Raw genomic sequence first — 230,686 nt, 5'->3', positions numbered from 1 at the left:
GAGATTCGCTTCTATGTCGGCGGCAGAACTAACCGCGCACAGGTTGCTTTTGAACGGGAACTGTTAGAAATTTTGGATCGAGTCAGTCATCCGTCTCAGGAGGAAGTGCCAGTTGTTGAGATAGAAGCGATCGCGACCCAGTCCTAAACCATTTTTGATGTGGGTTGGTAGAGGCGCGATGCATCGCGCCTCTACCAACAAATAACGTCTTCCACTCACACCTTTTTTTCTAGTTTCCAAAGCCAAACTTGACCCGTTTGGTATGCAGGCTCTATTTTGTAGTTCTGCTTTTGTAGTGCCTTTCTTAATTCCTTGGAACTCCTGTATAAAAACACATCACTGAACCCATCTGGAATCTGAGGCACATTTGGTTTAACGACTAATTGAAGCCGCACTTTCGGTTCCAGTGCATAGGTTAAAGGAAGAAAAAAGTTTAGTTTCTCATTGCTGATCAAAAGCGGATGAGCTGTTTTGTTGATGATTTGGGCTACTTTTGGATTGTATTCAGTTTGAGAGAGAGCTTTATTCCACCAGATTTCTTGTTGAGAACTGATGGCACAGGATATAACACCACTCGAAACTACTGCAACAAGCACAAATTGCCATAGTTTTTGTACCTTTGCACTTCTCGAAGGCAAACTAATTTTAGTAGCCAGTAAGTAAGCAATTGCTAGCTGAATCCCCAAATAAACAGCAACTAGATGTCGAGTTGAACCTGACAATCCTCCTCCGGAGATTAGATCTCTGGAAATAAAGGGAAGGGCAGTTACCCCAAGCAAAGTTAAAACAAATAACCAAACTTGCTTGCCAGTGTTACGACACATAAAATAAATTGCATATCCTGACAGGAATAAAATCATTCCTACCAGTGTCAGTCGGATAAATTCTGTCCATTGATTGTTAAATCCAAACTCAATCACTCCTCCTGCTGGATCTGTATCAAGAAATGTCCGAGTGATATTGCGAGTCCAAGCTTTCACCCAAGAAAACAGGCTTTCTTTCTGGCGAGACCAATCTGTTGTCTTTTCAACGGTAGATGAATTAGCAATTAGAATTAAAAGCCAAGGCACAAATGTGAGCAAACCAGCCAAAGATGCCAGCAAATAGGCAAAGACTGTTTTAGTGAATCGGAATTTTTCGATTGTCAATAGATAAATTCCATGTCCAATCGCAACCAACGCAAAAAATAACTGGGTATAAATTCCCAGTGCTAGCATTGCTGCATACAGCCCCCAAGTGGAAATAAGGGTTTTGGTGTCTCTATTTCCCAGCCGCATCGCTCGCAGCAGTGCCGCACTCGATAGTAAGATCGCCACAATCCACAAACTATAAGGTCGTGCTTCCTGGGCGTAGAGAACTTGAAACGGGGAGACGGCGATGAGTGCGATCGCTATCCATCCTGCTAGGGAAGATCCAAATAATTCCTGGCATAGCCAATAGATGCAAGGAAACGCTAGCAAGCTAATTAAGGCAGACAAGCTTCTGATTATCCCTGGTGAATAGCCAAATCGTTGTACCCAAAATTTTGCCATCAAAAAATATAGGGGCGGATGCTGGGGAGTATCGACCACTATCGAGTTGATGGTTCCGCTTATACCTTTTTCCGAATTGGGTTGTTGAAACTTCTGCAAATCTTCGACCCCAATTACCTGCCCATCCAAGACTTCTTGGGCGAATTCTGCCTTGGTGTAACCAGCAATCCGTAACGAAGTGAAAGTCTCATCGCCCCAGTAAACTTTTCGGTCTAGGTTGACGACTCGAAAGAATAGTCCTAGTACCAGTACGACAACAATAAAAAATTTTAACCAAGTTGGAGGAAGTAGCTTTGTTTGAGTTAACCTATTCTTAACATGGTTAAGAGTTTGTGCAACTGTCATGAAACCTCCATTTCGCCATCTAAAAAGCCGCGAAGTTGTGCGAAATTTTAAGGAAGTCGAGAGAAGTTATCACTCACCTATAGACTGATTTTGTGCCGATATTTCTAACCGATAAATAGGCGTTTGATGACATAAAGCAAAAAGCCCGTCTAACGGGCTTTTTGAAAAAGATAATTTTTAACCTAGGTAGAGTTAGCAGTAGCAAGTGAATTTTTGGGTTGCTATCTAGGCATCAAGCGACTTCTGATGACGCACTTCAATGACTGTGTGGACGTTCCCGCGCGGTGCAAAATCCCCTTTGATAGTGGCTTCTAAAGGATCGCAAGCTGCCACAAAGTCATCCAAAATTTGATTGATGGATTCTTCGTGGGAGATGTAGCGATCGCGGTAACTGTTGATATAAAGCTTGATCGCCTTCAGTTCCACTACCCTTTGATCGGGAACATAGGTAATATGGATGGTGGCAAAGTCAGGATAGCCAGAAAACGGACACTTACAGGTAAACTCTGGTAGAGTAATGTGAATGTCGTAGCGGCGTCCGACTCGCGGATTGGGGAAGGTAATTAATTGTCCTTCAGAAATATTTCGCTCGCCGTATTTCATTTCCGAGAGCGGCGTTTCAGATGATAATTGTTGTTGTGTTGGCGACTGACTCATCAGTAGTGGTAGCAAACGTGGGTCGTTAGTTATTAGTCATTTATAACAAATAAAGGACTAATAACCCTTGAATATGAATGCAGGTCAAGCTTTTTCAGCCTTCTTCACCTGCTTTGTTCAGAAAATATCTTTAGAGTTGAACGGATCTGTACTACCCTCCCAATCCGGACAATTTTTATCATCCCAGCCATAGGGATGCATGGCGCAGACTAACAGGTTTCCACCATAAGCTTGTCCGTGGTAATGGTGACAACCCATACATGCAGGATTTTTTTGTGGGGTGGGTTCAACAGTATCCACCATATAGGAAAAAGACTGCTCACCTTCACCCACAATTTCTTCAAATTCTAAATAAATTTCAGCGATCGGTTCAAATAATTCCTGCAAACACTGATTGAGATCGGTTGCAATTGTAGTTTGCACGCTTTCGGCAACAGCGTCTACTACTTCTGTGATGCCAATGAAGAATTGCTCTACTTCATCAGCGACTGCTTCCATCATCTCGAAAAAATCTTTTTGCCACTCTTCCATTTTGGATACTCAGCACAAAAGGCTTAGTTTTTACCGGCGACGCGATGACGCCAATTAATCTGCAATTCTATTCTAAATAGTGTGAATCAATGATGCGATCGCAATGCTATAGATTAGCACCCGTTGCCTTGCGCGATCGCAAGGCGTGTGATGCTCCTCGCAGCGACTCGCTCTTGCCTATGCAGCTAACGATTCGGCTGTTCGCAGTTTATCGTTCATTACTGCAAAGCTAATCGCGCTTTAGCCGACGCAGTTCGTCCTGTAGTGCTTGCACCTGTTGGCGCATCGCGTCCACATCATTATTTGGAGCCGCATTTGGAGCCGCATTTGGAGCCGCTGCCGACTTTGGCTCTTCATCTTCAGAGAGAATTTCAATCCGGCGCGGCTCACCGGCTTGAGTGCTACTAGATGGCTCAACGGGTGCCTGCTGGGCTTGTTTCATCATATCATCGACAAACCGGCGGGCTTCGTCTGTTGTCATCTCTCCTTTTGCTACCATTTCATCGGCTAGCTTTTGAGCTTGCGATCGCAACTCAGTTAACTTTCCCCCAGCTCTCTCACCCGCAGAGGCAGCTAAGCCAACCCCTAAGTAAAACGCTTTTTGAACAATATCTCCAAAACCAGCCATCGCAATAAGTCGCTCCTTTAATCTGCAAGTATCTGCTGATTCCAGCATAAGCGTGAAATCGAGAAACTGCCCACCAATTACAAGGCAAACGAGGGCGAGGCGGCGATTCGGGTGATCCGGATACCACGCCTATCACAAGCATCCCGTGTTGCTGCTACCTTCCGGTTCTGACAAGGTTTAGGCGTTGCGATCGCATGGGTCCAGATCATCTAAAGCATAACATCATTCACTGAAAATTGAAACCTCTGGCGGCAATCAAGGATTCGCTTTTATTCGGCAACCACTCGCCACTCATAAAGTTCATACTTGACGCAGCCGTTTTGCACCAGCGGATCGAGTGAGACAATTGCGCGCGCCTCCTCCAGTGAAGACGCCTCAAATAGCATCATGCCGCCTCGCAGTTCCAGCCAGTAGCCGCTACGCGCCTGATATCCTTTGGTAATCAAATCCTGGACATAAGCTTTGTGCGCCGGTACAGATTTATCAAAGATCGGTTTATCAACGATGCCTTCTTCAATCTTTACAAACCAGGGCATTCACTTTCTTCCCTTATCTGGCTATATCTATTTAACAAGTAAACTACCCCTGGAAGTTCTTGGACAATACAAAACGCCGCTTCTTTATTGCTCTCTTGCCGCCGCAAGAGATTCAAGACTACGCCAAAGAGATTCAGCAGCACTTCGCCCAAACCTATGCTAGCAAAGGTGCCCAGAAATCTCCCCCGCATATCACGCTGCAACCGCCGTTTGAATGGCAGGTAGAGGCAGTGCCAGTGCTGGAAGAATCCTTGAGAACGTTTGCTTCCCATCGTTCACCTGTCTCCATTACCCTGGAAGGGTTTGGAGCATTTCCACCGCGTGTTATTTACATCAATGTTCTTAAGACGCCGGAACTGCTAGCGTTACAAGCCGATTTAATGACCGAGATGGAGACAAACTTGGGAATTGCCGATTCGGTTTCCAAGCAGCGTCCCTTTGCTCCTCACATGACTGTTGCTTTTAGAGACTTGACCCGGCAAAACTTTAAGCTAGCTTGGGCTGAGTTTCAGGAGCGACCGTTACAGTTTGAGTTTACGGCTGCTCAGCTAACCCTACTGATTCATACAGGCGAACGTTGGGAAGTGAGTAGCGACTTTCCTTGCTTAGCGCGTCGGAGGTAGATAGGGCAGGCTTTTCAGCAGAGGTCACGGCTGGTTGTGGCGCGATCGCAACTTTTTTTCTTTCGCTCAGAGAAAGCCTTACTATAACATCGAAGCTTGTTTACTCAATTTTCCAATCTACCCAGGGGAATAAACTTTTATAAAGATTTGTCCTCTCCCACGGTAGAGGTAGTGTAAGCCTGGCGCTCACTATCGTGTTGTTATTAGTGTGCTGTCCCCACACGAGTAGATTGCTAAAGTGAGAGGAGTCAATGAAAAAAGTTAATGTACTTAATGTATCCATTGACAACTTGTCAAGAGCAGAGCTATTAACCAAACTCGATCGGGAAGGTGGTATCGTATTTACGCCAAACGTAGACCACCTGATGAAGCTGCAAACCGATGGAGATTTTTACAAAGCTTACAATATCGCTACTTATAAAGTGTGTGACAGTCAAATAGTATTGTACGCTTCTAAATTTTTGGGAACGCCGATTAAAGAAAAACTGTCGGGTTCAGATTTATTTCCCGCTTTCTATATGCACCACAAGGACAATGAAAGCGTTAAGATTTTCTTGCTGGGTGCTGCTGAAGGGGTGGCTCGTAAAGCTCAAGAGCGAATCAATAACCAAGTAGGCAGAAATATTATAGTTGCTTCTCATTCGCCGTCTTTCGGATTTGAAAAGAGCGAAAAAGAATGCCTAGAAATTATTGACAGGATTAATAAGTCAGGCGCTACAGTCTTAGCCATTGGCGTCGGTGCCCCTAAACAAGAAAAGTGGATATTGAAGTATAAAAATAAATTACCCAATATCAAAGTTTTCTTGTCTGTTGGCGCATCTCTTGACTTTGAAGCAGGTCATAAACCAAGGTCTCCACAGTGGATGAGCGACGCAGGAATAGAGTGGTTACATAGACTCTTATCCGAGCCACAAAGGTTATGGAAAAGATATTTAATAGACGATATGCCTTTCTTCTGGTTAATTTTGAAACAAAAGCTTAACCTTTATAAAAAGCCTTTTCAGGCAGAGAAGAAATCTGTGAAATTAGAACGAGTTAAGTGGGAATAAAAAAATTCTTATTTGAAGGGACGTTTGTAAAGTACCTATTGTCGTGATGCTGTAGCTTGCTTGTCGTAGGGTAAGCAGCCTTAGCAGCTATAGGCTTTCTGTTAAAATTTATGGCTGCATGATGGACGTTCCACGGAACGTCTATTTTTGTGATTGAGATATCTTGACAGGCGATTAGACTACTTGAATTAGACTACTTGAGAAATTTCTCCCACCTTTCCTCAAGCTCTTTCTTTCCGGTAAACGGGTAAGGCTGGGGTTCTAAATAGATTGTAAGGGTCGATCGCATTCCGAACCCCTTCGCTACAACTGCGTCACGAGATGTATTTGCTTGCCGCCTTAGGAGGATGTTCCTGCTGGATTACTAATTGCCATAGTAAATTCCTCTGCCATTTGTACCAATAAAAACTAAACCAAACTGCTGCAAGCTTGCTTCCATCACATTTGGGCTATTGCCAATCGGATTTTTCGGATTACCAATCCTTTGCCATGTCTTCCCTCTGTCGAGAGAACGGAAGATTCCTTTGCCCATATTATTAATTTCTCCGTACACATACAGTGCTGGAATCGTGCTTCCCTGCTGTGGTTTTCCTAAAGAAAACAAATAGGATCTCTTAACTGCATTCATCTTAGAGAAGGTCTTGCCACCGTCTGTCGAATGGTAAAGTTGTTTCTTATCGAGACTCAGCCAAATTTCACCTTTAACTCCAGATACGGTTCTTAGGGAGTGCCAACTTTCATCGGGAAGTGATGAATTCACGACTTTAAAAGACAAACCTCCATCGGTACTTTGATAGAATTTGCCATTCTTATAGTAATAAAACGTGTTACCATCCACTTTGTCTGCTGCCAGCGGCAAAGACCAATTCCAAGGTCCCTTGGAACCCTTGGGTAAGCCAGTAACTTCTTTCCACGAAGCGCCTCCATCATCTGTGCGGAGAGCTTTATCTCCACTAACAGTGACAACAAATAACTTTGGATTAGTTGCTGACATCGCTATACGCATCGGCATCGTGTCTTTTGGAAATGAAGCAAATTCTTTCCAAGTTAAGCCGCCGTCTGTCGAAGTTGCTCCCGAATAAGTATTGTTCCAGCGATTACCGCCAACGCGCACCATTTGCAGGGGAGCTTTTTCATAGTAGGCAATGCTGTAGGTATCCTGGAACGAAGGGCCACTAGCACTAAAGGTTTTAGATGGATAATTGTCTAATCCCTTGTTGTGGTAAAACCCGTCTACATCTGCCACCCCACTCAACAACAACGCGCCACTCGGAGGCGCAGTTAAGGTGAAGGTGACAAGCTCTTCGTGTCCTTTTTGATAGTTCGTCCAGGCAGAGGGTTGTTTGTTAATATTGTCTGTCCGCCATATTCCGTACCAATCGGTAAACCAAACTCTTCCAGAAACGTGGGGGTCAAACTCAATCGCAGAGACAGAAGGATTGGAGAGCATATAGCTAGACCACCAAGGAACGGTATTGTTAAGCGATCGCTTCTGCTCTTTCCATGTAGTTCCGCCATCGAATGAGCGATAAATTTTAGTATTTTTTCTCTCTTTTGTAGAAACAAGAATATCTTTAGAATTAGCAGGGTTAATGCTCAACCCATTAAAATCCTCTTTGGAGCCTTGTGGAGTAATGTTTTTCCAATCTCCATCTGTATACTTTTTAACTCCAGGACTTCCATTAATTGTTGTGTAGAGAGTGTTATTGCGACTTGTCACTAGCCGCATCGCTTTTTTTGGGCTTCCGTCCATCTTGCTCCAGGTAATGCCTGTGTTAGTAGATTTATAAATTCCATCACCATAGGCATTGGCATAGACTAAGCCACGCTTATCTTTGTCAAAGACAATTGCTGTGATGCCGATATCTTTTTCCGGCTTTCCGGGAAAAGAAGTTACTTTAGTCCAGTTCGCGCCAGCATCTAAAGATTTCCAAAGCCCATCGCGCCGCGAACCAAATAAAATCATCTTGGAATTAAACGGATTGATGACGAGTCTCTCGCCTACCTCCCGCCTATCTTGGTTGCCCCCCATTGGCAAGTCCAAATCCAGCTTTTTCCAGGTTGCACCTCGATCGTTAGACTTAAAGATAGTTCCAGGCTCATCCCAGACGTATTTGCCTGCGGCAATATAAACGATATTTGGATCTTTTGGATCGAGGGCTAGAGCTTCTCCGCCGTAGTAATTGCTCTTATCTAGTGGAAAGTGGTCAGTTAGCGGTACCCAACTTTTATTTACTGAATTCCAACGATAGAAGCCACCCACATCAGTTTTGATGTAAACCAGATCCTTCTGTAGCGGATGCAGAAAAATACCCGTAACATAACCCCCTCCCCCGATTGCAACATTCGTCTCCCCCAGAGACACATTGGTTTGGTAATTGCGGGAACTGACGACTTCTGCCTGCCCTGATGCACCGTTAAGAATGTTGCTAGCCAGCCAGATGTGTTGAAGTGCGACTGTGGCAAACAAAGCAATGACGGCAAGGCGAACCGTTCGAGCTAACGAAAGGCTTGGTTGAGCGCTAAATTTATTAATCAGCTTGAAGGCGATATGGGCGAGGCAAAGCCCGATGGCGAAGACTAATAAGCTAGTCAGAACTGGTTGGACGCTTGCCAGCCCTGCAAATGTAATATTAGCGATCGCTTCAATGGTTGACCAATGATTAATAGCTGCATTAAGCATCGTTGAGCCTCAAATCCCATAATCAGCTACTTCCAACTAAGGAATTATAGCTGACTATACAGATTTGACGGGTTAAGTCTTAACTAATGCCTAAGGTGACTGGGCTACTTTCTTTTAAAACTCTTGCATCAAGCATATCTAAAATTCTGCTGTCCTGCGTCATATCGAATTTTCGGGCAAAGTGAACGTCCCTTCTTATAATTGCTGAGTAATCTTCAGCATTTAGAGTACGAGGATGACCGTGGCGAGTCCCAGTCCAATCAATATAGCGTTTATAGTCGTTACACAAATGAAATTGCCCGCTATTGACTAAAACCGTTTGGACAAAAGATTCATCAGGAATACAAGTCTTTTTATAGTAATTAATTAGATCGGGGTTATGCTGGCAAAAATGATGTAAATATTCGACACACTTCCTCGATAGAGTCTTGAAGTAAGACCCTGCATAGCATTTAAAGTTTTCATTGAATGGAGATGAAGTCGTACGAACTCCTAGCATCAGCCCATAGGAAGAATTTATTCTCACCAAAGGCTGGACATTATTAATGACCATGCGAGGAATTTTGACGATAGCGCGTTTCCACAGTGGTAAATATTGACCCGAACGCCAGTACTGATAGAGATAGCGATCGCTACCTTCCCGGCTTCCCCAAAGATTTCCCTCTAAATCTGAAAGTACATCAAAATACTCTAAAAAGCCATCAAAAAGTGATTCCGCAAGAAACTTCTCAATTTTTGGTAGCGGTTGAATCGGATAGTCTTGGCCTGTAATATTGGCAAGCCAATCAAATTCAACATTATGGCTAAAAAGCCAGTCAATGGCATTCAGATAACCTTGAACAATCGAAAAATCTCCTCGTCCTCCCGTACCCCTAATTACATTCACTCCTGGGAATTCGTGAAAGGCCGTTACGTCTAAATGGCAACCCCTAAAGTCATGGCTAATCAATATCTGAGATTGGGGACTTGATTTTTTTAGAGTTTGCACTAGTCTAAAAATCTGTTCGGGATTTTTATGACTTTGAATCAGATATAAAACTTTCACGATCTTCAACCTCCAGAAAACAACTGCACGAAAAAGTGAACGCAGCAATCTGCCAAAGTGTTGTGCATAACACTTCGGATGTACCCTAAGTAGAGATAGCTAGATTCAACCAGGTCAAGGTATTAAAAAAACCTGATTATCTGCTCTCTATGCGGTAACAACAAAATTTGCAACAATTGTCAAACTAGAAATGCCTGCATAATAAATACTGGTGATTTTGTGCAAGCAAAGTCATAAATTGACAGAGAAATCTGTGTTCAAAAACTTAACTAAAACTGTTTAACTGCAATAGCATCGACAAAGTTAAAACAGCAGTAAATAGGTGCTTTCACTGGAAATCAGGCACTCTAGAATAGTTAAGTTCAGAATGGTAAATAGTACACCTGGTATATAGACGAAATGTGGGTTTATTTGGTTCCCGGTTTTCAACCGAACCTTGTTTTATTGTTTCACCCACATAGACATAGATACTAAACTCTGTACCCTAGGAAAAAAATCTCTGTCTTTTAACCATGTCCAAATTCAGTAATGGTGTACAAAATTAGATTCTTCACGACAGGCTATGACCTTTTCGTTGCACCCAATTTTTTACATTTACAGCTATGGTCATAATTAAAATCCCAGTCTAAGGAACTCTTTAAGGGACTCAAGCCACGCTTGCAATCCTAGTCGCTTTACGCTTTACATCTTGTTACAGTGCCTATCTTGCAAGCGTCCCCCTTAAGATAGACTTTACTTATGCGATTTGTCCGCCTAAAGTAAAACATTAATATATTTCCTTTAAAATTAAAATAACAGTAACAAGCAATACCAATCTTGCCTGCACAAAACTAGCATAATAAAAAGTACTAGAAAATTAGCTAATTGCCACTTTGCAGATAGCTCAAAAAGTATTCAGGCAAATTTTTCTGTTACTAAGGCATTGCCAAAAAATTCCAAGCAGAAGATTTTAGAAATTCATCCCGACTCAGCGGAGCTAAACCATCTACCCAATTTTTTAGCTTAAAAATTTTTAGACCACACTCATTGACAAGCAGATCGTAAATTCTGCTATCGTGCCATTTCCCGTCTTTCAATGTCCCATCAACCCATTCCTGAGAATTAATTAAGCCACTTTCAAAGACTAAGTAAGGTTTATAAGTTTTTAATGTTCTGATAGCACCTCTAAAAACCTGCAATTCTACCCCTTCTACATCTACCTTGATGAAATGAATCTTAAGGTCTGGGGCTAATACATCATCAAGTCTCTGAGTTTTAACAGTGATTGGTTCCATAAGTGCATCAGGAATATGGCTTTTACAGCATTCTTTATCCAGGCTACTTACAGCAGGAGCATTAACTACATACCAAAAAGTAGTTTCTGCCTCCGAATCACTCAAAGCTGTTTCTCTTACTTCAACAGTTGGAAATTTTTTTCTAAGCCTACTCGCTAACCGTGGTATTGGCTCAAATGCATAATGAAATCCTAGAGGTGAAAACTGTAAAATTTTGTCAAGTAAATCGCCCGTGTTACAACCAACATCAATACAGTTTGAGTCTTTTGCTAAAACACAAGACATTATTTCAATCGTGAAAGCATTGTCTTGTCTATTAAGAATGTCACTGCGTTTAGGAGGATTTACTATATCTAAAAATGGTCTAACGACCGGATCGAGAAATGAACCCTTAATTGTTTCTTTGAAAAAGTTTTTTATTTCTAAGAAAATTTTCATGGTCTAGCTGCTCCAGTCACTAAAACGCCACTATACTAACATCAATTAATGCAACGTCAAGGTTTTATTGAAGCAGTTAGATTAATTTTATTAGAAGTATAAAAATGTTGATTATAAAGATTAGCTAGACTGATCTTGAAGAATACGGCGTCTTTGAATAAGCCCAGTCATTTTGGCAGCAAGAGCCTCTATTTGGTAATAAACAGGATGGGGTAAGAAGCAGAGCAAGTAGGCAGCTGCTAAGGTCATCAGCGTGCGGCGGGGTTGCTCCAAAAGGATGCGCCAGTGAGCAGCCAAGGCTCGGTGCATTAGCTGCACAGCCATTGAGCCTGCTTTTAAACGGACTGCACTTCTCGCTAAATATCGCAGTTGATATGCTTTAGTAGGGTTTTCCCATTCAGCGATTAATTCTGGAGCGTAGGAGCGTGTTTTTTCAATTACCCTTTCGAGAGCTTCTAATTGCTTCAGCAAACTAGCTGAAAGACCTCCCGCGTTTACCCGATACAGTGTCAGCGCTTCAGGAATCCCCTCAATTTGCCAGTTGGTTTGGAGGAGGATGCGAAGCCAGCATTCTATATCCTCTGCCTGACGAAAATTATCATCAAAATAGAAATCTTCAACAGTCCCGTAAAGATTATCTTGAAATTTAATTTCTTCAAATACCTCTCGCCGAACTACGGGAGCCGAACCATTTCCGACTGGATTGTCACGAAGTAAATCCGGTGGTGTAATGTCCTTGAATTTGGGCATCAGATAGGTACCCAAGGGATTTCCTGTTGCATCGATAAAAGCAGAACGGCTAAAACTAATCCCTACCGTTGAGGAATTATCTAAATGTTCGAGATGTTTCTCTAATTTTTCCGGTAGCCAAAGGTCATCGCCATCTAAAAAAGCTAAATAGTCGCCATGAGCATGGCGGATTCCAGTGTTTCTTGCTCCAGCGAGTCCTCTATTTTTCTGGCTAACGATTTTAATTCTAGGGTCTATAAACTGCTGGCAAATTTCTACAGTTCTATCGGGAGAGCCGTCATCAACTACAATAATTTCAAAATTTTTGTATGTTTGAGCTAGAACCGATTCAATTGCAGCAGCTATATAATTTTCTACTCCGTAGGCTGGAATAATAACCGAAAATTTTTTCATAAAAAGTACCATTTTCTTTAAGTTGCTTGAAAAATTCTTTCGTCAAGCATATCTAATACTTTGCTGTCCCGGTTTATGTCAAATTTCCTAGCAAAGTAATATTTATCTTTAATTAAATTTGGAAAATCTTCAGATGTGAGGATGCGGGGATGACCGTGTCGGCTGTTCTCCCAATCAATATAGCGCATATTGCGGGGATAAAAATTAAACAAACCACTATTTAATAAGATGGTTTGCATAAAAGATTCATCGGGAAGGCGAACTTTCTTGTAGTAGTTCACTAAATCAGGATTGGCAGAGCAAAAATCATGAATGTATTGAATGCATTGTCTAGAAATTGTTTTGAAGTAAGAGCCTCCATAGCATACAAATTTGTCATTAAATGGAGCTGAAGCGGCCCGTTGCCCGATGATGAGTCCATAGGAAGAATCAATCCGCACAAAAGGCTGAACATTATTAATAAGAACTCGAAAAGGTTTGAATAAGGCTCTTTGCCACTTGGCTAATTCTATACCTGACCACCAGTATTGATAGAAGTAGCGATCGCGCCCGTCTTTAGCTCCCCAAGTACACTTATCAGAAAGCACATTAAAATAATCAAAAAATCCATCGTACTCGGTTGCAGCCAGAAAATTCTCAAATTTTGAGAGCGATTGAGTCGGATAGTCTTGACCTGTGAGATTAGCTAGCCAATCAAATTGAATATTCTGGGTTAAAATCCAGTCAACAACATCCAAATAAGCTTGGGTAATTGAGAAATCGCCTCTTCCAACTTTCTTGGCTCTCAGTACTTTAACATTCGGTAAACTCTCGAAGAGTTCTACATCTATTTGACTAGCATTAAAGTTATGACTCATTACTATATAAGAGTCATTACTGGACTTTTTAATAACTTTAACCAGCCGATAAATTTGCTCCGGATTGGTATGGGTTTGGATTAGGTAGACAACCCTCATATTCTGCAACCTATTTTGATGGCGAGCGGGTGTTTATAAAAAAGGTTCTATCATTATGCCAATTGACGGGAACGATCTTGAAGAATGCGTCGTTTTTGGGCGGCTCCTGTCATTTTTAAGGCAAAACTTTCCATCTGGCGGTAGAGAGGACGTGGCAGTAGCCACAGCGAATAGGCAGCTCCCAACGTCAAAAGTGTCCGCCGGGGTTCGTCAAGAATCATGCGCCAGTGGGTAGATAAGGCGCGGTGAGCCATGTCTACAGCGGTTGGGGCAGCTTTCAGCCGGACTGCCCAGCGGGCTAATTTCCGCAACTCGTAGGCTTTAGCTGGGTTTCCATACTGAGCAATCAAATCTGGAGCATAGGAGCGGGTTTTTTCAAGCACCTTTTCCAAGTCTTCTAACTGCTTGAGTAGGTTGGCTGAAGCGCCCCCAGCATTCACTCGGTACAGCGTCAAAGCTTCAGGAATGCCTTCGATTTGCCAATCAGTCTTTAAGGAAATGCGAAGCCAGCATTCGACATCTTCAAAATGTCGCAATCTTTCATCGAAATAACAATCTTTTGCAGTACCTTGAGGAGCATCTTGAAACTTAATAGCTTCAAAAACCTCTCGCCGAATCACCGGAACTGAGCCATTTCCAATCGGGTTACGGCAGAGGATCAAGGGTGGAGCAATATCCTTGAGTTTAGGCATTTGATAGATACCTAATGGCTGCCCCGCTTCGTCAATAAAAGCAGAGCGGCTAAAGCTAAGCCCGACAGTTGGTGAATTTTCTAGATGCTCAATATGTTTTTCTAGCTTTTCTGGTAACCACAGATCGTCTCCATCTAAAAAAGCCAGATATTCTCCTTGAGCATGGCGAATTCCTGTATTTCGAGCGGCGCAAACCCCGCTATTCTGCTGGCGAATAATCTGAATTCGAGGATCTGTGAATTGCTGACAAATCTCTACACTTTGGTCAGGAGAACCATCATCGATAATTAGAAGTTCAAAATGTTTATAGGTTTGCTCTAAAACTGATTTTACTGTAGCAGCAATATATTTTTCTACTCCATAGACCGGAATAATGACAGAGATTTTTTTCATTTTAATTTTGAAAAATTGCAAAAAATTAATATTTGCTACAGCCAGCCAGCACTTCCCTATGGTAAATCATCGCCTTACTCTGACTGACTTATAGCAGGAACATCCTTTGTCATGGACGTACTGGGACGCAAATTACCAAGCTTACGGGCTATGGCAGAAACTAAACGACGGGGTTTATGAATCAACAAATTATAAAAGGTGAGGGACAGCCGCTTCTGATAGGACTTTGGTGCAAGACGAAACGAAACATCTTGAGCGTTTGTGTTACAAAGTTCGCTAGGTATTTCAGCGGAGGCAGTTTCTTTAAATGCTTCTGTTAGTTGAATAGCTAAATTAGGAAAACCTAACTTTTCTGCCATTTCTACGATTAGATGACCGTCATAGTTAATGTATTGTTGATGTTTGAAATCTCCGCAATAAACAATACCAAAATCCAAGTATTCCTCTAGCTCATTGGCTAAGCGCACCAAAAGAATATCGCGATCAAGCGGATCGAGCGTATCAATGCGGTGAAAAATAGCGGGAATCGTCTTTTTATTCCAGGACAGCGTTGCATATCTAGCAAGATACTCCTCAATCTCTTTGCCAACAACACGTTTTACCTGTTCGCGTTTGGCATTGGAAATGCCTTTTTTCCCGTTTCCAAAGTCACCATGAGTATAGGTAGCATGAAGCAGACCTGTTGCTACTATCTTTGCAGGTACATGAAGAGAAACTAGGATACTAGCAGTGCTGACTAGATGGGCAATAAACGTCTTACCTGAGGCTCGAAAAGCACCTGTGAACAGCTGCATTGTCAGCTGATAAGCATCACGGATGCGGTTAATATCGTTGCTTGAGTAGCCTTCTGCACGTAGCTGGTTGAAGAGTTGAATGTTTGTTTGAGCAAAAGAGTGCATAATTTTGCTTTTGATTGGAATGCTTCATTTTTGTTGCACTTGGCTTAGGCGAAGTCCATTGATTTTGTCTAAGTCAAGTGCATTTAAAAAAATTAACAATCATTGAACGGCTTAGGTAAAACCTCTCTTTGAAGAAGGAAAACCCAAACAACATTTCAATTTCAACAGGAGCGTTCCTGAAAAAGCGGGGAATCGCTTAACACAGAACAAGTTTAGTAATAGCATCCACTTTTCCAAGGTAGGAGTACGACTAAAAAAGTCTGTGGATTGCGATCGCTTTCCCCACTTGTTTTCTGGATGAAGACTTAGGTTTTGGCTGTGTAAGGGTATTTATCGTCGAAGCGATCGCACCTTCTTTTGGCACCTTCGTTTCGTCGTTCTACACCCTTACACGCCAACCTAACGGGACGATGCCGTCACTGTAGGCTTCTTCTCCGGTATTGCAGGCATCTGAGGTTGTAGCCCTTTCGCTTGCAGGCGAGCCTGACGATTCGTGAGATAACGGTTAAACACCTTATCTAGAGGACGCAACACTTTTGCCACCCCGCCCCCAGCAAGACCTAAAGTCAGGCGGCTACCAATTGGGTTCAGGATTGTCACGTATCGCCGCCATCCCAAGCGCTTGTAGCGATATTTGAAGTACCCGTCCTCGTCCAAATTCCATTTATCGCGCAAGCGATGCAAGCTATTGAGTTCCCAAGCGTCGCTCCAACGCAGCATATAGAAGAGCATATCTGAAGGCTTCAGTGGCGGGCCTGGAACATAAGTGACAAGAGACGCTGGCTCAAAGTAAACGCTACCACCCGCCTCAACGACTGTCATGCAGAAATCGAGGTGTTCTTTAGTATTGAACATTTGTTCATCGAGCAAGCCGACTTTCTCAAAGATTTCAGCGCGAACCAGCACGCAATGGAATTCTGCTAGTTCGGTTTGTTGACGTTTGAGCTTGGGTCGCACCTCCGCTACTTTCTGACCTTGCTTGTACATTTTCTCGCGGAGACGCCGTCTGGGGTTTTCGCCGACTTTTTCCAGCCAAATGTGGGCTTCTCCACCGGCAAAATGGACAATTTCGTGTACCGGAGTGCCTTGGCAGGTCAGGGGACCCACTACGCTAGCGTTTGTCTCTTCAGCGCACTGAACTAAGCTTTCCAACCAGCCTGGGCTGACGATCACATCGTTATCGATAAAGACGAGATACTTGGTTGTAACCTGACTCAGACCGAGGTTTCTGGCGCGGTTTGGAGTGAGGTAGTGATCGGTGCGAATGATTTGAAATCCTTTTTCAGTCGCTTGCTGTTGCAAATAACGCTGAATGTGAGCGGGTGAACCCCCATCTACGTAAACTAACTTGAATGGGACTGATGTATGTTCGTAAATGCTTTCCAGCGACTCGCGGGCGCAGCTGAAACGTTCGCGGGGTGAAACAACAATCGTAACTTGGGGATCTAACATCAGGAACTCCTCGCTAAAGACTAAACAATTTATCGGCTGTTTTGTTTGCTATGCATCAACTCAGCTAGATAGGGAAAAAACTTGTTTGTGTTTAAAGTCTGTACTGTGTAGTTGCCCGGTGTCGCTTGGGCAGGTCTGTTTTACACAGGCAAAGACTGGAGATTGTGGTAAGACCAGTAAGCTCCCTGCTGGGCAAGCAACTCGTCATGCCCTCCCTGTTCGATAATTCGACCTTTCTCCATTACCACAATTTTGTCGGCATTCCGGACAGTAGCCAAACGGTGGGCAATCACAATTACAGTCCGGTTTGTTCGCAAACGTTCCAGTGCTTCTTGCACTAATTGTTCTGACTGCGAATCTAAGGCGCTAGTGGCTTCATCGAGAATCATGATTTCCGGGTCCCGCAGCATTGCCCTAGCAATTGAAATGCGTTGTCGTTGTCCTCCGGAAAGCCTAACGCCCCTATCTCCTACCACTGTGTCGTATTGGTTGGGCAACTGACAGATAAATTCGTGGGCATTGGCAAGGCGGGCTGCCTCAATCACCTTTTCTCTGTCCATTCCCTCTAAACCGTAGGCAATGTTATCCAGAAGTGAGGCATTAAAGATGTAGGTGTCTTGGCTAACGACTCCGATGTGCTGGCGTAGCGAGACAACATCGTAGTTTCGGATATCTTGACCGTCGATCTCGATTACACCGTCGGTCACTTCGTAGAAACGGGTAACGAGAGATGCCACAGTGGATTTCCCGGCTCCAGAAGCGCCAACCAGCGCCACAGTTTTGCCACGAGGAATTTCTAGATCCAAACCGTTGAGGACGTAAGATCTGCCGCTGTAGGCAAATTTTACATTTTGGAAAAGAATGCGATCGCGCAACCCTGTAAATTTCTGGTTTCCATTAGGAAGCGGATATTTCTCTGGTAACGAGAGCGCCTCCGTGACTTTCGTTAACGCTGGCAGAGACTCTTGGACAGAACCCCTCGCGGCATTCACCTTTTTCAGTACCGGAACAATTCTAATCAGAACCAGCATGAATATCAGTAGCTCTGCGGTCGTCAGCAGACCCTTGGAGATAAACAAAGTGTAGCTACCGACTAAAACTACCATCGCCGCAGCCAAAGTCGCTAACTCTGTCAGCGGGTCGATGATGTTTAGCTTCTTAGCTAGCCCGATGTTCGCCTCCATATAATTGCTACTGATCTTATTGAAGCGGTTCAGTTCAAAATCTTCCGCACCATAAGATTTAACGATGCGAACACCGCTTAACGTATCTAAAGCCATCGCGTTCAGAGTGCGTTTAGCAGTAACAACTAAACCCCCCGATGTCTTAATCTTTTTCAAGAAATAACTGAGCCATAAAGCAACGCCTGTAATCAAAAATGTCGTTAGAACCGTCATTTTCCACGACACGATCACCAACGTTCCCAGATACGCGATTAAAATCAGCAGGTTGGTCAAGCCATAAAAGAAGTTAGTCAACAGCTTGTTTGTTTCCATCACCTCTGTATGTAAGGTGCTGGTTACTTTACCCATCTGCACATTATCAAAAAATTCAATGGGCGAATATAAATAGGTTTGATACAGCCGTTTCCTCAAGCGTTTGATGACGGCTTCCCGATAAATGGAAGTCAAGACTTGGGAAATGTAGTAGAAATACCCTTTTAAAATTAAAGAACCCATGAGGACTAAGGCAAACAAGCTAATGAGCGTTCCTTTACCTTGCTGCGCTAGCCAACTGTTCAACCCTTCCGTTAAAGCCATTTGAGGAAGAAGCGTTCCACCTCCTTCATTCAAAATTACTTTTAGGAAAGGAATCATCAATCCGATTCCTACACTATCTAGAATAGAAGACAAAATCATTGTCACTAAACCTAGATAGAGAGTTTTCTTCTGCACCTCCAAAATCAGAGAGGTCAGTTTATCGAATTTTCCAATTCGCTTCATTAAGCCCAATTTTAATTTTGCTTTAGCCTCACGCAACCTTGTTTCTCGTCCGAGTGTCTGACTTCGACTCATAGTGTCTACCGCTACTGAACCTTTGAACAGCCAATCGTTGATTGCTAATTCCAGGCTAAATTTTCTTGCCGGAGCGCTTTTTCCTGATGTTTCACTGTGCCGACGCTTGCTCTTAAATTATTTTGCTCGTAGGAAACACAGTGTTAGCTTTGTTCACTTTCTCTAGTAAATGTTACCAGACTTTTTGCTATAAAAGCATCGAAAAAACACGATTTCCCCTATTTTTAATGTGAAGTTTTAGTGAAGTTGCAATTAATATAAAATCCTTACTTGAAGTTTTTATTTTTTAACTCATTCAATCAGAAAATCATTCGGTTTATATCATGTTTTTTCTAGAAAAATATACTTCTAATGGCAGATTTTAACCTGCCAAATGCAATTTTAATGGTTGAACTCTATCTAATGGTAGATTTCTACTAACCGCTCGTTCAACTTGTTAAAGTCGTAATGCGCTTCTACGTAGGCGCGACCGGAGCGACCCATTTCAGGCCAAACTTCCGGATGTTCAAATAAATAGCCCAACTTTTCAGCCAGAGTATCGGCATCTCGTTCGGGAACCAAAAAACCTGAAATCCCATCTTCAATTAGTTCTGGAATGCCACCGTGTTGCGTCCCTATCACGGGTAAACCCATTGCCATTGCTTCTTTTAATACGTTTACGGGGGCATCTTGATCGCCGTTCTTCGCTGTCACGCAGGGGGCGATAAATATATGGGAGTTGTCGAGAATTTCAATGAGTTCCTGCTGCTGCTTGTGACCGAGCAATTTTACTTTGTCCCTAACGTCCAGCTCATCAATGAGTTGCTGCAAACTTTCCTTTAATGGCCCATCCCCAACGATGTTGTATTCGATGTTGGGGTATGCCTTAGCCAACTTGGCAATGGCACGAATTCCATACTCAATCCCTTTTTTTTCGACAAGGCGACCCGTGGTGACAATCCCAATACGACCATCACCGGGTAGATGACGTGTGGTAAACACAAACTTGCTACAATCAATGCCCGAACGAAGGACGATGATTTTCTTCTCATCGCAACCTAGCTTAATCAGGCGACGTTTGAAATAATCGCAGTTAGAAAGAAAAAGGTCTCCTGTGGCGAATAGGGGATTATAAACGTCTTCACCGAATTCCTGAATATGCTGGCTAATATCGAAACCGCGAAATGAGGTAATTAATTTTCCGTGGGGCGCACCAATCAGCCGAAATGACATCCCGATGAATCCTAAAGGGCCAAATTGACAATGGATGATGTCGTATTCTTTTTTGCCCAATAATGAGACTGCTGCATATAGTAACCTCAATGAAGCAGCTTCTTTGCCATACTTAAAAACATTAAGCGATCGCAGTAATAGGGCTGGGTCTTTGTAGCTGTTCGCGAATAGCAACCCCAAGCCTTTTAGCCCGCGAATCGCAATATTAGATGGCATTTGGATATAGTAGGTACGATTCAGGAGTTGGTACTTTTCTACTGCTGGATGCACCTTGGAAGTATCTCCGAGTTGGTCAGAATAGATATCAACTTCGTGACCCCGATCGATTAAACCAGCGATTTGGTTTAAGATAAAGGTTTCTGACAAAACCGGAAATCGACCAACAATCATCGCGACTTTCACAACAATTTTACCCCTATAACTTGACTTTTCTATTTACTAAATACCCTATCAGGTAATTAGCAGTTTCTCGTATATTTCAACTAAATAGTCGTTTAGCTGCCCAATTTCATAGTGCTTTTCCACGTATGCACGACCAGCCGCACCCATTTCGGGCCAGACCTCTGGGTGGGCGATTAGGTAGCCTAATTTTTCAGTCAAAGCATTGACATCCCGTTCTGCAACTAGGAACCCTGAAACCCCATCTTCGACTAGCTCAGGGATGCCACTATGGTAAGTGCTGGCAACTGGCAAACCCATTGCCATTGCTTCTTTTAAAACATTAGGAATTCCTTCTTGATTATTATCCTTACTGGTTACGCAGGGAGCTACAAAAATGTGGGAATCGTTGAGAATTTGCACGACTTCGTGCTGTTGTTTCCAACCCAAGAGATTTACTATATTTCCAACATCTAGCTCTTGAATCAGTTGCTGCAAGTCTGGCTTTAAAGAGCCATCACCAATGATATTGTATTCAAGATCGAGGTTCATTTTTGTCAAGTTAGCAATAGCGCGAATACCATATTCAATCCCTTTTTTTTCAATTAGGCGACCTGTTGAAACAATCCGCACTTTACCATCGGGATGCGGATAGCGTGTCTTAAAGGAAAACCGATTACAATCGATTCCTGAGCGGAGTACAATAATTTTTTTTTCATTGCAGCCCAGACTAATCAATTTATTTTTAAAATGGTTACAAATGGGCAGGAAACAGTCTCCTTTTTCAAAAAGCTTTTTATAGATATTGTCACCATATTGACTGAGATACATAGTGAGGTCAGAACCTCGAAATGAGATAATTACTTTAGCTCTAGAGGCAGCAATTGTCCTAAAGTACATCCCTAAGAATCCTAAGGGTCCAAACTGGCAATGGATTATATCGTATGGCTTATTTGATAGAAATGGGAGTAACGAGAATGTTGTATACAGCATCCTCAATGAAGCAGCTTCTTTGCCATACTTAAAAACATTAAGCGATCGCAGAAATGCAACAGGATTTTTGGGGAAATTTGCTAACAGCAGCCAAATCGCCTTAATTACATAAATTAAAGGATTGGCTGGTCTTTGCTCCGGAACATAGTAGGTGCGATCAAGAAGTTGATATCTTTCCACATCTAGGTGGATTTTGGCAGTATCGCCCGGTTTCTGGGCGTAAATGTCAATCTCGTGTCCTCGCTCAATCAGTCCCACAATCTGATTTAAGATGAACGTCTCTGATACAGTAGGAAATTTACCAACAATAAAAGCGATTTTCATCGTAAATTTCACCTAATATCCGATACTTTGCTGTCATCATCTTGGACGGTTAAGCATCAAGAGCCTTTAGGTCGTTTAAATTGTTTTAGTACAGACAGGTAAAGCTCCTTGGTATTGAATACATAGAACATCAAGATTAAATAGGTCAAAGCCATTACCGCCAAACTGACAATCACTGTAGCCCAAACGGTTAAAGTTGGCGCGATCGCTAACTTAACCCCAAAAGCGATCGCTCCTGCGATTAGAGATGCCAGCAAAGGATGCTTCATGGCTTCTAATAAATTGAGCATGGTGATAGACGTGCCGCGCGTTGCATAGTACATACAAGGCAATGTCTGTAATAGCTTGGCAATTGAATAACTTAAAGCAACACCGCGTGCGCCGTAAGGTAATCCAAAGAAAAAAGAAATCACTAAGAAGCTGGAAGAAAATACTCCCCACTTGAACATCTGAGCTGTCCTTCCTGAAGAAATGTAGAGCCAGCCAGAGGTATTCGTAAGTGGTTGAACGAGTGCAGATATACCAAGAAGCTTGAAGATTGTACCAGCCTCTCCCCATTGGGAACCAAGTATCAGCTCGACCAATTCTTCGGAGACAATCATCATAAATAGGACGATAGGCGTCGTCAAAAATCCGATCAGCGATAGTCCTTTTAAATAGTGGTTGCGAAATTGCTGTGGCTCAGAATGCAATCGGCTCAGACCAGGAACGGCAACAGCGGTAATGGGGGAATTGATTTGTTGCAAAGGAAGCATCATTAGGCTGTATGCTTTCGCGTACACACCTAGAGCCTCGGCACCCCACACCCGCCCGATTAAAATGTTGTCCAGGTTTCGGGCGCAGTAGTTAAGGACGCTAAAACCAGTGAGGTTGCCACCAAAAGCCAGCATAGAACGGACGCCTGAGCGTTGAGCCGGTAAGCCAGGACGCCAACCACACATTACCCAAACTCCTACAGCCGTGACGATTGCCGTAGTCAGTGACATAAATACCAGCGACCAGTATCCAGCCCCATACAAAGCCGAAATAATCGCGATCGCTACCCCCAGCACGATGGAGACGATCTCAATTGCAGCGAGAGCGGTAAAGCGCATCTGCCGCCGAAGCAAGGCTTGGTGCTGGACGCTCAACCCACCAAATATAAATGCGCTAGCAGAAACGATCGCAATCCAGGTGAGGCGCGGCTCACCATAAAACCAAGCGATCGCAGGTGCCATCACCGCAGTTAAGAGCATCAGCAAGAGGCTCAGCCCCACATTCACCCAAAACAGGGTACTGACCTGCTTGTGGTTAATTTCGGCTCTTTGGATCGTCGCCGTAGACAGACCCATATCATTGAAGAGAAACACGATACCCGTCACGCTAGTCACCATCCCAATTAGACCGTAGTCTTGAGGTGAGAGTAGACGAGCTAGCACAACCGTCGATCCCATTTGAAGTACAAATTTGCACCCCTGACTCACCATCGTGACTGCACCGCCACGAACCGAGCGACCTTTTAAATCAGCCTTCAGATGGTCAGTCTGAAAGTGCTGAGTTTGGTCAGGCTCAGATAGAATCTTTTTCTCTAATCTTGACAAATTGATACCTCTTATAAAACTCTTTGAAGCGACTAATTTAAAAATTGCTAATTATTTCTGATATTTATAGAAGGGTTTAAACCCTTCTTCTAAATTCCCTTGCTTTGGTCGGTTTTCAAACTAAATTCAGGGCGTCTCCTTACCGATATTTGCTAAATTTTTACTCCAGCGTTGATATCTAAAATCACGAAATTTAGTAGATATCTGCCGAAAATAGTTAGCGAATTTAGGGGAAAGCGATCGCATCACCAGCCATTTCAGCAGTAAGCGCTGAGCGCTGCTATTTAGGAGCATTTTTGGATACAAACGAACTGCCGTTTTTAGTTTGTAACCCGCTTGCTTAACTGCATCAGGATCTGCTTTACGAGTTAAATAAAGATCGGCGAGGTGCTGATAAACATTTGCTAAACTCTGGTTCTTGAGAGATTGCAACTCTGCTGGCGCTTCCTGAAAAGCCTTTTCAAGAGCCATCAGATTATATTTTTCCCTAACCTCTATTTTGGAAGAAATTGAGCCAGGTACTTGACGATAAAAAATTTGATGTTGAGGAACCAGAACGTAAGACCACTTAGCTGCTAACCTGAGCCAGTAATCCCAATCATGAGTAGATTTCAGTTCTGGGTCGAGTTCCCCAACGGACTCAATTGCTTGCTTGCGAATCAGTGGGATTGAACCACAAACTAGAAAATTGCTAACTAATAATTGTGGATAAACATTCCCTTCAAAATATACGGGTTGCTGCACATATAAGAGTTTTCCTTTTTCATCTATAAAAGAAGTCCAGCTATAAGCCACTCCTGCTTCTGGGTGCTTTTGTAATTCTGCAAGTTGTAGTTCTAGCTTGTCTGGTGTCCATAAATCATCTGCATCAATAAAGGCAATAAATTCACCTTTAGCGTGAGCTAAACCGCGATTGCGAGCGACGGCGGCTCCGCCATTTTCATAGACAAATACTTTTATCCGTTCATCAACAATTCCTTTAATCAGTTCTACGCTTTTGTCACTCGACCCGTCATCAACTAAAATTATTTCCAAGTCTGAAAATGTTTGTTGCTGAACAGATTTAACCGTTTCCAAGATTGTTTGTTCAGCATTGTAGACTGGAATTATCACTGATATTACTGGCATTTATTTTAACCTTTGTATAAGTCTAATCAAAAAAAATACTACCTTAATTCGCCTCAATCATTAGTAGATTGTTTAAAGTTCGGTTTTGACTCTATAACCGTTTTCAGGAATATTAGTTTCAGTGAATAAAAAACTGGGAAATTTTTCTTTAATGCTAATTCCTAACATAACTAATCCAGGCCAATAAACATAGGCAAGAGCCTCTATATTTTCTCCAAAGGTAAACATAAATATCACCAAGGTTATACTTAATCCTACTTGTGCAACTCGACTGCTTTGCGACTTTATTACTAAATCTATGAAGCTCCAAGCCAAGGGAATGACAAGTGCTGTAAACCCTACAATTCCTTTCGTTACCAGAAGGCCAAACCAAGTATTGTGAGAACCGATTGGCTTGAATGTTGCAACAGCAGGCCCTTTAAATTCACCAACGCCATGTCCCCATATAGGAGCTTCTTTCCAACGTTCTACTGCTAGGCGAGCCAATATATCTCTCACTCTGGAAGAGCCTGCTCTTGCCTGGTAGAACATATCTGAGAAAGCTCTAAATGAATTGATTAGCCACGAAGAAAACACTCCCATAATAAAACTGGAGATTCCGGCTATGAGTTGTATATAAGGTTTCGTAAAATTTGATAAAGCCCAAGTAGAAAATATGACAAAAGGAAGAGATACAATACCTAGGCGCGAAACCGAACCCACAATCATTGCAACCGCGCCAATCATGCCAATGAATCGCCATTTTTTGTTCGATTCTTGCGCTGCTAGAAAGAAATAGATATTTCCTACCATTCCCAAGGCGGGTGCCCAGGGCGTAAACAATTCAAGGCGAACTCCACCTCCTTCAGGATCGAGACCGTAGAGGTTCACACTGTAGTAAGCAAGACCGCTACGTTCTATGATCCGCAAAGGGGAAGTGTAGATATGAGAAGGTAGGTGTAATCTAGACGCTGTATAGCAAACGATCACAGCAATTAAGCTTTGCAGACAAAGTATGCAAGCTGCTCTATAAATTATCTGTGGTCGAATTTTTAAACAGCCTGCAAGAGGAAATAACGCTAAGGGAGCATATCTTACAACCCAATTGATTGATGAGTTAAGAATTTTGCCTAATCCTAGATTGAAGTTCATGTGAGCAGCAATTAAAGCCACCTCCATGACTAAGATACAAATAATCCACACCCAGATTGTTGTGGGAATGGTTATTTTCTCCTCAGTTGGCGTATTCTCGGTTTGGCTCCACAGTTTCTTTCCTACACGCCACAAGAAAAACCAAGCTAGTATAGGCACTAAGGTCATTTGTAGCCCAAGAATGTGAATTACATAAATCCAGGTAATGTAATACCAAATCAACTTTTCTTCAAGATTTTGAGGTTTCATTGATATCTGGTTCATGCATCTTGGGTCTAATCAAAACAATATTGTTGCTGCGGTTTATCTCCTGAAATCTGAATCGATTTCCAGTGATTACGGACTGGTATCCAAGTAGGTATGTTTAACTAGCGTAGAAGACCGAGAAATTTTGCGATCGCGCAGCCACAGTAACAGTAGCCCATTAGTACAAAACAAGGAACCTAAGGCTGCACCTAGCAGAACTAATTTCTTATTGGGGGCACTCGCAGAAGTTGGAATTGTAGGCTCTGTAAAGATTTGAAGTTGGGGATAAGAGGAAGATATATTCGACTTGCTCAAATCCAATCTCGCTAAAGTAGAAGAAAAAACTGCTTCGGCAATTTGCACATCTCGCATCAGGTCGGCTAATGAAACCTCTTGCTGTGCAAGTGACTTGAGCCGATTCTCAAGTAGAGCAAGCTGTTGGTTGAGCGATCGCGCTTCTGCTTGGAGTCCTTGTGCCTCTGTCTGCACTGTCACTAACTCTAGGAAAAGAGCATCCCGCGAGGTTCCCGATCCACCACTTTTGCTCAGGTTAAGTTCTTCTAGACTTGCTATCGTAACGGGTCGCTTTAAAAGAGATCGCCCCTGCCTCAGTAAAGCCGTTTGAGCGGCATTTAGCTTTGCCTGCTGCTGAATTAGAGCAGGATGATCGGGTAAAAACTTTGATTGCAAAGCAACGAAGAGGCTGTTCGCTTCACTATAGTCTTGTAAGTATTGTTGAAATAGGGAGTCGGCTTGAAGAACAAAAGCATCTGCTGCTTGTTTAGCCGATAAATCTAAGCTACTAGATAGTCCTTGCAAACGAGCATTGGCATCTTGCTGTTTAGCTAATACTTCAGCCCGCTGTCGGCGTAGCTGTTCAATATTTTGTGAAAGGTTCGTAAGTTGATCCGTAGAAGTTAAACCCGAACGCGCTTTGTACTCAGATAGGCGTGTTTGCGCTGCTTTTAATTTTTTTTGGGACTCCCCAAGGGTGGATTGTAGCGTTTTATCCTGCTGAGCGGCTTCTTTAATTCTCAGTTCGTTGATTTTTACTTGCAAGGCTTCGTAGAGCGCTAAAGATTTTTTATAAGCTTCTTCGGGAGTCGTTCCTTGAAACTCAAAAGTCATCAGCGTGGTGTTGTCTAATACTTTAGCCCTGGGTTTACCAAAATCTTGCAAGGGCATATTGAGCTTATTAGCAGCAGTCTCCAAGACCGGCTTACTGAGAGCTAGAAATTTATAGTTCTCTCTGGGATCTTGATTCGTACTCATGTAGGGAGAGTCGCTTTTAGAGGAAGCTTGCCCAATCCCTGGCAGGTTGATATTGCTGGCTGAACCGGCTGAGGGTAAACTAAGCGCTAACTCAGTGCTGTAATTGGGTTTGGTAACTTTTATATAATATAAAGCTCCTCCCCAAATAGCTGCATTAGTTAATAGTCCTAAGACTAAGTAACGCATCCAATTTCCTTGAGACCTTGTCGATTTTGGGGAAGATTTAGAAATACTTGCAGAGTCAGTAATAGCCAAATCTTCATGGGGAGAGGTAATCGGGCGTTTCATAGTCAAAGAATTAGGCTTACACTAGGGTTATTGCGATTGTTTGTCTCTTTGAATAGCTAGGCTCAAGGACTGAATGGCAATCTTGATTCAATAGTTTTGTATAACCTTCGCTTATTAGAGTATACACAGCCTTTACTTCGCTACTTTTTAGGAGTGATTTATCATTGCTCCCGTGAAGAGATTAAGATAAAACGCTTTGATCTTTTCAGTCTCAAACAACAGCTAAAATGCAATTTTAAGAGCTATTTAGAAACTACTAAAAAGCCTTTTGATTGACTGCAATTGCAACATGGAATGTTTTTCTATCCACCCTATAATTTGTTTTTCGCTTTTCGCATTAGAAACACCCGGAAAAAGCTTAGTTACTCGTATTTAAGAACAGCCTACATTTCGATGAAATGATTCGGTTTAAGGAATCATTAAATATAATTTTAGTGTCATCTCATCGTAAGGGGCTTTACATAGCGAAACATCAGTCCAGAGGATGATTATGGACTGCATGATTTTTTTTAACCAAAGTGCAAATCTAGCGAACTAAAAACGTGTCGGAAGAGCCACAGGCAGCTTGTTTGAGCGATTCCTCGTGAGATAGCGATCGCTCTGTTACGGTGACAAGTAAAGTGATTAAGCGATCGCTATCTCAGCAATGAAAACTTCATCAAAAATTGCACAAAAATCGTGCAACTTCACCTAAACTTTACAGAAGTTGGATTGATTTTGTGATTCGATGAGACTCTATATCTTAATCACGATCGCTCACTTCGTTACTGTAAATTTATACCGCAAAGGGCGACGAAATTAACAAATTTTTGTTCCCATGCCGCTCTTATTGAATTATCGATTCGCCAGGATAAACAAAAGCGATCGCCCCAACAGAGCGATCGCTTTCCCCGCAAATACTACACTACAAACGTTAACTATTCGGACGTTGGATAATCGTTTCTGCAACGCGCCGCTTGGCTTTGGGGTCAATGCCAATGAAGCGCACGTACTCCCCATTATGCTCGCTCAAGCTAGCTTCCAAAGCAGCGATCGCTTCCGATGCATTTGTTGTCTGAATGGGATCGCCGCTTTGCCAAGATTGGCTGCGGAACCGACGTGCATTTGCGTGTTCTATACCAATGCGATAGCCTTGGGCAAGTAGATCCCGGATCTGTTGCTGCACCTGTGGACTAATTCGGGCACTATTTACCTGAGTGTTGCTGCTGTGACCGTTACCTCGGTCGGACTCATGGGGGTGCGATGGCTCGTTCGCCAGTTCATTACGGACAACGGTCTTCCGATTTTCCGGGGGTATGGATGACATCTGAGGCACATCCCTAACTTCTGGAGTCACGGAGCGTCGGCTTGTATTGTACTCCTCTACCAAGCGTGAATTCTGAACTCGCTGCTGTTCTTGAACCATCAGGTTGCCAAACTCGATTAAGCGAGAAAGAGTGAAATCAGGCTTTTTGAACACTGGTGGTCCTTCAGCACTGTTTACTACCCTAGTAGAAACCCGGTTAATCCCAATGTCGTGGATGAAAGAGCGGATTTGTTCATCGTAAATGCGCGATCGCACTGCACCAAAGAAATCAATCGCTTGATCGGGAAAACGATCGACTAACTGTTCAATCTGACTGCGAGATAATCCATCTGGCTCAAAAATGCCTCCGACGATGCCAATCTTGTCATCTCTATCGGGTTCCCAGTGGAATTTTTCCATCCGACCATCCCGAATCAACGGCGCATACAGGGTGGCGAAGTCATTGCCTGTGACAATAATCGGCACTCTGGGTAGCGGCGTGGAATCATAACTGCCAGGAAGTTGCACATCTGTAGGTTTATCAGCAATATTCATCAGCGTGCCATTCACCAGCTGAGTATTCACCGTATATTGGGTGCCTTGATCGAAGCGCCCTGCCCCAGCATCCAAATCATTGATCATTAGCACGCACATCTTGCCGCGCACCTTGATCAAGTCTGCTGCTTCCCGATAGCGCAGGCGGATCAAACGCCCGGGATCTCCTGCATCTGGACTTTCCAGTTCCCCTGCCGACATATGGACAGCTTCAATGCCCATCCGCTCAAATACTAATTCACACTGAAAAGATTTTCCCTCTCCCTTCCGTCCGTGAACTCCGAGAATCAGAGGAACTCGTACTCCAGGGAGGTCAAGAAAATTTTTGGTGATATGAACCGCCAGCTTGTCTAAAAAGCGGGGAGAAATGTAGTAGGTCATAGTCTGTTAAAGTGAATGCTCCGATTGCTAGGCATCAAACAAACAAATTGGAGAGGTAGATTGCTCTGCCTCTCCAATTTTGCACGAGTTAACGATGAGTAGGTTGGGCAGTGCCCACCTGACTAATTAAGGTTTAGTAACCTCTTTGGTTTGGCTTCCCAACGATGAAGCTGAGAACTTGGCACTGCTTGATGTTATCAAAGCCCATGACTCGGACATAGGCGTTGGGGTTCTCAGAACGGCAAGCTTTGATTTCAGTGAGAACTTCTTGGGTTGTCGTAGCATTGAACAGAGGCAGTTTCCACAATGTCCAGTAGTGCTGTTCCGGTGCAGAACTATCGCTGAATTCAACCCCTGCAATATAGCCTTGGTCGAGGATGTATTGGATTTGCTTGTTGATTTGCGCGTCGGTAAGCGCTGGCAAATAGGAAAGAGTCTCGAAACGAATCTCTTTAGGCAGAGTTCTCATAGTTGTGTGGTCTTCCTTGTAGGTATGTCTGCTAAGTGGACGCTTGATGCGGTCTAACGTCCAAAGTTGAAGAGTTCTGTCAGATGACGGTCGAGGTTATCCAGACTCGCCTGGTGATTCAGTTTGTTGTTCCGGCTGGAAGCTGGGGTCAGGTAAAGTAAGTAGCGTAATTCGCTCGAGATGTTGACGCCGATATTCGATATTAGATTTCTCAATACCAGTGCGAGTCATCTCAGGTAAAAAGTCTGCTACTTCCTCTGCAAGATGCTGGCGCACAGTCATAATCCGAAGCGCTAACTCTGGATTTTCTTTGAGTAATTCCTTGACGTAGGCTTCTCCATCTTGGATGACGCCCGTTTTAGAAAAGTTACTCAGCCAAATTGCCAAAGGAGGATTTGTTTCGCTCAACTGAGCCACGATATTTTTCACTGCCTGATAAGTCAGGTAGCTAATCAGTGTCTTAGCCGTGTCTTTGGCAATTTGCTTGAGATCCATATTTGACCCCAGACCTAAAGAGTTCTGAATTTTGAGTGTTGAGTTTGTTTAAGTTTAACTCAGCACTCAACAATCATGACTCTGTCATTAGATTACAGAGTATCCATTGCCTCGAACTCGAACTTGATTTCCTTCCAAAGTTCGCAAGCAACCGCCAACTCAGGACTCCACTTACAAGCTTCGCGGATCACGTCGCCGCCTTCGCGCATCAGGTTGCGACCTTCGTTACGAGCTTGGACACAAGCTTCCAAAGCAACACGGTTGGCGGTTGCACCAGGTGCGTTACCCCAGGGGTGCCCAAGGGTTCCACCACCGAACTGCAAGCAGGAGTCGTCACCAAAGATTTCCACCAGAGCAGGCATGTGCCAAATGTGGATACCACCAGAAGCCACGGGCATCACACCAGGCATAGAAGCCCAGTCTTGGGTGAAGAAAATACCGCGAGAGCGATCTTCTTCAATGTGGTCTTCACGCATTAGGTCAACAAAGCCCATCGTGATGCCTTTTTCGCCTTCCAGTTTACCAACGACGGTACCGGAGTGCAGGTGGTCTCCACCAGACATCCGCAGACACTTGGCGAGAACGCGGAAGTGAATACCGTGGTTCTTTTGACGGTCAATCACAGCGTGCATAGCGCGGTGAATGTGCAGCAGGATACCGTTGCGGCGGCACCACTTAGCGAGGGTGGTGTTAGCAGTGAAGCCACCCGTCAGGTAGTCGTGCATGATGATCGGTGTGCCGATTTCCTTAGCGAATTCAGCCCGTTCCATCATTTCTTCGCAGGTGGGAGCAGTCACGTTTAGGTAGTGACCTTTGATTTCACCTGTTTCAGCTTGAGCTTTTTCGATGGCTTCTTGAACGAACAGGAAGCGATCGCGCCAGCGCATGAAAGGCTGGGAGTTGATGTTTTCGTCGTCTTTGGTGAAGTCCAAACCACCGCGCAGGACTTCATAGACGGCACGACCGTAGTTCTTAGCTGATAAACCGAGCTTCGGCTTAATCGTACAACCCAGCAAAGGACGACCGTACTTATTCAGTTTGTCGCGCTCAACGGTAATCCCGTGAGGAGGGCCTTGGAAGGTTTTGAGGTACGCAACAGGAATTCTTAAGTCTTCCAAGCGCAGCGCACGTAAGGCTTTGAAACCAAACACGTTGCCCACCAGAGAGGTCAACAAGTTGGTAACAGAACCTTCTTCAAACAAATCCAGGGGATAAGCAATATAGCAAAAATATTGGTTGTCTTCGCCTGGTACTGGCTCGATGTTGTAGCAACGACCCTTGTAACGATCCAGGTCTGTCAGCAGGTCTGTCCATACTGTTGTCCAGGTACCTGTGGAAGATTCAGCAGCAACAGCAGCTCCAGCTTCTTCTGGAGGAACACCAGGCTGAGGCGTAACCCGGAAAGCCGCCAAGACATCAGTATCTTTGGGGGTATAGTCTGGGGTGTAATAGGTGAGTTTGTAATCTTGAACCCCGGCCTTATACCCAGTCTTTGTCTGAGTTTTTGTTTGAGAGTAAGACATGTCTTCCTTCCTGAGGGAATCCTGAATGTTGTTACGGGTTTAAGCGATCCCATAACTTTTTTCTTTATTAATTTTTAACTATACCAGCAAGGTAATAAGTTGATATTCTAATCTTCTTTTTGTAAACATAAGCTTTACTTATTGCCTATAAATCTATAGGTTTTGTTACAAATAAAGACTTGACTTTTGGAAACAATTAGTAAATGAATAAAAATCACTGAAAATAGCGATCGCGCACCGAATATTATAGGGTCGTTGTTTTTTGTTGGGAATGCTAAAAAAAGTTTCTCTCCTAGCCGCATCCTTGATGCTGGGAGCGTGTAGTGCAATCGCTGTATCCAACCATCTGCCGCTGAGTACATTAACCGATGTGACGGCCTCTCGCCGCGATCCAGCTTCCATCGGGACTCAAGCAGCCCCATCCATGACAGCGCTACCAGAACCTCAGTGCCAAGGAGAAATTCCCAAATCGCTCGAAGCAAGCTTGGGCAAGTATCGCTTGGCGCAAGAATCGGACTTTGTCGCTTCCATTCGTGCCTACGAGCGAGAAAATCCCGGACAGCGAACGACTTGTAGCATTTTCACTGCTGACTTCAACGAAGACAAGCAGAAAGATTACGCTCTATTGTTAGTCAACCCTAAAAATAATAATTTTCGATTTTTGATCGCCATTAGCCAGAGCAGCGGACAGTTCGATTCAGCCGTGGTTAAGGATTTCAGCCATCTTCCAGACCCCTCAGAAGGCACTATTTACACAGCGATTAGCTTCAAACCATCCGGAGAACTCGGACCAGCCGCCCGCGAATATTCTCCTTTGAAATATGGAACATCCGAACAGCAAATTTTTAAAGCAAAACCAGCAATTGAACTCTGGAAAGCACTCCCAACTGATTCAGCCGGTGTCCCTCAATATTTAGAAATTGGCACCCTTGCATACTGTTCAAATGCTTTCTACTTTGTCAATGGCAAACTAAAAACATTTGGCGTTTGTGATTAATTTGTTGAGTACATATACTCAAGTTATGCAATCTGCGATCGCGACTTCGTTCTAATTTTTCAATCTGTCGCTAACACAGGCTTAAATGTAGTAGGAACTTATATTTCAGCTAAATGAAGAGAGGCACGTTAGCAAAGCCTCTTCTAAGGAGATTAGCGATGGCATTCTTGAGTGAGCGTATCGGTTTGTTTATTAGTGCTACGCTGCTTTCTTTAAGCCTACCAGTATGGGGAATCATCCAATCAGATTCACAGACCCGTGGTAGTGGCGTACTAGCTCAACAATCTACGGAGGTAGACCGGGGAGATGACCTACTCACCTATCCACCCTCATCGCCGCCGCCTGGAGGTCGTCCCTTGCCCCCCGAACGCCGACGGCAAGAAGCCACCCCCCTACCCGCAGATTTTCGCGTCACTGCATTGCAACCGGGTTATACCGGCAGTCTCTGGGTTGGTTCCTGGCAGAGTTTAGCGCGGATAAATCCGAGGACAGGCAATGTTTTGGCTCGAATTGCTCTACCAAACTACACCATCGGCGCGTTAGCGCAAGACCGAGTGGGACGAGTTTGGGTGGGAACTTACGAAGGACTGCTGCGTGTAGATCCCCGTAGCAATGAAGTGACGGCGCAAAATTTCACCTTACCGTCTAACCGGGTGTTGTCGCTATTGACTGACCAACGGGGTTATCTGTGGGTAGGAAGCGATCGCGGTCTTGCCATGATCAGTCCCGACCAGGGATTGTTAATGACAACGGTGCAAAAGCTTCCCGGCGTGTCAGCGAATGCCCTCACCCTCGACCGCGAAGGTCAGTTATGGGTTGGAACCCTAGAAGGATTAGTGCGAATTAATACCGCCAATGCCTTTGTGATGAAGCGGCTGAGGGATATTCCCGGCACCACAGTGCAAGCTCTCACCCTAGATTCACAGGGACGGATTTGGGCAGGAACGCCCAGCAGTTTGCTAGTCATTGACCCGAAAACCGGGGATGTGCTGCGGTCGGTGACGCCACTCAGGGGACGCAACGTTACCGCCGTGCGCTTTGCCCAAGATCGGAGCGTTTGGGTGGGGACAGATAATGGTTTATTGAGATTGAATCCGGATACGGGTGCGGTTCTGGATCGAGTTGGCGACCTCCCCTCCAGTCGGATACTTTCTTTATCAACAGATGTCGCCGATAAGTTGTGGGTGGGAACCAGTGAAGGACTCGCTTGGATTAGCTTGACGACGGGGCGCGTGACCCCACACTTAGCTTTCGTTCGGGGAGAAGAGTAAACAATTTGTCAACCTCTAGTTTGACGGAATAAGTCAGCGGGAAGTTGAAGTCTGTTACAGGTTGTTTGAGTCATTAACAGATTGACGCTTCCATGCTGAAAAAATTTGCCAAAACCGTTGTAAGTGCAGCGATCGCTGCCACAGCTTTCTCTGCGATCGCTCAAGCTGCTAGTCCAGCAGACATCCGGATCAATACCATCCGATTAGAAAATACCCTTGATGCCAGTGCTAACGTGCGACTGGGTTACTTTGAAGTCCCCGATCGAAACACGACTGTTTCTGCTTTCGGGGGTGAGATGCGCCGCTACGATGTCCACATGGCGCGGATGATTGCCTTGAGTCATCGATTCTACTGTCAGCAACCCTACTCTGCTGGAATTGAAAAGGTTGTCGTTTGGGACTACCGAGCCAACAATGGCAGAATCGATATGGGTACGTTCAATATGCCTTGTACTCTGGTAGAACAGGTAGTGAACACCTATGGTCTTGGTGGAACCGTGCCGATGGAAGTCGAACTGACTGACGGTTCTGTAGGAGTTTTTAACATCCAGACCCTAGAGATTGAAGACGGCTGGGAAACTGAGGATTTTCTAAGATTTGTGCAAACGATGAAACCGGAGCGCTGAAATAGTTGTTAATTTTTACAAGTAGGGTGGGCGCTAGCCTATCCCTACCAATGATTAACAACCTTCTCAAAATCGCATCTAAAAAATGGCAGTCACCACCCAGCAATTAATCCAGTGGAAACAACAGGGGCGTCCCATTGTCGTGTTAACGGCTTGGGATTATGCGATCGCGCAACTTATAGACGCCGCTGGAGTGGATGTGATTCTGGTGGGGGATTCCCTAGGGATGGTGGCACTCGGTTATCAGACAACCCTGCCGGTGACGCTAGATGAAATCCTACACCATGCCTCCTCCGTGCGTCGCGGTGTCAAACAGGCGTTAGTCGTGTGCGATTTACCATTCTTGAGTTATCAAGAAAGTCCTCAGCAAGCGATTCACTCAGCTGGGAGAGTATTAAAAGAAACTGGCGCTCAGGCGGTGAAAATGGAGGGAGGATATCCGGCAATGGTGGAAACAATTGCCAGAGTCGTGCAAGCAGGCATTCCGGTGATGGGTCATGTGGGTCTGACTCCCCAATCGGTACATCAGCTAGGCTACCGACAGCAGGGGAAAACACCAGAAACGGCAGAGAAAATTTTACAAGAAGCGATCGCGTTGGAACAAGCAGGTGCTTTTGCGATGCTTTTGGAGCATATCCCATCCGATTTGGGATTGCAGATTACGCAAAAATTATCGATTCCGACGATAGGAATTGGGGCTGGGGTGCATTGCGATGGACAGGTACTCGTTACCGCCGATTTGCTGGGACTCTCCGAACGCCAGCCGCCCTTTGCCAAATCTTACGCCAATTTGCGAGAAACAATTACCCAAGCAGTGCAGAATTACGGTAGCGAAGTGCGATCGCGACAGTTTCCTGATTCCCCACAACCCTAAACAGCATTGCTAGATTCTGATTGAAACGCCAAGAATAGCACCAAGGTACGCGAAGGGAATCCTGATTCTGCGTACCTTTGCGTTATTAACCTCTGCGTTTTTTGTATTGAAAAACAGGCTTGTGTGGCTAGGATACTGGATCTAAAGGTTGGCAAAAATTTTCCACACCCTGCTGAGCCACATACATCAAAACGGGCGTTACTAAAGGGCTTGGGCAAAGTTTTGTGGCTGCCAAATGTCCCATCATCCGGGCAAACTTTCCATTAACCAGCTCGTCGCGAAATTCTTCTTGGCAGATAACAGCGCGGCATTTTTTACTTACAATAGGCAACCATTCAGCGTTCGCTATCTCTGGTTGCTGTCCTACTCGAATGGCTAGCACCATCGCCGCATCTTCTAAATCTCCTTCACAATCCTCGATTACATCCAAAGCTGCTAGAGCGTCTGGATAATCTGCCAATTCGGAGCGAAAATTTTCAATTTCTGCTGATGTAACGATAGTCATGAGATTGTTGTTAAAAGTAGCCAATCTGGAACTCAGATTGGCAATTACAACTATTGTGCCAAAGCATTGCCATTGTGCGAAAAAAAAAGGGCGGGCACTGCCCACCCCCACTTGTTTGTAGAAACACCGACTTATCCCATCTTCTGGTAATCGGTGAAGCTTTTATCGCTTAGACGCCTACCAGTTCCAAGGCTTCGGAACCGGCAAGCTGTCGAGCGATCGCAAGACGTGTTTCCAGCTTGGCAACGCTAAACTGGTTGCGGAGATACTCCAGGTGAGCCACCGCATTGGCTTTTTCAGCACTTAAGCGCATCATCGTATTCAGCGCCTGCTGATACTCCAAATTCACCATCAGTAATTCAAAGCGACGCGCCTTGCGTTGATTGTCATTTTTCAAATCTTGCTCAAATGCCACCGTTTTGTCAGCATTGCCTTCCATGCGGTTAATCACCAGATGAGCGGCGGCAAGCTGAGCATCCACTTCATTCACAGTATGAGCAGCTTGAGCGATCGCAGCGGGATATTGACTCAGTTTCATTTGCATCTTCTTCTTGAAGAATACTTGTTGTAGAAAAATCTGTACTAGTCCACCGAAAGCGGACTTCCGTAGCGTCGGTAGGCGAACGGCACTGCCTTGTCCTAGTGTCGTCCGGACATGAGAAGCTGTAAAAAATTTGTACTAGCCTTCATGAAAGGCGGCTGCGTTCTTGTAGCCCCACCCTCGCCGGATTTCGACTTCAAACCGGAGGGCGGGTTTACAACAACGATTGCTGAAATGCCAAATCAGTTGGGTATTCCGCCTCTACGCGACTAATTCCTTGAGCTGCTTCGGCGTCACTGGCACATCCAGATGAACGCGCTCTGGTTGCAGATTTGGTGCTTTTTCCAAAACTTGGACTTCAATATGGACAGCTACCAGGTAAGAACCGGCATCCGCTCCCACCGCTTCGGCAATCAAACTCGCCAAGTCTGGGCGTTCAGCAGTGATAGGGTTTCTGAGAGTGCAACGATCCCAGTCATGCTGAGCAGTCGGATTCAGGCTGAGAATGTAGTGCTTGGTCATGGCTTGAATACTTGACTCCATGTGGGGTTCAGGCGGTTTCTCGACTGGATTTGCCTACCTTTCTATTATAGTACATCCGTACTAAATTGGCGAGTGAGATTCGTGTTCATCCATCTGAGATTTTGCAGGCAGAGAACGGTTAAACCAAATCTCCTGTTGGGGTAGCGGGATTGGAACACCCGCCTCATCAAAGGCGATTTTCAGGCGGCGGCGGAACTCCCGCGCCACATCCCATTGTTTCAAGGGCTGGGTTTTAATCCATACCCGAATCGTGACGCCCCGTTCCCCAAAATTATCGACTCCTAGGACTTGGGGTTTTTCCAGAATTTGCTCTTGCCATGTCACGTCACGGCTCATTTCTTGGGCAATGGTGTCAATCAGCTTCAGCGCCTGATCGACATCGGCATGGTAGGCGACAGGGATATTTAAGTCTGCCCGCGACCAGTTGCTGGAAAGATTAGCGACAATTTTGATTTCACTGTTGGGAATCGTAATCAATCGACCCTCAGCATCGCGTACCTGAGTAATCCGCAGATTGATGTTTTCTACCAAACCGCCTACGTCGCCTACAGCAATCACATCGCCAACCGCATACTGGTCTTCCACAATGATTAAAAACCCATTAATCGCGTCCTTAATCAGGTTTTGGGAGGCAAGAGACACCGCAACGCCAACCAAGCCAGCACCGGCAAGTAAGGGGGCAATCTCCACGCCTAATGTCGTCAGGGCGACCAAGCTACCCACTCCTAACAAGACTAGGGTGGTAATACTTTTGGTGACACCGGAAATTGTCGAAACTCGCAGTTGCAAACGGCGGGAGGCTTCGGGCGTGAGTAAATAGCTGTTGGCTAAAGCGCCAGCGAAGCGGTCGATCAAGACGTAGCTCAAACGTATGACAACATAAGTCCCTAGTCCCACGATCCCCAGTCGCAAAGGGATTTGGAGAACGTTGAGCATCAAAACCTGTAGGATGCGGGTGTAGGGAAATAAACCAAGCCCGATGAGGGTTCCCCCGCCCCAAATACTGGCTTGCGCCATTTGATACAAGCGGCGCTGAACTTCTTGTAAATTCCCTTGTTGTTGTTGAGCCAGCTGGGTTGTGACCGGATGACCTGTAGGTGTAGTGGTGGTGCCGGTTAACCGTTGTCGCGATCGCTTGGAAGTACTGTGAATCGCGCAGCTACTCACAATCATTGCTACCAAAAACCCGCCCGCGATCGCACCTCGACGAGTTAAAAACTGCGGTTGTCGCTCCCGTTTCGCCCGTTTCAGTCCTTCTTGCAAGGATTCTTTGAGCTTTTCTGCCCGTGTATCTAAGTCTCCCCCTTGTAAGTCGGCATCGGGTCGTGTCACTGTCAGCAGGGGTTGGTCATTGACATAGATGACTGGCAAATTATTTTGCTTTTTGCTCTCAATTTGGAGTTCTGAGGAATCCTCCTGCAAATATTGGCGACTAATTGTTTCCAATCTCTGCTGAATATCTTGGATACGTGCGGGTAATTCCGACTGGGGTGCGGCGACTTGAAACAGACAGCGACCATCCAAGCGGATGCAACCAGACATGATTCGGCTTTGTGCATCGCTACTGGGTAGGCTAAGTGCGGGCAGTTCCAAATTCTGCGGAAGTGGAATTTGAGCTTGGATTGGAGATGCTACCCAACCAGTCAACAGAATTGTTCCAGCGATCGCCCAAGAAGATTGAGAAGGCATTTCAAACCTCCGAAATGCATTGAACACAGGTATTTGGGTAAACTTAAGTACATTTGCTTACTTAAATAATCCCCACCCAGCCTAACAACCCCTTTGTCAGGTAACTTCACACCAAAGCGAGAAGTTAAGCAGCAACTTGGCAGAGTAAGGGTTCTAGCTCGATTTTGAATTTCTCCCAGCCTCAAACCTTTGTGTGGCTGGTGGGGTGGGGCTAAAAAATCAGGCTACCTTTTTAGCGGTCTAGTCGAGTAACCTAGTAAAAACCCGCAACTTAAATATTTGTTGAGCAAGCAATTTCATGACTGCAACTGTTACTCAGCCCAAGCACGAAGTCAAAGACCTCTCCCTCGCACCTCTAGGTAAGCAACGGATTGAATGGGCAGGTAGAGAGATGCCCGTGTTGAGACAAATACGCGATCGCTTTGCCCAAGAAAAACCCCTCGCTGGGATTCGGTTAGTCGCCTGCTGCCACGTCACAACTGAAACCGCGCACTTGGCGATCGCTCTCAAAGCCGCTGGTGCTGATGCCCTCCTCATTGCCAGCAACCCCCTCTCCACTCAAGATGACGTGGCTGCTAGCCTGGTTGCCGATCATGGCATCCCCGTATTTGCCATCAAAGGCGAAGACGCTGATACCTACAGTCGCCATGTGCGAATCGCCTTGGATCACAAACCCAACATCATCATCGACGATGGTAGTGATGTGGTCGCAACTCTGATTCAGGAACGTCAACACCAAATTGCAGATTTGATTGGCACCACCGAAGAAACCACAACGGGCATTGTCCGTCTTCGTGCCATGTTCAAAGATGGCGTTCTCACTTTCCCCGCTATCAATGTTAACGACGCTGACACCAAGCACTTCTTCGATAACCGCTACGGTACCGGGCAATCTACTCTGGATGGGATTATTCGCGCCACCAACGTTCTGCTCGCTGGTAAAACGATTGTTGTCGCCGGTTATGGCTGGTGCGGCAAAGGCACGGCACTCCGGGCGCGGGGAATGGGTGCCAATGTGATTGTCACCGAAATTGACCCCACTAAAGCAATTGAAGCGGTGATGGATGGCTTCCGAGTGCTGCCAATGGCAGAAGCCGCCCCCGTAGGCGATTTGTTTATTACTGTCACTGGCAACAAGCACGTCATTCGCGCCGAGCATTTCGATGTGATGAAAGACGGGGCAATGGTTTGCAACTCCGGTCACTTTGATATTGAAATTGACCTCAAGTCGTTGGGTGCCAAAGCGACTGAAGTCAAAGAAGCGCGGAACTTCACCCAAGAATACCGCCTCCAGAATGGTAAATCGGTTATTGTGCTGGGCGAAGGGCGTTTAATTAACTTGGCGGCTGCGGAAGGACATCCCAGCGCAGTGATGGATATGAGCTTTGCCAACCAAGCTTTAGCTTGCGAACACCTCGTTAAGAACAAAGGCAACCTGGAACCTGGATTGCACTCCATTCCAGTCGAGGTTGACAAAGAAATTGCACGGCTGAAGTTGCAAGCAATGGGCGTTCAAATTGATAGCTTGACACCCGACCAAATTGAGTACATCAATTCTTGGACTTCTGGAACCTAAATCGGTAAGGGTGGGCAATGCCCACCCTTCGTCATCATGTAGTAACAACTCAGGATTGCCACTTATCCGGATTGTTTGTTTGTATTACCGAAAATTTTGCAAGAACAGCTCAGTTGTAGAAACTGACCCAGAAAACGTTAGGGTTACTCAACAGCTTTTCAACCTCACGAGATTTTTAATGCAGTCAAGCTGAGCTTGCTAAAAACTGAAACCTGTCTTTAGTAAAAAAGGGTAATTAAAAAATGATTGCTACTTCAAATTGCCAATAAAACTTTCACCGCAAAAATTGGATATTGCAAATTTACGATGAAGATTTAGATAAATCAATTTTCAGATTCTCGAAAACCTGATAAAGTTAAGCAAACTTAACTTGTTCACTAAACTTAACAGTTTAATTGTGACGTTAAGACAATGCGATCTCGAGAAGTATTGGAATTTTCAATTAGAATAACTGCCCCCTAATACCCAACACTGACTTATGCAGGAATGGATAACGAACACCATGAATTCCCTCGGTCACTTGGGAATTGGTCTACTGATGTTTTTGGAAAATCTTTTTCCCCCCATCCCTTCAGAACTGATTATGCCCTTAGCAGGGTATGTCTCAACGCAACCAAATAGCAAGATCCACTTTTTTGGAGCGATCGCAGCAGGGGTAATCGGCACGATGCTGGGTGCATTGCCGTGGTACTACGTGGGTAAACTCGTAGGCGAAGAAAACTTAAAGCGATTAGCGAATAAGTATGGCAGGTGGATCGGGTTATCCAGCAAGGATATTGACAAGGCAGATAATTGGTTTGATAAGCACGGCGGTAAAGCAGTGTTTTTCTGCCGTTTGGTTCCTGGAGTTCGCACTTTAATTTCGCTTCCAGCAGGCATCAGCGGGATGCCTTTATTGCCTTTTTTAATCTACTCAACCCTTGGCACTACATTATGGGTGGGTTTGCTGACTTATGCCGGATACGCACTAGGCGAAAACTATGAGCTTGTAGATGAGCATCTTGGGCCTGTTTCTAAAATTGTGTTTGTGATTCTTATTGTCGCTTTTGTTGTCTGGTTAGTTAGGAAAAAGCAAAAAAACAAAGGCAACAAGTAAGCGTGAAGAGGAAAAGCTTGGTTATTTACAAAGAATCATTGATTCCCAGAATGGCTAAGTCATTTTATAGGTGTAGCCATCCTCAATGATTTGTGAATCTCTGTAGAGACGCGATATATCGCGTCTCTACAAGCAAATATCCGTTTATAACTTAAATAGGATTTCTATAAAAAAATATTCAAGAACTAGGGTACTTTCCGAAAAAATTTAATTGGTTTGAGCCAAATTTACTCAATAACTACCCTTAACCCTACTTGCTCAAGGGATTTTGTTGCACGCGGAATTTTTTTTATAAAAATGTTAAAAACTCCCTAATACCAATTCACTTTTTCGATGCTAAATATCTGAATTTCTTAAAGCAATCAACAAAGGGGTGCCAGACCGAACTCTTGCAGAAATAGAGCGAAAGGGTATAAGCAAGAAAGGAGTTATATTGGAGCATTTTTCACAAAGTTTTCGCACTTTTCGCACTTTTGCTCCAAAATTGCCGTATTAGCGCTGTGCAATCGCGAACGTTTTTAGCTTATAACTGGATCTGGCATTTTTAAAACTTTATATTAAAACTTTAGAAACAGGGAAGCGATCGCAATTGAGTGGAGCGATCGCTGACAACAATTATTGAAAACACTTCAATCAGTCTCAAGCTGTGTTAGAACCGGAGAGATCGGTAAACAGAGCGCATACGCTACGCGACCCCTGCGGAGTTTTCCCTTGAGCGAAGCCTAGCGCGTTGCGGTAGAAAATACCCTACGCGAAAACAAGGAGAAAAGAGAATGATGTCGGGACAACATCAGCGAATTATTGGCTACTTTATTGAAGAGGCAATTGACCACCTCAATACACTTGAGCAAGGTCTCCTGGATCTACAAGGCACTATCGAAGACCCAGAAAAGATTAATCAGGTTTTTCGAGCTGCTCATTGTATCAAAGGTGGTGCAGCAATGCTGGGATTCCTCAGCATTCAGAAAACGGCTTACCGCCTAGAAAGATGTTTCCAGGTCTTCAATGCTTGTCCCGTTAGGATCGATCAAAAGCTAGAGTCACTCTTACAACGGGTTTTGGATACCCTAAAAGCTCTGATGCAGGAGCTTTCTTGGTCTTGTGGGTTGAATGATGAGCTGACTCACAAGATGATGTCGAAAGTTGAGCCAGTTTTTGAAGAACTTAATAATCATCTCAATCACTTATTTATTGAAGGAACGAAAGAATATATCCAGACAATTGAGCAAGGATTGCTGTCCGAAACAAGCACGATTAAAGACGCAGAAGAAATAAACCAGCTTTTTTGTGCTGCTCATTCGATTAAAAGCGGAGCAGCGATGTTAGGACTCACAAGTATTCAAGAAACTGCCCACCATTTAGAAAAGGGATTTCAGGTTATAAAAGAGTATCCAATTCAAGTTGACCAAAAGCTAGATTCATTCTTGTTGCGGCTTTTGAAGACGCTACAGGCACTTTGGCAGCAGTTACAAAGAGCGCTTAGTCTAACTGAAGAAATAACAGGCAAAATTATGTCGGAGGTTGAGCCAGTTTTTCAAGAACTCGACAATCACTTGAGATTGCTGGTTATTCAAGCAGGATTTGTTCGCACCAATCTGACTCTCGTAGCCACGGCGGGAACGCAACGGATTGATATATGTGGCTATTTTACGGTTGAAGCTAAATGTACTCTTAAAGTTATTCGTCAAGCTGTCAGTAAAGTCGGAGGCAGAATCACGGGTTGCCAATGCATACCGGGTGCTATCAACGACCACTTTTTCGGCGAACCGGAGGGAATCAACGACCAACTCTCGATAGGCGTGTGGCTACCAACCTTTTCCTGTCAGCAAGAGCTTCGAGACACGATTCCGTCTGAGGGTGGAGTCATTGAAACCGTTCATATAGAAGCGCTCCAGACCTGTCGAAGATGCCGTTTTTACTACGGACAGTGCGAAATTGTCTGTGCGGTTCATCCTTCTGGCCCCAAAGAAGAACCTTGTCGGGATTGGGAACAAGGGGATGATTGGATAGGGGAATTATGGGCTTAGGTCGCTGTTATTTTAATACTTAGGCATCAAGAAGCAAATGAGCGATCGCTTTTCTCTGATTTCATCCCAGAACAGATAGCGATCGCATTATCATCAATTCTAAAACGCCTCTAGATCAATCCCCGGTAACCAGCTACTTAAATCAACACTCATTTTGCATTAACCCCTGCCACTTCCGAGAGCCGAAGACCCCCTATATTTTGGCAGTAAAAAGTTGCGTGATTTTCAGGACTGCGACCAATCAGTTCGATAATTTGCCCTGCTGAATTTTGCCAAAACCATTGGCATAAAGAATCACCATTCAGCGGCTCACGAGACAAGGGATGAAACCCTTTTTTCTGCCAAACTAAACCGGCACTCTGCACATCGTCTACGCGAATCGCAATATGATGGACGCCACTGTTTCCTCGCTCATGTAGGAATCGGTCAAGTTGATCGTCTGGTGCGTGGGGCGCAGCCAGAACTACCAACCCCCCTGATGGCATCAATATTGTCAACAAATGCAACCATAAATCATTGGTAATTACATAAGTTTCAGGACAAAATTCGATGGGAAAGAGTCCTGGCCCTTCAACAATCTGACCACCCAATTGACACAAAGCTTCAGCGTAATTTTTGAGACGTGTAAAATCAGGAAAAGTCAGGACAAAGTGATCCACTTGCACTCGTTCACCATACACATTGGTGACAAATGACCAGCGTTTGAAAAACTCAGGAGTGGTCAATTCTGCCTTGAACTCCAATAAGCCATCTTTTTGGGAAAAAGGTGAGTCTAGGTCGGAATTCAAAGTTTTGTCGTTTCCTTTAGGTAGCTCTAATTTCGTCATTTATCTACCCTCATTTTTCTTTAAATCCAATCGGTAGATGCTGGTTTGTAAATCCAGCCTTTGTTAGAAGCTTCCTCACTCCACACTTTTAAAAACACTTACTCCAGCAGCTCCGGTTGTTGACGCACAATCATGTCGTAGAGTGGTTGAAAACTAAACCATCCCATGTGGTGCGACCCCACTTGGCGATACGTCAAACGAGCCATATCCGAGTCAATCAGGACAGGCTTCCCAGCCGCCTCTGCCATCAGCTGTGCCTGACAGGAGCGATCCATTGTGATAAACCACCAAGCAGCTTCATCGACTGAGTGCCCCACTGTGAGCAGCCCGTGGTTGCGGAGGATGAGGGCTTTTTTGTTGCCTAAAGCTTCCGCTATCCGCTTACCCTCCTCTAGTTTGAGAACGACACCCGTGTAGTCATCAAACAGCCCGTGGTCTTCGTAGAAGCTACAGGCATCTTGCGTGAGAGGGTCGAGGAGGCGACCCAGGCTTGACCAGCTTTTACCGTAGGTTGAATGGGAGTGTGCGGCTGCTACAACGTCGGGACGGGCGGCGTGGATGCGGGAGTGGATGGCAAAGGCTGCTTGATTGACAGGCTTATTTCCCTCAACGACCTCACCTTGCTCGTTGACTAGAAGCAGATCGCTGACTCGGATGAGACTGAAGTGCATCCCGAAGGGATTGACCCAAAAGCGATCGCGGTGTTCGGGATCGCGGGCAGTGATGTGTCCGGCGATGCCTTCACTAAATCCGAAGCGAGCAAACAGGCGAAATGCAGCGGCTAGGCGTTGTTTGCGATGGAGGCGTTCATCTTCGATAGAAGCAAAGGTCGGCGGCTGGGGAATATTGATAGGAATGTTTAATGTCTGCATAGCTTTAGCCTGTATAAATCGGTTGTTGCAAAGATGTTTGATTCGTGAGTGTATTGTATTTTGCCAGGAATTCACTAGAAAATCGTTAGCGATCGCTACCGATGGGCGGCGATTGAGGGCAGGAGTTTTTCAGGCGGATACAAGGCTTTCTCTAAAGCTGTTGCCCGAATTTTGAGTTCTAGAATTTATTTTTCCTTGGTGAGGAAGCCATTGCAATCTGAGCAATCGCTATAAAGTATTTATTTCTTTAGCTTTATTCCTAGCTAAACTGAAACTAATTGGAGAGAGGTTCTTGAATGCAGGAAAAATTTTATTGGTAATTCTTCTTTTATTTTAAACGTCTTTCTTTTAAAGTGCCATTATGGACTAATTCATAAATTTATATTTCGTCATAAGAAATAGAGCAAAAAAATTAATCTTTCTTAATTATTCATAAAGTAGCGATCGCTCATCTAACTCCTTTAATTGTTCGGCTCAAGAGAGCGATCGCGCTTCAGCCAACTAACTTTATTATTCATAGGATGGGTGGAGCAGAAGCAAAACCCATCAAACCTTTGCCAAGATTCGAGTCACTGATACTGCCGGCATTTGTGCTACGAAATGGTTACGCAAATGTGACAATGACTTCAGCCATTGGTATATTGATATTTCGTTCTCTACCAAAAGGTGTAACCCGATAGAGGATGTATTTGTAATACTTTCACGAACAGCATCCAGAACTCAACGCAGCTTCCAAAATTACACAGTTAATTCAAGCATCCTAACTTAGTTCTGGAAGTAGCCTCAGCAGCAAGTTACAAACAGGAGAGGAGACGCTTGCGATTCTTTCCCGAAAAAGTTTTAATTATTCTCTGCTCATATAAAATAGTGAGGTTGTCGGAGAAACGAACGGCTACTTAGAGCAGCATCCGCCTATTTATAGGAATGCTTGTCGCCAAAGAAGCAAGACGCTAGCTCAAAATGCCAGCTTAGCGATACTACTCTGTTTGCTCAATGCTATGTACAACCAGAACCCAGCTTTTATCTCTTCTGTTGCCAAGCAAAACAATTTTCTAGAATCCCAAGCAACACTCTTATGCCAACTACCTCATAACAGAAGTTTGCTGAATTAAACTAAATCTCAAGTTATTTTCACCGCCAAGTATATTGTTATGAAAAGCGAAACAAAATCTGCACAAACTCCCAAACTGATTACACTCAACTGCTCTGGTGGCATTTCATTAGGTGCTTATATGGCAGGAGTTTTTTATGAATTGACGAAAGAATCCGTCAAGGCTGAACCGAAAGTGATTATTGATATTATTACTGGATCTTCAGCAGGAGCAATGTCTGGTGTCATCGCCGCCTACTGCTTACTTCAAGGAAAGGTAGATCCACCTTTTAAATCCGATCAACGGCTCAAATTTTCGGAAGAAGAGCATAAAAGCCCTTTGTATCAAGCCTGGATTGAACAAGCCGATATTCAAAAAATCGATAGCTTTTCGGTAATGCTGTCTAGTTTTAAAGATGGATTTCAAGCGACGATAGAAAGTTTTGCTGATAGCTTTGAAGCAACCCTAGAGAAATATAAAAAGAGTTCTAATCCACTTAGAAAAGGTTTTTATAAGCTTTTTCATCATTCTAAAGCCTCTAAATCTACTCCCGAAGCAAAACGCGAAAAAACTAATTTGAGCGTTCTTTCTGGTGAAGCAATTGAGAAAATAGCCGAACTTGTGATAAAGCCTCCCCAGATCACAGAAAATACGAAACCTCTGGCGCTTTTAATGACCCTTACTAACTTGCAAGGGCTTCTTGAACAAATTAATCTTACCGACGCCCAAGGACATTTAGAACAAGAAATTGAAACGATTACCAGTTCAGAAACTCGTCAATTTCTGTTTCATTCAGGGATTCCTCAAGAAACAATGAATAAGATGTGGGGCAAGGCAGTAATGGGAGGTCGCGCTTCCGGCGCTTTCCCAGTTGCTTTTCCACCCATTTGGGATCATTCTGATATTAGTAGTATCAATCTTAAAGACCTCAGTGATGACTACTTTAAAACCCCCAAAAAACAGGAACTGAAGGAAGAAGGCCTAGGCGCTGTACGTGAAAGCAAGGCAGATGATACACATTTAGTATTTCTGTATACGGATGGAGGCATCCTAGATGGTCTACCTATTTTAAAAGGAATTGAACTAGAAAATGATTTGCGCTCCAATCAAATACATAAAAAGGAGCATTCAACTCAGTTTCAGCAGGAATTTACGGCACAACAGCCATCAATTAATACAGAACGATTGCACGTTTATATCCGTCCAGTTCCCGTAGAAAATTTGAATAGTGCAAAACGGCTAACTCAAGGGGAATTTTCGACATTAGAAGTTGGATTGAGTGGTTTAACTCTTCCCAAATCAGAACATGACTCGCTCCGCTTAAGAGAAATTCAAAAACGAAATCAATTAGCCTTAGCAAAGGAAAAATTAATAGAAGCAATTGAAGATAAAAATTTTGGAGATATCAGCCAGATTGAGAAAATTATCGAAGAAGCAATCCCTTATCGGCACATAAAGCTGCGTCCAATTACTCCAGCAATTATCGGCGAAATTGCTAATTCTAGAAGTAATGGAATAAGCAGGCTGCAACCCATCTACGATAATCTACCCAAAAATATTAAAGCTTCTCTGCAAGAAGGAAGCGCCGCAGAACTACTCGCATCAGATTTCCTGGGTGCATTTGGTGGTTTTTTTGACAAACGTTATCGAGATCATGATTTTCTATTGGGGCGAATTTGTGGAATTACTTGGTTATACCAATACTGCAATGTAGAAATTACAGAAGCAGAAGTAGATACGATAGTAAGACAAATCAATAAATATCTGCTAGCACAAGATCCGCAACCTGCGGATTTGAAACTTAGTCAAAAAATTAGGATTGCTAGAATAGTTTTACGCGCTTTGAGAATTGTATTAACTGAATCAAAAATTATTGGATTGATTTGGTTATTCGTTTTTGGAATCCTGAAAGTATTAGCGATTTCAGGGTTAGCAATTCTTGAAATTTTGGCAACTGTATTGATTGTGGTTTCTGACTTGATGGGAAAGGCACAAAACAGGATGTTTGGCAACGAAAAAGTATAAAAAAATGTGTCTGAATGCTGACATTGTTGGTGCTGACATCGAGCGATCGCAACTTCGTCTACCTCGTCGATACACACAAGCTGAAATGAAACCCTCCCCGCTAGCAGACAGAAAGCGGGATTGCCCTTATTTTCCTTGCGGACGGGGGAAGCGATCGCTTCCTATCCCTAAAATACACCCAAGAATAATCGCTCAGAAACAACCGAAAACTGGTAGCGTCAGACAAAGGAGAAGATTATTACAGGACGTTAAGGTTTGAAAACGCGCTCTAGTTACTGGCATCTACTGCCATACATCCGCCCTCAGTGGAAAACCATCGCGCAAGCTTTCGCTTGCACGTTAGGGGTTACAGTATTCTGGCCCGTCCAGGCGGCACTTGCAGGCAAAATCGCCAATTTCATTGGACAAGGCGATATGGCAGCACTTGCCCAGTTAGCAGGAGTGTTGGCAGTCGTTTTTCTCGTCCAGAAAATCCTGATGTATGGACAGGATTCGCTGATGGCGAAAGCCGCCCTTTTCGTTGCCTTTAACTTACGCAAGCAAGTTTATACTCACCTACATCGTCTCAACTTTGGCTACTTTGAAACTGCACAAACCGGCGATTTAACTTACCGTCTCACCGAAGATATTGACCGAGTTGGGGAAGTCGTGAATAAAGTTTTCCATGACTTTATTCCCTGCGTGTTGCAGCTAATCGTCGTACTGGGCTACATGATTTATCTCAACTGGCAGCTGACGCTGGCAACGTTTATCGTCGCACCGCTGATGGGCGTTTTAATTGGCTGGTTTGGCGAACAGATGCTGAAGTTTTCTCGCCGCAGCCAAAATCGCGTCTCTAATTTATCGGCGTTGCTGACAGAGGTGTTTAGCGGAATTCGTCTAGTACAAGCTTTCGCCGCCCAAGATTATGAAATTGCCCGTTTTGCCCAGGAAGCTGAAGAAAACCGGAAAGCGAAGTATGCAACTGAACGGCTAAAGGCGATTCAGAATCCTGTGGTTGGATTTTTGTACGCGATGAGCGTTTTACTGCTGTTTTTCCTCGGTGGCTGGCAAATTTCGATTAATAATCTGACTGGGGCAGAATTTGTTAGCTATATCGCAGCAGTGGCGTTACTGATTGACCCGATTGCCCATCTCACTAGCAATTACAACGAATTTAAACAGGGTCAGGCATCGGTCGATCGGATTTTTGAACTGATGGCGATTCAGCCAACCGTAGTGGAGAAGCCGGGTGCCGTTGACCTTCCGGCAGTCACGGGTAAGGTGGAATACTGTAACGTTACCTTTGCCTATCCTGCACTAAATTCCCCAAGTCCTACCTTCTCAGAGGATGACTTAGATAGGGTGCAACCTCTTTCTAAGTTGGGGCAAGGAGGAACTCCGGTGCTGCAAAATTTGAATTTGCTGGCACACTCCGGAGAGATGATTGCCTTGGTGGGTGTGTCGGGTGCGGGTAAAACGACTTTGGTGAATCTTCTTCCCCGCTTTTATGACACCCAAGCGGGTGAAATTTTGATTGACGGGATTAATATTCAGGATGTGACGCTGCGAAGTCTGCGGCGGCAAATTGGGATTGTACCGCAGGAAACGATTCTATTTTCTGGGACGATTGCTCAAAATATTGCTTTTGGACAAGCGCAGTTTGACCTCAAGGACGTGCAGGTGGCGGCAGAGATTGCCAACGCCCACCAGTTCATTACCCAATTTACCCAGGGTTATCATACCTGGGTGGGGGAGAGAGGGGTAAATTTATCGGGGGGGCAGAAGCAGAGAATTGCGATCGCGCGTGCTGTTTTGCTAAATCCTCGAATCCTCATCCTGGATGAAGCAACCTCTGCCCTGGATTCGGAATCAGAAGCCTTGGTGCAGGAAGCCCTAGAACGGATCATGCAAGACCGGACTGTTTTCATCATCGCCCACCGCCTCGCCACGGTGCGCCGCGCTGATCGAATTCTGGTTGTGGAACAGGGGCAGATTATGGAATCGGGAACCCATGAAGAATTGCTGCACAAGGGCGATCGCTATGCCCGATTTTACGCACAACAGTTCAGTCAGGTCTAGGCTGATGATGAATGAGCGATTATCCATGCCCGCTCCCATCTACAATTCCTCTAAATAACGCAGTAAGTCTGCCATCTCTTGGGTACTGGGCTGAAACTGGGGCATGGGTGGTGTATCCCCACTGATGACTTGGTGAATGATTCTTACGCGAGACTTGCGCTTAGAGATGGCTTCCAGACTTGGCCCCACTCGACCGTGTGCTTCCAATCCATGACATCCCGCACAGTTCATTTGAAAAATCGCGTGTCCCTTCACGGGGTCGCCCGTTAGGGTCAAAACTGTCTTCACATAGGGATCGGAGACGCGAAACAGGTTAACCCCAACAAGTGCTAAGAGGATGACCAGGAAAGCAGCCAATGCCATCAAGCTGAGGCGCTGCATCAGGATTTCAGGTTTAGGTAGCTGGTTATCCAAAGGTTTTTGAAAGTGAGATGTAAGGGCAGTTTTTGATCGGGGCGCAAGCGATCGCTATGCAATGAACGAGTATAGCGATATGTGTGGTTGTGTATCGATAAAGATTTCGATTCATATACATAGCTTAAATTTTCTAGAGAGTCGAGGCAAGCGTAGTTTTCTCCAGCCTGCTACTGGAATCGGAGATGCCTTGAAATTGTGTCGCTACAGGCTCACCCGTTCTTCCTCTCTAGCTTGTAGGATGAGAAACAGGCAAGAAACGTTAACAAAGGAGTACTGACGTGGTAGAACCCCTGCTTTCTGGTATCGTGCTTGGTTTGATTTTAGTCACCCTCGCGGGACTATTCTTCGCTGCCTATATGCAGAAAAAGCGCGACAACAAACTAGGAGTATAAAAGTGCTGTAGGGGCGCGGTTCTCCCGCCCTCCTGAGTCAGCTGAGTGAGGTGGGCACGGCCCACCTTTTTAAATGGTTGTAAACTTTCAGATGCTTGCTGGGCAATAGAAGGTAAGGGCAGTGTTGCCGTAAACCTTTTGGCGACAGATTTCCAGTGCGGGAACGGGTTCAACCGTCCAGTTGTTAGGACTATGTTCCACTGCGAATTCACCGCCTTCAGCCAGCAGTTGATATTGTGCGATCGCTTCCAGCACCGGCTGATATAATTCACTCGCATAGGGCGGGTCAAAGTATATCCGGTCGAACTGCTGACCGCCAAGGGTTTTCAATCGTTGAACGACATCCCCCCGCAACACTTGAAATTTTTGGTCTTCTTGAGCGACTTGCTGCCAGTTTTCCTGGATAATGGCGCAGGCGCGACTCCACTGTTCAATTCCGACGACGTAACTGGCACCCCGACACAATGCCTCTGCGCCCATCGAACCACTACCGGCACACAAATCCAACCAGCGACAGCCGCTGATGCTGCCCTGCCAAATGTTAAATACTGCTTCCCGCACTCGCCCTAGTGTAGGTCGGGTTTCTTGACCTGGCAAGGTTTTGAGTAAGCGATTGCCGTAGATTCTGAGGCTCATAATTAGGTCAGACGTGCCGCTACGCTAAGGCAACTTTACTATGCGGCAACTTCGGTTCGTACCTGGGCAACAAAGTTGGATAATATTTGCAGTCCGCTGGTAGAAGATTTTTCCGGGTGGAACTGCACAGCCATCAAGTTATCACGCGCGATCGCCGCCGTCACCGTTTGGCTTCCGTGAGCGATCGTGGCGGCGCGGATTTGAGGATCGACGGGATCGACGTAGTAAGAATGGACAAAATAAACCCAAGGCTGAGACGGTAACTGCCGCCAGAGTGGGGCATCCGGTTGAGCGATTTCTAGTTGATTCCAACCCATGTGGGGAATCGTCAACCCAGGTTCCGGGCGAAATCGTCGCACCACACCGGGGATAATGCCTAAACCGGGTTCTTTGCCTTCTTCGCTGGAATCGAATAGAATTTGCAATCCCAGACAGATCCCTAAGAAAGGTTTGCCAGATGCGATCGCTTCTTTGATGGGTTCTACTAGGTGGCGCGATCGCAAGTGTTGCACCGCCGGATCGAAAGCTCCCACCCCAGGCAACACTACAGCATCCGCCCGTGCAATGTCTGCCGGTGAATCCGTAATTTTAGGGGTTGCACCCGCTTTTTCCAATCCCTTACAGGCAGAGTGCAGATTTCCCATGTCGTAGTCGATGACTGCAATGACTGACATTAATATGCGCCTTTGCTGACTTTTGTTGTTTGTGTTGGGTGTCTAGTTCCCTTCTTTTAACTTTACATTCTTTTGTTAAAAATTTCAAAAATATCTCTTTTCACCGTTCGGCAATTCATACTGAATGAATATTTCTTTACCTTCAGGCAGTTGTAATTCCGATATTTTGAAAGTTTTTGAGTTTTTGTCATCTTCCTCAAAGTATCCCCGATTAATTTGAATGGGATTATATACTTCTACATCCCTTGTCCCAAATCTATCTTCGGAAGAATCTAAAACTATCTTTATTTTATCATTTTCAACGATTATGTATTCTGTGACAGGATCTCCCTCTTGGGTGATACAGATTTTTTTTGCCCCAAGATTACCTTTTTTTAACTTGAATACCCAGCTCAGCAAAGACTTGGTTGAATTGTTTTCATCAAAATTAGTTAATTCTTCTCTAGATGGGCACTCGATTGCTTTCAGCAATTTGTCTTTCTTCAGCCGCTCAAGTAAAGCCTTTTCTTCTTTTGTAATCTTTTCTTGATTCAGATTGACAGTCTGTGTCTGGGCAGCCTTTTCTAAATTACAGCCTGATGCCAGAAGCACCACTCCTAAAACAAGAAGTAATCGTCGCACTTTCTACCTCAGCCTCATTTCAACATTTGTTACATTTGCGTCTATTAAACGAAAGACGCATCTCTCTAAACATTTGTTGCTGTCAGACAGGTAAGTGGTTAGATTAAGCTAATCTCCGCATCCCACAAAGCTACTTATGAATCGAAAAATTCTGCTAACGTCTTTTACTACCTGGCTTCCCCATCAAACATCTAATGCTTCCGACGATCTATTACTGGAAGTTGGCAACCTAGACTATTTATCGCTATCATTGAGTTTTTTAAGACAGCTACCCGTTGATGTTGCTCAAGCAAGCGATCGCGTCTTTGCCAAAATTAACGAATTACAGCCGGATGCCATTATCTGCTGCGGTATGGCAGAGTCTCGGACTCAACTGAGCGTAGAATCCTGTGCGACTTGTGGAACCACACTACTAAAAACATCGGTAAATCTAGAAAAACTATTAACAGGCTCAGTCGCAACTGAAATCAGCGATGATGCCGGTAAATTTGTCTGCGAAGGGCTGTATTACTCAGTATTAGACTACTTACAAGAACGCCAAATTAACAGCCGCTGTATTTTCGTTCACGTCCCAATCCTAACTCCGGAAAACTCTTCGGGAATCATGGCAGATTTTTTATGTATTCTGAAGAACCTGGCACTTTCTTAAAGTCCTTGATGTCTTAGCACCCATCCGGAAAATCTTTGGTTAGCATCCTCAGCGAACGTACAAGGACGACTCAGTAAAGTTGTGGCTTCACGGACGAAGTCCGCCTACACTGACTAACAGTAAATTTAGCTTGCGGAGGCAGGCTTTGTTTGTGTCGTCCCATTTAGTCTGAGGGCACACTTCTTAAGAAGTCTAGTCAGACGATTTTTCCGGATAAGGTCGTTATCGTTTTTAAATATTAATCTTCCCATGTTGCCATTTTTGCCCTTTTTACCCCTTGCTCAAACACCACCCCCGCCACCCAAACCAGCCCCTCAAGAGATTGTGCGACCCCAGCCAGTTATGCCTTTACCCGGACAACTGGATAAAGTGCCGATGTTTAACAGTAACAGCCCAGAATGGGTGAAAAGTGAAGGGATTTTACTTTCTACTTTTCCCCCAAATGGTAAAAAGGTGCCAGCGGCTCATCTTAATTTCCCTTTCCAGGGAAGATTTGATTTATTTGCCCACCACTTTAGCCACACTCCCAAAGATTTGCAGACGCTTTATCTGGGGGTAATCTTGCATAATCCGGGTACAAAACCCGTCAAAGTGGAAGTATTGCAAGCGGCAAGTCAGCTAATGCAGAATGCGCCCTATATCAAACTGCCGACTTATGTCGAAAATCCCAACGGAGACGTATATTCCGGTCATGGCGATCGCGCAGTCAACGATGTCATGCGAGGCAAGCGACAAGCTGATTTTCCCGCCCAGATGGTGATACCGCCGGGACAAAGCCGGTTGTTGATGAATCATCCGATTCCGGTGCGGAATCTAGAAAAGCCCATTAATGGTCGGTCTACGCTAATGAGGTTGCAGAGTAATGGCAAGGTTTATGCAGCCAGTTTAGCCATGTATGCCAAGAAAAATGCAGATGGCAGCGAACGGAAACCAACCCAAGCAGAATGGCAGACTTTACTCGATACAGGCACTTTAGCCGGACCCAGAGATAAAGCCCCCTCTCCTCCAGGGCAAACCAGCGGGCAATTTATTTACAGTCGCGTGGCAGGAGTCTCTGAAGGTTCTGCCTGGAAAGGGCAACTGGTGGATAAACCCAATGCCCAAAATCTCACCATCCCCCAACCGGGTAACGCTATTTCCTATCCCATCAGTTCCCTCAAGTTAGGCACCCTTGGTACAAGTCAAGTGCAAACTGCAAAGATGCTGGTGCGCTATCCGGATACCGCTTACGAAGCACATGGAAACTACGGAGTTGAATACAACCTCAGCTTGCCCTTAATCAACTCCACCAAACAACCCCAAACTGTCACCCTGACGCTAGAAACGCCTTTGAAGGAAGACAAGCTAGCAAAAGGAGGATTGCGTTTCCAGCAACCCCCGCATTTTCCAATTTTTCGCGGTACCGTACGGTTGTGCTACAAGGATGACCAAGGGAAACCCCTGACGCGCTACGTGCATTTGTGGCACCAAACGGGTCAGGTAATAGAACCACTGCTAACGCTAAAAATGCCCCCGGCAAGTCGCCGACAGGTGCAAGTCGATTTGATTTATCCACCAGATGCGACGCCGCCGCAAGTACTGACTGTGCGAACTTTAGAAAATACCTCAGCGAATGTAAGTGACAAGTCATTAGTGGAATTGATGCGTGTCCTGTATGGAATTCGGTTTGTACTTTAGTTAAAAAATTTCCTGATGTATTGGCTGCGGGGTTTGCCTCGCTTCCCTATTTCTAGGTGTAGGGATTCCAGGCGTAGGGACACGGCATTGCCGTGCCCTTACTTTAGACAGACGAGAAAACTAGGTAAAAATTGTTAAGTTATGTAACATCCTCTAATTTAGGCACTTTTGACAAATGCCTAAATTAGTGCTTACTGTCTCAAAAAATTGAAGGTCAATTCAGTGAAAAGCAAATTCCTTGAAAAGCAAGTTAATTTTGATAACTGTTGTATTTCCTACTATGAAGGAGGAATTGCTTCAAATTTAGATCCGATACTTTTTATACACGGATGGGGAGTATTAGTTGAACCTTATCAAGAAAGCTTAGATATTTTATCTGAGCGTTATCAGGTAATCGCGCCAGTTTTACCAGGTTTAGGGAACTCAACTGCACCTGAAACAATTCAAAATTCTAATGACTATGCAAAGATTATCGGTAATTTTGTAAAAAAGTTAAATTTAAAGAAAGTTCATGTAGTTGGACATTCACTAGGAGGCGCAATTGCCATAGCATTGGCAGCTTTGATGCCGTCGATTGTCCGCAGCCTCATCGTCGTAGACAGTACAGGGATTCCTCTGGGTTCTATACCGGAAGTTGTATTGAAAAGGGCAATTGAAATGCCTGCACAATCTTGGCAAATGAAGCTTCAGCCTGTTAGTGCTATTTTTAAAAACTTGTTTTATAACAGCTTATTTAACCTGGAAAACACAATAAAGATGGGATTCATCGCGTTACAAGAAGATATCAGACCAATTTTACCAAATGTTGAATCCCCTTGTTTGATTTTGTGGGGAGAAAACGATGTTCTAACTCCGGTAAAATTTGCCCAAGAGTTATCACAAGGAATCAAAGGTTCTAAATTAAAAGTTGTAGAGGAAGGATACCACGAATGGAACCTGTTTTTTCCAGATAAATTTACAACGATTACCTTTGAATTTCTTGCAGAAATTGAGGAGATGTTATTGATAAAGGCATGATCTTCTCTGGGCTTTCGCATACCCTTCGGGAAGGCTTACGCCTACGGGCGACGATTTCTGGTTCCAATCGCTGATTTAGCGACTGCGAAAGCCCCTCCTTCCTGCGTGAATTGCCTCAGTTAGAAGAATAGGGGTGCGATCGCATCCGACAGCGGAGAAAATGGTGAGTGCTAACCGTGAGACTCCGAAATCGCTTCATGCTGACTTTTTTGCCGCTTTTTCTTCTCGCGCAAACAAATCCGATCCCGACACCTGCACCCCCTGCACCACCACTTGAGGTCGTGCAACCGCAGGAAGTCCGCGCTTTACCGGGCAAACTGGATGATGTGCCAGTTTTTAATAGCAACAGCCCGGAATTAGTCCAGACAGAGGGAATTTTACTTTCAACCTTTCCCCCCAGCAAAAAAAGCACCTCGGCGGCTCATTTAAATTTTCCCTTCCAAGGGCGTTTTGATGTGTTTGCCCATCATATTGCTAAGCCACCGACGCCGGAAGACTTACGGACACTCTACTTGGGAATCATCGTGCATAATCCCGGTAAGGAACCCGTCACGGTGGATATCTTGCAAGCAGCTAGTTATCTCAGTCAACCTGATGCGCCGTTTGTCCCCATGCCGTCAGTTGTAGAGAATCCCTTGGGTACAGTGTATGCTGGCCCTGGCGATCGCGTCAGCAATGATATTTTGCGAGAACAGCGTCAAGCTGATGTCCCCCCTCAGTTGACGATTCCGCCAGGGGAAAGCCGAATGTTGATGAATCATCCGATTCCTGTGAAGACGCTGACGCCGCCGCTGAATGGTCGCTCAACATTGATGCGGTTGCGGAGTAATGCCAAAGTCTATATGGCTAGTTTAGCGATGTATGCACGTCAAAATCCGAATAAGAGCGAACGCGCACCGACGCTGGAAGAATGGCAGAGACTGCTGAATTCTGGTAATTTAGCACAGCCGCGCGATCGCGTTCCGACCTCTCCTGAAGCCAATAAGGGGCAATTGATCTACGGTCGTGTTGCGGGTGTCGCTCAAGGTTCCCAGTGGAAAGCCAGACTGGTAGAAAGACCGGGTGCAGTGAACCTGAGCATTCCCCAACCAGGAAAAGCGTTTTCCTATAGCCTCAGCACGGTTCCTCGCGGCACTCTCGGCACCGAACGAGTGCAAAGTGCCCCCATGTTGGTGCGCTACCCAGATACCGCTTATATGGCTCACGGCAACTATGGAGTGCAATACAGCCTCACCTTGCCGTTGATTAACGATACAAACGATAGTCAGACTGTAACCTTGGCGATACAGACACCAATTAAACAGGATCGCTTGCAAGGAGGACTGCGCTTTCTAGAACCACCGCCTCAGCAAGTTTTTTTCCGGGGTACCGTTCAAATCCAATACACTGATGACCGAGGCTTACCGCAAATTCGTTACGTGCATTTAGTTCAACGGCGCGGTCAGCAAGGCGAACCTTTGATAACCTTGAAGATGCTACCGGGCGATCGCCGACTGGTAAAAGTCGATTTTATTTATCCCCCAGACGCCACGCCGCCGCAAGTTTTAACGGTTAGAACCTTGGAAAAGACTTCCTGAAACGTTGTAATTTAGCCTTTTATCTGCGGGATAATCCCTGACCGCGATTGACATAGGTCTGGACGTTCCGCAGAGCTTGGCTAGCATAATAATCGCCCGGACGCTGCTTCAATGCCCTTTGGAAATTAATCAGCGCGGTGTGATAATCGCCTTTCTTGGAAGCCTCGTAGCCAACTCTCATGTATTTGTCATAATTTGTTGCTGCCGGGGCACTTGCTGGCGGGGGATCTTGCCCTTTTAAATAGTCTGTAATATTCCAATAAGCGAGTGTGGCGTAGCGGTCAGTTGGGCGTTCGGCAAGTGCTGAGCGGAAGTAAGACAAAGCAGCTGGATAATCTTTTCTTTGTGTCGCTGCATACCCCAATCTCATGTACTGGTCATAAGCATATTCCGCACCATAAGTCGGGGTTCCATCGGGAGCCTTCGTCGGTGTGGGAACCACAGTCTGTGTGGGTTGAGGAACGGCGACGGTCGTTGTCTGAGCTTGGGTTCGTTCGGGGGGTAAAACGAAAGCGATCGCTAGGAAAGCGGGTAATATTTTTATCCAATTTGTTAGTTTCATAGGGTTTCTCTTTTTGGTTTTTCCCCTCTTTTCTACAGAGGTATATATTCATAGAATGCCACCTATTTTTTCTTGCTACCTCTCCCAGAAGTCAGGGGGAATCCTGATAGAGGGGCATTCCTAGCGATAGAAATTTTGCATCTATTCGCTGCATTTTCAACCTATTAGCGCAAACTTCAGTTAAGTCTCATCAACTCATAAATAGGGTTGGTAGTTGGCGCTAACTGCAAATCTATCCAGAGAAAATCTAAATTTTACTTATAATTAGTAATTATTCGTAGTTAATTACTTTTTTTTATAAAGATTTGGTAAAGATTTAGTGAAGATAGGTAAATAAGCCGATATTTTTAAAATTAATATTTATAATATTGTGGAAATTACTGAGAAGAGAAAGTAAAAAATAAATAGCTGCAAACTAAATTAAGTTAATCCTTGACTAAATGTTAAGCGTGATTCTGGCAGTCAAAAAATTTTAAGTCCTGAACAATTCGATAATCCTGAGGGAGAATCCTATGAATGTGGTGAGAAGCATCGGTCGGTTGCTGGTAGTTTTTCCTTTGGTAGGAGCGATTAATACCCAAGCAGCACACGGGCAATCCATTGTTCCCGCGGGTGATGGCACTGGCAGCAATGTTGTCCTTGAGGGCGATCGCTTCGACATTAGCGGCGGACAACAATCTGGAGCGAATCTTTTCCACAGCTTTGAGAAATTCGGACTGAACTCTAACCAGATTGCCAACTTTCTCTCCCAACCAGAGATTCAGAATATTCTGGGGCGCGTTGTCGGTGGAGACGCCTCCGTTATTAATGGACTGATTCAGGTAACAGGCGGGAATTCTAACCTCTTCTTGATGAATCCCGCAGGCATTATCTTCGGCGCAGGAGCCAGCCTTAACGTGCCTGCTTCCTTCACCGCGACAACAGCAACCGGAATTGGGATTGGCTCAAATTGGTTCAATGCAGCAGGTTCTAACAACTACGCCGCACTGACAGGAAACCCCAATGCTTTTGCTTTTGCCACCAGTCAGCCAGGAGCCATTATCAACGCTGGCAACCTCAGCTTACAGCCGGGACAAAACTTCTTAACTTTACTGGGTGGCACAGTTATCAGTACCGGGCAACTCTCCGCACCAGGGGGTAACATTACCGTAGCCGCCATCCCTGGTGAAAGTGTAGTCCGCATCACTCAGCAAGGACTACTGCTAAGTTTGGATATTCAACCCCTGGCAACCGCAGTCACTCAACCTGAAAACTGGACATTGCCAATTCCCACATTACCCCAACTGCTGACTGGTGGAAGTGGAGGCAATGCTACCGGAGTGACAGTTAAAAACGGACAGGTAGAACTAATCGGATCTGGCATTCAGGTAGAAAACGGGGATATCGTCGCCAAGAACGTGACAGCCGAGTCAGCACAGCTATCTGCCAACAACAATCTAACCTTAGTCGAAAGCCAGCTAAAGACGACGGGAAATATGCAATTGCTGGCGCAAGATACAGTACGAGTCCGAGACACCCAAGCGAATCCTGTTTTACTTCAGGCAGGAGGGGATCTACTCATTCAAGGCAATTTAGGAGTTGATATCTTTGCCTTAAATCATCCGGCAAGTGGTGTAGTTTCTGGTAAAAATACACTGTTGCGCGCTCCGAACCCAGTTATCGGTGACGCTCATTTCACAACAGGTGGCAGCTTCAAAATTGAGCAATTAGATGGAAGCGTGGGGAATCTATCAAGTCCGAACGACCCGATTATTCTAGCCGCTGGAGATGTGACTCTCGGAGACTATGAGGGAGCTTCACTCCATATTTTGGCTGGAGGTAGCGTCACGTTGGGCAATGTCACAATTACTGGTACAGACTCAACAACAGATACGATTAATCCTGACAATCCCGATCTTTTCCTTAAAAAACTGGCAAATTTCACCTTGTCCAATGGGACGGAGGTAATAATTAATGGCAGCGCTAAACCTACGTTAGATATTCGAGCTGGAATCAATTGGGAGTCGTTAGGTAAGATACCAACAAATAGCGTTATTCCGGCTTCTGCATTCGATCCATTGACAACCCCTAATTCTCAACCCGTTTTCGCTGGAACAAAAACAGATGCGAGTATTGTAATTGCTGGAGACATTGAGATAACTCAGCCAGATGGAGTTATTCTTTTAACAAATCGCTATTCTCCTAACACGTCATCTAGCGGAGAAATCCGAGTTGACGGTTCTATTAATAATAACAATTCAGATTCTTTAAATAATGTCGGTGCAGTTTTACTTGATTCACGAACAAGCATCTTAACAGAAGACATTAATACTTATGATGGTTCTGTAGGTTTATCTGCCATAGGAAACATCACATCAGGAAATATCTTCACGGGTGGACTTGATGGCTCCGGTGATAGTGCTGTAGTTTTGTCTTCTACAGCAGGCAATATTGTGGTCAATAGCATTGATGCGGGGAGTGGCGGAATTGATATTAAAGCCGCTGGTCTTTTCCAAGCTAAGGGTGCTTTTAATCCTGAATATAATTTAGAGCAAGAAATTAAACCTGAAGACGATCCAAAATTACTGGGGTTTCTTCAAAGCAAAAATATTGAATTCGATCCAAAAGAAAAAATTACAGTATTTACAAAAAATATTCCATCTAGTTTGCATGCTAGACCGAGTGACGACAAACCTGAGGGAAAAATTAATGCCCCAATTAGCATCCGGTATGGAGGTGCAACTAATCCACCAATTGTATCAGAATTTGATATTTATAGTTTCGGAGGTTCAAAAACTGGCAAAGGTAGCATTTTGATCCAAGGTGGAAACGGAGTTTTTATTGTGGGACCTGGAATCAAGGAAGGCGACGAAGCCTTTAAACCAGTTGAACCAAGCCCTCCTTATGATAATATTTTTGATGCTAATTTTGATTTCAAAGAACCATTTGTATTGATTAAAAACGAAATTTATACACCGTTTGATTTTGGTTCAAATCAGTTTCCCAATAATGTTAGCGGTACGGTGGGAGCCATCACCGTAGGAGCTGGAAGTAACAGTTTCTTTTATGGGTCTATTCAAAATATCCCTTTTCCTCCAAGCGTCCAAAACCCCAACCCTACTACAAATCCTAACCCTAACCCTAACCCTAACCCTAACCCTAATCCGAATACGGACACTGGTATTAAACCGAATACGGGGAGTGGCAACAACACAAATATTGGTACTAATATCGTTGCCAACACAAATACTGGCACCAACACTAATACGAATACTAGCAATGGCACCAGCACGAATAGTAACAGCGATACTACTACTGATGGATCTGACAATCTCACAACAGATATACAACTCATTGCGCTGAGAAATGACGCTTCTAACTCGCGCTTATCGGATTCGAGCGATCGCATTCTTGTCTTCGATAACAGCCTTAAAAGCAGCTCAGATGCACCTCACGCGAACCGGGTGACGCGCAATAGCGATGGAACGCTGAAATTGTCAACGGCTGAAGCATCTGCTGTGTGCGCTGCACAAATGCAAGATCCGCGACGGCGAAATCTGCAACTACGAGATCCGCGTTGCTTGCAAGAAAAACCCACCGCATCAGTCGCATCAGCGCAAGATAGCCGTAAAGTGGCAGCAGATCGACTATTACAGCAAGGCTTTGAACAGTATCAGCCGAATCGGGTTGCACCTGCTGTCCAGTCTTGGCAACAGGCATTAAAAATCTACCAGGAACTCAAAGACGTTCCGGGGGAAGTTGCTGCCAGAGGTGTTCTGGGTGCGGCTTCTCTGGTTCAGGAAAACTATAAGGATGCGATCGCCCTCTTAGAGCCATTCTTGACGATGGAAGCGGGAAATGGCAATCCTACAGCTAAAGCACAAGCACTTTCAAATCTGGGAATTGCTTACAAAGCCGTAGGCAACTATGCAAGCGCGATCGCATCTCATCAGCAAGCTTTGACGATTATGCAGGAAACCAAAGACCGTCAGGGAGAGGGTCAGGTTTCAGTCAATTTAGGGAATACTTACGAAGCTTTGGGTGAATATGACAAAGCAATAAAATCTTATCAACAAAGTTTAACGATTGCGCGAGAAATTAAAGATCCCTCAGCAGAAGGGAGAGCATTAGGAAATTTGGGAGCAATTAACGCTAATTTGGGCAAGTCTAAGGAAGCCGTTCAGTCTTACGAACAGAGTTTAGCGATCGCGCGACAAATTAGCGACAAGGAAGGACAAGGAAGCACCCTAGCCAATCTCGGATCTGCTTATCATGTTCAAGGCGAATTTACCAAAGCGCTCGATTATTATCAGCAGAGTTTAGCGATCGCAAAAGAAATTAGCAATCGCGAGTTACAGCACAAGTCACTCGGAAATTTAGGAATTGCTTATGAGGATTTAGGCGATTATCCCAAAGCGATTGAACATCACCAGAAGAGCTTAGAAATTGCGCGATCGCTGGGTGACAAACGAGGCGAGGGCGCGGCTCTCAATAACCTGGGACATACGCTATTTGCTTCCGGCAAACTCCCAGAAGCCGAGAAAAACCTCCGCAATGCCGTTGAGGTTATGGAATCTCTGCGACCAGGATTAAACGATATCCATAATGTCTCAGTTTTTGACACGCAAGTTCTGACTTACAACCTATTGCAACAAATCCTGATTGCCCAGAACAAAGAAGATTCGGCTCTGGAAATTTCCGAACGGGGACGTGCTCGTGCGTTTGTAGAGTTACTGCAACAACGATTATCTCCTGAAGCTTCGGCACGTCAAACTACTTTAAACCCTCCGACAATCGCCCAAATTAAAAAAATTGCCAAAGAACAAAATGCCACGCTAGTTGAGTATTCAATTGTCCCTGAAGAAGAATTCAAAGTTCAAGGTAAACTCAGAGGTCAGGCATCAGAACTCTTTATTTGGGTCGTTCAACCTACAGGTAAAGTGGCGTTTCGTCGAGTTGACTTGAAACCGCTACGCCAGCAAAATAATTCTTTTGAAGAATTGCTCGCGAACAGTCGCATTTTACACGGTCCCAATATTCACAAAGGAGAAACTGCTAGAGCGCAACTTCATCAAGTGTTGATTGAGCCAATTGCTGATTTTCTGCCTAAAGACCCAAATTCCCACGTAATATTTATCCCGCAAGGTGGGCTATTTTTGTTGCCTTTCCCGGCGCTAAAAGCTCCGAATGGCAAATACTTAATCGAGCAACACACAATCCTAACCGCTCCAGCAATTGAGGTGCTAGACCTCACTCAGCAACAACAGCAACGTGTAGAAGGATTGCATAGAACATCTCTAGATAGTAAAAACGTCCTAGTGGTGGGCAATCCGACCATGCCCACGATGCCTACTACTAAAGCTGGACAAACGCCTCAGCCACTAGCACCGTTACCGGGTGCCGAACGGGAAGCGCTGACGATTGCTAAACTCTTGAACACTCAAGCGATTGTGGGTGACAAAGCGACCAAAGTTGAGATTGTGCAACAGATGCCCCAGGCGCGGGTAATTCATCTAGCGACGCACGGCTTATTGGATGATATTCAAGAATTAGGCATTCCCGGCGCGATCGCGCTGGCTCCATCCAAGAACGATAACGGATTCCTCACTGCTGGAGAAATCTTTGATCTGAAGCTAAATGCTGAACTTGTGGTGTTGAGTGCTTGTCACACGGGACGCGGCAAAATCACCGGCGATGGTGTCATCGGTTTGTCGCGATCGCTCATTTCATCGGGAGTACCCAGCGCGATCGTGTCCCTGTGGGCGGTTCCTGACGAGCCGACGACCCTTCTCATGACAGAATTTTACCGAACTGTGCAAAAAAACCCGAATAAAGCCCAGGCATTGCGCTTCGCAATGCTAGCGACGATGAAACAACATCCAGAGCCACTCAACTGGGCAGCTTTTACCCTCATTGGGGAAGCACAGTAATCACTCGCCTTTTTACTTGCGTTAGGGATGCGCTCTCTTCGCAGGGATTTAGGGAGATATCTGCGTAAGCCCTGACAATATTACCGACTGACCGATCGTAAGGGCAAGGCGAAACTTTGCATTACCTTTACGTAACTTGTGCTGTCTTCATCAACTTCATACGAAAAATTACTGAGCTGAGGACTAATCTTTGTAAAGAACCAATTAGTCTACCTCAGCCACAACTATGGGTGTTTCTAGACTTATCAAGTTTTGGCAATCGACCATACTTCTTCCTGAATTGATTTTTTCCTCAGTAATTAAGCGGCAAAAGTCTGGCTGTGAATTTACTGAAGTCCAAAAAAACCTGAAAGCCAGCTCCCGAATTGTGATTCAGCCACAAGGGGTTCTAAATCGCTGTAATGGCGCTTTCTTACAGCAATGGATTGTGAACAACGTCGTACTGGATGCTCCGGCTTTATGCGTGCTAGATATGACCCATATCAACGGGGTGGATAGTTCGGGGCTATTTTCTTTAGTGGCAGGACTCAAAGCAGCCCGGAAACAGCAGTGCCATGTTGTAATTTGTAACTTGCAATCTCCAGTCAAAACACTTTTTGAAGTAGCGCAGCTTGAGGAAATGTTTGATATTGAGGAAAGTTATGAAGCTGCCCTTGCCAAACTGGCTTGACGACTACTTTATCAAGAGTGCCAACAGCCGAACGATTGCAGGCTATAAGGGCACTCTAGCCTGAACTGCGCGGCTAGAAATTTTATCTAAATTCAGCGTTAGGAAGTCAATGCTCGGCTTTCAGCCCTCCGGAAATCAAGCGACACTGATAGGATCGAGATGGATGAATATCGTCTTATCAATCTCGCCATGACTTTGGGCAATCTACGCGACCTTTATCAACAGGTCATTTTAGAACACTACAAGAAGCCACGGCACAAGGGTCAAACCAATCCCGTGCATCGGTCTCAGAGAGGGCACAATCCTTCTTGTGGCGATACCATTGAGCTGACATTGCAGATGAATGCAGCAGGCGACACCATAGAAGATGTGAAATTTGAAGGAGAAGGCTGCGCGATCGCAATGGCTTCTGCTGACTTGATGGCGGATGCTTTGCGGGGAAAGAAAGTAGATGTAGCGCTGGAAATGGTGGAACGCTTCCAAAACATGATGAAAGGGGAAGCCGAGTTCCCCAAAGAGCAACGCAAGCTCAATGTGATGCAAGGCGTTTCTCAGTTTCCAGTTCGGATCAAATGTGCTAACCTCACCTGGCATACTTTAAAAGCTGCCTTAGAATCACCCAATGGCAATCAGCCAAATGGGTTCGTCAGTAATGAAAAGGAAGACGCTTAAGTTGCCATGTTAACGACTACTTTTTTTCTAGAACTAGCCAAATGGTCGGCGGTTCTTACCATCGCCAGTGCAGTTGTAACCGTGCTGGGGTTTATTTTCAAATGGGGCATTCGGTTTCGGTTGGTAGGTAGCACTGGATTTATGGGTGTGCTAACAGCGGGTTTATTTTCTTTGAGTTTAGTACCGCTTACCCATACCGCAGTTCCAGGTTCTGTGCACTATAAGTTGGTTTATGACACTGGCGGGGCGCAAACGGTGATTTCTGTGCCGCCAACGATTTCCAATGCACAATTAGATGCAACGATGCGTCAAGCTGCCAGCGACTTGTACTCTTATGGTCGTTTAGGTCGGGCAAAAGACAATTTACTGACCATTCGGGTACGTACCGTTATTCATCCCTCCCCTGGCGTTTCTAAACCGCTTTACTTGGGTGAGGTGAGGCGATCGCTAGCCATCCGGGATGATGAACAGCTTAACGTCCAAGTCTTCCCAGAAAACCTGGCACAATTGCCAAAGTCTACCGCGTAATTACGGATCTTTCTCGACTTTCTCTACATTGGGATTTTCAGAGTCGAAGCGAGGCGGAGCCTAGAAACGAGTGCCTAGAAACGAGTGTTAAATAGGCTGCTGCCTCCCCCAATTACGACAGTAAAGTTATTAGAAAAATTTGTTATAAATTCTTTCATAAGCAGTATTGAGCAATTCCCTTCTTTAGACTAAAATGGTTGATTCTATGCCCAATCAATCCTTGCCAGAGTTGTCTACTCAAACCGCTCCTTCGTTATTTTCGCTGATGGTGGCTCCCGGTCGGGTGCTACGCGGTCAGAGGGCGCTGGAACAAGCGGGAGAAGCGATCGCGACTTTTGGGCGGCGTCCCTTGGTTGTAGGGGGCGATCGCACGCTGTCCGTCACGCTACCCCGATTGCAGCTTGCCCTAAAACAGCAAAAGACAGACATTGCCCAGGCATCGTACAGCCCAGATTGCAGTACGCGATCGCTTGAATCTCTGCGGAAAGCTGTCACCGACCATCAAGCCGACGTAATTATTGGCATCGGCGGTGGCAAAGCATTAGACACCGCAAAACTACTGGCTCATCAATGCCAGTTGCCAGTCGTCACAATTCCCACTTCAGGGGCGACCTGCGCTGCTTGGACAGCCCTTTCCAACGTCTATTCCGACGAAGGGGCATTTTTGTATGATGTCAGTCTCGATCGATGCCCGGATTTGCTAGTGCTGGATTACGAGTTAATCCAGACTGCACCGCAACGCACCTTAATTGCCGGGATTGGCGACGCCTTGGCGAAGTGGTACGAAGCTTCTGTCAGCAGCGGTCACTCCGACCAAACTTTGATGATTGCCGCCGTGCAACAAGCGCGAGTGCTGCGGGATATTCTCTTCCAAAAAGCCGCAGCAGCGCTGAAAGAACCGGGCAGTGAAGTTTGGCGAGAAGTCGTAGATGCCTCAGTTTTACTTGCCGGTGTCATCGGTGGTTTAGGGGGTGCCCAGTGTCGTACCGTCGCCGCCCACGCCGTCCATAATGGTTTGACCCATATCCCCGCTGCCCACGGTGCCATACATGGTGAGAAAGTCGCCTATGGCATTCTCGTCCAGTTACGGTTAGAAGAAATGCTGCAAAGCAACCAACTCGCAGCAACCGCAAGGCAACAGTTATTGAAGTTTTACGCCGAAATTGGACTGCCTCAAACTTTGGATGATTTGGGTTTGGGAAATATTACACTGGGAGAATTTCGGCAAGCTGCTGAAATTGCCTGTGCCCCTAACTCGGATATCCACCGGCTACCCTTCCGGGTGGTGCCCGAACAGCTGATGGCGGCAATGGTGTCCACAACCGCACCCGTTGAGGTAGGGCGTCCAAATCTGGGGCTGACCTCAGCGGCGAATCATAATGATGTTTGAATTTCAAAAATTGCAGGTTTAAACGCATTGAAGGTTGAAGAATCTCAAAAGTTGAAAGTTTTAATCAACCTGCCAATCTCCAACCTGCAATCCTGCCTGCCAACCTGCTTTCCTTGCCAACTTTCCTGCCTTAACCAATGACGTTAGATTGGATTAGCCCAGCGGAACGCCTGCAATCACTGCCCCCTTATGTATTTGCCCGTCTGGATGAACTCAAAGCCAGGGCACGCGAACAAGGGCTGGATTTAATTGACTTGGGGATGGGGAATCCAGATGGCCCAGCGCCTCAGCCAGTGATAGACGCCGCGATCGCAGCGTTGCAAAATCCACTCAATCACGGCTATCCCCCCTTTGAAGGGACTCTCAGCTTCCGCCGCGCCATCACTAACTGGTACGGGCGTCGCTATAATGTTGACCTCGATCCAGATAGCGAAGCCTTGCCGCTACTCGGTTCTAAGGAAGGGCTGACTCACCTCGCCTTTGCCTACATCAACCCAGGCGATGTGATTCTGGTACCCAGTCCCTCTTATCCCCCACATTTTCGCGGGCCAGCGATCGCTGGGGGCAAAATTCACCCGCTGATTCTCAAACCCGAAAATGACTGGTTGATCGATCTCGGTGACATTCCCGATGATGTAGCCCAACAAGCAAAGATTCTCTATTTCAACTATCCCAGCAATCCTACTGGCGCAACCGCACCCCGCGAGTTCTTCAAAGATATCGTTGCTTTTGCCAAGAAGCACGAAATCTTACTCGTACATGACTTGTGCTACGCAGAATTAGCTTTTGATGGTTATCAACCAACCAGCTTGTTAGAAATTCCAGGGGCGAAGGAAATCGGCGTCGAGTTTCATACCCTGTCTAAAACTTACAACATGGCAGGCTGGCGCGTCGGCTTTGTCGTAGGCAACCAACACATCATTCAAGGGTTGCGGACACTCAAAACCAATCTGGATTATGGCATCTTTGCCGCCTTGCAATCTGCCGCCGAAACCGCCTTACAGCTTCCAGATGTTTATGTAAATCAGGTCTGCGATCGCTATCGCCGTCGCCGCGATTTTCTGATCGAGGGATTTGCTGAGTTGGGTTGGACAGTTCCCAAGCCAAAAGCCACCATGTACCTGTGGGTTCCGTGTCCGGTAGGGATGACCTCAACGGATTTTGCCCTCTCTGTCTTGCAGCAGACGGGCGTGGTCGTGACTCCCGGAAATGCCTTTGGTTTGGGTGGCGAGGGGTATGTGCGGGTGAGTTTGATTGCCGAATGCGATCGCTTAGCTGAAGCTTTGCGGCGTTTCAAAGAAGCTAATATCCGCTATTCATCCGAAAATGAGGGCGCGTTTATCAAACAGGGATAAAACATTCAAGCTTCAATTCTTGGATTTTATCTTTAATTTGGAAATGTCTCTACTTCAAAGTAAACGCTTTGGTTTCTGTTACCCTACCACCACCTACCTTGTCATAAACCGTTAGCTGAATTTGGTAAGTTCCCGGTTGAATTTTAGGAGTTGTATTAACAGTGCCATTGGGAGAGGCTGCTACATCATCTTTTAAAGCTGTATGTCCTTTTTCTCCAATTAAGCTCTTTTTCACCAAAATAACTTCGCCCTTGGCATTTTTAACTTCCATATCCATATCTAGCCAGTTTTTCCCATCCTGACCTTTCTTAAATTTGCCAACATTGAGCAAGACTAGCTGAACATCTTCTCCCCTTTTATAAACTCCATCATTAACCGGCACAACTTTTTTATCGGGAGTTTTTCTGACCAAAAAAGATTTTTCAAACTTCAGTTGAGAAGAAGTCGGTTTAGAGGTAGTTGCAGTCTGGGATGTAGGAGATTTTGGGGAAGGAGAAGCCTGAGAAGTAGTAGAGTTTTCACCTCCACCACAACCACTGACCAGCGCCATTGAAAACACGACAAGACCTGTTAACAATACATTATTTAATGTTTTTTTCATAATGTTCTCCCTGTTGATTTTTTTTGAACCTAGTTATTTGATAAACGATGAGTTGAGGTAGTTAACACAGTTGAGCTAACTACAACCATAAATTATCATAATTTATTCAAATTTATCTTTTGGGCGTAGTGGCTTTAGCAACTAGCGACGCGAACAATTGCTTTCAGACGGCACTTTGGTAATTCTCTATTGAATGCACTCCGGTTTAACCGCACCTTGTGAACCTAGAGGGACAGGGATTAAAGATTCTCCCTTCTCCGCCCACGGAGAAGGGCTAGGGGTGAGGTTCCATCTGATGGTGTTCATCTCTACATCGTTCGCTACACTTGAAACGATTCGTTTTACTGCAAATTAAGCGTAGACCTATAGGCAAAAGGCGGTCTGTGACCTGCACAGACCGCCTTCCATTGTCAATCAATCTAAAGTATTGCTACTTACTTAAAGGCGTTTAATTGCCGCCAGACTGGACAGCGGCGCGAGTTACGGGATTTGAATTGTCTTCGTTTATCATTTCAGGAGTCCGCTCCCACTCGCCATTTTCACCTTGACGGTATTCGCTTTTGATGGTATTCCACGCAACTTTGCGGGCAGATTCTTCGTCCATCCCGTCTTCTTGGGCACTCTTAAATGCAGCCTGGAAAATCTGCTGAGCTGCCTCAGGCAGTGCTTGTACTTCTGAAGGTAAGTTATTAACTTGTTGATCTGGTTGCTCGGTCATAAACTACTCCTATTATTTTTGCCTGGGATCATCTTAGAAAGCCAGATGTACGAATTCCTCTTCCCAGGATGTAGTTATGGCTGCTCGATATACCTATCTGAGGTATTATCTTATGTAAAGTAATTTTGTATTTACATATACAAAACTTTGCCCCAAATCATCTGCTTGCAAATACAGTGGTTTAGCTCTCCGACTTGTTAGAGAACTCAGTGGACTCGGATTCACGAATCATTGAGGATTGCTATAGATGAGATGGAGCCGCTACCTAGTTCGCTGCTAAAGCGAGTTCAAAGCTTGGAAGCAAACAAATACCAATTCACTTTATGGCTCGAATCTCACCTGAAAAGGGGAGTTGGAGGATCTAATGTGTAATTCCACAAAAGTGAACTGGTATCATTTACCGACTAAGGGAAACCACAAGTTCCAGCCGGTACAGTGGTTCCAGACCAATTGCTGAGGTCACTGGTAGAAATATTATTTGTAGACAGCGTTCCCGTTTCTATCTGGATCGCTCCTCCAAAACTGTCATTTAAGAAAAAGTTGCCAATCGTATTATTGCGGGGTTGCAGACAAATTGTATCGCCAGAACCGCTGGTTATTGCTTCGAGATCCCCGATGGCTCCGCCTGTTAAGGTGTTAAGCCGGACTCCAGCAAAGATTTTGGCAGTATCGTAGCTGTTGAGGGAAAACCCGGTAAAAGCATTATCAATAATTTGATTCGATTCACTGAGGAGTTGAAGTTGGGCATTTCCATTGATGCTGGTGAATATTCCGTAAAATCCATTTTTAGAAATTTGCTGATTGTTAGAAATATTGACTGTTCCTATCGCTGCATCGGAAAGTGCGATATTCACTCCATTATCTTGATTTTCAGCAATGGTGCTATTGGTAATGTTGAAGGTTCCAGAGGTGTTATTTGAGAGAAGTATCCCAATTCCATAAAACCCGTTTTTAGAAATTTGAGTATTAGTGATATTAAACGTTCCAGTCGCGCTATCGTTTAGCTTGATAGAAATTCCATCAAATTGATTGCCTGAGATTGTGCTGTTGGCAATCTCAAATGTCCCCAAAGTATTGGATTCAAGTTCAATATTAATGCCACTAAATTGATTTGCAGTTATTTGGTTATTAGTCAGAGTAAAGGTTCCGGAAGCACTCTCGAACAGTTTTACCTCGACTCCGTCGGCGATGCTCCCGAAGCTGTTACTGCCAGTAATCGTATTCTCTGAGATATTAAAGGTTCCAGTTGCAGTATTGCGAAGTTCAAGATTGATGCCGTCCCCTTCGTTAGCTAAAGCACCATTGTTGGCGATCGTGTTTTTGACAAGAATTAGGTTAACTTGCCCCTGATTATTGTTGAGGGAAAAGCCTTCCAAAGCAGAATTTGCGATCGCGTTGTCTTGAATTAGTATCTGGCCGGTCACGTTCTCAAGTGAGATGCCCTCACCAGCAGAATTCGCGATCGCGTTGTCTCGAATAATCGCATTGCTAATGTTGTTTCCAGCGATGCCAGAACCAGTAGTTGTGGTGATAGCGAAACCTGAAAGCGTTGTCGTGTTCCCCATTGTGACCGTTCCAGTCACGTCTGCCAGTACCCCCGCATTAGATAAGGGTAATTGTAGATTGCCGAGTTCCACGGTATCTATACGCTGCACAGGGCCAGTTGAAAGCACCTGCACTTGGTCGGGAATCTTGAAAGCAGGAACCCCAGGATTTGTCCCTGGTTGCACGTAGACAATATCATTGGATTGAGCCACAGCCAAAGCTTCCGCAACCGTTGCAGTCGGATTCTCGAACGTGCCGTTCCCGGTTCCAATTCCTAAATTGACGTGTCGAAATCTCCACGGTTGACCCGTCGTGGGATTCGTAACAAACACCGTATCTTGCACACTGAAAGATTCAGATTCCGACTGTTCATCGACTACAATATTCGCGTTTCGGGTCACAGATTCCCCCAGACGCGCCAGAACTCGATCTTCTTTTCTTATCCCTCTCGGACGAGTGCCGGGAAAATTCGCCCCGACACTCAGCACCAAATTCGTACCAAAAGTGGCGTCATTTGAGAGCAATAGTCCCAGCCTGAAAGTGTCAGTAGGACGCGCTTCCAACCGAGTCCGCCAGCCCAAAATCTCTGCACTGCCTGGGGCATCATAATAATAAAGTCCGGCATAGCCTCGGAGGTCGCCGGTTCGACCGATTTGGGCAATTTTTACGCCAGCTTCAACATCAAACCCTGCCATCGCCGCTTCAAAATTGCGATCGCGTTGAAGTTGTTGATTTCTAGTTTGACCCAAGAAATTACCCTGAAAGAAAGGGTCTGAAAACGATAAACCTGTAGAAAAAACCCTCTCTTGGGTCAGTTGGCGGGTATCTCCAACCGGAATGTAAGCATTCGCGCGAATATCCCAGTTTTCTCCTAAGCTTTCAAACCCAGCACCCAGTTGATTAAAGTTGCTATTACCCGTGTCGCGGGTATCGAAGGCGACATAGCCGCCCAAGATCCGGTTATCTTTGGCACTATAAAAGCGATGTCCTAAAACAATATTGCTGCTTATATGAGAATCTTCCGTTAACAACAGCAATCGACCTTCTAAGAAGGTGAGGTTGTCTGAGTTTTGCCATAGGGGAACAAAGCCTCCAATGCTACCAAAAGAACTTTCATAACCCACACCAGAACCAGTGGTAAATTCAGCGCCGATCCGGGGCAGAAATCGTTGAGAACGAACTCGATCTGATGGTGCTGTTTGTTTAGTGGCAGCGCTAATCTCTTCTGTAGGATCGGCGTTTTCTGGGGTTAGTATTTCTTGGAGTAACCCTGCTTCGCGCAAAGTCCGAGGAGGTGTTTTTACTTCTGCTAAAGGTTGAGAAATCTCAACCTCCAATGTCTCTGGGGAAGGTACGGTTTTGGGACCAGATTCTGGTGTGGGGAGTGCAGTTTTTACATTAGATATTTGGGCAAGAAAACGCCCTTGTTTTAGCGTGTAAAAAGACGGTTTGGCTAAAGACTTCTGGTCCTCGAAGCTTAAGGCTGCGGGTTCCAACGCCCCTGGTGGGTGTTTTGCTACATCAAGGGTATCGCCAAAGGATGAGTCTACAGTATCGTTATTTAATTCAGGAATGCCATCAGGTAGCTGGAGGATTGTAACGCCTGTAAAGTCTGTTGTCGAGCTTGATGGATTGGGTTTTAAATTAGGTGTTTGGGCGGTAGCAGTTGAAGTTAGCGTTCCTAACAGCAGCAAAATTGTGTAGATGTACGGTGTTGATGTTCTTAGAAGCATTTTCTCTATTAGATTCTGTTCTGGCTTCAGGCTCATATCCACAGCAACTCATTGTCAATAGTTGCCAAATCAGCAGCTTTAAATATTAATTAAAGCTGCTTCCTCATACTAGATACTTACAAAAGTAGAAGCTGCATTACTCATAAACGTAGCAGCATTCACCCCAGCCAATATTGCCAAAGTCTGGTTGTTGGAATTGTCAATAATACTGGTATTGCTTCCTTGCTGAATAATCGACAACTGGTTCAATTTCAAACCCCCGCCTAACCCAATATAGTCTTGACCAATCTGGAAGTCGCGGATGGTGTCAGTACCTTCCCCTTTGGAAACTGCGAAAATATCGCGCCCTAGACCTCCGGTGAGGATGTCATTCCCCAAGCCTCCGTAGAGTCGGTCATCGCCCCCATCTCCCCAGATTTGGTCGCTGCCTGCCTCGCCGTACAGGGTGTCATTACCGCCACAACCATTGATGCGATCGCTACCTGTACCGCCGTAGATGATGTCATCCATACCCATCGAACCCCCAGTCAAGAGATTATTGTTGAGGTCGCCAATCAGGGTATCGTTGCCGTCATCGCCGTAAATCCGGTCTTTTCCCAGTCCCCCTACAATCGTGTCATGACCGCCAAAACCATTGATCCGGTCGTCTAAAGAGGTTCCCACCAAGGTTTCAGAAAGCCAAGTGCCGTTAATGACATTGAGGGGTGCAGTGTCGTTGTCAATGTTGACAACAGCAACATCTTGCGGGTTCAGTCCGTTGTATTTGGCGTCGGTGCTAATAGCAGGGGCAGTAACGATGCTGTAGGCGATATTTCCATCGACAAGTACATCGTCAACTCCTTTCACCGTAATGGTTTGAGCAATATTCCAATTATTTGAAGTAAAGGTCAGCGATGGGCTGGAAACGCTGCCTTCTGTCGGATCGGAACTTCCTAAACCAAGGGTGACGTTAGCTGTAGGTTGACTATTGAGTTTGACGGTAAAGTTGGCAGCGCCTCCGGCTTCGGTGGTGTTGCCGCTAATTGGGGTGATGGTAAATCCGGCGGCGTCGTTGTCGATGTTGGTGACAGCGACATCAACAGGATTGAGTTTGTTGTAGTTAAGGTCGGTACTGACGGCTGGGGCGGTGATGATGTTGTAGGCGATATTGCCATCAACCAGTGCATCATCAACTCCTTTGACCGTAACGGTTTGAGCAATATTCCAATTATTGGCTGTGAATGTGAGGCTGGGGCTAGAGACGGTACCTTCGGTGGTGTCGGAACTGGTTAAGCCAAGGGTGACATTAGCGGTGGGTTGGCTGTTGAGTTTAACTGTAAATGTGGCAGTGCCTCCAGCTTCAGTGGTGTTGCCGCTGATAGGGGTGACAGTAAAGCCTGCGGTTTCATCGTTTTTGATGATGCCTGTGGCAGCAGTGTTGCCTAGATTGGCGTTGGTGGCACTGTTGAGTTTGATGCTGAAGGTTTCATCTGCCTCAAACTTGTTGTCACCCTTGACGTTAACGGTGATGGTTTTGGTTAAGGGTTCGCCGGGATTGAAGGTAAGGATGCCGTCGTTGTCGGTGTAGTCGCCGTCTGCGGTGGTGGCGGTGCCGTCGTTGGTGCTGTAGTTGACACTAATCGGCTGGTCGCTGGGGTTGGAGAGGCTGACCGTGTAGGTATAGGCGGTGACACCATTACCTTCGCTTTGAGTAACGGTGGCTGGTGCGATAGAGACGATGGGTTGAGAATCGTCGTTGGTGATGATGGCGGTACTGGCGTTCGCCTCTGGGTTAACGGTGGCGTTGGTAGCATTGTTGAGTTTGACGCTGAAGGTTTCATCTTTCTCAAACTTGTTGTCACCCTTGACGTTAACGGTGATGGTTTTGGTTAAGGGTTCGCCGGGATTGAAGCTAAGGATGCCGTCGTTGTCGGTGTAGTCGCCGTCGGTGGTGGTGGCGGTGCCGTCGTTGGTGCTGTAGTTGACACTAATCGGCTGGTCGCTGGGGTTGGAGAGACTGACCGTGTAGGTGTAGGCGGTGACACCATTACCTTCGCTTTGAGTAACGGTGGCTGGTGTGATGGAGACGGTGGGTTTGGCATCGTCGTTAATAACCGTTACCTGTGCTGTACCTGTAGTAATCGTCGAACTTGCGGGGGCAAGTGTTAGGTTCGGTTTACTCAGGGTGACATTGATGGTTTCATCTTGCTCAAATATTGTGTCACCCAAAACATCTAGGTTGATTGTTTTGGTTGTCTCGCCAACTCCAAAGCTAAGCGTGCCGGAAAGGGCAGTTGTCCCACCTGTAACCAGTATGTTGTTGTAGTCAATGCCATTGGTTGCGGTTCCACCAATTCCATAATCAACGGTACTGGCTACACCAATTCCGCCGCTGCGCGTGACAGTAAAGGTAACGGTTTGCTTACCAGTGTCACCTTCCTTTAAAGTTAGGGAAGCAGTAGTAATCGCGTATTGAATCGTGTCGTTGGATGCGATCGCTACCGTAGCATTGTTCTTAGCAGCATCAATGGTGTAACCTGCACCCGTCGCCAAGTTTAGCCGCAGCGTTTCGGCTAACTCTGGCAAAGTATCATCAACAGCAGTAAGAGTAACATTGACAAAACTCTGCCCATTTGGAATCACCACGGACAAACCGCCGCTACTGAGATTGTAGTCGCTTGCGATCGCAGTGCTGCTACCATCAACAGCAAGATTTACTGTCAAATCGCCCGTTGTGTTGCCAGTCCGGGTAATCTGGTAAGTTCCAGTATTTGCGCCCGCTTCTGCTGCATCAGCATCTATCGCCTGGATGCTAACTGTCGGCGTTCCAGAATTGACGGTAATTTGAAAAGTTTGCACTACTGAGGTATCGATACCACCGTTAGCAGTGCCACCATTGTCCTTAACTTGGACTGCAACTGTGGCTGTAGTAGCTGTCGCAATTGTTGCAGCAGGAGTATAAGTAAGATTACCTGTCAGCGGGTCAATTTTTGGTGCAGAGGCGAAGATACCAGGGTTGCTAGTGACGTTGACGATGTAGTTGTCGATGCTTTGACTTGATTCGTTGGCAGCACCCGGATTAAACCCACTCGCCCAGCCAGTGACAGTTTGCGCCCCTGCCCCAGCTGCGATACTTTGATTGCCACCAAGTGTGAAACTGGGGGCATCGTTTACTGGGTTAATAATAATACTGACTGTTTCAGCATCAATGCTGAAGGAAGATGCGCCGCCACCCGCCCCAGGATTTACTCCAGTTTTACCGCTAGTGAGTCCGTCAGAAGCATCCCAAGCGCGGAAGGTAATGCCTGAAGTGACAGTACCGTTAAAATCGGCATTAGGGAGAAAACGGATGAGATCGCTTGTTGTATCCTTTAGGACGGTAGCAGCCGCAGCGGACACCACAAAGTTATTCCAGCTACTTCCGCCATCAGTAGAATACTGCCAAGTGCCGTTGGTATTATCCACCCCAATTACAGCAATTCCTTCTACTGCACCTGCATCTGCATCGGTGATGGGGTTGCCACCAGCACCGCTAGCAATAATTTCAGAAACCAAAGTCCCATTGTTACTGGCAAGGGCAACATCTTCGTTAATCGCTGTTAGTGCCGGACTCCCAGTATTATTTAATACCGGGGCATCGTTGGCTGGGGTGACGGAAATCGGTATCGTCTTGATATTGCTAGTCGCCGCACCATCGTTAGCTGTAATCTTGAGCGTGTCGCTACCATTAAAGTCTTGCTTGCCTTTGTATAGCAGTCCGTTTGTGGCGGCTAAGTTAGCGTTAATCTTGCTTTGACTGCCTGTCAGGGTGACAGTTCCCGTGCCGTTGCCATTGACTGTTAACCCAGTAGAGTTGACTGTCAAAGCACCATTGTTGACTTCTAGACTGACGGTGATAGCAGTATTTCCCGCATCCACGTCAAATACGCTAACTCCTGCGATCGATAAATCGGTATCTTCAGCAACTGTTTGGGGTGCAAAGCTGCTGTTAGTTGTAATTGAGACATCTGATAACTTTACTTTGGCGCTGGCAGAGGTAGTACCATCCCCAAAGAAAATGAAGTTAGGGGTTTCATAGGGATCGATAGGCCCCACCCCCACCCAAGCAGTGTAATCCCGCAGCTTACCGCTAAGGATGGTAGTGCCGCCTGTGGAGAGAGTGTAAGTATCGCCAAGAACTGTCAGCTGGTAGGGAATTAAACCCGCAGTAGTGTTGAAGGTAGCGCCTTCAGCATGGGTGAATAGAAGTTGGTTGTTGCTGGCAGAAGGATTTGTACTTGGATCTGTCTGAGTTGTGCCATCTTCCTGCGCCCAGATTTCGTCATCCCAAAATCCTAATTCGATGCCTTTTTTGTCGCTGCTGAGAACTATGATGCTGAAACCAGCTCTATCGGCAATGCCATCGCCATTTTTATCAGCTGTGCCCGTCGTATGATTTTCTGAGAGAACTTGGGCGGTGAAATTGACGGTGTAACCAGTAGCGTGGTCTAAGGTAGGTACGCTTTTAGGGGAATAGCCAGCATAACTGTCTGGAGTGGTAGTGGTATCCAAGGTAGTCGCGCCACCGGAGGCACTTTGCGTTGCACTACCAACGGGAATGTATGTAAATCCTTGAGTGTCGGGCGTGGTATTTAACGAACCATCGTATTTAATTACTGAAGCACCAATAATCGGCGCATCGTTGACAGATGTAACGTTGATGGTTTCAGTAACAGCGGTGCTGGTGCCACCGTCGCCATCGGTAACGACAAAACGCACGGTGCGAGGAGTGGTGCTGGGGTTCTCCGAGACGTTCTGATAAGTGATGTTTTGCAGCAGTGCAGTCGCGGCGGTGGGTGTGGCGTTGGCGTTGAAAGTGACGACTAGAGGAGTGGTGCCAGTCCCGCCTGTGAAGGTGCCGATTTGCACTCCGCCGTATTTGACAATTGTGCCATCTAGCCCAATTTGCCCTGCACCGTTACCTTGGTTGCGAATTGCTAAACGGTCGGATGCCGTGCCACCTGCCGTAAAATCTACTGTCAGCTTCCCGGTGTCAAAGTTGAGGGAGTCGCTATCTGTGACAGTGGCGGTGCTATTAATGACGGTAGCAGCTGCATTTTCGGTGTAAGGCACAGGTGCAACTGTGAGAGCAATCGCCGGCGCAATGTTGGTGTTGGCGATCGTGTGGCTTCCTAAACCATTGAAGGTGTCTTGGGCGAACCCATCCCATTGAACGCTGGGATCAAATGGATCGAAAGGACTTGGATCTCCAGTTGTTACGTTACTCTTACGGCGCAGGGTATTATTTTGGGTACTGGTAAGCCCATTACCCCATTCTGTGCCAGGGTCGTTGCCAATTTGACCAATCGAGTCAATGATGGTTGCACCCTTACGCAGCACAACCGCATCGTCCCCGTTGTACCAGCCATTAAAATTGTTGGTTTGATCGGCTTGACCCAGAATGCTAAGGGCAGCATTAGCTTGTGCTAAAACAAATACATCCTTATCTGCTACTATGCCGCTCAAGTTGATAGTTAGAGTCGGGCTAGTGCTACCGTTTGCATAAAAGTCTACGGCGTAACCTGCTGCGGCTAAGTTAATTGCTGCCCCAGTACCGTTATAAAATTCAAGAGCTTTATTGTTGCTGCTACCTTCAACATACTCTGAGATGAACAGATCGCTTGGCAGGACTGAAGTATAAGTTGCGATCGCTGCTCCCCCAAACACCAGAGAAGTTTCTATCTGCCCTGTAGCAACTTCCAAATCCCAGTCACCGCCCAAAGCTGCGCTGCCGGTCAAGTCAACCGAAGCGGCAATGTCAGCACCTGTTAGCTGACTCAGTTGTTGCACAAAATCCGCACCGACTTCTCCTGCTGCCACATCGCAACCGTAGAGAAGGACGTCAGCATCAGGGGTTAAAGCATTTGCCCACTGTTGTAACTGGCTAGTGTATGCTTCTAGGTTGCTTGAATTCAGTTGGGTTGACCCCAGTTGCAAACTGCCTTGTGTCCCGTGGGAAACTATGTGAACGCTGGCGATGTCGGTGCGCCCCGCCAGCACTTGTGTGATTTGCGCTACTCCATCCTGCATTGGGTTCAGGATAAATACTTCCGTCCCCGGTTCCACACCAGCAGCGAGACTCTGGTAATTCTCAACTGTAGAGTCAATGAAGACTATCTTTTGTACTCGCTGGGCGGGAGAAGTCTCTACCACTGAAGAGTTTTCACCAGCAATGCCCTGACCAGCTTGGTTTGGTTTTTGATTTGAGGAGGAATGATTCCAAAAGTCTTGCATGATGAGGTTTGGGTGTAAATATCAATGGTTGAGATGAGTAGAGACACCAGAGCGATCGCCAGAGTGTCGCTCAATAACCTAGAGAAAGTTGTCAGTTTATAGATATTCAGGTCGCCAATAGCTGGTGAACTGAATTAATCTCAGTAGATGCTGTCATATAGTTTCCAGAAATTGGGATGAACTAACGTTTTTAGCCTCAATTATTGAAATTCCTGCAAATATCTGGCTAGAGAGGACATTTTGTTGATAAAGGTGTATCGAGCGAGGACAAATGCAAACAATCTCAAAGTTGCATTGCTTGAAAAAGTTATAGTGTAGTCTTTAGCACATTTCAATTCTTTCTGTACTTATTTGACACTTTAATTGTTTACTACTTTAGGAAGATGAAAAAATTTTGACAAAAACTTTATAAAAAATTCATTGTGACTTTATCTCGGCTTTATATAATTTTTTCTTATAGGGGCTTAGGTCCGTAAACCCTAACCAGAACGATGTCCGATTACGGTCAACAGACGATTACCAATTGATTTTCACTTAACTAGATCGTGGTGAAATCATCGCTGGTCAGGGTGTTTGCTTGCACTCCAGTAAGTGTCGCTAATAGTTCCCCTGTGTTCGCAAGACCGATTAAAGCGTTGTTTGCATTCGCACTCGTCCCTTGGGTAATCGTTAGATACTCCAACTTCAAACCATCGGATAATACGATGAGGTCTTGAGTATCCGTGAAGTCAAGAATCGTGTTTGTGTGGCTGTTATTCGATAAAACAAAGCGATCGCTACCATTACCGCCGAAGAGTGTATTTTGACCAATCCCACCATTAAGCCAGTCATCACCGTCGCCACCAGCGAGGTAATCGTTTCCTTCTCCACCTAATAGAGTGTCATTGCCAATCCCGCCACGCAGCAAGTCATCGCCACCCAATCCTTCTAACGTATCATTGCCACCTTGACCGTTAATAACATCGTTAGAAGCATCAAAACCTTGGGTGTTGTTATCCAAATCGTTAAGGAAAGTGACAGTATTTTTGTTGAAAATCTGTTTGAGATCCTCGTTAGCGTTAGCAATGTCAAAGCTTTTCTGAATCTGCGTTTGTCCGTCAAAGAGAATATTGCCGATGTCTACCGACGCACCTGTAGATGGTTGGAGATTATTCAAATCTTGGAGGGTAAAATTTTTCAAGATAACCTTCGTGTTATCAACGCCATCGAATGCGATCGCTAAATCGTTACCCGTTTGAGTTAAAAGTAGATTGTTGGCAGTTAAACCAGTACCTTCGAATTTGAGGGTATCGACTTCAGAAATTATCTCTGCCGATGGATGATTTCCCGTTCCTACGCCACCGAAATCTGTAATCGTGTCGGTGCCATCGCCACTGCGAATCACAAAAATATCTTGGTCACCACCGCCGGTGAGGATATCATTTCCTTGCAGCCCGATCAGGGTATCGTTCCCCGCTTTCCCATCAATGCGATTATTACTATTATTGCCTACCAAGGTATTAGAACTTGCGCTGCCATTGATTGGTAAGGTAAAACGGGCGACTAGCGGATCGTGGTCGCTATCTTGAGTTGCAAACTCGGCATTGAGATGTACTACATCGATTTCTGCCGTCGATTTGAGATTTTTACTGACTAAAATGTGGTCAAGCGCTTGAGAATTCCCTTCAAAAATGTAGGTATATTGTTCGTTCTTCGGCAAAGTATCAATCAAGTTCGTGAGGTCGTTACCTTTTAATACTTCTAACGGCTTTGAGAACTGAAAATCATTAAAATCCCCCAGGACTATGACATTGGCATTGGGGTCAATTGCTAGCAGGCTATCGACAAAGTTATTAACGGTAGCGGCTTGTTGTAGACGTTGCGCTTCTGAAGTGAGTATTGGCGGTTGAGAACTGCCGAAAAGAGGTTGATCGCCACCTTTGGAGTTGAAGTGGTTGCCAATGACAAATACTTGATTGCCGTTGAAGAGAAACTCCCCAACCAAAGGCTTGCGACTGTTGGCAAAGGCGTCACCGTTGGAAAGGTTAGTGTCAATAATGCGACCCGGACTAGCGGAAAGTTCTGCGCCATCTGTTCCGCTATTTACGGTGGTGTTGGTCGTGGAGGTGCCGCCGGGACGGTCTACAAACTCAACGCGATTTGGGTTAAAGAGGAAGCCGACACGGATATTACCCCCCGGTTGACCGCCATCTTGGTCGTCTACCGGGTTAATTTGACGGTACTCGTAAGTCGGGCCACCCAAAGATGCGATCGCATCTATTAGGGTTTGGTAAGTTTGGTTAGCATCAACGACACTATCATTTGTGGCACCATTGTTGTCTTGGATTTCCTCCAAGCTAATAATGTCTGGTAATTTGAGGTTGTTGATAACAATATTCGCAAGGCTGCTAAATTTAGCGTTATCATCAGCAGGATTGAGATTCTCGACGTTAAAACTAGCAACCGTCAACTGGTCGGCACTTCCTGTTAATGCGGTCGTTTCCCGTGCTAAATTTCCCGAAATGACGTTAGGTAAAGGTGCAGTATTGAGAAGCTTATAATTGCCAAAGCTGTAGTCGATGACGCCGGTGATGGAACCAGTGAAGTTGTCGCCTACATTTACTTGCGGTTCACTGTTAATAATGGCATCGTCGATAATAATCCGTTCTGGGTTAAAATCCCCCGGCTGAACTACAATACCGCCCCTGTCCGTTCGGGTGCTAGCATTCACACCATTGTCAGCCAGGACGGGAATTTCACCAAAATCATTGGTAGGCCCTACCGCTACCGCATTATTCACCTGCACCCGCATTCCTTCTAGGCTTTCGTAGAAGTCAATGCCGTCTTGCGTCGGGTTGAATATACCTAATCCATCATCATCAATCACTTGAGTTGGAATCGTGCGTCCGCCCTCACCCAAAATAGTGCTACTAGGTAAAGGATTGCCCTTGGAAATTGTTGCAATCCCTGCATTCCCCACAATAATTTGAGTTGTGGAGAGACTGCTGCTATCAGAACCGCTAGGAATGAATTCATCAACAATCCCGCTAACCAGAATAGAGTCCCCAACACTGACTTTGGGGGTTATCCAAGTGAGGACGAAAATCCCCTCGGAGGTAGCATCATTCGTGTCCGGATTAGGATCTTGCAGATAAAATCCATTTGACTTTACTGCGGTGACGATACCAGGGACTTTGGAAACCAACTGACCCACCAATGGCGATGTATGGCTAGCACCTTGAATGTCATGGATGCGAAGATTACCAGCTTCTAGTTCGTCGTCAGTTACGGTTACGGTAATTGTGCCGCTAATATATTGGGTTGCAGAAGCTGTTAATGTCACCGTCTGAGAACCCTCTACAAACGGATCGTTCACCGCATCAATTGCGAAGGTTGCTGATGCCTGATTTGCTGGAATGGTTACAGTTGTCGCAACGGTAGCTTCGCTGGTGTCGCTGCTGAGTAAGTTAATCGTGAGTGACTTTGATAAGTCTCCGGTTCGGGTAACAGTTCCAGTGGCAGCACCTGCACCCGCAGCTTCTGAGAAGGTAGCGGAGTCAACCGTCAAACTAAGGGATTCTGTTATTTCGCTGCCAGTATTTGTCACTGTAAATGCACTACTGGGCATCGTCAACCGTTGGGTATTATTGCCCGTCCAATTCGCTGGGTTGCTGATTTTTGCAAGTAACTCTGCTCTAGTTCCGAAAGTGCCGTTAGTAATGTTATAAGTTGCGTTATCAATTTCTGGGATAGATACCGCCGTTAACCCGTTTGTTAATCCTGGCGGTAATGCAGAGTTATTGTTACTGGTCGCATTCTCTGCCCATGCCGAATCGTTACTATTAATTGCATAAATAAAAGTGGGAGCTGTTGCCAAACCCTGGTAGGCAAGGATTTGATCTCCATCGCTTGAAAGTTTCATTGAACCAACACCCGGATTGACAATTTCGCCAACCGAGTAGTTTCTATTTGCTGTCCAAGTCAAAGTTCCTTCACCCTTTCTAAATTCGTTGCTGCTTTGCCAACCTTTATTTGTAAAGTGAATTGCAGTTCCAGAAGCAATATCTTTTAGCAAAACAAAGGCAAATTGATCGGGATCGTCAAAATTGAAACCGATAATGGCGATGTCACCAGCAGCAAGCGTTGTCGGAGCCATATAAGTCTCTTTTCATTTTCAATGGTTGTCTAGAACTGTGAAGTCAAGTGGGAGTAGTATGGCGATCGCTAAATTCCATTTTTCAGGAGCGATCGCCATACTACTGTTTCTTCACAGAGATTACTCTTTCCCTCGGCAGGTCAAATTGAGCCAACCTACTTGTGGTAAAACAGATACTTTGGCAAAATCTATCTCTCCAGAAAATTGGTTGTTTGTAGCCAACATCATCAGCACTTATCTCAGTGCCAAGGGCAGAATTTCAAACTTTCCTTAGCCTAAATAGCGCCACCCTAAAGATATTCAGTTGATGTTAACAAACCCTGATAATTAATTCTAAGTATAAATTAAGCTGGGATGAAGTTGCCGTAAATTCACGCAATCTTCATAAACCATCTTGGTACTAAGAAATCGCTATCTCTGTAGATATACTGAGAGGGGCAAAAAGTGGGCTAATACTTGTCGGCAACCACCCTCTATCTTGGGGGGGCGAACCCTGCTGCGGGGCTACCTTAAAGTCGGACAGGGAGACCCCACCCCGTCTACAGCAGGGTGGTTTCATACAATCCTTAGAAAATTTTGAGGCATTGCGACATTTTGTAGGGATATGGCAATCAAAAAGCCCCTACCGCCAACCAAAATCAACGTTACAGAATTTTCTTTTAATAAATGAAACCACCCTGCTACCGCTCCCCGTCCACAGCTACCGTGTATATACAAGTCTTCTTGAACTTGCAAGTCCCGTTTTGATCCCCCAACCCCCGCTAAATTGGGGGGCAATCAATTTACATCAACTTTGCCTTTAAAGTCACACTGAATCCGAGACTGAAGACTCGATAAACTGTAATAAACCGACTTGTTGCATCCGCTCTTTGAGCCAGTTATTAAACATTTCGTCAATCAATCGACGGCGCATTTGTTCATCTAACTGTGCTGGCAAGAACTTTTCAAGTCGAACGATTGCATACCACTCTTCCAGACGAGTAGGAGGCCATAACTGTCCCGGCTGACTAATGGATAGCATTTTTGCGATCGCTGGATGCAAAGCACTCAAACTTACTGGGCCAATGACTCCCCCAGTGTGAGCTTCTGTTCCTTGGGAATATTCTCTAGCTAACTCTGCGAAAGATTGCTCTCCTTCCTGAATTCTAAAGTAGACTTCCTGGGCAATTCCCATATCTTTGGTACGAATTAAGGAACACACTACCTGGTCGAGACTCGCTTTGCGAGCGATAAAATAAGACTCGACCTTTGAACTCCAAGTAGCCATCTTAAACTTCTCTAGCAGCAAGGGTCGTACAGCTAAGTCTTCCAGTTGTTCTAAGGTCATGCCTTGGGATACCGCCCAAGCTTTTCGCGCTTCTGGGGAGGTGAGTTGGTGTTGCGCGGCAAACTGCTCTACAGCCAATTGACGCTCTATATCTGTGCAAGAATAGAGCGCGATCGCTTCGTCAATAATAATCCCTTGCAAAAACTGGGGCAGCAACTGATAACGGCTCAACAAAGACGGAATCTCATGTGCCTGAATTACCTGGCTGCCAACTTGAAAAATTTCCGCCATCTCAAACGCAGCTACCCGCCTAGGTTTTGCCCGATTGCATGAGTCACTCGGATTGGTTCTCAACTCTTTGCTACTGACCAAATCTTATAGCAGATTCGATCGTTATCTTTACAGAAGTGTGGATTGAACTAGAGAATTGCCAGATGACGCAACTATTGTTTTGGCTGAAATCAACAGAGCAATTGGGATGATTTAACAGCGGGTAAAGATGAAATAATTTCCTAAGTTAAGCGATCGCGCAACGCCATCCTCCTCGACTTGCACTTCAATTAGACCGAATTTGCAAGCAAAGTGGGTGTTATCTATCAGGATGCAGGGCACATCTTGGTTGAACATTTTGGTGTGGAGGAACACGCGATCTGCCTCAACATGGATAGTCAGCGTATCTAGATATGACGTGTAGCTGCCCGCATAAGATGCCCAAGCCGAGAAATCCGGCACAAACGAAGCATCGAGTTCGATGCGTTCGCAGGGTGAAGAGTTGACCATAATATACCGTGTCGGTTCTGTTGCTTCGAGGATAAAACCGACAGGAATTTTTTCTTGGCTCTCTGGCTTTTGTGCAAAATAAAGGTCTTTTTTGATTGCCTGTAAAGGCATCACCTGCTCGTTTAATTCAAGCATCAGCTGACCATCCACCACCTGAATCTCGAGCAAACCCGTCTGAGGTCCCAAATATAATCCTGTATATTGCGACCATAACTCGGTATCGGGCGCGATCGCTTGCGGCTTCGGTGCCTGCTTTGGCAGATTCAGGAGTTCGTCAAAGATTCGGTTGACGATTTTGTAAGCAGCAAAGTCAGGGGCACGACGGTTGAACACCAGCGAAACTGCAACATCAGCCTCCGGAACCATGAGGAACCAGCTACCAAAGCTGCTAATTGCACCATTGTGTCCGATTCGACGTATCCCCTTGTAGGGATCAACCATGAAAGTCAGTCCATATCCCGCCCCTTCCGCCGTATACCAGTCTGCATGAAGTGTTTGCATTTGGGCAACCGACTGGGGTGAGAGGATCTGGCGATCGCGAAAACAACCCTCGTTCATGTGCATCATCGCAAAGTTTGCCAAATCTAGCACCGTGGAAATGATAAATCCCGCTGGATAGCCAGCCGTATTGTCAGCAAAGCGGCGATCCACACTTAATGTTCCATCCTCATTCTGGTTGTGCGATTGAGCAATTGGATAAGTCATCGCCACCGTCGGATCGAATGTTGTGCGTTGCATCTCCAAAGGGTCGAAAACTAACTCTTGCATCAGTTGTGTAAAGGGCTTACCGCTGACAGCCTCAGCAATATAACCAACCACCATAATGCCGGGATTGCTATAGGAATACAGCTTGCCGGGAGGTGCAATAATCGGGTACTTCGGGATCTGGTCTCGGACGTAAGCCTCAAGTCCCTCTGGATCGCGCCGACCATAGTTTTGGGCATCCGTAGGGAGTCCAGATGTATGCGTCATCAGCATCCGTAGGGTGATTTGCTCAGCAGCTCCCTCCTCGCTGAGGGCGAACCAATCAATGTAATCTTTAATGGGTCGATCGAGGTCAAGCTTACCAGTCTCAACTAGCCGCATCACCGCAGTACCAGTGAGCGGCTTGGTGACAGAACCAATCCGAAACAGAGTTTGCGGAGTTACAGGGATTGAGCCATCTTCCACGCTAGTGACACCAAAACCCCTGGCATAGATGACTTCCCGATTTTGGACAACCGAAAGCGCCACACCTGGGATAGCGGAGGCTTTCATCTGTTCTTCGATTTGCTGTTCTAATTGATAAAAGTTAAGCATTGGTCTCTACATCCAGAATTTTTGTAATTTACGGATTTCATCGGATATTGTGCATCCCGCTAACAATCCGGGTAACAGCGAGGGGGCTTCCGTGTCCCTAACGGTTACGCAGACTAAACCCGCCTTGTCTACCGTAATCATTCGGTTCGTTCCCCCAAATCCATTACAGTTTAAAGAGATAACTAAAATCCGATCCTTAAGCTTATAGGGAAATCTGGAATGCATTTGAGTGAAATTACTCATCCCAACCAGTTGCACGGTCTATCAATTCGTCAACTTCAGCAAATTGCCCGTCAAATTCGGGAAAAGCATCTCCAAACTGTAGCCACCAGCGGCGGTCATTTGGGACCGGGATTGGGGGTCGTAGAACTGACAATCGCTTTGTATCAAACGCTAGACTTAGACCGCGATAAAGTGACCTGGGATGTTGGGCACCAAGCCTATCCGCACAAGCTGCTCACCGGGCGGTATCACCGCTTCCACACGCTGCGCCAAAAAGATGGCATCGCCGGTTATCTCAAACGATGTGAAAGTAAATTCGATCACTTTGGTGCCGGTCATGCTTCCACCAGTATTTCATCGGCTTTGGGTATGGCAATGGCGCGAGACCTCAAAGGCGAGAACTTCAAAGTCGTGGCAGTGATTGGCGATGGGGCACTCACGGGCGGTATGGCGTTGGAAGCGATTAACCATGCCGGACACTTGCCCAAAACCAACCTGCTGGTGGTGCTGAACGATAACGAAATGTCGATTTCGCCCAACGTCGGCGCGATTCCTCGCTATTTGAACAAAATGCGTCTTAGTCCGCCGATGCAGTTTATTACAGATAATCTAGAGGAGCAATTTAAGCATATTCCCTTTGTCGGTGAATCCCTAACCCCAGAACTGGAGCGGGTGAAAGAAGGGATGAAGCGTCTGGCAGTTCCGAAGGTAGGGGCGGTATTTGAAGAACTCGGCTTTACTTATATGGGGCCGGTGGATGGTCATAATTTAGAGGAACTGATTGCTACCTTCAAGCAAGCGCACAAGATGCAGGGGCCAGTCTTGGTTCACGTCGCAACGGTGAAAGGGAAAGGCTACGAAATCGCGGAGAAAGACCAAGTCGGCTACCACGCACAATCCCCTTTTAACCTCGCGACTGGGAAAGCGGTTCCTTCCAGCAAACCCAAACCTCCCTCTTATGCCAAAGTTTTTTCCCACACGCTGGTTAAACTTGCTGAGAATAATCCCAAAATTGTCGGCATCACAGCAGCAATGGCGACGGGCACGGGTTTAGACAAACTCGCCAGCAAACTGCCTAAGCAATACATTGATGTCGGCATTGCCGAACAACATGCGGTTACTTTAGCCGCCGGTTTGGCTTGTGAAGAAATGCGACCCGTTGTCGCGATTTACTCCACTTTTCTGCAACGTGGCTACGACCAAATCGTTCACGATGTCTGCATTCAAAAATTACCCGTCTTCTTCTGTCTTGACCGCGCCGGAATTGTCGGTGCTGACGGTCCCACGCACCAAGGGATGTACGATATCGCCTATCTGCGCTGTCTCCCGAATATGGTGTTGATGGCACCCAAAGATGAAGCTGAATTGCAGCAGATGATCGTGACGGGTGTTAACTACACCGATGGCCCGATTGCCATGCGCTATCCTCGCGGCAATGGCTACGGGGTGCCCCTGATGGAAGAAGGCTGGGAAGAACTGCCCATCGGCAAAGCCGAAATTTTGCGCCAAGGCGATGATGTTTTGATCCTGGGTTATGGCTCGATGGTCTATCCCGCCATGCAGGCAGCGGAGATTTTGAGTGAGCATGGGATTGAGGCGACTGTTGTGAATGCTCGTTTTGCGAAGCCGCTGGATACTGATTTAATTTTGCCTCTGGCTCAGCAGATTGGTCGGGTGGTGACGCTGGAAGAAGGCTGCATCATCGGCGGCTTTGGTTCGGCTGTGGCAGAAAGTCTGCTGGATCATAATCTGATGGTGCCGATTACGCGGATTGGCGTGCCTGATGTATTAGTGGATCATGCTACGCCAGAACAGTCGATGGCGGAACTGGGTCTGACACCGGCTCAAATTGCCGAGCGAGTGAGGAAATCTTTTAGTCCTCAGCTGTCAGCAGTGATGAGTTAAAGGTAGGTTTTTTTAACGCAAAGGTACGCACAGGTAAGCGCGATCGCGCCGCTTCGCTAACGCAGAGGTACGCAATGATATCGGTTGCGCTTTGGGTGTAGTCTGAGCTTTCCTTGGTGTTCTTTTGCGTTAAGGCAAAATCACCCTAAGTTTTCGGGAGAAAGCACGAGGTAAAAAAGCAGTTAGTCGGGTAAATATCGGCTAAGTTGTTAGAAACTATCATATTGATAACTAGCAACTCACCGCCAATATGTCTACCAAAACTCAAGTTTTTCCGGTTATTTGGAACGAAGACCGCGTTTTGCTCATCGACCAAAACCGCCTGCCTACCGAGTACACGTTTGTCGAAATCAGCTGTTGCGAAGATATGGCGCAGGCGATTAAAACGATGATTGTCCGGGGGGCACCGGCTATCGGTGTTGCGGCTGCCTATGGGATGTACCTGGGGGCAAGAGAGATTCAGACAGACAAGCGCGAGGAATTTTTGACCAAGTTGGAGCAAATTGCCGAGATGTTACGGCAAACTCGTCCAACTGCGGTTAATTTATTTTGGGCGATCGCGCGGATGTTGCGAACTGCCTATGAGTCTCTCGGAACGGTAGAAGAAATCAAATCTATTTTACTGACAACTGCTAAGACGATTAATGCAGAAGACTTGCAGACTTGTCAGGCAATCGGCGATCGCGGCTTAGAAGCTTTACCCTCCAAGCCCCATAAACTGGTTATTTTGACTCACTGCAACGCTGGAGCTTTGGCAACTGCTGGCTATGGAACTGCCTTGGGGGTTGTTCGTTCTGCATGGCGAGATGGGCGTCTGGAGCGAGTCTATGCTGATGAAACTCGTCCCCGCTTACAAGGTGCGAAACTGACTTCTTGGGAATGCGTCCAAGAAGGCATTCCAGTTACGGTGATTACCGATAGTATGGCAGCTCACTGTATGAAACAGGGTTTAATTGATGCAGTCGTTGTCGGTGCTGACAGAATAGCCGCAAATGGTGACACTGCTAATAAAATTGGCACTTACAGTCTGGCACTGGTTGCTAAGGCTCACAATGTTCCTTTCTTTGTTGCCGCACCCCTCTCTACGATTGATTTTGAGTTGTCTTCTGGCAGCAAAATTCCGATTGAAGAGCGCCACGCTTCGGAAATCTACCAAGTTGGCGATACGCTTCTTACTCCTGCTGGCGTGGAGTTTTACAATCCAGCATTTGATGTCACTCCCGCTGAATTAATTTCAGCAGTGATTACCGAGTATGGCGCGATCGCACCCAGTGAGTTAAAACAGTTTCAGACCAAACAATTGGTTTAGAAGGGCGCAAGAATACAACAGAAAAATAAAAAGGAACGAACCTTGGGAAAGACTACAGCCGAAACCAAACATCATCTTTTGAAAAACGAACCAATCCGTAAATTTGCGGCGTCTACACAAACAGATTCATCGTCTCTTTACAATTGGCAAGATTCCCTCAAACAGCGAAGAAACATACTCTTTTTCGCAACGGGTGTAATAACGATAGGGAATTTGGTATTGGTAGGTAATCCCATTGCTTTCGCACTCGGGCTTCCCCCTATGTTGAAATGTGGCCCAGTTAAGCAATCAGCAGTGGAAGAAAATATTGAGTCAATTAACTTAGCTCAAGAAGCCCATTTTTCTGAAAAAAAGTCCTTTGCTAACGACTTTAATAAGTTAGGAATCCGCCTTCAAAAGCAGGGTGACGACTACGAATATTCAACCCGTGCCACTTCTTCGGCTGCCTTTAGTTACGGGATATCCCAAAGTAAAGGAAATAACAGTTACGTTGGGGCTGTGTTTGTAATACCAGCTACTGAGGCCAAATCTAAAGTTGCTAACCGTGAGACAACAGTAACAATTTTGTGCCAAGCGGATTCCCCTGGCGCAATCAAACCTGTAGAGCCAGCTTATCAAAATGGCGCAATTGCATGCGGCTCCAACACCACAGAAATCTACCGTTATTCGCCTTAAGGCTAACTCGGAAGAAAGGTTAGATTGGGAATTGACACTTAAGCAATCCCAAATCTAACCTTTTCAGGAATTTCTCATTCTACCAGTGAATACTTATTAAAGCTTTTTGTGCTTTGCGTGTATGCAAAACACAAAAAAGTATATTGGGTTTATTTACTTGACAAAAGTGAAGATGATGAGCATCTATTTCCGAGCTAAGTGGTTACACTTTTTATTTAAAAAACATAAAAATGAAGGTATAGCCTTCTACATTGGAATTCTGATTCTTATAATAATTTTTGGTGTTTTGGCAGTTATGGCTTTGCCTATTTTTTTGAATTGTGCCAATACAGCCAATAACAAGAGATCGCAAGGAGAAATCTATATCGTCTCTATAAACAGAGGACAAGAAGCTTACTATTTAGAAAATAATACTTTTGTTGCTTCTCTGCCGAAACTCGGTCTAAGTATTCCAAGTAAAACAAAAGATTATGAATATTCTATTCGTGCAACAAAAACAGCGGTATTTAACTACGCGATCGCTCAAGAAACTGCTTCAAAACCCCTGAAGAGCTATGTTGGGGCTGTATTCATCGTACCAGACAATCATTCCCGAGACTTAACTACAGTAAGGATTCTGTGTCAAGCGAATGCTCCCGGTGCAATCAAGCCTGTAGAACCAGCTTATCAAAATGGCGAAGTCGCTTGCGGTTCTAACACCACAAAAATCTCCCGTTATTAGTCTTAAGGCTAACTCGGAAGAAAGGTTAGATTATGGATTGGTATCTAAGCCGGCTAAAATCTAAACTTTTCAGGAATTTCTCATCTTGCCAGTGAATACTTATTCAAGCATTTTGGACTTTGCACCTACGCAAAATACAAAAAAATATCCGGGGTTTGTTTACTCCCAAAAGATGGAATATGAATATCTATTTTAGAGCTAAGTGGTTACAATATTTGTCAAATAGAAATGAGAACCAGGGTAATGTCTTGATTGCGCTTTTGGTTGTCGTTGTCATTAGCATTGTTGGTATTTTAGTAGCTATAGCACTTCCTAGCGCTGTGAGTTGTGGAGGCAAAGCTGGTCAATCAGAAGGGAAACAATATATCGGCTCAATGAATAGAGCACAGCAAGCCTACTATCTAGACAATGGTGCTTTTGTGGCTTCAATTCCGAAACTAGGGTTAGGTGTTCAATCTAAAACAAAAAATTACGAATATTCCGTTCGAGCAACAAAAACGGCAGTCTTCAACTACGCGATCGCTCAAAAAACTGCTTCCAAACCTTTGAAAAGCTATGTTGGGGCTGTCTTCATAGTAACTGCATCTGATGTAGACGAGAAAGCGGCTGAAAATCACGACGAGAAAGCGGCTGAAAATCACGAGAAAGGGTCATCGTTATCAATAGTATGCGAAACAGAGACTCCCAGTAACAAACCTCCCGCCGATCCAACTTACCAAAAGGGTGCCCTCACTTGCGGTTCTAACACCACCGAAATCTACCGTTATTCACCTTAAGGTTAACCCGGAAGAAAATTTAGATTTTGGCTTTCCATCTAACTAAGCAAGCCAAAATCTAAACTTTTCAGGAATCCCTTATTTTCCAAGTGAATATTTCTTAAAGCTTTTTATAGTTTGCACGCACGCAAAGTATAAAAAAGTATCTAGGGTTTATTTATTCAAAGAGGCTGAAATGAGCATCTATTTCCGAGCTAAGTGGTTACAATTTTTATTTAAAAAGCACAAAATTGAAGGTATAGCTTTCTACCTTAGACTTTTGGTTCTTATGATAATTTTTGGTGTTTTGGCAGTTATAGCTTTACCTATGGTATTTCCTGAAGAGAGGATTTGTGGAGGCAAAGGCAGACTCTATGGGCAAGTCTATATCGGCTCAATGAATAAAGCACAGCAATATTACTATCTAGAAAATGGTGCTTTTGTGGATTCAATTCCGAAACTAGGGACAGGTATTAAAACTGAAAACAAAAATTATGAATATTTCGCTCGTGCGACAAAAACAGCAGTTTTTCACTACGCGATCGCTCAAAAAACTGCCTCAGACCCACTGAAGAGCTATGTTGGGGCTGTCTTCATAGTACCTACATCTAAAGTAGGCAAAAAGGCAGCTAAAAATAACAAGGAAACGTTAGCAATAATATGCGTGACAGATACTCCTACTAGCCAAATCCCCGCGGAGCCAACTTACCAAAAGGGTGTCCTCGCTTGTGGTTCTAATACTCAAGCACTTGAAGTACCTGAATTTATGAGAATCGAGGAAGAGAAACGAAGGCGAAGGGACGAAGGAAAACTTAACATTCTCTCAAAGATTAAAGGACAGCAAGCTTTCTATTTAGAAAGTGGTATTTTTTTTGCTCCTACTATGTCGAAATTGGGTATGGGTGTTACAGATATAACAGGCGAAACAACCAATTATGAATATTCTGTTCGCAGAACAAAAACGGAACTCTTTAACTACGCGATCGCTCAGAAAACTGCCTCAGACCCACTGAAGAGCTATGTTGGGGCTGTCTTCATAGTACCTACATCTAAGGTAGGCAAAAAGGCAGCTAAGAATAACAACGAAGTGTTAGCAATAGTATGCGAGACAAATACTCCTACTAGCCAAATCCCCGCCGAGCCAACTTACCAAAAGGGTGTCCTCGCTTGCGGTTCTAATACTCATTCGATACCATATTCGATACCATAGTGCCACGCCTAAAAAATATAGCGATCGCCTGAAACGGCAATTTTCCAAATCAAGTGATTCACCGGAGGTAACCATGCAGCTTAAGGATAAAGAAGAACAAAATTCAGTCAATATATCCTCACAGTTAAACCTAACCATTCAAGTTGAAAAAACGACTGAAAATAAGACAACAAATTCGATTACTAAATCTCAGCCATTTCTAAATAAACTTAGTCCCGAAATTAAGGCACTCCTTGTCTTACTTGTCTTTTTTAGTCCGGTGATCTTGATGGGTCTGATGGGTCTTGGAGCCTTGTTTGCTCTCAGTATGTCCGGCGATTTTGATACATTGACTTCCGATCCTTGTGGAGAGATGCAATCGGAAGACACTATCCAGCCTCGCTAAATCTAAAAAAGGCGTATGGTGGGCATTGCCCACCATAATTAATAAATAATGCTTAAAAATTATGCTTCCTGATGTTGTTAAAGGCTTTTTTTTGCTGCTATTTATATTAGTCCCCATAGAAAAGATATTTTTTTTACACAAACAGAAGATATTTCGTAAAGGATGGGTAACAGATACAATTCATTATTTTATTGGTTACTTTGTTGGCAGAACGGCAGTATTAGCCATTACTGGAATATTAATTGGACATTTTCTCAAAAACTTAATTAATTTAGAAATACAGATGAAAGTGGCTTCTCAACCTGTAGGGTTGCAGTTTATAGAAGCAATTTTCATCGCTGATACTGGATATTACATTGCTCATAAACTTACTCACAAGATTCCTTGGCTGTGGAAATTCCATGCGATTCACCATAGCGTAGAAGAAATGGACTGGTTGGCAACGGTGCGTCTGCATCCCATTGACCAAATATTTACGAAAACTTTTCAGATAGTCCCGCTATACATATTAGGATTTACTAAAGAAACGTTCGCTATATTTTTTGTTTTTGGTGCTTTTGAAGCTTTCTTTATTCATGCCAATATAAAAATTAGGTTTGGCTGGCTTCGGTGGATAATTGCCACCCCAGAATTTCATCACTGGCATCACACCGCCGAGCGAAAGTTCTATGACAAAAACTTTGCAGCTCAGCTTCCAATTTTAGATGTAATCTTCGGCACTCTCTATATGCCTGTGGGTAAAATGCCGAACAAGTATGGGATATCCGAACCTGTGCCTTCTGGGTATCTTGGACAAATACTCTACCCGTTTTCTAAACGAAAAAAGTTTATGAATCAAGTTAAAAGAATAGCGAATATATAAAAAAGTTTTTATGGTTCATAATTTTTATTTCTAGTTGTGACTAATGACATCTCGGTATTACGGTTGCTATGGTAATGAGGTTGAGGTGTCACTCATCGGAAAGTTTTATGCAAATAATGACTAAAATAACCAGTCGTTTACGTCCTTTACCTGTAATTTTAGGGATTGTCGCTGTTAGTGTTGGTGCTTTAGGTGCCGCGATCGCGATCGCAGACATCGATATCCAAGCGATCGCAACTGGCAAATATGCAAACAAAGTGACAGTAGTGCAGTTGCAGCAGGGAAAACTAAAGCCAGTGTTCCTTATTGATGTGCGATCGCCAGAGGAGTACGCTGAAGATCATATTGCTCAAACTCCACTAGTACCTCTGACTCAGATTGAAACGGGGATAGGAGTTGAGCGCGTTAAGGCATTGGTGAAAAAGAGTGTTCAACCCAATCAACCCGAACCAACGGTAGTGCTATATTGCACCAAAGGAACCCGTTCAACTAAAGCCTACTGGATGTTAGAGGGAACGGGGTTGAAGATGGCAGTCTTATCAGGTGGAATCACTGCATGGCGAAAAGCCGTGCCTGCGGAACAAGATAAAGCGGTCTTATCTCCGATTATTTTACAAGCTAAGAAGTTGAATCCTAACTAACTTCTTATAAAAACTCATTGAATGCAAATCAAACCTAGATTACTTTTTCCTCAGAAGTTGGTTAATTTGACTTTGCAGCTTTTCTTGTAATAGTTGGGCGTGTCGATAAGCAGCGTTTCGCTCTTGCCGCGTAGAAGTTTTGGGTTCTGGAAGTTGCTCGTCTTCAACAACTTCTGTTGACCAAGTTTGATAGAGAGGCTCAATAAAATAACGCAGCCGACTTCGCATCGCCCAAACACCCATTGATGGGAAGAGAATAAAGGCGAACATCAAAAAAGAGACAGGCAAGAAAGGCAAGTTTATGGCTCTTGCAAATTTTTTGAGATTGATTGCCCAAGGATGCAAAGATTCATTGCCGATGCAAGCAACGGGCAGAATCGGAATGCGATAGCGATCGCTTAACTGGATAAAACTTGGATGAAAAGTGTCTAACTGATAACGCCTTTTCCACCCTTTTCCCGGCCCGCGTATGCCCTCCGGAGCGTATAGTAAGATGGTTTTTTGAGCCACCGCCGCTTCAAATTCATCAGCTTCTGCCCTAACGCCACCTAGAACTTGCGACCATCCTGGAGGTAGCCACCAAATCACCCAGGGATGTTCAAACAACGAAACACCCGCCAGCGGTTGCACAACCCATTCCCGTGTCTGGCTTAAGAGCGTTGCTAATCCCAAAATATCCCAAGGAAAACACATTCCCGCATGGTTCATTGATACAATCAATGGTCCAGTTTGAGGCAAATTTTCGAGTTGTTGTAGCTCTCCTTGGAAATAATATTTCACAATCGGAGCCAGCACTTCATCTCGGAAAGCCTGCTGATAATTTGGGTCGAACTGTCCTTCTCCCTGGCGGGGTGAACGAAAGCCGAGACGTATCCAACGAATCAGCAACGCCAGATAAAATCCCCCAGGAATGAGAAACAATCCATATTCCAGCCAATTCCAACCATCGGGATCGGCGTGATAGTGTTGCCAGTGGCGGTTGAATAAAATCAGCCAGCCTGGAGGATACCAAAGACAAAACCAATCAAACCAATTCCAAGAATAATCGTGAATACGCCCAGCCATGCCATTCTCAATCTCGGCATTCTCGCTAAACCGCAACAATCGCACTTCAATCTCCTAATCGTGTTCGGCGCTATATTACCCGATATTCCAATTTTTGTTTTCTACCTTGTGGCGAGATATATTCAACGCCTACCAGAACGCCAAATCTGGTCAACCGCTTATTACCAACCCTTTTGGCAAAATATTATCCACCTGTTTCATTCAATTCCATTGGCTTTAATTGGGGTAGCGATCGCTCGCTACTACGGGTGGAAACCCCTTGAAATCGTCTTTCTGAGCATGGTGCTGCATTCCCTCGGAGATTTACCCGTCCACAGCGACGACGCGCACAGGCATTTTTTGCCCTTCAGCGACTATCGTTTTATCAGTCCTATCTCTTATTGGGATACTAACAAATACGGCACGATTGTTTCTTTCGTTGAGCGGTTGCTGGTGCTGGTAGCAACCGTTTACGTCTTCGGGATGGTTCACTCCTACATCGGCAAAGGACTACTCATTGCAGTGAACTTGATTTATTGGCTCAGTTATCTCTACTTCTGGGTTTTCTAAGAAATATTGAACTTTTCGCCATGAAGTTACATCTTGCTCTAGGCTGTTGAAACACAGTTACACAAACAAAACCTGCTGGGAGCAGGTTACAAAACCCTTTATTTTCAGTTGGTTCGCGCTTTCCTAGCTAGAATGCGATCGCCTTTCCATTCGGAGAGCTTGGCGCAAGATGTGAGTTGAGCTATTTTAACCACGATAACCACGCAGACCAACTTTGTACTAAGTGAGCAAATTCGGCATAACCGGCAGCACCGGGGTGAGCGCCATCATTCGCTGTTGCCTCACCGATCCATACCGATGACGCCTGTAAAGGAGTAAAAACATCTAAATAAGGCACATTGCGATCGCTACATAAACGAGCTAACTGCTCAGACAAACCAGCAATCCTAAAATTTTGCTCAATCTCTGCAACAGGTGGCGCTCCCACCATCAAGACTGGAAATGTTTGCCGTGCAACTTCAAGAATTTCCGTGCAATTCTCTAGGGAATCCGCTAACTCCACACGAGTCTTCCCATTTTCCAGGGTGGTGTCATTGACACCAAACGAGAAAACAATCCTGCCATCATATTCTTTAGGCAAGCGACAAGCAACCTCACCTAGCCAACGGGATCTAATATCCGCGCTGGTTTCCCGCCGTACCCCAAGATTGTAATAAGTAATGTCATAACCTTGCTTTCGTGCTGCTGCACAAATTCTTCCCGTCCAACCAAGACACTCTGGATCGCCAGTTCCGTTTACAAAGGAGTCACCAATAAAGCAAATTCGCATTTTGCCTGAAATCTATTTTTAGTTTTTTCTTTACCTATCTATTTTTCTGAATAGCACAAGCATCGTTGCCTCTAGAAGGACTTCACCGGATTAAGCGATCGCTCTTACAGTTTTTCATAACAATTTTATTTCTTCTTTAATATTTTGTCTAGCTTGTTGTTCTAAAGCAACAAACATTTTTTCAGTAAAATATATTCGTTCTCGGTTTAAAAAGCTCTGCAATACTTGTTTCCTACCTGTTCTGTATTTTGTGGACGAGACCCATAAATACTCTTTTCTAATTGCTTGAGCATATATGCTGTATTTAGTATCCGATGCTCCTAATATAGAAAGGTCTGCATCTAGAAAAATTTTGCTATCAATACCGTCTATATTTTGATGGTATTTGGTTTTTATAATTAAAGAATATACAACCTCTATAGTTGATGAGGGAATGTCTAACCCTTTCAAAATCATCGCTGCATATTCTGCACTTTTTTCCTCATTATCGTTAGCTTTTGGGTTATAAACTGCATCGTGAAACCAAGCTGCAAATTCAACTGCTGCATAGTTTTGGGATAGCGATCGCAGATTGTTAATAGTTGCTAAAATTTGTTCTATATGCTCCAGAGTATGATAATATCTACCATCACTGGAGTAAGCCTCGAATAATTCAAGCAACACTTTCTGACCAATCTCTTGCTCAACCTGAAACGGTTGTAGTAAAGACTCCCATCTAGATTGCAAATTAAAGCATCTTTCTCTGTCTAGATTGTAGCGCGATCGCATATTTCCCCAAAATTCTTAGCGAATCATTTGCTCTTGGTTAATGAATTAAAATACATCAACTGACTCAAACTGCTTTTGAGACTGAGCGTGTGAAGCTTCGCCACAGGTGCGGGGAGTAGGAAATATTTTACCCGGATTAGCCAAACCTTTGGGATTAAATACTTGGCGCACCCATTGCATTGTTTCTAGATCCGTTTCGGTAAACATTTGCGGCATATAGCATTTTTTATCCGCACCAATCCCGTGTTCCCCAGAAAGGCTTCCGCCTACTTCTACGCAAAGTTTAAGAATTTCCCCGCCTAATTCTTCCACCTGTTCCAACGCTCCAGGAATTGAATTATCATAAAGAATGAGTGGGTGAAGATTGCCATCTCCAGCATGAAAGACGTTAGCAATACGATAGCCGTACTTTTGACTCAATGCTTCAATTTCTTGCAGTACAAATCGCATTTGAGTCCGGGGAATTACCCCATCTTGGACATAATAATCAGGGCTGAGTTTGCCTGCTGCTGCGAAGGCTGCTTTCCGTCCTTTCCAGAGCTTTAGACGGGTTTCTGGCTCGTTTGCCGTGGTGATGCTACGCGCTCCATTGGTGGTGCAAATTTCCGCAATACGCTGTTTATTTGCCGCCACTTCCACTTCTAAGCCGTCTATTTCAACTAACAAGATAGCGGCAGCATCTCTAGGATAACAACCTGTTGCTACAACATCTTCGACAGCGTTGATGCTGATATTATCCATAATCTCCATACCGCCTGGAATTATTCCAGCGCTGATAATATCTGATACAGCGGCTCCAGCATCTTCGACACTGGTAAAATCTGCTAAAAGAACGCAAATAGATTCCGGGGTCTTAAGAATTCTCAAAGTAATTTCTGTAGCGATACCTAGCGTGCCTTCAGAACCAACAAATAAACCCGTTAAATCGTAACCAGGCATTTCGGGAATTTGTCCTCCCACGTCTACAATAGAGCCATCGGGGAGAACTAATTTTAAACCTAAAACGTGGTTGGTGGTGACGCCATATTTAAGACAATGGACGCCTCCAGAATTTTCTGCAACGTTACCGCCAATCGAGCATACAATCTGGCTGGAAGGGTCAGGCGCATAGTAAAATCCGGCACCGCTAACGGCTTGCGTTACCCAGTTATTAATTACTCCTGGCTGCACCACAACCCGCTGATTTTCTAAGTCAATGCTCAAGAGTTTTCGCATCAATGCAGTAACAATTAGCACGCAATCTTCTACAGGCAAGGCTCCACCAGAAAGTCCAGTGCCAGCACCGCGTGCAACCCAGGGAATTTGATTTTGGTCGCATATCTTCACTGCCGCTGCGACTTCTTCTGTGGTGCGCGGCAGTACGACGAGGGCAGGTTTTTGTCGGTAGCTAGTTAAACCATCGCACTCGTAGGTTATTAACTCCTCACGACGCTGCACGACGCCATTTTTCCCGATAACTGCCTCAAATTGCTTAATAATCGGTTGCCAGTTGTGCTGTTGTTTGTCTTGGGTAATCATCGGTAACTCTATGTCTGCGTAAGTCCCTTTTGGACAACCTGTTTATAAAAATCTTCAAGAGCTGCTACACAACTTTTGTCATCATAAAGATAGTCATGCCGAGCCTTGATTCTTTCTGAAACGTCGTGCCGCCAAATTGGGTCTAAACCCAACTTTACAGCAATATCAATATATTCTGTTTCGGTTTGAGCAATTGTGTCTGTCACCTCAAGCCTTTTTAGAAATCCATAAGAGTGACGACCTCGCATAAATTCGCCAGGACAGGTAACAACGGGTAAACTACAAGCGATCGCATCTAGTGTCGTGTTACCGCCAGACCAGCTTAAAGTATCTAGATAAATATCTGAAACTAAATTAAGCATGAGATACTCAGCGCGAGGTAGAACAGGTGAAAAAACACAATAGTCTTTACTGTTCAAACCAACTGCCGAAAAAGCGCGTTCCAAGCGTTCTTGGGGCACACCTGCACGAAGAAACATAAACTGAGCTTGAGGCACGCGACGGGCGATTTCAGCAAAAATATAGTCATGTTGCGGTAAATACTTGTAAGGAGCTTGAGAAGATAGGTAAACTACAGCATCATCCCTTAGCTGAAAATCTGCTCGTGTCTTTGTTAGCGGAGGAATCTCTAATGAAGGATAAGCAACTCCAACATTCGGCAGACGGATCAGAGTTTCAGAGTAATGTGCTTGTGCATTTTCTGGCTCCATTAACTCGCTGGATAAAAAGTAATCAATGGTCGGTAAACCAGTAGTTACTGGGTGTCCCCATACTACGCACTGAGCAGGAGCCAGACGCAAACCGGCAAGTTGCATCGTCGCTGCATCCATACCAATTTCTGGGAAAACAAGTATATGTAGTTTATCGGCAACAATTTGTTCGCATACTGCTTCGAGATTATTAGGAATATGATGAAATGCATCACTATAATTACGAAACAACTCAGTGATATTATCTGGCTGATTCCCTGTGTAGTAACAGTGAAATTCAAAATCTTGCTGATTGCAGTAACGCAGATAACCTAGTGATAAAAATGTTCCACTCCAACCGTGTAAGAATGCTGAGACATAACCAACACGAATTTTTTTGTTCTCCTTAAGCGGAGGCATGGATATAGCTTGAACCCATTGTGGATAGTTGGCTGCCATAATTTGATGGACTAAATTTCCATACTGGCGTTGCAATTCCAAATCGTTATGAGCCTGATACGCTAAAAAAAAGTTTGTTACACAACTAATACCGGCAAGAGCATTCTTTTTATCTTCAGGCTCTTCTAAGAATGTCCCCAGAATTAAACTTTGTATGCCTTGGATAAATCGCTGACGATAAAAGCTAATTTCATTGGCGCTATTATAATTAGTGGGTAATATTAAATTTTTAAAAATTTTAAATACATATTCATTAGGCAGGATTTGAGATGCCTTTTCTGCACTTGATATTGCTTCTTTAATCCGTCCGTTTTCCTGCAATAATTTTATAAAATAAAAATGTAGTTTACCACTTGTTGGGTAAAAGAAGATGCCTTCTTTAAGCGTATTGATAGCTTCTTCTACTCGATTTAGATGTGTAAAGCAATCACTTAGGTTAAAATAAACCTCTGCATCTCCTGTTTGAATTTCTAGCAATTTTTGATATTGCTTAATTGCTGCTTCATACTTCTCTTGCTGGTAAAGTTTGTTAGTAAAATTTAGAAGAGCCTGAGTAGGATTCTTTTGGGCTTCTAATGCCATCGCTAGGTTATTTAATATATCAGGATTATCTGGAATTAGCGTCAGAGCTGTTTTATACACCTCAATTGCTTGCTCAATTTGATTCTGTTCCATTAACAAATTCCCCAAATTGAGGTAGCTACCAAAGTGGCTGGGGTTAGCTGCGATCGCTTGACGGTAGACTGCTTCAGCCTGCTCGCTTTCACCCGCCTGACTGAGGAGATTTCCTAAATTGTTGTAAGCTTCAATTAGTTTTGGTTCAAGAGCGATCGCTTCTGTGTAAGCGGAAATCGCTTGAGGATTTTGATTGATTTTCTCGAAAGCCAACCCAAGAATATAATATGCTTGAGCTACAGATGAATCTATTTTTAGTAAATTAAAAATTGTTTCAACGGACTTTTGATACTGTTCTGCCTCGTAATATAGAATTCCTAAGCTTAGCCACGCTTTAGTATCCCAGTTTTTCGCTCGTATAAAGTCACAATATTTTTTTTCAGCAGCTAAAAACTGTCCTTTTTCATGCAGCGATAAGGCTTCTTGATACAGATTGTCTAACTCCCTTTCGTTTTTTCCAATAAACTGTAATTCATAGATAGCTTGAATAACTGACTTCCGGCGCATCTTACTAAAAGTATTCCAGGAATAGTTGGCTTTTTTATTTGCATCCCAACTGAGTACCTGAATCCCATTCCAAAAAGTGTGATAGCCATCTCCTGGCGTCAGCAACTCCAGCAATAATTCGCACTCTGGGTTAGCAGCCATAAAATCCCAATTAGCTTGGCGCACCGCTTCCCAATTGCTATCATCGATAATAATCAATGCCTTCTCTGCTAGAAACGGTTTGATTAGGAGTAATCCTAATAATTGCGACCGATAGTCGTGAGCACCATCATATAAATAAACCCCGATTTTGTCATCTGGATTAATTTCTCGAAGCTCTAATAAAAATTCTTCAAAGTCTTGATTGCAAAAATAAACTCGATCTTGAATATCAAAACTTGATAAATTATTAATTAATTTATCCAGATTCTCACCGGATTGGTCGAATTCAGAAAAGTTATCTACAGCGTATGCCATTCGTTCTGGATGATCGAGCAGTGCGCCAATTAAAGTAGAACCTTGATAACAGCCAATCTCGCAATATATTTCATCTGGTTCCATGCACTCCACAGCAAAATTGAGCAACTGCATTACGTTGGCAGTAGTCATCCCTTGAACTTGGTCAAGTGCTTGCTGAAACCGCTTTGATTTAGGTACAACCGATTCGCGTCCCCAATTTTCATAAAGGCTGGGCAGTTGCTCAACAAACTTTTGGTAATCCATCGCTAACACCTTGTATGCTTACTTTTAGTTTATCTAAAGAAAAAATTAGGCACAAAGTTTTGGTTCGTTAAAATCTTGAGGAAGATGATAAACAGGGCAAAAGTTAGTGCTAGAAAGGGGAGGGAGTGCCAATCGTGCATACTTGACCTCGTAGCGCGTATTGCATCGACTGCTGGAATCACAGCGCTAACTTAGAAGCTCGTGAATAGATTTCAACAAATCTTCTGCGGTGTAGGGCTTCGACAAAAATCTTTTAACTACGCCACCTGCGATCGCTGGGAGCTTATGGTTGGAAACCAGTCCGCTCACGGCAATAACTTTGACCTGCGGGTTCATTTTTTGTAGGGCGCGGATGGTGGTTGGACCATCCATCGTAGGCATCATCATATCAATTAACACGACATTGATTTCCGCGCGATGCTGGGCATAGAGTGCGATCGCTTCAATCCCATCGTTGGCAGTGAGTACCCGATAGTCATAGGCTTCTAGGGATGTTTTAGTCACTTCTCGAATGGCTGGTTCATCATCAACCACAAGAATCCATTCTCCGTGACCTCTGGGCAGTTCATAACGCTCCGTAGCTTCTGGATCTGTTGTAGTTGTGTTAGTTGCTGGAAAATAAACTTTAAATTGGGTTCCTCTTCCTACTTCGCTATAGACATTGATAAAACCGTCATGACCTTTAATGATTGCCAACACAGTGGACAGACCTAGCCCTGTGCCTTTACCGAGTTCTTTTGTTGTGAAAAATGGTTCAAAAATTCTTTCTAAACTTTCTGGAGGAATACCACTTCCAGTATCCGAGATAGTAATAACGATATAAGGCCCCATTTTGGCCTCAATATTCATCCGGGCATAGTTTTCATCGATGATAAGATTTTCGGCAGAGATACTCAAGACTCCACCATCTGGCATCGCATCGCGGGCATTAACGCAGAGATTCATCAACACCTGATGTACTTGAGTGGCATCTCCAGACACAGGCCAAAGTTCCATCATTCGTACATCTGTATAGATTTCGATTGATTTAGGAAAGGTCTCTTTGGCAATTTTCTGAATTTCCCCAATTAAGTGCCCTACTTGAAGGGTCATTCGCTCACCTTCAACTCCTCGAGCAAATGACAAGACTTGCTTAATTAGCTCAGCACCGCGTTTAGTATTGGTTTCTAGTAAATCCAAAAGCCGCTGACTGCGCGGATCGGGAATTACCATTTGTAAGATTTGAATGGCGGCAAGAATTGGCGTCAGTACATTGTTTAGATCGTGGGCAATGCCGCCAGCCAGAGTACCGATACTCTCCATTCGTTGGGCGCGGCGGAACTGTGCTTCAAGTTGTTTTTTCTCTGTAATATCGGTGTCTACAGAGAGGATTGATTTGGGGTTATTTTCATCATCGCGCACCAAACTCCAACGACTGGCAACGACAATTTGTTTGCCTTCTTTGGTGACTTTATACAATTCACCTTGCCATTCACCTTTGTTGTTAACAGTCTTGTGCGCTTCTAGGAGTTGAGGCGAAGGATCGTTGTACAAAATCTCCGAAACATTTTTCCCCAGAACTTCCTCCGCCTTCCAACCGTACAGTAACTCAGCTCCTTTACTCCAAAGTACGATTTTGTCTTCTAGATTTCGCACAAGAATTGCATCTGTTGTTACATCTAGCAAGGCAGCTTGTCTGCGGATTTTTTGTTCTGCCTCCTTTCGCTCGGTGATGTCCCGATCCATGCCGCGATAACCTTGGAATTTTCCATCACAATTCCAAACTGGAACTGCACTAGTTTCTAGGACAACCAGATGACCGTCTTTGTGAACAGTCGTATTCTCAAGACACGTAATGGGTTGTGCAAGGGCAGCCATTTGCCCAAAAATATTAGCAACTCGAAAAGCTTCTTCCGGAGGCATGAGCTCGAAGGGAGTTTTGCCCAGAACTTCTTCTGGTTCATAACCCAAAATGTCGCGGAGCTTCGGACTGACATACGTGTAAACAACGTTTTCATCCACCTCCCAGACCCAATCGCTAGTGGTTTCGACTAAATTGCGAAACCGCTCTTCGCTTTGACGCCATGCCTCCTCGTTAGCTTTGCGCTCGGTAATGTCGCGGGCGATCGCATACATCAAGCCTTCTTCAACGACTGGAGAGGCTGTCCAGGATAGCCATTTATACGAACCATCCTGACAGATGTAGCGGTTCTCAAAGTCGATGGTTGGTTCGCCCGTGGCAAGTTTCTGGAATTCGTCACGGGTTTTTCCTTGGTCTTCAGGATGAACAAAGTTAAACAGTAGCGTACAGCAAAGTTCTTCTTGAGTAAGCCCAAGTGTTTTCTCAAAAGCTGGGTTTACGCGCTTAAAATAGCCATCCAAACTAGCAATACACAGCATATCCAACGAGAGGGTGAATAAGCGATCGCGCTCTTCCTCTGCCCGCTTACGAGCGGAGATGTCCGTTTGCAAGCCTACGAAGTAGAGTAAGTTCCCCTTATCTGAAAATACTGGCGAAATTCTTAATTCATTCCAGAATGGCTGACCATCTTTTCGATAGTTCAGCAGCGTCGTTTGAATCTCTTTTTGTTCGGCGATCGCTTGGCGAATTTGAGCGATCGCTTGCGGATCTGTGCCAGAACCTTTCAGAAAACGGCAGTTGCGACCCATAATTTCTTCTGGCTTATACCCAGAGATCCGCGAGAAAGCTGGGTTTGCGTAAACGATCGGGTTGTCTGGCTGGTTCGGATCGGTAATAATCACTCCCTCAGAAGCTGAAGTAATCGCCCGTGCCAGGTGCCGGTTCTCGGTAGCAGCTCGCTGTAGCGCCTCCTCGGCTCGTTCGCGTGCAGCGATGCTGCGTTCCTTTTCAGCTAAATTGCGCCGTAGCTCTAGTTGGCTAATTACCTGGCGGCTTAAAGCTTTAAGTGCCTCTACTTGTTCTGGACTGAGGTTTCGCGGTACATAATCAACAACACAGATCGTCCCAATTATCTGTCCCTCAGGCGTTATCAGCGGTGCGCCCGCATAAAATCGGACGCTGGGGCAAGCAATGACGACCGGATTAGTGGCAAACTTCTTATCAGCCAATGTATCAGGAATCATTAAAATTTCGTGTTGCTCAAGTAGGGGGCAGAACCCGCTATCACGGGGGAATTCTGATACTTCTAAACCCACCTTTGACTTAAACCACTGACGGTTTTTATCCAAAAAATTTATTAACGCAATCGGGGTTCCACAAACGTGCGCCGCTAAATGGGCAAGATCGTCGAATGCCTCTTCGGGTTCTGTATCAAGAATCCGATATCGGCGCAGAGCTTCTAGCCTCGCCGCTTCCTTACTAGACTCTAAAATTTTCATCAGTACTTATTCCTACTTGGACCGGATTTCGGTAGCCATCATCTGAAAATGCTTGTTCTGCCTTGTCGCGCTAAATGTCTCAATGCTGAAAAAGCAGGAGAAAGTCTCAGCGATCAACTTTTCCGTCCGATAACCCTAGCTAGATTGTTCCCTGGCACTTCAATGGACTAACACTTCCAGGAAAATCTACATGAAAATCGCTAAATTCTACACATTTTCGCTCAAACTAAAGGTCTCCAGCCTTTTACCGCAGTGCCGGAAATGCGATCGCAACTGCTAAGGGTTATTTGTACCCGTAGGAATTAAAAAAGGCGGTTTTGCTGTTTTCATAGTCTATTAAATGGTTTTCCTATTCATATATAAATTCTATAAAATCTCTCTAAAGGTTGATGGCGGTTTAATATAGCAGAAAAGTTTATCATTGCATTTCCTGGGTAATCTGCTATACACGAATCCTTCAACTCCTTGTAGCAGAAAGCAAAGAAATCACTTCCATACAACTCGAAAATGTACGAAGTTAAGTTTAGTTACAAGAGTATAAAATTGGACAGGAAGTTAGCATCTAGCTTGAGGAGGCACATCCTGACAACTTGCGGCAATGAACTCTAGCACTCGTTGCCACACGCGCTCCAATAAATCGGGTTGATTTGCCTCAAACCACTCAATTTGGGGATAAGCACGAAACCAAGTGCGTTGTCGCTTGGCAAATTGACGAGTGTGCAAAACGGTTAACTCTTTGGCGTCCGATAGAGAAATCTCTCCAGCTAAATATTGCTTCATTTCCCTATAACCTAGCGTATCCAGCAGCGGCAGATTGCAACCGTATTTCTCACAAAGGATTTTTACCTCCGCTTCCCACCCTGCTGCTAACATCTGTTCGGTTCGCTGTTCAATGCGTTGCGTAAGGTGGCTAGAGTCCGGGCAATCTAAGCCAATTTGGAGAATGGGATAATCGGGTGGATTCTCTCCTTGCTGCTCTGAAATGGGGCGACCCGTCACATAAAATACTTCTAAAGCTCGCAATGTCCGCACGGGATCGTTAGGATGAATTTTCTGAGCGGCAACGGGATCGACTTGTTGTAGAAAAGCGTAAAGTTGGATTTGACCGAGAGATTGCAGTTGCGATCGCAATTCTTCTTGGGGCGCTACTCTAGGAATTTTTAACCCCTGCACAATAGAACGGATGTATAAACCCGTCCCTCCCACCAAAAGAGGCGGAGTTTCCTTGCCCAAAGCAGCAATTAAAGCTTGCGTCTGCTGCTGGTAATCTGCCACCGTCAAAGTTTCTGTGGGATCGCAGATATCAATTAAGTAGTGCGGTACCAACTTGCGCTCAGCATCTGTTGGCTTAGCTGTGCCGATATCAAATTCGCGGTACACTTGACGCGAATCAGCACTAAGAATTACAGAACCCAGCCGCTGCGCCAATGCTAATGCCAGTCCTGATTTTCCCGTCGCGGTAGCACCACAAATAACAATCAACGCTGAGGGCTGAGGACTGAGGGCTGAGGACTGAGGGTTAGCTAAGGACTGAGGGTTAGCTGAAGACTGAGGGTTAGCTGAGGATTGAGTGAAGAGGGCTGAGGATTGAGGGTTAAGGACTGAGTGAACAGGTAATTTTCCGCTGCTCCCTGTGTCTGTTTCTCTCGCCTCCCGTTCCCTTGTGCCACCGTGCTTTCCTACTTTGTTACCTTTCACTGGGTACAGCCCCTAAACAAATATCTCTTGAAATTGCCCTACGGTCGCCCCGAAACCTTTTGTGTTATAATTTTGGAGTGTTTTTACATTTTTGAAGTCCCGGTGGGCTTCCAAGCCATTATTGGAGAATCCTTATTCATGACGAGCAGTTACAGTGCCGATCAGATTCAAGTTCTAGAAGGTCTTGAACCAGTCCGGAAAAGACCGGGGATGTACATCGGTTCGACTGGCCCTAGGGGACTCCACCATCTAGTTTACGAGGTGGTGGACAACTCTATTGATGAGGCTCTGGCTGGCTATTGCACCCATGTGGAGATAGACATAAACGCCGATGGTTCGGTGACGGTGACAGACGATGGGCGAGGGATTCCCACAGATACTCATCCCACTACAGGCAAATCAGCTTTGGAAACGGTAATGACGGTGCTGCACGCCGGAGGGAAGTTTGGCGGCGGCGGTTACAAGGTTTCTGGTGGTTTGCACGGTGTCGGGATCTCCGTAGTCAATGCCTTGTCTGAGTGGGTAGAAGTAACCGTTTGGCGGGAGAAGCGGGAGCATATCATGCGCTTTGAGCGGGGTATTCCTGTCACCGAACTCAAGGCAACGCCAATTAAAGAAGCGAGGACAGGCACCTCGATTAGTTTCAAGCCAGATTTACAGATTTTTGTGACGACTGGCATTGAGTTTGATTACACCACCTTGGCGAGTCGTTTGCGGGAACTGGCTTACTTAAATGCGGGTGTCAAAATCACGTTTACTGACAACCGCCTGGAATTAGTTAAGGGTGGAGAGCCAAGAGTAGAAACCTACTGTTATGAAGGAGGTATTAAAGAGTATATCGCCTATATGAATAGCGATAAACAGGCTCTCCACGAAGAAATTATTTATGTATCCGGCGAACGCAACAATGTACAGGTAGAGGTGGCGTTGCAGTGGTGCGTCGATGCCTATACAGATACTCTGCTGGGGTTTGCAAATAATATTCGCACAGTTGACGGCGGTACTCACCTGGAAGGGTTGAAGGCGGTGCTGACGCGGACGCTGAATACGATCGCTCGCAAGCGCAATAAAATCAAAGAAAATGAACCGAACCTCGGCGGCGAGAATGTCCGCGAGGGTTTAACGGGGGTTATCTCCGTCAAAGTCCCCGATCCGGAATTTGAAGGACAAACTAAAACCAAACTCGGTAACACCGAAGTCCGGGGAATTGTTGATTCCCTAGTTGGCGAAGTTCTCACAGAATATTTAGAGTTCCGCCCAAACGTTGCCGATTCGATTCTGGAGAAAGCAATTCAAGCTTTCAAAGCCGCCGAGGCAGCGCGTCACGCACGAGAGTTAGTGCGCCGCAAATCGGTTTTGGAATCTTCTCCTTTACCGGGTAAATTAGCCGATTGCAGTACGCGAGATCCCTCGGAATCTGAGATTTATATCGTAGAAGGGGACTCAGCCGGAGGAAGTGCCAAACAAGGACGCGACAGACGCAACCAAGCCATCCTCCCATTGCGCGGTAAAATTCTCAACATTGAGAAAACCGACGATGCCAAAATCTATAAAAACACGGAGATCCAGGCGCTAATCACCGCACTGGGATTGGGTGTTAAGGGTGAGGAGTTCGATGCTTCTCAGCTGCGCTATCACTGCATCGTGATTATGACTGACGCCGATGTAGATGGGGCGCACATTCGGACGCTGTTATTAACGTTCTTCTATCGCTATCAACGGGCGCTAATCGAGCAGGGTTACATCTATATCGCTTGTCCTCCACTCTATAAGGTAGAACGCGGACGCAATCATTACTATTGCTATAGCGATCGCGAAATGGCAAACCTGATTCAGCATGAGTTTCCCGCTAATGCCAACTACACCATCCAGCGATTCAAAGGTTTGGGTGAAATGATGCCGCAACAGTTGTGGGATACTACCATGAACCCGGAAACTCGCACTCTCAAACGGGTGGAAATTGAAGATGCGGCGGAAGCCGATCGCATCTTTACCGTTCTAATGGGCGATCGCGTTGCACCCCGCCGCGAATTTATCGAAACCTATGGCCCTCGTCTCAATCTCAACGATCTAGATATTTAGATTCTCCGGTTGAAATGATTGAATACCCCAAAATTGGGCAACTAATGTAAAAATGATTAGTACATAAGGTTGCCTTGTTACAAAAGTATGGTTAATTAAGAACTTAACCATACTTTTGTCTTTTAAAGCCCCTGCGCTAGATTTCCCATCAACACTGCACCAAAAGAACGCGACCGCTATTTTTTCTGTGACATCGAAGCCTGCAAAAGGCTATAAAGCGGCTCTAAATGATTTATGAAGAAAAAAAACCGACTTCTCTAAAAATCGGGATCTGAAGAGCCAGCTCATCACTCAAATAGAATTGCTATAGCTTGGCTATGTTATAACTTGAAGGAAACTATATTTGCAATTTCATGTCTTACTAATTTAATCTCCGACATTTCACAGGAAAATCATCAAAATTTGGATAAAAAATATTAAGCAAACACCAAAAAGTAATGAATCACTTTATCATCAACTTTGCCAAACTAGTGAAACTCCCAGTTAACAACAAGTTGATTGTATCTAGCTTATTAATCGCAATCAACGGCATCCTGGTGACAGGTATCCTAGGGAGATCGGCAAATACCCCAGCCAAACCCGCACCCGCAGCGACTCCAACCAAAACCACACCAGCAACGACCGCCACCCAGCAATTTGTAGGGCAATGGCAAGCCGAAGATCCGCAAACCGGGGAGTTGGTCACATTTATATTTGCGCCAGAGGGAAAATTATTCATTGTATTTCCAACGTCTGATGGACCTCCGGTTGCTGTCGGAATTAAGTACAAAGTCAATTCCCAGGCTAAACCGGGACAACTTGACCTGGTTTTTAGCAAAAAAGAGAGCATCCTGAGCATTTTTGAATTTATCGATCGCGGTAAACTACGTCTGGAATTAGAGGGACGGCAAGCTGGACAACCCAGACCCAATGCTTTTACCCCCAAGGCAACGATATTTGAGAAAATTTCCGATAGCGCGACATTACCCAAAGACGCCAAAGTAATTGAGCTGGAGAATGCACAGAGTCAGGTATCCGAAGATTCGCAGCTCCCAAAACCGCAAACGGAAGCCAAACTGTATATCGCGATGGTAAACAAAGCGCAACAGGCTTATTATCAGCAAAAAGGCAAATTTGCCACAAACACTGAAGATTTAGGTTTAGGAGGCGAGCCAGCCAGCGTGTATTACAACTATCGGTTGGTATCACCCGGAAAGGACGCCCAAAGCGTGATGATCGCCGCCCAAGCCAAGAATGCTGAAATTCATAGCTACACAGGTGCGGTATTTGCCACCAAAAAGAACGGTGAAGCCACCACCCTCGTAGCGGTTTGCGAAACCCAGCGCCCCTCAACCTCGGCTCCAGCGATGCCGAAACCGCCGCAGAGTGGCTCATCAGCAGTTCAATGTCCATCGGGTTCGCGTCTGTTACAGTAATCGGCTGCCGTCGCTATCAACAACCCGATTGATTCTCTCGCGATCGCATAGATTGTTAAAATCCAGTTAAATTTTTTGCCTTGACTGCCATGAGTGACACCGTTTTAGACATCCGCAACCTGCAAGTTCAATTTTTAACTGATGAAAAGCAAATTCTGGCAGTTGATGGTATTTCCTTCAAACTGAGTCGCGGGCAGACTTTGGGCATTGTGGGAGAGTCGGGATCGGGTAAATCGGTGACTTCCCTCGCCGTCATGGGTCTGGTGCCAACTCCGGGCAGGATTAGCGGCGGTGAAATTTGGTTTCAAAACTCACAGGAACGAGGCGGATCTGTAGTGAATCTGCGGGATCTGAGTGCAGAGGAGTTGCGGAAATATCGGGGTGGTCAAATTTCGATGATTTTCCAGGAACCGATGAGTTCCTTAAACCCAGTTTTTACCTGTGGGTTTCAGTTAGTCGAGGCAATCCGTCAGCATCAAAATGTAACCCCTGCCGAGGCGAGGCGGCAAGCGATCGCGCGTCTCCAAGAAGTCAAACTCCTCGCTAGCGATGAAGAGATGCGACAACGCTATCTAGAAGAAAGACCAGAAGCCAGAAGAGATAGCGAAGCGGAAATTAATCAGCAGGTCAATCAGCAGAAATTGGCAATGCTGGATCGCTACCCCCACGAACTCTCCGGCGGGCAATTGCAGCGGATGATGATTGCAATGGCTATTTCCTGCAATCCAGCGGTATTGATTGCTGACGAACCGACAACCGCCTTGGATGTAACGGTTCAAGCGACGATTCTGGATCTATTGCGGGAGTTACGCGACGCCCGTGGGATGTCGATGATGTTTATCGGTCACGACTTGGGGGTAATTGCTGAAATTGCCGACGTTGTCGCCGTGATGTATCAAGGCAAAATAGTTGAATACGGCTCAGTTGAGCAAATCTTTTCTAACCCTCAACATCCTTATACCAAAGGTTTGTTAGCCTGTCGCCCCAGCCTTAACCGCCGGTTGAAATACCTGCCGACCGTCGCTGACTTTATGGAAGTGGTGAAAACACCCAGCGGCGAAATCGAGATTCGAGAAAAAACAGGCGTCAAGAGTCAGGAGTCAGAAGAAATTCTGGGTTCCACTCAAAACCCAGAAGCGATAGCTCGCATCTTTACCACTGAAAAAGCTCTACTCTCTGTCCGCGACCTCCAAGTTGGCTTCCCAATCCAGGGAATGTTTGGTCAAACCAAACGCTATTTGATGGCGGTGAATGGCATCTCATTTGATGTTTATCCCGGCGAAACGCTGGGATTGGTGGGAGAATCCGGCTGTGGCAAAAGTACCTTAGCGCGTACCATCCTGCGTTTGATCGAACCCACAAGCGGGCAGATCGAGTTTGAAGGGGAAGATATTACAAAAGTCAGTAATCGGCGGCTGCGGCAATTGCGACGCGAGATGCAAATTGTCTTCCAAAATCCCTTTAGTTCTCTCGATCCGCGTCTAAAAATTGGAGATGCGGTAATGGAACCGCTACAAATTCATCACTATGGTAAGAATTCTAAGGAACGACGCGATCGCGCAGCCTATCTCTTAGAGCGTGTAGGTTTAAATCCTGGCTGGATGAATCGCTATCCCCACGAGTTTTCTGGCGGACAGCGCCAGCGGGTTTGTATTGCTCGTGCTTTGGCACTCAATCCCAAATTCATCATCTGCGACGAATCTGTCTCGGCGCTAGATGTGTCCGTGCAGGCGCAAGTGCTGAATTTGCTCAAAGAAGTCCAAAGCGAATTTGGCTTAACTTACATCTTTATTTCTCATGACTTGAGCGTGGTGAAATTTATGAGCGATCGCATCATGGTCATGAATCGAGGCAAAATCGAAGAAATTGGCTCCGCTGAAAATCTCTACCGCGAACCGAAGCAAGAATACACGCGCCAGTTAATTGCCGCCATTCCTACCGGCAGTCTAGAACAGATTCAGCAGCGTCAGCAAGACCGAATCAAGATATCAGCAGGAGGGCGAGAAATTACTAGTTAAGTATTCATCCTTAGCTCAATCTATACTTTGGGGAAGCGCAAACTATGACCTTAACGAAATCAACAATTACCGATGAGCAGTTTGTCAAACTACGCTGTAGCAGTGACAGTAAAACTCACTATTTCCCGGCTACAGGTGCTATGTATGCCCATCCGATAGATAACGATCAACCTGTTCATCTGTTTGATTTCTTAGGCGTTGATATCTCGCGCTGTATTCAAGATAATTCAACATCCCGCTGGACGCTTGTAAGTCGTAAAATTACACTTTATCTCGATCCCAAAACTGGAGAAATTCTAAAAAGTTGGAAAAACCCCTAGTCAGGTGAAACACTGAATATTATGCACCGTTCTTATGACTACCAGGAGTTCCAGATTCCACAACAGATAGATGCTCACATAACTTCAGAAATATCCTCAGTTTCATTAGATTTCAATATGAAACTGCCTAACCCGTTATCAACGAACCCCAAGTTTGCAGATTATTCGCCAGAGAAGTATGTCCAATCGTCGGATTCCTACAAATTTATTTTTCCGACAAAAATACTATCTGACGAACCCATCAGTGCTAGCGACAATCGCGCTGTTACACTTTCTTATTACCGCATGGGGCCGTGGGAACCGTGGATGAAAATGAAGGGGAAACCCGGCTTTTTAGTCTTAAATTACACTGGCAATAAAACTGATGTATTTGAAGATATCCCTGTAGCCATTAAAGAACAAATCGAACATCGGCTGCCTTTATTCCGCGAAGCTCCAACCTGTAGAATTCAGCGTTCGATTGCTACCAGTTGGAGCCGTTTTGACGAACAATTTGATGCCTACCTACGAGGAGAAGAATTTCCACTACCCGCCCCGATTATAGATGAGCCTTGTATTGAATAAAGCCGATTCTTACTCTTGACAAATAACTAAACTCAGGATTTTACCTTATAAATTCAACACTCGGAGAATAGTGCTTGTTGGCTGCTATTCAAAAAGAGAAAAAACAGACTTATTTGGGTTGGTAGGTTTAGCTTGGCTAATTCATTTCTCATTAAACTTTAATTAATTCAAATCTCTACAGTTAAAATCAATTAAAGTTTAAGTAACACAGTTGGAGGTATAGCAATGACTGAAAATAGACCCTATATTGGTCTAAAAACTAGGGATATTGCGATCGCCTATTTGTTGCTGCGAATTCTGATCGGCGTGAATTACTTTAATCACGGCTTTACTCGCATCGGCAATATTCCCGGTTTTGCTGAAAATACTGTCAACCAACTTGCAAATTCTTATTTTCCGGGATTTTTGGTGAGGATCAATTCTTACTTAGTACCCCCGGTTGAATTAATCGTGGGAGTATTGATCTCCATTGGATTAGCAACGCGCAGCGCCCTAATCGCAACATTTATCCTGATGATCATCTTGATGATGGGTGTCACATCCATACAAAACTGGGGTGCAGCACAAACGATGCTTATCTACGGGATTGTGCTATTTATATTGCTAGCTGGTAGCAGCTTCAATATTTACTCCATCGATCGCTGGCTTGCCAACAGGCGGACTGTTGCAGGTTCAGGAGATCATCGCGACAAAAACATACTCAACTTTGCCAACAACTTTTGGACAAGACGCAGACGGCAAAAACGTTTGTCTACCTATACCAGTCCTAAATGATTTCTGAAAGCAAGATTCCCGACTTCTTGGATAAGTTGGGGATTTAAACCACTGGCATCTCGCAACTAAAACAGGATTGCTATATACCAGTTTTAAATAAAGGAATTGCTCATCCTCAGTCACTTTATGGGCGCTATTCTGCGATTCTCCAAACCCCATTATTAAGTCAGTCTCTTAAATAATAGGGGTTTGGAGGATCTGAGGTGTCGTCTACCCTACGCATTCACTGGGGTTTTCACCTCTTGCGGCTGTTGAACCGCGTCTTCTGCCATAAACTCTGCCAACTGCGCCTCAATTTGCTCTTTGACAATCTGGCGATACTCTACGAAATGCTCAATTTGAGCGCAAACTGCTAAATAACTGCTGATTCCACCTCGATTGTGTCGATACATACTAAACAAGTTGCGCCAGAACTGCCAACGAGTTTTACGAAGTACGCCTTGTCGCCAACAAATGATTAATAAGGCTCGAATCACAACCCAATCTATTTTTTTCTTCGCACGTTTGCCCTTATTCGGATACGTCGCTTCTCCTAATATGCGAAAGTGACGATAAGTGCGGTCTAGAAAACGCTCCGGATCGTACAATGTCCAAAATGCATCGATGTATTCGCGGGCAATGTCTTCTAGAGGACGTGTGGGCACAAAGTTCATCAATGTCGTTTGATTGATGTTGGCAGATTCGCCTCGCAGCCGCCCTTCTTTCTTTAACCGATGCCAAAGGGCGGTATCGGGTAAAGCTTGCAACATACTAAATAAAGCGGTGGGAATTGCCGTTTTCTCGACAAAGTTGACAATGCGATCGCCTGCACCGGGTTTTTCTCCATCAAAGCCGACGATAAACCCAGCCATCACCCGCAATCCCGATCGCGCGATCGCTTGAACGGAATCACTTAAAGAATCTCGCGTATTTTGGAACTTCTGAGTCAGTGCTAAACTCTCCTCGTCGGGTGTTTCAATTCCTAAAAACACCGCCCCAAAATTACACTGAACCATCATATCCATCAATTCTTGATCTTTTGCCAAATCTACGGATGCTTCCGTCGCAAAAGAGAAAGGATATTGATGTTCTACCATCCACGGCTGTAACTCTTTCAGGAATAACTTGACATTCCGCTTATTCCCAATAAAATTATCATCCACCATAAAGATGCTACGTCGCCAACCCAACTCATAAAGGCGTTCTAATTCTGCTAGTAATTGAGATGGCGTTTTTGTGCGCGGTTTGCGTCCGTAAAGGACAATAATGTCGCAGAATTCGCATTGAAATGGGCATCCCCGCGAAAACTGCACTGACATTTCTGAATAAGCATCGAAATCTAGTAAATCAAAGCGGGGAACGGGTGTGGAACTGACATCCGGCTTTTCTCCTCCCGCCCGAAAAGTTCCTGAAGTTTCGCCACGTTGCACTGCCTCCACAAACATCGGCAGGGTGATTTCCCCTTCATCCAAAATCAAATAATCTGCGCCGACTGATTCTACTTCTTGAGGTAAAGCCGTGGGATAAGGTCCACCGACTGCGACTAACTTACCCCGACGCTTTGCTTCTTTGATTTGATCTAGCAAATCTTCTTTTTGGACAATCATCGCCGAAAGAATTACTAAATCTGCCCACGCCCATTCAGCTTCAGTTATTTGGGTAACATTTCGATCTACTAGCTTAAACTCCCATTCTTGGGGCAAAATTGCGGCAACGGTCACTAAACCCAAAGGAGGTAACATTGCCTTACGATTTAGCAAGGCTAAAGTTTTTTCAAAAGACCAAAAACTTTTCGGAAATAGTGGATATAAAAGTAAAACTCGCATTAATTGACAATCCTCACGCTTAATTGGTCATTGATGAGAAGGAATGAAAAATGGGTAAAAAATTTCTAATTCCCCATTTTTCACTTGATATCACGCACTCGCACCGACGCTGTTTTTCACAGGGGAAACTTTAGCTTCCTGTTTCGATTGTTGTGCTAGATACTCAGCTAACTGCACCTCAATTTGGTCGCGGACAATCTGGCGATATTCGAGAAAATGTTCGTTGTGGGCACAGACGGTGAGGTAATGATCCCAAACACCAGGGTTGTGTTTGATGATACTAAACAGATGGTGCCAGAACTTCCAGCGAGTGTGACGCTTAATGCCTTGTCTCCACGCCACAATTGCCAAAGCCCTTAACTCCATCAGACCCGGCATTTTAAAAGGAACTTTTACTTTGGGTGCGCCCAGCATCAGAAAATGGCGATAAGCCCGATCCAAAAACTTTTCAGCATCGTATAAATCCCAGAAGGCGTTGATGTATTCCCTGGTAATCTCTTCTACGGGTCGGGTCGGGATAAAATTCATCACATTGAACTGGTTGCCCGATGCGCTATCCAGCAATCGCCCCTCTTTTTCTAGGCGGAACCAGAGGGCAGTGTGGGGTAAAGCTTGTAGCATTCCGAAAATAGTCGTCGGAATCGCCGTTTGTTCGGCAAAGCGGACAATGCGATCGCCTGCGCCTGATTTTTCTCCATCAAAGCCAATGATAAAACCAGCCATCACCCGCAACCCCGCCCGCGTGATGGTTTCTACCGAGTCAGCAAGCGAAGTTCGGTTATTTTGAAACTTCTTCGTCATCTGCAAACTGGCTTCATCCGGCGTTTCAATTCCCAGGAACACCGCATTAAAATTGCACTCCACCATTAAATCCATCAGTTCTTGGTCTTGCGCCAAGTCAACCGAGGCTTCTGTATTAAAGCTGAAGGGATACTGGTGTTCCGCTTGCCAAGTTTTTAATTCTTGGAGAAATAACTTGACGTTGCGCTTATTGCCGATGAAGTTATCATCCACCATGAAAACGCTGCGACGCCACCCCAGTTGGTAGAGACATTCCAACTCTGCTAATAGCTGTTCTGGTGCCTTCGTCCGAGGTTTGCGACCATACAAAACAATAATGTCGCAAAATTCGCACTGGAAGGGACAACCCCGCGAAAACTGTACCGACATCGTATCGTAAGCATCGAACTCTAGCAAATCGAAACGAGGAACCGGGGTTGTCGTCACATCGGGTTTTTCCCCATTGGATCGGAAAATCCCGCCCTTGTCACCTCGCGCGATCGCTTCCATAAACATCGGTAAAGTGATTTCCCCTTCATCCAAAATCAGATAATCTGCACCAGCATTGGTCGCTTCATCAGGTACAGAAGTCGGATAAGGGCCACCTACCGCAACCGCTTTACCGCGCCGCTTGGCTTCCTTGATTTGATCAAGTAAATCCTCTTTCTGAACAATCATTGCCGAGAGAATGACCAAATCTGCCCACTCCCACTCGTCTTCTGTGACGCTGCGAACGTTTCGATCGACCAGTTTGAATTCCCATTCTTGAGGCAAAATTGCGGCAACCGTCACTAAACCTAGCGGCGGCAATAAAACCTTGCGATTTACTAATTCTAGGACTTTCTCAAAAGACCAAAAAGTTTTAGGAAATAAAGGATAAAGCAGTAAAACTCGCATTGAATTGGCAACCTCGGACTAATTTTAGTGATTCGTAGCAGGGGCAAATTGTTCTATCACTTTCGACGTGCGATCGCTCATGAAGGAGTCATTAAATTGATCGAATACAATATGCCGCTAGGTTTTCGCTAATGATGAATGGATATTCCATGCTAACTAACTCAGTAGCCGAATGTAGTTAACCGTTGGTTTAGGGGGAGTGGGAACCTGATATCCACCTACTGACTCTGGACTTTCTGCCTCCCTACTCCCAGACACTACCAGTAATTTTGATTCCTGCCGGTTAACGAGCATTTTCATTTCAGAGCGATCGCAAAAGCCCCTGTTCTGTTAGCCATCCCGAAACAACCCTGTCTTATACACCGACGGGATTTTTTTCTTTTACAGATGCCGATGAGATATCTTCTATCTGTTGCAGTTTTGCTTCTTCTGCCTGAAACTCAGCTAACTGGGCATCTATTTCGTCCCGCACAATCTGGCGGTACTCTAGAAAATGCTCATTATGAGCGCAGACTGCGATGTAATGCTCAAAAACACCAGGATTGCGTTTGAGGATGCTCAATAAGTGGTGCCAGAACTTCCAGCGAGTAGTGCGTTTGACACCCTGACGCCACATCACAATCAGCAGCGCTCGCAGATCCACTAAATTTGGTAATTTAGCAGGAGCCTTGCATTTGGGCGCACCCAGCATCAAGAAACAGCGATAAGTCCGATCCAAAAACTTTTCGGCATCGTATAGTGTCCAGAAAGCCTCAACGTATTCTCTGGCAATATCTTGCAGGGGTCGTGTGGGGACAAAGTTCATCAAGGTAGTTTGATTGATATTGCCATCTTTACCCCGTAGGCGGCCCTCCTTGTCTAATCGATGCCACAGCGCTGTATTGGGTAAGGCTTGCAGCATGGCAAAGGTAGTGGTGGGAATGGCAGTTTGCTCGGCAAATCGGACAATGCGATTGCCTGCGCCAGCTTTCTCCCCATCAAAGCCAATAATAAACCCAGCCATTGGGCGCAATCCGGTTCGCGTAATTGCCTCCACCGCTTCACCCAGAGAACTGCGCGTATTTTGGAACTTTTTCGTTAGCGACAAACTCTCTTCATCTGGCGTTTCAATTCCCAGAAATACCGCATCAAAATAGCACTCCACCATTAAATCCATCAGTTCTTGGTCTTGTGCCAAATCAATTGAAGCTTCTGTATTAAACCGGAAGGGATATTGATGTTCTGCTTGCCAGGTTTTTAACTCTTTGAGAAATAACTTAACGTTGCGCTTATTGCCGATGAAGTTATCATCCACCATGAAAACGCTACGACGCCACCCCAATTGGTAGAGATACTCCAACTCTGCTAATAGCTGTTCTGGGGCTTTCGTCCGGGGTTTGCGACCATACAAAACAATAATGTCGCAAAATTCGCACTGGAAAGGACAACCCCGCGAAAACTGTACCGACATTGAGTCGTAAGCATCAAACTCCAGCAAATCAAAACGAGGAACCGGGGTTGTCGTCACATCCGGTTTTTCCCCATTAGAACGGAAAATCCCCTGTTTTTCGCCCCGCTGAACTGCCTCAACAAACATCGGCAGGGTGATTTCCCCTTCATCTAAAATCAGATAATCTACACCCGCTTTTTGAGCTTCCTCCGGGACAGAAGTTGGGTAAGGGCCACCACACGCTACCAGTTTGCCGCGCCGCTTGGCTTCCTTGATTTGATCAAGTAAATCCTCTTTCTGAACAATCATTGCCGAGAGAATGACAACATCTGCCCATTCCCACTCTTGTTCTGTAACGGTGCGGATATTTCGATCGACCAGCTTGAATTCCCACTCTTGAGGCAAAATTGCCGCCACGGTGACTAAACCCAGCGGCGGCAATAAAACCTTGCGATTGACTAATTCCAGAATTTTTTCGTAAGACCAAAAAGTTTTAGGAAACAGGGGATAAACTAATAAAACTTTCATTGAATTTAAAACCTCACACCTTTTTAAATTTCAGCTATTAGCTAATACATAGCACACGAGCCTAGCTGAATCTGGCAAGCTTAGGTTAAGTCTGATAGCTTTTTTAACGCAAAGGTACGCCAAGGGTGACGTAAAGGTACGTAGAAAATCAGTAAGAGGTCTTGATATGTCTAAGGAACTCTTCTGAAGACAGCCTCTAACCTCCTTGGCGTACCTTTGCACTAACCTCTGCGTACCTTTGCGTTAAAACAACCTTTTAAATCTAATTTCTACTCGTTCTTAGCTGTCAGCTGCTTTTTTTGAACTCCGCTTATTTTCAGCACATCGCTGAATGTGGCACAGTAATTCGGCAGACCCAGGGTAGCAGGATTGACGGGATCTTGGTAGGTAAAATGACGGTAGCGCAAGCAGAACCGATCCCAAGGTGCCATCTGAATTCGGAACAAGAGGATGAAGAAATCAGCTAGCCAGGGAGACAGGGGCACGCGAAAATAAATTTTCTTGTCTAAATAAGCACAAACTTCTTTTACGGCTTCGTTGACCGTTATGGGTGCTTGACCCAAAACCAGCTGTCGAGGTTCCGAGGGGCGAGGAGGATGTTCGATTAGGAATCGTACCACTTGGGCAATATCTCGCCCGTGCATATAGTGGAAACTGCCGTCAGCTTTAAAAAAGCGAATCAGGTCAATCAACTTTGCCACCCCTGGCAATCCTGAAGAAAGATGGGAGTAGGGTTTGTTGGCATCTCCTCCGAGAACCAAGGTCGGAAAGAGGGTAGTGATGCGGGGTGCGATCGCTAATTTCGATAAGCGCTGCAAGCAGTCATACTTAGAACGAATGTAGTCTGTCCCTAGTTCTCCCGCTTCTTTCAATAATTCGTTGTCGCGTCCGAGGATGCTAGCGGTAGAAAAGTAAATGACTTGTTCGCAAACTGCGGGGTCGAGCAAGTTTAGCAACCGGATGGTTTTAATCACATTCACGTCAAATACCGCTTGGGAGCCGCCCCAAGCGGTTGCAGCTAATATCGCGACATCGATTGTCTTGAGTAGATTTCCCACTCGTTCAATGTCTCGCAAATCAGCTTTTACAACGGTGATTCCCGGTCGAGATTGGTAGTCAATTTGCAGTTTGTCTGGATTTCTGACTAACAGATACAGCTCGTGTTCGGTTTCTTGAATCAGGCTTTCGCTAATGTAGTGACCAATGCAGCCACTCGCACCAGTTACCAAAATCCGCTTGGGGTTCATAAGGGTTGGTCATTCGTCCTTAGTCAAGAATGATTCGTCTTTAGTTCAATGACTAATGACTAATGATTTTTGACTGATTTGGCAGTTTCAAAGAAGAAAGCTACGTTTTCTTCGGGGGTACTGGGTAAAACACCATGACCGAGATTCATGATATGACCTTTGTTTCCGGCTTTGCGGATCGTGTCATAAATGCGATCGCGGATGAACTCTTTTGAGCCAAATAAGGCACAGGGGTCCATATTTCCCTGTACACCGATGTTTGAGCCAAGTCTTGTCCTTGCCTCTGCCATGTCTACCGTCCAATCTACGCTGACGATATCCGCGCCGGATTGTGCCATCCTCTCCAGAATGCCTGCACTACCATTGATGTAGAGAATCAGGGGAGTATCCGGATGCGTCTGTTTTACCTGGTTGAAAACTCGCTGCTGATACGGTAGAGCAAATGTCTCGTAATCTTGCGGACTCAGTTGTCCTGCCCAAGAATCGAACATTTGAATGACTTGGGCACCGCTATCAATTTGGTAGCGGACGTAAGTTGCGATCGCATCTGCCAATTTACCCAAAAATTGATGCAGCATCGTTGGCTCTGAAAAAGCCATACTTTTAATAATTGCGTAGTCTTTCGAGCTTTTGCCCTCAATCGCATACGCTGCCAGCGTCCAAGGGGCACCCACAAAACCCAAGACAGTTGCTTTGTTGCCGACTTCTTGGCGTAATGTTTGCAAAATTTCCCCGATAAAAGGCAGCGATTCCCCAGGTTCTAGAGGATGCAGTTTATCAATTTGCTCTTGGCTGCGGATGGGCGGATCGATGACTGGTCCTCGGCTTTCGATGATATCAAAGGGAATGCCAAGTCCCGGCAACGGAGTTAAAATATCAGAAAATAAAATTACCCCATCTGGCTCAAAGGCGCGAAACGGCTGTAAGGAGATTTCGATTGCCAGTTCTACTTTTTCCGAGCGATCGCGAAACGCAGGATACTTATCTCTTAAATCTCGATAAGCTTTCATATATCTACCCGCTTGCCGCATCATCCACACTGGCGGACGGTCTAAAACTTCACCACGGGCTGCCCTCAGCAGATACGGAACTTGGGTTGCAACGGTCATTTACACTTCACCTAAAGACTTATTTAAAGGCATTTGTTTAGCTTATCATTGTCGGATTCCCCAAGTTTAGTTTTGCGATCGCTTCTCTTGAGTTTGCCCGCCATGAGAGAGGCAATCCACGCTAAACCCTTCTAGATAGGGTATCAACTCCTAGAGACATGGAATGTGCGTTTCCCTAGTAGTAGTCAGCGAGCCTGAGTGACTCTCCGACACGCGAAAAACCCGGCTTCTTGAATCAACCGGGTTTTTCTGTTGCGTGCTTTTTTAACTACCTATTGACGTTATTTGACAATGCAGATGCCACTAATTTCAACGGTGCATCGCGTCGGTTTCTTAGCCGTATCTAAGTTGCGGGTGGTGGGGTTATAGGTGTATTCCCCCGCCTTGAAAACGCGGTTGGGATTGGCGCAGTAAGTGTAGGTTTGACCCGCTTCGGTAAAGTTCACGACCACCAAAGAATTCTTTGCCGGAGGACAACTATCCAAAACCGTCAAGCCATACTCATTTCGCAGCAGTTGGCTTCTTTGATCGTTAGCTGTAGGTTGAGTCGGATTTTGGGAAGTCGTTGTTTTCGGCTTTAAGTCACCACTGCTAATGTCAAAGGTGTACGCTCCTGCTTTGACAAGGCGGTTAGGATTGGCGCAGTAATTGTACGTTTGACCGTATTCGGTAAACGTGACAACAACCAAAGAAGTTTTTACTTCCGGACAGGTATCCAGAACCCTCAACCCATACTCATTGAGCAGAGCTTGTTTCCGGGGGTCATTTTGAGCTGGGGTTTGAGCCGGTGGATTTTGGGCAACAGCACCCCCTGGCTTGATATCATTGCTGCTAACGTCGTAACGATATTCGCCTGCCTTGATATTGCGGTTAGGATTAGCGCAGTAGGTATAGTTTTGACCGTATTCGGGGAAGGTGACAACAACAACATTACTCCTTACCGCCGGACAATTTTCTAGGACTCTCAATCCATATTCATCTTCTAGAAATTTTTGTCGCGCATCTTTTTGACCCGCGGGAGTTTGAGCCGGTGGATTTTGGGAAGTTGTTGTCTGGCTAATCCCAGAAATTGAAAGCGTGTATCTCCCCCTAGTGTTGTTCTTACCCAACACGCGAAGTTTATATTCTCCAGTCGTTGGCACTCGATACCTCACCAAACCCGATCGGTCATCGTAGGCAACCTGCGCCCCACTCTGTGAGGAAACTAGAACTAGAATAGGCAAAAGAGTACTACCGTCTTCTACATCAACAGCGGCAACGATTGCATCACCTTGCTTAGCATTAATCAGGAATTCCTCACCATAGGCTTTCTGGACAGGAGTACCCCTTAGAGATTGGTTTTTAAAGGTGAAGGTGGGAGAGTTAGTACGGATGAACCCGTTAACGTTTTCACCATTTTTTAGTGCGGTTGCTGCTCCAGCGATATCGGAGATCCCCGTAAACATCATCCCGGCGATCGCGACACTTGCCGCAACCCTATTAATAAACTTACGACCCATCATGGTAGACCCGTTTTCCTATAAACAAGAACTGCTTCCTTCTGTTTGGACAGATGATATCCATCCATAGTTCCCATCGTCCAGGCACCTCAAACGTGTAAAGCCGATTTAAAATGCTTGCTCAACTGATGCAATCTAGAAGCACCTAAGTATTATTGCTCGGTAGAGGAAAAACTCAAACTGCCGCGATCTGCATCTAATTGAGCAGAAATTCCTAAAGGTAAAGCTGCATTAGGGCCATCGTGACCAAAGGGAAGATCGGAGACAATGGGAATGCCAAGATTCCCCAAGCGATCGCGCAATACTTCTTCCACCGTCAAGCTAGAAATGTTCGGCGGAGCTTCGCAGCGGCTAAAGCGCCCCAAGGCAATCCCTTTGACTTCCCGAAAAGCCCCTGTCATCCGCCACTGCGTTAACATTCGGTCAATGCGGTAGGGAGCCTCAGTCACATCTTCCAAGGCGAGAATGACGCCCGCTAGCTGGGGCTGTACGGGCGTGTTCAGAAAATGCGTGGCTACAGTCAGATTGCCGGGGATTAAGATGCCGCTGACCTTACTGCCGCCCCAGCCGACTCCTTTTAAGGGTTCTAGAGGGCGACCTTCTACGCAATCGAACAGCCGCTGAATCGACCACTCTGGCTCTGCGGCAAGGGTAGTTAGCAACGGGCCATGAACCCCTGCAATGCCAACTTTACCGAGGCTCCACAGCAAGCCAGTGGCATCAGAAAAGCCGATCAGCCATTTGGGAGTGCTGCGTAAAAAATCTCCGATTTTCTTTTTCTGTTCTCCACCCTGCCAAGACCAATCTTCTAGTAAGCGGGCGCTACCATAACCGCCTCTGGCACAGAGAATGCCTTTACATTTAGGGTTTTTCCAAGCGTCTGCGAGGTGTTGGCGGCGGCTGTCATCGCGACCAGCAAGGTAGCCCCACCGTTCCTCTACGCCGCTGCTAATTTCGACTCGGTAGCCGCGCGATCGCCATATTTCCACACCTTTGTGGAACGCTTCCTGTTCTCGCAAGGCACCGCTGGGAGCAATGACTCGCAGCAAGTCGCCAGTTTGTAAAGGCGGGGGTAGTTGGTACGCGGAAAAATCCAAAATTCTTCTGGTTTAAGTTTTAATTTTGCAAGATATCCCGAAACCATTCTTCCATGCGATCGCCCAGTGCTTCCAGGGAATATTCCGCTTCGGCTTGTTGGCGGCAAGTATAGCGGTCAAGTTGATCGATGCGTCCAATTGCCTCAACCAACCCCGCCACGCTATCCGACTCCACTAAAAAGCCCGTCTTCCCATCCTGAATAATTTCAGTCGGGCCACCTCTGGAATAAGAAATGACGGGGACTCCACAAGCAAGCGCCTCAATCACCACATTGCCAAACGCTTCCACCCAGCGAGGTGTCATCAACAACGCCCGACAATTGCCTAAATGCTGTTGCAGTTCGGATGTGGAGAAAAATCCTGCATATTCTACAGGAGCATCGGGATAATCTTGACAAATCTGCTTCCAATATGCATCGTCTTGCATTTTGCCAAGAATTTTTAGGGGAATGCCGGTGATTTTGGCAGCGGCAACGGCATCCTCTAGACCTTTTTCTGGAGCAATCCGACCCACCCAAGCCAAGGCGGAGGAAGGTTCTGAGCAAAATTGATAAAGCGATAAATCCAGACCACTTCCGAGAATCCGATATTGCGACGGACTGGGAAATGTTTCTGCCTGTGTCAATGTGTAGACGCCAACCGTACCAGGAAACTGGACGGAGATCTGTTCCACGATGCGATCCATCGCGGTCGAGAGAGAACCCATACTCACGAAATGGGCGATCGCTCGATTAAAAAATGGCGTTAGATAGAACGGTAGCCAATCATAGGCAATGTTGAAAATCAGATCGTACTCAGCTTGGACTTGCCGCGCATAATCCCACATATTGCCCAACACAGAATTCTCCGGCATGACAATCGGGGCACTCCGTCCTTGGGTCTGAGCAGTTGTCTGGAGTTCTCCAGCAATTTCGACAATTGGAATATCTCCCAGCACAGAGCCTTGGGGAGCCACAATTTTTAGGGTATGTCCCCGCCGGAGCAGCTCTTGGGCAACGTTGAGCAGGGTTAGTTCTACGCCACCCCCCAACCCCGTACCGAGAGCGCCCACCGAGGTTGAGAGCAACAACAGGTTCAATGGACGATGCAAGATGGACAACTTTTGGACTCTAAACGATAAACAATAAATTTAAACTCTTGTCAAGACGCCAATTTAGCGGTTTTCTGACTCCTCTGGCGGATGATTAGAGGAATTTTGGGAATTTGGCAAAGCGGGCAAATTATTATCCGTGCCAGGATTCAAGCGAAGCCGATTTAACTGCCCTATCGCCCACCGCGCTGTTTCCTGAACCTCGGAATCCCGATCTTCAGCAGCGTGACGCAATAAATTGCTGACTTGACCGATCGTGTCATAAATTCTTGTCAAATCCCGAATTGCATTTTTGCGAACATCAGGGTTTTCATCTTGCAACGAGATCGCGAGTGCCCGGTTCATCGGTTTGAGGGTGCGGGTGCCAATTTGCGACAGCGCCTCTAAGATTAAGCCGCGCTGTTGAGAATCCGAGTCGATCATCAGATCCACCAAGGGCTGAATTGCTCTGGAGTCGCCGCATTGTGCCAGTTCCCAGATCGCCTTGCGTCGTTTTGTCGGATCGGCTCCCTGTAAATCTTTAATTAATTCATTAACAATATCAATTTTGGGGAGGCGAGTGGTTTCTCCCATCGCTTTTGCCTCGTTGCTTCGCAGCCGTGCTAACGGCTTCGCTTCGCTAACTGCTTCTGTTGGCTTTTGTGCGGTTGTTCTCCCGTCTAAATTGCTTTTTTCTAAATTGCTTGTTTCTGAAAGGGTCAAAGCAGAGGCATGATAGCCGTTATTGCCATTGTCATTTTCTATCGGGCGAGAATGGATATCTGCGGGATGATTGGCATCTTTAGGGTCTTCGTAGCGGCTTTCATCCGATTCCTCAGCTCCAGACTCCGGCTCTTCCTCTCTGTTGAGGTTGCCTAACCATTTCAGCAAGAAGTAAACTCCTAATCCGACCCCAGCTGATGCTGCTGCTAGACCTAATAACCACCAGAGGCGATTCCCTTCAGAACTCGGTTTAGCCGCCTTGGGTTTTGGGGTGGGAGCCGGTGAAGATTTTGCGGCTTCGGCTGCCTGAAGGCGCTCTTGAGTCGTGGAACCAGCAACTCCATCAGGCGTTAACCCGACAGATGTTTGAAATTTAGAGATAGCAACTGCTGTCGTTCGGCCATAAACGCCATCTACTGGCCCATTGTAGTGTCCCAAACGCTTTAGTGACTTTTGCAGTTCTGCGACTTCAAAGCCTTGAGAGCCTACTTGAAGGATAGGCAAATCGTTTTTAGGGTTTGGGGAACTCGCCTGAGCCAGTTCTAGGGAGACGGGTAAACTGGGGGGGGAAGTGGCGATCGCTGACGGCAATCCTGTGGAATTCTCACCCGAACTGGGGATAAAGCCCAGACAGATAATCCAGGTAACTAGAAGCCATGTGGAGCGGTAGAACATAGTTTTGGGGAAACCTGTCTAAGTGAATACAACCAGACAAGATCCTTTGCTGATAATTTTCTGCTTAGCTTCTAGTACCAGCATGAAGTTATTCGTTCTAAATAGTTAGCGAGCAATTCATCCCTATGTTTTGGGCGAGCAGCTCTGGGAGCTAGTGTGAATATTGGGCTGATCATAACAGAAAGTTTCAACTCGCTCTCAAATCTTAGCGGCTAACTTGTCTGTCATCCTATTCATTTCTACCGATTTTGCCAAATCTCGGTTTCGGATTCTTTCGCTTGTATTGGCAGTGATTGATAGGGTAATGGCTCGGATGGCTCTAAGAGAGAAATTTGCTCGGTTTTGCTTTCTTCTTGTGTCACCTTGGTTTCAACAGATGTAGAGGGTTGCCCGAAGCGCAGGCTTTGCAAACGCACTTGTTCGGCTATCTTCTCGCGCTGATTAATTAGATAGATACTGGCAAGGGTTAGACTCACTCCCAGCCATTGAAGAGGGCTGAGAACTTCAGCCAAAAGTAGATTGCCAAAAAAGAGGGCAAACACGGGTGTCAAAAAGGTGAGGGAACTAAGACTGGTAAGATTGCCGCTAGAGGCAAAGTAGAAGAATAAACCATAGGCGATCGCGCTCCCAAATACGGCTGCGTAGCTCAATGCTATCCAGCCAGACGTATTTAGATGCACCCACTGGTCAGATTCCCACACTTGGGAGAGTGCAAACAAAGGCAATCCGCCCAAAATCATGTGCCAGCCAGTCGCCACCACCGGATCGGCATACTGGCAAACGAAACGAATCAGCACTGTTCCGACAGCCATCGACAGCGCCGCCAGCAGCATCAGCCATTCCCCACTTTCAAACAAGTGCGTGAAGCTAAACGAGCCAGCGATCGCGTTGCCGTGGAAAAGATTGATAATCCAATCATCCGGCAAGCCAATCAAACTAATCCCCAGCACTCCCAATGCCAACCCCAGCCAGCCCCACAACCCGATGGTTTCTCCAAACAACCAACAGGACAGCAAAGCCACTGCCAGGGGTTGAGAGTCAATCATCACCGAACCCAACCCGGCACCCGTTCGCACTAATCCAAAGGCTAAAAAGCCTTGAAACAAAGCGCCATCAACCAAAGCAAACAAACTAATCCACAGCCACGCCCGAATGCCTTTCGGTTGAGGTTTCCCCATCAAAAAGGCAGCAACTAATACCAATACCCCAGCAGGCACCAACCGGACACCAGCCATAAACAGGGGTGTCGTGTTTGGGATAACACCCTTCATTGCCACCATCGCCGTTCCCCACAAGAAAAAGGGGGCAATCAGCAGCAAGGGTGCCAACGGAATTTTGGATTCTGTGAGTTTTAGCTGCATAAAAGTTCTTTGTGGGCGTACATGATAGAGCCAAGCCAGCACTCTTGAAGCAGGTCATAACGAGCTGCCCTTCCAGAAGTCGCAACTGAATTTATTAAAAATTTTTCCAGTTTCTTGCTCTTTTTCTGGCTGGTTGCGCGTTTATTTACTTAATTGTACTTAATATGTAGTTCTGTTAAGGCGCTTTAGCAAATTGTTGGGATGCCGACAAAAGGGGAAGTTTTTACCTGTAAGTACCCGTTAAATTCGGGGAGCTAGGGAAAACCTTCTTTCTGGTAAGCTTTCAGGCTTCACCCGCAACCCAACGAAACCGATGCGGATCGTGCAAACTAGAGAAAGAGCCAGCATTCCTAGGGAAACACTTACTGTTTTACAGGATTTGCTTCCTTCTCTAATTCGCTCATTCATTCACGATTCATCGCTTGCCTGCTCATGATCTGGCCTTTTCAGCCTAAGTTTCGTAAACAAATTGCTCGGATTGAAGTGACTGGTGCGATTGGCAGTACTACCCGAAAACAAGTTCTAGAAAGCCTGAAAACGGTTGAAGAACGAAAGTTTCCAGCTTTACTGCTACGCATTGATAGTCCTGGTGGTACGGTCGGGGATTCTCAAGAAATCTATGAAGCCCTGACTCGCCTGCAAAAAAAGGTGAAAATTGTTGCCAGCTTTGGCAATATCTCCGCATCTGGAGGAGTCTATATCGGGATGGGAGCCGAACACATTGTTTCCAACCCAGGCACAATTACCGGCAGTATCGGTGTAATTCTCCGGGGAAACAACCTGGAACGCTTGCTAGAAAAGATTGGCGTTTCTTTCAAGGTGATCAAATCCGGTCCCTATAAAGATATTCTGGCTTTTGACCGGGAACTCACCGAGCCGGAAAAGAATATTCTCCAAGACCTGATTGATATCAGTTATCAGCAATTTGTGCAAACAGTTGCTGAGGCACGGAAGCTGACAACCGAAACGGTTAAAAGTTTTGCCGATGGTCGCATTTTCACAGGTCAACAAGCGTTAGAACTGGGGGTTGTTGACCGGCTCGGCACTGAGGAAGATGCGCGCCGTTGGGCTGCGGAACTGGTCGGTCTCGATCCCGAAAAAACGAAGTGTTACACCCTGGAAGAACGCAAACCTTTCTGGAATCGTGTGGTATCAAGCAGAGTTCAGGGGGCATCTAGTCTATCAGCTGGGATAGACTGGTTAGAATTTGAACTTTCTACCAGTGGTCAGCCGTTGTGGCTTTACCGACCCTAGTCTGAAGTTTAGATTTTAGATTATAGATGATTTAGATGATTCTGAAATCCAAAATCTAAAATTCAAAATCTCAATTATAAAATGGAGGATGCTTGCGTGGAGTGGCGAGTTCGAGCGATTCGCGGGGCAACAACTGCCTCACAAAACACGGCTGAGGCAATTCGAGAAGTGGTAGCGGAACTACTCGATGAATTAGAAGTACACAATCAACTACATCCCGATCTAATTATTAGTGCCACGTTCTCGGTGACGCGGGATCTGGATGCGATCTTTCCCGCTGCGATCGCTCGCTCTCGTCCCCACTGGGACAATGTCCCTCTGCTTGATGTTCAGCAAATGCACGTGGAGGGAGGGCTGGAGCATTGCATCCGCTTCTTAATTCACGTCAATTTGCCAGCTTCCCATCCACCGATTTACCATCCTTATCTGCGGGGAGCTAAAAGCCTAAGACCGGATTGGAGTTTGTCTCAGGTTAGCTTATCCTCGCAGTCAACGATTCAGTCGTTTCATCGCTGATGCTTTTTGTCGTTAGTGATTCGTCCCTAGTCATTGACGGATCACTAATGACATTTATTAGCTATTTTCTAGGTTTTTAGGTGATTTGTTGTGAAAACGGATTCCTAAAAAAACGTCATATAAAAAGCTCCAGAAATTTTTTCCTTGCCAGATTCCCAGAGTTTGATAGCACCCTTTTTCATCTAAGAGGGGCTTGGTGGCGTAATAGGCATCCTGGTAGTGATACCAGGGAATGGAAGGCCACAAATGATGAATGAGGTGGTAATTTTGCCCCATGATCAGCAAATTGAGAATGGGGTTGGGGTAGACTCTGGCATTTTTCCAGCGATCGCGTTCTTGATGAGGGCGATGTGGCAGATAATCAAAAAACAATCCCAGCGCCAATCCTACCAGGGCAGAAGGGATAAACCAAAAATTGAGAATGTAGCCTAAGAATTGGTATTGAATTGAGATATAGAAAATCGTCCCGACAAACAAGCGGCTTAAGAACCATTCTAAAAGTTCATATTTTCGCCACAGCTGCCGTTTAAAGAAAAATACTTCGTGGTATAAAAACCGCACCGGAATTAACCACAGGGGTCCGCCAGTAGAAACGTAATGATCTGGATCGTTTTCCGGGTCATTGACATGGGCATGATGCTGCAAATGAACCCTAGTAAATACTGGGAAGGCAAAGACTAACATCAGCGCACTGCCATGTCCCAGGATGGCATTGATGACTCGGTTACGATGGGCAGAATTATGACAAGCATCATGAATCACCGTTCCACAAATGTGCAAGGCGATCGTATTTGTGATAAAGCAACACCAGTGAGGCCACTCCCAGAGCCAATAACCAAAGTTTGATAGCACAACCATCGCTACGGCGGCTAGAAACATGAGTAGCGTTGGGCTTAGGGACGCAGGCGGTTCCAGGAAATGTCTGGGAACTGTCAGCGGCTTTTGTGCCTCCAACAACATTGTTTTCTCCTTTTGAATGATTTAAGGGTTCTACGGGAACTTTGCTTCGGTTTTCCCGTCACTATGGCATCTAGGGGGGTACGTTGTGCAACATTGGATACACGATAAACAGTACCCACTGATTGACAATTTTCGAAAAACACGCTCTATTTTCCTGACTTCTTACCCTTATTCCTACCAGGGAAGCGGGGGATTCTAGTCGTGCTTTCGTAGTATACGCTACGAAGACCGATTTATAAAGATTTATGAAATTAGCTCATTTAATTCAAATGATGCTAACGATAGTCAAAAAATATACAGGAGGATTGTTGATATGTCACCACATCTGTCTAGGTTCGCGTTTGAAGCAAAGTCCTTAGTGGTCAAAAGTGTGGCTTTATCTGCCGGTGTAGCGATTCTACTGAATAGCGGTATTGCCTTTGCCGGTTCTGTTCAGCAAGCGCAACTGCCGGGTGTAGAAGATGAGAATACTCAGACCTCGGACGGGGATGTTGTGGTAGACACCGATGGGAGTCCAGATAGCACCACTAGCCCAGGAACGGAATCAGAGAATAGTACAACTGCTAACAAGCCACGGTTTACCTGCCAGCTAACGAACAGTCAGTATATGGTGATGTATCACCCGAAAAGTCAACCCGATCAAGCTTATGCTTGGGCAACTCCCAGTCCTTTAGGCGGTGGTTGGACTGCGGAGAGACGTTGTAACGAAATTAGTCGCAGATTAGAATCTTATCGACCCGATGGTCTTCAGGAAATGCGGGCATCGGTGGAAAATAACTACAACGTTGTTTGCATCACGACTCAGAAAAATCCAGACTGTCGGATTGTCCTTACTGTACCTCCTGGTGAAAATCCGCAGTTAATCCGCGATCGCGTTTTCCAAAATATCAGCACTGCTGACAGCGGACAGGTGACAGAGGGCGTCAATACCTTTGTTGGGGGTCGGGATGCTCAGATGCTCAACGATCTATTAAACTTGGGCTTATCTTCCCTCGGCGGCAGCACGAATCGCTCCAGCCGTAGGTCACAAAGCGTTAACCTGCGACCTTTCTTAGATCGAGCTGATGGTGGCACCGGCACCCAGTTGAAAGGCGGAGTGCCTATGCGCTCGAATCGAGCCAACCCTCGACTAAATCCAGGCAACTTCCGTTAAAAGTTGTTGATGGGTGATCGGGGACTCAAACCTGCGATCGCATAATCGGCACAATCAATAGAATAGAGAAGATACAAAATTGTTTGGCTTCCCAATATTGAGCGATCTGGAAGCCAGACAATTTTATTTATTTACAGATGGCGATCGCTTTTAAGAGCTAAAACAAATAAAAGCATTCCTAACACGTTGAATCTGTCAATGTTACTTTAGGGATATTGACAACAGGGTAAGTACATAACTATGTCAGCCGTTAGAAATATAAGGCTGTTACTGGTAGTGTTTTCACTAACAGCGATCGCTAACTCGCTTCAACCAGTACAAGCACAGCCGATTACCCCAGCGGCTGACGGCACCGGCACAATTGTTACTCCAGAGGGGAACCGTTTTAACATTAGCGGCGGCACGCTCTCAAAGGATAAAGCAAATCTTTTTCATAGCTTTGAGCAGCTAGAGTTAAATTCTGGGGAAATTGCAAACTTTCTTTCTAACCCTAATATTCAAAATATCTTAGGGCGCGTTACAGGTGGGAATGCTTCTTATATCAATGGATTAATCCAAGTCACAGGGGGAAACTCCAACCTGTTCTTGATGAATCCAGCAGGCATTATTTTTGGTTCTCATGCCAGCCTAAATGTTCCTGCTTCATTTACCGTCACCACTGCCACAGGTATCGGTTTTGGCAGTAATTGGTTTAATGCAATTGGGGCGAATGACTACGCTACATTGGTCGGAACGCCCAACCAGTTTATTTTTAACACTCCTCAACCTGGAAGCATTATCAATGCGGGGAATTTGGCAGTATCGGGGAATTTAACCCTGTTAGGTGGCACGGCAGTTACTACGGGGCAGATGAGGGCGACTGGGGGGCAAATTGCTGTAGTCGGTGTACCGGGTGAGAAATTAGTGCGGCTGAGTCTACCCGGCAGCCCTCTAAGTTTAGAAATTCAACCGCTACCTAGCTCAAATACAGCCGCGCTACCCTTTACTCCCCTTTCCCTGCCTTCGCTGCTAACGGGCGGAAATCTCGCGAATGCCACAGGATTAACCGTCAATAGCGATGGCACGGTACGATTGACTGCTTCTAGTGCTGAAATTGGCACACAACCGGGTACTGCGATTGCTTCTGGCACCCTGAATGTATCGGGTCAAATCGGCGGCACTGTCTATGTCTTGGGCAACCAAGCGAGTGTCATTAGTGGCAATATTAACGCTTCGGGCACCAATGGCGGCGGTGCGGTACTGATTGGCGGTGATTATCAGGGTCAAGGCAAAGTGCCAAATGCCTTACAAACATTGGTTAGCAGCGACTCGGTGATTTCTGCCGACGCACTGCACAACCGGAATGGTGGAAAAGTCATTGTTTTTGCAGATGATACAGCTAGCATTTACGGGACACTAACGGCAAGGGGAGGCATTTATTCTGGAAATGGTGGGTTGATTGAAACTTCTAGCAAACAGTTTCTCAATCTCACCAGTACGCCGGATGCAAGTGCGCCTCAGGGACTCGGTGGTACTTGGCTGATTGACCCGACCGATATCACGATTGTGAATAGTGGCGGTGGTGCGATTGGCACGAATACGGTGGATGTTGTCAATATTAATGCTGCCCTGAATACAGGCACTAGCGTCATCCTCGACACGGCAACTGCTTCTGGTTCTCCAGGTGCCGGGAATATTACTCAAAATAGCAATGCTTTTATTAGCAAGACATCTGGGGGAGATGCCGCGCTTACTTTACAAGCTAACAACAACATTATTCTGAATGGAGCGATCGCTTCCAGTAGCGGCAAGTTGAATGTCAATCTTTTTGCTGATAATGACACCAACGGTAGCGGCGCGATCGCCCTCACCAATGCCACGATTAGTACAAACGGCGGCAATCTTACAGGAGTTGGTCGAGGAAATGCCACCTACACCAATGGCATTCTGCTCAACAACAGCATTATTAATGTCCAAGGCGGCAATATTAACCTGACGGGCACAGGATTTCTTAGTGTTACTGGTACTACCAACAACGGGATTTCGCTTCAAAACAACAGTGCAGTGCAATCAACCGGAACCGGAACGATTACCCTAACGGGTTTGCCTGGAAGTGGAACAAATGCAAATGACGGCATAGAAATCATCCAAAACTCTAAAGTGAGTTCCGTGGATGGAAATATTAATATTCAGGGTACTGGTAACGGAACTGGTGCTGCCAATCATGGAATTCAGGTCTCTACAGGTAGCAATGTAGCATCCACTGGGGCGGGGAACGTTACCCTAATCGGTACCAGTAACGGAAAGGGTTTCAACAATGACGGCATTTCGATTGGCACGATTGGCAGCATCGTGCAATCCAATAGCGGGAATCTTACCCTGACAGGCACCAGCGGCACTGGGGCGGGAAGTCAGGATGGAACGGCTGTTTATGGAAGCGGCAGAGTGCGATCGCAAGCTGGAAATATTAATCTGTCTGGCACTGTCAAGGGAACGGGCAGCGACAGCTACGAGATTATTATTGTCTCTGAAAGCGTCGTGGAATCTGTTGGGACAGGGGCGATTACCCTCAATGGCACTGGTGCGATTGATGCAGCAGGCATTCTCTTACAAGACAGCAGCATTAATCCGACTGGAATTGGGGGTAGCGGTAATATCACTCTTACCGCTAATGAAATTAATTTTATTGACTCCACGAATCCTGGCACCCCGCAAATTAAGGGCAGCGGTACGCTTCAATTGCAGCCTCTGACTTCCAGTTTGGGTATTACCATTGGCGGGACAGTCAACGACAACCGCTTAAATCTCAACACCAGCGAACTCAATTTTTTAGAAAATGGGTTTTCTCAAATCATCATCGGACGGGCAGATAGCAGCGGTGCAATCACTTTGGCTGGCAACACCACCTTCTTCGATCCAGTCACCGTGCGATCGCCCGTAGGTTCTGGTTCTATAACCACGACAGGTTATACTCTCGCCGGAGATGATAACGCGACGCTTACCCTGTTAGCCAACCAAAATATCGCAACTGGCAATATTATCAATTCCGGTCGTCAGATTACGCTAACCAGCTTCCTCGGCAGTATCAATACCAGTGCAGGCAAGCTTGATACTAGCGCTTATAGCGATAACGGCGGCGCGATCGCCTTGAATGCTTTCGGCAATATTACCACTGGTGACTTGAAATCTTGGTCAGTTGAAGACGATGGCGGGGATATTGTCCTCTCTAGCAAAGCAGGAAGCATTAATACTGGCATCTTAGACGCAACCACTTTTGACGGCAATGGCGGTGCGATCGCGCTGACGGCTTTTGGAGAAATTACCACAAAAGACTTGGAATCGTGGTCGGATTATGGTTTTTCTGGAGAGATTGCTCTATTTGCTAATGGAAACATTACCACGGGCAGTCTAGATTCTCGCTCCTATGATTCTGGGATTGGGGGTGACATCACCGTTATTAGCAGTGGGGGAAGCATCACAAGTGGAAACTTATTCTCCTACTCCCAGACTAATGATGCGGGTTCGATTAACTTATTTGCCCCTCAGGGCAACATTACCACTGGTATCCTCAACACAGGCTCTTATGGTCTGAGTGCAGGCATTACGGGAAACATCACCCTTACCGCTGGTAGCAACATTAACACCAGCTACATTCATGCTTTTTCAAATGGGTATGGCAATGGGGGAAAAATTTCTCTGACAAGCTATACAGGAACGATCGACACCCAACAAGTACGATCAAATTCAAAGGGTGGTGATGGGGGCGCGATCGCATTTGATGCAAAAGGCAACATTACTACCGCTGACTTGAACGCTTTCTCAAACAGTGGGGATGCTGGTGATATTTATCTTTACAGTGACCAGGGAACTATCCAAACTGGGGCATTAGATGCAACTTCCTTGGAAGGTTTTGGGGGCGCGATCGCGTTTGATGCAAAAGGCAACATTACCACCAGTAAGGTGGAATCTTGGTCAGTGAAGGGTGATGGCGGTGATATCTCTATCTACAGTAACCAGGGAGCCATTAATACTGGGTTGTTAGATACAACCTCCTCTGAAGGCTACGGGGGATCTGTCACCCTAGAAGCTAATGGCAATATTACGACAGGTAACGTGGAATCTTGGTCAGTTGATAACGATGGAGGAGCGATCGCTGTTTCTACCAACAGTGACATCACAACTGGCACTCTAGATTCTGGTACTTATGGTTTCGGGACGGGGGGTGGCATCACCCTCACGAGTAATACTGGAGAAATTTCACTTTTAGAGGTGTATTCTGACTCTCAGTATGGCGATGCAGGGGCGCTCAACTTTTCTGCCAAGGGCGACATTACCACCAGCAATTTGAATGCAAGATCTTATAGTGGTTTTGGCAAAGGCGGCGACATCACGCTGAGATCGGGAACGGGAGGCATCAGCACTGGATCGGTCATTAACGCCTCGACAACCTTTACGGGGGGTGCGATAACCTTTTCTGCCACCGGGGACATCACCACCGGCAATCTAGAATCTTACTCGCAGAGTGGGAATGGGGGCGCGATCGCGCTCAACAGCACTACGGGATCGATCGATACTGAAAAGTTGTCTTCTTACTCGCAGAGTGGGAATGGGGGAGCGATCGGCTTAACTGCTAACAACGGCAACATTACTACCCGTACCATCAATGCCCAAAGTCTGGGAAGTGGCACTGGCGGAACTGTTAATGTTACTGCTGGTAAATTCTTTCGGGCTACAGGCACGTTTACAGACCGCAATAGCCTAAATTCCAGTATTTCGACCGCTGGTGGAACCAACGGCGGTGACATCACCATCCGTCACAGTGGCAGCACGACCACTCCCTTCGTCGTTGGGAATGCCACCATCAACGGGACAGCTGGATCGATAACCAGTGGGGCAACTAATACGATTGCCACAATCTTTTCAGTACCCGTACCGCCGGACACTTACATCCAGGGCAACATTAAAATCATCACCTTCAGCCCTACTCCCGATTTTATCCCTGCTCAAACCCCCTCACTGCCCGTCGAAATCCCACAGCAAGAAGCATCACAACCGCAGGAGACTACTTCGCTTTCCCCTCCGGCCAATACCAGTCAGTCCTTGGTTGAAGTTGATTCTGCGTTGGCTCAAATTGACGAACCCTTCACCCAGGAATATGAACAATATCTAGGCGTAAGCGATACCCCCACAAGGAGCCTTTCCGATGCCCGTAGTACCCTGCAAAGCATTGAAGCATCTAGCGGTATCAAAGCGGCACTCATTTACGCTGTTTTTACTCCCACAACTGCGGTAGCAAATGAGGCAAAAAGCCCATCTTCCTCAATTGATCATTCCATTAATCCTGACAGCCTAGAACCGCAAAAAACGGAAAATTATCAAGATCAGCTGGAACTCATACTAGTGACGGCAGATAGACAACCGATTCGGAAAAGAGTCACAGGCGCAACCCGCCAAAAAGTTCTCAAACTTGCTAACCAATTCCAGACGCAAGTGACCAACCTTAAAAGCGCTCGTGGCTACCTAGCATCCTCTCAGCAGATGTATCAATGGCTGCTAGCACCGCTAGAGAAAGATCTGCAAAGACTCGATATTCAAAATCTTGTCTTCCTCATGGACGAGGGTCTACGCACGATCCCCATCGCTGCTCTCCACGATGGTAAAGGGTTTATCCTTGAGCGCTACAGCGTTGGTTTGATGCCCAGCCTTAGCCTCACCGATACTCACTACCAGAGTTTGAAAAATGCTCAAGTTTTGGCAATGGGCATCTCAAAATTTACGGATAAAAATCCTTTACCAGCAGTACCAAGGGAATTATCAGCAATCGTCCCCTATCTGTGGAAAGGCAAGTCCTTTCTCAATGAGGATTTTACGCTAAAGAATCTGAAGGCGCAGCGTCAACAACAGCCGTTTGAGATTGTACACCTGGCAACTCACGGAGAGTTTAATTCAGGTTCTCCCAGCAACTCCTACATTCAGTTATGGGACACCAAATTGCGACTCGATCAGTGGCGGGAACTGGGTTGGGACAACCCACCAGTAGAGCTATTAGTGCTGAGTGCTTGTCGCACAGCAGTGGGGAATGAGCAGGCAGAGTTGGGCTTTGCGGGATTAGCGGTGCAAGCAGGAGTGAAATCGGCGTTGGCAAGTTTGTGGTACGTCAGCGATGAGGGAACTCTAGGACTGATGGCAGAATTCTACGAGGAACTAAAAACAGCTCCGATTAAGGCAGAGGCGTTACGTCAATCTCAGTTAGCGATGCTCAGGGGGCAAGTGCGACTGGAGGGAGGAAAGTTACGGACTCGCAATGGGGATATCTCTTTGCCACCCCAATTGCTAGGAATCGGAAATCAAGTCCTCTCCCATCCTTATTACTGGTCTGCTTTTACAATGATTGGCAATCCTTGGTAAAAGCAAATGACTCATCACAAAGTAGACGAACTGAATTGTTTTTAGGATAAGTTTTCCTGCCGCTCTACCCATCAAACCCGTTTGAGTATTCAGTTTGGGACCTAAAACAGCAGGCTCTTAACGCGCAGAACAATCATACACGGGGGTCGGTTCCCGCCATACAAAATGACAAGCTTTTATTCAATTCATATCTCCTGCTGAACGACGGATCGCTAAGAAACCGCCAATAGGGAAACTTTATCCCGACTTTCTAAAAAATTTTCAGCTTTCATAATTGCGTAGAGGTTGACATCAGCTTCTAAAAGACAAGCATGACCGCTCTTCGGCAGTATGACCATTTCCGCGTCGGGTAGGCAAGAAGCTAAGCGCTGAGCTTCACTTACAGAGGGCAGTAGTCGGTCTGTACCTCCGGCAATCACCAGGGTAGGTTGGGTGATGCGACGTAATTGAGAAGCATCAACATCAAAATCTCTGATGAGGGACAATCGCCAAAGGACAGTTTTTGGGGGTACGGAGTGGATAGCGTCTAGAAGGGCGCGGCGATCGCGCGGTGCAACCCGTTCTAAATGAGCTAAAAACGGCAATAACCACACCGATCCCACTCGGTAGAGGACTTCCGGTATCCAGCCGCTCACCAGCGATCCCCAAGCTAGCAGAGGTCGCTGATTAAAGGAAGAAGCGGGGTTGATCAAAATAATTCGGTCAAATAGTTCGGGCGATCGCAACGCTACTTTCATCGCCAAACAGCCCCCAAATGACTCGCCGCACAGATAAACTGACCGATTAGGTTGTTTTTCTACTTCTGCTTCAATCAGCGCTACCACTTGATCGGTTAGATCCTCCCAGCTGGTTAAGTCATCGGCTGGGATGACCAAACAACGGATATCAAAGGCTGCTTCTAACCCCTCTGTCTGCGCTCGCAACAATTGACCCGTGCCATCCATGCCTGGAAGGAACACGAACAGCGGGCAGTCTGGATTAAACAGCCTGGGGGTGAGAAAACAAGGATGGCTTTTTACGTCTGGCATTTCGTAATGTCCATTTAAAAACAACAGGTCAAAAATTTATTGCTTTCTTTGGGGCGGATGCGAACGATTCGAGGACTCAAGACACTTCGGTGAAAAACTAGGCAAGTCTAAATTCTTGAAGGCGAAGGTTACTGAGAGCGGACTTTGCCCATTTGCCTACCCTTAAGCCATCTACCTGTAGACGTAGGTATTAATTCTTATTCTATGGCAGACTCCCATCCTTGCGAACTAATACCAAACTTGACGAAGTAAACCAGCAATTTCTTCCTGGCAGTAATTGATAAGACTGGCAACAGCAGTTTTGGCTTGTTTTCCTTGATATTGTTCCCGCACTTGAGACGTAATCCAACAGGGACGCCCAATTAGGATGCTAGATCGACGGTAAACGACCATCGGATGCCAGCCTGCCTGTTTAAATAGGGGTTCGGAAGGGTCAAATAAACTTAATAATCGCAGAGGGATTGCCGAGTTATTTGTTTCTTCCTGGGATGCGATCGCCACGGGTAAAATTGCCAAATTTTGCACCGGCGCTCGCAAAGCTAAATGAGCAAATCCCCGATGAAAGGTTTTCATTTCATTCGGCTGGGTTAGGCTTACCATTGGCTGGGCACCTTCGGGAAATATCCCAACCACCTGCTGGGACTGCAACAGGCTGATTGCCTTGTTAAAGAAATCTTGCTGGCGGTGTTCTGGCGTCTCCAAAGGGAAACAACCCAGTTGATTGACAATCTCCCGCATCACGGGCACTTGTCCCATGTAGTGATGACAGGCAAAGCGAATCGGACGATTTAAAGCTGCCATCAGGATTGGCGCATCCATGACGCTGCGATGATTGCTCACCACTAAAACGCCACCTTCTTGAGGAACGCGATCCTGATGGTATATATACATCTGCGTTCCCAATGCCTTCATCAGCAAGCGAGAAATCTGTAATGGGTTATCTGAAGACATGCTTTCTATAGGCTTTCTTGCAGGAAGCGCGATCGCTACAGTCAACAGGCAATCGCCTTGATTATAAATGGCTAGAGTCTAGAGGTAGACTGAATCTTGACTCTTGAGTTCATTCTCCACTTTTTACCAAGCCTGGACTTTATTCGTTGAGCAGATGCGATCGATCGCCCCATAACTTAACTTTTCTTAATACAATTATTAACGTAACTTCCTCACCTATACGAATCTCTCAGGGTAGAAATCGCTGGTAAAGATTTTTTACGATTTTAATTTTGTCAAGAAAAAGTAACATTTTATACTTATATTTCCCGGAGCTAAGTGGAACTCTCAAGACAAGATAACGAAAAGATACAAAATTGCAGGCCGAAGTATATGATCAAAAGCAAGAAAGGGGTTGTTTTTTATATTTATGAGTGCTAATCATACAAGTAAAAATTCATTTGCAATTACTACACCACTGTATTATGTGAACGACGTACCCCACATTGGCAGCGCTTATACAACAATGGCGGCGGATGTGGTGGCTCGGTTTGAACGGCTCCGGGGAAAGTCTGTGCTGTTGATTACCGGCACGGATGAGCATGGGCAGAAAATTCAGCGCACAGCAGAAACCAAAGGGCTTTCACCGCAAGCTCACTCGGATGAAATTGCGGCTGGATTCGATGTCCTTTGGCAAAAACTCAATATCCAGTACGATCGGTTTATCCGCACGACGAACTCTCGCCATCAAGCCATTGTTAAAGAGTTTTTCCTGCGCGTCTGGGAAAAAAACGACATTTATTTGGGGCAACAAAAGGGCTGGTATTGCGTCTCCTGCGAGGAATTCAAAGAGGAACGCGACCTTCTAGAAGGACACCACTGCCCCCTCCACCCCAACAAAGAAGTCGAGTGGCGGGATGAACAAAACTACTTTTTTCGCCTCTCTAAGTACCAAAGCCAGCTGGAAGACTTATATCGCCAGCAACCAGATTTTATCCAGCCAGAAATTCGCCGCAATGAAGTTTTGAGCTTTGTCAGTCAGGGGCTTCAAGATTTCTCCATTTCGCGAGTGAATTTAGACTGGGGCTTCCCTATACCCGTCGATCCTAGCCACACCATCTATGTCTGGTTTGATGCCTTGCTGGGCTATGTCACGGCGTTGCTCGAACCAGATAGCGAACCGACGCTAGAGAATGCTTTATCCAAGTGGTGGCCGATTAATATGCACCTGATTGGTAAAGACATTCTGCGGTTTCACGCGGTCTATTGGCCTGCCATGTTAATGTCAGCGGATCTGCCGCTACCCGCTCGAATATTTGGACATGGCTTCCTGACAAAAGACGGGCGAAAGATCAGTAAAACGGTTGGTAATACGATCGATCCCATCGCTTTAGTCGAACGTTACGGAGCTGAGGCTATTCGTTACTATTTTCTCAAGGAGATTGAATTTGGGCAAGACGGAGATTTCAACGAAACTCGGTTTATCAATATCCTCAATGCTGACTTAGCAAACGATCTGGGCAATTTACTCAATCGGACGATGAACATGGCAAAGAAATATTGCAATGGCATCGTGCCTGACTGCTCAGATGAAAACATCCCCGCAGATAACACAATTAAAGCAATTGGCCTTAGTTTAGGCGATCGCGTTGCTCAAGCTTATGAATCTCTGGCGTTTAGTGATGCGATCGCAGATATTTTCACTCTAATTCGAGCCAGCAACAAATTTATTGACGAGCAAGCTCCCTGGACTTTATATAAGCAAGGGCAACAACAGGCCGTCGAACAAGTCCTGTATGCGGTTCTAGAATCTGTTAGACTAGCAGCTTATCTGCTATCACCGATTATTCCTACCATCAGTAGTGACATTTACCAACAGCTAGGTTTTTCAATTGACTTTAATAACAAAACGTTAATAGATGTTTCGGCTGCGTTTTCCGCTCATGCCACTTGGGGAACACTAACTGCAAGACAAGCTTTAGGTGAAGCCAGACCTGTTTTTCCAAGGCTGGAACTCCCCTGAAGAGTTTCGTCTTAGTAGCTAATAGCTGTTGGCTGTTGGCGGATTGACCATCGGGTGCTGATACATACAAAAGTAAAAACTCTGGTACAGACCGCTCTCTCAAAAGCTAAAAGTTCATCAAAATCGCTAATTGCTTTTTTCATAAAAAAATCGAGGCATAACAATCATGTTGAATAATTTCAGCAGTAACGACTCTGTATTCACGCCAGAACAGGTTTTAGAAAATCGCGGTCGTGTAGCCATTTTTATCGATGGATCAAATCTATTTTATGCAGCACTACAGCTCGGTATAGAAATTGACTACACCAAGTTGCTGTGCCGCTTAACCGCTGGATCTCGCTTGTTACGCTCTTTCTTTTACACCGGCGTCGATCGCACGAATGAAAAACAACAGGGTTTCCTGTTGTGGATGCGGCGCAATGGATACCGAGTCATTGCCAAAGACTTGGTACAGCTGCCGGATGGCTCGAAAAAAGCCAACTTGGATGTGGAAATTGCTGTCGATATGATGGCTTTAGTGGGGTCTTACGATACCGCTGTTCTCGTCAGCGGGGATGGGGATTTAGCTTACGCTGTCGATGCCGTTAGCTATCGGGGTGTCCGCGTGGAAGTGGTCAGTTTGCGCTCCATGACTAGCGATAGTTTAATCAATGTATCAGATCGATACATTGACTTGGATAGCATCAAAGAAGATATCCAAAAGACGCCCAGACAAAATTATACTTATCGTCCGTTGTCGGGCATTGGCTTTATGGATGACCAAGAAGATAGATAACGCAACCTAAGAAATAAAGACATAAATAGGCAAAAGAAATGAAAAAAGTAGCTTCTCGCAAAAAATTATTTCTTTTGCCTATTTATTTTTTACTATTCACTTTTTTAGTTAGTGCTTGTAATACTGAAAAACGCACGGAAAAAAAATTGCAGAAAGATACTGCCTCCGTGACGGATTTCGAGGGGAGTTTAGTATTCCAAAATGTGACCCTGGATCAGGCAGATGAGCAGGGACGACCTTTGTGGAAAGTGAAAGCAAAGCAGGCAGTTTATACCAAAGATAAGAAAGCTGCTCGCATCCAAAATCCTAGCGGGGATTTGTTCCAAGATGGAAAAATGATTATGCAAATCACCGCAGATAGTGGCGAAGTTCAAGAGGATGGTAAAAAAATCTTTCTGAAGGGTCAGATTGTTGCCACAGACCCTCGGAATGGGGCAGTTTTAAAAGGGAATGAATTAGAGTGGCGACCAAAGGAAGACGTTGTGATCGTGCGTCAAAATCTCGTCGGCACCCATCAAAAGATGGTGGCAACAGCGAAGGAAGGACGATATTTTAGTCGGTCGCAGCATATGGAATTATTGGGTCAAATTGTCGCAACATCGAAAGACCCAGCGGTACAAATGAGAACCGAGCATTTAGTGTGGCAAATTCCCCAGCAGATGGTAGTTGGCGATCGCCGCATCCAGATTGACCGCTACACAGGCAATCGCGTGACAGAGCAAGCGGCAGGAGATTCTGGTCAGGTAAACCTGAAAACGAAGATGGCAACGCTGACAAAGAATGTTCAAATGACTTCTTTAGAGCCGCCAGTGCAAATCGCTGGGAATTCTGTTACCTGGAACTTAAACACACAAATGGTTACATCAGACCAACCTGTGAAAGTGGTGCATCAGCAGCAGCAAGTGACGCTGACGGGGAACCGGGGTCAGGTGGATCTGAAGGGAAAAGTGGCTCGTCTAGTTGGTGGCGTCCAAGGCGTTGGCAGCCGGAATAAATCCCAACTTTACGCCAATCAGGTGACTTGGAATATTCCAACTGAAGAATTCGATGCTCAAGGCAATGTAATTTATCATCAACAAGTTGACCCGCCGCTGCACCTGACGGGTTCCAGAGCAGTCGGTAAGTTTCAAGGTCAAACGGTTGTTGTCACGGGTGGCGGTGGTGCTAGCGGTGGTAGTAGCCGGGTGGTGACGGAAATTATTCCTTGAATCGGTAAGCGAGGGTCATAATAACCAAAATGGTATAGCAATCCTATTTGAGTTGTGAAATGCCAGTGATTGAGATTCCCGGCTTCTTGGAAAGTCGGGGATCTCGCCTTCACGAATCATTAGGAGTGCTGTGCGATATTATCGTCGCGCTTGAAAATCTGAGAGAATTTCATTGCGACTGGCGTCACCGAGAAATCCAGCAATATCAGCTCGCCCAGTGCTAGGAAGAATCGCTGCTGGTAGAGTGGGGGGAACGCCCCATCGTTGCACCAGTTTTTGAAGTATTTGGTCTTGCTGTTTTCTAAAACCATCGACATCACCACCCCGGTTGATGATCGCAAAGCAAACCAGACCGCGATCGCGTGTTGGCATTACCCCAGCCAGGGCACTGACATCGCGCAGGGTACCAGTTTTGATAATCGTGCCTGAAGGGATGTGGCGGGATACCATCGTTCCCCGGCGATCGCGTCCCGATATCGGGAAGAGGTCGGCTACCGTAAGCTGATGGGGTTGTAAATAACTTTCGATCGCCGTCAGCATTCCGCAAACAGCGCGGGGCGAGATGCGATTTTCCACCCCCAAACCAGAGCCATTTACCAGCTGAACTTCCTGTTGGGGGACACCGGCAGACGTAGCCCCCAACTGAGCGACAGCGGATGCCCCCCCAAGGGCTTTTGCCAGCATCTCCGCCATGTCGTTGTTGCTGTAAATGTTCATTTCCTTGAGGATTTGTGCCAAGGACATTGAGCGATGACGCAACAACAAAATTTGCTTGGGAATTGCAATTGATGAAACTTTGACCGAACCCGCGATCGCAATTTGTGGTTTTGGCGTTCCTGGGGGCATTAAGTTGTATAGATATTGGGCATCTCTGGGCCACGAGGTGGGGTTAAATGCTTGTTTGAGCATCTGACCCGCCATATAAGGGTGGGATTGGTAATTCATGTAAAAATCGCCCACAATCACCAAATTGCCGTTTATGCGACGGATGCCCCGTTTATTTAAAGCATTCCCCAGAGCGATCGCTTCTTCCCACACAAAAAAGGGATCGCCACTGCCATTAATCACCAAATCTCCCTGCAAAATTCCATTTCTCACAGGTCCGGTCGTGCCAATTGAGGTTTCAAACTGATGGCCTGGACCCCAAGTCTCCAACGCAGCAGCAGAAGTCGCAATCTTGGTCAAAGAAGCTGCCGGTAAGGGAATATTTCCCTGATGAGTTGCCAAGGGCATAGAACCCGACTGAATCCACACCCCTTGAGCCGCCTCCCCCATGCCTTTAGCGCTCCAGCCCTTCAAATATTGCCGCATGGTGTTTTCAGCTACCGGATCGGTCGCCATCGATAGGGAAAACAAAGGAACTCCCCGCCACGCAGCCAGTTGGGTAGTATCTATCTCTGTTGTTTTTACCCCAGCCATATTCATCCACAGCGCTACCAATCCAGAGCCAAATAATTGCAACATTCCTCACTTTCCTTTATTCACTAAACAAAGAGCCTGCCGGATGTGCAAGCTATAAAAAAAGCCCAAGGCGGAAATTGCTTCCGCCAGAATGAAGATATTTTTTCGGGAGTTCGCGTATAGGTAAAGCACAATCAGGGACAAGGAATGAGTAATCGGTGAGCAAGCGAAAATGGATAAACTCTCCCGTGGGACAACTAGTTCTCTATCTTTACCTATTTAGGAGTACCATTTTTTTCAGCATTCTTTTATTTATCCTTCCTGCGTCCTGTTTCATCCTCCCGGATTGACCCCGGTTTCTCCACGAGTCATCGGGTACTGGTAGAATTTTTAAGGTTTATATCACTTTGATCAATGGGATCGACTCGCGCACGGATCGCAATTGACGCTATGGGTGGCGACCACGCCCCCGCCGAAATCGTTGCTGGAGCGCTTAGGGCACAGGAAGAATTAGACGTAGAGGTTTTGCTGGTGGGCGATCCTCATCAGATTGAAGCTTCCCTAGGGCAACACACCAGTTCTCATCTTCCTCAAATTGTGCCTTCTGAGGGCACAATTGAAATGCACGAGGAGCCTCTAAGTGGTTTAAAACGCAAGCCCAAGGCTTCGATCAACGTAGCAATGGATTTGGTAAAACAAAAACAAGCCCAAGCAGTAGTGTCAGCGGGTCATTCAGGAGCCGCTATGGCATCTGCTCTGCTGCGACTGGGACGCCTTCGGGGGATTGACCGCCCGGCCATCGGAGCAGTTTTGCCAACGATGGTAGCTAGTAAATCAGTGCTAATTCTCGATGTCGGCGCAAATGTCGATTGTCGTCCTAAATTTTTGGAGCAGTTCGCACTGATGGGATCGATTTACAGCCAGTATGTGCTGGGTGTAGACGTTCCTAAAGTCGGGTTGCTCAACATTGGTGAAGAAGAATGTAAGGGGAACGATCTAGCGGTTCGTACTTACCAAAGGCTGCAAGAGAATTCGCAAATTTGCTTTGCTGGCAATGCCGAAGGGCGAGATGTCCTGACGGGTAATTTTGATGTGGTCGTTTGCGATGGTTTTGCCGGGAATGTTTTGTTGAAATTTGCTGAAGCCGTTGGCGAGGCAGTATTGCAAATCCTCCAGGAAGAGTTACCTCAAGGACTGCGCGGGCAAGTCGGCACGGCTCTGTTGAAACCAAACTTGCGGCGAATAAAGCAGCGGGTAGACCACGCAGAACATGGCGGTTGCTTGTTGTTGGGGGTAGGAGGCATTTGTATTATTAGCCACGGTAGCTCCCAGGCTCCCTCAATTTTTAACGCGATTCGCATAGCGAAAGAAGCTGTTGATAACCAGGTACTGGAGCGGATTCAGTCTCAAGATATCAGTACTAAACAATCGGCAATCGGCGAATAGCAACAAGTATGAAGGATGAAGTGTAAAATGTGACATTCCAGCGTCGATCGTTTAGAATTAATCGATTTAGCTAAAAGCTAAAATGCTGATAGCTGATACCTAAAGACCCCAGCAAGCATGGAGAGCAATGTTGCAACAAACAGGCGTCGGCGTCGCCATTACCGGAAGCGGCTCTGCGATCCCCTCAGGTTCTCTGGATAATCATGGACTCACTCAGCTGGTAGATACTTCCGATGATTGGATTGCCAGCCGCACCGGGATTTGTCAGCGACGGCTGGCGGGTGAGGAGTCCTTATGTTCGATCGCCACACTCGCGGCACAAAGAGCGATCGCAATGGCTGGGATCGCCCCAGAAGACCTGGATTTAATTATTCTGGCAACCTCAACTGCCGATGATTTGTTCGGGAGTGCCTCAGCAATTCAGTTTCAACTGGGAGCATCTAGGGCGGTAGCTTTTGATTTAACAGCCGCTTGCTCTGGATTTGTCTTTGGTCTAGTTACGGCATCGCAGTTTATCCGCACCGGCGTCTATCAAAATGTCTTGCTAATTGGGGCTGATATTCTGTCGCGCTGGGTAGATTGGTCAGATCGGGGAACCTGCGTGTTATTTGGGGATGGTGCTGGTGCCATTGTCATGCAGGCGAGCGATCGCGATCGCCTGCTGGGATTTGAACTCCGCAGTGATGGAACCCAGCACAAATCCCTCAGCCTAGCCTACACGGCACAGCCTAAAGAACTGGTTCCTGGGATCAACGTCCAAGCTGGCACTTACCACCCCATCACCATGAACGGCAAGGAAGTTTATCGCTTTGCCGTGCAAAAAGTGCCGGAAGTGCTGGAAAAAGCCATGTTTCGCGCAAGTATCAGTATTGAACAAATTGACTGGTTGCTTTTACATCAAGCCAATCAGCGAATTCTTGATGCCGTCGCCCAACGCTTAAAGATTCCTGCTGAAAAAGTCATTAGCAATCTTGCTAACTACGGCAATACTTCTGCTGCTTCCATTCCCTTAGCGCTGGATGAAGCTGTGCGAGAAGGCAAAATTAAACCAGGAGACATGATTGCAACTTCCGGCTTTGGCGCGGGTCTAACGTGGGGCGCAGCGATTTTCCAATGGGGCAGATAAATCAATTTTAGATTTTTAATTTTGCGGAGATCGGAGATTCTCTGCCTCCAATAATTTTCGATAGGTGGATCGGTAATGGGTAATGAAAGTTAGGAGTGTTAAGGATTGAGTTTTAAGGCAAGAAAGAAATTCTTGAAGTCAAAACTCAGACGCGATCAATTGCGCCTCTAAAACTGAAAACTTTTCTCCAATTACCTATTGCTAATTGCCAATTACGAATTACCAATTACCAATGACCAATGACAAAGACCGCATGGGTGTTTCCTGGGCAAGGTTCTCAGGCAATCGGAATGGGAGTGGATTTATTAGAGTTGCCAGAGGCAAAGGCTAAATTTGAGCAAGCCGAGCAAATTTTAGGCTGGTCTGTACCAGAAATCTGTCAGAGTCAGGAAGATAAATTATCCCGCACTCTTTATACCCAGCCCAGCCTGTATGTGGTAGAAAGCATTTTAGCGGATCGAATGCAAGCTGGGAGACATCAACCTAACCTCGTTGCCGGTCACAGTCTGGGAGAATACGTTGCTCTCTACGTCGCCGGTGTCTTTGACTTTGAGGCGGGGTTGCGCCTAGTGAAACGTCGGGCAGAATTTATGGATAGTGCGTCCGATGGCATGATGGCAGCGCTGATTGGCTTCGACCGCGAACAGCTAGAACAACAAATTCAGCAGACCCCCGACGTTGTATTAGCCAACGACAACAGTTCCGCCCAAGTCGTCATCTCTGGAACGCCAGAAGCGGTGGAGGGAGTGCTAAGTCAAGTAAAGGTTAAGCGTGTTGTCCGCTTGAATGTCTCAGGAGCCTTTCACTCTCCCTTAATGGCGGAAGCTGCCGCCGAGTTCCAGGTAGTTTTGGAGTCAGTTCCATTTAATTCTGCTCAAGTGCCAGTGCTGTCAAATGTGGAACCTGTCCCATCTGTGGACGCTGATATTTTAAAAGAGCGCCTCATCCGTCAGATGACCGGCTCGGTGCGGTGGCGAGAAATTTCTCTACAATTGCCAGTACAAGGAATTTCGCAGGTTGTGGAAATTGGTCCAGGGAAAGTCCTTACGGGTTTAATTAAACGTACTTGCCCCGATTTAACTTTGGAAAACGTGGGTAGTGTTGCAGAGTTGCCGAATGCAGAATAAAGTCCGGCGACCACAACAGCGCGTGCGAGTGAGAGAATGGAAAAATTCCCTCCTTCCCTCATCAGCCAGGGAACGAGAAAAATCAGACAAGGTGGTTAAAGGTTTACAGCGAGAGTACGGTGGATAGCGAATTATCTAATCTGGGCAGAAGCCGCGAGCCTGTTTCGAGTTTAGTTCTATACCACCTGTTTAAGTGGTCGGTGGTCAGCCCCGTGCTTCATGCCTACCTGCGAGGTCGGATTTATGGATGCGAACACGTTCCTCCGATTGGACCACTTCTAGTGGTTAGCAATCATGCCAGTGATTTTGATCCGCCGATTTTGTCCTGCTGCGTGCGACGACCCGTAGCGTATATGGCAAAAGAAGAACTGTTTCGAGTCCCTGTTTTGAAGCAGGCAATTAAGTTGTATGGTGCTTACCCCGTCAAGCGGGGTTCCGCAGACCGGAGTGCGATTCGTTCGGCGCTGTCTCTCCTAGAGGAAGGGTGGGCAGTCGGTGTCTTTTTACAAGGAACGCGGACGCCAGACGCCAGAATTTCAGACCCAAAGCTAGGTGCTGCGCTGATTGCCGCCAAGGCGAAGGTGCCGTTGCTGCCCGTTAGTTTGTGGGGTACGGAAGCGATTTTTAAGAAAGGTTCGCTGGTTCCGCGTCCGGTGCCAGTAACGGTGCGGATTGGTCAGGTAATTGAGCCTCCTAATTCAACAGACCGGGATGAGTTACAGGCGGTAACGCAAAAATGCGCCACAGCGATTCATGCTTTACACGATTTAGGCCGTTAAAGAATTTCAAAAGACAAGATTTTCTCGGCGAAATTAAAACGTTGGGATGATGTCCTGACAGTTGCGCTTTCAGTAGGATTAGGTTATTCCAAATCTGTCTGGATATCCGGCTATTGGTTCATTCAATAAAGAAATGAGTCAATCACCGGGATTCTGGATTAAATCACCATCCCAAAAAGAAATGAGCGAACCTTCTGCCAAGTATCTTTTGCAGCGACTGAACAATTTGGCATTGGTTAGATTTTTGCTTTTCGTTGCTTCTGGCTGGGCGTTTGTAAAAGTTTTAGCTTACTTTGAAACAGTTATTGTCATTTTTACATTTGCAGCTATTGTCGCTTTTCTACTGAGTTATCCCGTGCGATCGCTAACTCGTTTTGTGCCTCACGGTGTTGCTGTTACCGTGGTCTTTATTCTAGGCATGATCGTGATTGCTAGTCTTACTGTCACAGTTGGTTTAACAGTTGTATCGCAAGGGCAACAATTAATTTCTAGCTTAACAACCTTTTTAAATTCTTTAATTCCTTTGGCTTATCAAATAGAAAAATTCCTTTTAAGATTCAATGTTCAAGTAAATTTGAGCATAATTCAAGAACAATTTCAGAATCAAATCGTCTCATCGCTGGGGTTAGGAATCGGTTATAGCTTAACGACTATACAAGTATTTTTTGCCAATTTTCTTAATTTGATATTAATTTCCGTTATTTCTTTTTTTATGTTGCTAGATGGAGAAAAGCTTTGGAAGCTTATTCTTAAGCTTGTTCCTGCACATTTACAAAATAGATTTACCATTGTCATTCAACGCAAGTTTCTCGGATTTTTTCGAGGACAGATGGTTTTATGTTTATTTCTGACTACGACTACTTTTTTGGTTTTTTTAATTTTAAATGTACCATTTCCCTTACTTTTGGCAATTATTGCTGGATTATTCGATTTAATCCCTGGGATTGGAGCTACTTTAGGGGTGGGTATTGTTTTTCTTATTTTATTGTCTCAGAGTGTTTGGTTAGCCGTTCAAGTAGTTGTTGTTTGTATCATAATTCAGCAAGTACAAGACAATTTCATCACGCCCCGGATTATGCAAAATTCGCTTAATATTAATCCAGTTGTTGTATTTTTCGCCTTACTAGTAGGTGCTAGAGTAGCAGGATTACTCGGAATTTTTATTGCAATTCCGATTACTGGAGTCATTGTCAGTTTATTTGAAATTGACGAAATGAAAGCAGAATCTTAGAGGAATGACATGAAGAGTAGCAGCTTCTATAAAATGGATTAAAATAAAATTTACTGGAATCAAAACAAGTAAAAATGCAGGGTTTAAGAGAAGAATTAGCAGAATTGCTAGATGAGGCTGAGTGGAACTGGCTGATGCCTCATGCGGAACGGGAGGCTGTGGTTATCGTAGCTCAAGAGCTGGACTTGCTAGATGTTGGGGTAGCGATCGCTAATGATGATGTTTCCTCTGTGCAGCACTGGATTAGCGAACAATTGATTTACAAGCCCTCCGAAGCTCAGAAACAAGATTGGAACGACAACAAAAACAAGCGATTCAGCGCTCTGATTGTGTCGCCTTATGTCTTGGTGAAAGAAACGGCAACGATTCCTGCTTAATCTGATTTGATGACTGACCGAGGGTGGCTCCCGTATAGCCGGTAGTCACCCAAAGAATGGCTCTGGCTCCATCCCGAATTGATTTCTCAATCGGCTCCTGCGGTATGTCCGAAGGCACGATCACGGGCTTTAGAGTAATGCCCCGACTGCCTAAAACAATCTCTCCAATGACTCTGGCGCGGCGCATATGATAGTCAGAGGTAATTAAATAGATGCTGGTGATCCCAAGACTCTGCAACTCATCAACCAGCGTCGTAAAGTTCGTAACCGTATCCACCGCCTGATAGTCCAAATGCAGGCGACTAGGGGCAACCCCAGCTTTGGCAAAAACCCGTTTAACGTAAGCTTTGTTAGTGCTACCTGAAGAAACCCAGATGGGCAAATCTGAATGCTGACGAGCCATCCTTGCTGCCAACTTCTCCCGCTCCAAGGCTGAGGTAGAGCCACCCAAAACTAACATTGCCTGGGGTTTGACCAGGCTTTTTTTAACTTCCTTGTAACCAAACCACAGCGCCACGGGTAGAGCGAGCATTAGCAGCCGAGAATATCTACTTTTAGAGCGCGAGGGCTTGGAAGACAAGTGTTTTTGTCGGCTAGCACCAATTTTCAGGATCATCAATCAATTGAAAAAGCCGTGTTTACATGGGAAGCGATACGCACGAAGCGCGATCGCTAACTGGTTAAAATTCCCTATCCTAGCTAGCGTCCACGTAGATACACTCCACTGGGCGACTAACTGTTTTAGAGAGTAGCAGACAACGGGACTGGCCAGGCTCGAACCGGCGACCTAGCGCTTAGGAGGCGCTCGCTCTATCCAACTGAGCTACAGCCCCAATTCTAAGGCGATCATAGCAGCCTAAGGGCAGCATTACCCAGTTGAATTTAAGTAGACCGCCAGGTTTCTTCCCAAGGGCCACCGCCTGTTTCCAATCCACATAGAGAACTGCCAGCTTTCAGGATGATTTTAGATTTGTCACCCCGTTGGCGCAGTTCCAGGTCAACTTGACCGTTCATCGTGTCGCGACAACAAAAGATTAAACCCTTTTCCGTGGGGGCACGCAGGAGAGTCCCCGGTAGATTTGTAGTAGCGGTTAACTCAACTTCAAATTCGGAGTTATGGGCTTGCATTTGCCAGCTGCCCCAAGGCTCAATATTCCAACTTACTTTCGAGTTCCACGGTACAAATTCATAAAATTTGCCTTGATAGTGCAAGCCAATCATCGCTACCGATTCCATCCACCACAGCACCCCGCGTCTGCCTCCACCAGCCGTTAAGGCGATATCTGGAGACTCATCAAAACCATTGCAATTCAGCCAGAACCATTTTTGAGGAAAAGAGCGCCCCCAGTTTTTTTCACCGTAGGCAGGGGCATTGGTGAAGTCGTAGCGTTTTCCATTCCACTCAATCCAGCCAGTTGCTAGCCCGTGAGCCATCAAAATTTGCCATCCCGGTTCAAAAATCGGGAAAGAAGACAACCATCCGGCTGTTGATTGTTGTGGCTGATTTAGATTTCCCCATCCATATACAGGTTTAATTTCATACTGCCAACGCGCTTGAGAACCCGTGCCCGGATCGTGTAAAGCTCCCTGATGCCAAGTAGCGGTGGCTTGATAGCCATCCTGAACGTGACGCTCAAAAGCCTCTGGAGGGAGGTAGGCGGGTTTGGTGGATAAATCGGTTTTGCCCCAGTGTCCCAAGGCTAAAACGTCCCGCGATGCCCAGAATTTGTTGACATCTGGGAAAGTCCGGCAAAGGTAACTATCTTCGGGACCCAGAATTTGGGCAGCACCGCCGCTGTGGGGTTGATTGCCCAGGGGATCTTCGAGGGAGTACATGAAAGCAAAGGTATGTCCGCAATCTGGTAAGGTGACGCGGTAGTACCAACCTTCAAAGAAACGCTGACTGGTGCCGTCCCACTGGTAGCCACTGTGAGGCGTTTGTAAAGGATTTTGCATCAATTCAAATTCCTAACTGTTTCTCAGAATAGCGATCGCTATTCTCTGCTCCCTGGATGCTGGATGCAAATACCCCAAATCCAGTTTGTGCATGAATTCGTGTAGGCAAAGTTCTTTATTAGAAAAATCTGGCTCATGAATCGCAAAGAAAAAGGATCTGAGGAGTTGCCTTCAATTTTCACCCGAAAACGATGGGGAAAGACGCGATCGCGCAGCGTCTACCCAGAAGAATAACGACCCTCCATCTGGAAATTTCCTAAATTTTTGGCGTCCGGAGCCAAAAGCTGTTGAAATCGCGACAACGACGGTCGGGCGGGGATTGCCCGCCCGACTACTCCTATTTATGTAATCGTTGTGCGTACAGCTTCCGCAGGGTCTTGGGCTTGCAGTGGCTCAGGCGTAGAGGTTTGAACGCTTTCCTCATCGACTTGAGTCCACTCGGTATGGAAGAAGCCTGCTTTGTCAATGCGCTCGTAGGTATGAGCACCAAAGTAGTCGCGCTGAGCTTGGGTAAGATTTTGCGGCAAGCGATCGCGTCGGTAACTATCGAAGTAATCTAGCGACGCGCTGAATGCCGGAACTGGAATCCCCAGCTTCGCCGACTGCGCTAATACTTCCCGCCAAGCATCCTGGCGATCCAAAATGGTCTGCTTAAACTCAGGAGCCAAGAGCAAATTCGGCAACTCTGGATTGTCCTTGAAAGCAGATTTAATCTTATTCAAGAATCCGGCTCGAATAATGCAACCACCCTTCCAAATCCGGGCAGTTTCGCTCAAATTCAGGTCATAGGAATAAGCCTTCGACGCCGAACTCAATAGCGCCATCCCTTGGGCGTAAGAGCAAATCTTCGAGCAATACAGAGCATCACGGATTTGGTTAATGAAGGTTTTGGCGTCTCCCTCATACTTGCCACTAGGACCCGTTAATATCTCCGAAGCAGCCACCCGTTCCTTCTTAAAGGCAGACATGATCCGGGCATTCACCGCCGCCGTCATCGTTGGAATAGCGATCCCCAGCTCCAGCGCACTCTGCACCGTCCAGCGACCCGTCCCTTTCTGCCCAGCCGCATCGAGAATCACATCGACCAGAGGCTGACGAGTGTCGGGGTCTCGGTAATTGAAAATATCAGCTGTAATCTCAATCAAATAAGAATTGAGTTCATCAGTCGTATTCCATTCGGCGAATACTTGGTGTAGTTGGTTCGCGTCTAGCCCCAACGCATTCTTGAGCAAGTCGTATGCCTCTGCAATCAGCTGCATATCGCCGTACTCAATGCCATTGTGTACCATCTTGACGTAGTGACCGGCACCCGCAGGGCCGATGTAGGTGACACAGGGGCCATCATCCACCTGAGCCGCAATTTTCGTCAAAATTGGTTCCAGATACTCATAGGAGCTTTTCGTACCTCCCGGCATCAGACTAGGGCCATTCAGCGCTCCTTCTTCACCTCCACTGACGCCCATCCCGATAAATCTGAACCCAGATGGCTCTAATTCGCGGGTGCGACGAGCGGTATCGTCAAATAAGGAGTTGCCACCATCAATAATGATGTCACCCTCATCCAGTAACGGTTTGAGCTGGTTAATCACCGCATCTACCGGCGCACCCGCTTTCACCATAATGAGGATTTTGCGAGGGCGTTCTAAGGATTGGACAAAATCTTCAATGGAATAAGCAGCATAGACATTTTTGCCCTGCGCTCGCTCAGCCATAAAGGCATCCGTTTTTTCTGGAGTGCGATTATAGACGGAAATGGGGAACCCATTACGCTCCACATTCAGCGCCAAGTTCTCGCCCATGACCGCCAAACCAATCACACCAAAGCTCTGCTGTGTCATAAGATTCAATGTTCAACTCTGCAATGCTTTTGAACAGTTGCTTTTCCTTCAGAGTAGCCCGATATCCTGAGAGTTTTCCCTAAAGAAGATATTAAGAGTCGCAAAAGTAGTACCGCCTCCTTCGGCGAAGAATCAACAATTGAAACAGCAGATTTAGTTTTTATTTGTATCTAAGTCAACAATCTCAAGCAGAATTGAAACATAGACACAAGTTTTGGAGCATCCACGAAATGCTGGCATATATCCTAGCGATCGCTGTTGCAGTTGGTAGCTTCGCCCTTTACATGGCGGCTTTCTTTTTCCCCGAAGTACACCGAAAGAGTGATTTTATCTGGAGTGGGGTGGGATTGTTCTATGCCCTGGTTTTATGGGTGTGTGCTGGACGCATCACCGGCGGTGTGCTGCTAGGTCAAATCGCTAGCGTAGCGCTAGTCGGTTGGTTAGGTTGGGAAACCCTGACATTACGACGCAGTCTCACCCCCGCAGCTCAGCAAACTGAGATTCCAAGTCCCGAAGCATTGCAGGAAAAATTGACCAACTTATCCCTACCGCAGCGCATAACAGGTCTATTTACCAATCTCAAGGACAAAGCTCAGCAGACGGCAAGTAAAGTTACTCAGAGCAAACCGGGCACTGGAACGACCCAACCAGGGGCATCTAAGACGACAGCGCCTGCGCCAGCAGCTACCGACACCGAAAAACCCCGTGTTACCGTGCTGGATAACCGGACGGATGAAGATGAGGATGAAACGGTGTTACTCAATCAACCACCCGTTCCATCCGCACCCTCAAAGCCGGAATCCCAGACGGAATCTCAGATGGAAGTAATATCCGTTCCATCTGAAGAAAGTGTCCAAGACACAGACTTGGATGACTTGGAACCCCCAGCATCTGTAGAAGCAACTACGGAAGAAACAGTCATAACACCAGAGACTGCCCCATCCTCACCTTCAGAGGTGGAGGCTAACCCAGAAGCTAACCCAGAAAATGTGCCCGAACCCGTTCGCCCGAACCCCCCCGACCCCGAACTGGTAGAAGCTGCTCTAGAAGATGCTGAAGAAAAGCATATTCCGGCTTCACCTCCAGAACCAGCCCATGAAGAAACGAGTGACTCAGTGAGTGGAACAGAGCAGGCAAATCAGCCGTTAGAAAATCCACCCAACCCAACTTGAAAATAAAGGTTAGGAGGAGAATGAGCCGCAAAGCCGTTGTATGGTGCCAAGAAAGCAGCGGAAGGGATAGCAGTCCTAACGCTTTGTGAAGGCGAGATCCCCGACTTCCAGACAGAAGTTGGGGATCTCAAGGGCTGGTATCTCTCAACTAAAATTAGATTGCGATCGCTGCTTATTCCATTTTCTTGCTTTGTGTTCTGTGCATCTTTGCGGTTCATTTTTCCGCTGCAACTTGAAGAGATTGCGATTTGTAACCGATAATGATTGAAAGCAACTCAATCATTTCTCGGCATTAAACTGTGACAGAAACAGGGAACTACAAAGACACCGTTAATCTGCCCAAAACCCAATTTGATATGCGGGCGAACGCTATTAAGCGGGAACCGGAACTGCAAAAATTTTGGGCAGACCAGCAAATTTACGAGCGACTGTCGCAGAACAATCCCGGCGAAATTTTTGTTTTGCATGATGGGCCGCCCTATGCCAATGGTTCGCTCCACATTGGTCATGCTTTAAATAAAATCCTCAAAGACATCATCAACCGCTACCAGCTCCTGCAAGGGCGCAAAGTTCGCTACGTTCCGGGTTGGGATTGTCACGGCTTGCCGATTGAGTTGAAAGTCCTTCAGCAAATGAAGCCAGCAGAGCGGCAAAATCTGACACCTCTGGATCTCCGCCACAAAGCCAGAGATTTTGCGCTTCATACAGTAGACGAGCAGCGCCAAAGCTTCCAACGTTACGGTGTCTGGGGCGACTGGGAGCATCCGTATCTGACTTTAAAACCAGAGTACGAAGCCGCTCAAATTGGCGTCTTCGGTGAGATGGTGCTAAAGGGATATATTTATCGCGGTTTAAAGCCAGTTCACTGGAGTCCTAGTTCTAAAACGGCGCTGGCTGAGGCAGAGTTAGAGTATCCCGAAGATTCTGAAGGTCGCCCAGCTCATACCTCGCGCAGCCTTTATGCAGCTTTCCAGATGACGAATCTGGGGCCAGCCGTGCGATCGCAATTGCAACCATTCTTGCCCGATCTGGGTGTGGCGATTTGGACGACGACGCCTTGGACAATTCCCGCCAACCTAGCAGTGAGCCTGAATCCAGACCTGACCTATGCAGTGGTGGAAGTGGAGGGGGATTCTCTACCAATTTCAACCAAATACCTGTTAGTAGCTGCCGATTTGGTAGAACGCTTGTCAACGACGCTCTCGACTAATCTCACGGTAAAAGCGACAGTACCGGGTAAAGATTTGGAACACAGCACTTACCGACACCCACTCTTCGACCGCGAGAGTCCGATTGTGATTGGGGGCGATTATGTCACCACCGATTCCGGTACGGGATTAGTTCACACGGCTCCCGGTCATGGGGATGAGGATTACAAAGTCGGTCAACGCTACGGTTTACCTCTGCTGTCGCCAGTAGATGCCGATGGCAACTTCACGCAAGAAGCAGGGCAGTTTGCCGGGTTGAACGTCCTGGGTGAGGGAAATCAGGCAGTGATTGACGCCCTAAGCCAAGCGCGATCGCTACTGAAAGAGGAACCCTACGTTCACAAATATCCTTACGACTGGCGTACGAAAAAACCGACCATTTATCGAGCCACAGAACAGTGGTTCGCATCGGTGGAGGGATTTAGAGAAGAGGCGCTAAAAGCGATCGCTTCCGTGAACTGGATTCCTGCTCAAGGTGAAAATCGGATCACGGCAATGGTCGCGGATCGTTCCGATTGGTGTATCTCCCGTCAGCGCAACTGGGGCGTGCCAATTCCCGTTTTCTACGACCTAGAAACCAACGAACCGCTACTAAACGAGGAAACCATCGCCCACGTCCAGGCAATCATTGCTGAAAAGGGTTCGGATGTCTGGTGGGAAAGGTCGGTCGAGGAACTCTTGCCAGAAAGTTATCGCCATAACGGTCGCAGCTACCGCAAAGGCACGGATACGATGGATGTCTGGTTTGACTCTGGCTCCTCTTGGGCGGCGGTAGCGAAACAGCGACCAGAATTGGAATATCCAGCAGATATCTATTTAGAAGGCTCCGATCAGCACCGGGGTTGGTTCCAATCGAGTTTGCTCACGAGTGTGGCAACGAACGACATCGCGCCCTACAAAACTGTCTTGACCCACGGCTTTACCTTGGATGAGCAGGGACGCAAGATGAGTAAATCTCTGGGGAATGTCATCGACCCCTCGATTGTCATCAATGGGGGCAAAAATCAAAAAGAAGAGCCACCCTACGGTGCTGACGTTTTGCGCTTGTGGGTTTCTTCGGTGGATTATTCTTCAGATGTCCCCATCAGCAAGAACATCCTCAAACAGATGGGAGATGTTAGAAACAAGATTCGCAATACGGCGCGGTTCTTGTTAGGAAATCTACACGATTTTGACCCAACTAAAGATGCGGTGTCTTACGATAAACTGCCGGAACTCGACCGCTATATGTTGCACCGGATGACAGAAGTCTTCGGGGAAGTCACGCAAGCATTTGAGAGTTTCCAGTTCTTCCGCTTTTTCCAAACAGTGCAGAATTTCTGCGTTGTTGACTTGTCTAATTTTTATCTGGATATTGCCAAAGATAGGCTTTACATCAGCGCCCCAGATAGCTTCCGTCGCCGTAGTTGTCAGACAGTTTTGGCGATCGCATTAGAAAATTTAGCACGAGCGATCGCGCCTGTTCTCTGTCATACAGCAGAAGATATCTGGCAATATATCCCCTATCCCACACCTTACAAATCTGTGTTTGAAGCGGGGTGGGTGAAGTTAGAGGAGCATTGGCACGATCCAAAACGAGCAGGAGTTTGGCAACAATTGCGACAAATCCGCACTGAGGTGAATAAGGTGATGGAGGGAGAAAGGGTAGAAAAAATGATTGGTTCTTCTCTGGAAGCCAAGCTACTGCTCTGTATTCCTGATCCTGAGTTCCGCTCTTTATTATTGAAAGCCTTAGCTCCTCGTGTCAGTAAGGATGTGGATGAGCTGCAAGCCTTAGATCCTAGTGTCCGTAAGGATGGGGATGTGCTGCGATACTTATTTATTGTCTCTCAAGTAGAACTGGTAGATTCTCTTGAAGCTTTGAATAAACCTCTGCATAAAGCTTTGGCTAGTAATTTGGGTGAATCTGTGGGTGAAGTTTTGCCAGGTGAAAACAACGAGCGGCAAACTGTGGCTGTCTTCGGCACAACAGGGGAGGGTAGGTCGGCAAATCCATGCATAGTAGTTAAAGCAGACGGGAAAAAATGCGATCGTTGCTGGAACTACTCGGTTCATGTGGGCGACTCTGCTGAGCATCCCCTGCTGTGCGAACGTTGCATTCCCGCCTTAGAAGGTAAATTTTAGAGCGCAAAAAGCGATCGCTTCGGCTCGGCTAAGAGCCTACGCTCTTTCCTCCACCCTGCCATCCCCTATGCTTCCAGTTCCCCTCCCTGCTTGCGGGGTGGGGTTCTTTTATGATGAGCAATTAGTATAGATTCTTCACCATCACATGGCGTCAAAGTAGTCAACGCTGCTCAAATTTGCTCTAAATTTAGAAAATTCAGATTTTGAGTGGAATTGGCAATTTCTTGATAATTTCGCGCTCAAGAACCGGCTGATGCAAAAGCAAAAAACTAACACTAATAATTTTTAATTAATTTCATCTATCAAAAGTTATAAAAAAACTATTAAGGCTACAAAGGAAACTCTTCCTCTAGCAATATTCCTTAGAAAATTCTCTTGCGGAAGCGACTCAGATACAGGTATTGTCGTAGATCGTAGAAACCTGGTAGTGTAAGTTTCACCTAATCAGGGTCTATACCCCTCAGGGAGCATCAGGGAGTCTACCACCACAATTTCTTTATCTCTTTAACAGTCCAGCAATGGGGTGTTTTGTTTAGTTAATCTCTGAAGAATGAAATCCCTGCAACCTCTGTTGGGGCGTACCTACCTGCGTCTAACAGCTATCCTAACGTGTTCGTTTGCTTTTGCCTTTCAGTCTCTGCCCGTTAGCGCAATAGACATTTTAAATTCCGCCTCTGCTGCCGGTGACAATCTCCCTCCAGAAGGCGTGAAATCCAATGAAACTTCAGTCACAGCGGGTCAAGCGACTCTAGAACTAATCAAAACAGGCGATCGCGCCGCAGCAGAACCGGGCGACACGGTTGTTTATCGCTTGGCGTTGAAAAATACCGGCACAGCCACTGCCAGCAATATCAGCATTACAGACACCCTACCTGTGGGCTTACGGTATGTGCCGGAGTCCTTGGAAGCCTCGCTGACCACTGGCTCCAGTACTGCCCAAACCACTATACAACCCGCTACTACGTCCAACCGGACAGTTACCTTTAATTTTCCCAAACTTGAGCCGAACCAAACCCTGAACGTGGTTTATGCCGCCGTGGTAACGCCAGACGCCATTCGCGGTAACGGGAGAAATCAAGCACAAGAAACGCGGAGCAACATCGCCAGCCATCAGTTGCGGATTCGACCCGGCATTTTGTCAGACTGCGGCACCCTGATTGGGCGAGTATTTGTCGATAAAAACTTTGATGGCGAACAGCAGCCAGGAGAGCCAGGAGTTCCCAATGCCGTAATTTTTATGGATGACGGCAACCGCATCACGACCGATCCCAACGGTTTATTCTCACTTGCCAATGTCATCTCTGGCTATCGCACCGGCACGCTGGATTTGACCAGTCTACCGGGCTACACTTTGGCTCCCAATCAAAAATTTATTGAGCGCAATAGTCAGTCCCGCCTGGTGCAACTCGAACCGGGAGGATTAGTACGGATGAATTTCGGGGTGACACCCACCTATCGGGAGGGCAAGCAGTGATGAACCAGGCAAAAGGCAAAAAGCAGCCGCCAAAAGATGGGATTTTGGCGTATTTCTCGTTCTTTTTACTGTTTACTTTTTATTTCTTACTTCCTCGCTCCGCGAAGGCAAATGAACTGTCTGCACCCCCTCAAGGTGGACTTGCAGAAGATTCTGAGTTTGCAATTAAAAATTCCACCACTCTCCCTGCAATCGAGCAGGCGGCTGCCCTAGAGAGGACACCAGAGAATTCAGAAGTCTTGGGCACAAATTCTGAATTCGCCGTCCAAGATTCAGCAGAAATTCTAGATTTAGCTCAAAATACTGCACCGACGGATTCACCCCTCCCTTCAGTAGAGACGGTAACGGTAGAGGAATCGGCAAAACCAGCAACAGCAGCGCCCAGCCTCGTAGCGCCTGAAAATACCGCACCGACGGCTTCACCCCTTCCCGAACTTCGAGAAGAGGTTGGGACAGCGCCTGAGAACTCGGCAACGCTCGTACCAACCGCCAGCGAGCTGAAACAGTCGATCCCTCAAACAAATGCCCAGCAAACCTCTCAGCAAACTTCCGATGGAATTTTGGCACCTACCGAAGTTCGGATTTTGACCCCTGGAAGTGGAGTATTGGGGGAGGCTTCTACGAGTCTCGTCGTCCAGTACCACACCCAAGCTCAGGTACAAGTCAGCGTCAATAGAAAACCACTGGATGCCAAAACATCCACCCAGATAGAGCGAGACGAAGCCCAAAATATCATTACTCAGGTTTGGTACAACGTCCCTCTAGAGAAGGGAGAGAACACAATTACAGTGCAAGCGAATAACGGCACCTCGGCAAGTGTCAAGCTAACTGTAAAAAGGACAACTGCCCAAACCTTAGAAATTGCTCCGGTGAGCGATGCTCGGATTCCTGCGGATGGGCGATCGCTATTGCCCCTAGCAGGGAGAATCACCAATGAGAATGGGGAATTAATCCGCGAAGATACAGTTGTCACTTTAACGACGAGCGCCGGTAAGTTTGTTGGTGCTGACGAGGACAAAGATCGAGCCGGATTTCAGGTGATTGCCAGAGGAGGACAATTTACCGCCCAACTGCAATCTAGTTTGGAAGCGCAGAAAGTCCGCATTCGAGCTGCTACAGAGGGGAATCGGTTAGAGGGAATTCGGGTTGGGAAAGACGCTCATCCTACCCCAATTAACCAATCCCCAAACGCTAATCCCCTATCTCCCAATCTCCAGCAATATCCCATCCCCTCGAATACCCAATACCCGCCAGTACCCCCGACTGATAACCCCGTCGCTTATACCCAAGATGAAATATCCGCTAACACCCTATCCGCTAACACCCTAGAAACTTATACGCAGGTAGAATTCATTACCAATCTGCGTCCTTCCTTGGTTTCGGGCGTGGTGAATCTGCGAATTGGCCCTAAAGGAACAAATTTCTGGGGACCGCGCCGGGAGTTTCTGAATCCAGATACGATCGACGAGGGCACCAATATCGATTTGAGTGCTGCTGTTTTCGCTACGGGTAAAGTGGGGGAGTGGCTGCTCACGGGGGCATATAATAGCGCTCGTCCGCTCAACCAAACTTGCGATGGCATCACTACCCTGTTCCGGGGACCGCAATTCTGCGAGCAACAATATCCCGTCTATGGCGATAGCTCCACCGTTGATTATCTAACCCCTTCAAAAGATAGCCTGTATTTCCGTCTGGAACGCACTTCCCCGGTTTTTGGTGCCGAACCAGACTATGTAATGTGGGGAGATTACAACACCACCGAATTCTCCCGCGCCTCCCAGCTATTTAGCGCCACTTCACGCCAGCTACACGGGTTTAAGGGCAACTATAACCTGGGCAATCTGCAAATCACTGCCCTCTATAGCCCGGATGTCGAAGGATTCCAGCGAGATACTGTTGCTCCCAATGGCACCAGCGGCTATTACTTTCTGTCCCGTCGTCTGCTTGTCCCCGGTAGTGAAAGTGTTTTCCTAGAAACCGAAGAAATTAATCGTCCGGGAACGGTGACATCGCGCAAACCCCTGGTTCGCGGGCCTGACTACGAAATTGACTACGACCGGGGCACGCTGCTATTCCGTCGTCCCATCTTTGCCACGCGATTTGACCCGTTTGGCGTGACTCAGGTGCAGCGAATTGTCGTCACTTACCAGCATGAAGGGGTTGATAGCGAAGAGACAAATATTTATGCGGGACGAGCGCAGTATAACTTCTCTCAGGACTTGAATCAGCAAGCTTGGGTGGGAGGTAGCTATTTTCGGCAAGACGAGGGATTGCAGGATTTTGAGCTATTGGGTGCGGATTTCCTGTTCCCTTTAGGGAATAGCGGTCAAATTGTTGGGGAATATGCCCGCTCAGCTCATAATTCTCCCTTTAACGGAGATGTGAACGGCAATGCTTATCGACTAGAAGCGTATGGTGCGATCGCTAAAAGCATTCTCGCTCGCGCTTATTACCGTTCTGTCGAGGAAAATTTCTCCAATAATGCGACAACCAGTTTTACCCCCGGTCAAACGAGATACGGCGCAAATATTGCTGCCCAGCTTAGCCAAACCACTTCGCTGACTGCTAGCTACGACCACGAGGTAAATTTCGGTACGGCACCCTTAGAACGGGTTGAATTCTTTGATATTTTTAACCCTCAACCCCAACCGACACCCGGTGAAAAAGTCGATAATTCTCTAACCACGGTTCGCGCCGGAATTCTGCAAAAGTTTGGGGCTTCAGACCTCAGCCTAGAATACGTCAATCGCTCCCGCGACGACCGTATCGGCGACACCTTCGACAGCAACGCCAGCCAAATTGTCTCTCGCCTCAACGTTGCTTTAAATGATGCCCTAACCTTTCGGGCACAAAATGAACTGAACTTGGGAAACGGCAGCGATGCCCTTTATCCCGACCGTACTACCTTTGGGCTGGATTGGGCAGTGATGGAAGGAGTAGCTTTGCGACTCGCCCACCAATTTGTAGACACTAGAGTCTTTGGTCGCAATTCCATCACTAGCCTGGACACACTGGTAGAACAAAAACTCGGCGAAAACACCTCCATTACAGGTCGCTACTCGATTATCAGCGGCTTCAACACCATCACCGGGCAAGGGGCGGTCGGGTTAAACCACCGTTGGGTTGTTGCCCCTGGATTGCGAGTCCATTTGGGTTACGAGCATATCTTCAGCGACCTATTTAGCCGCACCGCCGCCGGACCGCGATTTGAACAGCCCTACGCTACTGGACAAAGTGCTTCCTCCTTAGGACTCAGCGGCGGCGACGCTTACAGTGTTGGGGTGGAATATACCGACAATCCCAATTTCCAAGCATCCGCCCGATTCGAGCATCGTACCGGCTCTGGCGGCAGTAACACCGTGATTTCTGGCGCTGCTGCCGGTAAACTTTCTCCTGCCGTGACTGCCTTGGTGCGCTATCAACAAGCAAGTGCTTCTAACCAGTTGTTATATGCCTTGGGAGACACGATGAATGTCAAGCTGGGCATGGCTTACCGCAATCCCAACTCTGACAAGTGGAATGGTTTGTTGAGTTATGAATATCGCCGCAACCCCTCCACAATCCCAGAGACATTGCTACTAGGGAGTGGCACGGGTTACAGAGATCACATCATCGCTGCGGAGGCGATTTATGCTCCTTCCTGGCGGTGGGAATTTTATGGCAAATATGCCATGCGAAACAGCACTACCGATTTAGCGAATAACTTCAGCAACTCTTCGACTGTGTTTCTGGCACAGTTCCGGACGATGTACCGGCTGGGATATCGCTGGGATGTCGCGGGGGAAGCTCGTTGGATTGGACAACCCGATACAAATTTTAATGAAACTGGCTTCGCTTTAGAGGCGGGTTATTATGTGACGCCAGACTTGCGAGCTTCGCTGGGATATAGCTTTGGCAGTGTAGATGACCGCGATTTTAGCGGCTATCGGTCAGAGGGTGGCGTTTATTTTGGCTTAACGCTGAAGGTAAATGAATTACTCGGCGGCTTCGGGCGACAAAAAGTATCACCGCCACAGCAGCAAGAGTCCCAGGTGCAACCAGTCGCGGTAGAGAGGTAATGGGGAATGAGAAAGGGGTAATTGGTAATGGGTAATCGGTAAAGAATAACCAATTATCAATCGCTGATCGCTAATCACGAATGACTACAAATGAACGCTAAAAAGTTTCTCTTACCTTTTGTTTTTTTACTGTTGCCTGTTTCTGCAACTGCTCAGACAGAAAATTTAAAAATTGTTGTTAATAGCAACCAGGATGGAGCCGTTAATCCAGATGATGCCTTAACGCTGAGGGAAGCGATTGAGATTGTTAATGGGACATTACCTTTAGATCGTCTTAGTAGTGCCGAACAAAGTCTGGTTTCAAGTAATGTTGGTACGACGCTGATTGCTTTTAATTTGCCGTCAGCAGATACCACCATCCGCCTCGTTGAGGTGTTGCCACCATTAGCTCGTCCGGGATTAATTGTTGATGGTACAACTCAACCAGAGTATGACCCCGAAGGATCTGCAACTGCCGAGATTGCAATTCCGATTCCGGTAGTCGCGATCGCTCCCGCTGCCAATCGAGAAGTCTTCCGTGGCTTAACAGTTGTTGCGGATGGGGTGACGATTCGAGGATTAAGCCTCTATGGTTTCACCTCTCGCCATCGCGCCACGGCTACCTTGCCACCCGCAGATATTTTTATCGATAATCCTCAGTCTGCTGCGATTAAAGGAGCTGCGAACGGTCAAAAGTTAATGGAGAATCGGGAAGGCGAACCATCACCAATTTCCAATTCCCCCAAAAATGTAGTAATTGAAAACAACTGGTTAGGGATTTTGCCCGATCAAAGTGTGCCGCAGCAAACTTCGGCATTTGGGGTATTTGTCTTTAACAGCTTAGGAACAACGATTCAACGCAACCGAATTGCCAACCACGATGGTAGCGGGATTATTACCTCTGTCCAAGCTGAGAATTTGCAGGTGACAGAAAACATTATTGTTGGCAACGGGATTGCGGGAATGCCCGATGCGATTCGCTTAGAAGGAAGGATTGATAACACGCAGGTTAGCGCTAATTTGATTTGCGGCAACGATGGTAGTGGTGTCTTTTTATTTAAACCCCAAGGCGCGGCGCAGATTAATAATAACCAAATTATTTATAATGGTCGTCGCTTGCGTCGGGCAGCCGTTTACTTAATGGGGAACGATCATCAGGTGATCGAGAACCAAATCGGTCATCAAACCGGACCGGGTGTCGTGGTTGCATCGTATCCCAAGAGCGATCGCAATCTCATTCAATCCAATCGTTACTTCGATTTAGACGGTTTGAGCATCGACTTAATTGCTCAACAAAACACGGGTGTCCAAGAGTATCAACGGGGAGATGGCCCCAATCCACCCCGGAATTCGCCCAATCGTCGTTTGGATACGGCTAACTCAGCGATTAATGCCCCCCAATTCATTAGCCGCGAATTTTTTGTACTAGGCAATAAAACCAATCTGTCTGGAACTGCCGATCCGGGTTCTCAAGTGACAATTTATCGAGTGGAGGAGAATAGCGAGACGCCCTATGCCCCTTTAAGAGAACCGCTGACAACGGGTGAAGCAGATGACGAGGGAAAATTTAGCCTCACGCTCGATAATTTACAACCCGGAGATCGAGTCAGCGCGATCGCTACCATCCCAAAATACGGCACCTCTGAACCGGCTGCCAATGCTGAAATTGTGTCACCCGTCGGCGACCGGGTAAACGTCTCTTCTACCACCAACTTTACCAGCACGAATATATTGCGAAGCAGACTGCGGACAATTCCTCAATGTACCACCGCACCCGCTCCGCCAGTAGTACAAGTGCCGCCGGAAGAACCGCCGCCAGAACCCATCCGCATCCAGGTGCCAACCAACGTCCACTTTGCCCTCGACAAAGCCACGATTAGTCCAGAAAGTGCCAGAGTTCTGGATCGAATTGCCGAAGTTTTACAAGCAAATCCCCCGATTGTGATTGAGCTTCGAGGTCACACCGACCCTCGTGCTAGCGATGCTTATAATCTTGACTTGTCAAATCGGCGAGCGATCGCAGTGAGAAATTATTTATTGCGTCAAGGCATTGCCCCAGAACGCATGACAATTCGTGCCTTGGGTGAATCTCAGCCGCGAGTAACCGGAAGAAACCGTCTAGATTATGCCCGGAATCGTCGGGTCGAATTTATCTTCCAAGATGCCAGAGGCATCGAGCTATTTGTCCAAGAAGAGGATTTGCAGTTGGAGTAGGAAAAAGGCTCTCATGCTCTCAGGGAAAAGAAAAAAATAATTCTTGATGAGAGCCTTTTACTTTTTGATGATATTGCCAGACAAAGTGCGAGGAGACTGTTAGTTTGATGTTGAAATTTTACCCGCATCCCCCAACGAATCAAACTCCCTTTAGCTGCTGGAGTCGCCTTTGCGGTAGCCTTGCCCTTGCCATCTGTGCCATTAGTGCTGGTAGTGAAGTTGCATATGCTGAAGGCAGTCGGGAACTGACCAATAACCCAGGCAATCGCCCATTTCTAGAATATCGAAACGCTAATTTTGAGACGACTGATATACCGCGTCGAACCAGAATTCGGGTTTACGCGAATGCAGGAGAAACAATCTATCTTGGTTCCAGTGCCGTCGGTGTTGGAGATGGCGAGATCCAATATAGACCGCCTAATAGCAATGCTTTTACTTCTTGTGGTGCAGGTATCGGTAAGATCGAAAACCGAGCGCAAGAGGAAGCAGGCCCTCTACCTGTCAATCCCCAAGGCTACAGCCCCTGCACAATTACGGCGGCTCAAACTTCATCTGCTGGAGATGGCATTTGGGAAATCGACTTTGTCAGCCCAGATCCTCAAAGCGATAACAATCCGTACGAAAATAGCGCCAATGCGCCTCAAATACAAAACAGCTATAGCTGGACAGCAACAGATCAGCTGAATGATGTTCCTTGGGTTTTAGCTTGGGATGTCACAGTCGCCAACGGAAATCAACCTATCCCCGGTCGAGCCTATGCAAATTATTTTTCTCTCAACTTGGGAGCCAATGGGCGAAGTCTCCGTTCCAAAGCCTTTGTTTTGACTGATGAAGGCTATCAGTACCAAATCGATTTAAATGGTCTCGACCCCTTTGGATTTATCTTTTTTGCCAATAACAAAGGTTTTACGGCAAATCCAAACGGCAGTCCGATTTACCAATCTGTTCCGCTTATAGGAAGTAACGTATATAACCCGGATCAGCCAGATTTCGGGACGGATGTCACCTATAAAATCTTCTTTAATCAACCCAGTTCTACCCTGCCGCTGCAAGCACCCATAACTCCAGCCAGTGGTGGTCAGACATGGCTACTGACACCAGCCGTGGCACCTCCTACTCCCACTGATTTTAAATTTACAGGCACAGAGGGAACTAACGGTCAGGCGGGTACAACTACTCCATTGGGAGGAAATTTTAGCTTTAACACCCCGGCATCGGGCAGCTACCAGATTATTCTTGATCTCAACCAAGACAAAAAATACGGTACTGGAAACGATCGCATACTAGTAGGAACCGCAGATGTTGGGATCAACACTGTACCTTGGGATGGCTTAGATGCGAATGGAGCGACTATCCCTCCTAGTAATATCGCTTACGGTGCCCAAATCGTACTTAGTGCCGGTGAAATTCATTTTCCATTTCTAGATCCTGAAAGCAACCCGAATGGCTTGAAAATCCTGCGGCTTAATAATCCCAGTCCGGCAAGTAATCCGGCACCGCCTCCTGATAGGGTCTACTATAATGACGCTCCTTTAGTAGAAAACCCACCTCCCCCAGAAGCACCTAACCCTCTGAGCGCCCTAGCAGGGATTTCCAGCAGCAATGGTGCCCATGCGTTTCAAGGCGTTGGTGAGGAAGGTTTTGGTAATAACAGAGGTATTGATACTTGGACATACTACCCATCTACACTCACCAATCTTGAGCAAGGCATCACCATATCCGAAGCCGATTTGCAGATTCAAAAAACGCTGGTGACGAGTCCAGTGGTTGCAGGCAGCCCTGTTACGTACACTCTCACCGTTACGAACAACGGCCCCTCTAATGTAACTGGAGCAACGGTGACAGACAACGTCCCCTCTCAGATTACTGGAGTCACTTGGACTTGCGCGATTACAACTGGGACTGGTAGTTGCGGACAAGCTAGCGGCACGGGAAATGCTATCAACACAACAGTAAATCTAAATAGCGGAGCTGTTGCTACCTATACCGTTACAGGTGCCATCTCTCCCATAACTCCATCTGGAGAATTAAGCAACACAGCAACGGTCACGCGACCGAAGGATGTAACCGACCCCAATCCCAACAACAACACATCAAGCACTACAACTACTATTCAACCGAACCCAGTTACGCCCACTGGCATCAAATCAGTTCGTCTGGTCACAGACGCAGATGCTAGCGCTTCTGTCACCACTGGAGATACGGTTGAATTCACGATTACCTATGTTAATAACGCCCCTACCTCCGTCACTAACTTCCTAGCGAGTGACAGCATTGATGCCACTAAGTTGAGTTTTGTTGCTGGTAGTTATAGCTTTACAGCCTCTGGTACTGGGACAACGGTGACACAGAATCCCAACTACAACGGTACGATTGACCCGAACCTTACCAATCCGACAGCTTTGGGCACATTAAGTGGAAATGGTGGTCGGGTGGTCATCAAGTTTCAGGCAATTATTACGGCGGCTGCTGGGGTGCAAATTAGCAACCAAGCTGTTGCCACATCAACAGGTGGCACCGTTAACTCGTCGGTTACAGATGCCATTCAAGGGAATGGCGACTTGCCTCAAATTGTAGATGATGGAATTAATCAAGGAAACCTTGCCAATACTGGGGATGATGACCCGACTGTACTAACGGTCGCTTCACCTGGGAATGGGAATCTGCGTTTGGTGAAGCGAATTACATCTGTGACTAGAAACGGTGTGCTGCTGAGTGGGATTAACTTCAATAGTTTTGTAGATGACCCAAACAGCGATAATGACAATGCATCTGGGTGGTCGCAACTGTCGCCCATAGGAGTTTCCACCATAGCCGCTGAAACAGCTTTGAGAAGCGGCGACCAAGTCGAGTACACGATTTATTTTCTCTCTGATGGAACTGCTCCAGCTAACAATGTCAGATTTTGCGATCCGATTCCCACCGGGACAACATTTCTTCCTGACAGCTTTGGTTCGGGTGCGGGAATTTCGGTGAATCGCTCTGGAACAATTGCCAACCGGACGAATGCTTCAGATGCAGATGAAGGGACATTTCTTTCGCCACTTGCTCCTTTACCTGCGGGCAATGGTTGTCCTAACCAAAATAATGCTGATGGAGCGGTAACTGTAAATTTGGGTAATATTTCTAATGCAACGGGTAGTAATTATGGTTTTACCCGCTTCCGCGTCAAAATAAACTAATCTTTATTGACTGCGTTTATAGCAAGCCTGACGATGTTTCAATCAAGTTAATTTAACAGCAGTAAAAATGAGAACGAAGTATGACAAATAGCGTACTTACCTGCCTAGGATCATGCCTTTTTCTGTAACATAAATGGCACTACTTTTTGAGAAAATGGGTGTTTTGATGACTTGAAGAGCATTTGGAAACTGCTTTTGTGGCAACAGCTTTGGCGAGATAACGATCGCTATCTCGCCCTTAATAAATCATTCTGTGACTTTCCACACTTGAGGCGCAACCTGCTCGTTCGGCGGAATACTGAAATAAATCACTTTTTGCAACGCTTGTCAACTATTTAAACAAGGGGGAGTAGCTAAGGCGAACGAGCAATCGTCATCTCTGCTCAACCACACATCTACCTATAGAAATATTTACGTCATTAATGCAATAATTCTGTATTTCCAAGTAATTTATTCGTAAAAACTATAATGCAGATGTTCTTCAAGGACTCTCAGGAAGCGCAAGGACGGAAAATAGAGGATAAAAGAAACTTCTCTTCCTTCTATGACTCTCTTTCATTTCTCTTCCCAAGCATTACTTTAGTTGCAGCTTTAGTCTGTTACTCTACTGCTGCCCAAGCGCAGACCACCACACTCCCATCTTCATCAGGACTCAACTTTCAAACCAGTGGCCCGTCTCGCGCTGCTGGTGTTGGTGATTGGTACACTACGGCGAAAAGTAATAGCCCTGACCGGCTTCATCGCTTCGCTGTTGACATCACGCAAGCCATGATTACTGCCGGAGGCGGCAGCGTCACCATTACTATCAACGATGCAGAGAGTAATGGAGCATTAGATGAAATCAATGATAGTCCTAACGTTACTAATAGTCCTATAGGAACCGTTACTTGTACAACTTTACCTAGCACTTGTGACCCAACTCGTTTTGAGCTACGCACCTTAAATGGGGTAACAGTTCTCGAAACTAAAACAGTAGGGGGGCCTAATGGAAATAACGCGGCTAACAACACGCCTGTCACTTTTACTGTTACTCAACCTGGCACGTACCAAGTTACCAGCGTAACTGGTGCAGGCCCAATATTTGGGGATGATACTCCTAACCTCAACGACGACGATAATGGCTTCTCAATTAGCGTTCCAACTTTTGGTCTTCCCCAAGGCCAACAAGCATTAATTGGTCAGTTCCAAGGTACGGTTCAGCAAAACACTGGGAGTTCCTTAACTGTACCGCTCTATTTTCTTGTCGATCCAGGAACAATTAGTCTGTCCTTGCGGAATTTTGATCTAGATAATGGTGGAACCATCTCCTATACTCGTCCTACTGGCGGGACAATCACAGGCACGGCATCGAGTGATGCAATATGGAATGTTAGTAATACTCTAAACCCAACAGCTGCCACTGGCGACAAATTTACGGTATCAGCCCTGACTGCTACTGGTGGTGATGCTGGGATATGGGGTTTGACAGTTGCAAACTTTACAAATAACAACCAAACGCTCTTTCAAGCGGCAGGAAATTTAGGTACCTTACCTCTTTTCGATAACCCTCCAACTAGAGCGGGTAACTTTGTGATTACGCCCAGCACTACACTAGCAACTACAATTGGCAACGAAGTTTGTCACCCATTTACTGTTACCAATAACTTTTTTACAACTGACATAATTAATTTAAACCTTACAGGAACAAACCCTAATTACGTAGCGCAATTTCGAGATGCTGTTACAGGCCTTCCTCTAGAGGATACCGACAAGGATGGGTTACTTGATACGGGAATTTTAAACCCAGGACAAACTAAATTTTATAATCTGTGCGTGACGCCAGGCCAAGGAGCGACTGCGCCCGATGTTAGCCAAATTGGGGCAACCTCTTTTATGGATAGGAAGGTCGCTCCGAATAGTTACCAAACCAGAGAGCAGTTCGTTACCAAAACGACTACAATCCCCATTCCACCTGTCGTCACTGGTACAAAATCCGTTGCTCTGGCAACAGATGCGGATGGGTCAGGTTCGGTGACAGCGGGCGATCGCGTCCGCTATACAATTAGCTATACAAATACGGAGTCTGGTGCTGCCAACGAGTTCCAGATTACAGACGCCTTACCTACCGGACTGACTCTAGCTGCAATACCCACCGTCACTGTCGCCGGGCCGGGCACCAGTGCTGCTGTTAATCCAGCTTATAATGGTGCTGGCACAAATACTCTCCTAGCCGCCGGAGCCGTGCTAGCATCCAATGGCACCATCACCGTCACCGTAGATGCCACTGTTGGCAGCGGAGTCAGTGGCAACCTATTTAACCAAGCTACTGCTACTTCTACCACGCCTGGCTTCCCACCCGCAGGAGTACCTACCGATGCTACTACTCCATCTGGCAGCATTAGCCAAACGCCCTACGGCGATACTGGCCCTGCCGACAAAACTGGATTGACCATTGGCTTAGTACCCGTCCCCGTCCCTACCGCCACCAAATCCGTCCGCTTTGTGACCGACAACGACGGTAGCACCACACTTACCATCGGTGATGACGTTCAGTACACGATCATTGTCAGCAATCCCACATCAAGTCCGATTAATAACTTAGTCATCAGTGACGTTATTCCCATACAGTTGCTGGTGCTGCGGAATACCGTTACCATAGACGGTGATTTTACCCTTGCCGCTAGTCTCCCTGGCAGTGACTTCAACGGTACGGGCACTCCTGTCCCTTTCACCCAACCAGGAACCCTAGCCGCTGGTGCCACCGTTACCCTCAAGTTTAACGCCCGTCTCAGACCAGGGGCGGCTAATCCAATTACTAACCAAGGGAGAGTGAACTTTGCCGGAGATAACGGCGATCCTGTACTCACAGATGCCAGTGACTCGACAAACCCCACGCAACCCGGTTCTGGCAATAATCCCGGCAATCCCGGTAATATTGGCTCTGGCGGCAATGTGAACCAACCTAATCAAAGCGGTGCTGACCCCAACATTCTTAACTTTGTCAATCCTGTCTCACCCAGCGGTGCTAAGTCTGTCCGTCTGTTTACCGACACCGATAACAGCGGCACTGTGACGACAGGTGATGTAATTGAATACACCATCACCTACATCAACACTGCTCCCAACAGCGTCAGCAACTTCTTGGCTACCGACAGCATCGACACTAGCAAGTTGAGTTTTGTCGCAGGCAGTTATAGCTTTACTTTTTCTGGAACTGGAACAACGATTACGGGGAACTCTAGCTATAACGGCACCACCGACACGAACCTTACCAATCCCACCACTAAAGGTCAACTGGGTGCAGGCGGTGGCAAGGTGACGATTAAGTTCCGTGCTACGGTGACGGCGACAACTGGCGTCCAGATTATCAACCAAGCCCGTGCCACATCGACAGGTGGCACAGTTAATAACTCGGTGACAGATGCGGTTACAGGGCCTAATGATTTGCCGCAGGAGTTGGATGATGAGATTAATCAGGGCAACCTGGGAGATACTGGGGATGATGACCCAACTGTGTTGACAGTAGCTGCTTCTGGAGTACCGCGTCTGCGTTTGGTGAAGCGAATTACCAATGCGACGAGAAATGGCGTTCCGATTAGCGGGATTAATTTTGGTAGCTTTGTCGCTGACCCAAATGACCCGAATGATGATGCTCCGGGCTTTTCTCAATTGTCGCCCGTGGGAGTAAGTAGGTTGGGGTCAGAAACGCTTTTGGCAAGCGGTAATGAGGTGGACTACACTATCTATTTCCTCTCTGATGGAACTGCTCCAGTCAATAATGTTAGATTCTGCGATGCGATTCCATCTGGGACAATGTTTATCGCCGATAGTTTTGGGTCAGGTAGCGGGATTTCAGCGAATCAAGCGGGAATAGTGACGGATCAAACGAATGCTTCAGATACAGACGCTGGGACATTTTTCTCGCCGCTAGCTCCATTACCGGCGGGGAATGCTTGCTCTAACCAAACGAATCCTGACGGGGCAGTTATCCTAAATTTAGGTACTATTTCCAACAAGGCTGGTAGTAATTTTGGCTTTATTCGTTTCCGGGTCAAAATCAACTAATAAGTTGTGGTAAGCGGTCATCGGCGATCGCAATGAAATATTACCAATTCCCAATTCTCAACCGCCTGATTTGTGTACCGATATCTAATTTTTTACAAGCCTTATGGCGTCTTAACTCAGTTTACGGATAACAGTCCAACTGAGCAGAAACGCAACACGCTGAAAGATTACATTCCCGTTCCCTCGGTTTATCCAGTAGGTCGTTTGGATTGGGATAGTGAAGGATTGTTGCTGTTGACGAATGATGGGCGAATGCAGCATCGGTTGAGCAATCCTCGATTTGGGCATCCCCGGACTTACTGGGTGCAGGTGGAACGCATTCCGGATGAAGAGGCGCTGAGACATTTGCGCGAAGGCTTAGTCATTCAAGATTACCGGACGCGAAAGGCATTGGTGCAGTTGTTACCCGATGAACCACAACTACCGCCTCGCGATCCACCGATTCGCTTTCGCAAGAATGTGCCGACAGCATGGGTGGAAATGACTTTGACAGAGGGACGGAACCGGCAAGTACGACGGATGACGGCAGCGGTAGGGTTTCCGACGCTGCGGCTGGTGCGAGTTGCGATCGCTCACTTGTCTCTTGTGGGTCTAGAACCCGGACAGTGGCGCGATCTAACTTCAATTGAGTTAGAACTATTAAAGAAGCTGTGTCAAACTGATGCTAGCCGCATTCAGTAGTGATGAGTTGCGATCGCTATCCACTGAGCGATCGCGTAATGTAGACGTAGCACGAATCATTGAGGGTGCAAGACGTGCGTATGGCATCCCCGTCTGCTAACGCTGACCTTAAGACTTCTACCTGTTGAGGTTGGAAGCTTCGATTGTGACGTGGCAAACTAGATCGCAGTTACTTTGTCTCCCTTAAGTAAACACATCACACGGGAATTGAGGAAGTTCCAGCCATGCTTGTCTGTCCCCAGTGTCAGTTTGAAAATCCAAATACCAACAAGTTTTGTCAAAAATGTGGAACTTCCCTAACTCACAAAGTTTGCCCTGAATGCACCACTCAAGTGCCATTTAATCTCGTAGAGTGTCCCAATTGTGGTGCTACGACGGGAACGGTGTGGTGGGCGATTCTCTCGAAAGATTCAAACTCGCAAGTCGCCGCAGTCGCCTCTCCTACGCTTGCGCCGGAAGCGGCAGCAGCTCATTCTAGCGGGAATATGGAAGTTACAATCGCTCCATCTGCTGAAATAACACAGCCGTTAACGGCTGCGGCTTCAGACACGGATACAATGCCAGCAGACGTTACATCTGAGCCAGACGGGGCAACTGTATCTGTGTCAAACGCTTCAGGGGCCGGGGAGTTGCAGGCAACCTCTTCACTAGAGGAAAACACTTTATTCGCAAATTCTTCAGCTTCTACAATGTCACCCTCCGCATCTGTTTCATCAACAGATGCTCAGACTCCAATGGCGGAGAACGAATTAACCGCCTCAAGTTCGGCTGCGGACATTTCCACACAGACAACCCCTGAAAATAGCAGTAGCGGGGAGACTCAATTAACGCCACAGGTTGTATATTTAGACCCTCAACAGCGTTATCAATTGCTAGACTCCCTACCGACCAATTCGGACAGCGCTGAGGTGATGGTGAGAGTTTTGGATTGCCAGCCGTTCCAAAAAGCTCCGCTGACCGCCATTATGGAGCAGCTACAAGGTGCTGAAGCAGCAAATGCTGCAAGTAACTCAGAATCGATGTCTTCTTCGGCGGAATCGGTCAAAAACCGTAATTTTATTGACCAGACGCTGAATGTAAATTCTTTAGCCGCCAAAAGTATTCCCAATATTGCACAAGCCTATTTGGATTTACAGAATAAGTTGTCCCCGACCCTGCCAGCGATTCACGATGCATGGCAGCAGGACAGAACTTCCGTTGTGCTGTTAGAAGACCGTTCCCAGTGGCCTCTCCTGAATGACTTGGACAATGATGCTCAAATTCCGCTGTTGCAGATTTTGTACTGGCTAGATGAAATGACGAAATTGTGGGTAGCACTAGAACCCTGGCAAATGCGTCAGAGTCTGCTGGAGCTATCAAATCTGCGGGTGGATGAAGATCAGACACTGTGCCTGCAACGCTTGTATAAAGAGCCAGCCAACGCAACCCTGTCACTCGAAAATTTGGGGCAAGTGTGGCAAAAATTATTTGAACTATCAGGGCGATCGCAATTAGATTCTCTGGATCAACTTTTGGTTAACCTACAAAGCGGTAAGATTCAAACCCCCTTAGAGCTGAGAGCGCAGCTACAAGCGATCGCTCAAGAACAAGAAGATTCACAAACCTCAAAAACTCGGATTCAGCCACCCCTCACCTCAGAAGATCGCGTTCCTGACACCAGCGAGGGCGATGATATGCCCACCATCATCCTGCCGATGCAGTTGCTCAGTCTCGACGATGCGGGTACCACGGATATCGGGCGGCAACGCGAACACAATGAAGACAACTTCGGCATCAACACAGAAGTTAAAAAGCAGGAAACTCCAATAGGTCGAACCGTCCAAGCGCGGGGGCTGTATATTCTCTGCGATGGAATGGGAGGACACGCTGGGGGCGAAGTGGCAAGTGTGATGGCGGTGGACACCGTCAGGCGCTATTTCCAAGACAATTGGCAAAACCGTTTACCAACAGAAGACCGCATTCGAGAGGCAGTGCTTTTAGCCAATAAAGCGATTTTTGATATTAACCAACAGCAAGAACGCTCTGGCTCTGGACGAATGGGGACGACCCTTGTCATGGTTTTGATTGAGGATACGAAGGTAGCGATCGCTCATGTTGGGGATAGCCGCCTGTATCGTCTCAGCCGCAAACGCGGTTTAGAACAAATTACAATCGACCACGAAGTGGGTCAACGGGAAATCCAGCGCGGGGTAGACCCTGCCATCGCCTACGATCGACCTGATGCTTACCAGCTGACCCAAGCTTTGGGACCGCGAGACGAGAATTTTGTCCGTCCTGATGTCCAATTTTTGGAACTCAATGAAGATACTTTATTGCTTCTGTGTTCCGATGGTTTATCAGACAACGACCTCATAGAAACTCACTGGCAAACTCACCTTTTGCCTCTCTTAAGTTCTAGAGCCAACTTAGATCAGGGTCTTTTGCAACTCATTGACCTCGCCAATCAGCACAACGGTCACGATAACATCACAGCGGTGGTTATCCGAGCGAAAGTGCGACCAAACCTGGATCAACATCAGATGTTTTAAAAGTTTTGAATTTTGAGTTTTGAGTTTTGAATTCAAACTTAAAACTCAAAACTTAAAACTAATAACTCAAAACTATTATGGTTACGCTGACCCTTCTCGATCCATCGTCTACCTCTCCGCAGCAGTGGAACTTCCAAAGAGCCTCCACGATTCGGATTGGTCGCGCTCCTGATAATGACGTAGTTCTGAATGATGGCATGGTTTCCAGGCACCATCTAGAACTTCGGAGAGTAGGCAACTCATCTAGTAGCAACGGAGGCACCCCATCCGTCCAATGGTTGTTGGTCAATCAAGGCACGAACGGCACCTTTGTCAATGGCATCCTGATTTCTCAGGGGATGGTATCAGATGATTCCCTCATTCAACTGGCGCGAGGAGGCCCGGTACTGAAATTTCAACTCAGCAGCAAAGAAGAGCCAGCAACCCTCTCTCAGAAGTCTGGAGAAAGGGCACGCAGTATTCCAATCCCACAGCCAGCAGTCAGTTCTGAAGCAGCTTGTTCTCACGCCGGAAATCCGCCGGGGAATTTGTTCTGCATCCACTGCGGGCAACCTCTAGTAAAGATACATCGCCACATCCGTCAGTATCAGGTGTTGCGGACGCTAGGACAAGGAGGAATGGGCACCACTTACCTTGCCTGGGACCCTGAACGTTTGCGCGGGGAGGCTCTCGTGGTGTTAAAGGAAATGAATGCCGATATGGCACAAAATTCTAAAGCCAGAGAACTCTTTGAACGAGAGGCTCGTACCCTCAAGACACTGCATCATTCAGGGATTCCGCAGTATTATGACTTTTTTGTAGAGGCTGGCAAGAAATACCTGGCAATGGAGCTGATCCAAGGCGAGGATTTAGAAAAGCGCACCTATCTAAAGGGACCAGTACATCTCAAACAGGCGATTGAGTGGATGATTCAAGCCTGTGACATCTTGGGCTATATCCACAGTCAAGATCCGCCCCTCATTCACCGGGACATTAAACCGGCAAATTTGATGGTGCGCTTTCGGGACAATCAGGTGGTTGTTTTGGATTTCGGGGCAGTCAAAGAAATTGGCACGCCACCAGGCACACGCATTGGTGCCCCAGATTATAGCGCCCCAGAACAAGATCGGGGTCAGCCAGTGACACAATCAGATTTATATGCAATCGGGCCGACCCTAATTTTTCTATTAAGTGGTGAAAGCCCCCAAAAGTTTTATAAACGAAAGGGGATGGGTTACAGATTCAATGTCGAAGGGATGCCGACAATTACACCCCAACTGCGGATAGTGATAGAGAAAGTGACAGAACCCCGACCGAGCGATCGCTATCAATCAGCATGGGAACTTTCCCATGCTTTAACCGCCTGCCTTTAATCCTCGTCTTCCCAAGCTTCAACCGCCAGCAGTTCGCTGACTGGATCTTGCATGGTAAATCCAAATTCCAACAGTTCTTTTTTCCAGTAAGACCACTCATCTCCATAGAGGAGAGCGATTTTCCAGAGTTTATCTGTGGGCTTGATAATATTCGATGTTACAAGTGAATGCATTTGACGCTGCATTTTCACCATTGGGTGAATTACTTGCTGAGTCATAGGGTCTAGAAATCAGTTTTGTAAATACTACGAAGTAAAAAAGCTTCCCGCTTCTGAGATTTAATGCGTAGAATTCTATGCGCTAGGGAAGCAATCCTTTATCCTTGTAGCGTATATTAGGGTGTTCTGGCAAGTGTTTTGACAAGTTTTGTACGGAAATTACTACCGTCGCATCCCTTAAGAGCGATTGGAAGCTCCTTTGCAACACAACTAGACAGTATCGCAGGCTGCAATCGGAAGCATATACTTGAGGCTGGGAGGATTGGGGTAATTTCTTTATACCAATGACCGATTTCCCTCAAAACAATGCAAATGAGTCAGCGGGCACTGCTATTAGTGAATCCGAATGCTCGACGAGGTCAAGACGCCAGACGGCAAGCAGTTGAACAATTGCAACAACTGGGTTTTGAACTAGTAGAGGAAAAGAGTGAAAATCCCAAGCAGTTTTCTGAACTTATTCGGAAACACTGCCAACAGGTTGATTTGGTCATCATTGGGGGTGGAGATGGCAGTGTCAATGCAGCAGTCGAAGGATTGCTAGATACTGACTTACCTTTGGCAATTTTGCCTTTAGGCACCGCCAATAATCTGGCAAGAACCCTAAATATTCCCCAGTCGCTGCCAGAAGCTTGTCAAATCATTGCCAATGGTCAAATTCAACGGATTGACTTGGGCTGGGTGAACGGACAGTATTTTTTCAATATTGCCAGTCTGGGACTGAGTGCAGAAGTAAACCGCAGAGTCTCCAAAAGATTGAAGCGGCATTGGGGCGTTTTTGCTTATATTGCTACAGCAGTGCAAGTTATTTCGACTGTGCGACCGTTTTGGGTTGATATCCACTGGGAAGGTCAGTCTATCGAAGTCAAAACTTTGCAGATTACGGTGGGGAATGGTCGCTATTACGGCAGTGGCTTAGTGATTGCGGATGATGCCACCATTGACGACCAAAGGCTGGATCTGCATAGTTTGGAAATTCAGCATTGGTGGGAAACCCTGCCGTTGGTATTTGCTGCTTTGCGGGGAAAATCTGCGATAGGTAGGGGGGTGCGTACCATCCAGGGTAAAGACATTGAGTTATATACTCGAAAACCTTATCCAATTAATACCGATGGGGAAAGAACAACGGAGACGCCAGCCCGATTTCGGGTGATTCCGCAAGTTCTATCGGTTTTTGTGCCTTCATCTAGCAAAAGGTAGATAGATAGGGTAAGAGCGATCGCTTACTCTAGATCGATACCGAGCGATCGCAGTCGTTCAGCCAATCGTTCGGCGCGTTGTCGTTCTTGTTCGAGTTGGGATTGAGCCTGTTGAGCTTGCGATTGTGCTTGTTCGAGTTGGGATTGAGCCTGTTGAGCTTGCGATTGTGCTTGCTGAGCGCGTTCTACTGCCTGTTGAGCGGCTTCCTCCGGAGTCGGGACGCGATCGCCTTCTGGAGTAAAGTAGTGTAGCTGTCCCTGTTCTACGCCCAGATACAAGCCTAGCTCCTCACTCCAACGCCAGCCCTTTTCATTTGGGGCAATTTCCTGATATTGATTTCCCATCAATCGAAAACCTTGAAATTCCAGCGTATCTGGGGAAAACCAGAAATATTCCGGCGTGCGGAAGCGGTCTTGATACAAGTCTTTCTTCAAACTGCGGTCTGTCGTAGCGGTAGAAGTTGATAGCAATTCGATAATCAAATTGGGATACTTGCCATCTTCTTCCCACACCACCCAAGCATTGCGAGGATGTTTTTGAGTTTGCTTGACTAAGAAGAAATCGGGACCCCGAAAATCACGATTTCTCAGTTGTTGCCGACTAAAATAAATCGTGAGATTGGCACCGATAAAAAAATCCTCTCTTTCGCGCCACAGCCATTCCAGACAAGTGACAAGCAACAGCAGTTGCATATAGTGTAAAGAACTTTCCATTTCTGGCTCATCACTGTACAGTTGACTGGCATCAGGCATCATCGCATCTAGTTGCTGGGCAGTTAAAGTCATCTTCTCTCCCTCGCACTGGTTTAGCTTTATTGTGGCGGATGAGAAAGCGATCGCGCCTGAGGATTTTCTCATCACGCGATCGCCATCAAAACTTATCGAGAAAGACGTAAGTTACTCTGGTTTCTACAATTGTGTCGTTGCAACTTCTGTCGTCCGACTTGCTGAAGATTGCAACAGCAAACCGTACTCAATTCCCTCGACGACTGCCTGATAAGAAGCTTCCAGAATATTGCTAGAAACCCCCACAGTTGCCCAGCGCTGATGACCGTTGCTGGATTCCACGAGAACGCGAGTTTTGGCTGAAGTCCCCGCACCACTGTCGAGAATCCGCACTTTGTAGTCGGTCAAGTGAAATACAGCAATTTCTGGATAGAAATTGACTAAAGCTTTGCGTAATGCAGCATCCAACGCCGAAACGGGACCATTTGCTTCCGCAGCTTCCAAAATATCTTTGCCATTGACAGCGACTTTCACCGTGGCAAGGGCGTTTGCATTCCTGACAATATCGCAGTGGACTTGAAAGCCTTTGAGTTCAAACATTTGCTGTCGCTGCCCCAATGCCTCGCGCATCAGCAAATCGAAACTTGCTTCTGCTGCTTCAAACTGATAGCCTTCATTCTCTAGTTCCTTGAGGCGGCGTAAAAGTTGGCGACAGGCGGGATCTTGCTTATCTAGGTCAATGCCAAAGCTGCGAGCCTTTGCCAAAATATTACTTAATCCAGCTTGGTCGGAAATCACAATTCGACGCTCGTTGCCGACTTGTTCTGGCTGAATATGTTCGTAAGTCAACGGGTTGCGCTCAACCGCTGAAACGTGGACACCGCCTTTGTGAGCAAATGCAGAGCGACCCACAAACGGTGCGTGTTCATCGGGAGCAAGATTGACGACTTCGCTAATTGAACGACTGGCTGCTGTCAGATGTAGCAGTTGTTCGTCTTGAATACAGTCATATCCCAGTTTGAGTTGCAAATTGGGAATCAAAGAGCAAAGGTTAGCATTACCGCAGCGTTCGCCGTAGCCGTTGATGGTGCCTTGCACCATTTTGACTCCTTCCATGACAGCGGCTAAAGCATTCGCCACTGCTGTATCAGAATCATTGTGCGTGTGAATGCCGAGCAGGGGGAGGTTTTGAGTTTTGAACTCACTGTTGGCTTCTGACTGCTGAGCGCTGATTCCGATTACACTGGCAACATCCCGGACAATTTGGCTAATTTCGTGGGGAAGCGTGCCGCCATTGGTGTCGCAGAAAACGAGCCATTCTGCACCGGCTGCGATCGCACTATCTAAGGTCTTGAGCGCATAATCCCGATTGTGCTTATAGCCATCAAACCAGTGTTCGGCATCGTAAATTACCCGCCGCCCCTGACTGCGGAGATATTCAATCGTATCTCCGATCATCGCCAGATTTTCTTCTAAGCTGGTCTTCAGACCTTCTGTAACTTGTAAATCCCACGATTTGCCAAAAATCGTCACCCAGCGCGTCCCCGCCGCGAGAATGGGCTGCAACATCGGATCTTCTGCCGCAGTTGTATTTGGACGGCGAGTAGAACAAAAAGCGACAACTTCCGCGGAGGAAAGCGGTTCTTCTTTCAATTGCCAAAAAAATTGTACATCTTTGGGATTCGCCCCAGGCCAACCGCCTTCAATGAACGGAACGCCTAATTTATCTAGCTTTCGGGCAATTCGCAACTTGTCTTCGAGTGACAGCGATAGCCCTTCGCGTTGGGCACCGTCGCGCAATGTCGTGTCGTAAATCCAAATTCGGTTTGTTTGATCTGAGTGCATGGGAAGTTGTCGCCGAGGGAGAAAATTTAACAGCTAATTTTGTAAAGAACTGTAAAAATAAAGTGAAGATAAATTGTCACTCAAGAGGCTCGTTGAATCCATCATTATGCCAAAGGTAACAGCTCAAGGAAAAACGTTTGAGTGGAGTACGGGTGCTAACCTGCGTAAAGTGCTACTGGAAAATGGCATCGACCTCTACAATGGCAAGGCAAAAATCATTAATTGCCAGGGGATTGGCACCTGTGGCACCTGTGCAGTGGCAGTAGAAGGAAACGTTTCCGAAGCCAACTGGAAAGATAAAACCAGGCGATCGCTTCCTCCTCATTCTCCCACGGCAAACCGTCGCTTAGCTTGTCAAACCCAGGTTTTAGGAGATGTCAAAGTAACCAAATTTGATGGATTTTGGGGACAAGGCACTCAAACGGTTTGGACGCGGCAACAATAAACAATTTCAGTTTTAAATTTTAGATTTTGAGTTAAAAGCGTGTCACAAAATCTTGATTTACAGTCGGAATCAGCCCAGTCGGAATCAGCGCAACCCAGTCATTTCGTTTTTCGCATTTCCCCCCTGATTCGCATCACCTTGATGGCACTTTACCTGGCACTGACGATTCCGCTACCGTTTTTGTCACAGGCATCTGCGTCACCCGTACCGCCTTGGTTGCTGTGGTTGGGAATTGCCTTAGGGTTAGTCCCGTTATCTGGCGTCCTCAGCGAACGAGTGATTGTGGATGATGAAAAAATCCAGGTCACTTATCCTCGCTGGGTTCCCGGTTTCTTCCGCAAGGGTTGGTCGTTAGCTTGGGCAGAAGTCAAAGATTTAAAATTTCGCTCGACAGGGCAAGGTGGAATCGTTTATTACTTTATAAGTAAGTCAGAGCAAAAAGCTTATTTGCTACCGATGCGGGTCGTTGGCTTTGCTCGGTTAGTTAAACTGGTGGAAGACAAGACGGGAATTGATACAACTGATGTTCGTCCTTTGTCTCAGCCTTGGATGTATCTAATTTTGTTAGTGTTCTCGCTGCTGCTTTTTGTTACAGATGCGTGGACAATTTGGATGGCGACTACACAAGGACAATTGACATAATTTTTTGAACTACGAAGACACGAAAGCACAAAAAAATTTGCTGCGGCTGGAACGGGTAAGCCTTGCAGCGCCAGTTGGTTCGCAGTATTTATTGAAGGAGATTTCGTTTGAGGTATTTCCGGGCGATCGCTTGTGTTTAATTGGCCCTTCTGGTGCCGGAAAAACCTCGCTGTTGCGACTATTAAACCGGCTATTAGAACCCACTGCTGGCACAATTTACCTAGAAAATCAAGATTACCGAAAGCTTCCGATTATCCCGTTACGGCGGCAGGTAATGTTGGTTTCTCAAGAACCAAAACTTTTGGGAATGACGGTCAGAGATGCCTTAGCTTATCCTCTAGTTTTGCAAGGAGTCACAAAACAGGTAATTCAGCAACAATTGCTCAAATGGATCGAGCAACTACACATCCCAGAAGATTGGTTAGGGCGAATGGAAGTTCAACTGTCGCAAGGACAGCGGCAATTGGTTGGAATAGCTCGCGCCTTGATGATTGAACCTAAAATTTTATTATTTGATGAACCGACATCTGCCCTAGATGCGGGTCGTGCTGCTTACGTCCTGCAAGTATTGACACAATTGTGCAACGAGGGAAAAACGACAGTGGTGATGGTCAATCACCAGTTAGATTTAGCTCAAATGTTTTGCAATCGGGTTTTGTATTTGCAGGATGGGCAGTTGCTTGAGGATGTCTCAGCAGCACAGATAGACTGGACTAATTTACGCGATCGCTTTATCCAAGCAGAAGCACAAGCTGCTCAAGATTGGGGTTAAGGGTAATTAGTAATTGTCATTGGTGATAAGTCATTAGTTAGTAGGAACAAACTAATGACTATCGACTGATAACAAATAATCTTTTACCCAATGGACGGATTATTTCTTCGTAGCGATTGCTAATTTTGCACCTTTAACTTTACGCAACTGATCCATCACCGCCACGACTTGACCGTGATTAACTCCTTCATCAGCATTTAGCACGACAAGGGTTTCTTGCTCAGATGGAATTAGCGATCGCACTCCTGTTTCCAGTTCCTCTAAATCAATGGGCTGGCGGTTGAGTGCGATTTCTCCCTCCTCGTCAATTGACACTGTAACGGGTGTCGATTTTTGAGCTTGTCCGGTCGCTGCTTTCGGCAAATTTACCGATAGTCCTTCTGAACGGGTCAAAAATAGCGTGGACATGATGAAAAAGGTCAAAATGGCGAAGATTACATCGATCATCGGCACGATGTTAATCTGGACTGGGATATCCGGCTCATCGGGTAGTCGCATAGGAAGGCTCTCCTTTTTCATAACGGCGACGGTATAACAGTTCTAACTGACCGCCGTACTCTTGAATGTGCGCTGACTGCCTCTGATAGAAGCCGCGAAAGGCATTTGAAAACACGAGGACAAAGATCGCCACAATTAACCCGCTGGCGGTGGAAACTAACGCCTCGCTAATCCCTGCTGTAACACCGACTGTCTGGCTGCCTCCTACGCTCCCTAGCGTCAGTGAGGCAAAGGAGGTAATCAATCCCAAAACCGTTCCCAGCAACCCCAACAGAGGGGAAAGGGCGATAATCGTTTCAAACACCACATTGAATCGCTTCAATCCCGGTAACTCTGCTTGCGCTTCACTTTCCAACGCTAATCGAAATTCTTCTGGATTGGGTTGTTCCAGTTCCAATGCTGCCAAAAAGATTCGCGCAATCGGCAAGTCAACATTCTGCTTTAGCCGATGCACAGCAGCTTCGGGATCGTGCTGATAAAGCTTCATCACATCTCGGACAACCCGACCTTGCCGTCGGTTAATGCGATACCAAAATCTTGAACGCTCTATTACGAGAGCGATCGCTAATATAGAAAATGCTAGGAGTGGCCACATGACCACGCCGCCCGCCGCAAAAAGATTACTAATTCCCATCTAAGTTTCTCTAGGGCACTCAACAAGGCTTAGCCTACCAGCTTTCTTGAGTCTTAAAGCTGATAGAAGTTCTCAAGAGAAATTAAACCTAATGAGAATCTATGTCAAGCAGTTCTCCACAACTTGGGGAATAATGATTTTTGTTGAGTAATTTTAATAGAACCGTTGAAAAGGTTGAGAAGCCTATCAACGAAAGGTTTGGAGAGGGTTTGGCTAAGGTGATAGCAGCCCATTTTACTGGTTCTCCCTCTTGACATTTACTTCAGTGCATCTTACCTTGACCAAACAAGTGCAAATAACTTGCAATAATATATGGGCTTGTCAACTGTTGCTGTTCAGCAGCGAGAAAAAGAAGAAGAGGCTCTGAGGTCTTTTATTGCCTATAGCCTTATCGGTTCCCTAGCACTCCATATAGGGGCGTTGGCGACGAGCAATCGTTGGGTGAAAACATCTGACATCATTGCACAAGAGCCAATGGAAGTTGTGGTTCTCGATCCTGAGAATCTTGAAGCTTTGGAACCAGAGGAAGATACACCAAAAGAAGATCAACAAGAGCAGACGCCATCGTCAGCAAGTTCAGTTGCAGCCGGAGGCTCTCGCATACTTACGGGTTCTAGGCAGGAATCGGAAGAAGGTTCAGTTGCAGCAGAGAGTTCGAGTCAAAGCAGTACACCCGATACCAGTGCTGCTGCGCCAACATCTCAACCTCGTACGGAACCAAAAGCGATCGCTCGCTCTCCACTAGTAGCGTCGCAACCCGCGCCTACACGCCCTGAAGTGGTACCGCAGCCAGTGCGACAGCCGCTTGCAGTAAATTTACCTCCGTTCCGACCCGCTCAAAAGCCCAAACGAGTCGAGCAACGAGTCGATCCCGATCGAGTGGCAAGCGTGCCACCCACACCAGTAGAAAAGACGTCTTTGGAACGCACTGACGAACCCAATCGAACAAGTAACTCGCAGCCGATTCCCCAGCCTAGATCGGTTGCCGTTGCGCCGTCTTCACAAAATGACAAGCCAGCAGCGCCAACACAAGCGAGTCCATCTTTCCAGCAACAAACATCTGAAAGATTTAGAGATTTGGTTAGAGGAATCACTGGCTCCAGACAAACTCAAGAAAGTGCAGGAAATAGTGGCAGTCAAACTGATAAAAGCAGTGCTGTCGGCGGATCTACTGTTGCAAGCGGATTGGGAAGCCTGCTAGGCAGTGGTTCTGGGACGGGCAGCAGCACTCAAGGCTCAGGACAAGGAAGCGGTACCGGCAATGGCTTGGGTACCGGCAATGGCTTGGGTACCGGCAATGGCTTGGGTACCGGCAATGGCTCTGGTAGAGGCAATGGCTTGGGTACGGGTACAGGCAATGGTTCGGGCAATGGCTCAGGTACCGGCAATGGCTTAGGTACCGGCAGTGGCTCTGGTAGAGGCACTGGCACCAGCAAAGAACCGGGAAGCGGAAGGGATGTAGCGATAGTTCCAGAAAATTTCAAACCGAGAACCGAGCCAAGAACTGAGCCAAGAGACAGGGATGAAGAACGTCCTTCGAGAAGATCGGGATCAAGCCGAATCGGTTGCGTTAAATGTGACAAGCCCGACTATCCAAGCAATGCGAGACGGCAAGGCGTCGAAGGCGCATCCAAAGTCAGTGTTGATGTTGACGACAAAGGAAATGTTACTAATGTTCGGCTGTCGCGTTCCAGCGGTAGCAGCGAACTTGATGAAGCTGCCGTGAGAGCCGCCAGAAATTGGAAGTTCGATTCTTCCTCTGGTAGACGACAGGGGGTTGTGGCTTCAGTTGATTTTCAGCTAGAAGGATCGGAGCGATCGCGTCGTTCTCGCGAACGTCGTCGCACAGAATCGGCATCTTCCAGCCGTAGCTCGGAGTCATCGACTCCCCGGCGGCGGCGGCGTTTGGAAACAGCTTCTTCTTCCACGAGTGCCTCGGAAACACGCCGGATTAGTCGGCGGCGGCGTTTGGAAACGGCTTCTTCTTCCACGAGTGCCTCGGAAACACGCCGGATTAGTCGGCGACGGCGTCTGGAAACAGCTTCTTCTTCCACGAGTGCCTCGGAAACACGCCGGATTAGTCGGCGACGGCGTCTGGAAACAGCTTCTTCTTCCAGGAGTGCCTCAGAAACACGCCGGATTAGTCGGCGACGGCGTCTGGAAACAGCATCTTCTTCCAGGAGTGCCTCAGAAACGCCGCGTCGTTCTCGGCGGCGGGTCGAATCTGCGGCTGCCAGTCCGTCCCAGCAAGCCCCACGGGCACGGCGGCGGCGGGTGGAATCTGCCTCTAGTTCGACCTCTAGACCGTCACGGCAAGCCCCACGGGCGCGGCGGCAGCGGCGTCTGGAAGCCGGTTCAGCAAGTCAGGCACAACAAGCTCCACGGGCGCGGCGGCGGAGAGCTGCACCTTCCTCAGCAGAATCATCGGGTTCAGCTACTACGAACAATGAATAATTGCCTCTCAACCAGAGTGGGTATAGACTCTTGAACTGATTGTTGAATACCCAATCACTCGTCACTAAGTAGATTTATGAACATCAAGACAGCGATCGCAATTCTAGGAGTTGTTATCGGAGTGGGTGGAGTGAACCCTGTAGTTCGTGCCCAAACTAAACCATCCCCCACTCCTACCAGTCCTCAAATCAAACCATCCCCCGCTCCTACTAGTCCCCAAATTAAACCGTCTGCGCCTACCAGTCCTCAAATTAAACCGTCTGCGCCTACCAGTCCTCAAATTAAACCGCCTGCGTCTACTAGTCCTCAAATTAAACCGCCTGCTCCCAGCAGTCCCCGCCTCCAAGGGAATCCTGAGGCGCTGCTCCAACAGGGTTTGGACAAACTTGATGCGGGAGACTACAAGGCAGCCGTCGATCTGTTGTCGAAGGTGCTAGAAGTAAATCCCAATGATACGGAAGCTTACTATAACCGAGCCGTAGCTCTTGTTGAGCTAGAGGACTACGAGAAAGCGATCGCTGATTACAGCAAAGTGTTGCAACTCGATCCCAAGGATGATGAAGCTTATTTGAATCGAGGACTAGCTCGGACTGAGTTAGAAGACGACGCCGGAGCGATCGCTGATTACAGCGAAGTTATCAAACTAAAGCCCGATCAAGCAGAAGCTTACTATCAGCGAGGAATCGCTTATGCTCAGCTAGAGGAAGATAATAAAGCGATTGAAGACCTTCAGAAAGCCTCTGAACTCTTCGCTGAGCAAGGCAAGCCAGATGAGTCCAAAGAAGCACTGGCGCTGATCAAAAAACTTCAGCCATAGCCTGAATCGAGAGGCTGAGCGACGCTCAGCCTCTCAGCGTTTTTTTGAATTTGATGTGATAGATTTTTGACCTGCGCCGCCGCTTCAGGAGTCGCGCTTCAGGAGTCACTAAGTGTGTTAGGGTTTTTTCGCTGATTTTTCAGACACTCTAGTTTCGCGTGTAGAGTTGGCGCGTGTAGAGATTGGCTGCGATCGCCCTCGTGATTTCTCTAAGACTCAATATTTTGTAGCCATCGGATCGATTAACAAGGCGAAAAGCAATCGTTCTCCACTCTATACCAGCCTGCTGGTGGATTAAATTCGCCTTTCTTGAATAACTTTCTTAATTAGAGAAAACACTTTTATGAGGTTTTGTCAATTATTCGCTTGCTTAACTTCTTTAACCAATGTTTAAAGAAGTTAAGCTTGAGCCAATTACTGAAGAACAAATGCCCAAAACTAGCCATTTGTCAATCTTTCTCGTAGGCGATGCCTCTAAATTTTTTCACTTGACTTTTGCACAGGCGTCGTTTTATCTTAACCACACTAATGATAATTACTTGCAATAAAAATCAGGCTTGTTAACCAAGACCTGGGTGCATAAATTAGGTGTGTGGAAACGGAATGAAACTACAGCAATTACTTCCTGGCTTGTTGCTCGCAGGCTCAGTTGTCATGACAGTGGCTCAGCCAGTACGGGCTGATGTCGTAGTAACAGGTGTGCAACTCAACTCAACACCCGACGGCTTACAAGTGATTTTGCAGACGACAAATGGAGCAGCGCCCCAAGTGGTCACATCCAGCTATGACCAAACCCTGCTCATTGACCTGCTTAACGCCCAGCTAAGCCTTCCAGAAGGGGATACGTTTACTCAGGACAACCCAGCTTTCGGCATAACTTCTTTAACCGTAAACCGCTTGTATGGCAACAGTGTTCGGGTAACGATCAAAGGCGTCGCAGAACTGCCAGTCGCAGAAGTCGTGCCGAGTCCGCAAGGAGTGGTACTCAGCTTAACAACCGCCTCCGAAACAGCAGAGGCTTCCCCTCCTAGCCAAACGCCAGAGACGGCTGACTTTGAGCCTTCTGAGTCGCCCCAGACCCCTTCAGAGGCTGAACCTGGTGACGAAACCCAACCAGATGCAGATGCTTCAGTTGAAGAGCCAGAAGAAATTGAAATAGTAGTGACGGGTCAGCAAGAAGGCGGATATAGAGTCATCGACGCCACAACCGCCACGCGAACCGATACACCCTTGCGCGACGTTCCTCAGTCGATTCAGGTTGTCCCTCGACAGGTGATTGAGGATCAACAAGTCGTAAGAATCACAGAAGCCGCACGCAACGTCAGTGGCGTTGTGAGAAGCGAGGGTTATGGAGGCGCTACTGATAACTACACCATCCGGGGATTTGCCATCTCCAGTAACCTGAGAAATGGTTTCAGCGATGGCGGTTTTTACTCATTAACGGATGTCGCCAACATCGAACGAGTCGAAGTTCTCAAAGGGCCAGCTTCGGTGCTTTATGGTCAGATTGAACCGGGTGGTGTCGTGAATTACATCACCAAGCAACCGCTGAGCGAACCTTATTATGCCGCTTCATTTACGGCTGGAAGTTACGACTTCTATCGCCCATCGATAGATATTTCTGGCCCCCTCGATCCTGACAAAAATGTATTGTATCGATTGAATGTTGCCTATGAGAATTCAGGTAGTTTTAGAGATTTCGTAGACAGCGAGCTTTTCGTGGTTGCACCTGTCTTAAGCTTCAAGATTACCGATAAAACTACCTTAACCCTGGAGTATGAGTACCTAGATCTCGATCGAACTTTCGACCGAGCCTTTCCACCGCTAACTGCGATGTTTGATCTTCCCATTAGTCGTTATTTAGGAGAACCCAACGACAGTTACAACCATAGAAGCCATAAAGCTAGTTATGTTCTGGATCACCGTTTTAGCGAAAATTGGCGGCTCCGGAATGCTTTTTCAGCTCAAATCGTTGATACAGAGCGTAAAAATGTCCAAGCACGTACCTTCCAATTAGAGGGAGATGGACGCACCTTACGGCGAAGATATAATGACTCTGATGAAAACAGAGAAGATTATTCTCTGCAAACAGACTTGGTAGGCAAATTTAATACTGGCTCGATTAATCATCAACTTCTCATTGGGCTTGAGTTAAGTAAAATTAGAAATGGCTACACATTACGCAGAGCAAATTTCCCTTCAATTGATATTTACAATCCAGTTTACGGGTTTCCTCGTCCAAACAGTTTCGGTGACGCCTTTGGCAGAGAAGAAAACACTAATACGTTAGGTATCTATGTACAAGACCAGATAACATTGTTGCCAAATCTGAAATTACTGATTGGCGGTCGATTTGATTCGGTCGATCTTGACATCGAAGATGTTTCAGACGCTTTGAATAGAAGCGAAGCTGAAAAATCCAGCCGTTACTTTGAAGCCTTTTCACCCCGTGTTGGAATTGTTTATCAGCCGATAGAACCAATTTCACTCTATGCCAGTTACAGCCGCTCTTTTCGACCAAATATTTTTGCTTTTACGTCGAACGGACAGCTAATAGAGCCTGAAAGAGGTACCCAATACGAAGCCGGAATTAAAGGCGAATTTTTAGATGGCAGATTGTCCACGACGCTGGCAGCTTACCAGATAACGAAAACAAACGTTGCCACGGCAGATCCCAATGATAGTGATTTCTCAATTGCAGCGGGAGAAGTTAAGAGCCGAGGCATCGAATTGGACGTGAGGGGAGAAATTAGACCCGGTTGGAATGTTATTGCATCTTATGCCCATATGGATGCTTTTGTTAGCAAAGATGAGAGCCTTCCTGAAGGGGACGAATTGGTTAACGCGCCAAATAATAGCGCTAGCTTGTGGATGACTTATGAATTCCAAAGAGGTTCTCTGCAAGGGTTAGGTTTTGGAGCTGGAGTATATTTCGTGGGGGCGCGGGAAGCAGAGCTTCCAAATACCATCGAAATCCCTTCGTATTTGAGAACTGATGCCGCTATCTTCTATCGGCGGAACAATTACCGCGCTGCTCTGAATATCAAGAATCTCTTTGATATCAAATATTACGATTCTCAGGGCTTCTTAGTTTACCCCGGAGCGCCTTTAACTTTGTTGGGGACATTTGGGGTGGAATTTTGATGTTTTAGGCTCTGGCTAAGCGGTTAATCTGGTATCCTCAACGCCATTCTGGTTAAAGCTCAATACTTTTCGATGAGTAAGTTTCATCGCTCAGAGATCCTCCCAACCCCCTTTTTTGAGGGGGACTATGTTTCTCTATTTGAGAGGAACTAGCCTTACTGAAAAGTATTAGATTAAACCCGCCCTGAGGAAGCCAGAAGACAAAATTCAAAGGAAGTCTTGCTGATGAAATTACGCAAACTTGCATTGATACTGCACCGCTATGTGGGTGTAATATTCGGTCTTCTGATACTTGTAATCGGATTGACGGGAAGCGCTTTAATCTTTCACGAAGAGATCGAGCGCGCTCTCAATTCTCATTTACATCAGGTTGCTCTGCAAGGCGAATCGGCTTCTGAGAGCCTGCGCGATCGCATATCCCCAGATTCAGCTTTACAGATCGTCCGCTTAGCCTATCCAGACTTGACGCTGTCTTATATCGATCTGCCGCGAAAGCCAGACTCGGTATACACGGTGGGGATGGAATCAAAGAAAGATGAGTTTATCTACGCTTATGTCAACCCCTACACTGGAGCCATCCTTGGCACACAACAGTGGGGACGTACGTTGATGACTTTCGTGTATGATATCCACTTCTCTCTCCTCGCTGGCAAGGTTGGCGAGAAAGTCGTTGGGATTTGTGGCTTGTTGCTGTTGCTGCTGAGCGTCTCTGGGATGATTTTATGGTCTGGTTGGAGAAGGCTCCTTTCCGGCTTCCAGATCAGGTGGCAAGCTCCCTGGCAGCTGGTCAACTATGACCTCCATAAGGTCGGGGGTATCGTGTCTGCTGTGTTTCTGCTCCTGATTGCTTCCACAGGAGCCGCAATGATTTTTCACGCGGAAACAGAGCCAGCAGTCTACTGGCTAACACAGACGCCACAACCTACTCCCTTAACGTCCACACCTCAAGTGGGCAAGTCACCTTTGACACTCAAAGAAATTTTGCCCAAAGCTGATGCGGCGTTGCCAGAAGGCAAAACCACCTTCATTTCTCTTGCTAGTAAACCGGATGGAATCGTCAGGGTCACGAAGAAATTGCCCCAGGAAATCCGCCCAGATGGTCGTAGCCGTGTCTATCTCGACCAGTACAGTGGGAAGGTCTTGCGGGTGGAAAATGCGCTGACGGTACCTCTAGGAACCCGGATTATGAATGAGCTGTTTACTTTGCACATTGGGATTTATGGTGGGCTGGGAATGCGGATTTTGTATGTGTTCGCTGGCTTGACCCCCACCGTTCTATTTATCACTGGCTTTGTGATGTGGCGACAGCGCCAGTGGGCGATCGCTCGTCGTCAAGAAGCGATCCGTCAGAGTCAGGGAATCCCAGAACCTCGCCCGAAAATCTACCCAACAACTGAAGTGCCTTGGATTTGAGGTGGGTGGCAAAGTTTATCTTATCTATCTTAAAAATTGATACTTAGCGGTGGCGGTTCTGTCCGCCTAGCATGGCAGGGGTAGCATGAGCAGGGAGCGGTTTGGAATCGTTCTCAATTATTGAGGCAACTGGTTCTGCTCCCTTAAGAATCTCTGGATTAAACCGATAGCCCACGTTGCGGACAGTTTGAATCATGCTGGGTTGTCGAGGATCGGTTTCAATTTTCTTGCGTAGGGAGAGGACGTGAGTATCAATAGTGCGTGGATTATCGATAGCGTCAGGCCAAGCGCGGCGCAGTAGTTCGGAACGGCTCAGCGCTACTCCTCCAGCCTGTGCCAGAACGTAAAGCAGGCTGAACTCTTGGGGCGTCAGGTCAATGAATTCTTCTTTGAAGCGGACGCGGCGCTGCACTAAGTCTATTTTTAGGTCGCCATAATCTAGGGATATCGGTGCGGCTGTGACGCGAACGCGGCGAACTAGCGCCTCAACCCGCGCCATAAATTCTTGCATCCCAAATGGCTTGGTCAAATAATCGTCGGCTCCCGCTTTTAACCCAGCGACAATATCGGCTTCCATACTGCGGGCGGACAGCATCAAGATGAGTACCTGTCCCTGTTGATGAAGCCATCGGCAAAATTCAATTCCATCGCCATCTGGCAGGTCGGAATCAAGGATTACGAGTGCGGGTTGGCGAGTATAAAACGTTTCTCTACCTTGATGAACGCCAGCGGATTGACACACCCAGTAGCTTGCTTGCTGTAAGTGCCAGCCCAGTAGCGATCGCAGGTGCGGGTTCCCCTCGATGATCTGAATGCAAATCGATCCCACGGTGGCATGCTTCCCTTCAAGCTGGTGAGATTTAGCTTAACAAAGCTTATGTCAGGATTCTGTAACCAGGGCTACGAGGGGTCTAGGCTATACAATTAAAAATTAAAAGTGATAAATTAAAAAAAATCTATTGAAACTCAAACTTTTGTTTTATATTTTTAATACTTTAAAAGAAATATTACAGATTTAGGGCGAGTCTGAAGTCAAAGCTGCCATTTCACCAAGCAGTCAGTAAAATGAAAGTTAACGAAGGGTAACGTTTAGTCAAGTTTACTGAACAATGCCATGCCAAAAGCTTCCGATGACCAAATTAGTATACCTAGCTAAAGCAAGCAGGATGTCTTTCCTACTAGAAACCCACTGAGCGAGGCACAAGGCATGAGCGAGGCAAAAGGCATGAGACAAATCGCGTTTTGGATATACCAGGCATGGGACAACAGGCAAATCTATCCTGGTAATCGGAAATGTGGTTAAAAAACCGGAATTTTATTGACAAAAGCTTGAAATCATGCTTCCCACAGGGACAGTCTTTGTCAACCGGCGGTTTAAACAAGCTAACGACTAAATGGCAGTGCTTGCTGGAAAAGATGGCACAAATCGCTCGACAGGGGCATGACGTTGAGGATCAAGTTTTCTACGATGAAACTAAAGTGAGAGCGATCGCGCAACTCGCTGCTCTCGGCGGGATGAGTTTTGGTGTTATTCCCTTAATTTTCAAGGAACACAACCAAGCGTTCTTTCATCACCAAACTGGGGTGCATTCGTTTTCGGTTTCCGCACCGCAACTCCAAACCGCTGTAGTTCTGGTTAAGACACTAGCCTTAACTGAAGCAAACCCGAAGTACGCTTGCGTTTTCTAGCGCCTAGCGCCTAGCGCCCTTAATGAGTTGCCAGAATCAAAGCTAACCGCTTAGAGCGAAAGTTTCCTTCTTGCGACTTCACCCCTTATACTTCTAATTCAAACCTGATACTTCCGACCATGCTACAGGACTCTCAAACCATCCGCTACTACCAAAGACTCACCGACGCCCTCGTCGAAATGTGGAATCGGGGTTATCGTTTCGATGATTTGCGGCTGTTTTTAGATGGCTATCTCGCAGCTATGCGTCATTCTAACGTTCTGGAACCCTTTCTCATCCACCGCTTAGAAGAAGAAGTTACCCGTTACATTTACGATCCATCCAACTTTGACATGACCCAGACTCAACCTAAATCGGACTATTATTAGTTCGGGTTAGCTGCTTTGGTCAAGCTGAGGCTATCAGCATCAGCCTTGCCATCGTTGCCTGTGGATAATGTGGTTAAATTGCCCACAGGGATCGGGTTTGGGTAGACAACAGCGATCTTCCGGGTGCTGTTTATCTTTGAAGTTCAGCAGCTTCGGAATTTTTATACAGCCGATAAGGAAAAATTTGAAAAAAGAGCGATCGCCCTTAGTATCGTTTACGTCCTAGTCCAGTCAATAATTTTATTTAGGATGATTTAGGCTGCACAGCTTTTGAATGAGCTTTTAAATTTAGTCGCAAGTTATCCTAAACCCAGTAAAAATTCCCTCCTAGATTCTTAATTTGAAGAACTAGGAGGGAATTTTCAGTTCGTATCCCAAAGCTTTAGGAAGCTAAGGCAACTTCAACCATTTCCTGCAATTCGCCCTTTTGATACAGTTCAATCAGAATGTCTGAGCCGCCAACAAACTGACCATCAACGTAAACTTGGGGAATGGTAGGCCAATTAGAATATTCCTTAATTCCCTGCCGGATTTCCCAGTCGTCCAAAATATCAATCGTGTGGTAGGGTACGCCCAAAGTATTCAGAATTTGTACCACATTGTTAGAAAAACCACACTGGGGCATCAGCTTATTGCCCTTCATAAAGACCACAATCTTATGCTCTTTGAGCAAGCTGTCAATCCGCTCTTTTAGTTCTGGCGTCATAGTTCTGCTTGGAATGCCTCTATTTTCTAGTGTAATGCCAGTGCGCGAGAACGCAATTTTTATTCAGGTTCAACCTCGCTTGGTAGCAGCCTCCCAATCTTGGGGAGTATAGGTTTTCAGTGCTAGAGCATGAATCGCTTCTGTAGCCATCGCTTGCTGCACTGCACCGTAAACCAGTTGGTGCTGTTGTACAAGCCTTTTGCCTTCAAACTGCGACGAAACCACTGTCACTTGGTAATGGTCGCCACCGCCAGTCAGATCCTGAACTTGAATCTGGGCATCTGGCATTTTGGCTTTGATCATCGCCTCTACCTGATCTGGGCTAACCATTTAAACTCCCGTATCACTTCAAGTTGCTAATTCTAATCTACCGTTTAGGTGCAGAGGAAGATGAATTGGAGCGATCGCTCGAAGAATTTGCCGGTGCAGAATCAGGAGAATCGATGAACCCAATTTCTAGCAGCTGCTGATAAGCTTTCTTGCCAAGATCCCGTGTCGGCTGCTGACTGCGAACAATCTGAATTAACAAAGGTACTGCCAAATCCGGCTGATTTTGCGCGCGATGTACCAGCGCTAGCTGATAAGTTGCCCGATCTCGAAGTTGAGCAGCTTCTACAGCCTTGCGGCGCTGGCTCTCGTAAACTCGATTATCAATTCCTGAAAAACTAGAACCCAGTTGTTGATAGAAATTGGACAACTGGTTGAAAACCTGACGAGCCTCTTGGAGCTTCTTGGCGGCTAGAGTATAGTTTTGCGAAGATACAGCACTATCTGCCTCACTCAGCAAACGGTTCCCTCCTGCCATACTCAATAAGCCACTGTCCGGATCGATCGGGCGGAGATTGTTGGGATCGGTTAAGTCTGGTTGTGTTTGACTGGTGTCTTCTGGTAAAGCAGGCATTTGGTTCTGAGCCTGCACGGGTTGTAGCAGAGCCAAAGACACTGTCAAAGGTAGGCCAGCAAGGCAGGTAAAACCGAGGCGTCGAGCAGTTCCAGAAGATACCATAAAATAACCCTATTGGGGGGCTGAAAACAGAACGATGACAAACTTTGGGTATCTTAACATTGTCGGACTCACCAAGTTTAAGACCAGCCGCTGATAAATTCCCAAAGTCATGCCCTGTTTAGATTGACAAAACTATAAAAAAGTTTCCGAATATTCTTTAATAATATAAAAAATAAGGGTGGAAATTTTACGCGCAAAAGCTCAAATATCCCTAGAGCAATTCCATCTAATCTGATAAAGGACTGCGAATTTGGGCGGAGTCAAGGATTTCAATTGGATTTGTAGCCTTGTCCCGTCAACTTGCATCTTGTCCCTGCTGGTTGAAACCACCGTCCCCGTTCATCTGGCGCTAGGAGTTCCGCTAAGGGTCGATCCGCTATTTTTGGTTTAAATGCAGGTTATTGAGCGATCGCGCGATCGGCGTCAATCTGTAGCGATTTCCCAGCACCTCAATATCTTGTACACGAACAGGATATTGAACGTGTTGATGCAGCGATAGCGATCGCATCTTCTATTATCTTTTTGCTGCGGCTTGCTCAAGAAGAAGCGAACCTTTCCCTTAAAATTAAAAATAAATTATCTGAACTAATTCTTGTGGCTCAACTCGGAAGCCAGCCACAAAAGACTATCAAGCAGTTATTTAAAGCGGCAGAAGAGCAAGAGAAACAGGAAACGATTAGGGAAAAGCAAGAAGCCGGGGTGAGACATATCAAAGCGTTAGAGACGTTAGCTAAACGGGAAGCCGATGCTTAGAAAGATGTCAAACGGGTGCTAGAAAGTTCTCAGGCGCAAGCTTATGATGAGGCGATGAAGTTACTTTTAAAGCTGCCAAGATTTAGCACTCAATAAAAACAAAAAGCTAGCTTTTCGGACGCGCCTAAACCAAATTCACGAGCAATTACAGTAGACGCCCTGCTTTTATAAAACGTTTAAATAATGTAGGTTTGATATAAACCTACATCTTGCTTCCAATCGGTCAATGCCAGGAATAGCAGCAATTTCGCAGTTGAACTGGCGTCAAGATGACAACGTCTTTTCAAGGCAAACGCTATCCTTAAGCCCTATGCGGATTGCTTCTATTTCCGACCAACCCATTCATGAAATCCCCTTTATTACCGCTGCTGCCGCAGGTCATCTCCATGTGGTTGAGCAAGTTTTACCGATTTTATCGGCAGAAGCTGACTCACTTCCACCTGGCTTAGACGCCATCATCATCGCTAGTGATTTACAGGGTATCAATCCCACAGATGGACGCCTTCTCGGTCATCGTGTCGCAGAAGAATTAGAAACTTTAGCGAACCTGGAACGAATTCCATCCCCACAGAAAACAGGCATTATCTTGGCAGGCGATCTTTACGCACGAAGCGATAAGCGTGGGGGTGAGGGAGATGTCCGCGAAGTCTGGCAATCTTTCAGTCGTCGTTTTCGCTGGGTTGCTGGAGTTGCAGGAAACCATGACATCTTGGGAAACACGCCAGAGGACATTAAAACCTTTAAAAAGGGGCGAGGTATCCGCTACTTAGATGGTGAAATCGCTGTGGTTGATGGATTTCGCATCGCAGGCATCTCAGGGATTATCGGCAAACCGACTAAACTTTGGCGTCGTTCAGAAAAGGATTTTCATCAAGCTATTCGCCAACTGCTCAAGGAGTTACCAGATATCCTAATTTTGCACGAAGGTCCCAACGATCCAGACGCGAAACTCATCGGAAATCAGTCAATTCGCGCTGAACTTGCCACAGCGAACGAGTTGTTAGTCATTTGCGGTCACTCCCATTGGAAGGTGCCGATGACTACTTTATTCCCAGGAGTCCAAGTTCTCAATGTAGACAGCCGCGTTGTTGTCCTCACGGTGGCAACGTCAGGGTAATTTGCTGCGAACCTTTTTTATAGACAAGGGGGCAAGGGGATGAATCATCAACGGAAAAATCGGCTTTCTCCCACTCCTCCACTTTCCCACTCATTTACCCACATCTAAAAACCTAACTTTGAAGAGGTTCGCGTGTTAGGTCTGCTTTATTGGGGAAGTATTGACCCCATAGGGTAGAAGAAAACGAGCGTTTGCTTAAAGTCTAATGGTCATGAGGGTCTAGATTTTAGATAAAAATTAAGTTATTGAGTCAAAAATTTGCTTTCTTCTAGCAGCTAGAAATTCGACAAACACAAGCGTCAGCATTCATGAAAAAGGGGAAGGGGTCGTGGAGTGGATAGAACCACTAAAGAAAGCGCACCAGACGCATCTATTGAAGGCACAATCGTTTGGGCAGGGGCAAGATAGTTTGAGTATCAAACCTGGGGATTGGTCATGGCCTTTCTGGCTGACTGTACCACTCTACCCATACAGCCAGCGGCGGACACTCCGCAAAGAAGTCGTGAAGGACACGATCTGGACTTTTGACCAGATGCAGGGCATCCTCTACACTGTCGTACCGATTCGCATGACCGTCGTTAAGCTCTCTGAAGGGGGTCTTCTGGTCTATGCTCCAGTCGCGCCGACCAAAGAGTGCATCCGGCTGGTTCAAGAGTTGGAAGCGAAATACGGCGACGTTAAGTACATCATCCTGCCAACCGCTTCTGGCTTAGAACACAAGGTTTTCGTAGGTCCGTTCGCCAGACGCTTTCCTGTGGCACAGGTCTTCGTAACTGAGAACCAATGGAGCTTCCCGGTGAATCTGCCGTTGAGTTGGCTCGGTTTCCCTAGCAAACGGACTCACATACTTCCGGAGAATAGTAAGGATGCGCCCTTTGCTGAGGATTTTAATTATGCGGTGCTGAGCATCGACTTGGGGCGAGGGTCCTTTGAAGAAGTTGCTTTATTGCACAAGCGATCGCGCACACTGCTGCTGACAGATTCGGTACTTTCGGTGCCAGAGTCTCCGCCAGAGATTGTCCAAGTTGACCCGTATCCCTTGCTGTTCCACGCCAGAGATAGCGCCTTGGAGAGGGTTGAAGATACTGAGGCGAATCGTCGCAAGGGATGGCAGCGCATTACGCTGTTTGCTTTGTATCTACGTCCCAGTGCCTTGGAAATGAGCGAGCAGGGGCAGGCTTTGCGCGATGCCCTGAAAGCACCGGATCGGTCAAAGAAGGCGTATTTCGGTTGGTTTCCCTTTAAATGGAAGGCTCAGTGGCAGCAGTCCTTCGAGGCGCTGCGAGGGGGCGGTCGCCCGTTCGTCGCACCGATTCTGCAATCGTTCATTTTCACCCAAGCGCCTCAGGCAGTCCTTGATTGGGCGGACGAGGTGGCAAGCTGGAATTTCCAGCGAATTATTCCCTGCCACTTTGATGCGCCGATTGAGGCAACTCCCGATCAGTTCCGGCGGGCGTTCACCTTCCTGAAGAAGAAGTCTTCTATTGGTGAGGGTTTCTTAGGGGGTGGAAATCAGCCTTTGCCTGAGGAGGACTTTGAATTCATCAGAGAACTCGAAGAAAATTTGACTAAGCGCGGCATCACATCGCCACAAAAGGAAAAGGTATAAGGCGGTGATTTTTGCAATTAGGTTCTTAGCCTGAATATACTTCAATCACTATACCCCCAACCCTTCCTTCGTCAGCTCTGCATTTGATTCCATCTATATAGCAGAAGTGGCTTTTGTATTCTTCTTCGTCGTTGCTGTCTGCATAATACGCGATGTATCCACCTGACATGGAACTATTGTAAAAATGCAGTTTTCTGCCATTCATATCTGTCGCTTTGCTGCGACAGTCACTACAAATGTATTCCGGGTATCTAATAGAAGGAGTCACCTCAGTCTTGCAAATGGGACAGGTTTGTGTGGTCATGCTCAAAACTATTTCTATACTTGTATGACTATAGTCTCAACTTAATCAAAACAACTACTCAATAAGACGCGCAGGAATATGTATAACTGATTAAGTATTGCTGTAGGATTAATTACCCTGACTAACATAGGAGCGATCGCTTCCCCTGCTGCGTCGGCTTTGGAAAAGTGGAGTTTGAGGGGAAAGGTGCGATCGCCTACAGTGCCACCTTCAAGTAGGCGGCTTCTACCCTATCCCTAGCTTTTGTTTTAAGGCTTTTGACATATTTTTGACTGTCTCAAACCCTTTTACATTCTTCCATTTCGTACTCTGATCCCAAGAAATATTTTCAAGGTCTGCCCCAGTCAGGTCTGCTCCAGTCAGGTCTGCCCCAGTCAGGTCTGCCCCAGTTAGGTTGGCTTGGTTCAGATGAGCATTACGGAGGTTCGCCTCGCTGAAATTTGCCGTGCTTAGGCTTGCTTCTGGGCTTGCCCCACCAAGGAACGCCTGACTGAGGTTAGCTCTGCTAAAATTAGCCCTACTGAGGTTCATTCCCATCAGGTTGGCTCCCATGAGATCCGGTTCTATGTGAGGATATTCTTTCTCCACTGATTCCACGCAGACACATCTTTTTGACGAAGTAGATCGAGATGTTCCCTATTTTGCATTATCGCTTCTCATTTCCTTAAACAGCTTTGGAGCCTCAGAGCCTATGATAACTTCACCATCATTTTTATGACAAATGAGGAACAATCTAACTTAAGTGGGAATTCTCTATGTCTATAGTATTAAAAAGCTACTTTTATAAAAAAATCAACATCAGTGCATCTATAAAAAATTAGCTTCCAAAACCTAATGAATTGTAGCGAAATTCTAGAGCTTTACGCAGCAGGAAAACGAGATTTCTATGGTGCTAGGCTGCGCCACATTAATTTAAGTAAAAGTAAATTACGACGCATTATTTTTATAGGTGCAAATCTGCGTTGTGCCAACCTAAGCGAAGCAGATATGTGGAATGCTGACTTGAGTTTGGCTAACCTAGCCTATGCAAAGCTTCAACGTACCAGATTACGACGTGGCACGTTGATTAATGCTTATTTGTTGCATGCAGATTTGAGTGGTTGTGACTTAAAGGAAGCTGTTTTAAATGGATGTAACTTGAATAGTGCAAATTTGAGTAATGTCAACTTGAGTAATGCTTTTTTAAAATTTGCAAATTTAAGCAATGTCAACCTAAGCAATGCTAATTTAAGTGGTGCAGACCTTACTGGTGCTAATCTCACTTATGCTAAATTGAAAGACACAAATCTTACTAAAGTCAACCTTGAAAGTGCCAATCTGAGTGATGCCTATTTAGCTCGACTCAATTTAGAAGGTGTCAATTTGAGTAATGCTGATCTGAGTTTTGCCAACTTAGATAGAGCCAACCTGAGTAATGCTGATCTGACATCTGCTCACTTAATTGGCGTTAGCTTAGAAAATACTAACCTGAGTAATGCCAACTTAAGAAATGCTGACTTAAGTATTACTGAAGATTTATGTGAAATATATTTTGATAAATCGAGTATTCCAAACTTGAAAAGGGAAAATCTGAATATGGCAAAATTTGAAAGGCTCAATTTTGCCAACCTAAGAAACGCTAACCTAAGAAATGCTAACCTAAGAAATGCTAATCTGAGTGGGGCTTACCTAAGCGGTTCAAACCTCAGTGAAGCGGATTTACTTGGAGTTAAACTAGATTGGTCTAATATAACTAACTCCAAAATCAACTCAGCTAATTTAAGGAACGCCGATTTAAGCAACGCAAATTTATCAGGAACTGATTTAAGTAATGCAGATTTAACTGATGTAAACTTAAGTGGAGCTAACTTAAAAAACACTAAGTTAGATAATATTGAACTGCACGGCATCAAGCAGAAGGGAATTATTCAGTTGGTAATTGACCGTGTCGCTAGTCGTACCCTCTTAATGGAAGCTTTAGACAAGACTAAAGAGCGGATAATTATTGTTAGTCCTTGGCTCACGCAGTATGGTATCGATTTTCAAGTGTTGCAGAAGTTTACTAAAATCCTTGAAGGAGGCGGTTTGATTGATATAGGTTGGGGCCACCTAAGTGATATATTTCCTAGTCAACCCAAAAAAATGAGCCGTTCGGAGTTTATTTCAGTAGCAAAAGAAAAACACCGCCACTGGGATGGATACAGCGCTCTTCCTACTCTAGAGAAATTAGAACATAACTATCGGGGGAAGTTTAGATTAAAACTATTAGGAACTCATGAAAAATATTTGGTGTGTGACCATTCATTTATTATGGTAGGCAGCCATAACATTCTAGCCTCAGATGCTAAAAGCCGTGAGCGAGAGTTAGGGGTGCGAATTGATAATCCTTTAACTGTTGCAGCTTTTATTGAACACTTTGACAATGCTCGGAATTTGGACAATGGGCCAAGGCAGGAATAGTTATAGTTATTCCTGGAAAAGCACCCCCCTTGCTCTCGCACCTATTTTGGCAAATTGTACCCTAGCTTCAACAGAGGATTGTGGAACTTCTTTTCGATGCCGTTGGTTTGACCAAAGAGCGATCGCTCTCATGTTCACGCATCAGCATTCTGAAGTCCAGGGACTTTTCGATAGATAGAGGCAATATCGCAGCGAAAATCGATACTTGCAAAGTAAATTTCATCTCCTTGGCGGTAGGTTTGAGAAACCCAATCGCCTGAATCGGAAAGGCGAAAACACTCAACACTCATCTGAGATTGATGAACTAACACATATTCTTGTAAAGATGGCGACGTTTGATAGTCAGCAAATTTCTCTCCTCTGTCAAAAGCTGCTGTTGAGGGAGATAGCACTTCAATGACCAAAATGGGATAGAGGATGAAGTCATCTGTAGAGTTTGTATCCCGTTCATCGCAAGTTACTGCAACATCGGGATAATAATAGCAGTCTGCTGACTCTAGCCTAACTTTGATATCCGAGGAGAGAACAAGGCAAGGACTATTATTGAGGTGATTGCCCAATATTCTTACTAGGTTGCTAGCAATAATAATATGAGGCTTCTTTGCCCCTACCATTGCATAGACTTGCCCTCCCCTATACTCATGTTTGATAGGGCTGACTCGCTCTCCCTCTAGGTAATCTTCTTTTGAAATGTAGAAGTTTTTGCTAATAGTCATTGGGTAGTTTTTTAGAACGAGTGGCTATTTCGGCAATCTATAACCAACTTTAACAAAGCATTGCCGAACTTGGCTTCAGATTCAGTTGGCACAAGTAAAGAGCGATCGCTCTTTTATTACGGACGGTTGTATACCCGGAAACACACCTTATTTATCCTGTACTTCCTAGGCAGAGAAAGGGAAAGTAACGACCGTAGAACTTGTTAAAGTAGGTGTACTGCGGTGTCCCAATGCAGTCGTTTTTAAAGCGATCTCTACTCGCGCAACATTCCAACCCCCCTGCAATTTAACGCTAGGCTCAGACGCGCTACTTGTGGAGCAACAGCAACTCAAAGCCCTCAAACAGGAATCAGCATGGGCTGGGTTGCTAGTTTCCGAGCAATTCTAAAAACAAAAATTATAAATTGACATAACCGCAAGAATGTAGAGAAGGATGAAAGTGGTGTCTACCTCCAGGTATGTCAGCCAGACAATCCATTGATAGTTGATATAACAATGATTCCCGATAATGAAGCTGACCGACTCGCCGCAGTGCGTCGCTACGACATTCTTGACACACCTCCAGATGGAGCCTTCGACCGAATTACAGCTCTAGCTGCCCGGTTTTTTAATGTCCCGATTTCCATTATTAGCATCGTTGACCACGACCGGATCTGGTTTAAATCCCATCATGGGCTAGAAGTTCAGCAAATTGGACGCGAACCCGGACTGTGTGCCAGTGCGATTTTGCAAGAAGACGTTTACACCGTTCTGGATGCCGAAGTAGACCCCCGGACATTAGCAAATTCCTTAGTATCTGGGGAATTTGGACTTCGCTTTTACGCGGCGGCTCCCTTGCAGACACGCGATGGTTTCAACTTAGGCACTATTTGTGTAATCGACTATCAACCCCGTCAAGTGACCGAAGCAGAAAAGGCAACTCTCAAAGACTTAGCCGCCATCGTCATTGATGAATTGGAACTGCGACTCTCCGCTCAGAAAGCCGTACAAGCTGAAGTTGCCCTACGGATGGCAGCACTGGAAGCAACGCGATCTAAAAGCGAATTTCTGGCGATGATGAGCCATGAAATCCGCACTCCGATGAACGGAGTCATTGGGATGGCAAGCTTGCTATTGGATACAGAACTAACGTTCCAGCAACGAAAGTTTGTCGAGATTATCAGTAGCAGTGGCGATTCCTTACTGAAAATTATTAATGACATTCTCGACTTTTCAAAAATCGAGTCTGGCAAGCTGGAATTAGAAGAACAACCTTTAAACTTGTTAGATTGCATTGAAGCTGCCTTAGATTTACTCGCTCCCCATGCTTTTGAAAAAGGCTTAGAACTTGCTTACCGAATTGAGACAGGAACACCTAGCATCGTGCTAGGAGATGAAATCAGACTGCGCCAAATTCTGGTGAACTTGCTAAGTAATGCAATTAAATTTACTTCTGCTGGAGAAGTCGTGGTTTCTGTAACAGCAACAGAAGTAATGGTTAATCAGGAGTCAGCAATTAGTCACCGGCAAGAAAACCAATCATCCATTGCCCCTGATTCGTTCCCTAAAACCTATTACGAAATCCAATTTTCCGTCAAAGATACCGGAATTGGGATTCCTTCAGACCGAATCAATCGTTTATTTAAGTCGTTTAGCCAGGTTGATGCCTCTACCGCCCGTCAATATGGGGGAACCGGCTTGGGACTGGTGATTAGCAAACGCTTGAGTGAAATGATGGCGGGTCAGATGTGGGTTGAAAGCGAAGTGGGACGCGGCTCCACCTTTTATTTCACGATCGTCGTCCGAGATTTTCCTGGCTGTCCACTTGTTGAACTCGATGCTGTCCAGCCGCAGTTAGCTGGAAAACGGCTATTAATTGTGGATGCCAACGTTACTAGCCGCCAGATTTTGATTTTGCAAACGCAATCTTGGGGAATGATGCCGAAGGCAACTGAATCGGGTGCCCAGGCGTTAAACTGGCTTCGGCAAGGAGAGCGTTTTGATATGGTGATTCTCGATAGGCAAATTTTAGGGATGGACGCCTTGAGCCTAGCGACAGAAATTCGCTCCTTACCGAACGCTCAAGCATTACCCGTGGTGATGTTGACAACGTTTGGCAAGGAACCGGGGGGGAAACAGTTAGATCGAGTAAAATTTGCAACCTTCCTGAATAAGCCGATTAAACAATCTCAGCTTTACAATACCTTGAGCGATCTGTTGGTACGAGAGCCGATCAAGGTGCATCGCGCACCCTTTACTTTCCCTGAGTTTCAGCTCCCCTTTGCCGAAAGTCTTCCCCTCCGAATTCTTGTCGCCGAAGATAATCGGGTGAACCAGAAGGTTGCTTTGCACATACTTCAACAGTTGGGGTATCGAGCCGATGTTGTTAACAATGGGTTAGAAGTGCTGGAATCTTTGCGGGGTCAACCCTACGATCTGCTGCTGCTGGATGTGCAGATGCCAGAAATGGACGGTTTAGAGACGAGTCGTAACATCTGCCAAAAAGAATTGGCAACCGATGGGAGCGCAAAACCTTGGATTATTGCCATGACGGCGAATGTCATGCAAGGCGATCGCGAAACGTGTCTGGAAGCTGGCATGGACGACTATATCAGCAAGCCGCTCCGGAAGGAAGAGTTAGTTCAGGCTTTGCTGAGGTACAGGGGCACTGAGGTGCAGGGGTACAAAGGTGCAGGGAAGTCGGGGATTGGGGAAGTCAAAAAAAGAGAGGGCGAAGCCACTACTTCACTGAATACTGAGTGCGGACAGGGTAGCGATGTAACATTATCATTCAGTACTCCTATTGATGCGAAGATCCTGGAAGCATTTGCTAAAACAGTGGGAGGGAAAGCCTCAAATTTATTGACTCAATTGATTCATTGCTATTTAGAAGATGCTCCCAAACTGCTGCAAGCAATGGAGACGGCAGCGAGTAACCAAGATGCGATCGCGCTCAGGCAAGCATCTCATACTTTGAAAGCCAGCAGTGCCGCTCTTGGGGCAGTACAACTGGCTACTTTGTGTAAACAGCTAGAAGCGATGAGCCGGACTGGAGAAATTGCGGGTGCATCCAAAATTGTTGTACAGATTGAAACAGAGTATGAAAAAGTGAAAACGGCTTTGCAGATGGAAGCACAATCAAGTCAGCAATGAATATTACTTGCACCGAACCAGATTCCTACCTCGTCCTGATTGTTGACGATGACAAATTCACACGGATGCAGCTGCGCGCCATGATTGAACACGAAGGCTACACAGTGGCAGAGGCAAGTGATGGAGAGGAAGGCTTAGCTGCTTACATCAGCCTACATCCAGATATTGTGTTGCTAGATGCGTTGATGCCGATTCTGGATGGCTTTAGTTGTTGTCGCCAGTTAAAATCACTTCCTCAAGGCGATCGCACACCTGTTTTAATCATTACCAGTCTTGATGACCGAGAATCTGTCAATCAGGCGTTTGAGGCAGGTGCTACCGATTACGTGACTAAGCCGGTTCACTGGGCAGTGCTGCGCCAACGGATGCGTCGTCTCCTCCAAGCGAGTCGAGCAGCGGAAGAATTACGGCAGCAAAATCAGCGACAACGGCTAATGGGAGCGATGCTGGAGCGCATCCGCCAATCTCTGAATCTAGAGGAAATTCTCAATACTACAGCCAGCGAGGTGCGGCAATTTCTTCAGACCGATAGAGTGGTGATTTATCGCTTCAATCCAGATTGGAGTGGCATGGTGGAGGTGGAATCTGTAGATGAGCGCTGGACTCCTATTTTAGGGAAAACCATTGTAGATCCGTGCTTTGCTGAAAACTATGTCAAGCCTTACAAACAGGGTCGTATCCGAGCTACGGAGGATATTTACAACGCTGGCTTGAAACAGTGTTACATCGATTTAATGTCTCAGTTTCAAGTCAAAGCTAATTTGGTGGTGCCCATCCTGCAAAACAGGGCTGAGGAAAGGGACCCGGAGAGCCGGGAGGAATCTTCGCTCAGTTCCCAAATAGCCCTTAGCACGGATAGCACTCAGTTATGGGGGCTGTTGATTGCTCATCACTGTTCGCAACCTCGGCACTGGCAACCGTGGGAGATTGATTTCCTCAGTTCGTTGGCAATTCAGGTAGCGATCGCGATTCAACAATCTGAACTTTACCAACAGGTGCAGCGGCTCAACACAAACCTCGAACACCAGGTACAGGAACGCACCAGCCAGTTGCAGCAAGCTCTCAAATTTGAAGCGATGCTCAAACGAATTACTGATAAAGTGCGTGACAGCCTTGATGAGAGCCAAATTTTGCAAACAGCCGTGCAAGAATTAGCACAAGTGCTGGGAGTTACATACTGCGATACGGCGTTGTATGACATTAATGGGGCTACTTCCACGGTTTGCTATGAGTACACGCTTTCCATGCCTTCATCTGAGGGAAGCGAAATCCAAATGGCAAGTAATCCGGCGATTTACTCCCAACTATTGCAAGGAAAGCATTTACAATTTTGCAAAATAGGCCCTAACCCAATTCAGCCGGTTTCCGGTGAATTTTCAGTTTTAGCTTGTCCGATTTTTGATGACCAAGGGGTTTTGGGCGATCTGTGGTTATTAAACGATCGGGAATATATTTTTAACGAACTAGAGATTCGCTTATTACAGCAGGTTGCTAATCAATGCGCGATCGCAATTCGCCAAGCCCGACTTTACCAAGCTTCGCTGGCTCAAGTTGAGGAATTAGAAAAACTCAATTTTCTCAAAGATGATTTTTTGAGTACGGTTTCTCATGAGTTACGCACCCCCGTATCCAACATGAAAATGGCAATTCAGATGTTGGAAGTGATTATGGAAGAAACCTGCAATTGGCGGGATGAAATCGCTAATAAAAGTGCGGAGAGACACCCAGGTTATTGCTATTTTGAGCTGTTAAATAATGAGTGTGACCGAGAGATTAATCTGATTAACGATCTACTCCACTTACAGCAACTCAATGCAGAGGCGCATCCTTTAGAAAAAACAGCGATTCATCTACAAGACTGGATTCCCCATATCGTAGAACCTTTTGAACAGCGAACCCACAAACACAAGCAAATCTTACAAGTAGAGATTCCCGAAGAACTGCCGATTCTAATCTCCGATCCATTCTGTTTAGCACGCATCCTCACCGAGCTGCTGAATAATGCTTGTAAATATACTCCGCAAGGAGAAAAAATTAAGGTAGCTGTCCATGCTAAATCAGAAAAGCTTCAGCTCGAAGTGACTAATTCTGGAATCGAAATTCCTACAGATGAAATTCCCCGAATCTTTGATAAGTTCTACCGCATTCCAAGTAATGACCCGTGGAAGCATGGCGGAACTGGTCTAGGACTGGCATTGGTTCAAAAGATGGTAGCTTATTTAGGAGGAACAATTAAAGTGGAAAGCGAATCCAAAATCACCTGTTTTTTAGTTGAACTACCGATTCTTTAATTTTAGTAAAACTTGTTAGCAGACAATAAAGTAATTAGTAATAATTGTCAAGAAATCTAAAAATTTCATTGGGATTAAAAATACAATATTGATAAAACAGAAAAGAAGAATCAAGAGAAACTATGATGTTACAAAAAGAATAGAATTGCTATAGAGAATAAAAATAAAAAATTAAAACTTAGCTGTTTACCAATGAGCAATGACCAATCTGCGGGTAGTGTGCCAGAAGAAAGCGTCGGTCGTATTTTACAGCGGGGGGGTGAAGAACTGGCATTGGAGAAAGTGAGCGATCGCTTCACAGTTCGCCCCGCTACCCCCGACGCTGCATCTGAGGAGTTGGCGCAAACGATTCCCGCCCAAGCACACCAGGAAATCCCCGGTAGAAGCGGGATGAACCCTCCCCTACAAGAATTCATTGTTGACCCATCCCAGCGAGACGAAGCCATGCAGGCGGCACGAGAATCAGAGGATGTCGCCTTTGCCAGTCACGTCTATAAACTCAAAGAGAATCCGCAGACGTTAGTTTACCTAACGGATCAGGTGACAATTCAGTTTGCCGCATCGGTGGATGAGGAAACCCAAAGAGCGATCGCATCCTTATTTGGCTTACAATTGCTGCGACCCGTTAGCGGTATTCCCAACACCTTCGTCTTCGAGGTCAGTCCGCAAGCACGGGAAAATCCCATTAAAATTGCCAACCGCTTAATGGGGCGACAAGAGGTACTTACCGCCGAACCCAATATCGTTGTTCGACAAGAAAAGCACTACCGACCCAAAGATTCCCTCTATCCCAAGCAATGGTATCTCAACAACCTTGGCGGATCTCAGATAGCAGTCGGTTCTCATATTTCGGTTGAGAAAGCCTGGGATATCACCAAAGGCATCCGTTCCATCGTTGTCGCAGTGGCAGATGATGGCTTTGACCTCAACCACCCAGATTTTCAGGGAACCGGCAAAATTGTTGCTCCTAAAGACTTCAAAGAACAAGACTTCTTGCCGCTACCTGGAGATGACAATGAAAACCACGGAACCGCCTGTGCTGGGGTTGCAGTCGCAGAAGAAACCGGCACCGGCATTGTAGGAGTCGCCCCAGGCTGTGCCCTGATGCCCCTCCGCACCACCGGCTATCTAGATGACGAAACCATCGAACAACTCTTTGACTGGGCTACCAACAACGGTGCTGCGGTCATTTCCTGTAGCTGGGGGCCAGCAGCCGTCTACTTTCCCCTGTCCCTGCGGCAACGCGCCGCCCTAACTCGTGCCGCGACCCAAGGACGAGACGGTAAAGGCTGTGTCATCGTCTTTGCTGCCGGGAATGCAAATCGTCCCATCAGTGGCACGATTAACGAGCAGGGATGGCCTAATAACCTGTTAAAAGGTCCTACCCAGTGGCTAGGTGGTTTCACCGTTCATCCAGATGCGATCGCAGTTTCTGCTTGTAGCAGCCTCAACAAAAAATCTGCCTACAGTAACTGGGGAACCAACGTCTCTGTCTGTGCCCCCAGCAACAATGCCCCGCCGGGAATGTGGTTTGAACAAACCGGCTATGTCAGTACCGCCCCCGAAGTCAGAGCATTGCTGCCTGGATTGGGCATCTTTACCACTGACCGACTCGGAGCCGCTGGCTACGACAGCAGCAACTTCACCAGTGACTTTGGCGGTACCTCTAGTGCTTGTCCCGTGGTCGCAGGTGTCGCTGCCCTCATTCTGTCAGCTAATCCCGATTTAACTGCAACAGAAGTTAGGCAAATTCTGCAACAAACCGCTGACAAAGTCGTTGACCCCGACCCCGACCCCCAATTGACTTTTCGATTGGGCAGTTACGATGCAAACGGTTTCTCTCAGTGGTTCGGCTATGGCAAAGTCAATGCTTTTAAAGCTGTTCAAGCTGCTCAACAGCAGCGCGTCCAACCTTCGCAAGCCTCGCAAGCCTTGCACGGACGCAACGACAACCTCGTCCCCATTCCCGACTACAACTCCCAAGGCGTTACCAGCGCAATTAACGTAACTTACACCAGTCCTTTACGAGATATCCAAGTCAGCGTCAACATTCAACACCAGTTTTTGGGGGATATCGAAGTTAGCGTGAGGAGTCCTAACGGAATTACGGTGCTGTTGCAAGGTCGCACTCTGGGTTCTACAACTCAATTGCAAGCCACCTACACGCTGCAAAATACACCCGCACTCCAGCAACTTCTCAACAAACCCGTAGCAGGCATCTGGCAGTTGTGGGTCGTGGATTATGCCCAGATGGATACAGGAACTTTGAACAGCTGGGAATTAACCTTGGGTATCTGAGTCGGGGTACTGCTGTGCCCCTACTTAGTTTTTTATCGGCAATCAGAGTATGTTGCTGGATATATAGAAATAGCGGTAATGGTCGTGAGTAATGAGCCGTCTCCCATTACTGATTCCCTAAAAGCTCTTGTTTGCGAATGAATGAGATATTTCTATAGAAAGGTTAAAACGATGACTGAGCGCCCGATACTTCATTTAAAGGGGGAGCAGTAGAGAGCGTATCCGCCTCTTCTACTTCGCATCCATCTATCTGTTTAAGCGCCGCTTCTAAATCGGCGGTTAGTTTTTTCGCACTTTGTTTTGGCGTATTGCTGCAATAATTCGCGACTGAGATCGGCTCACCAATGTTAACTTTGATACCGCAGCCCCAATGCGGCACTGGGCTGCCGTAACGGACGCTAATCGGCACAATTTTGACATCCAATTCTGGTTGGCTAGATTCCACTTGCAAGGCAATGCGCGCCAAACCCGTCTTGAGGGGGTGAACTTGCGTATCCTGGTAGATGCCGCCTTCCGGGAAGATGACCAGCACTTCTCCCTGCCGGAGAACTTCGACGCCATGACGAAAAGTGCCAACTCCCGGATTTCGGGTATCTACTGGGAACCCTCCCATGCGGCTGATAAACCAGCCTTGCCACCCTTTCATTTCATCCGCTGACACCATAAACCGCAGGTCACGACCCGTCACAGGTTGTCCAGCCGCATGAGGCACGACAAACGCATCCCAGCGAGAGCGATGGGTAGGAGCTAGGATCACCGGCCCGGTAGCGGGAATATTTTCTTGTCCGGTGACTTCGGCTTTACCAAAGTAAAAGGGAATGACAAGATATTTTGTCACCTTATAGCCTAAGGAAGCTAGCCAAGGTAAAACACGGGAAGTAATAGGAACTACCTTGACAGGTTTTGGTGTCTCTATCGTTTGTTCAGAGGGGTCGGGCTGAGTCATCACGAATAAAACTTCTCACAGCATCCATAATTCCAGCTTATGTATGATTACGGCATCTGTCTTGTAGTAGAAGGACAGTTCTCATGCTGTCATTAGCAGAGTAAAAGTAAACATAAATAAGAGCAATTTTTTTGTTTTGCCTTTTGCCTTTTTACTTTTGACTTTTTAAGCGCCGTTGGGCAAACCAAGATTGCAGATGTTGGCGGCAGGCAGACTCTAAGATACCACTTATGACCGGCAAGCGGTGGTTAGAGCAAGCGCTATCTGGAATATTGGCAACGGTACGAATCGCGCCAGTTTTTGGATCGTCCACACCGTAAACGAGAAGTCGCAGACGTGCTAGCGCGATCGCACCAGCGCACATGGGGCAAGGTTCTAAGGTGACGTAGAGCGTGCATTCGTTAAGGTGCCAGTCCTGCATTGCTTGCCCAGCAGCTCTAAGAGCTAAAATTTCGGCGTGGGCAGTCGGGTCTTTGTCACGTTCTTTGCGATTTTCACCCTCTGCAATCAAGTTACCATCTGCACTCACAATTACTGCTCCCACTGGCACTTCCCCAGCATCACCCGCCTTCTCGGCAAGTTCCAGCGCTCGAATCATCCATTGTCGGTGAACTAGGTAAGCAGAGTCCTCAATTTCCGGTGGCGGAATCTCAATAGCCATGCGCTTGTGCCCGTACCGACTATACAAACGAAATTCACCTGTGTTGGCTGATTCTAGCCTTGAACGGTGGGTTGAGCCAGTAGGGGGTCTAATTGTCCGCCTGTATTCAATTGATAGAGGTCATCGCTCCCACCAATGTGCTTCTCATTGATGAATATCTGCGGCACGCTTCGACGCCCGTTGGCACGTTCAGCCATCTTCGCTCTGGCTGCCTCATCACCATCAATTTTATACTCAGTAAAGTTGACGCCCTTCCACCAGAGCAACATCTTGGCTCTGATGCAAAAGGGGCAAGTTTGCCAAGTATAAATTTCAACGTTGGCTTTGTTGCGTTCTGGATGACGCCCTAAGATTGGATTAAGAAAGTCAAACATTTTAGGATTTTTAAATTTTCTAGATTTGGATATGTGTTTAGCTGTCGGCATTCAGCAACGCGCCTTGGTTTAATTTGCCAAGCCCAGGGCTGAGTGCCTCTGTTTAAACTAGATCGTTTTTTCAAACAAGACAACAACTACAATATATTAATAAGTTTAGTAAACTAAGAAAATAATTTTATTAATTATAAGTTTTTATGGTTTACTTCGTGAAAGGTTATAGGCGTTTAGCATTACGAGTATTTTGTTCCAATAAATACAAAGTTTTTTGAAAATTATGATAAAGCGAAAAAATAAGGTTAAAAGGGAGATTTGATAAAATCTTTGATTGTTGAGGATAAAAGCCAGCGAATACTTTTCAACCTGTTTCAAGAAAGAAATATTTAAACTTAATTAAAGCAGTCCTCAAGGATTCGGGAAAGGCAAGATTCCTGAGTTCGAGCGAGAAGCTAGGGATTTGAACCGCTAGCATCTCACAACTCAAATAGGATTGTTCTAGATCGGTTGATTTCTTGTGCTGGCGGCTGGAAATTCTCTAAGAGACATGAGCCAAAGGGGTTCGTAGGCACGAACATAGCTAGCTTTTCAGGGATAGAGCGAAGATTTTTGACTAACTAGCGTTGGCAATGCGACGGATCGGGTTAACCTTTGAGGAAATACCATTCTGTTTTAAGGCACCCTTGGCAGCAGATTTCAGATTTTTTTTATAAGTTAATTGCTGTCTTGTCCGGGTTTGGCAGGAAAGTTGATAAAGAATGTTAATGCCTTCAGCCCTTTATTTGGTGAGAATTTTTAGCTAGCTGGTTTTTTTATTACAAAATACAATTGTTTCATTGCTTAAAAAGCTATCTGTAAAGCCATAGTCGTTTACTCAGATGCGATTCAATCGCCACATCTATGCTTACTGCCTACCACACTACCCAGCAAACGGTTCCGCTTCGTTCAATTAAAATTTAAAATAATTAATAAGAATGGTTAATTCTATTAAAGAAACTAATGATGTGTTCTCTATGCTCCACCCTTACGCTTTACCGCTCCATCAAGCAATTGATCGCAACCCTCTGACGGTAACTCCTGACACGCTAGCTACAGAAGCGATCGCATTGATGAGTCGGGCGCGGGCTAGCTGTGTCATCGTGGTAAATGAGCAGGTAACAGCGGAAAAACCAACACAACTAGCGAAACAAACCCCCATCGGGATTTTTACAGAACGGGATTTGGTTCGAGTCACGGCTCTAGGTAGAGACATTAAAGGTGTAGCGATCGCTGCACTAATGAACCAGCCGCTGATTACCCTGAACGAATCCCAAGTACAAGATATTCAAACCATCAGCCGACTATTTTACCACCATCAGATTCGCCATCTGTTGATTGTAGAGGATGAATCCGGTCAACTGGTCGGAATCATGACGCCAACCAGTCTGATGCCAGTCGTTAGCGATCGCCATAACCCAAAACCGGAAAACTTGTTCGGCTATTCAAACTTAGAATTGTCTAAGCGGGAAACTCGTGACCGATTGCTGGCATCAGACTGCACCGACATGATTTCCACTCATACTCCGGAAGGTGTTTACCTCTACGTTTCACCTGTATGCAGTATTTTACTGGGATATAAGCCGGATGAACTTCTGGGACGCTCGGTGCTTGAATTTTGCCACCCGCAAGATTTAGTCCTGATAGAGGAATTTGCTCAGAATGATCCGGTTGCTTTAAGAGAACATCCAACTCAACTAAATTTTCAAGAAATCAACACAATTAGCTACCGAATTCGTCATCGGCAAGGTTATTACATTTGGTTTAAAACTACGCTCCGAACTATCCGCCATCCGGATACGGGAGCAGTGCAAGAAATCATCGCTGTTTCGTGCGATATTAGCCAACGCCAGCAAGCAGAAGCTGAATTAAGAGAAAGTCAAGAAAAATATAAAATCCTTTTTCAATGCTTCCCAATTGGCATTTCTATCACCGATAATAACGGCAATATTGTTGAAGCCAACCAAGCTTCAGAAAAAATTCTAAAGTTATCTATTGAAAACCATAAAAATAGAAGGTGCGACAGCAAAGAATGGCGAATCGTTCGACCGGATGGTAGCTCGATGCCACCGGAAGAATTTGCTAGCGTTCGGGCGTTAAAAGAAAATAAGGTGATTGAAAATCGAGAAATCGGAATTGTGAATGACCAGGATGAAATTACCTGGCTTAACGTCACTGCGATTCCCATTCCTCTCAAAGATTATGGCGTTGCGATCGCTTACATTGAGATTACAGAGCGTAAAACCGCCGAGGAAAAAGTTGAGAAATCGCTTTCTCTGCTGCGCGCTACGCTTGAATCAACTGCTGACGGCATCGTTGCAGTGAGCCTAGAAGGAGATATTGTCAGCTACAATCAGAAGTTTCTTCAGATGTGGGAGGTTCCCGAAGACCTAATCGGCTCGCCTCGCGCTAACGAACAAATCGTCTTTCTTAAAGACCAGTTGAAAGAGCCAGAAGTTTTTCTAAAGCTGGTTTGGGAACTTTCCAGGCAACCAGAAGCTAAGGCATACGACATTCTGGAATTAAAAAACGGGAAAATCTTTGAGCGGTACTCCACACCGTACCGACTCGGCGAACAAATCATTGGCAGGGTTTGGAGTTTTCTTGACATTACAGAACGGACGCGAACTGAGGAGGCATTACGCTCTTCTATTGAGCGAGAGCGCTTGCTGGGAAGAATACAAGGGCGCATCCGCCAATCGTTGCATTTAAACGAAATCCTCAACACAGCGGTTGCAGAGGTGCGAAACTTTCTGCCAGCCGAACGAGTTGCTCTTTATCGGCTCGATGCTCGCGGTGCCTGCTTTGTCGTCGAATCTGTCGCACCCGGTTGTGAATCGATTCTGGATGTCTCGCTGTATGACCCCTGCTTTGAGGTGGAATATATCCAAAAATTTCAAACCACCGGGTATGTGTCAGCGGTGGATGATATTTACCAAGCGGATCTGCCTGCGAGTTACGTGAAGTTACTCGCAGGGGCAGGAATTCGGGCAAATTTGATGGTGCCAATCTTGATTCGGGAACAGGGAGGCAACCGAGAAGCGAATAATGAATCGAATAGCAACAATCCCGCCCCACTCCGTCCCTCTTTATCCAATCCAGCCGCCAAAATTCATTTGTGGGGCATACTCTGCGTCCATCAATGCTCTGGATCTCGTCACTGGGAGCCTTATGAAATTAAGTTGTTGCAACAATTGTCCGTCGGGTTAGCGATCGCAATTCAGCAGTCTTCCCTCTTTAAACAGCTGGAGGAAGCCAACCGGGAGTTGCAGTGTATCGCTTCTCTGGATGGCTTAACTCAGGTGGCAAATCGGCGCAGGTTTGACGAATATCTTGCCCAAGAGTGGCGGCGGCTGGGACGAGAACAAGCGTCAATATCGCTGATTTTCTGCGATATTGACTGTTTTAAAATTTACAACGATACCTACGGTCATCAAGCTGGAGATAGCTGTTTGCGACAGGTTGCTGGTGCGATTCGGTTGATGCTAAAGCGCTCAACCGATTTAGTTGCCCGTTATGGAGGCGAGGAGTTTGCCTTAATTTTGCCCAACACTCCCTCTGCGGGTGCCAATTACATCGCCGAGTCGATCCGTTCAATGGTCAAAAGCTTAGAGATTGTCCACGTCCACTCCCCAGTTAGCCCCTACGTCACGCTGAGTCTGGGTGTCGCCAGCATAGTTCCCAGTTTAACCTCTTCACCGGCAGCGCTGATTGCAGCAGCCGATGAAGCGCTATATCAAGCGAAAAAAGAGGGACGCGATCGCGTCAAGGGATACTGCTAGACGCAGCTCTTCGCGTTAGAGTACACCAGAATCATTGATAACATCGCCCTGTCCTACAAACTGAGAATCTCTAACTTTGATTTTTTAACCTTTTAGATTTCAGGATCTCTGTTGCCGCTTCCGCCGGAACCGGGGGACTAAACAGATAACCCTGCAAACCATCACACTGAACTGAGTACAAAAAATCCAATTGTTCTACTGTTTCAACACCCTCAGCAATCACTTTTAAATTGAGTCCGTGACCCAGTGCCATAACTGCCTTAATAATCGCAGCATCATGAGTATTCGTCATGAGATCGCGAATAAATGAGCGGTCAATTTTTAGCGTATTGAGCGGAAAGTGTTTTAGATAGCTCAGTGAAGAATAACCAGTCCCAAAATCATCCATTGAAATGTGAATTTCCAGTTCCTGCAACTTCTGCAACACAGAAATTGTCCATTCCACATCTTGCATTGCAATACTCTCAGTAATTTCGAGTTCCAGATAACGAGGTTCCAACTCAGTTTCAGCTAGAATTTGCTCAACAACTTTTACTAAAGTGGGTTGCTGAACTTGACGCCCTGAAAGATTCACGGCAATCCGGATTGGCGGCACTCCAAGTGATTGCCAAAGACGATTTTGCCTGCAAGCTGTTCGCAAAACCCATTCTCCAATCGGAGAGATCAAACCCGTTTCTTCTGCCAGAGGAATAAATTGATAAGGAGGAATTAAGCCTAGTTCGGGAGATTGCCAGCGAATCAGCGCTTCCATGCCCACGATTTGACCTGTTTTTAAGTCTACCTGCGGCTGGTAGTGCAACAGAAATTCCTCACGTTCTAAGGCTTTGTAAAGTCGGTTTTCTAATTTCAGCCGTTCCAGTGCTTTTGCCCCTAGGGCTGGTGTATATAGCTGATAATTATTGCGCCCTTGTTGCTTGGCTCTGTACATCGCAGCATCGGCGTTTTTTAACAGCGTTTCTGCGTCTTCCCCATCATAAGGAGCTAAAGCAATCCCCAAACTCGCTTTGATGTGTAAAGAGGTATCGTGATAAGTCTCTACATCTTCAAAATGAAAAGGAACGTTTAGGGCACCCAGAATTCTTTTCGCAATCTTGGTAACATCGTCCAAACAAGTGATTGGGGAGAGCATAATGGTGAATTCATCCCCACCCCAACGGGCAACAATGTCGGTTTCTCGCAGGCAATCTGTGAGGCGTCGAGCCGCACATTGCAGCAGTAGATCGCCTACGGCATGACCGAGCGTGTCGTTAATCGTTTTGAAACCATCCAGGTCGAGAAACACCACTGCCAGCATATCGCCGCAATTCAGATGAGTGCTTGCCAGCGCTAGAGAGAGTCGGTCATTGAATAACAGCCGGTTGGGCAAACCCGTTAAGAGGTCATGAGACGCCTGATGTCGGATTGTATCCTCTACTCGCCTTTGCATTACTGCCATGTAGAGGTGGATTCCCACCGATTGAGCCAGCTTGAGTTCTTCTTGTGTCCACTCTTTAGCCTGTCCTTGGGTGATTTCTCGCCATGCTTCAAATGACTGGCGGGGGCGGACATTCCGTTCGTCGGGATTCTGACGACCTGCCCATAGGGTTTCTGTATTCATCTCATGCCGGAAGATGGTGAGACACCCCACGCATTGCTGATGATAACTGAGAGGCACGATCAGAATAGAGCGAATAGGCGTTGTCTCAAAAGCAGGGACTGCATATTTTAGTTGTGGTTCTTGATATAAATCGGGGATGGTGTAGAGAAAATTTTGACTTTTAAAATTTGATATTTCCCTAGCTACTCCGTAGCTGTTATGCGAAGACTCAAGGAAATGATTTTGAGGATTAAATTCCGACTGTAAAAACCAAGAGTCAGAAGCGTGATTGATGAGATTCTGATGACTGAAATCTTGATGGTTATCTTTGGATTTGTTTTCAGAAGGACTGTCTGGGATACCGACGCTGTTCGGTTTCCCGGAGGTAATTTGTTGCCAAAAGGGAGTTTCTTCAATCCAAGCTTGGAGTGGCTGCTCGCCAGTCGTATAAAGTTGAGCAGGCTGACCTGTTGTATCTGCTGTAATGTACAATCTGCCAGCAGCACCGTGTAAGGCGCTAACGGTTTCTTCTAAAACGGTCTGCCGAATTTCTGAAATTTTTAGCGGAGAGTGGAGTAGACTACTGATTTGGTTGATTGTTGATTCATGCTGAGCTTGTTCGCGTGCGGTTTGAAGAAGATTGGACTGAGCGATCGCAATCGACACCTGATCCACGAGCAGTTGAACAATTTGTAACTCTTGTTCGCTAAATTTGCGCCGGGATGCGTGGTGACACACCAACAACCCCCACAAGCTGTTTTGATGTAGGATTGGCACGGCGAGAGAAGCACTCACCCCCATCGTCGTTAGATATTCGACGTGGCAAGGATCGACTGGGGAATAGCGGATGTCTCTAGTTACTAAATTTTTTCCGGTTGATAGGCAATCTAACTGTTCTTGAGTTTTCTGCCTAGAAATGACATCGACAATGACTCGCTGGCGGACTTTGACAAACAACTCACGAGCATTGGGCGGAATGTCCTCGGCTGGAAACCGCAGCCCCATCATAGAGGGTAAACAATCGCCATTTATAGATTCGGCAATTACTTCTCCACTGGCATCTGGGTGAAATCGGTAAATTTTGACCCGATCCATGTCTAAAAATGAGCGAATTTCCCGCGCTGTTGTCGCCAAAATCTCTTGTAGCTCTAAAGATTGGCGAATTCGGGTTGTAATTCGATTTAGCAAGCTTTCTCTATCGTAAGATCGGGTTGTCCCTGCCCTTCTTGCTTGCTGTAATGCCGGTATATTCTTTCGTCGAACCATTCAATTAAACCTGTCTAAAGAGAGAAATAGACCCCACAAATACCAGTATGAAGTGCTGCATCTATCTTGAGATATAAAGAAATAAATTTATAACTAAATAATTAAATGATGTTACGTCGAGAACTGAGTGTTACTTGCGTACCGTGCTTATGTTTTGCTAGTGTTCATGTCCACCTGAGTGCGACCGCACAGATGTTTTTTTAAGCAATGAATAGCGTAGCCCAAAAACTTGAAAGTCTCCTCCCCAACTCCGGCATTGTGCAGTGGGAACAGATAGAAGCCACTCGAAAAGCACAAATCTCTCAAGCAATTGCACTGGGAAGCACCCTTAATTGCATTGTTTCTCCCCGCACCGAGGAAGAACTCGCTCAGGTTATGGCTTATGCCTACCAGCAACGGTGGGGCGTCTTACCCTGTGGCAGCGCTAGCAAACTAGGTTGGGGTGGATTGGTAGATGGAGTCAATTTGGTTGTCAGTACCGAACGTCTGAATCGCTTAATCGCTCATGCGGTTGGCGATTTAACCGTTACGGTCGAAGCAGGCATGAAATTTGCCGAACTGCAAAAGATTCTAGCGCAACAAGGTCAATTTTTCGCCCTCGATCCAGCCTATCCAAAAGACGCCACAGTTGGTGGTATTGTTGCGACTGCTGGGGGCGGTTCCTTGCGACAACGCTATGGTGGAGTGAGGGATATGCTACTGGGTTTTTCTTTTGTCCGCAGCGATGGTCAGATTGCCAAAGCTGGGGGTCGGGTGGTAAAAAATGTTGCCGGTTACGACATGATGAAGCTATTTACCGGCTCTTTTGGAACGTTAGGGATTATCACTCAAGTGACGTTTCGGGTTTATCCCCTGCCTGAGGCATCTGCAACCGTAGTGCTGACTGGCACAGCCGAAAAAATTGCCGCAGCCACCAAAACTTTGCTCGCTTCAGCCTTAACGCCCACGGCTGTTGACCTGCTATCCACTCAAATTGTGGCTAGTTTAGGGTTAGGGGAGGGCATTGGTGCGATCGCTCGCTTTCAAAGTGTATCGCCGAGCGTGAAGGAACAGTGCGCTCGATGGTTGGAAGTGGGGCAACATCTCGGTTTAAAGGGTGTCTTGTATTCAGATGCCGATGAGGCTGAGTTATGGCAGAAGTTACAAGAACAAATGTGGGCATCCCACACAGAGGCAGCGATCGCTTGCAAAATAGGAGTATTACCAACTGCTGCCGCGACCATTTTGGCTCATCTGCAAATCCACGTCCCATCGGTGATGTGTCTGATCCATGCTGGAAGTGGGTTGGGACTATTGAGGTGCAATGGTGACGTTGTTGAAACAACCGCGATCGCGTTTTTACAACAGATGCGATCGCTCTGTGAATCTCACGGCGGGTTTCTGACAATTCTAGAAGCGCCGATCTCTTTGAAGCAGCAACTAGATGTCTGGGGTTATACCGGCAACGCTCTGGATTTAATGCAGAAAATCAAAACGCAATTTGATCCAGAAAATATTTTAAGTCCAAGTCGGTTTATCGGTGGAATGTGAACAAAGCGCTTTCATCGCAGAAAACACCGTCTAAAAAGTAGGGAAGATTACACTCATCCATGCAAACATCAGAAAATTCTTTAACAAATTTAGATGACTCAAACCCGATTAATATTAACGGATTTGATAACGATCATCCCCCCAATCCCAAGTTAATTGATAGCTGCGTTCACTGCGGTTTTTGTCTATCTACTTGTCCCAGCTATCGGGTGATTGGCAAAGAGATGGATTCTCCTAGAGGCAGAATTTATCTCATGGATGCTATCAATAAAGGTGAGATTTCTCTAAATACTGCAACAGTACAGCATTTTGACTCTTGTTTAGGATGTCTTGCCTGTGTCACAACCTGTCCTTCTGGCGTGCAGTATGACAAGTTAATTACTGCCATGCGTCCCCAAATTGAACGCAATTATTCGCGCAGTTTGCCAGACAAGTTGTATCGAAAACTAATTTTTTCCCTATTTCCTTATCCTAATCGGTTGCGGGTTTTGCTAGCGCCTCTGATGGTCTATCAGAAATTAGGCTTGCAGAAATTAGTTCGTTCGACTGGATTACTCCAACGCCTTTCTCCCCGCTTAGCAGCGATGGAATCAAATCTGCAAGAAATTACTCCCAGAACCTTTGTAGATACCCTACCAGAGGCGATTTCGGCTGAGGGTGAGAAACGCTATCGAGTGGGCGTTATTTTGGGCTGCGTGCAACGTCTATTCTTCTCAAAGGTCAATGAAGCAACGGTACGGGTATTAACCGCCAATGGCTGTGAAGTCGTGATTCCAAAGGCTCAGGGGTGTTGTGCTGCATTGCCGCATCACCAAGGACAGGAAGAACAAGCAAAAGCGATCGCGCGCCAAATGATTGATAGTTTTGAAGGTACAAACGTTGATGCCATCATCATCAATGCTGCTGGTTGCGGTCATACTTTAAAAGAATACGGACACCTGCTACAAGATGACCTCGATTATCAAGAGAAAGCCGTAAAATTTGCTGCTAAAGTAAAAGACGCTCAAGAGTTTCTATACGAAGCCGGAATAACGGCGAAACTTTCCCCACTTTCCGATCAACCATTGACTTTGGTTTATCAAGATGCCTGTCATTTATTGCACGGGCAAAAAATTAGCGTACAACCGCGCCAATTATTGCGACAAATTCCAGGCGTTCAACTTCGGGAACCGATTGATGCAGCGTTATGTTGTGGCAGTGCTGGGGTTTACAATATGCTGCAACCTGAAGTTGCTGGAGAATTGGGTAAGCAAAAAGTTGAAAATCTTCTGAATACGGGTGCTGAACTAATTGCTTCGGCAAATCCCGGTTGTACGATCCAAATTAGCAAGCATTTAGAACTGCAAGAAAAGGCAATTCCCATCATGCATCCGGTAGAGTTGTTGGATTTGTCAATTCGGGGAGTGAAACTGCACGAGTAGGGTCATAGTAGAGGCAGGTATGCGAGCGCTTATGGTACATACACCTCCTAAAACCTTGACTCTAGAGGAGTTTCTGAAGCTGCCAGAAACCAAGCCAGCCAGCGAATACATCAAGGGTCAAAGCATCCAAAAGCCAATGCCGCAAGGGAAGCACAGCAAGTTATAGGGAAAGCTAGTCACTGTTATTAATGAGGTGGTCGAGGCTAAGCGAATTGCCCTAGCTTTTCCGGAATTGCGCTGTACCTTCGGCGGACGGTCAATCGTGCCAGATGTGGCGGTGTTTGCTTGGGATAGAATCTCTCTTGATGAAAATGGGGATATTGCCAATGTATTTCAGGCTGCTCCAGATTGGACAATTGAAGTTCTCTCTCCAGAACAAAGTCAAACCAAAGTAACTGGAAATATCCTGCACTGCCTCAAACACGGTAGCAAATTAGGCTGGCTACTCGATCCAGACGAACGCTCCGTGCTGGTTTATCCTCCCGGACAGCAACCGGAATTGTTGCAGGAAGCATTCGACGTGCTACCTGTTCCAGACTTGTTAACAGAACTGCGGCTAACGGTAGGGAATGTGTTTGGATGGTTAAGACTGGGAGGATGAACAGGAAAGACGAAGATTGAGCAACGATAACGGTTTGCAGTTGAGTCCAATACAGACCCAACCTCCAGCCCCTTCCCTATAGAGTGAAGGAGAGCCATCTTCAAGGCTCCTTCGGGCTTCTAAGAGGAGTTTGGGGAGTCAACCCCTGTAATTAATAAATTTAAAGCTACTAGCTCAGAATCTGGTTAGAGAAAAGTTGAGTTAAAAATCTCCCTACCTTGGATGTCAGTTTTAGGACGCATTTACCGACAACTTGTCAAAAATATTTTAGGCGATCGCCTCTAAACTCTCTAGCTCACCGAGTCAGCGCTCGGAGGGCATTTGACTTTTGTATACTACTTTATGAGTTTCATTAATTTTGTGCATGACTTCTAATACACCCTTAATCCAATTTTTTGAAGGGATTCCTGAAGAAATCGGTAACGTCAGCTTACGGCGGAATCGCAGTTCTGGAGTCCGCACGGTATTGATGACATTTAACGAGCTGAAAGCCATAGAAAAATTCAACAGCTTTAAAAATAAGTTTTCTAATGGGCTGCGATTAACGGATGAAGAAGGTGAAATAAGCGTTGAGCCTTCTTCTGTAAAATTTGTTTTCAGCGGGCCAGAAGGGGATGATTTTCAGCGGTTGGACTGCGAATTTGAAATTCAGCGAGAAGACCACTGGGAGAGATTTATGCGGTTTATGAATCGCTATGCTGAGGTCAATGGTATGGCTTACAACGACACGAAAAAAACCCCCGATAGCGAGGCAACCAGAGAAGCATGAAAGTAGCCATTACAGGAGCAACTGGATTTGTCGGCTCTCGTCTGGTAGAACGACTACACGCTCAAGGAAATCAAATCTTGGTTTTCAGTCGTAACCCTGCGAAAGCAAAGCAAGTCTTTCCTGCCAACACCTATCCCAATCTCGAAATCATTGCATATACACCTACTGAATCAGGCTCCTGGCAACAGTCCATTGCTGGATGCGATGCTGTGGTGAATCTATCGGGAGAACCGATTGCGGAAAAACGCTGGACTCCAGAACAAAAGCAGACGATCCTAAATAGCCGAAAGCTAGGGACGCAAAAAATTGTAGAAGCAATTAATCAAGCGAATCCTAAGCCCGCTGTCTTAGTTAATTTTTCTGCAATCGGCTACTACGGCACCAGCGAAACGGCTGCCTTTGATGAAACTAGTTCAGCCGGTAATGATTTTCTCAGCACTGTCTGTAAAGAATGGGAAACAGAAGCGCAAAAAGTCAAAGACAGCGGCACGCGACTGGTAATTGTGCGAACTGGAATTGTCTTAGGAATGGGAGGGGCACTTGCCAAAATGCTTCCCCCCTTCAAAATGTTTGCTGGTGGCCCCATTGGTTCAGGGCGTCAGTGGTTCTCCTGGATTCACCGAGACGATTTAGTGAATCTAATTCTATTTGCACTCAGCCATCCGGAAATTGAAGGTGTCCTAAACGGTACAGCTCCGAATCCAGTCCGGATGAACGAATTGGCTCAAACTTTGGGAGAAGTTTTAAATCGACCCTCCTGGCTACCAGTTCCCAGCTTTGTTTTAGAAGGTCTCTTAGGAGATGGTGCCCAAGTCGTTTTGGAAGGGCAACAAGTTCTTCCAAAACGCACCTTGTCCCAAAGATTTGAATATCAGTATTCAACCCTAAAACCAGCGCTGACAGAAATTGTGAAGGAATAGACAATTCGGTAAAAGGTAATTGTTATGAGTGTTGAGTTATGAGTTTTGAATGAATACCTCATCACTCATCACTCTACCTATTACCGATTACCCTTCCTTCAACTTTCGACCTTTAAACCTTCAACCGGCAGGCTGTCACCTTCAACCTTTAAATTTTCAATTGGCAAACTGTCATCATCCTGCACCCGCTGTAGTTTAGCTCCCAGCTGCCGTAGTTTATCCTCCAGCTTTTCGTAACCCCGATCTAGATGCTGCAATCCTCGAATGATTGTTTTTCCTTCTGCCGCCAGCGATGCCAAAACCAACGCCGCCGAAGCACGCAAATCAGTAGCTAGGACAGGTGCCCCCGATAACATTGGCACACCCCGCACAATTGCATGATTGCCTTTCACGCGAATATCTGCACCCATGCGATTCAACTCTGCCACATGACGCAATCGGTTTTCAAAAACCGTTTCGCTAATCACGCTGTCCCCTTCACTGAGGGTCAGCAATGCCATAAATTGTGCCTGCATATCCGTGGGGAATCCAGGATATGGCAATGTTTCAATATCTGTTGCTGTGTGTGTTTGTCCTCCGATAATCCGCAGGCAGTCGGGCGCTTCTTCGAGTACCGTCGCTCCAATTTCCCGCAGCTTGGCAATCACAGCCGTGAGATGGTCTGGAATAATTGGGGACAGACTTAGTTCTGAATGGGTAATTGCTCCTGCAACGAGCAATGTCCCCGCCTCAATCCGGTCGGGAATGATGCTGTAATCTACAGAATGTAAGCTGGGAACACCAGAAATCACAATTGTATTGGTACCTGCACCGCGAATCTTGGCTCCCATTGCAATGCAGAAATTAGCGAGATCCACGACTTCTGGTTCTTGGGCGGCGTTTTCTAGGATTGTTTCTCCCTCTGCTAGGGTTGCCGCCATCATCAGTGTCTCTGTCGCACCAACACTGGGATAGTCCAGATAAATTTTGGCTCCCTTTAATCTTCGATTGCTGCCAGTTACATGGGCATTGACCATCCCATGATCAATTTGGACATCTGCCCCCATGTCCCGCAAACCTCGGACGTGAAGATCGACAGGTCTGGCACCGATAGCACAACCGCCAGGTAGTGGCACTTTTGCTACACCCAGTCGCGCCAGCATCGGTCCAACGATGAAGAAACTAGCTCGTAGCTGAGAAACTAACTCGTAGGGAGCTTTTGATTGCCCAATGTGGCTAGCGTTGATGTCGAGAATGTCGCCATTCCATTCCAGCTTCAGGTCTAGGGACGACAGAATTTGACCCATGCGCTTGACATCGACAAGCGAGGGAACGTTACGGATTCGGCAATCTTCAGGACACAGCAAGGCTCCTGCCATGATCGCTAGTGCCGCGTTCTTTG

The 230,686-nt window shown here is 46.2% G+C and carries 170 protein-coding genes, 1 tRNA gene, 1 other RNA gene and 2 pseudogenes (2 of these 174 cut by a window edge); 88 read left to right on the top strand and 86 right to left on the bottom strand.

From position 1 onward, the window contains the following. Nucleotides 1–147 carry the 3' end of a cytochrome c biogenesis protein gene (locus tag NDI33_RS04405; RefSeq protein ID WP_190674638.1) on the top strand. Its footprint begins 1,278 nt before the window's first position, so only the last 147 of its 1,425 coding nucleotides appear in the window; its start codon lies beyond the left edge, outside the window; the stop codon is at nucleotides 145–147. A 68-nt stretch (nucleotides 148–215) separates the two neighbouring features. Here the strand turns inward: NDI33_RS04405 and NDI33_RS04400 are convergent, their stop codons facing one another. The 3 genes from NDI33_RS04400 to NDI33_RS04390 all read right to left on the bottom strand — a co-directional run bounded on the left by NDI33_RS04400 (nucleotide 216) and on the right by NDI33_RS04390 (nucleotide 3,065). Next, on the bottom strand, nucleotides 216–1,877 hold the full coding sequence (locus NDI33_RS04400) for a glycosyltransferase family 39 protein (RefSeq protein WP_190674636.1): 1,662 nt from the start codon (nucleotides 1,875–1,877) through the stop codon (nucleotides 216–218). 225 nt (nucleotides 1,878–2,102) lie between these two features. After that, a complete protein-coding gene (queF, locus tag NDI33_RS04395) occupies nucleotides 2,103–2,534 on the bottom strand; it encodes a preQ(1) synthase (RefSeq protein ID WP_190674633.1) in 432 nt (143 codons plus the stop codon). A 117-nt stretch (nucleotides 2,535–2,651) separates the two neighbouring features. Next, nucleotides 2,652–3,065, bottom strand: a complete 414-nt coding sequence (locus NDI33_RS04390) for a hypothetical protein (RefSeq protein ID WP_190674630.1) — start codon at nucleotides 3,063–3,065, stop codon at nucleotides 2,652–2,654. 89 nt (nucleotides 3,066–3,154) lie between these two features. On the opposite strand from NDI33_RS04390, the gene NDI33_RS04385 reads away from it, so the two are divergent. Further along, complete coding sequence (locus NDI33_RS04385; protein WP_190435440.1) at nucleotides 3,155–3,298, top strand: hypothetical protein; 144 nt, start codon at nucleotides 3,155–3,157, stop codon at nucleotides 3,296–3,298. Here NDI33_RS04385 and NDI33_RS04380 read toward each other — a convergent pair. The 3 genes from NDI33_RS04380 to NDI33_RS04370 form a co-directional block, all read right to left on the bottom strand. Beyond that, on the bottom strand, nucleotides 3,295–3,693 hold the full coding sequence (locus NDI33_RS04380) for a phasin family protein (RefSeq protein WP_190674628.1): 399 nt from the start codon (nucleotides 3,691–3,693) through the stop codon (nucleotides 3,295–3,297). The genes NDI33_RS04385 and NDI33_RS04380 overlap by 4 nt on opposite strands. 110 nt (nucleotides 3,694–3,803) lie before the next feature. After that, nucleotides 3,804–3,900: signal recognition particle sRNA small type (ffs, locus tag NDI33_RS04375), an RNA gene on the bottom strand. A gap of 62 nt (nucleotides 3,901–3,962) precedes the next feature. Further along, nucleotides 3,963–4,229, bottom strand: a complete 267-nt coding sequence (locus NDI33_RS04370) for a YciI family protein (RefSeq protein WP_190674625.1) — start codon at nucleotides 4,227–4,229, stop codon at nucleotides 3,963–3,965. Between the two features lie 59 nt (nucleotides 4,230–4,288). On the opposite strand from NDI33_RS04370, the gene NDI33_RS04365 reads away from it, so the two are divergent. Together NDI33_RS04365 and NDI33_RS04360 are read left to right on the top strand one after the other, a co-directional pair. Further along, entirely contained in the window at nucleotides 4,289–4,852 is a 564-nt protein-coding gene (locus tag NDI33_RS04365; RefSeq protein WP_190674622.1) for a 2'-5' RNA ligase family protein, read from the top strand. A 251-nt stretch (nucleotides 4,853–5,103) separates the two neighbouring features. Then, nucleotides 5,104–5,901 carry a WecB/TagA/CpsF family glycosyltransferase gene (locus NDI33_RS04360; RefSeq protein ID WP_190430085.1) on the top strand — a complete coding sequence of 266 codons (798 nt, stop codon included), beginning with the start codon at nucleotides 5,104–5,106 and terminating at the stop codon, nucleotides 5,899–5,901. A gap of 364 nt (nucleotides 5,902–6,265) precedes the next feature. On the opposite strand, the gene NDI33_RS04355 is transcribed toward NDI33_RS04360, so the two are convergent. The 19 genes from NDI33_RS04355 to NDI33_RS04265 form a co-directional block, all read right to left on the bottom strand. Then, nucleotides 6,266–8,584, bottom strand: coding sequence for a hypothetical protein (locus NDI33_RS04355; RefSeq protein WP_190674619.1), 2,319 nt, complete (start codon nucleotides 8,582–8,584; stop codon nucleotides 6,266–6,268). A gap of 79 nt (nucleotides 8,585–8,663) precedes the next feature. Continuing rightward, on the bottom strand, nucleotides 8,664–9,470 hold the full coding sequence (locus NDI33_RS04350) for a beta-1,6-N-acetylglucosaminyltransferase (RefSeq protein WP_348245619.1): 807 nt from the start codon (nucleotides 9,468–9,470) through the stop codon (nucleotides 8,664–8,666). Nucleotides 9,471–10,543: 1,073 nt separating this feature from the next. Continuing rightward, the gene (locus tag NDI33_RS04345) at nucleotides 10,544–11,341 is read right to left on the bottom strand and encodes an FkbM family methyltransferase (RefSeq protein WP_190674616.1); all 798 of its coding nucleotides are present in this window, start codon (nucleotides 11,339–11,341) and stop codon (nucleotides 10,544–10,546) included. A 120-nt stretch (nucleotides 11,342–11,461) separates the two neighbouring features. Then, the gene (locus NDI33_RS04340) at nucleotides 11,462–12,484 is read right to left on the bottom strand and encodes a glycosyltransferase family 2 protein (protein ID WP_190674613.1); all 1,023 of its coding nucleotides are present in this window, start codon (nucleotides 12,482–12,484) and stop codon (nucleotides 11,462–11,464) included. Nucleotides 12,485–12,501: 17 nt separating this feature from the next. Further along, nucleotides 12,502–13,440 (bottom strand): beta-1,6-N-acetylglucosaminyltransferase, encoded by a 939-nt coding sequence (locus tag NDI33_RS04335; protein WP_190674610.1) that lies wholly within the window; start codon nucleotides 13,438–13,440, stop codon nucleotides 12,502–12,504. Between the two features lie 53 nt (nucleotides 13,441–13,493). Next, a complete protein-coding gene (locus tag NDI33_RS04330; RefSeq protein ID WP_190674608.1) occupies nucleotides 13,494–14,525 on the bottom strand; it encodes a glycosyltransferase family 2 protein in 1,032 nt (343 codons plus the stop codon). Between the two features lie 74 nt (nucleotides 14,526–14,599). Beyond that, entirely contained in the window at nucleotides 14,600–15,424 is an 825-nt protein-coding gene (locus NDI33_RS04325) for a DUF6817 domain-containing protein (RefSeq protein WP_190674605.1), read from the bottom strand. Nucleotides 15,425–15,823: 399 nt separating this feature from the next. Beyond that, entirely contained in the window at nucleotides 15,824–16,876 is a 1,053-nt protein-coding gene (locus tag NDI33_RS04320) for a glycosyltransferase (RefSeq protein WP_190411172.1), read from the bottom strand. A gap of 140 nt (nucleotides 16,877–17,016) precedes the next feature. Further along, complete coding sequence (locus NDI33_RS04315) at nucleotides 17,017–18,891, bottom strand: ABC transporter ATP-binding protein (protein ID WP_190524554.1); 1,875 nt, start codon at nucleotides 18,889–18,891, stop codon at nucleotides 17,017–17,019. Between the two features lie 399 nt (nucleotides 18,892–19,290). Beyond that, nucleotides 19,291–20,505 (bottom strand): glycosyltransferase, encoded by a 1,215-nt coding sequence (locus NDI33_RS04310; RefSeq protein ID WP_190674601.1) that lies wholly within the window; start codon nucleotides 20,503–20,505, stop codon nucleotides 19,291–19,293. Nucleotides 20,506–20,553: 48 nt separating this feature from the next. After that, complete coding sequence (locus NDI33_RS04305) at nucleotides 20,554–21,798, bottom strand: glycosyltransferase (RefSeq protein WP_190674599.1); 1,245 nt, start codon at nucleotides 21,796–21,798, stop codon at nucleotides 20,554–20,556. A 56-nt stretch (nucleotides 21,799–21,854) separates the two neighbouring features. After that, nucleotides 21,855–23,378, bottom strand: coding sequence for an MOP flippase family protein (locus NDI33_RS04300; RefSeq protein ID WP_199302360.1), 1,524 nt, complete (start codon nucleotides 23,376–23,378; stop codon nucleotides 21,855–21,857). Nucleotides 23,379–23,504: 126 nt separating this feature from the next. After that, on the bottom strand, nucleotides 23,505–24,506 hold the full coding sequence (locus NDI33_RS04295) for a glycosyltransferase family A protein (protein WP_190674596.1): 1,002 nt from the start codon (nucleotides 24,504–24,506) through the stop codon (nucleotides 23,505–23,507). Between the two features lie 72 nt (nucleotides 24,507–24,578). Next, the gene (locus NDI33_RS04290; RefSeq protein ID WP_190674593.1) at nucleotides 24,579–25,886 is read right to left on the bottom strand and encodes an O-antigen ligase family protein; all 1,308 of its coding nucleotides are present in this window, start codon (nucleotides 25,884–25,886) and stop codon (nucleotides 24,579–24,581) included. A gap of 87 nt (nucleotides 25,887–25,973) precedes the next feature. Beyond that, complete coding sequence (locus tag NDI33_RS04285; RefSeq protein WP_348245618.1) at nucleotides 25,974–27,341, bottom strand: hypothetical protein; 1,368 nt, start codon at nucleotides 27,339–27,341, stop codon at nucleotides 25,974–25,976. 1,015 nt (nucleotides 27,342–28,356) lie between these two features. Then, nucleotides 28,357–29,664, bottom strand: coding sequence for a ribulose bisphosphate carboxylase small subunit (locus NDI33_RS04280; protein ID WP_190435472.1), 1,308 nt, complete (start codon nucleotides 29,662–29,664; stop codon nucleotides 28,357–28,359). A gap of 133 nt (nucleotides 29,665–29,797) precedes the next feature. Further along, the gene (locus NDI33_RS04275) at nucleotides 29,798–30,133 is read right to left on the bottom strand and encodes a ribulose bisphosphate carboxylase small subunit (protein ID WP_190411165.1); all 336 of its coding nucleotides are present in this window, start codon (nucleotides 30,131–30,133) and stop codon (nucleotides 29,798–29,800) included. 96 nt (nucleotides 30,134–30,229) lie between these two features. Then, nucleotides 30,230–30,628 carry a chaperonin family protein RbcX gene (locus NDI33_RS04270; protein WP_190411164.1) on the bottom strand — a complete coding sequence of 133 codons (399 nt, stop codon included), beginning with the start codon at nucleotides 30,626–30,628 and terminating at the stop codon, nucleotides 30,230–30,232. A 92-nt stretch (nucleotides 30,629–30,720) separates the two neighbouring features. Further along, nucleotides 30,721–32,151 (bottom strand): form I ribulose bisphosphate carboxylase large subunit, encoded by a 1,431-nt coding sequence (locus NDI33_RS04265; protein WP_190411163.1) that lies wholly within the window; start codon nucleotides 32,149–32,151, stop codon nucleotides 30,721–30,723. A gap of 271 nt (nucleotides 32,152–32,422) precedes the next feature. On the opposite strand from NDI33_RS04265, the gene NDI33_RS04260 reads away from it, so the two are divergent. The 4 genes from NDI33_RS04260 to panB all read left to right on the top strand — a co-directional run bounded on the left by NDI33_RS04260 (nucleotide 32,423) and on the right by panB (nucleotide 35,919). Beyond that, on the top strand, nucleotides 32,423–33,148 hold the full coding sequence (locus NDI33_RS04260; RefSeq protein ID WP_190674591.1) for a hypothetical protein: 726 nt from the start codon (nucleotides 32,423–32,425) through the stop codon (nucleotides 33,146–33,148). Between the two features lie 158 nt (nucleotides 33,149–33,306). Continuing rightward, nucleotides 33,307–34,419 carry a two-component regulator propeller domain-containing protein gene (locus tag NDI33_RS04255; RefSeq protein WP_190674589.1) on the top strand — a complete coding sequence of 371 codons (1,113 nt, stop codon included), beginning with the start codon at nucleotides 33,307–33,309 and terminating at the stop codon, nucleotides 34,417–34,419. Nucleotides 34,420–34,511: 92 nt separating this feature from the next. Continuing rightward, nucleotides 34,512–35,045, top strand: a complete 534-nt coding sequence (locus tag NDI33_RS04250) for a hypothetical protein (RefSeq protein ID WP_190674586.1) — start codon at nucleotides 34,512–34,514, stop codon at nucleotides 35,043–35,045. Between the two features lie 85 nt (nucleotides 35,046–35,130). Further along, complete coding sequence (gene panB / locus NDI33_RS04245) at nucleotides 35,131–35,919, top strand: 3-methyl-2-oxobutanoate hydroxymethyltransferase (protein ID WP_190536396.1); 789 nt, start codon at nucleotides 35,131–35,133, stop codon at nucleotides 35,917–35,919. 127 nt (nucleotides 35,920–36,046) lie between these two features. On the opposite strand, the gene NDI33_RS04240 is transcribed toward panB, so the two are convergent. The 4 genes from NDI33_RS04240 to NDI33_RS04225 form a co-directional block, all read right to left on the bottom strand. Beyond that, nucleotides 36,047–36,424 carry a hypothetical protein gene (locus tag NDI33_RS04240; protein WP_190674583.1) on the bottom strand — a complete coding sequence of 126 codons (378 nt, stop codon included), beginning with the start codon at nucleotides 36,422–36,424 and terminating at the stop codon, nucleotides 36,047–36,049. 169 nt (nucleotides 36,425–36,593) lie between these two features. After that, a complete protein-coding gene (locus NDI33_RS04235; protein WP_190411157.1) occupies nucleotides 36,594–36,962 on the bottom strand; it encodes a hypothetical protein in 369 nt (122 codons plus the stop codon). A 264-nt stretch (nucleotides 36,963–37,226) separates the two neighbouring features. Then, nucleotides 37,227–37,487: a hypothetical protein gene (locus tag NDI33_RS04230; protein ID WP_190524572.1), complete on the bottom strand. Its 261-nt coding sequence runs from the start codon at nucleotides 37,485–37,487 to the stop codon at nucleotides 37,227–37,229. Nucleotides 37,488–37,568: 81 nt separating this feature from the next. Next, nucleotides 37,569–39,197 (bottom strand): mechanosensitive ion channel family protein, encoded by a 1,629-nt coding sequence (locus NDI33_RS04225; protein ID WP_190536398.1) that lies wholly within the window; start codon nucleotides 39,195–39,197, stop codon nucleotides 37,569–37,571. Between the two features lie 298 nt (nucleotides 39,198–39,495). On the opposite strand from NDI33_RS04225, the gene ahcY reads away from it, so the two are divergent. From ahcY to NDI33_RS04210, 3 genes are all read left to right on the top strand, one after another. Next, a complete protein-coding gene (gene ahcY / locus NDI33_RS04220; protein WP_190411155.1) occupies nucleotides 39,496–40,773 on the top strand; it encodes an adenosylhomocysteinase in 1,278 nt (425 codons plus the stop codon). 478 nt (nucleotides 40,774–41,251) lie between these two features. After that, nucleotides 41,252–41,869 (top strand): DedA family protein, encoded by a 618-nt coding sequence (locus tag NDI33_RS04215; protein WP_190674580.1) that lies wholly within the window; start codon nucleotides 41,252–41,254, stop codon nucleotides 41,867–41,869. Nucleotides 41,870–42,642: 773 nt separating this feature from the next. Continuing rightward, nucleotides 42,643–43,896: an Hpt domain-containing protein gene (locus tag NDI33_RS04210; protein WP_190674576.1), complete on the top strand. Its 1,254-nt coding sequence runs from the start codon at nucleotides 42,643–42,645 to the stop codon at nucleotides 43,894–43,896. A 149-nt stretch (nucleotides 43,897–44,045) separates the two neighbouring features. Here the strand turns inward: NDI33_RS04210 and NDI33_RS04205 are convergent, their stop codons facing one another. Further along, nucleotides 44,046–44,723, bottom strand: a complete 678-nt coding sequence (locus tag NDI33_RS04205) for a VOC family protein (RefSeq protein ID WP_190674573.1) — start codon at nucleotides 44,721–44,723, stop codon at nucleotides 44,046–44,048. Between the two features lie 98 nt (nucleotides 44,724–44,821). Further along, entirely contained in the window at nucleotides 44,822–45,595 is a 774-nt protein-coding gene (locus NDI33_RS04200; RefSeq protein ID WP_190674571.1) for a class II aldolase/adducin family protein, read from the bottom strand. A gap of 1,151 nt (nucleotides 45,596–46,746) precedes the next feature. On the opposite strand from NDI33_RS04200, the gene NDI33_RS04195 reads away from it, so the two are divergent. Genes NDI33_RS04195 through NDI33_RS04185 form a run of 3 tightly spaced genes read left to right on the top strand, consistent with a single transcriptional unit; the run spans nucleotide 46,747 to nucleotide 50,772 of the window. After that, nucleotides 46,747–48,711 carry a patatin-like phospholipase family protein gene (locus NDI33_RS04195; RefSeq protein ID WP_190674567.1) on the top strand — a complete coding sequence of 655 codons (1,965 nt, stop codon included), beginning with the start codon at nucleotides 46,747–46,749 and terminating at the stop codon, nucleotides 48,709–48,711. After that, a complete protein-coding gene (locus NDI33_RS04190; RefSeq protein ID WP_190674565.1) occupies nucleotides 48,692–48,970 on the top strand; it encodes a hypothetical protein in 279 nt (92 codons plus the stop codon). The genes NDI33_RS04195 and NDI33_RS04190 overlap by 20 nt, the downstream gene beginning before the upstream one ends. After that, complete coding sequence (locus tag NDI33_RS04185) at nucleotides 48,967–50,772, top strand: ABC transporter ATP-binding protein (protein ID WP_190674563.1); 1,806 nt, start codon at nucleotides 48,967–48,969, stop codon at nucleotides 50,770–50,772. The genes NDI33_RS04190 and NDI33_RS04185 overlap by 4 nt, the downstream gene beginning before the upstream one ends. A gap of 39 nt (nucleotides 50,773–50,811) precedes the next feature. Here NDI33_RS04185 and NDI33_RS04180 read toward each other — a convergent pair whose 3' ends face one another. Then, nucleotides 50,812–51,186, bottom strand: coding sequence for a cytochrome c (locus tag NDI33_RS04180; protein ID WP_190524588.1), 375 nt, complete (start codon nucleotides 51,184–51,186; stop codon nucleotides 50,812–50,814). A gap of 281 nt (nucleotides 51,187–51,467) precedes the next feature. On the opposite strand from NDI33_RS04180, the gene petG reads away from it, so the two are divergent. Continuing rightward, nucleotides 51,468–51,581, top strand: a complete 114-nt coding sequence (petG, locus tag NDI33_RS04175) for a cytochrome b6-f complex subunit V (RefSeq protein ID WP_190411146.1) — start codon at nucleotides 51,468–51,470, stop codon at nucleotides 51,579–51,581. Nucleotides 51,582–51,668: 87 nt separating this feature from the next. On the opposite strand, the gene rsmD is transcribed toward petG, so the two are convergent. The 3 genes from rsmD to NDI33_RS04160 all read right to left on the bottom strand — a co-directional run bounded on the left by rsmD (nucleotide 51,669) and on the right by NDI33_RS04160 (nucleotide 53,512). Continuing rightward, entirely contained in the window at nucleotides 51,669–52,217 is a 549-nt protein-coding gene (gene rsmD, locus NDI33_RS04170) for a 16S rRNA (guanine(966)-N(2))-methyltransferase RsmD (RefSeq protein WP_190674559.1), read from the bottom strand. A gap of 38 nt (nucleotides 52,218–52,255) precedes the next feature. Next, a complete protein-coding gene (gene hisH / locus NDI33_RS04165; RefSeq protein WP_190674555.1) occupies nucleotides 52,256–52,891 on the bottom strand; it encodes an imidazole glycerol phosphate synthase subunit HisH in 636 nt (211 codons plus the stop codon). Nucleotides 52,892–52,975: 84 nt separating this feature from the next. Next, nucleotides 52,976–53,512 carry a DUF4362 domain-containing protein gene (locus NDI33_RS04160; RefSeq protein WP_190674552.1) on the bottom strand — a complete coding sequence of 179 codons (537 nt, stop codon included), beginning with the start codon at nucleotides 53,510–53,512 and terminating at the stop codon, nucleotides 52,976–52,978. 136 nt (nucleotides 53,513–53,648) lie between these two features. Here NDI33_RS04160 and NDI33_RS04155 point away from each other — a divergent pair, with 136 nt between their 5' ends. The 4 genes from NDI33_RS04155 to NDI33_RS04140 all read left to right on the top strand — a co-directional run bounded on the left by NDI33_RS04155 (nucleotide 53,649) and on the right by NDI33_RS04140 (nucleotide 58,432). Next, on the top strand, nucleotides 53,649–54,161 hold the full coding sequence (locus NDI33_RS04155) for a peptidase C15 (protein ID WP_190674548.1): 513 nt from the start codon (nucleotides 53,649–53,651) through the stop codon (nucleotides 54,159–54,161). Between the two features lie 249 nt (nucleotides 54,162–54,410). Next, nucleotides 54,411–55,838, top strand: a complete 1,428-nt coding sequence (locus NDI33_RS04150) for a DUF3370 domain-containing protein (protein WP_190674545.1) — start codon at nucleotides 54,411–54,413, stop codon at nucleotides 55,836–55,838. Nucleotides 55,839–56,060: 222 nt separating this feature from the next. Next, nucleotides 56,061–56,855, top strand: coding sequence for an alpha/beta hydrolase (locus tag NDI33_RS04145; RefSeq protein WP_190674542.1), 795 nt, complete (start codon nucleotides 56,061–56,063; stop codon nucleotides 56,853–56,855). 197 nt (nucleotides 56,856–57,052) lie between these two features. Continuing rightward, a complete protein-coding gene (locus NDI33_RS04140; RefSeq protein ID WP_190674708.1) occupies nucleotides 57,053–58,432 on the top strand; it encodes a DUF3370 domain-containing protein in 1,380 nt (459 codons plus the stop codon). A gap of 19 nt (nucleotides 58,433–58,451) precedes the next feature. Here the strand turns inward: NDI33_RS04140 and NDI33_RS04135 are convergent, their stop codons facing one another. Continuing rightward, a complete protein-coding gene (locus NDI33_RS04135; RefSeq protein WP_190674539.1) occupies nucleotides 58,452–58,994 on the bottom strand; it encodes a hypothetical protein in 543 nt (180 codons plus the stop codon). Between the two features lie 512 nt (nucleotides 58,995–59,506). Here NDI33_RS04135 and NDI33_RS04130 point away from each other — a divergent pair. The 6 genes from NDI33_RS04130 to NDI33_RS04105 all read left to right on the top strand — a co-directional run bounded on the left by NDI33_RS04130 (nucleotide 59,507) and on the right by NDI33_RS04105 (nucleotide 69,518). Continuing rightward, nucleotides 59,507–64,903: a CHAT domain-containing protein gene (locus NDI33_RS04130; RefSeq protein ID WP_190674536.1), complete on the top strand. Its 5,397-nt coding sequence runs from the start codon at nucleotides 59,507–59,509 to the stop codon at nucleotides 64,901–64,903. 226 nt (nucleotides 64,904–65,129) lie between these two features. Further along, nucleotides 65,130–65,573, top strand: a complete 444-nt coding sequence (locus tag NDI33_RS04125; protein WP_190674533.1) for an STAS domain-containing protein — start codon at nucleotides 65,130–65,132, stop codon at nucleotides 65,571–65,573. Between the two features lie 189 nt (nucleotides 65,574–65,762). Next, complete coding sequence (gene sufU, locus NDI33_RS04120) at nucleotides 65,763–66,245, top strand: Fe-S cluster assembly sulfur transfer protein SufU (RefSeq protein ID WP_190674705.1); 483 nt, start codon at nucleotides 65,763–65,765, stop codon at nucleotides 66,243–66,245. Nucleotides 66,246–66,251: 6 nt separating this feature from the next. Further along, a complete protein-coding gene (locus NDI33_RS04115) occupies nucleotides 66,252–66,773 on the top strand; it encodes a Ycf51 family protein (protein WP_190674530.1) in 522 nt (173 codons plus the stop codon). 205 nt (nucleotides 66,774–66,978) lie between these two features. Next, nucleotides 66,979–68,163: an iron-containing alcohol dehydrogenase family protein gene (locus NDI33_RS04110; RefSeq protein ID WP_190674702.1), complete on the top strand. Its 1,185-nt coding sequence runs from the start codon at nucleotides 66,979–66,981 to the stop codon at nucleotides 68,161–68,163. Nucleotides 68,164–68,300: 137 nt separating this feature from the next. Further along, a complete protein-coding gene (locus NDI33_RS04105; protein ID WP_190674527.1) occupies nucleotides 68,301–69,518 on the top strand; it encodes an aspartate aminotransferase in 1,218 nt (405 codons plus the stop codon). 49 nt (nucleotides 69,519–69,567) lie between these two features. Here the strand turns inward: NDI33_RS04105 and NDI33_RS04100 are convergent, their stop codons facing one another. The 5 genes from NDI33_RS04100 to NDI33_RS04080 all read right to left on the bottom strand — a co-directional run bounded on the left by NDI33_RS04100 (nucleotide 69,568) and on the right by NDI33_RS04080 (nucleotide 84,502). Further along, nucleotides 69,568–70,119, bottom strand: coding sequence for a hypothetical protein (locus NDI33_RS04100; RefSeq protein ID WP_190674525.1), 552 nt, complete (start codon nucleotides 70,117–70,119; stop codon nucleotides 69,568–69,570). Between the two features lie 448 nt (nucleotides 70,120–70,567). Beyond that, nucleotides 70,568–70,837, bottom strand: coding sequence for a ChaB family protein (locus NDI33_RS04095; RefSeq protein ID WP_190411133.1), 270 nt, complete (start codon nucleotides 70,835–70,837; stop codon nucleotides 70,568–70,570). Between the two features lie 404 nt (nucleotides 70,838–71,241). Continuing rightward, nucleotides 71,242–74,115 (bottom strand): right-handed parallel beta-helix repeat-containing protein, encoded by a 2,874-nt coding sequence (locus NDI33_RS04090; protein ID WP_348245617.1) that lies wholly within the window; start codon nucleotides 74,113–74,115, stop codon nucleotides 71,242–71,244. Between the two features lie 108 nt (nucleotides 74,116–74,223). Next, complete coding sequence (locus NDI33_RS04085) at nucleotides 74,224–80,367, bottom strand: DUF4347 domain-containing protein (protein WP_190674519.1); 6,144 nt, start codon at nucleotides 80,365–80,367, stop codon at nucleotides 74,224–74,226. A 538-nt stretch (nucleotides 80,368–80,905) separates the two neighbouring features. Beyond that, on the bottom strand, nucleotides 80,906–84,502 hold the full coding sequence (locus NDI33_RS04080) for an endonuclease/exonuclease/phosphatase family protein (RefSeq protein ID WP_199302358.1): 3,597 nt from the start codon (nucleotides 84,500–84,502) through the stop codon (nucleotides 80,906–80,908). Nucleotides 84,503–84,539: 37 nt separating this feature from the next. Between NDI33_RS04080 and NDI33_RS04075 the strand changes: the two genes are divergently transcribed. Continuing rightward, nucleotides 84,540–84,776, top strand: a complete 237-nt coding sequence (locus tag NDI33_RS04075; protein ID WP_190668435.1) for a hypothetical protein — start codon at nucleotides 84,540–84,542, stop codon at nucleotides 84,774–84,776. Nucleotides 84,777–85,307: 531 nt separating this feature from the next. Here the strand turns inward: NDI33_RS04075 and NDI33_RS04070 are convergent. Together NDI33_RS04070 and NDI33_RS04065 are read right to left on the bottom strand one after the other, a co-directional pair. After that, a complete protein-coding gene (locus NDI33_RS04070) occupies nucleotides 85,308–86,060 on the bottom strand; it encodes a peptidylprolyl isomerase (RefSeq protein WP_190674517.1) in 753 nt (250 codons plus the stop codon). Between the two features lie 192 nt (nucleotides 86,061–86,252). Beyond that, nucleotides 86,253–87,848 carry a serine hydrolase domain-containing protein gene (locus NDI33_RS04065; RefSeq protein WP_190674515.1) on the bottom strand — a complete coding sequence of 532 codons (1,596 nt, stop codon included), beginning with the start codon at nucleotides 87,846–87,848 and terminating at the stop codon, nucleotides 86,253–86,255. A gap of 219 nt (nucleotides 87,849–88,067) precedes the next feature. On the opposite strand from NDI33_RS04065, the gene dxs reads away from it, so the two are divergent. The 9 genes from dxs to NDI33_RS04020 all read left to right on the top strand — a co-directional run bounded on the left by dxs (nucleotide 88,068) and on the right by NDI33_RS04020 (nucleotide 96,533). Beyond that, nucleotides 88,068–89,975, top strand: a complete 1,908-nt coding sequence (gene dxs, locus NDI33_RS04060) for a 1-deoxy-D-xylulose-5-phosphate synthase (RefSeq protein WP_190674512.1) — start codon at nucleotides 88,068–88,070, stop codon at nucleotides 89,973–89,975. Nucleotides 89,976–90,225: 250 nt separating this feature from the next. Further along, nucleotides 90,226–91,284 (top strand): S-methyl-5-thioribose-1-phosphate isomerase, encoded by a 1,059-nt coding sequence (gene mtnA / locus NDI33_RS04055; RefSeq protein ID WP_190674509.1) that lies wholly within the window; start codon nucleotides 90,226–90,228, stop codon nucleotides 91,282–91,284. A gap of 42 nt (nucleotides 91,285–91,326) precedes the next feature. Next, nucleotides 91,327–91,959 carry a type IV pilin-like G/H family protein gene (locus NDI33_RS04050; protein ID WP_190674506.1) on the top strand — a complete coding sequence of 211 codons (633 nt, stop codon included), beginning with the start codon at nucleotides 91,327–91,329 and terminating at the stop codon, nucleotides 91,957–91,959. 121 nt (nucleotides 91,960–92,080) lie between these two features. After that, the gene (locus NDI33_RS04045) at nucleotides 92,081–92,680 is read left to right on the top strand and encodes a type IV pilin-like G/H family protein (protein WP_190430203.1); all 600 of its coding nucleotides are present in this window, start codon (nucleotides 92,081–92,083) and stop codon (nucleotides 92,678–92,680) included. 155 nt (nucleotides 92,681–92,835) lie between these two features. Beyond that, nucleotides 92,836–93,456 (top strand): type IV pilin-like G/H family protein, encoded by a 621-nt coding sequence (locus NDI33_RS04040; RefSeq protein ID WP_190674503.1) that lies wholly within the window; start codon nucleotides 92,836–92,838, stop codon nucleotides 93,454–93,456. A gap of 175 nt (nucleotides 93,457–93,631) precedes the next feature. Continuing rightward, nucleotides 93,632–94,645, top strand: a complete 1,014-nt coding sequence (locus NDI33_RS04035) for a type IV pilin-like G/H family protein (RefSeq protein WP_190674500.1) — start codon at nucleotides 93,632–93,634, stop codon at nucleotides 94,643–94,645. Between the two features lie 73 nt (nucleotides 94,646–94,718). Beyond that, the gene (locus tag NDI33_RS04030) at nucleotides 94,719–95,030 is read left to right on the top strand and encodes a hypothetical protein (RefSeq protein ID WP_190674496.1); all 312 of its coding nucleotides are present in this window, start codon (nucleotides 94,719–94,721) and stop codon (nucleotides 95,028–95,030) included. A 61-nt stretch (nucleotides 95,031–95,091) separates the two neighbouring features. Then, nucleotides 95,092–95,892, top strand: a complete 801-nt coding sequence (locus NDI33_RS04025) for a sterol desaturase family protein (RefSeq protein WP_190674493.1) — start codon at nucleotides 95,092–95,094, stop codon at nucleotides 95,890–95,892. Nucleotides 95,893–96,008: 116 nt separating this feature from the next. Further along, the gene (locus NDI33_RS04020) at nucleotides 96,009–96,533 is read left to right on the top strand and encodes a rhodanese-like domain-containing protein (protein WP_190674490.1); all 525 of its coding nucleotides are present in this window, start codon (nucleotides 96,009–96,011) and stop codon (nucleotides 96,531–96,533) included. A 39-nt stretch (nucleotides 96,534–96,572) separates the two neighbouring features. Here the strand turns inward: NDI33_RS04020 and NDI33_RS04015 are convergent, their stop codons facing one another. Then, the gene (locus NDI33_RS04015) at nucleotides 96,573–97,598 is read right to left on the bottom strand and encodes a 1-acyl-sn-glycerol-3-phosphate acyltransferase (RefSeq protein ID WP_190674487.1); all 1,026 of its coding nucleotides are present in this window, start codon (nucleotides 97,596–97,598) and stop codon (nucleotides 96,573–96,575) included. Here NDI33_RS04015 and NDI33_RS04010 point away from each other — a divergent pair. Continuing rightward, nucleotides 97,581–98,147 carry a hypothetical protein gene (locus NDI33_RS04010; protein ID WP_190674485.1) on the top strand — a complete coding sequence of 189 codons (567 nt, stop codon included), beginning with the start codon at nucleotides 97,581–97,583 and terminating at the stop codon, nucleotides 98,145–98,147. The two genes, NDI33_RS04015 and NDI33_RS04010, sit on opposite strands and share 18 nt — an antisense overlap. Before the next feature lie 181 nt (nucleotides 98,148–98,328). Here NDI33_RS04010 and NDI33_RS04005 read toward each other — a convergent pair whose 3' ends face one another. From NDI33_RS04005 to miaA, 6 genes are all read right to left on the bottom strand, one after another. Beyond that, nucleotides 98,329–98,916: a GDSL-type esterase/lipase family protein gene (locus NDI33_RS04005; protein ID WP_190440721.1), complete on the bottom strand. Its 588-nt coding sequence runs from the start codon at nucleotides 98,914–98,916 to the stop codon at nucleotides 98,329–98,331. 114 nt (nucleotides 98,917–99,030) lie between these two features. After that, on the bottom strand, nucleotides 99,031–99,684 hold the full coding sequence (locus NDI33_RS04000; RefSeq protein WP_190674482.1) for a hypothetical protein: 654 nt from the start codon (nucleotides 99,682–99,684) through the stop codon (nucleotides 99,031–99,033). A gap of 45 nt (nucleotides 99,685–99,729) precedes the next feature. Next, nucleotides 99,730–101,202, bottom strand: coding sequence for a glycolate oxidase subunit GlcD (gene glcD, locus NDI33_RS03995; protein WP_190674478.1), 1,473 nt, complete (start codon nucleotides 101,200–101,202; stop codon nucleotides 99,730–99,732). Nucleotides 101,203–101,210: 8 nt separating this feature from the next. Next, on the bottom strand, nucleotides 101,211–104,120 hold the full coding sequence (locus NDI33_RS03990) for a tetratricopeptide repeat protein (protein ID WP_242033069.1): 2,910 nt from the start codon (nucleotides 104,118–104,120) through the stop codon (nucleotides 101,211–101,213). A 300-nt stretch (nucleotides 104,121–104,420) separates the two neighbouring features. Continuing rightward, on the bottom strand, nucleotides 104,421–107,573 hold the full coding sequence (locus tag NDI33_RS03985; protein WP_190674471.1) for a PAS domain S-box protein: 3,153 nt from the start codon (nucleotides 107,571–107,573) through the stop codon (nucleotides 104,421–104,423). A 555-nt stretch (nucleotides 107,574–108,128) separates the two neighbouring features. Then, nucleotides 108,129–109,055, bottom strand: coding sequence for a tRNA (adenosine(37)-N6)-dimethylallyltransferase MiaA (gene miaA, locus NDI33_RS03980; protein WP_190532564.1), 927 nt, complete (start codon nucleotides 109,053–109,055; stop codon nucleotides 108,129–108,131). A 354-nt stretch (nucleotides 109,056–109,409) separates the two neighbouring features. On the opposite strand from miaA, the gene gyrB reads away from it, so the two are divergent. The 5 genes and pseudogenes from gyrB to NDI33_RS03955 all read left to right on the top strand — a co-directional run bounded on the left by gyrB (nucleotide 109,410) and on the right by NDI33_RS03955 (nucleotide 116,444). Next, nucleotides 109,410–111,353, top strand: coding sequence for a DNA topoisomerase (ATP-hydrolyzing) subunit B (gene gyrB, locus NDI33_RS03975; RefSeq protein ID WP_190429377.1), 1,944 nt, complete (start codon nucleotides 109,410–109,412; stop codon nucleotides 111,351–111,353). A gap of 437 nt (nucleotides 111,354–111,790) precedes the next feature. Continuing rightward, nucleotides 111,791–112,768 carry a type IV pilin-like G/H family protein gene (locus NDI33_RS03970; protein WP_190440734.1) on the top strand — a complete coding sequence of 326 codons (978 nt, stop codon included), beginning with the start codon at nucleotides 111,791–111,793 and terminating at the stop codon, nucleotides 112,766–112,768. Nucleotides 112,769–112,857: 89 nt separating this feature from the next. Beyond that, complete coding sequence (locus NDI33_RS03965) at nucleotides 112,858–114,786, top strand: ABC transporter ATP-binding protein (protein ID WP_190674468.1); 1,929 nt, start codon at nucleotides 112,858–112,860, stop codon at nucleotides 114,784–114,786. Between the two features lie 44 nt (nucleotides 114,787–114,830). Next, nucleotides 114,831–115,670: pseudogene (locus NDI33_RS03960) on the top strand (DUF1838 family protein). A gap of 225 nt (nucleotides 115,671–115,895) precedes the next feature. Beyond that, nucleotides 115,896–116,444 carry a DoxX family protein gene (locus NDI33_RS03955; protein WP_190524650.1) on the top strand — a complete coding sequence of 183 codons (549 nt, stop codon included), beginning with the start codon at nucleotides 115,896–115,898 and terminating at the stop codon, nucleotides 116,442–116,444. A 215-nt stretch (nucleotides 116,445–116,659) separates the two neighbouring features. Here the strand turns inward: NDI33_RS03955 and NDI33_RS03950 are convergent, their stop codons facing one another. From NDI33_RS03950 to NDI33_RS03900, 11 genes are all read right to left on the bottom strand, one after another. Continuing rightward, nucleotides 116,660–118,249 (bottom strand): B12-binding domain-containing radical SAM protein, encoded by a 1,590-nt coding sequence (locus tag NDI33_RS03950; protein WP_190674459.1) that lies wholly within the window; start codon nucleotides 118,247–118,249, stop codon nucleotides 116,660–116,662. Between the two features lie 90 nt (nucleotides 118,250–118,339). Then, complete coding sequence (locus NDI33_RS03945) at nucleotides 118,340–119,926, bottom strand: B12-binding domain-containing radical SAM protein (RefSeq protein WP_190440742.1); 1,587 nt, start codon at nucleotides 119,924–119,926, stop codon at nucleotides 118,340–118,342. Between the two features lie 156 nt (nucleotides 119,927–120,082). Beyond that, complete coding sequence (locus NDI33_RS03940) at nucleotides 120,083–120,226, bottom strand: hypothetical protein (protein ID WP_190668467.1); 144 nt, start codon at nucleotides 120,224–120,226, stop codon at nucleotides 120,083–120,085. A 55-nt stretch (nucleotides 120,227–120,281) separates the two neighbouring features. Further along, the gene (locus NDI33_RS03935) at nucleotides 120,282–121,883 is read right to left on the bottom strand and encodes a B12-binding domain-containing radical SAM protein (protein ID WP_190674456.1); all 1,602 of its coding nucleotides are present in this window, start codon (nucleotides 121,881–121,883) and stop codon (nucleotides 120,282–120,284) included. 269 nt (nucleotides 121,884–122,152) lie between these two features. After that, nucleotides 122,153–123,130, bottom strand: a complete 978-nt coding sequence (locus NDI33_RS03930; RefSeq protein WP_190674453.1) for an NAD(P)-dependent oxidoreductase — start codon at nucleotides 123,128–123,130, stop codon at nucleotides 122,153–122,155. Between the two features lie 59 nt (nucleotides 123,131–123,189). Next, the gene (gene hemE / locus NDI33_RS03925) at nucleotides 123,190–124,239 is read right to left on the bottom strand and encodes a uroporphyrinogen decarboxylase (RefSeq protein ID WP_190411105.1); all 1,050 of its coding nucleotides are present in this window, start codon (nucleotides 124,237–124,239) and stop codon (nucleotides 123,190–123,192) included. Nucleotides 124,240–124,520: 281 nt separating this feature from the next. Then, nucleotides 124,521–125,741 carry a hypothetical protein gene (locus NDI33_RS03920; RefSeq protein WP_190415666.1) on the bottom strand — a complete coding sequence of 407 codons (1,221 nt, stop codon included), beginning with the start codon at nucleotides 125,739–125,741 and terminating at the stop codon, nucleotides 124,521–124,523. Nucleotides 125,742–125,890: 149 nt separating this feature from the next. After that, nucleotides 125,891–126,838, bottom strand: coding sequence for an LD-carboxypeptidase (locus NDI33_RS03915; protein WP_190674697.1), 948 nt, complete (start codon nucleotides 126,836–126,838; stop codon nucleotides 125,891–125,893). 16 nt (nucleotides 126,839–126,854) lie between these two features. Beyond that, nucleotides 126,855–127,928 (bottom strand): glycosyltransferase, encoded by a 1,074-nt coding sequence (locus tag NDI33_RS03910; RefSeq protein ID WP_190674694.1) that lies wholly within the window; start codon nucleotides 127,926–127,928, stop codon nucleotides 126,855–126,857. A gap of 60 nt (nucleotides 127,929–127,988) precedes the next feature. Then, nucleotides 127,989–129,302 carry a HEAT repeat domain-containing protein gene (locus NDI33_RS03905; RefSeq protein ID WP_190674450.1) on the bottom strand — a complete coding sequence of 438 codons (1,314 nt, stop codon included), beginning with the start codon at nucleotides 129,300–129,302 and terminating at the stop codon, nucleotides 127,989–127,991. A 239-nt stretch (nucleotides 129,303–129,541) separates the two neighbouring features. Further along, the gene (locus NDI33_RS03900) at nucleotides 129,542–130,663 is read right to left on the bottom strand and encodes a DMT family transporter (RefSeq protein ID WP_190674447.1); all 1,122 of its coding nucleotides are present in this window, start codon (nucleotides 130,661–130,663) and stop codon (nucleotides 129,542–129,544) included. 432 nt (nucleotides 130,664–131,095) lie between these two features. Between NDI33_RS03900 and sppA the strand changes: the two genes are divergently transcribed. Both sppA and aroH read left to right on the top strand, forming a co-directional pair. After that, nucleotides 131,096–131,917 (top strand): signal peptide peptidase SppA, encoded by an 822-nt coding sequence (gene sppA / locus NDI33_RS03895; RefSeq protein WP_190532503.1) that lies wholly within the window; start codon nucleotides 131,096–131,098, stop codon nucleotides 131,915–131,917. Between the two features lie 96 nt (nucleotides 131,918–132,013). Beyond that, the gene (aroH, locus tag NDI33_RS03890; protein WP_190674692.1) at nucleotides 132,014–132,433 is read left to right on the top strand and encodes a chorismate mutase; all 420 of its coding nucleotides are present in this window, start codon (nucleotides 132,014–132,016) and stop codon (nucleotides 132,431–132,433) included. A 57-nt stretch (nucleotides 132,434–132,490) separates the two neighbouring features. Here aroH and crtR read toward each other — a convergent pair whose 3' ends face one another. Beyond that, on the bottom strand, nucleotides 132,491–133,393 hold the full coding sequence (gene crtR / locus NDI33_RS03885; protein WP_190674444.1) for a beta-carotene hydroxylase: 903 nt from the start codon (nucleotides 133,391–133,393) through the stop codon (nucleotides 132,491–132,493). Nucleotides 133,394–133,706: 313 nt separating this feature from the next. Here crtR and NDI33_RS03880 point away from each other — a divergent pair, with 313 nt between their 5' ends. Together NDI33_RS03880 and NDI33_RS03875 are read left to right on the top strand one after the other, a co-directional pair. Beyond that, nucleotides 133,707–134,546, top strand: coding sequence for a COP23 domain-containing protein (locus tag NDI33_RS03880; protein WP_190674442.1), 840 nt, complete (start codon nucleotides 133,707–133,709; stop codon nucleotides 134,544–134,546). 240 nt (nucleotides 134,547–134,786) lie between these two features. Then, nucleotides 134,787–140,933 (top strand): CHAT domain-containing protein, encoded by a 6,147-nt coding sequence (locus NDI33_RS03875; protein WP_242033068.1) that lies wholly within the window; start codon nucleotides 134,787–134,789, stop codon nucleotides 140,931–140,933. Between the two features lie 212 nt (nucleotides 140,934–141,145). Here NDI33_RS03875 and NDI33_RS03870 read toward each other — a convergent pair whose 3' ends face one another. Both NDI33_RS03870 and NDI33_RS03865 read right to left on the bottom strand, forming a co-directional pair. After that, on the bottom strand, nucleotides 141,146–141,961 hold the full coding sequence (locus NDI33_RS03870) for an alpha/beta hydrolase (RefSeq protein WP_190430405.1): 816 nt from the start codon (nucleotides 141,959–141,961) through the stop codon (nucleotides 141,146–141,148). A gap of 228 nt (nucleotides 141,962–142,189) precedes the next feature. Next, entirely contained in the window at nucleotides 142,190–142,912 is a 723-nt protein-coding gene (locus NDI33_RS03865) for a lysophospholipid acyltransferase family protein (RefSeq protein WP_190415654.1), read from the bottom strand. Between the two features lie 409 nt (nucleotides 142,913–143,321). Here NDI33_RS03865 and metG point away from each other — a divergent pair, with 409 nt between their 5' ends. From metG to lptC, 3 genes are all read left to right on the top strand, one after another. Beyond that, nucleotides 143,322–144,914, top strand: coding sequence for a methionine--tRNA ligase (gene metG / locus NDI33_RS03860; protein WP_190674439.1), 1,593 nt, complete (start codon nucleotides 143,322–143,324; stop codon nucleotides 144,912–144,914). Between the two features lie 166 nt (nucleotides 144,915–145,080). After that, nucleotides 145,081–145,689, top strand: coding sequence for an NYN domain-containing protein (locus NDI33_RS03855; protein WP_190415651.1), 609 nt, complete (start codon nucleotides 145,081–145,083; stop codon nucleotides 145,687–145,689). Nucleotides 145,690–145,727: 38 nt separating this feature from the next. Further along, nucleotides 145,728–146,897, top strand: coding sequence for an LPS export ABC transporter periplasmic protein LptC (lptC, locus tag NDI33_RS03850; RefSeq protein ID WP_190415649.1), 1,170 nt, complete (start codon nucleotides 145,728–145,730; stop codon nucleotides 146,895–146,897). A 138-nt stretch (nucleotides 146,898–147,035) separates the two neighbouring features. On the opposite strand, the gene NDI33_RS03845 is transcribed toward lptC, so the two are convergent. After that, on the bottom strand, nucleotides 147,036–148,361 hold the full coding sequence (locus NDI33_RS03845) for a D-alanyl-D-alanine carboxypeptidase (RefSeq protein ID WP_190674436.1): 1,326 nt from the start codon (nucleotides 148,359–148,361) through the stop codon (nucleotides 147,036–147,038). Nucleotides 148,362–148,712: 351 nt separating this feature from the next. On the opposite strand from NDI33_RS03845, the gene plsX reads away from it, so the two are divergent. From plsX to NDI33_RS03810, 7 genes are all read left to right on the top strand, one after another. Continuing rightward, nucleotides 148,713–149,744, top strand: a complete 1,032-nt coding sequence (gene plsX, locus NDI33_RS03840; RefSeq protein WP_190440778.1) for a phosphate acyltransferase PlsX — start codon at nucleotides 148,713–148,715, stop codon at nucleotides 149,742–149,744. A gap of 127 nt (nucleotides 149,745–149,871) precedes the next feature. Then, nucleotides 149,872–150,870 (top strand): beta-ketoacyl-ACP synthase 3, encoded by a 999-nt coding sequence (locus NDI33_RS03835; RefSeq protein ID WP_190674433.1) that lies wholly within the window; start codon nucleotides 149,872–149,874, stop codon nucleotides 150,868–150,870. Between the two features lie 239 nt (nucleotides 150,871–151,109). After that, the gene (gene fabD, locus NDI33_RS03830) at nucleotides 151,110–151,997 is read left to right on the top strand and encodes an ACP S-malonyltransferase (protein ID WP_190674430.1); all 888 of its coding nucleotides are present in this window, start codon (nucleotides 151,110–151,112) and stop codon (nucleotides 151,995–151,997) included. Next, nucleotides 151,987–152,124 carry a hypothetical protein gene (locus tag NDI33_RS03825; protein WP_190428837.1) on the top strand — a complete coding sequence of 46 codons (138 nt, stop codon included), beginning with the start codon at nucleotides 151,987–151,989 and terminating at the stop codon, nucleotides 152,122–152,124. The genes fabD and NDI33_RS03825 overlap by 11 nt, the downstream gene beginning before the upstream one ends. Before the next feature lie 13 nt (nucleotides 152,125–152,137). Beyond that, nucleotides 152,138–152,776: a lysophospholipid acyltransferase family protein gene (locus NDI33_RS03820; protein WP_190415746.1), complete on the top strand. Its 639-nt coding sequence runs from the start codon at nucleotides 152,138–152,140 to the stop codon at nucleotides 152,774–152,776. A 181-nt stretch (nucleotides 152,777–152,957) separates the two neighbouring features. Continuing rightward, a complete protein-coding gene (locus NDI33_RS03815; RefSeq protein ID WP_190441275.1) occupies nucleotides 152,958–154,007 on the top strand; it encodes an AI-2E family transporter in 1,050 nt (349 codons plus the stop codon). Between the two features lie 74 nt (nucleotides 154,008–154,081). Further along, nucleotides 154,082–154,384, top strand: coding sequence for a DUF2288 domain-containing protein (locus NDI33_RS03810; RefSeq protein ID WP_190415638.1), 303 nt, complete (start codon nucleotides 154,082–154,084; stop codon nucleotides 154,382–154,384). Here NDI33_RS03810 and NDI33_RS03805 read toward each other — a convergent pair. From NDI33_RS03805 to gndA, 4 genes are all read right to left on the bottom strand, one after another. After that, complete coding sequence (locus NDI33_RS03805) at nucleotides 154,323–155,000, bottom strand: YdcF family protein (RefSeq protein WP_190428839.1); 678 nt, start codon at nucleotides 154,998–155,000, stop codon at nucleotides 154,323–154,325. The genes NDI33_RS03810 and NDI33_RS03805 overlap by 62 nt on opposite strands. 143 nt (nucleotides 155,001–155,143) lie before the next feature. Beyond that, nucleotides 155,144–155,217 (bottom strand) — tRNA-Arg (locus NDI33_RS03800). 49 nt (nucleotides 155,218–155,266) lie between these two features. Next, nucleotides 155,267–156,340 carry a tocopherol cyclase family protein gene (locus NDI33_RS03795; RefSeq protein ID WP_190674427.1) on the bottom strand — a complete coding sequence of 358 codons (1,074 nt, stop codon included), beginning with the start codon at nucleotides 156,338–156,340 and terminating at the stop codon, nucleotides 155,267–155,269. A gap of 341 nt (nucleotides 156,341–156,681) precedes the next feature. Further along, the gene (gene gndA, locus NDI33_RS03790) at nucleotides 156,682–158,178 is read right to left on the bottom strand and encodes an NADP-dependent phosphogluconate dehydrogenase (RefSeq protein WP_190668479.1); all 1,497 of its coding nucleotides are present in this window, start codon (nucleotides 158,176–158,178) and stop codon (nucleotides 156,682–156,684) included. A 230-nt stretch (nucleotides 158,179–158,408) separates the two neighbouring features. Between gndA and NDI33_RS03785 the strand changes: the two genes are divergently transcribed. The 10 genes from NDI33_RS03785 to NDI33_RS03740 all read left to right on the top strand — a co-directional run bounded on the left by NDI33_RS03785 (nucleotide 158,409) and on the right by NDI33_RS03740 (nucleotide 182,194). Next, a complete protein-coding gene (locus tag NDI33_RS03785; RefSeq protein WP_190674424.1) occupies nucleotides 158,409–159,350 on the top strand; it encodes a Ycf66 family protein in 942 nt (313 codons plus the stop codon). 299 nt (nucleotides 159,351–159,649) lie between these two features. Continuing rightward, the gene (ileS, locus tag NDI33_RS03780; RefSeq protein WP_190674421.1) at nucleotides 159,650–162,682 is read left to right on the top strand and encodes an isoleucine--tRNA ligase; all 3,033 of its coding nucleotides are present in this window, start codon (nucleotides 159,650–159,652) and stop codon (nucleotides 162,680–162,682) included. Nucleotides 162,683–163,232: 550 nt separating this feature from the next. Then, the gene (locus NDI33_RS03775) at nucleotides 163,233–164,156 is read left to right on the top strand and encodes an isopeptide-forming domain-containing fimbrial protein (RefSeq protein WP_190674418.1); all 924 of its coding nucleotides are present in this window, start codon (nucleotides 163,233–163,235) and stop codon (nucleotides 164,154–164,156) included. Next, a complete protein-coding gene (locus NDI33_RS03770) occupies nucleotides 164,156–168,214 on the top strand; it encodes a hypothetical protein (protein ID WP_190674415.1) in 4,059 nt (1,352 codons plus the stop codon). The genes NDI33_RS03775 and NDI33_RS03770 overlap by 1 nt, the downstream gene beginning before the upstream one ends. A 90-nt stretch (nucleotides 168,215–168,304) precedes the next feature. Then, a complete protein-coding gene (locus tag NDI33_RS03765; RefSeq protein WP_190674412.1) occupies nucleotides 168,305–170,407 on the top strand; it encodes an OmpA family protein in 2,103 nt (700 codons plus the stop codon). A gap of 107 nt (nucleotides 170,408–170,514) precedes the next feature. Beyond that, complete coding sequence (locus NDI33_RS03760; protein WP_190674409.1) at nucleotides 170,515–173,589, top strand: DUF11 domain-containing protein; 3,075 nt, start codon at nucleotides 170,515–170,517, stop codon at nucleotides 173,587–173,589. A 474-nt stretch (nucleotides 173,590–174,063) separates the two neighbouring features. Then, complete coding sequence (locus tag NDI33_RS03755; RefSeq protein ID WP_190674406.1) at nucleotides 174,064–177,633, top strand: isopeptide-forming domain-containing fimbrial protein; 3,570 nt, start codon at nucleotides 174,064–174,066, stop codon at nucleotides 177,631–177,633. Nucleotides 177,634–177,705: 72 nt separating this feature from the next. Further along, nucleotides 177,706–178,314 carry a pseudouridine synthase gene (locus tag NDI33_RS03750; RefSeq protein WP_190674403.1) on the top strand — a complete coding sequence of 203 codons (609 nt, stop codon included), beginning with the start codon at nucleotides 177,706–177,708 and terminating at the stop codon, nucleotides 178,312–178,314. Between the two features lie 224 nt (nucleotides 178,315–178,538). Continuing rightward, nucleotides 178,539–180,842, top strand: coding sequence for a serine/threonine phosphatase (locus NDI33_RS03745; RefSeq protein WP_190674400.1), 2,304 nt, complete (start codon nucleotides 178,539–178,541; stop codon nucleotides 180,840–180,842). Between the two features lie 77 nt (nucleotides 180,843–180,919). Beyond that, nucleotides 180,920–182,194: a protein kinase gene (locus NDI33_RS03740; RefSeq protein WP_190674397.1), complete on the top strand. Its 1,275-nt coding sequence runs from the start codon at nucleotides 180,920–180,922 to the stop codon at nucleotides 182,192–182,194. On the opposite strand, the gene NDI33_RS03735 is transcribed toward NDI33_RS03740, so the two are convergent. Next, nucleotides 182,191–182,412 (bottom strand): DUF4327 family protein, encoded by a 222-nt coding sequence (locus tag NDI33_RS03735; protein ID WP_190415607.1) that lies wholly within the window; start codon nucleotides 182,410–182,412, stop codon nucleotides 182,191–182,193. The genes NDI33_RS03740 and NDI33_RS03735 overlap by 4 nt on opposite strands. Nucleotides 182,413–182,724: 312 nt before the next feature. On the opposite strand from NDI33_RS03735, the gene NDI33_RS03730 reads away from it, so the two are divergent. Continuing rightward, the gene (locus NDI33_RS03730; protein WP_190429421.1) at nucleotides 182,725–183,609 is read left to right on the top strand and encodes a lipid kinase; all 885 of its coding nucleotides are present in this window, start codon (nucleotides 182,725–182,727) and stop codon (nucleotides 183,607–183,609) included. Nucleotides 183,610–183,632: 23 nt separating this feature from the next. On the opposite strand, the gene NDI33_RS03725 is transcribed toward NDI33_RS03730, so the two are convergent. Both NDI33_RS03725 and cimA read right to left on the bottom strand, forming a co-directional pair. Next, entirely contained in the window at nucleotides 183,633–184,394 is a 762-nt protein-coding gene (locus NDI33_RS03725) for a Uma2 family endonuclease (protein WP_190674686.1), read from the bottom strand. A gap of 123 nt (nucleotides 184,395–184,517) precedes the next feature. Further along, nucleotides 184,518–186,179: a citramalate synthase gene (gene cimA, locus NDI33_RS03720; protein WP_190674394.1), complete on the bottom strand. Its 1,662-nt coding sequence runs from the start codon at nucleotides 186,177–186,179 to the stop codon at nucleotides 184,518–184,520. Between the two features lie 106 nt (nucleotides 186,180–186,285). On the opposite strand from cimA, the gene NDI33_RS03715 reads away from it, so the two are divergent. From NDI33_RS03715 to NDI33_RS03705, 3 genes are all read left to right on the top strand, one after another. After that, entirely contained in the window at nucleotides 186,286–186,624 is a 339-nt protein-coding gene (locus tag NDI33_RS03715) for a 2Fe-2S iron-sulfur cluster-binding protein (RefSeq protein WP_190674390.1), read from the top strand. Between the two features lie 114 nt (nucleotides 186,625–186,738). Continuing rightward, on the top strand, nucleotides 186,739–187,266 hold the full coding sequence (locus NDI33_RS03710) for a hypothetical protein (protein ID WP_190674684.1): 528 nt from the start codon (nucleotides 186,739–186,741) through the stop codon (nucleotides 187,264–187,266). A gap of 4 nt (nucleotides 187,267–187,270) precedes the next feature. Then, complete coding sequence (locus NDI33_RS03705) at nucleotides 187,271–188,038, top strand: ATP-binding cassette domain-containing protein (RefSeq protein ID WP_190674387.1); 768 nt, start codon at nucleotides 187,271–187,273, stop codon at nucleotides 188,036–188,038. A gap of 99 nt (nucleotides 188,039–188,137) precedes the next feature. Here NDI33_RS03705 and NDI33_RS03700 read toward each other — a convergent pair whose 3' ends face one another. After that, nucleotides 188,138–188,536, bottom strand: coding sequence for a biopolymer transporter ExbD (locus NDI33_RS03700; RefSeq protein ID WP_190415598.1), 399 nt, complete (start codon nucleotides 188,534–188,536; stop codon nucleotides 188,138–188,140). Then, nucleotides 188,520–189,170: a MotA/TolQ/ExbB proton channel family protein gene (locus tag NDI33_RS03695; RefSeq protein WP_190415596.1), complete on the bottom strand. Its 651-nt coding sequence runs from the start codon at nucleotides 189,168–189,170 to the stop codon at nucleotides 188,520–188,522. Before NDI33_RS03695 ends, NDI33_RS03700 begins: the two co-directional genes overlap by 17 nt. Before the next feature lie 312 nt (nucleotides 189,171–189,482). On the opposite strand from NDI33_RS03695, the gene NDI33_RS03690 reads away from it, so the two are divergent. The 4 genes from NDI33_RS03690 (at nucleotide 189,483) to NDI33_RS03675 (ending at nucleotide 196,998) form a co-directional block, all read left to right on the top strand. Further along, nucleotides 189,483–191,624 carry an energy transducer TonB gene (locus NDI33_RS03690; protein ID WP_190674384.1) on the top strand — a complete coding sequence of 714 codons (2,142 nt, stop codon included), beginning with the start codon at nucleotides 189,483–189,485 and terminating at the stop codon, nucleotides 191,622–191,624. A gap of 76 nt (nucleotides 191,625–191,700) precedes the next feature. Then, nucleotides 191,701–192,441 carry a tetratricopeptide repeat protein gene (locus tag NDI33_RS03685; protein WP_190674381.1) on the top strand — a complete coding sequence of 247 codons (741 nt, stop codon included), beginning with the start codon at nucleotides 191,701–191,703 and terminating at the stop codon, nucleotides 192,439–192,441. Nucleotides 192,442–193,044: 603 nt separating this feature from the next. Beyond that, on the top strand, nucleotides 193,045–195,585 hold the full coding sequence (locus tag NDI33_RS03680; RefSeq protein WP_190674379.1) for a TonB-dependent siderophore receptor: 2,541 nt from the start codon (nucleotides 193,045–193,047) through the stop codon (nucleotides 195,583–195,585). Between the two features lie 225 nt (nucleotides 195,586–195,810). Further along, a complete protein-coding gene (locus NDI33_RS03675) occupies nucleotides 195,811–196,998 on the top strand; it encodes a PepSY-associated TM helix domain-containing protein (RefSeq protein ID WP_190674375.1) in 1,188 nt (395 codons plus the stop codon). Between the two features lie 43 nt (nucleotides 196,999–197,041). On the opposite strand, the gene NDI33_RS03670 is transcribed toward NDI33_RS03675, so the two are convergent. Next, nucleotides 197,042–197,827 (bottom strand): winged helix-turn-helix domain-containing protein, encoded by a 786-nt coding sequence (locus NDI33_RS03670; RefSeq protein ID WP_190428949.1) that lies wholly within the window; start codon nucleotides 197,825–197,827, stop codon nucleotides 197,042–197,044. A gap of 464 nt (nucleotides 197,828–198,291) precedes the next feature. On the opposite strand from NDI33_RS03670, the gene NDI33_RS03665 reads away from it, so the two are divergent. Beyond that, nucleotides 198,292–198,687 (top strand): hypothetical protein, encoded by a 396-nt coding sequence (locus NDI33_RS03665; RefSeq protein WP_348245616.1) that lies wholly within the window; start codon nucleotides 198,292–198,294, stop codon nucleotides 198,685–198,687. Between the two features lie 119 nt (nucleotides 198,688–198,806). Then, nucleotides 198,807–199,055, top strand: coding sequence for a DUF6761 family protein (locus tag NDI33_RS03660; protein ID WP_190415582.1), 249 nt, complete (start codon nucleotides 198,807–198,809; stop codon nucleotides 199,053–199,055). Nucleotides 199,056–199,437: 382 nt separating this feature from the next. Here the strand turns inward: NDI33_RS03660 and grxD are convergent, their stop codons facing one another. From grxD to NDI33_RS03640, 4 genes are all read right to left on the bottom strand, one after another. Beyond that, on the bottom strand, nucleotides 199,438–199,761 hold the full coding sequence (gene grxD, locus NDI33_RS03655) for a Grx4 family monothiol glutaredoxin (protein WP_190415580.1): 324 nt from the start codon (nucleotides 199,759–199,761) through the stop codon (nucleotides 199,438–199,440). 69 nt (nucleotides 199,762–199,830) lie between these two features. Continuing rightward, complete coding sequence (locus NDI33_RS03650; RefSeq protein ID WP_190415578.1) at nucleotides 199,831–200,091, bottom strand: BolA family transcriptional regulator; 261 nt, start codon at nucleotides 200,089–200,091, stop codon at nucleotides 199,831–199,833. 37 nt (nucleotides 200,092–200,128) lie between these two features. Next, nucleotides 200,129–200,767 carry a hypothetical protein gene (locus tag NDI33_RS03645; protein WP_199292123.1) on the bottom strand — a complete coding sequence of 213 codons (639 nt, stop codon included), beginning with the start codon at nucleotides 200,765–200,767 and terminating at the stop codon, nucleotides 200,129–200,131. Nucleotides 200,768–201,143: 376 nt separating this feature from the next. Next, entirely contained in the window at nucleotides 201,144–201,275 is a 132-nt protein-coding gene (locus tag NDI33_RS03640; protein ID WP_277878797.1) for a hypothetical protein, read from the bottom strand. An 86-nt stretch (nucleotides 201,276–201,361) separates the two neighbouring features. On the opposite strand from NDI33_RS03640, the gene NDI33_RS03635 reads away from it, so the two are divergent. The 3 genes from NDI33_RS03635 to NDI33_RS03625 all read left to right on the top strand — a co-directional run bounded on the left by NDI33_RS03635 (nucleotide 201,362) and on the right by NDI33_RS03625 (nucleotide 204,246). Next, on the top strand, nucleotides 201,362–201,520 hold the full coding sequence (locus NDI33_RS03635) for a hypothetical protein (protein ID WP_190674349.1): 159 nt from the start codon (nucleotides 201,362–201,364) through the stop codon (nucleotides 201,518–201,520). Between the two features lie 226 nt (nucleotides 201,521–201,746). Further along, nucleotides 201,747–202,637 carry a metallophosphoesterase gene (locus tag NDI33_RS03630; protein ID WP_242033066.1) on the top strand — a complete coding sequence of 297 codons (891 nt, stop codon included), beginning with the start codon at nucleotides 201,747–201,749 and terminating at the stop codon, nucleotides 202,635–202,637. A 373-nt stretch (nucleotides 202,638–203,010) separates the two neighbouring features. Next, nucleotides 203,011–204,246 carry a DUF4336 domain-containing protein gene (locus NDI33_RS03625; RefSeq protein WP_199302367.1) on the top strand — a complete coding sequence of 412 codons (1,236 nt, stop codon included), beginning with the start codon at nucleotides 203,011–203,013 and terminating at the stop codon, nucleotides 204,244–204,246. Nucleotides 204,247–204,775: 529 nt separating this feature from the next. Here the strand turns inward: NDI33_RS03625 and NDI33_RS03620 are convergent. Continuing rightward, nucleotides 204,776–205,147, bottom strand: a complete 372-nt coding sequence (locus tag NDI33_RS03620; protein WP_190674343.1) for a pentapeptide repeat-containing protein — start codon at nucleotides 205,145–205,147, stop codon at nucleotides 204,776–204,778. 237 nt (nucleotides 205,148–205,384) lie between these two features. Between NDI33_RS03620 and NDI33_RS03615 the strand changes: the two genes are divergently transcribed. Beyond that, nucleotides 205,385–206,989 (top strand): pentapeptide repeat-containing protein, encoded by a 1,605-nt coding sequence (locus NDI33_RS03615; RefSeq protein WP_190674339.1) that lies wholly within the window; start codon nucleotides 205,385–205,387, stop codon nucleotides 206,987–206,989. A 134-nt stretch (nucleotides 206,990–207,123) separates the two neighbouring features. Here the strand turns inward: NDI33_RS03615 and NDI33_RS03610 are convergent, their stop codons facing one another. Next, on the bottom strand, nucleotides 207,124–207,705 hold the full coding sequence (locus NDI33_RS03610; protein WP_190674337.1) for a Uma2 family endonuclease: 582 nt from the start codon (nucleotides 207,703–207,705) through the stop codon (nucleotides 207,124–207,126). Between the two features lie 495 nt (nucleotides 207,706–208,200). Here NDI33_RS03610 and NDI33_RS03605 point away from each other — a divergent pair, with 495 nt between their 5' ends. The 3 genes from NDI33_RS03605 (at nucleotide 208,201) to NDI33_RS03595 (ending at nucleotide 215,426) form a co-directional block, all read left to right on the top strand. Next, entirely contained in the window at nucleotides 208,201–210,837 is a 2,637-nt protein-coding gene (locus tag NDI33_RS03605) for a response regulator (RefSeq protein ID WP_190674334.1), read from the top strand. Further along, nucleotides 210,834–213,128 carry a GAF domain-containing protein gene (locus tag NDI33_RS03600; RefSeq protein ID WP_190525768.1) on the top strand — a complete coding sequence of 765 codons (2,295 nt, stop codon included), beginning with the start codon at nucleotides 210,834–210,836 and terminating at the stop codon, nucleotides 213,126–213,128. The genes NDI33_RS03605 and NDI33_RS03600 overlap by 4 nt, the downstream gene beginning before the upstream one ends. 192 nt (nucleotides 213,129–213,320) lie before the next feature. Beyond that, nucleotides 213,321–215,426 (top strand): S8 family serine peptidase, encoded by a 2,106-nt coding sequence (locus tag NDI33_RS03595; protein ID WP_190674331.1) that lies wholly within the window; start codon nucleotides 213,321–213,323, stop codon nucleotides 215,424–215,426. A gap of 163 nt (nucleotides 215,427–215,589) precedes the next feature. Here the strand turns inward: NDI33_RS03595 and NDI33_RS03590 are convergent, their stop codons facing one another. The 3 genes from NDI33_RS03590 to grxC all read right to left on the bottom strand — a co-directional run bounded on the left by NDI33_RS03590 (nucleotide 215,590) and on the right by grxC (nucleotide 217,407). Next, nucleotides 215,590–216,372 (bottom strand): 1-acyl-sn-glycerol-3-phosphate acyltransferase, encoded by a 783-nt coding sequence (locus NDI33_RS03590; protein ID WP_190525763.1) that lies wholly within the window; start codon nucleotides 216,370–216,372, stop codon nucleotides 215,590–215,592. A 151-nt stretch (nucleotides 216,373–216,523) separates the two neighbouring features. Next, nucleotides 216,524–217,033, bottom strand: a complete 510-nt coding sequence (gene tadA / locus NDI33_RS03585; RefSeq protein WP_190525761.1) for a tRNA adenosine(34) deaminase TadA — start codon at nucleotides 217,031–217,033, stop codon at nucleotides 216,524–216,526. Between the two features lie 53 nt (nucleotides 217,034–217,086). Continuing rightward, nucleotides 217,087–217,407, bottom strand: coding sequence for a glutaredoxin 3 (gene grxC, locus NDI33_RS03580; protein ID WP_190674328.1), 321 nt, complete (start codon nucleotides 217,405–217,407; stop codon nucleotides 217,087–217,089). A 971-nt stretch (nucleotides 217,408–218,378) separates the two neighbouring features. Here grxC and NDI33_RS03575 point away from each other — a divergent pair. Beyond that, entirely contained in the window at nucleotides 218,379–221,222 is a 2,844-nt protein-coding gene (locus NDI33_RS03575; protein ID WP_190674325.1) for a diguanylate cyclase, read from the top strand. Nucleotides 221,223–221,292: 70 nt separating this feature from the next. On the opposite strand, the gene NDI33_RS03570 is transcribed toward NDI33_RS03575, so the two are convergent. Further along, on the bottom strand, nucleotides 221,293–224,064 hold the full coding sequence (locus NDI33_RS03570; protein WP_190674311.1) for an EAL domain-containing protein: 2,772 nt from the start codon (nucleotides 224,062–224,064) through the stop codon (nucleotides 221,293–221,295). Nucleotides 224,065–224,271: 207 nt separating this feature from the next. Here NDI33_RS03570 and NDI33_RS03565 point away from each other — a divergent pair, with 207 nt between their 5' ends. The 5 genes and pseudogenes from NDI33_RS03565 (at nucleotide 224,272) to NDI33_RS03545 (ending at nucleotide 229,305) form a co-directional block, all read left to right on the top strand. Then, nucleotides 224,272–225,594: an FAD-binding oxidoreductase gene (locus NDI33_RS03565; RefSeq protein ID WP_190674308.1), complete on the top strand. Its 1,323-nt coding sequence runs from the start codon at nucleotides 224,272–224,274 to the stop codon at nucleotides 225,592–225,594. 59 nt (nucleotides 225,595–225,653) lie between these two features. Then, nucleotides 225,654–227,015: a (Fe-S)-binding protein gene (locus NDI33_RS03560; protein WP_190674305.1), complete on the top strand. Its 1,362-nt coding sequence runs from the start codon at nucleotides 225,654–225,656 to the stop codon at nucleotides 227,013–227,015. Between the two features lie 31 nt (nucleotides 227,016–227,046). After that, a pseudogene (locus NDI33_RS03555) lies at nucleotides 227,047–227,616 on the top strand (Uma2 family endonuclease). Nucleotides 227,617–227,980: 364 nt separating this feature from the next. Beyond that, nucleotides 227,981–228,385: a photosystem II reaction center protein Psb28 gene (gene psb28, locus NDI33_RS03550; RefSeq protein WP_190674302.1), complete on the top strand. Its 405-nt coding sequence runs from the start codon at nucleotides 227,981–227,983 to the stop codon at nucleotides 228,383–228,385. Continuing rightward, complete coding sequence (locus tag NDI33_RS03545) at nucleotides 228,382–229,305, top strand: TIGR01777 family oxidoreductase (protein ID WP_190674299.1); 924 nt, start codon at nucleotides 228,382–228,384, stop codon at nucleotides 229,303–229,305. The genes psb28 and NDI33_RS03545 overlap by 4 nt, the downstream gene beginning before the upstream one ends. A 98-nt stretch (nucleotides 229,306–229,403) precedes the next feature. On the opposite strand, the gene murA is transcribed toward NDI33_RS03545, so the two are convergent. Next, nucleotides 229,404–230,686: the 3' portion of a UDP-N-acetylglucosamine 1-carboxyvinyltransferase gene (gene murA, locus NDI33_RS03540; protein ID WP_190674296.1), read on the bottom strand. It continues 127 nt past the right edge of the window; only the last 1,283 of its 1,410 coding nucleotides appear in the window; its start codon lies off the right edge, out of view; it ends in the stop codon at nucleotides 229,404–229,406.

This window comes from Trichocoleus sp. DQ-A1 (assembly GCF_039961955.1).
Lineage (GTDB): Bacteria > Cyanobacteriota > Cyanobacteriia > Cyanobacteriales > FACHB-T130 > FACHB-T130.
The sequence above is the reverse complement of the archived record's forward strand: the minus strand, read 5'-3'. Positions and strand labels throughout refer to the sequence as shown.

Excerpts from the sequence above, each read along its gene's own strand:
- NDI33_RS04400 (WP_190674636.1), bottom strand. The coding sequence starts at position 1,877 with ATGACAGTTGCACAAACTCTTAACCATGTTAAGAATAGGTTAACTCAA.
- queF (WP_190674633.1), bottom strand. The coding sequence starts at position 2,534 with ATGAGTCAGTCGCCAACACAACAACAATTATCATCTGAAACGCCGCTC.
- NDI33_RS04390 (WP_190674630.1), bottom strand. The coding sequence starts at position 3,065 with ATGGAAGAGTGGCAAAAAGATTTTTTCGAGATGATGGAAGCAGTCGCT.
- NDI33_RS04385 (WP_190435440.1), top strand. The coding sequence starts at position 3,155 with ATGATGCGATCGCAATGCTATAGATTAGCACCCGTTGCCTTGCGCGAT.
- NDI33_RS04380 (WP_190674628.1), bottom strand. The coding sequence starts at position 3,693 with ATGGCTGGTTTTGGAGATATTGTTCAAAAAGCGTTTTACTTAGGGGTT.
- NDI33_RS04370 (WP_190674625.1), bottom strand. The coding sequence starts at position 4,229 with ATGCCCTGGTTTGTAAAGATTGAAGAAGGCATCGTTGATAAACCGATC.
- NDI33_RS04360 (WP_190430085.1), top strand. The coding sequence starts at position 5,104 with ATGAAAAAAGTTAATGTACTTAATGTATCCATTGACAACTTGTCAAGA.
- NDI33_RS04355 (WP_190674619.1), bottom strand. The coding sequence starts at position 8,584 with ATGCTTAATGCAGCTATTAATCATTGGTCAACCATTGAAGCGATCGCT.
- NDI33_RS04345 (WP_190674616.1), bottom strand. The coding sequence starts at position 11,341 with ATGAAAATTTTCTTAGAAATAAAAAACTTTTTCAAAGAAACAATTAAG.
- NDI33_RS04340 (WP_190674613.1), bottom strand. The coding sequence starts at position 12,484 with ATGAAAAAATTTTCGGTTATTATTCCAGCCTACGGAGTAGAAAATTAT.
- NDI33_RS04335 (WP_190674610.1), bottom strand. The coding sequence starts at position 13,440 with ATGAGGGTTGTCTACCTAATCCAAACCCATACCAATCCGGAGCAAATT.
- NDI33_RS04330 (WP_190674608.1), bottom strand. The coding sequence starts at position 14,525 with ATGAAAAAAATCTCTGTCATTATTCCGGTCTATGGAGTAGAAAAATAT.
- NDI33_RS04325 (WP_190674605.1), bottom strand. The coding sequence starts at position 15,424 with ATGCACTCTTTTGCTCAAACAAACATTCAACTCTTCAACCAGCTACGT.
- NDI33_RS04320 (WP_190411172.1), bottom strand. The coding sequence starts at position 16,876 with ATGTTAGATCCCCAAGTTACGATTGTTGTTTCACCCCGCGAACGTTTC.
- NDI33_RS04315 (WP_190524554.1), bottom strand. The coding sequence starts at position 18,891 with ATGAGTCGAAGTCAGACACTCGGACGAGAAACAAGGTTGCGTGAGGCT.
- NDI33_RS04305 (WP_190674599.1), bottom strand. The coding sequence starts at position 21,798 with ATGAAAATCGCTTTTATTGTTGGTAAATTTCCTACTGTATCAGAGACG.
- NDI33_RS04295 (WP_190674596.1), bottom strand. The coding sequence starts at position 24,506 with ATGCCAGTAATATCAGTGATAATTCCAGTCTACAATGCTGAACAAACA.
- NDI33_RS04290 (WP_190674593.1), bottom strand. The coding sequence starts at position 25,886 with ATGAAACCTCAAAATCTTGAAGAAAAGTTGATTTGGTATTACATTACC.
- NDI33_RS04285 (WP_348245618.1), bottom strand. The coding sequence starts at position 27,341 with ATGCGTTACTTAGTCTTAGGACTATTAACTAATGCAGCTATTTGGGGA.
- NDI33_RS04280 (WP_190435472.1), bottom strand. The coding sequence starts at position 29,664 with ATGACCTACTACATTTCTCCCCGCTTTTTAGACAAGCTGGCGGTTCAT.
- NDI33_RS04275 (WP_190411165.1), bottom strand. The coding sequence starts at position 30,133 with ATGAGAACTCTGCCTAAAGAGATTCGTTTCGAGACTCTTTCCTATTTG.
- NDI33_RS04270 (WP_190411164.1), bottom strand. The coding sequence starts at position 30,628 with ATGGATCTCAAGCAAATTGCCAAAGACACGGCTAAGACACTGATTAGC.
- NDI33_RS04265 (WP_190411163.1), bottom strand. The coding sequence starts at position 32,151 with ATGTCTTACTCTCAAACAAAAACTCAGACAAAGACTGGGTATAAGGCC.
- NDI33_RS04260 (WP_190674591.1), top strand. The coding sequence starts at position 32,423 with ATGCTAAAAAAAGTTTCTCTCCTAGCCGCATCCTTGATGCTGGGAGCG.
- NDI33_RS04255 (WP_190674589.1), top strand. The coding sequence starts at position 33,307 with ATGGCATTCTTGAGTGAGCGTATCGGTTTGTTTATTAGTGCTACGCTG.
- NDI33_RS04250 (WP_190674586.1), top strand. The coding sequence starts at position 34,512 with ATGCTGAAAAAATTTGCCAAAACCGTTGTAAGTGCAGCGATCGCTGCC.
- panB (WP_190536396.1), top strand. The coding sequence starts at position 35,131 with ATGGCAGTCACCACCCAGCAATTAATCCAGTGGAAACAACAGGGGCGT.
- NDI33_RS04240 (WP_190674583.1), bottom strand. The coding sequence starts at position 36,424 with ATGACTATCGTTACATCAGCAGAAATTGAAAATTTTCGCTCCGAATTG.
- NDI33_RS04235 (WP_190411157.1), bottom strand. The coding sequence starts at position 36,962 with ATGAAACTGAGTCAATATCCCGCTGCGATCGCTCAAGCTGCTCATACT.
- NDI33_RS04230 (WP_190524572.1), bottom strand. The coding sequence starts at position 37,487 with ATGACCAAGCACTACATTCTCAGCCTGAATCCGACTGCTCAGCATGAC.
- NDI33_RS04225 (WP_190536398.1), bottom strand. The coding sequence starts at position 39,197 with ATGCCTTCTCAATCTTCTTGGGCGATCGCTGGAACAATTCTGTTGACT.
- ahcY (WP_190411155.1), top strand. The coding sequence starts at position 39,496 with ATGACTGCAACTGTTACTCAGCCCAAGCACGAAGTCAAAGACCTCTCC.
- NDI33_RS04215 (WP_190674580.1), top strand. The coding sequence starts at position 41,252 with ATGCAGGAATGGATAACGAACACCATGAATTCCCTCGGTCACTTGGGA.
- NDI33_RS04210 (WP_190674576.1), top strand. The coding sequence starts at position 42,643 with ATGATGTCGGGACAACATCAGCGAATTATTGGCTACTTTATTGAAGAG.
- NDI33_RS04205 (WP_190674573.1), bottom strand. The coding sequence starts at position 44,723 with ATGACGAAATTAGAGCTACCTAAAGGAAACGACAAAACTTTGAATTCC.
- NDI33_RS04200 (WP_190674571.1), bottom strand. The coding sequence starts at position 45,595 with ATGCAGACATTAAACATTCCTATCAATATTCCCCAGCCGCCGACCTTT.
- NDI33_RS04195 (WP_190674567.1), top strand. The coding sequence starts at position 46,747 with ATGAAAAGCGAAACAAAATCTGCACAAACTCCCAAACTGATTACACTC.
- rsmD (WP_190674559.1), bottom strand. The coding sequence starts at position 52,217 with ATGAGCCTCAGAATCTACGGCAATCGCTTACTCAAAACCTTGCCAGGT.
- hisH (WP_190674555.1), bottom strand. The coding sequence starts at position 52,891 with ATGTCAGTCATTGCAGTCATCGACTACGACATGGGAAATCTGCACTCT.
- NDI33_RS04155 (WP_190674548.1), top strand. The coding sequence starts at position 53,649 with ATGAATCGAAAAATTCTGCTAACGTCTTTTACTACCTGGCTTCCCCAT.
- NDI33_RS04150 (WP_190674545.1), top strand. The coding sequence starts at position 54,411 with ATGTTGCCATTTTTGCCCTTTTTACCCCTTGCTCAAACACCACCCCCG.
- NDI33_RS04140 (WP_190674708.1), top strand. The coding sequence starts at position 57,053 with ATGCTGACTTTTTTGCCGCTTTTTCTTCTCGCGCAAACAAATCCGATC.
- NDI33_RS04135 (WP_190674539.1), bottom strand. The coding sequence starts at position 58,994 with ATGAAACTAACAAATTGGATAAAAATATTACCCGCTTTCCTAGCGATC.
- NDI33_RS04130 (WP_190674536.1), top strand. The coding sequence starts at position 59,507 with ATGAATGTGGTGAGAAGCATCGGTCGGTTGCTGGTAGTTTTTCCTTTG.
- NDI33_RS04125 (WP_190674533.1), top strand. The coding sequence starts at position 65,130 with ATGGGTGTTTCTAGACTTATCAAGTTTTGGCAATCGACCATACTTCTT.
- sufU (WP_190674705.1), top strand. The coding sequence starts at position 65,763 with ATGACTTTGGGCAATCTACGCGACCTTTATCAACAGGTCATTTTAGAA.
- NDI33_RS04115 (WP_190674530.1), top strand. The coding sequence starts at position 66,252 with ATGTTAACGACTACTTTTTTTCTAGAACTAGCCAAATGGTCGGCGGTT.
- NDI33_RS04110 (WP_190674702.1), top strand. The coding sequence starts at position 66,979 with ATGCCCAATCAATCCTTGCCAGAGTTGTCTACTCAAACCGCTCCTTCG.
- NDI33_RS04105 (WP_190674527.1), top strand. The coding sequence starts at position 68,301 with ATGACGTTAGATTGGATTAGCCCAGCGGAACGCCTGCAATCACTGCCC.
- NDI33_RS04100 (WP_190674525.1), bottom strand. The coding sequence starts at position 70,119 with ATGAAAAAAACATTAAATAATGTATTGTTAACAGGTCTTGTCGTGTTT.
- NDI33_RS04095 (WP_190411133.1), bottom strand. The coding sequence starts at position 70,837 with ATGACCGAGCAACCAGATCAACAAGTTAATAACTTACCTTCAGAAGTA.
- NDI33_RS04090 (WP_348245617.1), bottom strand. The coding sequence starts at position 74,115 with ATGCTTCTAAGAACATCAACACCGTACATCTACACAATTTTGCTGCTG.
- NDI33_RS04085 (WP_190674519.1), bottom strand. The coding sequence starts at position 80,367 with ATGCAAGACTTTTGGAATCATTCCTCCTCAAATCAAAAACCAAACCAA.
- NDI33_RS04080 (WP_199302358.1), bottom strand. The coding sequence starts at position 84,502 with ATGGCTCCGACAACGCTTGCTGCTGGTGACATCGCCATTATCGGTTTC.
- NDI33_RS04070 (WP_190674517.1), bottom strand. The coding sequence starts at position 86,060 with ATGGCGGAAATTTTTCAAGTTGGCAGCCAGGTAATTCAGGCACATGAG.
- NDI33_RS04065 (WP_190674515.1), bottom strand. The coding sequence starts at position 87,848 with ATGCTTAACTTTTATCAATTAGAACAGCAAATCGAAGAACAGATGAAA.
- dxs (WP_190674512.1), top strand. The coding sequence starts at position 88,068 with ATGCATTTGAGTGAAATTACTCATCCCAACCAGTTGCACGGTCTATCA.
- mtnA (WP_190674509.1), top strand. The coding sequence starts at position 90,226 with ATGTCTACCAAAACTCAAGTTTTTCCGGTTATTTGGAACGAAGACCGC.
- NDI33_RS04045 (WP_190430203.1), top strand. The coding sequence starts at position 92,081 with ATGCAAAACACAAAAAAGTATATTGGGTTTATTTACTTGACAAAAGTG.
- NDI33_RS04035 (WP_190674500.1), top strand. The coding sequence starts at position 93,632 with ATGAGCATCTATTTCCGAGCTAAGTGGTTACAATTTTTATTTAAAAAG.
- NDI33_RS04030 (WP_190674496.1), top strand. The coding sequence starts at position 94,719 with ATGCAGCTTAAGGATAAAGAAGAACAAAATTCAGTCAATATATCCTCA.
- NDI33_RS04025 (WP_190674493.1), top strand. The coding sequence starts at position 95,092 with ATGCTTCCTGATGTTGTTAAAGGCTTTTTTTTGCTGCTATTTATATTA.
- NDI33_RS04020 (WP_190674490.1), top strand. The coding sequence starts at position 96,009 with ATGACTAAAATAACCAGTCGTTTACGTCCTTTACCTGTAATTTTAGGG.
- NDI33_RS04015 (WP_190674487.1), bottom strand. The coding sequence starts at position 97,598 with ATGGCTGGGCGTATTCACGATTATTCTTGGAATTGGTTTGATTGGTTT.
- NDI33_RS04005 (WP_190440721.1), bottom strand. The coding sequence starts at position 98,916 with ATGCGAATTTGCTTTATTGGTGACTCCTTTGTAAACGGAACTGGCGAT.
- NDI33_RS04000 (WP_190674482.1), bottom strand. The coding sequence starts at position 99,684 with ATGCGATCGCGCTACAATCTAGACAGAGAAAGATGCTTTAATTTGCAA.
- glcD (WP_190674478.1), bottom strand. The coding sequence starts at position 101,202 with ATGATTACCCAAGACAAACAACAGCACAACTGGCAACCGATTATTAAG.
- NDI33_RS03990 (WP_242033069.1), bottom strand. The coding sequence starts at position 104,120 with ATGACTACTGCCAACGTAATGCAGTTGCTCAATTTTGCTGTGGAGTGC.
- NDI33_RS03985 (WP_190674471.1), bottom strand. The coding sequence starts at position 107,573 with ATGAAAATTTTAGAGTCTAGTAAGGAAGCGGCGAGGCTAGAAGCTCTG.
- gyrB (WP_190429377.1), top strand. The coding sequence starts at position 109,410 with ATGACGAGCAGTTACAGTGCCGATCAGATTCAAGTTCTAGAAGGTCTT.
- NDI33_RS03970 (WP_190440734.1), top strand. The coding sequence starts at position 111,791 with ATGAATCACTTTATCATCAACTTTGCCAAACTAGTGAAACTCCCAGTT.
- NDI33_RS03965 (WP_190674468.1), top strand. The coding sequence starts at position 112,858 with ATGAGTGACACCGTTTTAGACATCCGCAACCTGCAAGTTCAATTTTTA.
- NDI33_RS03955 (WP_190524650.1), top strand. The coding sequence starts at position 115,896 with ATGACTGAAAATAGACCCTATATTGGTCTAAAAACTAGGGATATTGCG.
- NDI33_RS03950 (WP_190674459.1), bottom strand. The coding sequence starts at position 118,249 with ATGCGAGTTTTACTTTTATATCCACTATTTCCGAAAAGTTTTTGGTCT.
- NDI33_RS03945 (WP_190440742.1), bottom strand. The coding sequence starts at position 119,926 with ATGCGAGTTTTACTGCTTTATCCTTTATTTCCTAAAACTTTTTGGTCT.
- NDI33_RS03940 (WP_190668467.1), bottom strand. The coding sequence starts at position 120,226 with ATGAAAATGCTCGTTAACCGGCAGGAATCAAAATTACTGGTAGTGTCT.
- NDI33_RS03935 (WP_190674456.1), bottom strand. The coding sequence starts at position 121,883 with ATGAAAGTTTTATTAGTTTATCCCCTGTTTCCTAAAACTTTTTGGTCT.
- NDI33_RS03930 (WP_190674453.1), bottom strand. The coding sequence starts at position 123,130 with ATGAACCCCAAGCGGATTTTGGTAACTGGTGCGAGTGGCTGCATTGGT.
- hemE (WP_190411105.1), bottom strand. The coding sequence starts at position 124,239 with ATGACCGTTGCAACCCAAGTTCCGTATCTGCTGAGGGCAGCCCGTGGT.
- NDI33_RS03920 (WP_190415666.1), bottom strand. The coding sequence starts at position 125,741 with ATGATGGGTCGTAAGTTTATTAATAGGGTTGCGGCAAGTGTCGCGATC.
- NDI33_RS03905 (WP_190674450.1), bottom strand. The coding sequence starts at position 129,302 with ATGTTCTACCGCTCCACATGGCTTCTAGTTACCTGGATTATCTGTCTG.
- NDI33_RS03900 (WP_190674447.1), bottom strand. The coding sequence starts at position 130,663 with ATGCAGCTAAAACTCACAGAATCCAAAATTCCGTTGGCACCCTTGCTG.
- sppA (WP_190532503.1), top strand. The coding sequence starts at position 131,096 with ATGATCTGGCCTTTTCAGCCTAAGTTTCGTAAACAAATTGCTCGGATT.
- crtR (WP_190674444.1), bottom strand. The coding sequence starts at position 133,393 with ATGTTGTTGGAGGCACAAAAGCCGCTGACAGTTCCCAGACATTTCCTG.
- NDI33_RS03880 (WP_190674442.1), top strand. The coding sequence starts at position 133,707 with ATGTCACCACATCTGTCTAGGTTCGCGTTTGAAGCAAAGTCCTTAGTG.
- NDI33_RS03875 (WP_242033068.1), top strand. The coding sequence starts at position 134,787 with ATGTCAGCCGTTAGAAATATAAGGCTGTTACTGGTAGTGTTTTCACTA.
- NDI33_RS03870 (WP_190430405.1), bottom strand. The coding sequence starts at position 141,961 with ATGCCAGACGTAAAAAGCCATCCTTGTTTTCTCACCCCCAGGCTGTTT.
- NDI33_RS03865 (WP_190415654.1), bottom strand. The coding sequence starts at position 142,912 with ATGTCTTCAGATAACCCATTACAGATTTCTCGCTTGCTGATGAAGGCA.
- metG (WP_190674439.1), top strand. The coding sequence starts at position 143,322 with ATGAGTGCTAATCATACAAGTAAAAATTCATTTGCAATTACTACACCA.
- NDI33_RS03855 (WP_190415651.1), top strand. The coding sequence starts at position 145,081 with ATGTTGAATAATTTCAGCAGTAACGACTCTGTATTCACGCCAGAACAG.
- lptC (WP_190415649.1), top strand. The coding sequence starts at position 145,728 with ATGAAAAAAGTAGCTTCTCGCAAAAAATTATTTCTTTTGCCTATTTAT.
- NDI33_RS03845 (WP_190674436.1), bottom strand. The coding sequence starts at position 148,361 with ATGTTGCAATTATTTGGCTCTGGATTGGTAGCGCTGTGGATGAATATG.
- plsX (WP_190440778.1), top strand. The coding sequence starts at position 148,713 with ATGGGATCGACTCGCGCACGGATCGCAATTGACGCTATGGGTGGCGAC.
- NDI33_RS03835 (WP_190674433.1), top strand. The coding sequence starts at position 149,872 with ATGTTGCAACAAACAGGCGTCGGCGTCGCCATTACCGGAAGCGGCTCT.
- fabD (WP_190674430.1), top strand. The coding sequence starts at position 151,110 with ATGACAAAGACCGCATGGGTGTTTCCTGGGCAAGGTTCTCAGGCAATC.
- NDI33_RS03825 (WP_190428837.1), top strand. The coding sequence starts at position 151,987 with ATGCAGAATAAAGTCCGGCGACCACAACAGCGCGTGCGAGTGAGAGAA.
- NDI33_RS03815 (WP_190441275.1), top strand. The coding sequence starts at position 152,958 with ATGAGCGAACCTTCTGCCAAGTATCTTTTGCAGCGACTGAACAATTTG.
- NDI33_RS03810 (WP_190415638.1), top strand. The coding sequence starts at position 154,082 with ATGCAGGGTTTAAGAGAAGAATTAGCAGAATTGCTAGATGAGGCTGAG.
- NDI33_RS03805 (WP_190428839.1), bottom strand. The coding sequence starts at position 155,000 with ATGATCCTGAAAATTGGTGCTAGCCGACAAAAACACTTGTCTTCCAAG.
- NDI33_RS03795 (WP_190674427.1), bottom strand. The coding sequence starts at position 156,340 with ATGCAAAATCCTTTACAAACGCCTCACAGTGGCTACCAGTGGGACGGC.
- gndA (WP_190668479.1), bottom strand. The coding sequence starts at position 158,178 with ATGACACAGCAGAGCTTTGGTGTGATTGGTTTGGCGGTCATGGGCGAG.
- NDI33_RS03785 (WP_190674424.1), top strand. The coding sequence starts at position 158,409 with ATGCTGGCATATATCCTAGCGATCGCTGTTGCAGTTGGTAGCTTCGCC.
- NDI33_RS03775 (WP_190674418.1), top strand. The coding sequence starts at position 163,233 with ATGAAATCCCTGCAACCTCTGTTGGGGCGTACCTACCTGCGTCTAACA.
- NDI33_RS03770 (WP_190674415.1), top strand. The coding sequence starts at position 164,156 with ATGAACCAGGCAAAAGGCAAAAAGCAGCCGCCAAAAGATGGGATTTTG.
- NDI33_RS03765 (WP_190674412.1), top strand. The coding sequence starts at position 168,305 with ATGAACGCTAAAAAGTTTCTCTTACCTTTTGTTTTTTTACTGTTGCCT.
- NDI33_RS03760 (WP_190674409.1), top strand. The coding sequence starts at position 170,515 with ATGTTGAAATTTTACCCGCATCCCCCAACGAATCAAACTCCCTTTAGC.
- NDI33_RS03755 (WP_190674406.1), top strand. The coding sequence starts at position 174,064 with ATGTTCTTCAAGGACTCTCAGGAAGCGCAAGGACGGAAAATAGAGGAT.
- NDI33_RS03745 (WP_190674400.1), top strand. The coding sequence starts at position 178,539 with ATGCTTGTCTGTCCCCAGTGTCAGTTTGAAAATCCAAATACCAACAAG.
- NDI33_RS03740 (WP_190674397.1), top strand. The coding sequence starts at position 180,920 with ATGGTTACGCTGACCCTTCTCGATCCATCGTCTACCTCTCCGCAGCAG.
- NDI33_RS03735 (WP_190415607.1), bottom strand. The coding sequence starts at position 182,412 with ATGACTCAGCAAGTAATTCACCCAATGGTGAAAATGCAGCGTCAAATG.
- NDI33_RS03730 (WP_190429421.1), top strand. The coding sequence starts at position 182,725 with ATGAGTCAGCGGGCACTGCTATTAGTGAATCCGAATGCTCGACGAGGT.
- NDI33_RS03725 (WP_190674686.1), bottom strand. The coding sequence starts at position 184,394 with ATGACTTTAACTGCCCAGCAACTAGATGCGATGATGCCTGATGCCAGT.
- cimA (WP_190674394.1), bottom strand. The coding sequence starts at position 186,179 with ATGCACTCAGATCAAACAAACCGAATTTGGATTTACGACACGACATTG.
- NDI33_RS03715 (WP_190674390.1), top strand. The coding sequence starts at position 186,286 with ATGCCAAAGGTAACAGCTCAAGGAAAAACGTTTGAGTGGAGTACGGGT.
- NDI33_RS03700 (WP_190415598.1), bottom strand. The coding sequence starts at position 188,536 with ATGCGACTACCCGATGAGCCGGATATCCCAGTCCAGATTAACATCGTG.
- NDI33_RS03695 (WP_190415596.1), bottom strand. The coding sequence starts at position 189,170 with ATGGGAATTAGTAATCTTTTTGCGGCGGGCGGCGTGGTCATGTGGCCA.
- NDI33_RS03690 (WP_190674384.1), top strand. The coding sequence starts at position 189,483 with ATGGGCTTGTCAACTGTTGCTGTTCAGCAGCGAGAAAAAGAAGAAGAG.
- NDI33_RS03685 (WP_190674381.1), top strand. The coding sequence starts at position 191,701 with ATGAACATCAAGACAGCGATCGCAATTCTAGGAGTTGTTATCGGAGTG.
- NDI33_RS03680 (WP_190674379.1), top strand. The coding sequence starts at position 193,045 with ATGAAACTACAGCAATTACTTCCTGGCTTGTTGCTCGCAGGCTCAGTT.
- NDI33_RS03675 (WP_190674375.1), top strand. The coding sequence starts at position 195,811 with ATGAAATTACGCAAACTTGCATTGATACTGCACCGCTATGTGGGTGTA.
- NDI33_RS03665 (WP_348245616.1), top strand. The coding sequence starts at position 198,292 with ATGTGGTTAAAAAACCGGAATTTTATTGACAAAAGCTTGAAATCATGC.
- NDI33_RS03660 (WP_190415582.1), top strand. The coding sequence starts at position 198,807 with ATGCTACAGGACTCTCAAACCATCCGCTACTACCAAAGACTCACCGAC.
- grxD (WP_190415580.1), bottom strand. The coding sequence starts at position 199,761 with ATGACGCCAGAACTAAAAGAGCGGATTGACAGCTTGCTCAAAGAGCAT.
- NDI33_RS03650 (WP_190415578.1), bottom strand. The coding sequence starts at position 200,091 with ATGGTTAGCCCAGATCAGGTAGAGGCGATGATCAAAGCCAAAATGCCA.
- NDI33_RS03645 (WP_199292123.1), bottom strand. The coding sequence starts at position 200,767 with ATGGTATCTTCTGGAACTGCTCGACGCCTCGGTTTTACCTGCCTTGCT.
- NDI33_RS03640 (WP_277878797.1), bottom strand. The coding sequence starts at position 201,275 with ATGCGATCGCTATCGCTGCATCAACACGTTCAATATCCTGTTCGTGTA.
- NDI33_RS03630 (WP_242033066.1), top strand. The coding sequence starts at position 201,747 with ATGCCAGGAATAGCAGCAATTTCGCAGTTGAACTGGCGTCAAGATGAC.
- NDI33_RS03615 (WP_190674339.1), top strand. The coding sequence starts at position 205,385 with ATGAATTGTAGCGAAATTCTAGAGCTTTACGCAGCAGGAAAACGAGAT.
- NDI33_RS03610 (WP_190674337.1), bottom strand. The coding sequence starts at position 207,705 with ATGACTATTAGCAAAAACTTCTACATTTCAAAAGAAGATTACCTAGAG.
- NDI33_RS03605 (WP_190674334.1), top strand. The coding sequence starts at position 208,201 with ATGATTCCCGATAATGAAGCTGACCGACTCGCCGCAGTGCGTCGCTAC.
- NDI33_RS03600 (WP_190525768.1), top strand. The coding sequence starts at position 210,834 with ATGAATATTACTTGCACCGAACCAGATTCCTACCTCGTCCTGATTGTT.
- NDI33_RS03595 (WP_190674331.1), top strand. The coding sequence starts at position 213,321 with ATGAGCAATGACCAATCTGCGGGTAGTGTGCCAGAAGAAAGCGTCGGT.
- NDI33_RS03590 (WP_190525763.1), bottom strand. The coding sequence starts at position 216,372 with ATGACTCAGCCCGACCCCTCTGAACAAACGATAGAGACACCAAAACCT.
- tadA (WP_190525761.1), bottom strand. The coding sequence starts at position 217,033 with ATGGCTATTGAGATTCCGCCACCGGAAATTGAGGACTCTGCTTACCTA.
- grxC (WP_190674328.1), bottom strand. The coding sequence starts at position 217,407 with ATGTTTGACTTTCTTAATCCAATCTTAGGGCGTCATCCAGAACGCAAC.
- NDI33_RS03575 (WP_190674325.1), top strand. The coding sequence starts at position 218,379 with ATGGTTAATTCTATTAAAGAAACTAATGATGTGTTCTCTATGCTCCAC.
- NDI33_RS03570 (WP_190674311.1), bottom strand. The coding sequence starts at position 224,064 with ATGGTTCGACGAAAGAATATACCGGCATTACAGCAAGCAAGAAGGGCA.
- NDI33_RS03565 (WP_190674308.1), top strand. The coding sequence starts at position 224,272 with ATGAATAGCGTAGCCCAAAAACTTGAAAGTCTCCTCCCCAACTCCGGC.
- NDI33_RS03560 (WP_190674305.1), top strand. The coding sequence starts at position 225,654 with ATGCAAACATCAGAAAATTCTTTAACAAATTTAGATGACTCAAACCCG.
- psb28 (WP_190674302.1), top strand. The coding sequence starts at position 227,981 with ATGACTTCTAATACACCCTTAATCCAATTTTTTGAAGGGATTCCTGAA.
- NDI33_RS03545 (WP_190674299.1), top strand. The coding sequence starts at position 228,382 with ATGAAAGTAGCCATTACAGGAGCAACTGGATTTGTCGGCTCTCGTCTG.